The sequence below is a fragment of the Micromonospora sp. Utrum1 genome (assembly GCF_057197805.1).
This window is the reverse complement of sequence record NZ_CM170071.1, coordinates 5824058-6047884: the sequence shown is the minus strand read 5'-3', so window position 1 is coordinate 6047884 and position 223827 is coordinate 5824058. Positions and strand designations below refer to the sequence as shown.

211 protein-coding genes, 1 tRNA gene, 1 other RNA gene, 3 pseudogenes and 1 riboswitch (2 of these 217 only partly in view) are annotated in these 223827 nt (G+C 74.0%); of the genes and pseudogenes, 111 read left to right on the top strand and 105 right to left on the bottom strand.

The window, feature by feature from the left end; translation table 11 throughout:
* The 4 genes from AC0OLQ_RS28340 to AC0OLQ_RS28325 all read right to left on the bottom strand — a co-directional run.
* Window positions 1-280, bottom strand: partial view of a coiled-coil domain-containing protein gene (locus AC0OLQ_RS28340; protein ID WP_484528789.1) — the beginning only. It extends 788 nt beyond the left edge of the window; 280 of the gene's 1068 nt are visible here — the first part of the coding sequence; the start codon lies at window positions 278-280; its stop codon lies off the left edge, out of view.
* Between the two features lie 5 nt (window positions 281-285).
* A riboswitch (cyclic di-AMP (ydaO/yuaA leader) is annotated at window positions 286-415 on the bottom strand.
* Window positions 416-558: 143 nt separating this feature from the next.
* Window positions 559-1473 (bottom strand): cation diffusion facilitator family transporter, encoded by a 915-nt coding sequence (locus AC0OLQ_RS28335; RefSeq protein ID WP_484528788.1) that lies wholly within the window; start codon window positions 1471-1473, stop codon window positions 559-561.
* Window positions 1474-1563: 90 nt separating this feature from the next.
* Window positions 1564-3678: a HelD family protein gene (locus AC0OLQ_RS28330; protein WP_484528787.1), complete on the bottom strand. Its 2115-nt coding sequence runs from the start codon at window positions 3676-3678 to the stop codon at window positions 1564-1566.
* 109 nt (window positions 3679-3787) lie between these two features.
* Window positions 3788-4729 (bottom strand): alpha/beta fold hydrolase, encoded by a 942-nt coding sequence (locus AC0OLQ_RS28325; protein WP_484528786.1) that lies wholly within the window; start codon window positions 4727-4729, stop codon window positions 3788-3790.
* Window positions 4730-4877: 148 nt separating this feature from the next.
* Here AC0OLQ_RS28325 and AC0OLQ_RS28320 point away from each other — a divergent pair, with 148 nt between their 5' ends.
* The gene (locus AC0OLQ_RS28320; protein WP_484528785.1) at window positions 4878-5489 is read left to right on the top strand and encodes a carbonic anhydrase; all 612 of its coding nucleotides are present in this window, start codon (window positions 4878-4880) and stop codon (window positions 5487-5489) included.
* A gap of 64 nt (window positions 5490-5553) precedes the next feature.
* On the opposite strand, the gene AC0OLQ_RS28315 is transcribed toward AC0OLQ_RS28320, so the two are convergent.
* The gene (locus AC0OLQ_RS28315) at window positions 5554-5883 is read right to left on the bottom strand and encodes a hypothetical protein (protein WP_357341417.1); all 330 of its coding nucleotides are present in this window, start codon (window positions 5881-5883) and stop codon (window positions 5554-5556) included.
* Between the two features lie 331 nt (window positions 5884-6214).
* Between AC0OLQ_RS28315 and AC0OLQ_RS28310 the strand changes: the two genes are divergently transcribed.
* From AC0OLQ_RS28310 to AC0OLQ_RS28295, 4 genes are all read left to right on the top strand, one after another.
* Window positions 6215-6706: a DUF3145 domain-containing protein gene (locus AC0OLQ_RS28310; RefSeq protein WP_357341418.1), complete on the top strand. Its 492-nt coding sequence runs from the start codon at window positions 6215-6217 to the stop codon at window positions 6704-6706.
* A 25-nt stretch (window positions 6707-6731) separates the two neighbouring features.
* A complete protein-coding gene (locus AC0OLQ_RS28305) occupies window positions 6732-8462 on the top strand; it encodes a glycoside hydrolase family 3 protein (RefSeq protein WP_484528784.1) in 1731 nt (576 codons plus the stop codon).
* Window positions 8463-8558: 96 nt separating this feature from the next.
* Window positions 8559-9545, top strand: a complete 987-nt coding sequence (locus AC0OLQ_RS28300) for a glycosyltransferase family 2 protein (protein ID WP_484528783.1) — start codon at window positions 8559-8561, stop codon at window positions 9543-9545.
* Window positions 9542-11818 carry a hypothetical protein gene (locus AC0OLQ_RS28295; protein ID WP_484528782.1) on the top strand — a complete coding sequence of 759 codons (2277 nt, stop codon included), beginning with the start codon at window positions 9542-9544 and terminating at the stop codon, window positions 11816-11818. Before AC0OLQ_RS28300 ends, AC0OLQ_RS28295 begins: the two co-directional genes overlap by 4 nt.
* A 55-nt stretch (window positions 11819-11873) precedes the next feature.
* Here AC0OLQ_RS28295 and AC0OLQ_RS28290 read toward each other — a convergent pair whose 3' ends face one another.
* A complete protein-coding gene (locus AC0OLQ_RS28290; protein ID WP_484528781.1) occupies window positions 11874-14570 on the bottom strand; it encodes a sugar-binding protein in 2697 nt (898 codons plus the stop codon).
* Between the two features lie 419 nt (window positions 14571-14989).
* On the opposite strand from AC0OLQ_RS28290, the gene AC0OLQ_RS28285 reads away from it, so the two are divergent.
* The 8 genes from AC0OLQ_RS28285 (at window position 14990) to AC0OLQ_RS28250 (ending at window position 24420) form a co-directional block, all read left to right on the top strand.
* The gene (locus AC0OLQ_RS28285) at window positions 14990-16153 is read left to right on the top strand and encodes an ROK family protein (protein ID WP_484528780.1); all 1164 of its coding nucleotides are present in this window, start codon (window positions 14990-14992) and stop codon (window positions 16151-16153) included.
* Between the two features lie 49 nt (window positions 16154-16202).
* Window positions 16203-17246, top strand: coding sequence for an extracellular solute-binding protein (locus AC0OLQ_RS28280; protein WP_357341424.1), 1044 nt, complete (start codon window positions 16203-16205; stop codon window positions 17244-17246).
* A gap of 120 nt (window positions 17247-17366) precedes the next feature.
* Entirely contained in the window at window positions 17367-18440 is a 1074-nt protein-coding gene (locus AC0OLQ_RS28275; protein ID WP_484528779.1) for an ABC transporter ATP-binding protein, read from the top strand.
* Window positions 18437-20221 (top strand): ABC transporter permease, encoded by a 1785-nt coding sequence (locus AC0OLQ_RS28270; protein ID WP_484528778.1) that lies wholly within the window; start codon window positions 18437-18439, stop codon window positions 20219-20221. The genes AC0OLQ_RS28275 and AC0OLQ_RS28270 overlap by 4 nt, the downstream gene beginning before the upstream one ends.
* On the top strand, window positions 20218-21039 hold the full coding sequence (locus AC0OLQ_RS28265; protein WP_484528777.1) for a creatininase family protein: 822 nt from the start codon (window positions 20218-20220) through the stop codon (window positions 21037-21039). Before AC0OLQ_RS28270 ends, AC0OLQ_RS28265 begins: the two co-directional genes overlap by 4 nt.
* On the top strand, window positions 21036-21989 hold the full coding sequence (locus AC0OLQ_RS28260) for an amidohydrolase family protein (RefSeq protein WP_484528776.1): 954 nt from the start codon (window positions 21036-21038) through the stop codon (window positions 21987-21989). Before AC0OLQ_RS28265 ends, AC0OLQ_RS28260 begins: the two co-directional genes overlap by 4 nt.
* Before the next feature lie 56 nt (window positions 21990-22045).
* The gene (locus tag AC0OLQ_RS28255) at window positions 22046-23503 is read left to right on the top strand and encodes a lyase family protein (protein ID WP_484528775.1); all 1458 of its coding nucleotides are present in this window, start codon (window positions 22046-22048) and stop codon (window positions 23501-23503) included.
* A complete protein-coding gene (locus tag AC0OLQ_RS28250) occupies window positions 23500-24420 on the top strand; it encodes an ROK family protein (protein ID WP_357341430.1) in 921 nt (306 codons plus the stop codon). Before AC0OLQ_RS28255 ends, AC0OLQ_RS28250 begins: the two co-directional genes overlap by 4 nt.
* A gap of 68 nt (window positions 24421-24488) precedes the next feature.
* Here the strand turns inward: AC0OLQ_RS28250 and AC0OLQ_RS28245 are convergent, their stop codons facing one another.
* The 6 genes from AC0OLQ_RS28245 to AC0OLQ_RS28220 all read right to left on the bottom strand — a co-directional run bounded on the left by AC0OLQ_RS28245 (window position 24489) and on the right by AC0OLQ_RS28220 (window position 30222).
* Entirely contained in the window at window positions 24489-25199 is a 711-nt protein-coding gene (locus AC0OLQ_RS28245) for a class I SAM-dependent methyltransferase (RefSeq protein WP_484528774.1), read from the bottom strand.
* 199 nt (window positions 25200-25398) lie between these two features.
* Window positions 25399-26625 (bottom strand): beta-ketoacyl-ACP synthase II, encoded by a 1227-nt coding sequence (fabF, locus tag AC0OLQ_RS28240; protein ID WP_484528773.1) that lies wholly within the window; start codon window positions 26623-26625, stop codon window positions 25399-25401.
* Between the two features lie 2 nt (window positions 26626-26627).
* Window positions 26628-26867 carry an acyl carrier protein gene (locus tag AC0OLQ_RS28235; protein ID WP_088972559.1) on the bottom strand — a complete coding sequence of 80 codons (240 nt, stop codon included), beginning with the start codon at window positions 26865-26867 and terminating at the stop codon, window positions 26628-26630.
* Between the two features lie 87 nt (window positions 26868-26954).
* Window positions 26955-27899 carry a beta-ketoacyl-ACP synthase III gene (locus AC0OLQ_RS28230; protein ID WP_357341433.1) on the bottom strand — a complete coding sequence of 315 codons (945 nt, stop codon included), beginning with the start codon at window positions 27897-27899 and terminating at the stop codon, window positions 26955-26957.
* Window positions 27900-27957: 58 nt separating this feature from the next.
* Window positions 27958-28878 (bottom strand): ACP S-malonyltransferase, encoded by a 921-nt coding sequence (locus tag AC0OLQ_RS28225; protein WP_484528772.1) that lies wholly within the window; start codon window positions 28876-28878, stop codon window positions 27958-27960.
* A gap of 78 nt (window positions 28879-28956) precedes the next feature.
* Window positions 28957-30222: a PucR family transcriptional regulator gene (locus tag AC0OLQ_RS28220; protein WP_484528771.1), complete on the bottom strand. Its 1266-nt coding sequence runs from the start codon at window positions 30220-30222 to the stop codon at window positions 28957-28959.
* A gap of 91 nt (window positions 30223-30313) precedes the next feature.
* Here AC0OLQ_RS28220 and AC0OLQ_RS28215 point away from each other — a divergent pair, with 91 nt between their 5' ends.
* The 3 genes from AC0OLQ_RS28215 to AC0OLQ_RS28205 all read left to right on the top strand — a co-directional run bounded on the left by AC0OLQ_RS28215 (window position 30314) and on the right by AC0OLQ_RS28205 (window position 32345).
* The gene (locus tag AC0OLQ_RS28215) at window positions 30314-30859 is read left to right on the top strand and encodes an orotate phosphoribosyltransferase (RefSeq protein WP_484528770.1); all 546 of its coding nucleotides are present in this window, start codon (window positions 30314-30316) and stop codon (window positions 30857-30859) included.
* 127 nt (window positions 30860-30986) lie between these two features.
* Window positions 30987-31322, top strand: a complete 336-nt coding sequence (locus AC0OLQ_RS28210) for a hypothetical protein (protein WP_484528769.1) — start codon at window positions 30987-30989, stop codon at window positions 31320-31322.
* Window positions 31323-31367: 45 nt separating this feature from the next.
* Window positions 31368-32345: an NADP-dependent oxidoreductase gene (locus AC0OLQ_RS28205; RefSeq protein ID WP_484532452.1), complete on the top strand. Its 978-nt coding sequence runs from the start codon at window positions 31368-31370 to the stop codon at window positions 32343-32345.
* Here the strand turns inward: AC0OLQ_RS28205 and AC0OLQ_RS28200 are convergent.
* Complete coding sequence (locus AC0OLQ_RS28200; RefSeq protein WP_357341437.1) at window positions 32293-32952, bottom strand: hypothetical protein; 660 nt, start codon at window positions 32950-32952, stop codon at window positions 32293-32295. The genes AC0OLQ_RS28205 and AC0OLQ_RS28200 overlap by 53 nt on opposite strands.
* Before the next feature lie 221 nt (window positions 32953-33173).
* Here AC0OLQ_RS28200 and AC0OLQ_RS28195 point away from each other — a divergent pair, with 221 nt between their 5' ends.
* The gene (locus AC0OLQ_RS28195; protein ID WP_484528768.1) at window positions 33174-33776 is read left to right on the top strand and encodes a copper resistance CopC family protein; all 603 of its coding nucleotides are present in this window, start codon (window positions 33174-33176) and stop codon (window positions 33774-33776) included.
* A gap of 62 nt (window positions 33777-33838) precedes the next feature.
* Here AC0OLQ_RS28195 and gltX read toward each other — a convergent pair whose 3' ends face one another.
* The 3 genes from gltX to AC0OLQ_RS28180 are packed head-to-tail and all read right to left on the bottom strand — an operon-like array spanning window position 33839 to window position 37903.
* Window positions 33839-35248, bottom strand: coding sequence for a glutamate--tRNA ligase (gene gltX, locus AC0OLQ_RS28190; RefSeq protein WP_484528767.1), 1410 nt, complete (start codon window positions 35246-35248; stop codon window positions 33839-33841).
* Window positions 35249-35297: 49 nt separating this feature from the next.
* Window positions 35298-36575 (bottom strand): MFS transporter, encoded by a 1278-nt coding sequence (locus tag AC0OLQ_RS28185; protein WP_484528766.1) that lies wholly within the window; start codon window positions 36573-36575, stop codon window positions 35298-35300.
* Entirely contained in the window at window positions 36572-37903 is a 1332-nt protein-coding gene (locus AC0OLQ_RS28180; protein ID WP_484528765.1) for a GH1 family beta-glucosidase, read from the bottom strand. The genes AC0OLQ_RS28185 and AC0OLQ_RS28180 overlap by 4 nt, the downstream gene beginning before the upstream one ends.
* 187 nt (window positions 37904-38090) lie before the next feature.
* Between AC0OLQ_RS28180 and AC0OLQ_RS28175 the strand changes: the two genes are divergently transcribed.
* On the top strand, window positions 38091-38537 hold the full coding sequence (locus tag AC0OLQ_RS28175; protein ID WP_046570642.1) for an SRPBCC family protein: 447 nt from the start codon (window positions 38091-38093) through the stop codon (window positions 38535-38537).
* 142 nt (window positions 38538-38679) lie between these two features.
* On the opposite strand, the gene aceE is transcribed toward AC0OLQ_RS28175, so the two are convergent.
* Window positions 38680-41424: a pyruvate dehydrogenase (acetyl-transferring), homodimeric type gene (gene aceE, locus AC0OLQ_RS28170; protein WP_484528764.1), complete on the bottom strand. Its 2745-nt coding sequence runs from the start codon at window positions 41422-41424 to the stop codon at window positions 38680-38682.
* A gap of 198 nt (window positions 41425-41622) precedes the next feature.
* Here aceE and AC0OLQ_RS28165 point away from each other — a divergent pair, with 198 nt between their 5' ends.
* The gene (locus AC0OLQ_RS28165) at window positions 41623-42027 is read left to right on the top strand and encodes a YjbQ family protein (RefSeq protein ID WP_357335894.1); all 405 of its coding nucleotides are present in this window, start codon (window positions 41623-41625) and stop codon (window positions 42025-42027) included.
* Window positions 42028-42044: 17 nt separating this feature from the next.
* Here the strand turns inward: AC0OLQ_RS28165 and AC0OLQ_RS28160 are convergent, their stop codons facing one another.
* Entirely contained in the window at window positions 42045-42815 is a 771-nt protein-coding gene (locus tag AC0OLQ_RS28160; protein WP_484528763.1) for an AraC family transcriptional regulator, read from the bottom strand.
* An 87-nt stretch (window positions 42816-42902) separates the two neighbouring features.
* Between AC0OLQ_RS28160 and AC0OLQ_RS28155 the strand changes: the two genes are divergently transcribed.
* Complete coding sequence (locus AC0OLQ_RS28155) at window positions 42903-44345, top strand: MFS transporter (protein WP_484528762.1); 1443 nt, start codon at window positions 42903-42905, stop codon at window positions 44343-44345.
* 23 nt (window positions 44346-44368) lie between these two features.
* Here the strand turns inward: AC0OLQ_RS28155 and AC0OLQ_RS28150 are convergent, their stop codons facing one another.
* Window positions 44369-44956 carry an NADPH-dependent FMN reductase gene (locus AC0OLQ_RS28150; RefSeq protein ID WP_357335887.1) on the bottom strand — a complete coding sequence of 196 codons (588 nt, stop codon included), beginning with the start codon at window positions 44954-44956 and terminating at the stop codon, window positions 44369-44371.
* Window positions 44957-45049: 93 nt separating this feature from the next.
* On the opposite strand from AC0OLQ_RS28150, the gene AC0OLQ_RS28145 reads away from it, so the two are divergent.
* From AC0OLQ_RS28145 to AC0OLQ_RS28125, 5 genes are all read left to right on the top strand, one after another.
* Entirely contained in the window at window positions 45050-45532 is a 483-nt protein-coding gene (locus AC0OLQ_RS28145) for a MarR family winged helix-turn-helix transcriptional regulator (RefSeq protein WP_484528761.1), read from the top strand.
* A 51-nt stretch (window positions 45533-45583) separates the two neighbouring features.
* Window positions 45584-48403 (top strand): thiamine pyrophosphate-dependent enzyme, encoded by a 2820-nt coding sequence (locus AC0OLQ_RS28140; RefSeq protein ID WP_484528760.1) that lies wholly within the window; start codon window positions 45584-45586, stop codon window positions 48401-48403.
* Window positions 48404-48514: 111 nt separating this feature from the next.
* Complete coding sequence (locus AC0OLQ_RS28135) at window positions 48515-48952, top strand: DUF3052 domain-containing protein (RefSeq protein ID WP_357335880.1); 438 nt, start codon at window positions 48515-48517, stop codon at window positions 48950-48952.
* A 77-nt stretch (window positions 48953-49029) separates the two neighbouring features.
* Complete coding sequence (locus AC0OLQ_RS28130) at window positions 49030-49497, top strand: peroxiredoxin (RefSeq protein WP_484528759.1); 468 nt, start codon at window positions 49030-49032, stop codon at window positions 49495-49497.
* A 79-nt stretch (window positions 49498-49576) separates the two neighbouring features.
* A tRNA-Val gene (locus AC0OLQ_RS28125) sits at window positions 49577-49651 on the top strand.
* 165 nt (window positions 49652-49816) lie between these two features.
* Here the strand turns inward: AC0OLQ_RS28125 and AC0OLQ_RS28120 are convergent.
* From AC0OLQ_RS28120 to AC0OLQ_RS28095, 6 genes are all read right to left on the bottom strand, one after another.
* The gene (locus tag AC0OLQ_RS28120) at window positions 49817-50974 is read right to left on the bottom strand and encodes a low temperature requirement protein A (protein ID WP_484528758.1); all 1158 of its coding nucleotides are present in this window, start codon (window positions 50972-50974) and stop codon (window positions 49817-49819) included.
* Between the two features lie 570 nt (window positions 50975-51544).
* Window positions 51545-52066 (bottom strand): hypothetical protein, encoded by a 522-nt coding sequence (locus tag AC0OLQ_RS28115; RefSeq protein ID WP_484528757.1) that lies wholly within the window; start codon window positions 52064-52066, stop codon window positions 51545-51547.
* 12 nt (window positions 52067-52078) lie between these two features.
* The gene (locus tag AC0OLQ_RS28110) at window positions 52079-52723 is read right to left on the bottom strand and encodes a LuxR C-terminal-related transcriptional regulator (protein ID WP_484528756.1); all 645 of its coding nucleotides are present in this window, start codon (window positions 52721-52723) and stop codon (window positions 52079-52081) included.
* A 14-nt stretch (window positions 52724-52737) separates the two neighbouring features.
* Window positions 52738-54063 carry a sensor histidine kinase gene (locus AC0OLQ_RS28105; protein ID WP_484528755.1) on the bottom strand — a complete coding sequence of 442 codons (1326 nt, stop codon included), beginning with the start codon at window positions 54061-54063 and terminating at the stop codon, window positions 52738-52740.
* A 17-nt stretch (window positions 54064-54080) separates the two neighbouring features.
* Complete coding sequence (locus tag AC0OLQ_RS28100) at window positions 54081-54851, bottom strand: ABC transporter permease subunit (RefSeq protein WP_484528754.1); 771 nt, start codon at window positions 54849-54851, stop codon at window positions 54081-54083.
* Window positions 54848-55573 (bottom strand): ABC transporter ATP-binding protein, encoded by a 726-nt coding sequence (locus AC0OLQ_RS28095; RefSeq protein WP_484528753.1) that lies wholly within the window; start codon window positions 55571-55573, stop codon window positions 54848-54850. Before AC0OLQ_RS28095 ends, AC0OLQ_RS28100 begins: the two co-directional genes overlap by 4 nt.
* 168 nt (window positions 55574-55741) lie before the next feature.
* Between AC0OLQ_RS28095 and AC0OLQ_RS28090 the strand changes: the two genes are divergently transcribed.
* The 3 genes from AC0OLQ_RS28090 to AC0OLQ_RS28080 all read left to right on the top strand — a co-directional run bounded on the left by AC0OLQ_RS28090 (window position 55742) and on the right by AC0OLQ_RS28080 (window position 57471).
* Window positions 55742-56287, top strand: a complete 546-nt coding sequence (locus AC0OLQ_RS28090; RefSeq protein ID WP_484528752.1) for a GNAT family N-acetyltransferase — start codon at window positions 55742-55744, stop codon at window positions 56285-56287.
* Between the two features lie 92 nt (window positions 56288-56379).
* Window positions 56380-56997, top strand: a complete 618-nt coding sequence (locus tag AC0OLQ_RS28085; RefSeq protein ID WP_484528751.1) for a DUF2625 family protein — start codon at window positions 56380-56382, stop codon at window positions 56995-56997.
* Between the two features lie 129 nt (window positions 56998-57126).
* Window positions 57127-57471, top strand: coding sequence for a nuclear transport factor 2 family protein (locus AC0OLQ_RS28080; protein WP_484528750.1), 345 nt, complete (start codon window positions 57127-57129; stop codon window positions 57469-57471).
* A gap of 413 nt (window positions 57472-57884) precedes the next feature.
* Here AC0OLQ_RS28080 and AC0OLQ_RS28075 read toward each other — a convergent pair whose 3' ends face one another.
* Window positions 57885-58244, bottom strand: a complete 360-nt coding sequence (locus tag AC0OLQ_RS28075) for a hypothetical protein (protein WP_484528749.1) — start codon at window positions 58242-58244, stop codon at window positions 57885-57887.
* 104 nt (window positions 58245-58348) lie between these two features.
* Between AC0OLQ_RS28075 and AC0OLQ_RS28070 the strand changes: the two genes are divergently transcribed.
* On the top strand, window positions 58349-58606 hold the full coding sequence (locus AC0OLQ_RS28070; RefSeq protein WP_484528748.1) for a zinc finger domain-containing protein: 258 nt from the start codon (window positions 58349-58351) through the stop codon (window positions 58604-58606).
* Between the two features lie 89 nt (window positions 58607-58695).
* On the opposite strand, the gene AC0OLQ_RS28065 is transcribed toward AC0OLQ_RS28070, so the two are convergent.
* A complete protein-coding gene (locus AC0OLQ_RS28065) occupies window positions 58696-58848 on the bottom strand; it encodes a hypothetical protein (protein ID WP_484528747.1) in 153 nt (50 codons plus the stop codon).
* A gap of 35 nt (window positions 58849-58883) precedes the next feature.
* The gene (locus AC0OLQ_RS28060; RefSeq protein ID WP_484528746.1) at window positions 58884-59774 is read right to left on the bottom strand and encodes a DMT family transporter; all 891 of its coding nucleotides are present in this window, start codon (window positions 59772-59774) and stop codon (window positions 58884-58886) included.
* Between the two features lie 173 nt (window positions 59775-59947).
* Here AC0OLQ_RS28060 and AC0OLQ_RS28055 point away from each other — a divergent pair, with 173 nt between their 5' ends.
* On the top strand, window positions 59948-60883 hold the full coding sequence (locus AC0OLQ_RS28055; RefSeq protein WP_484528745.1) for a LysR family transcriptional regulator: 936 nt from the start codon (window positions 59948-59950) through the stop codon (window positions 60881-60883).
* Between the two features lie 129 nt (window positions 60884-61012).
* Here AC0OLQ_RS28055 and AC0OLQ_RS28050 read toward each other — a convergent pair whose 3' ends face one another.
* The 5 genes from AC0OLQ_RS28050 to AC0OLQ_RS28030 form a co-directional block, all read right to left on the bottom strand.
* Entirely contained in the window at window positions 61013-61462 is a 450-nt protein-coding gene (locus tag AC0OLQ_RS28050) for a MerR family transcriptional regulator (RefSeq protein ID WP_484528744.1), read from the bottom strand.
* Window positions 61459-61815, bottom strand: a complete 357-nt coding sequence (locus tag AC0OLQ_RS28045; protein WP_484528743.1) for a hypothetical protein — start codon at window positions 61813-61815, stop codon at window positions 61459-61461. The genes AC0OLQ_RS28050 and AC0OLQ_RS28045 overlap by 4 nt, the downstream gene beginning before the upstream one ends.
* A 61-nt stretch (window positions 61816-61876) precedes the next feature.
* Window positions 61877-62284 carry an arsenate reductase ArsC gene (locus AC0OLQ_RS28040; RefSeq protein ID WP_484528742.1) on the bottom strand — a complete coding sequence of 136 codons (408 nt, stop codon included), beginning with the start codon at window positions 62282-62284 and terminating at the stop codon, window positions 61877-61879.
* A 64-nt stretch (window positions 62285-62348) separates the two neighbouring features.
* Window positions 62349-63080: an aquaporin gene (locus AC0OLQ_RS28035; protein WP_484528741.1), complete on the bottom strand. Its 732-nt coding sequence runs from the start codon at window positions 63078-63080 to the stop codon at window positions 62349-62351.
* Window positions 63077-63451 carry an ArsR/SmtB family transcription factor gene (locus AC0OLQ_RS28030; protein ID WP_484528740.1) on the bottom strand — a complete coding sequence of 125 codons (375 nt, stop codon included), beginning with the start codon at window positions 63449-63451 and terminating at the stop codon, window positions 63077-63079. The genes AC0OLQ_RS28035 and AC0OLQ_RS28030 overlap by 4 nt, the downstream gene beginning before the upstream one ends.
* Before the next feature lie 78 nt (window positions 63452-63529).
* Between AC0OLQ_RS28030 and AC0OLQ_RS28025 the strand changes: the two genes are divergently transcribed.
* Window positions 63530-63679 carry a hypothetical protein gene (locus AC0OLQ_RS28025; protein WP_484528739.1) on the top strand — a complete coding sequence of 50 codons (150 nt, stop codon included), beginning with the start codon at window positions 63530-63532 and terminating at the stop codon, window positions 63677-63679.
* Between the two features lie 20 nt (window positions 63680-63699).
* On the top strand, window positions 63700-64158 hold the full coding sequence (locus AC0OLQ_RS28020) for an ArsI/CadI family heavy metal resistance metalloenzyme (protein WP_484528738.1): 459 nt from the start codon (window positions 63700-63702) through the stop codon (window positions 64156-64158).
* Between the two features lie 51 nt (window positions 64159-64209).
* Here AC0OLQ_RS28020 and AC0OLQ_RS28015 read toward each other — a convergent pair whose 3' ends face one another.
* The 6 genes from AC0OLQ_RS28015 to AC0OLQ_RS27990 all read right to left on the bottom strand — a co-directional run bounded on the left by AC0OLQ_RS28015 (window position 64210) and on the right by AC0OLQ_RS27990 (window position 70569).
* A complete protein-coding gene (locus tag AC0OLQ_RS28015) occupies window positions 64210-65163 on the bottom strand; it encodes a redoxin domain-containing protein (RefSeq protein ID WP_484528737.1) in 954 nt (317 codons plus the stop codon).
* Window positions 65164-66390, bottom strand: coding sequence for an epoxide hydrolase family protein (locus AC0OLQ_RS28010; protein ID WP_484528736.1), 1227 nt, complete (start codon window positions 66388-66390; stop codon window positions 65164-65166).
* Window positions 66391-66433: 43 nt separating this feature from the next.
* Entirely contained in the window at window positions 66434-66949 is a 516-nt protein-coding gene (gene msrA, locus AC0OLQ_RS28005) for a peptide-methionine (S)-S-oxide reductase MsrA (protein ID WP_484528735.1), read from the bottom strand.
* Complete coding sequence (msrB, locus tag AC0OLQ_RS28000) at window positions 66946-67413, bottom strand: peptide-methionine (R)-S-oxide reductase MsrB (RefSeq protein WP_484528734.1); 468 nt, start codon at window positions 67411-67413, stop codon at window positions 66946-66948. The genes msrA and msrB overlap by 4 nt, the downstream gene beginning before the upstream one ends.
* Before the next feature lie 120 nt (window positions 67414-67533).
* Window positions 67534-69381 carry a glycoside hydrolase family 15 protein gene (locus AC0OLQ_RS27995; RefSeq protein ID WP_484528733.1) on the bottom strand — a complete coding sequence of 616 codons (1848 nt, stop codon included), beginning with the start codon at window positions 69379-69381 and terminating at the stop codon, window positions 67534-67536.
* 165 nt (window positions 69382-69546) lie between these two features.
* Window positions 69547-70569, bottom strand: coding sequence for an NAD(P)/FAD-dependent oxidoreductase (locus AC0OLQ_RS27990; protein WP_484528732.1), 1023 nt, complete (start codon window positions 70567-70569; stop codon window positions 69547-69549).
* An 80-nt stretch (window positions 70570-70649) separates the two neighbouring features.
* Here AC0OLQ_RS27990 and AC0OLQ_RS27985 point away from each other — a divergent pair, with 80 nt between their 5' ends.
* Window positions 70650-71249 (top strand): helix-turn-helix domain-containing protein, encoded by a 600-nt coding sequence (locus AC0OLQ_RS27985; RefSeq protein ID WP_484528731.1) that lies wholly within the window; start codon window positions 70650-70652, stop codon window positions 71247-71249.
* 60 nt (window positions 71250-71309) lie between these two features.
* Here the strand turns inward: AC0OLQ_RS27985 and AC0OLQ_RS27980 are convergent, their stop codons facing one another.
* On the bottom strand, window positions 71310-71768 hold the full coding sequence (locus AC0OLQ_RS27980; protein WP_484528730.1) for a hypothetical protein: 459 nt from the start codon (window positions 71766-71768) through the stop codon (window positions 71310-71312).
* 408 nt (window positions 71769-72176) lie between these two features.
* Here AC0OLQ_RS27980 and AC0OLQ_RS27975 point away from each other — a divergent pair, with 408 nt between their 5' ends.
* The 3 genes from AC0OLQ_RS27975 (at window position 72177) to AC0OLQ_RS27965 (ending at window position 75223) form a co-directional block, all read left to right on the top strand.
* A complete protein-coding gene (locus AC0OLQ_RS27975) occupies window positions 72177-73658 on the top strand; it encodes an NCS2 family permease (protein ID WP_484528729.1) in 1482 nt (493 codons plus the stop codon).
* A gap of 221 nt (window positions 73659-73879) precedes the next feature.
* Entirely contained in the window at window positions 73880-74365 is a 486-nt protein-coding gene (locus AC0OLQ_RS27970) for a GNAT family N-acetyltransferase (protein ID WP_484528728.1), read from the top strand.
* 60 nt (window positions 74366-74425) lie between these two features.
* Window positions 74426-75223 carry an alpha/beta fold hydrolase gene (locus AC0OLQ_RS27965; protein ID WP_484528727.1) on the top strand — a complete coding sequence of 266 codons (798 nt, stop codon included), beginning with the start codon at window positions 74426-74428 and terminating at the stop codon, window positions 75221-75223.
* On the opposite strand, the gene AC0OLQ_RS27960 is transcribed toward AC0OLQ_RS27965, so the two are convergent.
* Genes AC0OLQ_RS27960 through AC0OLQ_RS27945 form a run of 4 tightly spaced genes read right to left on the bottom strand, consistent with a single transcriptional unit; the run spans window position 75195 to window position 78698 of the window.
* Complete coding sequence (locus tag AC0OLQ_RS27960; RefSeq protein WP_484528726.1) at window positions 75195-76586, bottom strand: hypothetical protein; 1392 nt, start codon at window positions 76584-76586, stop codon at window positions 75195-75197. The genes AC0OLQ_RS27965 and AC0OLQ_RS27960 overlap by 29 nt on opposite strands.
* Window positions 76583-77086 (bottom strand): SigE family RNA polymerase sigma factor, encoded by a 504-nt coding sequence (locus AC0OLQ_RS27955; protein WP_484528725.1) that lies wholly within the window; start codon window positions 77084-77086, stop codon window positions 76583-76585. Before AC0OLQ_RS27955 ends, AC0OLQ_RS27960 begins: the two co-directional genes overlap by 4 nt.
* A gap of 57 nt (window positions 77087-77143) precedes the next feature.
* Window positions 77144-78079 (bottom strand): phosphotransferase family protein, encoded by a 936-nt coding sequence (locus AC0OLQ_RS27950; protein ID WP_484528724.1) that lies wholly within the window; start codon window positions 78077-78079, stop codon window positions 77144-77146.
* A gap of 40 nt (window positions 78080-78119) precedes the next feature.
* A complete protein-coding gene (locus AC0OLQ_RS27945; protein WP_484528723.1) occupies window positions 78120-78698 on the bottom strand; it encodes a dihydrofolate reductase family protein in 579 nt (192 codons plus the stop codon).
* A gap of 92 nt (window positions 78699-78790) precedes the next feature.
* Here AC0OLQ_RS27945 and AC0OLQ_RS27940 point away from each other — a divergent pair, with 92 nt between their 5' ends.
* Entirely contained in the window at window positions 78791-79369 is a 579-nt protein-coding gene (locus tag AC0OLQ_RS27940; RefSeq protein WP_484528722.1) for a TetR/AcrR family transcriptional regulator, read from the top strand.
* A 73-nt stretch (window positions 79370-79442) separates the two neighbouring features.
* Complete coding sequence (locus AC0OLQ_RS27935; protein WP_484528721.1) at window positions 79443-80591, top strand: polysaccharide pyruvyl transferase family protein; 1149 nt, start codon at window positions 79443-79445, stop codon at window positions 80589-80591.
* A gap of 7 nt (window positions 80592-80598) precedes the next feature.
* Here the strand turns inward: AC0OLQ_RS27935 and AC0OLQ_RS27930 are convergent, their stop codons facing one another.
* Window positions 80599-80805, bottom strand: coding sequence for a hypothetical protein (locus AC0OLQ_RS27930; RefSeq protein ID WP_357335776.1), 207 nt, complete (start codon window positions 80803-80805; stop codon window positions 80599-80601).
* An 84-nt stretch (window positions 80806-80889) separates the two neighbouring features.
* On the opposite strand from AC0OLQ_RS27930, the gene AC0OLQ_RS27925 reads away from it, so the two are divergent.
* The gene (locus AC0OLQ_RS27925; protein ID WP_484528720.1) at window positions 80890-81411 is read left to right on the top strand and encodes a DinB family protein; all 522 of its coding nucleotides are present in this window, start codon (window positions 80890-80892) and stop codon (window positions 81409-81411) included.
* 7 nt (window positions 81412-81418) lie between these two features.
* Here the strand turns inward: AC0OLQ_RS27925 and AC0OLQ_RS27920 are convergent, their stop codons facing one another.
* A complete protein-coding gene (locus AC0OLQ_RS27920; RefSeq protein ID WP_484528719.1) occupies window positions 81419-82291 on the bottom strand; it encodes a carbohydrate kinase family protein in 873 nt (290 codons plus the stop codon).
* Window positions 82292-82354: 63 nt separating this feature from the next.
* Here AC0OLQ_RS27920 and AC0OLQ_RS27915 point away from each other — a divergent pair.
* From AC0OLQ_RS27915 to AC0OLQ_RS27905, 3 genes and pseudogenes are all read left to right on the top strand, one after another.
* Window positions 82355-82849 (top strand): annotated as a pseudogene (locus AC0OLQ_RS27915) (ATP-dependent helicase); the annotation flags it as partial.
* A 129-nt stretch (window positions 82850-82978) separates the two neighbouring features.
* A pseudogene (locus AC0OLQ_RS27910) lies at window positions 82979-85627 on the top strand (DEAD/DEAH box helicase); the annotation flags it as partial.
* On the top strand, window positions 85624-86646 hold the full coding sequence (locus AC0OLQ_RS27905; protein WP_484528718.1) for an SWIM zinc finger family protein: 1023 nt from the start codon (window positions 85624-85626) through the stop codon (window positions 86644-86646). The pseudogene AC0OLQ_RS27910 and the gene AC0OLQ_RS27905, both read left to right, overlap by 4 nt.
* On the opposite strand, the gene AC0OLQ_RS27900 is transcribed toward AC0OLQ_RS27905, so the two are convergent.
* Entirely contained in the window at window positions 86641-86898 is a 258-nt protein-coding gene (locus tag AC0OLQ_RS27900; RefSeq protein ID WP_355349829.1) for a DUF3040 domain-containing protein, read from the bottom strand. The two genes, AC0OLQ_RS27905 and AC0OLQ_RS27900, sit on opposite strands and share 6 nt — an antisense overlap.
* Before the next feature lie 453 nt (window positions 86899-87351).
* Here AC0OLQ_RS27900 and AC0OLQ_RS27895 point away from each other — a divergent pair, with 453 nt between their 5' ends.
* From AC0OLQ_RS27895 to AC0OLQ_RS27875, 5 genes are read left to right on the top strand one after another with little or no spacing between them, the layout of a single operon-like run.
* On the top strand, window positions 87352-89406 hold the full coding sequence (locus AC0OLQ_RS27895; RefSeq protein WP_484528717.1) for a DUF1800 domain-containing protein: 2055 nt from the start codon (window positions 87352-87354) through the stop codon (window positions 89404-89406).
* A 14-nt stretch (window positions 89407-89420) separates the two neighbouring features.
* Window positions 89421-90794, top strand: a complete 1374-nt coding sequence (locus AC0OLQ_RS27890; RefSeq protein ID WP_484532451.1) for a DUF1501 domain-containing protein — start codon at window positions 89421-89423, stop codon at window positions 90792-90794.
* A complete protein-coding gene (locus AC0OLQ_RS27885) occupies window positions 90791-92206 on the top strand; it encodes a ferredoxin reductase family protein (RefSeq protein WP_484528716.1) in 1416 nt (471 codons plus the stop codon). The genes AC0OLQ_RS27890 and AC0OLQ_RS27885 overlap by 4 nt, the downstream gene beginning before the upstream one ends.
* A gap of 13 nt (window positions 92207-92219) precedes the next feature.
* Entirely contained in the window at window positions 92220-92801 is a 582-nt protein-coding gene (locus AC0OLQ_RS27880) for an FMN-binding protein (protein WP_484528715.1), read from the top strand.
* Window positions 92802-92845: 44 nt separating this feature from the next.
* Complete coding sequence (locus tag AC0OLQ_RS27875; protein WP_484532450.1) at window positions 92846-93571, top strand: FAD:protein FMN transferase; 726 nt, start codon at window positions 92846-92848, stop codon at window positions 93569-93571.
* Between the two features lie 263 nt (window positions 93572-93834).
* Here AC0OLQ_RS27875 and AC0OLQ_RS27870 read toward each other — a convergent pair whose 3' ends face one another.
* The gene (locus AC0OLQ_RS27870; protein WP_484528714.1) at window positions 93835-94515 is read right to left on the bottom strand and encodes a bifunctional DNA primase/polymerase; all 681 of its coding nucleotides are present in this window, start codon (window positions 94513-94515) and stop codon (window positions 93835-93837) included.
* A gap of 233 nt (window positions 94516-94748) precedes the next feature.
* Between AC0OLQ_RS27870 and AC0OLQ_RS27865 the strand changes: the two genes are divergently transcribed.
* The 7 genes from AC0OLQ_RS27865 to mctP all read left to right on the top strand — a co-directional run bounded on the left by AC0OLQ_RS27865 (window position 94749) and on the right by mctP (window position 101528).
* Window positions 94749-95975 (top strand): helix-turn-helix domain-containing protein, encoded by a 1227-nt coding sequence (locus AC0OLQ_RS27865; RefSeq protein WP_484528713.1) that lies wholly within the window; start codon window positions 94749-94751, stop codon window positions 95973-95975.
* Window positions 95976-95991: 16 nt separating this feature from the next.
* Window positions 95992-96573 carry a flavoprotein gene (locus AC0OLQ_RS27860; RefSeq protein WP_484528712.1) on the top strand — a complete coding sequence of 194 codons (582 nt, stop codon included), beginning with the start codon at window positions 95992-95994 and terminating at the stop codon, window positions 96571-96573.
* Window positions 96574-96701: 128 nt separating this feature from the next.
* Window positions 96702-97532: a Nif3-like dinuclear metal center hexameric protein gene (locus tag AC0OLQ_RS27855; RefSeq protein ID WP_357335927.1), complete on the top strand. Its 831-nt coding sequence runs from the start codon at window positions 96702-96704 to the stop codon at window positions 97530-97532.
* Entirely contained in the window at window positions 97529-98266 is a 738-nt protein-coding gene (locus AC0OLQ_RS27850; protein WP_357335751.1) for a zinc ribbon domain-containing protein, read from the top strand. Before AC0OLQ_RS27855 ends, AC0OLQ_RS27850 begins: the two co-directional genes overlap by 4 nt.
* Window positions 98267-98271: 5 nt before the next feature.
* Entirely contained in the window at window positions 98272-99492 is a 1221-nt protein-coding gene (locus tag AC0OLQ_RS27845) for a bifunctional RNase H/acid phosphatase (protein ID WP_484528711.1), read from the top strand.
* Window positions 99493-99630: 138 nt separating this feature from the next.
* Window positions 99631-99873, top strand: coding sequence for a DUF3311 domain-containing protein (locus AC0OLQ_RS27840; RefSeq protein ID WP_357335746.1), 243 nt, complete (start codon window positions 99631-99633; stop codon window positions 99871-99873).
* The gene (gene mctP, locus AC0OLQ_RS27835; RefSeq protein WP_484528710.1) at window positions 99873-101528 is read left to right on the top strand and encodes a monocarboxylate uptake permease MctP; all 1656 of its coding nucleotides are present in this window, start codon (window positions 99873-99875) and stop codon (window positions 101526-101528) included. Before AC0OLQ_RS27840 ends, mctP begins: the two co-directional genes overlap by 1 nt.
* A gap of 52 nt (window positions 101529-101580) precedes the next feature.
* Here the strand turns inward: mctP and AC0OLQ_RS27830 are convergent, their stop codons facing one another.
* Window positions 101581-102060: a MarR family winged helix-turn-helix transcriptional regulator gene (locus AC0OLQ_RS27830; protein ID WP_484528709.1), complete on the bottom strand. Its 480-nt coding sequence runs from the start codon at window positions 102058-102060 to the stop codon at window positions 101581-101583.
* 58 nt (window positions 102061-102118) lie between these two features.
* Here AC0OLQ_RS27830 and AC0OLQ_RS27825 point away from each other — a divergent pair, with 58 nt between their 5' ends.
* Complete coding sequence (locus tag AC0OLQ_RS27825) at window positions 102119-103351, top strand: MFS transporter (protein ID WP_484528708.1); 1233 nt, start codon at window positions 102119-102121, stop codon at window positions 103349-103351.
* Window positions 103352-103411: 60 nt separating this feature from the next.
* Here the strand turns inward: AC0OLQ_RS27825 and AC0OLQ_RS27820 are convergent, their stop codons facing one another.
* Complete coding sequence (locus tag AC0OLQ_RS27820) at window positions 103412-104173, bottom strand: sulfite exporter TauE/SafE family protein (protein WP_357335735.1); 762 nt, start codon at window positions 104171-104173, stop codon at window positions 103412-103414.
* A gap of 122 nt (window positions 104174-104295) precedes the next feature.
* Here AC0OLQ_RS27820 and rnpB point away from each other — a divergent pair.
* An RNA gene (gene rnpB, locus AC0OLQ_RS27815) (RNase P RNA component class A) lies at window positions 104296-104706 on the top strand.
* A gap of 100 nt (window positions 104707-104806) precedes the next feature.
* Window positions 104807-106021, top strand: coding sequence for a PP2C family protein-serine/threonine phosphatase (locus tag AC0OLQ_RS27810; protein WP_484528707.1), 1215 nt, complete (start codon window positions 104807-104809; stop codon window positions 106019-106021).
* A 6-nt stretch (window positions 106022-106027) separates the two neighbouring features.
* Here the strand turns inward: AC0OLQ_RS27810 and AC0OLQ_RS27805 are convergent, their stop codons facing one another.
* On the bottom strand, window positions 106028-106597 hold the full coding sequence (locus AC0OLQ_RS27805; protein ID WP_357335730.1) for a TetR/AcrR family transcriptional regulator: 570 nt from the start codon (window positions 106595-106597) through the stop codon (window positions 106028-106030).
* A gap of 60 nt (window positions 106598-106657) precedes the next feature.
* Between AC0OLQ_RS27805 and AC0OLQ_RS27800 the strand changes: the two genes are divergently transcribed.
* From AC0OLQ_RS27800 to AC0OLQ_RS27785, 4 genes are all read left to right on the top strand, one after another.
* The gene (locus AC0OLQ_RS27800; RefSeq protein WP_484528706.1) at window positions 106658-107143 is read left to right on the top strand and encodes an FBP domain-containing protein; all 486 of its coding nucleotides are present in this window, start codon (window positions 106658-106660) and stop codon (window positions 107141-107143) included.
* Between the two features lie 23 nt (window positions 107144-107166).
* Entirely contained in the window at window positions 107167-107394 is a 228-nt protein-coding gene (locus tag AC0OLQ_RS27795) for a hypothetical protein (protein ID WP_484528705.1), read from the top strand.
* A 74-nt stretch (window positions 107395-107468) separates the two neighbouring features.
* Window positions 107469-107801 (top strand): PadR family transcriptional regulator, encoded by a 333-nt coding sequence (locus AC0OLQ_RS27790; protein ID WP_484528704.1) that lies wholly within the window; start codon window positions 107469-107471, stop codon window positions 107799-107801.
* A complete protein-coding gene (locus tag AC0OLQ_RS27785) occupies window positions 107795-108769 on the top strand; it encodes a hypothetical protein (RefSeq protein ID WP_484528703.1) in 975 nt (324 codons plus the stop codon). Before AC0OLQ_RS27790 ends, AC0OLQ_RS27785 begins: the two co-directional genes overlap by 7 nt.
* Window positions 108770-108843: 74 nt before the next feature.
* On the opposite strand, the gene AC0OLQ_RS27780 is transcribed toward AC0OLQ_RS27785, so the two are convergent.
* On the bottom strand, window positions 108844-109251 hold the full coding sequence (locus AC0OLQ_RS27780) for a hypothetical protein (protein WP_484528702.1): 408 nt from the start codon (window positions 109249-109251) through the stop codon (window positions 108844-108846).
* A 178-nt stretch (window positions 109252-109429) separates the two neighbouring features.
* Here AC0OLQ_RS27780 and AC0OLQ_RS27775 point away from each other — a divergent pair, with 178 nt between their 5' ends.
* The 5 genes from AC0OLQ_RS27775 (at window position 109430) to AC0OLQ_RS27755 (ending at window position 113526) form a co-directional block, all read left to right on the top strand.
* The gene (locus AC0OLQ_RS27775) at window positions 109430-109636 is read left to right on the top strand and encodes a hypothetical protein (protein ID WP_357335717.1); all 207 of its coding nucleotides are present in this window, start codon (window positions 109430-109432) and stop codon (window positions 109634-109636) included.
* 77 nt (window positions 109637-109713) lie between these two features.
* Window positions 109714-110715, top strand: coding sequence for a hypothetical protein (locus AC0OLQ_RS27770; protein WP_484528701.1), 1002 nt, complete (start codon window positions 109714-109716; stop codon window positions 110713-110715).
* 131 nt (window positions 110716-110846) lie between these two features.
* On the top strand, window positions 110847-112283 hold the full coding sequence (locus tag AC0OLQ_RS27765) for an RNB domain-containing ribonuclease (protein ID WP_484528700.1): 1437 nt from the start codon (window positions 110847-110849) through the stop codon (window positions 112281-112283).
* 72 nt (window positions 112284-112355) lie between these two features.
* Window positions 112356-113054, top strand: a complete 699-nt coding sequence (gene npdG / locus AC0OLQ_RS27760; RefSeq protein WP_484528699.1) for an NADPH-dependent F420 reductase — start codon at window positions 112356-112358, stop codon at window positions 113052-113054.
* Between the two features lie 28 nt (window positions 113055-113082).
* Window positions 113083-113526 carry a VOC family protein gene (locus AC0OLQ_RS27755; protein ID WP_357335709.1) on the top strand — a complete coding sequence of 148 codons (444 nt, stop codon included), beginning with the start codon at window positions 113083-113085 and terminating at the stop codon, window positions 113524-113526.
* Between the two features lie 82 nt (window positions 113527-113608).
* On the opposite strand, the gene panB is transcribed toward AC0OLQ_RS27755, so the two are convergent.
* Together panB and AC0OLQ_RS27745 are read right to left on the bottom strand one after the other, a co-directional pair.
* Window positions 113609-114454 (bottom strand): 3-methyl-2-oxobutanoate hydroxymethyltransferase, encoded by an 846-nt coding sequence (gene panB / locus AC0OLQ_RS27750; RefSeq protein ID WP_484528698.1) that lies wholly within the window; start codon window positions 114452-114454, stop codon window positions 113609-113611.
* Between the two features lie 129 nt (window positions 114455-114583).
* Entirely contained in the window at window positions 114584-116344 is a 1761-nt protein-coding gene (locus AC0OLQ_RS27745; protein ID WP_484528697.1) for an NAD+ synthase, read from the bottom strand.
* Window positions 116345-116550: 206 nt separating this feature from the next.
* Here AC0OLQ_RS27745 and glnA (AC0OLQ_RS27740) point away from each other — a divergent pair, with 206 nt between their 5' ends.
* The 5 genes from glnA (AC0OLQ_RS27740) (at window position 116551) to AC0OLQ_RS27720 (ending at window position 122966) form a co-directional block, all read left to right on the top strand.
* Window positions 116551-117900 (top strand): type I glutamate--ammonia ligase, encoded by a 1350-nt coding sequence (gene glnA / locus AC0OLQ_RS27740; RefSeq protein WP_357335703.1) that lies wholly within the window; start codon window positions 116551-116553, stop codon window positions 117898-117900.
* 82 nt (window positions 117901-117982) lie between these two features.
* Entirely contained in the window at window positions 117983-118408 is a 426-nt protein-coding gene (locus AC0OLQ_RS27735) for a DUF350 domain-containing protein (RefSeq protein ID WP_484528696.1), read from the top strand.
* Window positions 118409-118439: 31 nt separating this feature from the next.
* Complete coding sequence (locus tag AC0OLQ_RS27730; protein ID WP_484528695.1) at window positions 118440-119132, top strand: helix-turn-helix transcriptional regulator; 693 nt, start codon at window positions 118440-118442, stop codon at window positions 119130-119132.
* A 70-nt stretch (window positions 119133-119202) separates the two neighbouring features.
* Complete coding sequence (locus tag AC0OLQ_RS27725; RefSeq protein WP_484528694.1) at window positions 119203-122553, top strand: NACHT domain-containing protein; 3351 nt, start codon at window positions 119203-119205, stop codon at window positions 122551-122553.
* A 41-nt stretch (window positions 122554-122594) separates the two neighbouring features.
* A complete protein-coding gene (locus tag AC0OLQ_RS27720; protein WP_357335694.1) occupies window positions 122595-122966 on the top strand; it encodes a VOC family protein in 372 nt (123 codons plus the stop codon).
* Between the two features lie 135 nt (window positions 122967-123101).
* Here AC0OLQ_RS27720 and AC0OLQ_RS27715 read toward each other — a convergent pair whose 3' ends face one another.
* Window positions 123102-123575 (bottom strand): hypothetical protein, encoded by a 474-nt coding sequence (locus AC0OLQ_RS27715; protein ID WP_484528693.1) that lies wholly within the window; start codon window positions 123573-123575, stop codon window positions 123102-123104.
* A 183-nt stretch (window positions 123576-123758) separates the two neighbouring features.
* On the opposite strand from AC0OLQ_RS27715, the gene AC0OLQ_RS27710 reads away from it, so the two are divergent.
* Window positions 123759-124643 (top strand): Vgb family protein, encoded by an 885-nt coding sequence (locus AC0OLQ_RS27710; protein ID WP_484528692.1) that lies wholly within the window; start codon window positions 123759-123761, stop codon window positions 124641-124643.
* Between the two features lie 80 nt (window positions 124644-124723).
* On the opposite strand, the gene AC0OLQ_RS27705 is transcribed toward AC0OLQ_RS27710, so the two are convergent.
* A complete protein-coding gene (locus AC0OLQ_RS27705; RefSeq protein ID WP_357335687.1) occupies window positions 124724-125653 on the bottom strand; it encodes a S66 peptidase family protein in 930 nt (309 codons plus the stop codon).
* A gap of 65 nt (window positions 125654-125718) precedes the next feature.
* Here AC0OLQ_RS27705 and AC0OLQ_RS27700 point away from each other — a divergent pair, with 65 nt between their 5' ends.
* A complete protein-coding gene (locus AC0OLQ_RS27700) occupies window positions 125719-126486 on the top strand; it encodes a type 1 glutamine amidotransferase (protein ID WP_357335685.1) in 768 nt (255 codons plus the stop codon).
* 1 nt (window position 126487) lies between these two features.
* Window positions 126488-129511 (top strand): bifunctional [glutamine synthetase] adenylyltransferase/[glutamine synthetase]-adenylyl-L-tyrosine phosphorylase, encoded by a 3024-nt coding sequence (locus AC0OLQ_RS27695; protein ID WP_484528691.1) that lies wholly within the window; start codon window positions 126488-126490, stop codon window positions 129509-129511.
* A gap of 185 nt (window positions 129512-129696) precedes the next feature.
* Here AC0OLQ_RS27695 and AC0OLQ_RS27690 read toward each other — a convergent pair whose 3' ends face one another.
* On the bottom strand, window positions 129697-131373 hold the full coding sequence (locus AC0OLQ_RS27690) for a hypothetical protein (RefSeq protein WP_484528690.1): 1677 nt from the start codon (window positions 131371-131373) through the stop codon (window positions 129697-129699).
* Between the two features lie 45 nt (window positions 131374-131418).
* Between AC0OLQ_RS27690 and mptB (AC0OLQ_RS27685) the strand changes: the two genes are divergently transcribed.
* Together mptB (AC0OLQ_RS27685) and mptB (AC0OLQ_RS27680) are read left to right on the top strand one after the other, a co-directional pair.
* On the top strand, window positions 131419-132834 hold the full coding sequence (gene mptB, locus AC0OLQ_RS27685; RefSeq protein ID WP_484528689.1) for a polyprenol phosphomannose-dependent alpha 1,6 mannosyltransferase MptB: 1416 nt from the start codon (window positions 131419-131421) through the stop codon (window positions 132832-132834).
* Window positions 132835-132846: 12 nt separating this feature from the next.
* Window positions 132847-134337: a polyprenol phosphomannose-dependent alpha 1,6 mannosyltransferase MptB gene (gene mptB, locus AC0OLQ_RS27680; protein WP_484528688.1), complete on the top strand. Its 1491-nt coding sequence runs from the start codon at window positions 132847-132849 to the stop codon at window positions 134335-134337.
* 85 nt (window positions 134338-134422) lie between these two features.
* On the opposite strand, the gene glnA (AC0OLQ_RS27675) is transcribed toward mptB (AC0OLQ_RS27680), so the two are convergent.
* A complete protein-coding gene (glnA, locus tag AC0OLQ_RS27675; protein ID WP_357335673.1) occupies window positions 134423-135847 on the bottom strand; it encodes a type I glutamate--ammonia ligase in 1425 nt (474 codons plus the stop codon).
* 300 nt (window positions 135848-136147) lie between these two features.
* Here glnA (AC0OLQ_RS27675) and AC0OLQ_RS27670 point away from each other — a divergent pair, with 300 nt between their 5' ends.
* Complete coding sequence (locus AC0OLQ_RS27670; RefSeq protein WP_484528687.1) at window positions 136148-136558, top strand: RDD family protein; 411 nt, start codon at window positions 136148-136150, stop codon at window positions 136556-136558.
* Between the two features lie 61 nt (window positions 136559-136619).
* Here the strand turns inward: AC0OLQ_RS27670 and AC0OLQ_RS27665 are convergent, their stop codons facing one another.
* Window positions 136620-137309, bottom strand: a complete 690-nt coding sequence (locus tag AC0OLQ_RS27665; protein ID WP_357335671.1) for a DUF4191 domain-containing protein — start codon at window positions 137307-137309, stop codon at window positions 136620-136622.
* Between the two features lie 212 nt (window positions 137310-137521).
* Between AC0OLQ_RS27665 and AC0OLQ_RS27660 the strand changes: the two genes are divergently transcribed.
* Both AC0OLQ_RS27660 and AC0OLQ_RS27655 read left to right on the top strand, forming a co-directional pair.
* Window positions 137522-137692 carry a hypothetical protein gene (locus tag AC0OLQ_RS27660; RefSeq protein WP_357335669.1) on the top strand — a complete coding sequence of 57 codons (171 nt, stop codon included), beginning with the start codon at window positions 137522-137524 and terminating at the stop codon, window positions 137690-137692.
* Between the two features lie 215 nt (window positions 137693-137907).
* On the top strand, window positions 137908-140868 hold the full coding sequence (locus tag AC0OLQ_RS27655; protein WP_484528686.1) for a helix-turn-helix transcriptional regulator: 2961 nt from the start codon (window positions 137908-137910) through the stop codon (window positions 140866-140868).
* Window positions 140869-140922: 54 nt separating this feature from the next.
* On the opposite strand, the gene AC0OLQ_RS27650 is transcribed toward AC0OLQ_RS27655, so the two are convergent.
* Complete coding sequence (locus AC0OLQ_RS27650) at window positions 140923-142602, bottom strand: DUF423 domain-containing protein (protein WP_484528685.1); 1680 nt, start codon at window positions 142600-142602, stop codon at window positions 140923-140925.
* Between the two features lie 60 nt (window positions 142603-142662).
* A complete protein-coding gene (lipA, locus tag AC0OLQ_RS27645) occupies window positions 142663-143709 on the bottom strand; it encodes a lipoyl synthase (protein WP_484528684.1) in 1047 nt (348 codons plus the stop codon).
* A gap of 357 nt (window positions 143710-144066) precedes the next feature.
* On the opposite strand from lipA, the gene aspS reads away from it, so the two are divergent.
* On the top strand, window positions 144067-145353 hold the full coding sequence (gene aspS, locus AC0OLQ_RS27640; RefSeq protein ID WP_484528683.1) for an aspartate--tRNA(Asn) ligase: 1287 nt from the start codon (window positions 144067-144069) through the stop codon (window positions 145351-145353).
* Between the two features lie 49 nt (window positions 145354-145402).
* On the opposite strand, the gene nadE is transcribed toward aspS, so the two are convergent.
* From nadE to AC0OLQ_RS27620, 4 genes are all read right to left on the bottom strand, one after another.
* Entirely contained in the window at window positions 145403-146227 is an 825-nt protein-coding gene (nadE, locus tag AC0OLQ_RS27635; protein ID WP_484528682.1) for an ammonia-dependent NAD(+) synthetase, read from the bottom strand.
* Window positions 146228-146244: 17 nt separating this feature from the next.
* Window positions 146245-146637: a VOC family protein gene (locus AC0OLQ_RS27630; RefSeq protein ID WP_484528681.1), complete on the bottom strand. Its 393-nt coding sequence runs from the start codon at window positions 146635-146637 to the stop codon at window positions 146245-146247.
* 4 nt (window positions 146638-146641) lie between these two features.
* Window positions 146642-147289, bottom strand: a complete 648-nt coding sequence (gene lipB, locus AC0OLQ_RS27625) for a lipoyl(octanoyl) transferase LipB (protein ID WP_484528680.1) — start codon at window positions 147287-147289, stop codon at window positions 146642-146644.
* A 134-nt stretch (window positions 147290-147423) separates the two neighbouring features.
* Window positions 147424-149241: a DUF6311 domain-containing protein gene (locus AC0OLQ_RS27620; protein ID WP_484528679.1), complete on the bottom strand. Its 1818-nt coding sequence runs from the start codon at window positions 149239-149241 to the stop codon at window positions 147424-147426.
* 188 nt (window positions 149242-149429) lie between these two features.
* Between AC0OLQ_RS27620 and AC0OLQ_RS27615 the strand changes: the two genes are divergently transcribed.
* Entirely contained in the window at window positions 149430-150644 is a 1215-nt protein-coding gene (locus AC0OLQ_RS27615) for an extracellular catalytic domain type 1 short-chain-length polyhydroxyalkanoate depolymerase (RefSeq protein ID WP_484528678.1), read from the top strand.
* 26 nt (window positions 150645-150670) lie between these two features.
* Here AC0OLQ_RS27615 and AC0OLQ_RS27610 read toward each other — a convergent pair whose 3' ends face one another.
* The 4 genes from AC0OLQ_RS27610 to AC0OLQ_RS27595 all read right to left on the bottom strand — a co-directional run bounded on the left by AC0OLQ_RS27610 (window position 150671) and on the right by AC0OLQ_RS27595 (window position 153091).
* On the bottom strand, window positions 150671-151570 hold the full coding sequence (locus tag AC0OLQ_RS27610; protein ID WP_484528677.1) for a TIGR01777 family oxidoreductase: 900 nt from the start codon (window positions 151568-151570) through the stop codon (window positions 150671-150673).
* 125 nt (window positions 151571-151695) lie between these two features.
* Window positions 151696-152544, bottom strand: coding sequence for a DinB family protein (locus AC0OLQ_RS27605; protein ID WP_484528676.1), 849 nt, complete (start codon window positions 152542-152544; stop codon window positions 151696-151698).
* Window positions 152541-152810: a hypothetical protein gene (locus tag AC0OLQ_RS27600; protein ID WP_484528675.1), complete on the bottom strand. Its 270-nt coding sequence runs from the start codon at window positions 152808-152810 to the stop codon at window positions 152541-152543. Before AC0OLQ_RS27600 ends, AC0OLQ_RS27605 begins: the two co-directional genes overlap by 4 nt.
* The gene (locus tag AC0OLQ_RS27595) at window positions 152804-153091 is read right to left on the bottom strand and encodes a hypothetical protein (RefSeq protein ID WP_484528674.1); all 288 of its coding nucleotides are present in this window, start codon (window positions 153089-153091) and stop codon (window positions 152804-152806) included. Before AC0OLQ_RS27595 ends, AC0OLQ_RS27600 begins: the two co-directional genes overlap by 7 nt.
* Window positions 153092-153420: 329 nt before the next feature.
* On the opposite strand from AC0OLQ_RS27595, the gene AC0OLQ_RS27590 reads away from it, so the two are divergent.
* Window positions 153421-153651 carry a winged helix-turn-helix domain-containing protein gene (locus AC0OLQ_RS27590; RefSeq protein ID WP_484528673.1) on the top strand — a complete coding sequence of 77 codons (231 nt, stop codon included), beginning with the start codon at window positions 153421-153423 and terminating at the stop codon, window positions 153649-153651.
* Window positions 153652-153740: 89 nt separating this feature from the next.
* On the top strand, window positions 153741-154178 hold the full coding sequence (locus AC0OLQ_RS27585) for a hypothetical protein (protein ID WP_484528672.1): 438 nt from the start codon (window positions 153741-153743) through the stop codon (window positions 154176-154178).
* A gap of 113 nt (window positions 154179-154291) precedes the next feature.
* Here the strand turns inward: AC0OLQ_RS27585 and AC0OLQ_RS27580 are convergent, their stop codons facing one another.
* From AC0OLQ_RS27580 to AC0OLQ_RS27560, 5 genes are all read right to left on the bottom strand, one after another.
* Window positions 154292-155215, bottom strand: a complete 924-nt coding sequence (locus AC0OLQ_RS27580; RefSeq protein ID WP_484528671.1) for an LLM class flavin-dependent oxidoreductase — start codon at window positions 155213-155215, stop codon at window positions 154292-154294.
* Between the two features lie 86 nt (window positions 155216-155301).
* The gene (locus AC0OLQ_RS27575) at window positions 155302-156195 is read right to left on the bottom strand and encodes an oxidoreductase (protein WP_484528670.1); all 894 of its coding nucleotides are present in this window, start codon (window positions 156193-156195) and stop codon (window positions 155302-155304) included.
* Complete coding sequence (locus AC0OLQ_RS27570) at window positions 156192-156707, bottom strand: hemerythrin domain-containing protein (protein ID WP_484528669.1); 516 nt, start codon at window positions 156705-156707, stop codon at window positions 156192-156194. The genes AC0OLQ_RS27575 and AC0OLQ_RS27570 overlap by 4 nt, the downstream gene beginning before the upstream one ends.
* A gap of 133 nt (window positions 156708-156840) precedes the next feature.
* Window positions 156841-158172, bottom strand: a complete 1332-nt coding sequence (locus AC0OLQ_RS27565; protein ID WP_484528668.1) for a low temperature requirement protein A — start codon at window positions 158170-158172, stop codon at window positions 156841-156843.
* 45 nt (window positions 158173-158217) lie between these two features.
* On the bottom strand, window positions 158218-158784 hold the full coding sequence (locus AC0OLQ_RS27560) for a TetR/AcrR family transcriptional regulator (protein WP_484528667.1): 567 nt from the start codon (window positions 158782-158784) through the stop codon (window positions 158218-158220).
* A 149-nt stretch (window positions 158785-158933) separates the two neighbouring features.
* Between AC0OLQ_RS27560 and AC0OLQ_RS27555 the strand changes: the two genes are divergently transcribed.
* Window positions 158934-159878 carry an SDR family NAD(P)-dependent oxidoreductase gene (locus AC0OLQ_RS27555; RefSeq protein WP_484528666.1) on the top strand — a complete coding sequence of 315 codons (945 nt, stop codon included), beginning with the start codon at window positions 158934-158936 and terminating at the stop codon, window positions 159876-159878.
* A gap of 61 nt (window positions 159879-159939) precedes the next feature.
* Here the strand turns inward: AC0OLQ_RS27555 and sucB are convergent, their stop codons facing one another.
* Both sucB and lpdA read right to left on the bottom strand, forming a co-directional pair.
* On the bottom strand, window positions 159940-161766 hold the full coding sequence (sucB, locus tag AC0OLQ_RS27550; RefSeq protein WP_484528665.1) for a 2-oxoglutarate dehydrogenase, E2 component, dihydrolipoamide succinyltransferase: 1827 nt from the start codon (window positions 161764-161766) through the stop codon (window positions 159940-159942).
* Between the two features lie 67 nt (window positions 161767-161833).
* Window positions 161834-163225 carry a dihydrolipoyl dehydrogenase gene (gene lpdA, locus AC0OLQ_RS27545; protein ID WP_484528664.1) on the bottom strand — a complete coding sequence of 464 codons (1392 nt, stop codon included), beginning with the start codon at window positions 163223-163225 and terminating at the stop codon, window positions 161834-161836.
* A 175-nt stretch (window positions 163226-163400) separates the two neighbouring features.
* Here lpdA and AC0OLQ_RS27540 point away from each other — a divergent pair, with 175 nt between their 5' ends.
* Window positions 163401-163730 (top strand): hypothetical protein, encoded by a 330-nt coding sequence (locus AC0OLQ_RS27540; protein ID WP_357335619.1) that lies wholly within the window; start codon window positions 163401-163403, stop codon window positions 163728-163730.
* A gap of 62 nt (window positions 163731-163792) precedes the next feature.
* Here the strand turns inward: AC0OLQ_RS27540 and AC0OLQ_RS27535 are convergent, their stop codons facing one another.
* Window positions 163793-165361 (bottom strand): leucyl aminopeptidase, encoded by a 1569-nt coding sequence (locus AC0OLQ_RS27535; RefSeq protein ID WP_484528663.1) that lies wholly within the window; start codon window positions 165359-165361, stop codon window positions 163793-163795.
* A 198-nt stretch (window positions 165362-165559) separates the two neighbouring features.
* On the opposite strand from AC0OLQ_RS27535, the gene gcvT reads away from it, so the two are divergent.
* Entirely contained in the window at window positions 165560-166690 is a 1131-nt protein-coding gene (gcvT, locus tag AC0OLQ_RS27530) for a glycine cleavage system aminomethyltransferase GcvT (protein ID WP_484528662.1), read from the top strand.
* A gap of 18 nt (window positions 166691-166708) precedes the next feature.
* Here the strand turns inward: gcvT and AC0OLQ_RS27525 are convergent, their stop codons facing one another.
* From AC0OLQ_RS27525 to AC0OLQ_RS27505, 5 genes and pseudogenes are all read right to left on the bottom strand, one after another.
* Window positions 166709-168004: a DUF2314 domain-containing protein gene (locus AC0OLQ_RS27525; protein WP_484528661.1), complete on the bottom strand. Its 1296-nt coding sequence runs from the start codon at window positions 168002-168004 to the stop codon at window positions 166709-166711.
* 65 nt (window positions 168005-168069) lie between these two features.
* The gene (cobS, locus tag AC0OLQ_RS27520) at window positions 168070-168843 is read right to left on the bottom strand and encodes an adenosylcobinamide-GDP ribazoletransferase (protein WP_484528660.1); all 774 of its coding nucleotides are present in this window, start codon (window positions 168841-168843) and stop codon (window positions 168070-168072) included.
* Window positions 168833-170791, bottom strand: a complete 1959-nt coding sequence (locus AC0OLQ_RS27515; RefSeq protein WP_484528659.1) for a bifunctional adenosylcobinamide kinase/adenosylcobinamide-phosphate guanylyltransferase — start codon at window positions 170789-170791, stop codon at window positions 168833-168835. Before AC0OLQ_RS27515 ends, cobS begins: the two co-directional genes overlap by 11 nt.
* Before the next feature lie 50 nt (window positions 170792-170841).
* Window positions 170842-171513: a hypothetical protein gene (locus AC0OLQ_RS27510; protein ID WP_484528658.1), complete on the bottom strand. Its 672-nt coding sequence runs from the start codon at window positions 171511-171513 to the stop codon at window positions 170842-170844.
* Window positions 171501-172758 (bottom strand): annotated as a pseudogene (locus AC0OLQ_RS27505) (serine/threonine-protein kinase). The gene AC0OLQ_RS27510 and the pseudogene AC0OLQ_RS27505 overlap by 13 nt, the downstream one beginning before the upstream one ends.
* A 121-nt stretch (window positions 172759-172879) precedes the next feature.
* Between AC0OLQ_RS27505 and AC0OLQ_RS27500 the strand changes: the two are divergent.
* Window positions 172880-173080, top strand: coding sequence for a hypothetical protein (locus tag AC0OLQ_RS27500; protein ID WP_091320006.1), 201 nt, complete (start codon window positions 172880-172882; stop codon window positions 173078-173080).
* The gene (locus tag AC0OLQ_RS27495; protein ID WP_357335597.1) at window positions 173077-173874 is read left to right on the top strand and encodes a site-2 protease family protein; all 798 of its coding nucleotides are present in this window, start codon (window positions 173077-173079) and stop codon (window positions 173872-173874) included. Before AC0OLQ_RS27500 ends, AC0OLQ_RS27495 begins: the two co-directional genes overlap by 4 nt.
* Before the next feature lie 106 nt (window positions 173875-173980).
* Here AC0OLQ_RS27495 and AC0OLQ_RS27490 read toward each other — a convergent pair whose 3' ends face one another.
* Both AC0OLQ_RS27490 and AC0OLQ_RS27485 read right to left on the bottom strand, forming a co-directional pair.
* The gene (locus AC0OLQ_RS27490) at window positions 173981-174979 is read right to left on the bottom strand and encodes an aldo/keto reductase family protein (protein WP_484528657.1); all 999 of its coding nucleotides are present in this window, start codon (window positions 174977-174979) and stop codon (window positions 173981-173983) included.
* A gap of 58 nt (window positions 174980-175037) precedes the next feature.
* Window positions 175038-175697 carry a TetR/AcrR family transcriptional regulator gene (locus AC0OLQ_RS27485; RefSeq protein ID WP_484528656.1) on the bottom strand — a complete coding sequence of 220 codons (660 nt, stop codon included), beginning with the start codon at window positions 175695-175697 and terminating at the stop codon, window positions 175038-175040.
* Window positions 175698-175784: 87 nt separating this feature from the next.
* On the opposite strand from AC0OLQ_RS27485, the gene AC0OLQ_RS27480 reads away from it, so the two are divergent.
* A complete protein-coding gene (locus AC0OLQ_RS27480) occupies window positions 175785-176264 on the top strand; it encodes a cupin domain-containing protein (protein ID WP_484528655.1) in 480 nt (159 codons plus the stop codon).
* 9 nt (window positions 176265-176273) lie between these two features.
* Here the strand turns inward: AC0OLQ_RS27480 and AC0OLQ_RS27475 are convergent, their stop codons facing one another.
* Window positions 176274-179237 carry a WG repeat-containing protein gene (locus AC0OLQ_RS27475; protein ID WP_484528654.1) on the bottom strand — a complete coding sequence of 988 codons (2964 nt, stop codon included), beginning with the start codon at window positions 179235-179237 and terminating at the stop codon, window positions 176274-176276.
* Between the two features lie 163 nt (window positions 179238-179400).
* Here AC0OLQ_RS27475 and AC0OLQ_RS27470 point away from each other — a divergent pair, with 163 nt between their 5' ends.
* The 5 genes from AC0OLQ_RS27470 to AC0OLQ_RS27450 all read left to right on the top strand — a co-directional run bounded on the left by AC0OLQ_RS27470 (window position 179401) and on the right by AC0OLQ_RS27450 (window position 184600).
* On the top strand, window positions 179401-179793 hold the full coding sequence (locus AC0OLQ_RS27470; RefSeq protein WP_484528653.1) for a hypothetical protein: 393 nt from the start codon (window positions 179401-179403) through the stop codon (window positions 179791-179793).
* Between the two features lie 740 nt (window positions 179794-180533).
* Window positions 180534-181199 (top strand): hypothetical protein, encoded by a 666-nt coding sequence (locus AC0OLQ_RS27465; protein ID WP_484528652.1) that lies wholly within the window; start codon window positions 180534-180536, stop codon window positions 181197-181199.
* Window positions 181200-181969: 770 nt separating this feature from the next.
* The gene (locus AC0OLQ_RS27460; RefSeq protein ID WP_484528651.1) at window positions 181970-182821 is read left to right on the top strand and encodes an ABC transporter permease; all 852 of its coding nucleotides are present in this window, start codon (window positions 181970-181972) and stop codon (window positions 182819-182821) included.
* Window positions 182814-183635 (top strand): ABC transporter permease, encoded by an 822-nt coding sequence (locus AC0OLQ_RS27455; RefSeq protein ID WP_484528650.1) that lies wholly within the window; start codon window positions 182814-182816, stop codon window positions 183633-183635. The genes AC0OLQ_RS27460 and AC0OLQ_RS27455 overlap by 8 nt, the downstream gene beginning before the upstream one ends.
* Window positions 183632-184600, top strand: a complete 969-nt coding sequence (locus AC0OLQ_RS27450) for an ABC transporter ATP-binding protein (protein WP_484528649.1) — start codon at window positions 183632-183634, stop codon at window positions 184598-184600. Before AC0OLQ_RS27455 ends, AC0OLQ_RS27450 begins: the two co-directional genes overlap by 4 nt.
* A 10-nt stretch (window positions 184601-184610) precedes the next feature.
* On the opposite strand, the gene AC0OLQ_RS27445 is transcribed toward AC0OLQ_RS27450, so the two are convergent.
* The 3 genes from AC0OLQ_RS27445 to nadA all read right to left on the bottom strand — a co-directional run bounded on the left by AC0OLQ_RS27445 (window position 184611) and on the right by nadA (window position 188034).
* Window positions 184611-185258, bottom strand: a complete 648-nt coding sequence (locus AC0OLQ_RS27445) for a DUF3043 domain-containing protein (protein ID WP_357335573.1) — start codon at window positions 185256-185258, stop codon at window positions 184611-184613.
* A gap of 29 nt (window positions 185259-185287) precedes the next feature.
* Window positions 185288-186700 (bottom strand): UDP-N-acetylglucosamine 1-carboxyvinyltransferase, encoded by a 1413-nt coding sequence (gene murA, locus AC0OLQ_RS27440; RefSeq protein WP_357335571.1) that lies wholly within the window; start codon window positions 186698-186700, stop codon window positions 185288-185290.
* 158 nt (window positions 186701-186858) lie between these two features.
* Window positions 186859-188034, bottom strand: coding sequence for a quinolinate synthase NadA (nadA, locus tag AC0OLQ_RS27435; RefSeq protein ID WP_357335568.1), 1176 nt, complete (start codon window positions 188032-188034; stop codon window positions 186859-186861).
* A 44-nt stretch (window positions 188035-188078) separates the two neighbouring features.
* Here nadA and AC0OLQ_RS27430 point away from each other — a divergent pair, with 44 nt between their 5' ends.
* The 4 genes from AC0OLQ_RS27430 (at window position 188079) to AC0OLQ_RS27415 (ending at window position 191742) form a co-directional block, all read left to right on the top strand.
* A complete protein-coding gene (locus tag AC0OLQ_RS27430) occupies window positions 188079-189239 on the top strand; it encodes a glycerate kinase family protein (protein WP_484528648.1) in 1161 nt (386 codons plus the stop codon).
* Window positions 189240-189355: 116 nt separating this feature from the next.
* Window positions 189356-190033 (top strand): DUF4232 domain-containing protein, encoded by a 678-nt coding sequence (locus AC0OLQ_RS27425; RefSeq protein ID WP_484528647.1) that lies wholly within the window; start codon window positions 189356-189358, stop codon window positions 190031-190033.
* Between the two features lie 155 nt (window positions 190034-190188).
* On the top strand, window positions 190189-190557 hold the full coding sequence (erpA, locus tag AC0OLQ_RS27420; protein WP_091320045.1) for an iron-sulfur cluster insertion protein ErpA: 369 nt from the start codon (window positions 190189-190191) through the stop codon (window positions 190555-190557).
* A gap of 210 nt (window positions 190558-190767) precedes the next feature.
* Window positions 190768-191742: a carbohydrate kinase family protein gene (locus AC0OLQ_RS27415; RefSeq protein ID WP_357335560.1), complete on the top strand. Its 975-nt coding sequence runs from the start codon at window positions 190768-190770 to the stop codon at window positions 191740-191742.
* Between the two features lie 97 nt (window positions 191743-191839).
* On the opposite strand, the gene AC0OLQ_RS27410 is transcribed toward AC0OLQ_RS27415, so the two are convergent.
* A complete protein-coding gene (locus tag AC0OLQ_RS27410) occupies window positions 191840-192067 on the bottom strand; it encodes a sulfurtransferase TusA family protein (protein ID WP_357335557.1) in 228 nt (75 codons plus the stop codon).
* On the bottom strand, window positions 192064-193215 hold the full coding sequence (locus AC0OLQ_RS27405) for a cysteine desulfurase family protein (protein ID WP_484528646.1): 1152 nt from the start codon (window positions 193213-193215) through the stop codon (window positions 192064-192066). Before AC0OLQ_RS27405 ends, AC0OLQ_RS27410 begins: the two co-directional genes overlap by 4 nt.
* 171 nt (window positions 193216-193386) lie before the next feature.
* Here AC0OLQ_RS27405 and ctaC point away from each other — a divergent pair, with 171 nt between their 5' ends.
* Entirely contained in the window at window positions 193387-194358 is a 972-nt protein-coding gene (ctaC, locus tag AC0OLQ_RS27400; protein WP_484528645.1) for an aa3-type cytochrome oxidase subunit II, read from the top strand.
* A gap of 10 nt (window positions 194359-194368) precedes the next feature.
* Window positions 194369-194794 carry a cytochrome c oxidase subunit 4 gene (locus AC0OLQ_RS27395; RefSeq protein WP_484528644.1) on the top strand — a complete coding sequence of 142 codons (426 nt, stop codon included), beginning with the start codon at window positions 194369-194371 and terminating at the stop codon, window positions 194792-194794.
* Between the two features lie 251 nt (window positions 194795-195045).
* Here AC0OLQ_RS27395 and AC0OLQ_RS27390 read toward each other — a convergent pair whose 3' ends face one another.
* The 4 genes from AC0OLQ_RS27390 to AC0OLQ_RS27375 all read right to left on the bottom strand — a co-directional run bounded on the left by AC0OLQ_RS27390 (window position 195046) and on the right by AC0OLQ_RS27375 (window position 198087).
* The gene (locus tag AC0OLQ_RS27390) at window positions 195046-195255 is read right to left on the bottom strand and encodes a hypothetical protein (protein ID WP_357335545.1); all 210 of its coding nucleotides are present in this window, start codon (window positions 195253-195255) and stop codon (window positions 195046-195048) included.
* A gap of 109 nt (window positions 195256-195364) precedes the next feature.
* Complete coding sequence (gene trpD, locus AC0OLQ_RS27385) at window positions 195365-196411, bottom strand: anthranilate phosphoribosyltransferase (RefSeq protein ID WP_484528643.1); 1047 nt, start codon at window positions 196409-196411, stop codon at window positions 195365-195367.
* A 242-nt stretch (window positions 196412-196653) separates the two neighbouring features.
* Entirely contained in the window at window positions 196654-197052 is a 399-nt protein-coding gene (locus AC0OLQ_RS27380) for a hypothetical protein (protein WP_357335540.1), read from the bottom strand.
* An 81-nt stretch (window positions 197053-197133) separates the two neighbouring features.
* The gene (locus tag AC0OLQ_RS27375) at window positions 197134-198087 is read right to left on the bottom strand and encodes a cytochrome c oxidase assembly protein (protein ID WP_484528642.1); all 954 of its coding nucleotides are present in this window, start codon (window positions 198085-198087) and stop codon (window positions 197134-197136) included.
* Between the two features lie 108 nt (window positions 198088-198195).
* Between AC0OLQ_RS27375 and ctaE the strand changes: the two genes are divergently transcribed.
* From ctaE to AC0OLQ_RS27350, 5 genes are all read left to right on the top strand, one after another.
* Window positions 198196-198795, top strand: coding sequence for an aa3-type cytochrome oxidase subunit III (ctaE, locus tag AC0OLQ_RS27370; protein WP_357335535.1), 600 nt, complete (start codon window positions 198196-198198; stop codon window positions 198793-198795).
* A gap of 72 nt (window positions 198796-198867) precedes the next feature.
* On the top strand, window positions 198868-199701 hold the full coding sequence (gene qcrC, locus AC0OLQ_RS27365) for a cytochrome bc1 complex diheme cytochrome c subunit (protein ID WP_484528641.1): 834 nt from the start codon (window positions 198868-198870) through the stop codon (window positions 199699-199701).
* Window positions 199702-199768: 67 nt separating this feature from the next.
* Window positions 199769-200857 (top strand): cytochrome bc1 complex Rieske iron-sulfur subunit, encoded by a 1089-nt coding sequence (gene qcrA / locus AC0OLQ_RS27360; RefSeq protein ID WP_357335530.1) that lies wholly within the window; start codon window positions 199769-199771, stop codon window positions 200855-200857.
* Window positions 200854-202485 carry a cytochrome bc1 complex cytochrome b subunit gene (gene qcrB, locus AC0OLQ_RS27355; RefSeq protein ID WP_357335527.1) on the top strand — a complete coding sequence of 544 codons (1632 nt, stop codon included), beginning with the start codon at window positions 200854-200856 and terminating at the stop codon, window positions 202483-202485. The genes qcrA and qcrB overlap by 4 nt, the downstream gene beginning before the upstream one ends.
* A 210-nt stretch (window positions 202486-202695) precedes the next feature.
* Window positions 202696-203352, top strand: a complete 657-nt coding sequence (locus AC0OLQ_RS27350; protein WP_357335525.1) for a DUF4142 domain-containing protein — start codon at window positions 202696-202698, stop codon at window positions 203350-203352.
* Between the two features lie 60 nt (window positions 203353-203412).
* Here the strand turns inward: AC0OLQ_RS27350 and AC0OLQ_RS27345 are convergent, their stop codons facing one another.
* From AC0OLQ_RS27345 to AC0OLQ_RS27325, 5 genes are all read right to left on the bottom strand, one after another.
* Window positions 203413-203700: an Lrp/AsnC family transcriptional regulator gene (locus tag AC0OLQ_RS27345; RefSeq protein ID WP_091122500.1), complete on the bottom strand. Its 288-nt coding sequence runs from the start codon at window positions 203698-203700 to the stop codon at window positions 203413-203415.
* 52 nt (window positions 203701-203752) lie between these two features.
* Window positions 203753-204640: a nucleotidyltransferase family protein gene (locus AC0OLQ_RS27340; protein ID WP_484528640.1), complete on the bottom strand. Its 888-nt coding sequence runs from the start codon at window positions 204638-204640 to the stop codon at window positions 203753-203755.
* Entirely contained in the window at window positions 204637-205176 is a 540-nt protein-coding gene (locus AC0OLQ_RS27335) for an NUDIX hydrolase (protein WP_357335520.1), read from the bottom strand. The genes AC0OLQ_RS27340 and AC0OLQ_RS27335 overlap by 4 nt, the downstream gene beginning before the upstream one ends.
* Window positions 205177-205225: 49 nt before the next feature.
* Window positions 205226-207016 (bottom strand): RelA/SpoT family protein, encoded by a 1791-nt coding sequence (locus AC0OLQ_RS27330; protein ID WP_484532449.1) that lies wholly within the window; start codon window positions 207014-207016, stop codon window positions 205226-205228.
* Between the two features lie 127 nt (window positions 207017-207143).
* Complete coding sequence (locus AC0OLQ_RS27325; protein WP_484528639.1) at window positions 207144-208901, bottom strand: DEDD exonuclease domain-containing protein; 1758 nt, start codon at window positions 208899-208901, stop codon at window positions 207144-207146.
* 127 nt (window positions 208902-209028) lie between these two features.
* On the opposite strand from AC0OLQ_RS27325, the gene AC0OLQ_RS27320 reads away from it, so the two are divergent.
* The 4 genes from AC0OLQ_RS27320 (at window position 209029) to AC0OLQ_RS27305 (ending at window position 213262) form a co-directional block, all read left to right on the top strand.
* Window positions 209029-210429, top strand: coding sequence for an NYN domain-containing protein (locus tag AC0OLQ_RS27320; RefSeq protein WP_357335516.1), 1401 nt, complete (start codon window positions 209029-209031; stop codon window positions 210427-210429).
* A gap of 134 nt (window positions 210430-210563) precedes the next feature.
* The gene (locus tag AC0OLQ_RS27315) at window positions 210564-210776 is read left to right on the top strand and encodes a hypothetical protein (protein WP_357335515.1); all 213 of its coding nucleotides are present in this window, start codon (window positions 210564-210566) and stop codon (window positions 210774-210776) included.
* 105 nt (window positions 210777-210881) lie between these two features.
* Complete coding sequence (locus tag AC0OLQ_RS27310; RefSeq protein ID WP_484528638.1) at window positions 210882-212141, top strand: M48 family metallopeptidase; 1260 nt, start codon at window positions 210882-210884, stop codon at window positions 212139-212141.
* Window positions 212138-213262, top strand: coding sequence for a glycosyltransferase family 4 protein (locus AC0OLQ_RS27305; RefSeq protein ID WP_484528637.1), 1125 nt, complete (start codon window positions 212138-212140; stop codon window positions 213260-213262). Before AC0OLQ_RS27310 ends, AC0OLQ_RS27305 begins: the two co-directional genes overlap by 4 nt.
* 54 nt (window positions 213263-213316) lie before the next feature.
* Here the strand turns inward: AC0OLQ_RS27305 and AC0OLQ_RS27300 are convergent, their stop codons facing one another.
* Complete coding sequence (locus AC0OLQ_RS27300; RefSeq protein ID WP_484528636.1) at window positions 213317-215425, bottom strand: MMPL family transporter; 2109 nt, start codon at window positions 215423-215425, stop codon at window positions 213317-213319.
* 152 nt (window positions 215426-215577) lie between these two features.
* Between AC0OLQ_RS27300 and AC0OLQ_RS27295 the strand changes: the two genes are divergently transcribed.
* Together AC0OLQ_RS27295 and AC0OLQ_RS27290 are read left to right on the top strand one after the other, a co-directional pair.
* Window positions 215578-216879 carry a sensor histidine kinase gene (locus AC0OLQ_RS27295; protein ID WP_484528635.1) on the top strand — a complete coding sequence of 434 codons (1302 nt, stop codon included), beginning with the start codon at window positions 215578-215580 and terminating at the stop codon, window positions 216877-216879.
* On the top strand, window positions 216831-217505 hold the full coding sequence (locus AC0OLQ_RS27290; RefSeq protein WP_484528634.1) for a LuxR C-terminal-related transcriptional regulator: 675 nt from the start codon (window positions 216831-216833) through the stop codon (window positions 217503-217505). Before AC0OLQ_RS27295 ends, AC0OLQ_RS27290 begins: the two co-directional genes overlap by 49 nt.
* A 6-nt stretch (window positions 217506-217511) precedes the next feature.
* Here the strand turns inward: AC0OLQ_RS27290 and AC0OLQ_RS27285 are convergent, their stop codons facing one another.
* The 5 genes from AC0OLQ_RS27285 to AC0OLQ_RS27265 all read right to left on the bottom strand — a co-directional run.
* On the bottom strand, window positions 217512-219200 hold the full coding sequence (locus AC0OLQ_RS27285; protein ID WP_484532448.1) for a putative bifunctional diguanylate cyclase/phosphodiesterase: 1689 nt from the start codon (window positions 219198-219200) through the stop codon (window positions 217512-217514).
* Window positions 219201-219288: 88 nt separating this feature from the next.
* Window positions 219289-220101 carry an SAM-dependent methyltransferase gene (locus tag AC0OLQ_RS27280; protein WP_484528633.1) on the bottom strand — a complete coding sequence of 271 codons (813 nt, stop codon included), beginning with the start codon at window positions 220099-220101 and terminating at the stop codon, window positions 219289-219291.
* A gap of 212 nt (window positions 220102-220313) precedes the next feature.
* Window positions 220314-220982 (bottom strand): response regulator transcription factor, encoded by a 669-nt coding sequence (locus AC0OLQ_RS27275; protein WP_007072219.1) that lies wholly within the window; start codon window positions 220980-220982, stop codon window positions 220314-220316.
* A 7-nt stretch (window positions 220983-220989) separates the two neighbouring features.
* Window positions 220990-222681 carry a GAF domain-containing sensor histidine kinase gene (locus AC0OLQ_RS27270; RefSeq protein ID WP_357335498.1) on the bottom strand — a complete coding sequence of 564 codons (1692 nt, stop codon included), beginning with the start codon at window positions 222679-222681 and terminating at the stop codon, window positions 220990-220992.
* Between the two features lie 14 nt (window positions 222682-222695).
* Window positions 222696-223827 carry the 3' portion of an AMP-dependent synthetase/ligase gene (locus tag AC0OLQ_RS27265; RefSeq protein WP_484528632.1) on the bottom strand. It continues 674 nt past the right edge of the window, so 1132 of the gene's 1806 nt are visible here — the last part of the coding sequence; its start codon lies off the right edge, out of view — the gene reads right to left on this strand; it ends in the stop codon at window positions 222696-222698.

Here is a 223827-nt window from a genome sequence, read left to right as displayed (position 1 = left end):
CGTTGACCGTCTTGAGCTGGGCGGTGAGCTGCTGCTGCCGGGTGACCGAGCGGTTCAGCGCGGTCCGCGCCTCCAGCCAGCCCTTGCTGGCCGCGTCGAGTTGGGCGCGCAGCGCCGGCGTGCCGCCCTCGTCGTCGCCGGGTGCGGCGGCGAGCAGACCGGTCGGGGGAGCCGCCGAGGCGGGGGAGACCGGCGCGGTCACGACGCCGAGGGCGAGCGTCGCGACGAGCAGGGCCGCCAACCGGGCGACCGTCCGTCGTACAGGTGCCACTGGGGGCATTCACGTGTCCTTCCGTCAACCGCCGACCGGGTTAGCTGACGGGTTCGGGACGGAAGATCCCTACCGCTGACGCGGATGCACCCCACGAACGTGGTTCCCCGGCTCGCCCTGCGGGCGATTAGGCGACGGCCACCGCAGGCGCCGGTGGGCGCCGCCCGGCGGAGGCCGCGACCGAGCCTACCGGCGCTGGCCCGGGACGGCTCCGCTGGTGGGAGCAGGTGTCCCGGTCAAAACCGGCATAAGCGCACAATAGCCACTTGGATTTAAGATTGTCCTAATTACCACTCGACCGCGCCGCAGGCCCCGGGCGACGCTCCGGGTTCGATCTGCAACGTGGCGTGGTCGATCGAGAAGTCCTCGCGCAGCGCGGCCCGGGCGGCGGCCAGCACCTCGCCGACCTCGGCGCCCGGGGCCATGGTGAGGTGCGCCGAGGCCACCTCCATGCCCGAGGTGAGCGTCCAGACGTGCAGGTCGTGCACCTCGGCGACGCCGGGCACCGCGGCCAGCCGGTCGTGCACCGCGGTCACCTGGAGGTGTTCCGGGGCGGCCTGCACCAGGATGCGGACCGCGGCCCGGCCGAGCCGCCAGGTGCGGGGCAGGATGAACAGCCCGATCGCCACGGCGACCAGCGGGTCGGCCCACCACCAGTCGGTGACCGCGATGACCACGGCGGCGCCGATCACCCCGAGCGAGCCGAGCAGGTCGCCCAGCACCTCCAGGTACGCCCCGCGCAGGTTGATGCTCTCCTCCGCGCCGGGGCGCAGCAGCGCGAACGCGGCGATGTTGGCGAGCAGGCCGAGCACCGCCACGGCGAGCATCGGCCCGGCGAGCACCTCCGGCGGCTCGCCGAACCGGCGTACCGCCTCGACCAGGACGTAGACGGCCACGGCGCCGAGCAGCACCGCGTTGGCCAGCGCGGCCAGCACCTCGAGGCGGTAGAGCCCGAAGGTGCGCTGCGGGTCGGTGTCGGCGTGCCGGGTGGCGGTGATCGCGGCGAGGGCCATGCCGATGCCGAGGACGTCGGTGAACATGTGGCCGGCGTCGGAGAGCAGGGCCAGCGAGCCGGTGGCGAACGCGGCCACCGCCTCGACCACCATCAGGACGGTGAGCAGCGCGAAGGCGCCCCAGAGTCGACCCCGGTGGCGGTGCGCGGCGTTGACCACCGCGCCGCTGTGGTCATGACCTGCGCCCACGCCCACACCCTCTCGTCCGTCGCACCGGCCGGGCTCAATCTATGCTCACATCGCTATATGTGCAAGTGAACGCCGGGGCGGGAACCGTCGTCAGACGACCGGGTCGAGCGTGGTCAGGCGCTGGGTGGCCCGGGAGAGCGCCACGTAGAGGGTGCGGACGCCCGACCCCGGATCGGCACGGATCTCGCTCGGTGCGACCAGCACCACCCCGTCGTACTCCATGCCCTTGGCCTGAAGGCTGGTCACCACCTGGAGCCGGCCACCGAGATCGCCCAGCCAGCCGGCCACCTCGTCGCGGCGTGGCACCGGCGTGATCACCCCCACCGTGCCCTCGACCTCGGCCAGCAGCGTGCGGGCCGCCGCCGCGGTGGCGGCCGGCAGTTCGACGGCGGGCACGGTCAGCTCGACCGGCGCCACGCCGGTGGAGCGGACCGCGGTGGGCAGCGCGAGCTCCGGGTGGACGCGGTGGATCTCCGCGGCCGCCACCGCGAAGATCTCCGCCGAGTTGCGGTAGTTCGTGGTCAGCTCGTAGCGGTACCGGCGGCGCCGGCCCAGCGCCTGGTCCCGGGCCCGGGCGAGCTCCTGCGGGTCGCCGGTCCAGGCCGTCTGCGCCGGGTCGCCCACCACCGTCCAGGAGGCCAACCGGCCGCGCCGGCCGATCATCCGCCACTGCATCGGCGAGACGTCCTGCGACTCGTCGACCACCACGTGGGCGTAGTCCCGGTAGTCCTCCGGGCGCTCCCGGGCCGCCGCCCGGGCGGCCCGCTGCCGGTCGGCGAGCGTGCTCAGCTCGCGGACGCCGCCGGCCAGCTGGAACGGGTCCCGCTTCGGCTTCGCCCGCTGCACCGGCCGGCCGAGCAGCGCGTCCAGCTCGTCCACCAGCGCCACGTCGGCGATCGTCAGCCCCTCGGCGTCCAGGCTCCGGTACGCGCCCGTCAGCAGCCGGATCTCCGCGCCGGAGAGGACGCCGCCGGCGTACCGGCGCAGCCGCTCCGGACGGGCCAGCCAGGCCAGCACGTGACGCGGGTGCAGCCGGGGCCACCAGGCCTTGAGGAAGTCGCGGAACTCCGGCCGCTCGATGATCTCGTCCTCGAACGCGGGCTGCTCCGGCAGCCGGCCGATCCGCAGCGCGCGGGCCTGCGCCCAGAGCGCGGCGAGGACCGCGTCGAAGGCGGCCCGGCGCACCTCGTTGCGGCGCGCGCCGCGGGACAGCGTCCGATCCCGGATCGCGTCCAGCTCGGCGCGCTCCAGCCGGAGCAGCTCGCCCCGGTAGAGCAGGCGCAGCTCGGCGGGGGAGTCGGGCACCGCGTCCCGGACCGCGCGCTCCAGCACCCGGCGCATCCGCAGCGACCCCTTGACCGCCGCCACCTCGGGCGGATCGGTGCGGGTCACGGACAGGCCGGGGAAGAGCGAGCCGAGTGAGTGCAGGGTGGCCGTCTCCTCGCCGAGCGAGGGGAGCACCGAGGCGATGTACTGGACGAACACGCTCGACGGGCCGACCACCAGGATGCCGCCGCCGGCGTACCGGGCCCGGTCGGAGTAGAGCAGGTACGCGGCCCGGTGCAGGGCCACCGCCGTCTTGCCGGTGCCCGGGCCGCCGGAGACGATCGTGACGCTGTTGCCGGGGGAGCGGATCGCCTCGTCCTGCTCCCGCTGGATGGTGGCCACGATGTCCCGCATGCCCCGGCCGGTGGCCCGGGACAGGGTGGCCAGCAGCGCGCCGTCGCCGACCACCGCCATCTCCGGCGGCGCCGACTCCGGGTCCAGCAGGTCGTCCTCGATCCGGGTGACCTGCTCCGCCGACGACTGGATCGTGCGCCGCCGCACCACACCGCGCGGCTCCGCCGGGGTGGCCTGGTAGAACGCGGCGGCGGCCGGCGCGCGCCAGTCCACCACGAGGGTCTCGGCGTTCTCCCCGCGCACGCCGAGCCGCCCCACGTGCAGCACCTGCCCGGTGCGCAGGTCCAGCCGGCCGAAGACCAGCCCCTCGTGCTCCGCGTCCAGCACGTGCCGGCGCTGCGCCGCGTGGAAGACCATCGCGTCCCGCTCGACCAGCGCGCCGAAGTTGCCGACCCGGGCCAGCCGGTAGCCCTCCCGCTCGGCGTCGGCGGCCGACCGACGCAGTTCGGCCAGCCGGGCGTACACCCGGTCGAGATGCCGCTGTTCGACGGCGATCTCCCGTTCCAGGGTGGTCTGGTCGCTCAATGCGGGGGCTCCTGTGGTCAGACGGCGGGCTGAATGAGGGTACGGGCCGCCCGCCCCGCCATTGTCGGGGCCATGCCGCTGCCGCCTGCCCGCCGGTGCGGGTTGCCCGTTATCCGGGCGTTCCCACCCGCTCCCCGGACGTTCCCGCGTCCCGCCCCGTGAGCACCTGGTGCAGCACCCCGGCCACGGCGGTGTTCACCTCGTCGGGGCGCTCCATCATCAGCATGTGGCCGGCGCCCGGGCAGACGGTCAGTTCGGTGGTGGGCAGCGCCGCGGCGATCGACTCGGCGCAGGGCGGCGGGGTGAGCCGGTCCCGGTCGCCGACCAGCGCGGCGGCCGGCAGCCGGCCCAGGGCCGCGAGGGTGTCCAGCCGGTGCTGGGCCCCGATCGAGGCGCGGAACCCGCCGATCGAGCGCAGCGAGGCGTGCGCCACCGCCGAGGTGACCAGCCGGATGTCGGCCGGTTCGCAGCGGTCGCCGAAGAGCATCCAGCGGATGCTCGGGCGCAGCGCGCGCAGCAGCGCGTGCGGCGGGCGCCAGGCGCCGCAGCGGGCCAGCACCCCGGCCCCGGTGGTCTCGGCGAGCCGGATCAGCCGGGCGATCCGGGGGGAGAGCCCGTAGGCGGTGTGGGTGTGCCCCTCGGCGGTGGTCGAGACGAAGACCAGGCCGGCGGTGCGAGCGGCGAAGTGGTCGGGGTGGCGGTGGGCGTACTCCATCACGGTCATCCCGCCCATCGAGTGCCCGACCAGCACGATCTTCCCGGACGGGACGATTTGGTCGACCACCGCGGCCAGGTCGTCGCCGAGCTGGGCCACGGTGGCCGTGCGCAGCGCCATGCAGCTCGACCGGCCGTGCCCGCGGGCGTCGTAGGTCACCACCCGGACCCGGTCGCCGAAGCGGGCGCGCAGGTCGGCGAGCTGGCGGTGCCAGCTGCGCCCGTCCAGCGTCCAGCCGTGCAGCAGGATCACGGTGACCTCGGCGTCGACCGGCCCGGTCGCCGCCACGTGCAGGCGTACGCCGTCAGGAAGCCGCACCTCCAGGTGCTGGGGCATGGGTCCACCTCCCCCGGGCCGACCGGTGTCTGCACCGGAGTGACCCGGCGGTGACACCGGCGTACCCGTCATGACAGCACGGCAACCGGGGTGGTGAGAAGATTCCCAACCGGCTTCGCGACGTCGGGTCGGTGGCCAGGCTGTAGGCATGCCGCCCGCCCCCGCCGCCCGGACGCCCCGGGCCGCCCTGGCCGAGCTGCTCGCCGGCAACCGCCGCTTCGTCAGCGGGCAGCCGGTGCACGGCCACGACGTCACGGCCGCCGCGGCGGTGGCCTCCGGCGATCAGCAGCCGTACGCGGTGGTGCTGGGCTGCATCGACTCGCGGGTGCCGCTGGAGGCGATCTTCGACCAGACGTTCGGCTCGATCTGCGTGATCCGTACCGGCGCGCACGTCCTCGACCGGGCGGTCTGCGGCTCCATCGAGTACGTGGTGGGGCAGCTCGGCGTGCGGCTGGTGATGGTGCTCGGGCACGAGCGCTGCGGCGCGGTGGGCTCGGCGGTCGAGGCCCTGCGCACCGGGCGGCGGCCCGGCGGCGCGCTGGGCTACGTGGTGGACCGGATCGCTCCGGCGGTGTACGAGGTCGGCGCGGACGATCCGGACGCCCACCGGCTCGCCATCCGCCGGCACGTCCGGCGCACGGTCGGCACCCTGCGCGCCGACGACCTGCTGGCCCGCCCGGTGGCGGCCGGGGAGGTCGCCGTGGTCGGCGCCCTCTACGACCTGGCCACCGGCGAGGTGGCCCTGCTGCCGGAGGACTGAGAAACGCAGAACCGCCCGCCGGGGTGACCCGGCGGGCGGTTCGTGGTGTCGCGGGTGAGGGCGCTCAGCCCTCGAAGACGCCGGCCTCGACGAGACGCTTCTCGGTCTTGTCCCAGCCGTGGTCCGGGTGGGTGGCGGCCAGCGCGTTGAGCTCGGCGCGGACCTTGGCGGCGTGGCCGGCGGCGGCCAGCACCCGGATCTCCTCGACGAAGGCCTCGGAGTCGGTGCGCAGGTGCGCGGTCTTGCCGTTGGTCAGGTTGCGCACGTAGGCGTGCTTGCCGCCGTTCAGCGGGATCACGTACTTGAACTCGCCCAGCACGCTGAGGGCGCCACCCTGGCCAGCCTGGCCGGCCCGGACTGACGCGCGCGCGGTCTTAGAGGTGTTGCTCGCCACGGAGGTACTCCTTGCAGACGTACGGGAGGACGGAAAACGTCCGGGGGCTGTATGTGCGGTTTGACGCCCGGGGTGAGCGTCAGCCCGCGAAGACGTGCGGCGGCACAGAACCGCCCAGAGAACTGTACACGACCACGACGCCTGGCTGGTCGTCGCGCCGTCAGGGAGCACAACCGGGTCAGCCGCCCGGGTATTTCCCGGCCCCGGGCACCGGCGAATTTTCCGATTCGCTGGCGCACCATCCGTCACTCGGGTCATCATGTGTTGCAGAGGCCACTCGCGTGGACGAGGTCGTAGGGGAAGACGCACCTCGGCTCACCGGGAGGTCACCGTGCCAACGCGTGGCGTCGTATACGTCCACTCGACCCCGCTCGCCGTGTGCTCGCACGTCGAGTGGGCGATCGCGCGCGTCCTCGCCGCGCCGGTCAACCTGCACTGGACCGCCCAGCCCGTCGATCCCGGGGCGCGGCGCGCCGAGTGCGGGTGGACCGGCAGCCCGGGGACGGGCGCCGAGCTGGCTGCTGCCCTCCGGCAGTGGCCCATGATCCGTTTCGAGGTGACCGAGGAGCCCAGCCCGGGGGCCGACGGCGAGCGCTTCATGTACGTCCCGGGGCGCGGCCTGTTCCGGGCCACCGTCGGCGCGGCCGGTGACATCCAGCTCGGCGAGGACCGGCTGCGCAGCATCATGGCGTCCGCCCGGGCCCCGGAGGCGCTCGCGCACGCCCTCGACAAGGCGCTCGGCACCGCCTGGGACGCCGAACTGGAGCCCTACCGGTACGCCGGTGACGGCGCGCCGGTGACGCTGCTCACCCGGGTGGGGTGACGGAAGACCAAGTTGCCCCGATACGGTGGGGCCCGTGTCGATTTCCCCGCGCCGCGCCGGCGTCGCGCTCGCCGCACTGACCGCGCTGCTCGTCTCCGGGTGCTCGGGTGAGCCCGAACGGCCCCGAGCGACCCCGTCGAGCCCGGCGCCGGCCCCGTCGTCGGCCGCCCCCGCCCCGACCGGCGCCGACCCGGCCGCCCGGGCGGCCGCCCTGGTGGCGACGCTCTCCGACGAGGACCTGGTCGGCCAGGTGCTGATGCCGTACGCGTACGGCAGCTCGGCGACGAAGGTCTCGCCCGGCTCGGCGGCCGGCAACCGGGCGCTGGCCGGGGTGGACACCCCCGCGGAGATGGTCGCGAAATACCGCCTCGGCGGGCTGATCCTCGTCGGGTTCAGCGCCGACGACCCCACCTCGGGCAACCAGGCCACCACCAACGTCGACAACCCGAAGCAGGTCCGCGCGCTGACCGACGGCCTGCGCGCGGCCGCCGGCCGGCTGCCCGCCGGCCCCGCCCCCTTCCTGATCGGCACCGACCAGGAGTACGGCGTGGTCACCCGAATCACCGACGGGGTGACCCTGCTGCCCAGCCCGCTGGCCGCCGGGGCCGCCGGCAACCCGGCGCTCACCGAGGCCGCCTGGCGGGCCGCCGGCGCCGAGCTGGCCGCCATGGGCGTCAACCTGGACTTCGCCCCGGTCGCCGACGTGCTGGCCACCCGCAGCACGGTGATCGGCTCCCGCTCCTTCGGTGCCGACCCGGCGACCGCGTCGGCCCAGGTCGCCGGCGCGGTCCGCGGGTTGCAGGCCGAGGGGGTCGGCGCCGCCGTCAAGCACTTCCCCGGGCACGGCCTGACCGCCGCCGACTCGCACACCGACCTGCCGGTCGTCGGGCAGTCCCGCGCCGTGCTGGACCGCACCGCGTTCCCGCCGTTCCACGCCGGGATCGACGCCGGCGCCATGGCCGTGATGTCCGCCCACCTGGACGTCAAGGCGATCGACCCGGGCACCCCGGCCACCTTCTCCCGCAAGCTGCTCACCGACGTGCTCCGCGGCCAGCTCGGCTTCCAGGGCGTGGTGATCACCGACGGGATGAACATGGCGCCGGCCAAGCGGTGGTCGCCGGGTGAGGCCGCGGTCCGGGCGCTGAACGCCGGAAACGACCTCATCCTGATGACCCCGAACGTGGGCCAGGCCTACGACGGGCTGCGGGCCGCGCTCAAGGACGGCTCACTGCCCCGGACCCGGCTGGTCGAGGCGGTCACCCGGGTGCTGACCATGAAGTTCAAGCTGGCCGACCGGCCGGCGCCGGCGCTGTCGACGCTGGACAGCGCCGCGCACCGCAAGGCCGCCGCCGACCTCGCCGCCGCCGCGGTCACCATGCTGCGCGGCCGCTGCGGCAGCCCGGTGGCCGGCCCGGTCACCGTCACCTCCTCCGCCGGCCGGGACCGCACCCGGGCCGTGCTCACCGAGGCGCTCACCGCCGCCGGCGTGAAGGTGGTGCCGAGCGGCGGCACCGTGGTGCACCTCGTCGGGTACGGCGACGGGAGCAAGGACCTGCGCGCCGACGCCACCGTGACGGTGGCCATGGACACGCCGTACGTGCTGGCCGGGGCGAAGTCGCCGAACCTGCTGGCCACCTACTCGTCCACCCGGGCGTCGATGACCGCGCTGGCCGCGGTGCTCGCCGGCAAGGCCCGACCGACCGGCCGCTCGCCGGTGCGGGTGTCCGGCCTGCCGGCCACCACCTGCGGCACCTGACCGGGGCGGGCGCGGGCGACCGGCCCGGCCCCGGCCTGCCCGACTGGTAGCGTCGGCCGCGTCCGCCGCCGCCAGCGAAACGGAGGGTCTAGTGCCGTGACCGCGCCGCAGCCGGCCCTGTCCGTGGTGGTGCCGATCTTCAACGAGGAGGCCGTCCTCCCGCTGCTCGCCGTCCGGCTGCGTGGCGTGCTGGACGGGCTCGGCGAGGCGTACGAGGTGGTGGCCGTCGACGACGGCAGCAACGACGGCACCCCGGCGGCGCTGGCCGCGCTCCGGGTCGGCTGGCCCGAGCTGCGGGTGCTCCGGCTGCGCCGCAACAGCGGGCACCAGGCCGCCCTGCACGCCGGCCTGCTCCGCGCCCGCGGCGGACACGTGGTCAGCATCGACGCCGACCTCCAGGACCCGCCCGAGGTGATCGTCGAACTGCTCCGCCGGGCCCGCGCGGACGGCCTGGACGTGGTCTACGCCGTGCGGGCCGACCGCAGCCGGGACACCCGGTTCAAGCGGTGGACCGCGGGCGGCTACTACCGGTTGGTCCGGCGGGTGGTCGGCGAGCAGGTCCCCGCCCAGGCCGGGGACTTCCGGCTGCTCAGCCGGGCCGTGGTCGAGGCGCTGCGGGAGCTGCCCGAGCGCAGCCCGGTGCTCCGGCTGGTGGTGCCCTGGCTCGGCTTCCCCAGCGCCGAGGTGACCTACGAGCGGCAGGAACGCGCCGCCGGCCGGACGAAGTACCCGCTGTCCCGGATGGCCGGGCTGGCCGCCGAGAGCGTCACCAGCTTCTCCGCCGCCCCGCTGCGGGTGGCCACCTGGCTGGGCCTGGTCGGCGTGGCCGTCTGCGGGGTGCTGGTGGTGGTGGCGGTGCTGGCCTGGTTCGCCGGCGCCACGGTCAGCGGCTGGCCCTCGCTCTACGTGGCGATCCTCTTCCTCGGCGCGGTGCAGCTGCTCTGCCTCGGCCTGCTCGGCGAGTACGTGGCCCGGATCTACACCGCCGTCCAGGGCCGGCCCGCGTACGTGGTCGCCGGGGACAGCGCCGACGGCGGGCCGGCCCGCCCGGACACCGCCGAGCTGGCCGACAGCCTGCGGTGACCGCGCTCGCCACCGGCGCCGCCCCGGCGGGCGCCGGCCCGCGCCGCCGTCCGGCCGCCCTGCGCTGGGCGCCGGCCGTCGCCGGGTACGCCGCCGTGGTGGCCGTGCTGCTCGCCGCCGGCACCCCGGCCGGCGCGATCGCCCGCTGGACCGCGTACGCGTCGCTGGCCGTGCTGCTCCCCGGCACCCTGGTGTTCCGCGCGCTGCGGCGCCGGCCGCACACCCTGGTCGAGGACCTGGCCATGGGTGCGGCCGTCGGCCTGGTGCTGGAACTGGTCGCCTGGGCCGGGTTCACCGCCGTCGGGCTGCCCGGCTGGCTGCGGCTCTGGCCGCTGGCCGTGGTGGTGCCGTTCGCCGTGGTGCCCCGGCTGCGCCGGCACTGGCGGGTCCGCCACCCCACCGTGGTCCCGGCGGGCTGGGCCTGGTCGCTGGCCGGGGTGGTGGCCGGCTTCACCCTCTACCTGTACGGCTCGTTCCTCGCCGTCAACCCGGTGCTCCCCACCGACGAGGGGCAGGCCCAGTACATCGACCTCGCCTTCCAGCTCTCCATCGCCGGGGCGGCCACCCACCAGGTGCCGCCGGAGGTGCCGCAGGTCGCCGGGGAGCCGCTGCACTACCACTGGTTCGGCTTCGCCCACCTGGCCGCCACCAGCCTGGTCAGCGGGGTCGACCTGCCCACGGTGCTGTTCCGGCTCGCCGTCCCCGCGCTCTGCGCGCTCGCCGCCGTGCTGGTGGCCGTGGTCGGCTGGCGGATCAGCGGCCGGCCGTACGCCGGGGTGGTAGCCGCCGCGCTGCTGTTCACCGTGGGCGAGTTCGGCTTCGAGAACGGCTGGCGGCAGCTCTTCGGCAGCCAGGCCACCTTCATCGTCTGGGGCAGCCCGTCGATGACGTACAGCTGGGTGCTGCTGCTGCCGCTGATCGCCGCGCTCGGCGAGATCGCCGGCCGGGCCCGCGGGGTGACCGTGCCCGCGCTGGGCCGCGGCGCCTGGTCGCTGGCGGTGCTCTTCCTGGTCGCGTCGACCGGCGCGAAGGCCAGCTCGTTGCCGGTGGTGCTGGCCGCGCTCGGGCTCACCGCCGCGGTGACCCTGGTGGTCCGTCGCCGGCTGCCCCGGCGCCTGCTGGTCGCCACCGGGCTGGCGGTGGCCGCGCAGTTCTTCGCCACCGCGGTGCTGTTCGCCTTCGAGAGCCACGGGGTGGTCCTCGACCCGCTCTCCGGCCTGCGCCCCTACGTGCCGACCGACCGTCCGGCCGGGGCGACCGCGCTCCTCTGGGTGCTGGTCGCGCTGGCGTTCCTGCTCAACCTCCAGCTCCGGGTGGCCGGCGCCCCGGCCCTGCTGCGGCTGCGCCGGTGGCGGCCCGAGCCGGTGCAGGTGTTCCTGCTCGGCGGCGCGCTCGCCGGCCCGGCGATCTACCTGCTCGTCGGGCATCCCGGCAGCAGCAACCAGTACTTCACCCGGACCGGGTTCGCCTTCGGCGTGCTGCTCTCCGCCTGGGGCTGGGCCGAGGTGGCCGACCGGGCCGCCCTCTCCGCCCGGGGCCGGTGGCTGCTCGGCGCCGGCACCGCCGGGTTCGCCGTGCTGCTCACCGCGGTGCAGCTCGACTCCGCGGTCAGCACGCCGGCCGTTCCCGCGTACGCCCCGGTGCTGCCGCTGCTGCGCTGGGCCGCCGTGCTGGCCGTGCCGGTGGTGCTGGCTGCCCTGTGCTGGCCGGCGCTGGTGGGGCGCTGGCCCGGGCTGGCCGGCCGGGGCGGGCTGCTGCTGCTCACCGCCGTGCTGGCCGCCGGGGCGCCGGGGCTGGTGCTGGACGCCGCGGCGACCCGGGTCCACCCGAACGGCGGGGCCTACCCGGTGGTGGCGATGCCCGCCTCCCGGGTCGAGGCGGCCCGCTGGGTGCGGGCGCACAGCGCCCCGGACGACGTGCTCGCCACCAACGTGCACTGCCGGGAGGTGGTGGACGGCTGGTGCGACGCCCGCTCGTTCTGGCTCAGCGGCTACGCCGAGCGGTCGGTGCTGGTCGAGGGGTGGGCGTTCGCGCCCCGGATGGTCGGCCGGCCGGACGGCCCGTACGCGCCGTTCTGGGACGCCGGCCGGCAACGCGCCAACGACACGGCCTTCACCGCACCGACCGCCGCCGGCCTGGCCGAATTGCGCGACCGGTACGGGGTGCGCTGGCTGGTGGTGGACCGCCAGGTCGGTACCGAGTCACCGGCGCTGCGCACGCTCGCCGACCTGCGCTTCGAGAACTCCCGGACGGCCGTCTACCGGCTGCGCTGACAGGAAGGGCCCCTTGTTGACATACGTCTGTTGACAAGGGGCCCTTCCTTCGGCCTCAGCGGAGGGGGAGCTGGCGGGCCAGCGCCGCGCCGTCCGCCTCGTATGCGGCCAGCAGCGACGTCGGGGTACCGGCGGTCACCGGCACCACCACGGTCAGCGGCGAGCCGGCGGTCAGGGGCACCGTGCGGTCGCCCGTGGGCCGGTCACCGTCCCAGCCGTACAGGTAAGCGGTGCCGGCCCGGTCCGCCTCTAGAGTGACCGAGACGCCGCCGGTGACCGTATGGGCGCCGGTAAGCCGCAGCGCCGTCGCTGGCAACCGCGGCACGGCCGCCGGGGCCACTCCGTCCCTCGCCGACTGGGCGATGGTCTGCGGGCTGTGCACGCTTCGCGCGGCGGTGTCGGGGAAGACCGGCGCGCTCGGCTGGCGGGCCGCCGGCGCGTACCCGGGCAGGGTGACCAGGCCGTACCGGTACGGATCGGCCCGTACGCCGGTGAAGGTGGACCAGCCCAGCCGGGACTGGGAGGTCAGGTCCTGGGTGTCCGAGTCGTAGACCAGCACGTTGAAGCCCATCCGGGCCGGGTCGACCGCGTCCGGCAGCACCGCGAACGGAATACTCGCCTCGATGGTGTAGCCGGTGTACGGCGCACTGACCTTGCTGACCACGGTCATCCCCGGCGCGGTCGCCGCGCCCGGCCCCTGGCGGTTGTCGGCGTCCCGCTGCCAGCAGGGCGGGTCGCCCTTGGTCGGGTCGTCGGTGACCGGGAAGATGCCCGCCTTGAACACGGTGGAGGTGTCCGCCGAGTTTCCCTTCGGGTCGACGATGATCTCCACGCTGTCGGTGCGGCGCTGCCGCTTGCAGTCCTGCGGCACCACCTTCGTGCCGAGCACGTCGTCGGTGACCTGTACGAGGACCTTCAGGGCGTCCTCCGTCCAGGCGATCCGGCCGGTCGCCGAGGCGTCCTGCGGCGTGGTGGCCTCGCCCTCCCAGATGCGGGAGAGGTCCAGCTCCGGGCCGGGGTACTCGCCGGGAGTGGCCACCCCGTCCACCGCATGGCCGGTCCCGGCGTGCGGCACCTCGCTGGTCGGTACGAGCTCCAGGGCGCCGGTCTCGACGGTGCTGCCGGCGGCGCTGGTGGTGGTGATGGTGATCCCGTAGTCGCCGTCCGTGCCACCGGAGTTGGCGGTGGGCAGGGTGGCGTCGGTGTTGGTGACCGTGAAGTTCACCGCGCCGGTCGCACCGGGGGCCAGGTCGGGGTAGCTTTTCGTGGCCGCGTCAGCGGCGAATCCCTTCGGCAGGCCGAGGCTGACCTCGCCGTGCTGCGCGGTCTCACCGTGGTTGCGCAGGTCCACCCGGACCGTACGGCTCTGCGCGGAGCCGAGGCTGAGGACCGGCTTGATCAGAGTGTCCAGCTGCGGGTAACCGCTCGCGCCGGCCCAGTCCCGGAAGATACCCACCTCGGGCAGCGGTTCCAGGGTGCCCCGCACGTCGGCGACCACCCGGACCGCCCGGTCGGTACGCCCGGCGCCCTGCGCGGTGGTCAGGGTCGCGCCGACCAGCCGCTGCTGGTTGGTGTCGGCGTTGGCCGGCACGGTGACGGTGAAGGTGGCGGTCCGCTGCCCGCCCGCCGGCACCGCGCCGCCCAGGGAGCCGGAGTCGGTGGCGGTCCAGCCCTGCGGCAGCCGCAACGCGAGCCGGGGCGAGGTCAGGGCCTGGTTCCGGGGTGCCCGGATGTGCGCGGTCACCTCGACGGTCTCGCCCGGGGCGAGGTCGAACCGGTCGGTGGTCAGGTACAGCTCGGTGCCCCGGGGCAGCTCGCCGGCCGCGGCCGGCAGCACCGAGCCGCGCAGGACCGCCTCCGGGGAGGTGTCCGCCGGGTCGTACGGGATCCGGCTGTCGACCAGGGTGTAGAAGTCGCAGCGGATCTTCGCGGGGTCGGTCGGGGCGGCGGCGGTGCCGGCCCAGCCCTGGGTGGCGTAGTCGCGGCGGGCGTCCACCTCGATCTCCGCCCAGCTCTTCCCGGTGCTGCTCGGGGTGCCCTCCCAGACGCCGAAGACCTGGTCGGTCGGCACCGTGGGGACGAAGCTCGACGCGCACGCCGGGCCGGCGGATGAGGTGCCGGTGCCACCCGTACGCAGGAACTTCGCCGGGCGGAACGGCCGCAGGCCCTCCTTGGCGAGCTGCTCCGGGAAGGCCGTCGGGTCGGCGGCGGCGTAGAACGCCTCGGCGGCGAACCGGGCGGCTTGCTGGTGGTTGCCGTGGTTGCCCGGGGTCGGTGACGGGTTCATCGTCATCACGATCTCCGGCCGGGTCTGCCGAATCACCCGCACGATCTGGGCGAGCGTGTCGTCGTGCCCCCAGATCCGCTCCGAGAGCGGTGCGGAGGCGGTGTACCAGAAGTCGACCCGGTCCAAGTTGTACAGGTTCTCCACCCCGGCCTTGCCGATCGCGGTGCGCTCCTCGCGCTCCCGGATGATGCCGAGTGGTGGGCCCTCCTCGAGACCGACGGCGTTGCCGCCGCCCTCGCCCCGGGTGATGGTGACGACGCCGGCCTTCGCGCCGTATCGCTCCTTCCACTGGCCCAGGGTCGCGAGGCTGCCCGCCTCGTCGTCGGGGTGGGCGCTGACGAAGAGCACGTCGAGGTCGACGGCGTCGGCGGGGCGGCTGGGCGTGGGGGCGGCGAGAGCCGGGCCCGGGACCCCGGAGAGGGCCAGGGCGAGTGCCGTGGGTAGCAGGAACGCCTTGATTCGCATGCGGATCCTTCCGGCTGTGGCGAGGTCCGGACAGCGGCCATCGCCGTCGGACGCGCACTGCGTCGACGTGGCGGTCGTGTTCGGACAGTCGGGTGGGTGGGCGGCGGGACGGCGGGCGCCCACCGGCGCCCGGGGTCACCGGGTACGCAGCGGCACGGGACTCCGTACACACTGGAAGGCCTTCGCCGGTGACGCTAGGGACCAGCGCGGCGAACCGTCAATGCTGTGGAAGCTTTTTTCTTAATTTGCGGAAGAAATTAAGTGGTCGTCAATGGGCGCTTCTGGACCCGGCTCGGCGACGGACCGCTGTCTCAGGGCAGTCGATCCGTGGACATTTCCGCAGCTCATCGCCGCCTCCTGCTGCGGCCGAGACGTTTTCGTTACTTGACTAGATACTTCGTTCGCCGTAGGAAGGAACTGTGACTGACGTGGTGACGCCACCGATGAGCCCGGTGAGCCGGGAGCGGTCGAAGGAGATCAAGCGGCTCTCCGTGATCTCCGCCGCCCGCCAGGTGCGGGTGCTCTCCCGTGCCGAGCTGACCGAACTCACCGGGTTGAGCCCGGCCACGCTCACCCCCTTGGTCCGCGATCTGATCGCCGAGGGCTACCTGATCGAGCGCGGACCCGGCGCGTCCCGGGCCGGACGGCCACGGGCGATGCTGGAGTTCAACCCGCGCGCCGAACTGGTCGCCGCCGTCTCGCTGGAGCCGTCCCGGATCAGCTGCGAGATCGCCGACAGCGACGGCGCGGTGGTCGCCCACCGCACGGTCCGGCTCACCGGCGGCATCGTCGACCTGATCTGCAAGGCGGTGCCCGAGCTGGCCGGCGACGGGCTGCCAGCGCTGCGCGGGGTGGCCATCGCCGCCCCCGGCGTCTCCTCCGGTGGCGCGGTCCGGCTCGCCCCGTCGGTCGGCCTGGTCGAGGGGCAACCGATAGGGGAGTCGGTCCAGCGGCGGCTCGGCGTGCCGGTGGTGGTGGACAACGACGTGAACCTGATGGCCGCCGGCGAGCACGCCGCCGGTGCCGGCGTGGACGTCGCCGACCTCCTCCTGCTGCACGTGGCCGACGGCATCGGCGCCGGCCTGGTGTTGGACGGACAGGTCCGTCGTGGTGCCGGCGGGGCGGCCGGCGAGGTGGGCTTCCTGCCGCTGGATCCGGCCGACCGGGGGCACGACGGGATCGGCCCGTTCGAGGCCCGCTGGTCGGAGAGCGCCATCGCCGAGCAGGTGGTGGCCCTGGCCCCGGGTCGCCGTCCCGAGTCCCCCGTCCGGGCGCTGGTGGACCTGGCCGCCGCCGACGACCGGGCTGCTGCCTACCTGGACCAGGTGCTCGCTGCCTGGTCCCGGCTCATCGTCTCCTGCGCCTGCGTGGTCGACCCCGGCCGGGTCCTGCTCAGCGGAGCTGCCGCCGAGCTGGACGACGCCGCAGTGGACCGGCTCCAGGCCCTGGTCTCCGCCGCCGCGCCGAGCCCGACCGAGGTACGCCGGGCGGTCCTCGGCGACCGGGCGGTGCTGCACGGCGCGGTCAGCTACGCGCTCTCCGCCGCCGCCGCGGGACTGTCCACCCTGCTGCCGGTCCCCTGACCTTCCCCTCAGAACAACGCATTTCCCCCACACCCCTCGGAGGTACCACATGAGACGTCGACTCCTTCTCGCCGGAGCGCTCGCCGCCGTCCTCGCCGCCGGCACGGCCTGCGGTGGCGGCTCGAACGACAACGCCGCCGGCGGCACCGAGAAGCTGACGATCTACACGGCCCGCGACAAGAAGGTCGCCACCTTCGTCGTCGACAAGTTCACCGCCAAGTACCCCGAGTACAAGGGCAAGGTCGAGGTGCTCAACCTCGGCGCGCAGGAGATCCTGGAGCGGGTCCGGGCCGAGAAGGCCAACCCGCAGGCCGACGTCTGGTGGGGCGGCACCCAGCAGGGGCTGGCCGCCGGGGCCACCGAGGACCTGCTCGCCCCCTGGCAGCCCTCCTTCGCCGGCAAGATGGACGCCAAGTTCAAGGACCCCGAGGGCCGCTGGTTCGGCGAGATTCTGCTGCCCGAGGTCATCATGTACAACAACAAGGCCCTTACCCCGGAGCAGGCCCCGAAGGACTGGGACGACCTGCTGAAGCCGGAGTGGAAGGACAAGATCATCATCCGTGACGTGGCGGCCTCCGGCACGATGCGCTCGATCTACGCCTCGATGATCCAGCGGCAGTCGCCGGACGGCAGCAACCCGCAGCCCGGCTACGACTGGCTGAAGAAGCTCGACGCCAACACCGGCGCGTACGCGGCCAACCCGACCGACCTCTACCTGAAGATGTCCCGCCAGCAGGGCGTCCTCAGCGCCTGGAACCTGCAGGACATCCTGCTCCAGGCCAACCAGTCCAACATGCCGTTCGGGTACGTGATGCCGGCCTCCGGCGCTCCGGTCCTGGTCGATGGCCTGGCCGCGGTCAAGGGCGGCAACACCACCGGCGCGCAGAAGTTCATCGAGTTCCTGTTCGACGACTCGCTCCGCGCCGACCTGGCCAAGGACTACTACCAGATCCCGGCGGTGGACATCGCCGAGAAGCCGGAGTGGCTGAACCAGCTCAACCTCAAGCCGCTGGACGTCAACTGGGACGTGGTCGGCAAGAACGAGACCGAGTGGATCAACCACTGGAACAGCCAGATCAAGAACAAGGGCTGACCTCCGGGGTGCCGGGTCGCGTGACCGCACCCGGCACCCCGCCTCTCGTACGCACCGCCAGACCGGGTCTGGCCCACCCACCACCGGTCGGACCCGGTACCGCATGCAAGGAGAGACATCATGATCGATGTCACGCTGGAGTCGGTGAGCAAGAGCTTCGCGCGCGCCGGCGACACCGCGGCCGTCGACGACGTCGACATCAGGATCGCCGCCGGGGAGTTCTTCACCCTGCTCGGCCCGAGCGGCTGCGGCAAGACCACCACCTTGCGCATGGTGGCCGGCTTCTACTTCCCCACCTCTGGCCGGATCCGGTTCGGCGAGGAGGACGTCACCCACCGGCCGCCGAACAAGCGCGACACCGGCATGGTCTTCCAGAACTACGCGCTCTTCCCGCACATGACCGTGGCGCAGAACGTCGCGTACGGCCTGAAGATCCGCAAGGTCGGCCGGGCCGAGTCGAAGCGGCGGGTCGAGGAGGCGCTGGGCCAGGTGCACCTGGCCGGCTACGGCGACCGCCGGATCGACCAGCTCTCCGGCGGCCAGCAGCAGCGCGTCGCGCTGGCCCGGGCCCTGGTCATCCGGCCCCGCACCCTGCTGCTCGACGAGCCGCTGTCCAACCTCGACGCCAAGCTGCGCGAGGAGACCCGGGTCGAGATCCGCCGGATCCAGAAGGAGAGCGGCACCACCGCCATCTACGTCACGCACGACCAGGCCGAGGCGATGGCGATGTCCGACCGGATCGCCGTCATGGAGTCCGGCCGGGTCCAGCAGATCGGCGCGCCGCAGGAGATCTACCACCGGCCGACGAACGCGTTCGTCGCCCGGTTCATCGGCCGGAGCAACGTGCTCGGCCTGCCGGTGGCCGCCGCTGGCCCGCAGACCGTCACCGTGGCGCTGCCCGGCGGCGAGCAGGTGACCGTGGCCGCGCCTGCCGACCACGGGCTGCGCGAGAACGGGACGGCGCTGGTCTCCGTCCGGCCCGAGCACATCGGGCTCACCTCGCCCACCGAGGCGGGCGCGCTCACCGGGCGGGTGACCGAGCTGGAGTTCACCGGCATGTCCACCAACCTGATGGTCGACGTGGCCGGCGAGCTGGTGCAGGTCACCGCCATCGACGTGCCCGTCGGGCTGGCAGCGGGCGATCAGGTCGGGCTGCGCCTGCCGCAGGAGCGCATGTGGGTGGTGCGGCCGTGAGCACCATCCCGGTAACCCCGAGTGCGGCCACCGTCCCGCCGGTCACCGAGGATCCGACGCCGCCCCGGGCCCGCCGGTCCGCCCGGCTCGCCGGCGGCGCCAACTCCCGCTGGTTCCCGTACCTGCTGGTCTTCCCGCTGGCCCTGATCCTCTTCGGGTACGTGGTCCAGCCGATGTTCGCCACCTTCGCGGAGAGCGTCGGGGCGGACGGCCTGGCGAACTACACCGTCTTCCTCAGCGGCGACGGGGTGGCCCGCTCCTCGCTGGTCACCTCGTTGGGGATCTCCGCGGCCAGCGTGGTGCTCTGCGGCATCGTCGGGGTGGCGATGGCGTTCCTGCTCAAGCGCTTCTCGTTCCCGGGCCGCCGGCTGATCGAGGCCATCATCCTGGTGCCGGCGGCGCTGCCGCCGCTGATCGGGGCGATCTCGTTCCAACTGCTCTACAGCGAGACCGGCATCCTGCCGCGCGGCCTTCAGCACCTGTTCGGCACGGAGAACCCGGTGCTGCCGTTCAGCGGTGTCGCGGGAGTGCTGGTGGTGCACACGTTCACCATGTATCCGTTCTTCTACCTGGCGACCTCGGCCGCGCTGGTCGGCATGGACCCGTCGGTGGAGGAGGCGGCGTACAACCTGGGTGCCGGCCGGGTCCGGGTCTGGCGCACGGTGCTGTTGCCGATGCTCACCCCCGCGCTGGTCTCCGCCTCGCTGCTGGTCTTCATGACGTCGCTGGCGTCGTACACCGCCCCGCTGCTGTTCGGGGTGGACCAGACGATGACCATGCAGATCTACATCAACCGCACCAACGGCGACCTGCCCATGGCCTCCACGTACGCCGCCGTGCTGGGCGTGGTGTCGGTGCTCTTCCTGCTCGGCATGCGCTGGTACGAGGGACGGCGCAGCTACCGGTCCCAGTCCAAGGGCATCGCCTCGCACCGCCGGGAGATCACCAACCCGATCGGCCGATGGCTGGCCCTGCTCGCCTCGGTGCTCGCCACCATGGTGCTGCTCGCCCCGGTGGGCACGATCGCCCTGGTGGCGTTCTCGCAGGACGGCTCGTGGACGACCGAGGTGATCCCCGCGGCGTACACCACGCAGAACTTCGTCACGATCTTCTCCGACCCGGAGGCGTACCGTCCGATCGTCAACTCGCTGCAGATGAGCCTGATCGCCACCGTCGGCTGCGTCGTGATCGGCGTGCTCGTCGCGTACGCGGTGCGCCGGCTGGACTTCCGCGGTCGCAGCCTGCTCGACGTGGCGGTCATGCTGGCCTGGGCGCTGCCCGGCACGGTGGTGGCGATCAACCTGATCTCGGCGTTCAGCACCGGCAACGCGTTCAGCTTCGGGCAGGTGCTGATCGGCACCTTCTGGATCATGCCGCTGGCGTACTTCGTGCGTTTCCTGCCGCTGGTGTTCCGCTCCAGTTCGGCGACGCTGGCCCAGCTCGACCCGTCGCTCGAGGAGGCCGCCCGCAACCTCGGCGCGCCCTGGTGGCGGGCGTTCGGCACAGTCACCCTGCGGCTGATGCTGCCGGGCGTGCTCGCTGGCGCGCTGCTCGCCTTCGTGCACGGCGTCGGAGAGTTCGTCGCCTCGGTGCTCATCTACACCTCGCAGACCGCACCGATCTCCGTCGAGATCAACAACCGGATGTACTCGTTCGAGGTGGGCACCGCTGCCGCGTACGGCATGCTCCAGATCGCCCTGATCTTCGTGGTGATGGTGGTCTCCGGGCGGCTGGAGAGCGGCCGGAAGGCCAGCCGGGAGGCGGCGCAGTGGACGGCGTGACGGACCGTTGGCCGGTGGGCGGCGGGCTGCTCCCCGCCGCCCGGATCCCTGGCGGGGAGCTCGCCGCGGTCGCCGCGGCGGCGGACTTCGCGGTGCTCCCGGTGGGCGCGGTCGAGTGGCACGGCCCGCACCTGCCGCTCGGCACCGACCTGATCCTCGCCGAAGGCTTCGCCGGGGAGAGCGCCGCGGCCGGCCAAGGGCCGCGCGGCGTGCTCTTCCCCGCCGTCGCGTACGCGGCCTGCCCGGGGCAGACCCGGCCCTGGCCGGGGACGGTCGCGATCCGGCCGGAGATCGCCGTCGGCTACCTCGCCGACGTGATCGAGGGCATCGTCACGGCCGGCTTTCCCCGGCTGCTGGTCGTCAACGGCCACGACGCCAACATGTCCACGGTCCGGGCCGCGATGGAGTGGGTCTCCGGCCGGTGTACCGCCAGCCTGCTGCTGGTCAACTGGTTCCAGCTGGTCACCCCGGCGGAGACGACGGAGATCTACGGTGCGGCGCCGGCCCGGGGGCACGGGGGGGCGTACGAGACCTCCGGGGTGCTCGGGTTCGACCCCGGCGCGGTACGCCTCGACGCCGCCACCGACCTGCCGCCGAAGCCCAAGCTGCCGGTGACCCATCCGTACGTGCTGGTCGAGTCCCGCCCCGATCCCTGGCAGGGCTGGTCGGGGCACGTCTCGCTGGCCAGCGAGGAGGCCGGCCGGACGGTACGGGCGCTCGCCGCCGAGCGGCTGCGGGAGACAGTGGCCGCCTGGGTGGCCGCCCCACCGCCGTCCCCGCCCACCGCCGACCCGCTGCCGAACAGGGGAGAGTCATGACCGTCGATCGAGGACTGGACGTCGTCGACTTCCACCTGCACTTCCGGATCGGCGCCGACGACACCATCCACGCCTGCGAGCAGGCCGCCGGCATGCACCCGGGCGGCGAGCACGAGCGGGCGGTACGGGCCGCCGGTTCGGCCCCGTACGCCCGGCAGTGGCGCCAGGCGTGGGGCTTCCCCGACCCGGAACCGCCCGCCGAGCGTTGGCAGGACGAGGCCGACCGCTGGGCCGACGAGCTGCGCGCGGTCGGAGTCCGCAGGGCAGTTTTCGTCACCGGCGGCGGCAACGACACCCTCGCCGACGTGGTCGACCGTCACCCGGACCTGTTGCTCGGCTTCGCCCACCACGACCCGTACGGCCCGGACGCCGCAGGCGAGCTGGACCGCGCGGTGACCGAGCGCGGCCTGCGCGGGCTGAAGCTGTTCGCCCCGCTGCTGCGCGGGTCGCTGGACCACGAGGATCTGGACCCGCTCTGGGGCACCGCCCAGCGCCTCGGCGTGCCGGTCCTGATCCACATCGGGCACTACGGCAGCGCCGGTGGCCTCAGCATCGGCCGGTACGGCGGCCCGGAGGAGCTGGCCCGGATGGCCCGCCGCTTCCCGGAGCTGGCCGTGGTGGTGCCGCACTTCGGTGTGCAGCACGTGCAGGAGCTCTTCTTCGCCGCCTGGGGCTGTCCCAATATCCACATCGACACGTCCGGCTCGAACCAGTGGGTGCGCTGGATGCCGTACAAGCTGACGCTGGAGGACCTCTTCCGCCGCTGCTACGAGACGATCGGCCCGCACCGGATCGTCTTCGGCAGCGACTCGTCCTGGTTCCCGCGCGGCTACGTCACCCGCTACCTCGACGACCAGCTCCGGGTCTGCCGTGAGCTGGGGATGCCCGACGACCACCTGCGGGCGATCTTCGCCGGCAACGCCGAACGACTGCTCGGCCTGACCGACTGACCGGCCGAACCCGCAGGGCCGCCCGACCGGGCGCCCGCGGACTGGAAGGAACCCCGATGAGCACACCCGCGCTGACCACCTACCAGCGGCACCACCTGGCGCCCACGTACGACCACCACGTCGGTCACCTCTACCCGGCGATGGTGCGCGCCAGCCAGGCGCACGTCGTGATGCTGACCGAGCAGGGGCTGATCCCCGCCGAGCGGGGTGCCCGCCTGCTGCGCGGGTTGGCCGAGCTGCGCGCCGACAGCACTCCGGCGCCGGCGTACGACGGCACCTTCGAGGACACCTACTACCTGCTGGAGAAGCGGCTCGCCGCGGCGTGCGGCATCCCGACGTCCGAGCTGGACGTGCAGATGGCCCGCAGCCGCAACGACCTGGACGCCGGGGTGTTCCGGATGCTGCTGCGCGACCAGCTCCTCAATGTGCTGGACCGGGTGCTTGCCACCGGGCGGACCGCGCTGGACAGCGCCGACCGGTACGCGGACGTGGTGATCACCGGCTACACCCACCGCCGGCCGGCCCAGCCCACCACCATCGGGCACGCCCTCGCCGGGTACGCCGAGGCGCTCGCCTGCGAGGCGACCGCCTACGCCGACCTGATCGACCAGCTCAACGTCTCGCCGCTGGGCTCCTGCGCGTTCGCCGGCACCGACCTGGAGATCGCCCCGGCCCGGGTGGCGGAGCTGCTCGGCTTCGCCGGCCTGGTGACCAACTCCTACGAGGCCGTCGCCGGCGCCGACCACCTGGTCCGCGTCGGCACCCTGAACGCGCAGGCGCTGGCCACCGGGGCGCGGCTGGCCCGCACCCTGATGGACTGGCTGAGCTGGAACTGGGTCACCACCCCGGCCGACTTCACCCAGGGCAGCAGCATCATGCCCCAGAAGCGCAACCCGGTCGTGCTGGAGCACCTGGTGTCGTACGCCGGCCAGGCCGCCGCCGACGCGGCCTCCGTGCTCAACAACGTGGGCGCCGCCTGGTGGGAGGACTCCAACAACGCGACCACCGACGTGCAGGTCCGGCTCTGGGAGAGCAACGACCGGGCGGAGCGGTTCTTCGCCCTGATCGGCGGTTTCCTCGCGGACATCGCGCCGCTGTCCCCGCCGACTCGGGAGGAAATCGTCGCCTCCGGCGCCACCACCACGGCGGCGGCCGACGCGCTGACCCGGCACGGCGTGCCGTTCCGGGCCGCCCACTCGGTGGTCGGCCGGCTGGTCCGGGCCGGCGCGCCGGACACCTGGACCGCCGAGGGCGTCCGGGCCGCCGCCGACGGGCTCACCGGCCCGCTCGACGACACCGCGGTCGACGATCTCATCGCAGCCGCGGTCCGTCCCGACCTGGTGCTGAACCGGGCCCAGGCGGACGGTCCCGGCGCCGGCGCGGTCCGCGCCCAGGTGGATACGCTCCGCGCCGCCTTCGCCGGTGCCGCCGACCGGCTGGCCGCGCTACGTGACCGCCTCGGCCGGGCCGACACGGCGCTCGACGCGATCGCCGCCAAGCTGGTGGCCCGGTGAGCGTGCGGCTCTCGGGGCCTCCCCTGTCCGGCACCCGCGTCGACGGGCTGCTGCTCGGCATCGACTTCGGCGGCACCAAGATGGCCGTCGGGGTGGCCGACGCGCAGGGGCGGCTCCTCGCTCACCGGCGGGTCCCCACGTACGCCGACCGAGGCGCGCCGCAGGCGCTTGAACGGGCGCTGGACCTCGCCGGCGAGCTGCTCGCCGGGGTCGGCGGGCCGCTCGCCGCCGCCGGGGTGGCGTCGCCCGGCGTGGTCCGCCCGGACGGCATCGACCTGGCCCCCAACGTGCCCGGGTGGGAGCGGCTGCGGCTGGCCGACGCAGTCCGGGACGCGCTCGACGTCGCCCGGGTGGCGGTGGACAACGACCTGAACGCGGCCGCCCTGGCCGAGCTGCGGCTGGGCGCGTTGCGCGACGCCGACCCCGGCCTCGTCGTGGGGATCGGTACCGGCGTGGCGGCGGCCGTGACGGTCGGGGGCGTGGTCGTCGCCGGACACCGTCGTGCGGCCGGCGAGATCGGGTACGCCGTGGCCGGCGGCCCCTGGCCGGGCACCATGCTGGAGCTGGACTTCTCCGGCCGGGCCCTGGACCGGCTTGCCGAGGAGCTCGGGTTGCCGGACGGTGCGGCCGGGCTCGCCGCTGCGGCGGAGCGTCCCGGGCCGGCGCGCGACGCGCTGGCCGCCCGCGTTGACGAGGTGGCCCGTCACCTGGTCACCTGCTGCCTGCTGCTGGATCCGCAGCGGGTGGTGCTGGTGGGTGGGGTGGCCCGTAACACGTTGATTCGCGGGCTGCTGGTCGACCGGCTCACCGAGGTGCTGCCACACCGGCCCGACGTGGTGCTGTCCCGGTTCGCCGACGACGCCGCGCTGTTCGGCGCGCTCACCCTGGCCCGCGAGGCGGTGCCCGCGCCCCGCTGACCCGATCGCGTCCGGCGCCTGTGCGCGCCGATCCCGCGACACGCCGCCACCGCCGACCGGTTGGAACGTCAGGCCGGACGGTGGGCGCGGAGCATCAGCGAGACCCCCGGCAGCGCCTTGACCGGCAGGTGGCGCTCGGCCGTGACGACCGTGCGCAGCCCCAGGTTGACCAGCGGGTGCAGCTCGTCCAGGTCCGAGCCGGTGGACCGGCGGCGACGCCAGGCGGCCACCGGGCGGAGCAGCACGTTCCAGCTCCACAGCTCGTCGACCACCAGGCCGGCCTTCTCCACCACGGCCCGCAGCCCGGCACGGTCGTAGCGGCGGACGTGCCCGACCGCCACGTCGTGCGCCGACCAGAGCCGCATGTCCGCCGGCACCGCGATCAGGGCCGTCCCGCCGGGGCGCAGCGCCCGCCGGATCTCGGCCGCCGCGAGGTGGTCCTCGTCGAAGTGTTCCAGGATGTCGAAGGCGACCACCAGGCCCAGGCCGGCCGAGGGGACCGGCAGGTGCCGGGCGTCGGCCCGGATCACGTCCAGGCCCCGTTCCCGGGCCACCCCGGCGCCCTCGGCGCTGTACTCCAGGGCGAGGGGCCGCCAGCCGTGCGCCCGCAGCACCCGGGTGTTTCCGCCGCCGGCCGCGCCGATGTCCAGCGTCCGGCCCGGGCGGGTGCCCGCGGCGGCCAACCTGTGCAGCGCCCGACCCAGCAGGACCCGCCGCTCCCGGTACCACCAGTGGGTGTCCTCGAGCGCGGCGAGCTTGCGGATCTCGGTCGCTTCCACGGGTGGTGCTCCTCGACGGCTCGGCGGCCCTCACCCTAACGGCCCCCGCGACCTCGGACCTGCCCTGCGGCGAATCCGGACACGGCCGGGGCACGGGCGCTTGCAGGGTGACCTCCCGCAGCATCCCGGCAACCGGGGCGGAGAGCCGCCGGGCCCGCGTCCAGGTGCGGACGCGGGCCCGGAGCGGGTATGCCGTTGCTCAGGCTCGGGTGAACACCAGAGCCACGTTGTGCCCGCCGAAGCCGAACGCGTTGTTCAGCGCCGCGGGGATCTCCAGGTGGCGCGCCTTGTGCGCGGCCACCTCCAGGGTCAGCCCCTCGTCCGGGTCGTCCAGGTTGATCGTCGGAGGCACGACACCGTCCCGGATGGCCAGGATGGTGGCGATCGACTCCAGCGCACCGGCCGCGCCGAGCAGGTGCCCGGTCATCGACTTGGTGGCCGACAGCAGCGGGTGGTCGCCGACCGCCTTGCGCAGCGCGCCGATCTCCAGCATGTCGCCGACCGGGGTCGAGGTGGCGTGCGCGTTGACGTGCCTGATGTCCGTCTTCGCGACGCCCGAGTCCGCGACCGCCTTGGCGATGGCCCGGATCGCGCCCTCACCCTCGGCGTGCGGCTGCACGATGTCGTACGCGTCCGAGGTGATCCCGGCGCCCGCGAGGCGGGCGTACACCCGGGCGCCGCGGGCGGCGGCGTGGTCGGCGCGCTCCAGGACCACCACGCCCGCGCCCTCACCGAGCACGAAGCCGTCGCGGCCCTTGTCCCAGGGGCGGGACGCCTTCTCCGGCTCGTCGTTGCGGGTCGACATGGCCCGCATCGAGCTGAACCCGGCGATCGGCAGCGCGTGGATGACCGCCTCGGTGCCGCCGGCCACCACCACGTCGGCCCGGCCGGCGCGGATGATGTCCAGGCCCAGCGCGATCGCCTCCGCGCCGGTGGCGCAGGCGCTGGCCACCGAGTGCACGCCGGCCTTGGCGCCGAGTTCCAGCCCGACCCAGGCGGCCGGACCGTTCGGCATCAGCATCGGGATGGTGTGCGGGGAGACCCGCCGCGGGCCGGACGCCTCCAGGATGTCGTCCTGGGCGAGCAGGGTGGTGGCGCCGCCGATGCCTGAGCCGACGCTGACCGCCAGCCGCTCCGGGTCGAGCCCGGAGTCGGCCAGGCCGGCGTCCGCCCAGGCCTGCTGCGCCGCCACGATGGCGATCGCCTCGGACCGGTCCAGCCGGCGCAGCTTGACCCGGTCCAGCACCGTCGACGGTTCGACGGCGAGTTGCGCGGCGATCCGGACGGGCAGTTGCTCGGCCCACTCCTGGGTGAGCGCACTCACCCCGGAGCGGCCGGCGAGCATGGCGTCCCAGGTCGACGCGACGTCCCCGCCGAGCGGGGTCGTCGCGCCGAGCCCGGTGACGACGACGTCGGGACGACTCATGATCAGGACTGCGCCGCGATGTAGCTGACGGCGTCGCCGACGGTCTTGAGGTTCTGCACCTCGTTGTCCGGGATCTTGACGCCGAACTTCTCCTCGGCCGCCACCACGACCTCCACCATGGAGAGCGAGTCGACGTCGAGGTCGTCGGTGAAGGACTTCCCCTCGGCCACGTCGTCCGGGTTCACCCCGGCAACCTCTTCGAGGATCTCGGCGAGGCCGGCGGTGATCTCGTCACGGGTCATTGCGGTTGGTTCCTCTCATCGGGGGTTCACTCGACGGCCGGCGACGCCGGTCGTCGCACCTCGGCGCGCTCGCGCCCGAGGGGGTCTTCAGGGGCAGCGGACGACCTGACCGGCGTAGGTCAGGCCGCCGCCGAAGCCGAACAGCAGCACCGGGGCGCCCGAGGGCACCTCGCGCCGCTCGACCAGCTTCGACAGGGCCAGCGGGACGCTCGCCGCCGACGTGTTGCCGGACTCGACGATGTCCTTGGCGATGATCGCGTTCGGGATGTTGAGCCGCTTGACGATGCCGTCGATGATCCGGGCGTTGGCCTGGTGCGGCACGAACGCGGCCAGCTCCGACGGGTCGACCCCGGCCTTCTCGCAGGCCTGGAGCGCGAGCGGGGCCAACGCGGTGGTGGCCCAGCGGAAGACCGCCTGCCCCTCCTGCGCGATGTACGGCCGCCAGCCCTCGATCCGGACCGCGTCGCTCTTCTCCGGCACCGAACCCCACACCACCGGGCCCACCCCGGCCGGCTCGCCCTCGGCGGTCGCGGTCACCACGGCCGCGCCGGCGCCGTCGCCGAAGATGATGCAGGTCGAGCGGTCGGTCCAGTCGGTGAAGTCGGAGAGCTTCTCGGCGCCGATGACGATCGCGTTGCGCGCCGCCCCGGCCCGGATGGCGTGGTCCACCGTGCCCAGCGCGTAGGCGAAGCCGGAGCAGGCGGTGTTGATGTCGTACGCGCCGGGGGCGGCGATGCCCAGCTTGGCCGCGACCCGGCAGGCCACGTTCGGGCTGCGGTCCACCGAGGTGCAGGTGGCCACCACGACGAGGTCGATGTCGGCGGCGGTGAGGCCCGAGTTGGCCAGCGCCTTGCCGGCGGCGGCGGTGGCCATGTCGGCCACCGTCTCGTCACCGGCGATCCGCCGGGTGACGATGCCGACCCGGTCGCGGATCCACTCGTCGTTAGTGTCGACCATCTGGGCGAGGTCGTCGTTGGTGACCACGCGGGAGGGCTGGTAGTGCCCCATCGCGACGATCCGGCTGCCGGCCATCAGTGGATACCTTCCGTTAGCGACTGCGGGACCCGCAGGATCGGCTCGTTGTGCGGGCTCATGCGCGGTGCCGGGCGATCAGGTCCCGCGCGGCGGGCAGGTCGTCGGGGGTGTTGAGGGTGACGATCTCGGGCGCCCCCTCGCCCTTGAGCTCCCGCTTGACGAGGCCCGCCAGGGTGCCGGCCGGCGGCAGCTCGATCACGCCGGTGACGCCGAGGTCGGCCAGCGTGCGCATGCACAGGTCCCAGCGGACCGGGGCGGTCACCTGGCGGACCAGCCGCTGCACCATCTCCCGGCCGTGCGTGACCGCGGTGCCGTCGAGGTTGGAGAGCAGGATCCGGGCCGGGTCGGCCGGGGTGATGCCGGTGGCGACCTCGGCCAGCGCGGCCTCGGCCGGGGCCATGTACGGCGTGTGGAAGGCGCCCGCCACCTTGAGCATGATGACCCGGGTCCGGGCCGGCGGCTCGGCGGCGAGCTTCTCCAGGCCGGCCACCGCGCCGGCGGCGACGATCTGGCCGGCGCCGTTGCGGTTGGCCGGGTGCAGCCCGTGCGCATCGAGGGCGGCGAGCACCTCGTCCGGGTCGCCGCCGAGCACGGCGGCCATCCCGGTCGGCTCCAGCGCGCAGGCGGCGGCCATCTCCCGGCCGCGTACGCCGGCGAGGCTCACGGCCGCCTCGGCGGAGAGCACCCCGGCCAGGGCCGCGGCGCCCAGTTCCCCGACGCTGTGGCCGGCGACCAGCGCGACGTCCTGCATCGGCAGGTGCTCGCCGGCGAGCAGCGCGGCCGCGACCAGCAGCGGCTGGGTGCGGGCGGTGTCCTTGATCTCGTCGGCGTCCGCCCGGGTGCCCAGGTGGAGCAGATCGACCCCGGCCAGCGCCGACCACGAGGTCAGGCGCGCCGCCGCGCCGGGCAGGTCGAGCCAGGGGGTCAGGAAACCGGGCTTCTGGGAACCCTGTCCGGGTGAGAGTACGGCGAGCACGTCTACGACTCTGACGGATACTCGCGGGTCGCGCTGTAACGCACGGCACCAAACCGCACTAGAAGCTTTGGAGGATCCCTACAAAGATCGGCGCCGATCATCACCTGTCTGTGGCGTTTTGCCGGCCGATGAGGGCAATGTCTGGGTCGGGACCGGTGCGACTCCCGGGACCACCGGGTCGAGCCGACCGACCGTCAACGCCACCTGCAGGGTGAACGCGTCCCGTGGCGTGAGCGGCGAGAAACCGGCCACCTCGGCGACCCGCTTGAGCCGGTAGCGCACCGTGTTCGGGTGCACGAAGAGCGCGCGGGCCGCGCTCTCCAGCGTGCCGCCGGCGGCGAAGAAGGCGTCCAGCGTCTCCAGCAGCTCACCGCCGGCGCGGGCGAGCGGAGCGTACACGTCGTGGCGCAGCCGGCGGCGGGCCTCGGCGTCCCCGGCCAGGGCCCGCTCGGGCAGCAGGTCGGCGGCGGGGACCGGGCGGGGAGCGGTCGGCCAGGCCGGTGCGGCCCGGAAGCCGGCCAGCGCGGCGCGGGCGGAGTCGGTCGCCTCGTCCAGGCTGGGCACGGCCGGTCCGACCACCACCGGGCCCTCCCCGAACGCGGTGAGCAGCTTCTCGGTGGCCGCCACCGGGTCGGCCGCCCCGCCCAGCACGATGACCAGCCGGTCGCCGTGCACGCCGCCGATCACCTCGACCCCGATCCGGCGGGCCTGCCGGTAGACGGTGTGCAGCACGGCGGCCACCTCGCCGCCGGGGGAGCGACCCACGGCGACCGCCACCGGGGGCGCGTCCGACCAGCCCAGCGCCGCCGCCCGGCTGGCCAGCACGTCCGGCGAGTCGCCGCGCAGCAGCGCGTCCACCAGCAACGCCTGCAACCGGGCGTCCCAGGAGCCGCGGGTCTCGGCGGCGCGGGCGTAGACCCGGGCGGCGGCGAACGCGATCTCCCGGGAGAAGCGCAGCACCGCCTCCCGCAGCAGTTGCTCCTCGCCCTTCACGGCCAGGTGCGACACCTGCTCCTCGACCACCTCGATGGTCACCTTGATCAGCGCCACGGTCTGCTGGAGGGTGATCGAGCGCGCGAGGGCCTGCGGCGCGGCGGCGAAGACCTCGTCCGACACCTCCTGGGTGCTGTCGGTCGCGCCGCCGCCCTGGTGCAGCCACTGCACCAGCGACCGGACGCCGGCCTGGGCGACCAGCATGACCCAGGAGCGCTGGTCGGCCGGCAGCTCCCGGAACCAGGGCAGCGTCTCGTCCATCCGCGCCACGCTGGCGGTGGACAGCGCGCCCGCCGCCCGCTCGATGCGGCGCAGCGTCGCCGACAGTTCGGTCCCGCCCGGTTCGCTCACCGCACCAGCCTGACACGCCCTGACCAGCGGCTCCACTTCGAGCCCCGCCCGCCGGCGGACCGACGGCGGCGGCCGGTGACAATGATCTCCCGTGACCGACACCCCGCGCGACCTCGCCGACCTCGCCCGCGCCATCGACGCCACCTGCCGACTCACCGGACGGTTCGTGCTCCGCTCCGGCCGGATCGCCGACGAGTACTTCGACAAGTACCGGTTCGAGGCCGACCCGGTGCTGCTGGACCGGGTCGCCGGCGGCCTGGCCGCCCTGGTCCCACCCGGCACCGAGGTGCTGGCCGGCCTGGAGATGGGCGGCATCCCGGTGGTCACCGCGCTGGCCCGGCACGTCGGGCTGCCCTGCGCGTTCGTCCGCAAGACCGCCAAGGCGTACGGGACGGCCCGGCTCGCGGAGGGCGCGGACGTCGCCGGGCGGCGGGTGCTGGTGGTCGAGGACGTGGTGACCTCGGGCGGCCAGGTGGTGATCTCCACCGGCCAGCTCCGCGAGCTGGGCGCCACCGTCGAGCACGCGCTCTGCGTGATCGACCGGGGCGAGGGCGGCGCGGCGGCGCTCGCCGGGCACGGCATCGCGCTGCGCGCCCTGCTCACCCGAGCCGACCTGGACGCCGCCCGCCCGGCCTGACCGTTCCCGTCCCGGACGATCTCCACGGGTACGCGCTGAACACCCCGTCGGGCCCGGCCAGTACGGTGTCAGAGCACGTCGGGGTGACGACCGCCCGACGGGCGATGGCGAACGTGAGGAGACCGGGATGGCGCAGGGGGAGGCCGAGCACGGCTGCGCCCAGGGCGAGCCCTGCCGGCTGGGCCACCACGAACAGCCGGCGCCCGCCAAGCACCCGCGCTGGACGGGCCTGACCCATCCGGCGGAGCCGGGTGCGGGTTGGACGCCCGAGCGCGCGGACGAGGAGCCGCCCGTGCCCCGCCAGCGGGCCGTCGAGACGGTGCCCCCGGCCGGGCCCGAGGCGGAGCCGGCGCAGGGCTGCCGCAGCGACCTGCCCGGTTGGGCGGGCGCGCACCGGCACGGTCCGGTCCGGCCGCGCACCCGCACCGTGCGCCGGGAGAGGCCCCCGCGCCGCTGGTGCTGACCCCGCGGCCGCCGTCCGGCGGCTAGCGTGGGCCGGGTGAAGGCGATGGCGATCGACGCGTACGGCCCCGCCGACCAGCTCACCCTGCGCGACCTGCCCACCCCGCCGGTGGGGCCGGACACGGTCCTGGTCCGGGTGCGGGCCGCCGGGGTGAACCCGGTCGACGGGAAGATCCGCGAGGGTCACCTGGCCGGCCTCATGCCGAACCACTTCCCGCTGGTGCCCGGCTGGGACGCCGCCGGGGTCGTCGAGGCGGTCGGGCCGGCGGTGGCCGGGTTCGCGGTCGGTGACGAGGTGATCGGCTACGTCCGGCGCGACGACGTGCAGCACGGCACGTACGCGGAGCTGGTTCCGGCGCCGGAGCGGTGCCTGGCCGACAAGCCGGTGCAGTCGTCGTGGGCCGAGGCCGGCGGGCTGCCGCTGGCCGGGCTCACCGCCTACCAGGCGTTGCAGCTGGCCCGCACCGGCGCGGGCGACACGGTGCTGGTGCACGGCGCGTCCGGCGGGGTGGGGCACCTGGCGGTGCAGCTGGTCCGGGCGCTCGGGGCCCACCGGGTGATCGGCACGGCGAGCGAGGCCAACCACGACTTCGTCCGGTCGCTGGGCGCGGAGCCGGTCAGCTACGGCGCCGGCCTGCTGGACCGGGTCCGCGCGGTCGCGCCCGACGGGGTGGACGTGGCGCTGGACCTGTTCGGCGGCGACGCGCTGGACGTCTCCGCCGAGCTGCTCGCCCGGCCGGCGCGGCTGATCTCCACGGCCGACCCGGAGCACGTCACCCGGCTCGGTGGCAGCTACGTCTTCGTGAAGCCGTCCACGGACGACCTGAGCGTGCTGGCCGGGCTGGTCGACGCCGGCCGGCTCACCGTGCACGTGGCCCGGACGTTCCCGCTGGCCGAGGCGGCCGAGGCGCAGCGCCTGGTGGCGGCGGGGCACGTCCGGGGCAAGGTCGTGCTGGAGGTCGGAGCCGGGCTCAGCGGGTGCGGCGGCGCACCAGCAGCGCGATGCCGGCGAGGCCCGCGGTGATGACCACCATCACCCCGACGTTGAGCAGCAGCAGCCGCTGGAGTTCGCCCAGCGCGTCGTCGATGTCCTGCACCGGGTCGAGCGCTTCCTCGGGGATGACCCGCTCGCCGCCGCCGATGCCGCCGCTGAGCGTGTCGAGCTGCCGCTCCAGCGGCACCCCGGCGGCGCGCAGCGTCTCGGACATGTTGAGCCGGCCGAAGAACCAGCCGGCCCGGGTCTTGCTCAGGTCGGGCTGCTTGGCCGGCCGGTAGACCCGGGGGCCGCCCTTGGCGAGCGGGTAGAGGTCGTAGGTCTTCATCGGGTTGTCGCCGATGAGCAGCACGACCGTGTATTTCGGACCGAGGTCCTTGGCCGCCGGGCCGCGCTGCTGGCCGCTGGCGCCCAGCCACTCGACCTGGTCGACGACCATGTTCACCTCGGCCGGCCGGGTGTCGGCGCGCAGTTGCAGCGGCTGGTCGAGCTGGTGGCCGGTGATGTCCACTCCGGCCGGTGGGAGCTTGGGCTTGGGCGCCGCCTGCGCCGCCGCGGCGGCGAGGGCCAGCGAGCATGCCGTCGCCACCACCACCCCGGCCACGGCTGCCAGCAGCCGCCTCACCTTACGGACCATCGCCGCCTCCTCGCCCCGTTCGATGGGTGGCTTCGTTACAGGTCGCGCTGGATCGGCCGAGGGGTGGCCGCCGGGCGCGGACCGGCGTCCACCTCAAAGACTCCGCAGAATGGCGCTTGGTTGCACTCGCTGGGAGAGTATTTGGAACTATTTGCGATCTGCGACCGACCAACAGAGCGGCCGATGATCAGCGGCCGGATCGTACCCGGATGGAGGGGTTCATGGGGGGCAGGGTCGCCCGTGTGGCGCGTGGCTGGTCGGTGGTGCTCGGGGTGGCGGCCGGGGTCTCGATGCTGCTGCCGGCCGCGCCGGCGGCCGCGCACAACTCGTTGACCGGCAGCGATCCGAAGAACGGGGCGCGGGTGGCCGCCGCGCCGAAGCGGATCGAGCTCCGGTTCCTCGCCTCGCCGGCGCCCGCGACGACGAAGATCACAATCACCGGGCCGGACAACGTGCCCGCCGCCGGCGGTGCGCCGACCTTCGCCGGCAACCGGGTGAGCGTGCCGTTCGCCCCGGGCGCCGCCGGCCTCTACATCGTGGCCTACCGGGTCGGCTCGGCCGACGGCCATCCGGTGACCGGGGAGATCCGGTTCACCCTGACCACCGGCACGGCCGCCGCTCCGCCGTCGGCCACCGCCGCCCCGACCAGCGCCGTCCCGACCACCCCGACCGCCCCGCCGACGACCGCCGCGGTGAGCCCGGCCCCCGCCGCCGACGAGGTGGACGACGACGGGGGTACGGGCTGGCTGTGGGCGATCGGCGCGGCCGTGGTGCTGGTCGCGCTGGGCACCGGCCTGCTGCTGCGCCGCCGATCCCGCGGCTGACCCCCCCCGGGTACGCGAAAGGGGGCCCGCCGGACGACCGGCGGGCCCCTCGCGTTGCGGGGTCAGAACAGGCGCACCCGGGCGGCGCGCAGCCGGGTCAGCGTGCGGTCGCGGCCGAGCACCTCCAGCGACTCGAAGAGCGGCAGGCCGACGGTCCGGCCGGTGACCGCCACGCGGACGGGCGCCTGCGCCTTGCCCAGCTTCAGGCCGCGCTCCGCACCGACCGCCTCCAGCGTGGACTTCAGCGACTCGGCGCCCCACGACTCCAGCGCCTCGAAGGCGGCGATCGCCGCGTCCAGCAGGTCGGCCGCGCCCCCCTTCATCGCCTTGGCCCAGGCCCCCTCGTCGATCAGCGGGTCGGCCAGGAAGAGGAAGTCGACGTTCGGCACGATCTCGCTGAGCACCGCGATCCGGGTCTGCGCCAGCGGGGCGACCACGGCGAAGGCGGCGGGGTCGAACTCCCCCGGCTGCCAGGGCGGCGGGGCGATCGTGTCGGTGCCGGTCAGCCACGGCTGGCACTCGGTGATGAAGTCCTCGATCGGCAGCGCCCGGATGTAGTCGCCGTTGAACGCGCGCAGCTTCTTCTCGTCGAAGAAGGCGGGGGAGGGGTTGACCTCCTCCAGCCGGAACTCCTCCTCGATCACCGACCAGGGCACGATCTCCCGGTCGCCGGAGGGGGCCCAGCCGAGCAGCATCAGGTAGTTGCGCATCGCCTCGGCGAGGTAACCCTCGTCCCGGTACGCCTCCAGGGCGACCTTGTCCCGCCGCTTGGAGAGCTTCTGCCGCTTCTCGTTGACCACCACGGGCACGTGCGCCCAGACCGGCGGCTTGACCCCGAGCGCGTCCCAGAGCAGCTGCTGCTTGGGCGTGTTGGGCAGGTGCTCCTCGGCCCGGATCACGTGGGTGATCCCCATCGTCATGTCGTCGACGACGTTGGCCAGCAGGAAGACCGCCGAGCCGTCGGCGCGGGCGATGACGAAGTCCTCGATCAGCTTGTTCTCGAACGTCGGCTCGCCGCGGATCAGGTCGACCACCACGGTCTCGCCCTCGTCGGGGGTGCGGAAGCGCAGCGCCCGGCCCTCGCCCGGCGTCAGGCCGCGGTCGCGGCAGAAGCCGTCGTAGCCCTGGTACTGCGAGCCGGTGCGCGCCTGCACGTCCTCCCGGGTGCAGTCGCAGTAGTACGCCCGGCCGCCCTCGTAGAGCCGCTGAGCGGCGGCCCGGTGCTCACCGGCGTACGAGGACTGGAAGTACGGGCCCTCGTAGCTGCCCCGCGCGATGCCGATCCAGTCGAGCGCGGAGAGGATCCCCTCGGTCCACTCGGGCTTGTTGCGGGCCGCGTCGGTGTCCTCGATGCGGAGCACGAACACCCCGCCCTGCTGCTTGGCGTAGATCCAGTTCTGCAGGGCCGAGCGGGCGCCGCCGACGTGGAACATTCCGGTCGGGGAGGGGGCGAAGCGTACACGTACCGTCACGTCCCCCAGCCTACGGCGGGCCGCGACCGCTTTCCGGCAGGGGGCCGGTTCAGGGCACCGCCTTGATCTTCACGACCAGGGCACTGCCGACCAGGGTGACCGCCGCGGTGACCGCGTACAGCGTGGGGTAGCCGCCCAGGTGCACCACGATCGGCGCGGAGAGCGCCGGGCCGAGCACCTGCGGCGCCGAGTTCGCGATGTTGATCACGCCGAGGTCCTTGGCCCGGTCGGTGGCGGCCGGCAGCACCTGGGTGATCAGCGCCGCGTCCACCGCCAGGTAGACGCCGTAGCCGGCGCCGAGCAGCAGCGCGGCGACGATCGCCATCGGCCAGGTCGGGGCCACCGCGAGCAGGGTCGCCGCCACCGCCATGATCAGCCCGGAGACGATCACGAAGACCTTGCGCCGGCCCGAGCGGTCGGAGAGCCGCCCGGCCACCACGGCGGTGAGCATCATGCCGAGCGTGTAGAGCAGGATCAGCACCAGCAGGGCGCCCTCGGGGTCGGCCGCCCGCACCCCGTCGGTGAGGAAGTAGAGCAGGTAGAGCGTGCCGAGCGCGTTGCCGGTCTGCACCAGGAACCGGGTGAACCAGGCCCAGGCGAAGTCGGGGTGCCGGCGCGGGCTGATCCACATCGAGGCGAGCAGCGCGCGCGGGCGCAGCGGCGACCGGTGCTCGCGGGGCAGCGGGTCGTCCTGGGTGAGCAGCGCGAACGGCAGGGACAGCAGCAGCACCGCGAGCGCGATGGCGGCGTACCCGGCGGCGTTGCCGGTGACCACGGCGGTGACCAGCACCGCGCCGACCACCAGGCCGAGCGCCTGCGGGATGCCCACCCAGCCGGAGACGCCGCCGCGCTGCGCCACCGGCACCCGGTCCGGGATGGCGGCGGTGAGGCTGGCCAGCATGGCGTTGAAGCAGACCTGGGCGGCGACCCAGGCGAGCGCCACCCCGGCGATGCTGTCCTGCCGGGCCAGCAGCACCAGGGCGAACGCGCCGACCACCGCGCCGGTGGCGGTCCAGACGTGCCGGCGGCCGAGGTGCCGGTTCGCCAGGCGCAGCGAGGTCCGGTCGGACAGCGCCCCGGCCAGCGGATTCGCCAGCACGGCGGCGAGCGCGCCGAGGCCGGTGACCACCGCCAGCATGGCCTCCTTGTCGGCCGGCGCGATCCGTTCCACCTGCTGCGGCAGCAGCACCTGGATCGGGGTGAAGAAGGCCATCCAGACGCCCAGATTGGCCGCGAAGATCAGCGCGATCCAGCTCCGCCGCACCGGCACGGTCGGCTCGGCGAGCGCCGCCGGCAGCGAGGCCGGCGTCGGGTTGACGGTGGTCATCGCCGGACCAGGTCCCGGAACCAGGCGTACGACGACTTCGGGGTGCGCCGCTGGGTGGCGTAGTCGACGTGGACCAGGCCGAACCGCTTGGTGAAGCCCTCGGCCCACTCCCAGTTGTCCAGCAGCGACCAGACGAAGTACCCGGTCACCGGCACCCCGGCGGCCATCGCCTCGCGCACCGCCCGCAGGTGCCCGTCCAGGTACGCGATCCGGTCCGGGTCGGGCACCCGGCCGTCGGCGTCCGGCACGTCGTCGTACGCGCAGCCGCTCTCGGTGATCTGGATGGGCGGCAGCGCGTCGCCGTACCGGTGGTGGAGTTGGAGGAGCATCTCGCGCAGCCCGTCCGGGGCCACCGGCCAGTCGAAGGCGGTGCGCGGGTAGCCGGTCAGCGGCACGATCTCGAACGGCAGCGGCGAGTCCTCGTCGGCGGGCGCGCGGATGCCGGTCGGGTTGTAGTAGTTCACTCCGAGCACGTCGATCGGGGCGGCGATCACGTCGAGGTCCCCGGCCCGCACCACGGCCGGGTCGAAGCCCGGCTCCGCCGGGTAGCCGCGACCGAGCAGCGGGTCGGTGAAGAGCCGGTTGTGCAGCGCGTCGTACGCCGCCCCGGCGGCCCGGTCGGCGTCGGTCTCCCCGGCGAGCCGCACCGGCGAGTAGTTGTTGGCGATGGCCACCGGGCTGGTGCTGCGGGCGCGCAGCGCGGAGACGGCGAGGCCGTGCCCGAGGAGCTGGTGGTGGGCCACCGGGGACGCGTCGAAGAGCAGCATCCGGCCGGGGGCGTGCACGCCCATGCCGTGCCCGAGGCTCATGTGGATGAACGGCTCGTTGAGGGTGATCCAGAGCTTCACCCGGTCGCCGAGGCGGGCGGCGACCAGGTCGGCGTACTCGGCGAAGTGGTGGGCGGTGTCCCGGTTCAGCCAGCCGCCGGCGTCCTCCAGGGCCTGCGGCAGGTCCCAGTGGAAGAGGGTGGCGACCGGGTCCACGCCGGCGGCGAGCAGGGCGTCCACCAGCCGGTCGTAGAAGTCCAGCCCGGCCGGGTTCGCCGGGCTGGTGCCGGCCGGCTGCACCCGGGGCCAGGCGATGGAGAACCGGTACGCGGACACCCCCAGCCCGGCCAGCAGCCCGACGTCCTCGGCGTACCGGTGGTAGTGGTCGCACGCCTCGTCGCCGGTGCTGCCGTCGACGATCCGGCCGGGGGAGTGGGCGAAGGTGTCCCAGATGGACGGCCCGCGCCCGCCGGCGGTGACCGCCCCCTCGATCTGGTACGCGGAGGTGGACACCCCCCACCGGAAGCCGGCGGGGAACTCGGGCATCGGCGCGCTCGTCATTCGCCCTCCCAGAAACGCGAAGCGTGCTCGCGACTCTAGGGCCCGGGCGGTCGCCGCGCCATAGTCCCGCAAAGGCTGGCAGGGCAAGGGTTTTCGGCGTGTCTTTTCCGAACCCGTCCGCTTAAGTCCGATTTACACATAGAGTGCCGAATATCGCGGATGTGTTTTAAGTGGGGGAAAGATAGACATGATCCTCGTGGAGCGCAGTGCGCACGTGATGGCGCCGGTGGAAGCGGTCTGGGATGTGGTGCAGCGGGCCGAGCAGTTGCCGGCCTGGCTGGCAGGGGTCCGCGCGGCCGAGGTCCTCTCCGGGGAGGGGTTCGGCCGGCGACAACTGGTCCAGGCCGGGCGGGGCGCGGCGCACGAGGCCGAGGTGATCGCCTACCAGGAGCCGACCCTGATCGGCTGGCGCGAACGGGCCAAGGGCGCCGGCGCCCGGGCCGAGGCGCGCACCGAGATCTACGTACAGCTGACCCCGGACGAGGAGGAGGGCGGGACGGTCGTGCGGCTCATCGTCGTACGGTGGCCCGCCGGGCCGGTCAAGGCCGCCCTGCTCCGGCTCGGCCTGCGCCGGGTCGGCGCCGATCTGGAGGACTCGCTGGCCCGGCTGACCGACCTGGCCGCCGTCGGTTGACCGAGCCTGTCCCGGCGTCGCCCGCGATGGTGATGGTCCGGCGTCCCCGCCAGGGACGCCGGACCATCGTCGCCTCCGCCGCGGTGCCCCGCACATGACGAAGGGCCCAGCGCGGATGCGCCGGGCCCTTCCTACGGACTGGTCAGCTGTCGCCGCCGGTCTCCCCGACCGGGGCGGCGGTGACGTCGTCCAGCGCGTACTTCTTGGCGGCCTCGGCCGGCACGTGGGCCGGCACCGCGCCGCGCAGGGCGAGCTGGCGCAGCGTCGCGACGGCCACCGACTCGGCGTCCACGTGGAAGTGGCGCCGCAGCGCGTGCCGCGTGTCCGACATGCCGAAGCCGTCGGTGCCGAGCGAGGTGTAGTCGCCGGGCACCCAGCGGGCGATCAGGTCCGGCACCGCGCGCATCCAGTCGCTCACCGCGACCTTCGGCCCGTCGGCCTCGGCCAGCTTCCGCTGGATGTACGGCACCCGCTGCTCGCCGCCCGGGTTGAGCAGGTTGTGCTCCTCGCACTCCACCGCGTCCCGGCGCAGCTCGGTCCAGGACGTCACCGACCAGACGTCGGCGGCCACGCCCCAGTCCTCGGCGAGCAGCTGCTGGGCCTTGAGCGCCCACTGCATGCCGGTGCCGGAGGCCAGGACGTTCGCCTTCGGCGCGTCCCCGCCGACCTGCGGGGCCGGCGAGTAGCGGTAGATGCCCTTGACGATGCCCTCGACGTCCACGCCCTGCGGCTCGGCCGGCTGGAAGATCGGCTCGTTGTAGACGGTGAGGTAGTAGAAGACGTTCTCCTGCGCCTCGCCGTACATCCGGTGCAGACCGCTCTCCAGGATGTGCGCCATCTCGAAGGCGAACGCCGGGTCGTAGGCGACCACGGCCGGGTTGGTGGCGGCGATCAGGTGCGAGTGGCCGTCCTCGTGCTGGAGGCCCTCACCGTTGAGCGTGGTCCGGCCCGCCGTCGCGCCGAGCAGGAAGCCCCGCGCCATCTGGTCGGCCGCCGCCCAGAGCCCGTCGCCGGTCCGCTGGAACCCGAACATCGAATAGAAGATGTACATCGGGATCATCGGCTCGCCGTGGGTGGCGTAGGACGTGCCCGCCGCGGTGAACGAGGCGACCGAGCCGGCCTCGTTGATCCCCTCGTGCAGGATCTGGCCGGTGGTGGCCTCCTTGTACGACAGGAACAGCTCCCGGTCCACCGAGGTGTACCGCTGGCCGTGCGGCGAGTAGATCTTCGCCGTCGGGAAGAGCGAGTCCATGCCGAAGGTGCGGGCCTCGTCCGGGATGATCGGCACCCAGCGCTTGCCGAACTCCTTGTCCTTCATCACGTCCTTGAGCAGGCGGACGAAGGCCATGGTGGTGGCCACCTTCTGCTTGCCCGAGCCCCGCTTGACGTCGGCGAACCGCTCGGGGCCCGGGATCTGCAGCGTCTTGTGACTGGTCCGCCGCGAGGGCAGGTAGCCGCCGAGCTGCTTGCGCCGCTCGTGCAGGTACTCCATCTCGTCGGACTTCTCGCCCGGGTGGAAGTACGGCGGGAGGTACGGGTTCTCCTCCAGCTGCTTGTCCGGGATGTCCAGGTAGAGCCGGTCGCGGAAGAGCTTCAGGTCCTCCAGCGTCAGCTTCTTCATCTGGTGGGTGGCGTTGCGGGCCTCGAAGTGCGAGCCCAGCGTCCAGCCCTTGATCGTCTTGGCCAGGATCACCGTCGGCTGGCCGGTGTGCTCCATCGCCGCCTTGTAGGCCGCGTAGAGCTTCCGGTAGTCGTGGCCACCCCGCTTGAGGTTCCAGATCTCGTCGTCGCTCAGGTGCTCGACCATCTTGCGGGTGCGTGGGTCCCGCCCGAAGAAGTGCTCCCGGACGTACGCCCCGGACTCGGCCTTGTAGGTCTGGTAGTCACCGTCGGGCGTGGTGTTCATGAGGTTGACCAGGGCGCCGTCGGTGTCCGCGGCAAGCAGCGGATCCCACTCCCGGCCCCAGACCACCTTAATGACGTTCCAGCCGGCGCCCCGGAAGAACGCCTCCAGTTCCTGCATGACCTTGCCGTTGCCGCGGACCGGGCCGTCCAGCCGCTGCAGGTTGCAGTTGATCACGAAGGTGAGGTTGTCCAGCTCCTCGCGGGCCGCCACGCCGATCGCGCCGAGCGACTCGACCTCGTCCATCTCGCCGTCGCCCAGGAACGCCCAGACGTGCTGCTGCGAGGTGTCCTTGATGCCCCGGTGCTGCAGGTAGCGGTTGAACCGCGCCTGGTAGATGGCGTTCATCGGGCCGAGGCCCATCGACACCGTGGGGAACTCCCAGAAGTCGGGCATCAGCCGCGGGTGCGGGTACGACGGCAGCGCGCCACCCGGATGCGACAGCTCCTGCCGGAAGCCGTCGAGCTGGTCGGCGCTGAGCCGGCCCTCCAGGAAGGCCCGCGCGTACATGCCGGGGGAGGCGTGGCCCTGGTAGAAGATGTGGTCGCCGCCGCCCGGGTGGTCCTTGCCCCGGAAGAAGTGGTTGAAGCCCACCTCGTAGAGGGACGCGGAGCTGGCGAAGGTGGAGATGTGGCCACCCACGCCGATCTCCGGTCGCTGCGCCCGGTGGACCAGCATGGCGGCGTTCCACCGGATGTAGGCCCGGAGCCGCCGCTCGACGTGCTCGTCACCCGGGAACCACGGCTCGCGCTCCGGCGGGATGGTGTTGATGTAGTCGGTGGTGGTCAGGGACGGCACCCCGACCTGGCGCTCGCGGGCCCGCTCCAGCAGGCTCAGCATGACATAGCGGGCGCGCTTGGTTCCGCGCTCGTCGATGACACCGTCAAGCGACTCGACCCATTCGCTGGTCTCTTCAGGGTCGATGTCCGGAAGCTGGCTCGGCAGACCAGCGGTGATCACCGGGCGCTTGCGTTCCGTAGCCACAGGCGTTCCCTCGGTTCTGTGTGGGATAGGTCTCTAGCGCCATCCTGCCCCCTGGTGGCGCTCGTCGTCACGTCTCCCTCCCCCAGACGCGACGCTGAACACAGGTACTCGCCGGTAACTTTGTGCGATGACCGGCTGTGCCGGGCCGGCCGGCGACACCGGCCGCGGTCGCCGCCCGGCTGCGGCAGAATGCGCCGTATGCGCAGTGAGGTGATCAGCGTCCAGACCGGGTCGCGGCCGGCCGTCCGGGACATCACCAGCGAGGCCGAGCGGTTCGTCGCCGGCGAAGGGGACGGCCTGCTGCACGTCTTCGTGCCGCACGCCACCGCCGGGCTGGCGATCATCGAGACCGGTTCGGGGTCGGACGACGACCTGCTGCGCGCCCTGGACGACCTGCTCCCCGGCGACGACCGCTGGCGGCACCGGCACGGCTCGCCCGGGCACGGCCGGGACCACGTGCTGCCCGCCTTCGTCCCCCCGTACGCCACCCTGCCGGTGCTCGGCGGGCGGCTCCAGCTCGGCACCTGGCAGTCGATCTGCCTGGTCGACACCAACGGCGACAACCCGAGCCGGCAGGTCCGCTTCTCGTTCCTGCCCGGCTGAGCCCGGCGGAGCGGGCGTCAGCCCAGCAGCCGACGCAGCCGGCCCGGGGTGTGGCCCAGCTGGGCGCGAACCGTGCGGGTCAGATGGGCCTGGTCGGCGAAGCCCAGCTCGGTGGCGAGGCCGGCCAGGCTCTCTGCGCCCTCCTCGAGCCGGTCGAGGAGCCGCCCGACGCGCAGCCGGTTGCGGTAGCGGGTCAACGGCACCCCGAACCGGGCCTGGAACTGGCGGCTGAGCCGGTAGGGCGAGACCCCGAGCGCCCGGGCCAGCGGCAGCAGCCCGGCGGCCTCGGGAGCGTCGTCGTGCAGGGCGGCCCGCGCCCGCTCGACCAGCCGCCGGTCCCGCCCGCTCTCGCCCGCCGCCGGCCCGGTGGCCGCGCCGACCAGCCGGACCAGCCGCTCGGCCGCCGCGTGGTCGGGGTCGCCCGCGGCCCGCAGCAGCAGCCGGTGGGCCAGGTCCACCCGGGCGTCGACGTGCACCACGGCCGGCACCGGCCGGTCCGCGAACAGCTCCCGCCACAGCCGCGCCGACAGGTGCACCGAGGTGCAGTCGTCCCCGCCCGCCGGGTGGGCGAAGCGCTCCTCCTCGCCGGGCAGGGTCAGGTAGGCCACGGTCGGCTCGACGAACTCGGGGCCGCCGCGCCCGGCCCGGCGGAAGCCGCCCCGGCGGGTCAGCACCAGGCCGTACGCGGTGGCCGGCTCGGGCGCGGACCAGCCGGTGTGGTCATCGCGGCACCGCACCACGCTGATCGAGAAGTCCGGGTGCGTCAGCAGCGGCACGGCGGTACGCATGCCGGTCAGGGTAGGCCGACCGGGTGACAGGACGGTCCCGCAAGGATCGACAAGACCGCCGGCCGCACCGGCCGGCAGGGTGGCGGCGTGACCGAGTCGCCCCGCCGGACCGCCGCCCTGCTCACCGTCCTGCTCACCGGGCAGGCGATGGCCTCCATGGACACCTCGATCGCGGCGGTGGCCGCGCCCGCGATCCGCGCCGACCTGGCCGGGCCGCCGGCCGTGCAGCAGCTCGTGCTGGCCGGCTACACGCTCACCTTCGCCGTGCTGGTGGTCGTCGGCGCCCGGCTCGGCGCCCGGCACGGCTACCCACGGATCTTCCTGCTCGGCCTGGCCGGCTTCACCGTCGCCTCGCTGGCCTGCGGCCTCGCCCCGGGGCCGGTCGCGCTGGTGCTGGCCCGGGTCGCCCAGGGGGCGGCCGGCGCGCTGATGGTGCCGCAGGTGCTCGCGCTGATCCAGGCGGCGGTCCCGGCTGCGGCCCGGGCGCGGGCGATCGGGGCGTACTCGATGGTGCTGGCCCTCGGTGTGGCCGCCGGCCAGGTCCTCGGCGGGCTGCTGGTGACCCTCGACCTCGGCGGCCTGACCTGGCGGGCCGCGTTCCTGATCAACGTGCCGGTCGGCGTGCTGCTCCAGCTCGTCGGGCGGCGGGTCTTCGCCGGCCTGCCGGCCGACCCGCCCCGGCGGGAGCCGCTCGACCTGCCGGGCGTGGTGCTCCTCACTGTCGCGGTGCTCACCCTGGTGCTGCCGCTGGTGCTCGGCGGGGACCTCGGCTGGCCCGGCTGGGTCCGGGCCGCCGCGGCCGGCGCCGGCGCCGTCGGGCTGCGGCTCTTCCTCGGGTACGAGGCCCGGCGCGCCCGCCGTTCGGCGGCTCCGCTGCTGGACGTGACGGTGCTGCGCCACCCCGGGGTGCCGGCCGGGCTGGTGGCCTGCTGCGCCGTGATGGGCTGCTACGCCGGCTTCCTGTTCGTGCTCACCCTGCGGCTCCAGGACGGGCTGGGCTTCACGGCGCTGGCGGCGGGACTGGCCTTCCTCCCGTACGCCGTGGGTTTCGCCCTGTGCGGCCTGGTGGTGGCGCGGCTGCCGGAGCGGGTCCGGGCGGTGCTGCCGGTCGCCGGCCCGCCGGTGCTGGCGGCGGTGGTGCTGGCGCTGGCCGGGCTCTCCGTGGCGGGCTGGCCGTGGCCGGCGGGAAGCGCGCTGCTGGTGGCCGGCGGGGCGGCGCACGCGGCGGCGTTCAGCCCGCTGGTCACCCGGCTCGCCGGCGCCCTGCCGGCCGGGGCGGCCGCGGCGCTCTCCGCACTGGTCTCCACCGGCACGCTGCTCGCCGCCGTGCTGGGGGTCACCCTGGTCGGCGGACTGCATCTCGCCCTGGCCGCGACCGGCCGGCGCGGCCCGGTGCTCGTCCTGCCCCCGGCGGTCCTGACCGCCGTTCTGCTGCTGGCCGGCGCCGTCGCCGCCCGGCGGGCCGTCCGCCCGGCGCCGGTCACCCGGCCGGTCCCGGGCGGTCCCGAGGTCGTCGGCTCGCGGCCGTGACCCGGGGCCGCCCGGGAGGCGGCTCAGACCGTGGCGGTGGCGAGCCGGGTGACCCGGATCTTGGCGGCCAGGGCCTCCAGGAGGCCGCGGAGCAAGGTCTCCGTGGTGGCGTCGTGGACCGTGCCGTCCTGGGCCAGCTTCTCGTGCGCGTTGGTCACGATGATCTCCGGCTTGGTGACGACGGCCGAGTCGGTCACGAGGAAGAGCTGCCGGAGCTGGAGCTGGGCGCGGACCGTGCCCATGCCGGTCGGGGCCGCGCCGACGATGGCCACCGGCTTGTGCGCCAGCGGCGAAACCCAGCTGGTGACCGGGAAGCTCGGCCGGGACGCCCAGTCCAGAGCGTTCTTGAGCACCCCGGGCACCCCGTAGTTGTACTCGGGGGTCGCGATGAGCAGGGCGTCCGCGGCGGCGATCCGCTCCCGCAGGTCCACCACCGCGGCCGGTGGCTCCGGCTCGACGTCCTCGTTGAACGGCGGGATGGCGGCGAGGCCGGCGTACTGCTCGATGGTCATGCCGTCGGCGGCGAGGCGCTGTGCCGCCCGGATCAGCGCGGTGTTGAACGACGCCTCGCGCAGGCTGCCGGAGAGAGCCAGGACGGAGAACTCGGACACGGATGCCTCCAGGGACGATGCCGCACGCGATTTACGTGAGCTGCTCAACAGCAGAGCTGCTCAACAATCAGTTTCGCAAGTAGGATGTGAGGCATGGCGCAATCCACCGTCCCCACCGCCGGTTCCGACGTCGGCGACCGCTGCGGCCTGGCCGGGGACGCCGTGCGCCGGATCATGCACATCGCCTCGGCCATGCGGCACTACCAGGACGAGGAGATCGCCGCGCTGGGGCTCACCCCGGCCGCCGCCCGCGCCCTGCACGAGCTGGACCCCGACCACCCGCTGCCCGCCCGTGACCTCGCCGAGCAGTTGCGCTGCGACCGCTCCAACGTCACCGGGCTGGTCGACAAGCTGGAGCAGGCGGGGCTGGTGGAGCGGCGGGTCGACCCGGCCGACCGGCGGCAGAAGACGCTGGTGGTGACCGCCGAGGGCCGGCGCGTCCGGGACCGGGTCCGTCAGGTGATGTCCGACTCCCGACTCCTCGGCGGGCTCACCACCGCAGAGCTGGCCACCCTGCGTGAGCTGGTCTGGAAGGTCTCCGACGGCGGCTGCCCGGAGCGGTGCGGGGAGGACTGAGCCCGGCCGGGCGGTCCGTGTCCGACTGGGCGAGGTGGGCTCCGGTCGGTAATGCTGTCCGACGTGACCACCCCGCAAGAGCTCGACGACCGGTTCCGGGCCGCCCTGACCGCGCTCGGCGCCCCCGCCCAGCGGCGGGACCTGGGTGAACCGCTGCCCGGCGGCGCGCCGCTGACCGGGGCGCAGGCGCTCGCCGTGTTCGACGCCCAGCTGACCAGCCGGCTGCTCGACCTCGCCGGACGCTGGCTGCGCAGCTTCGGCGAGGGGTACTACACGATCGGCTCCGCCGGCCACGAGGGCAACGCCGCGGTGGCCGCCGCGCTGCGGCCGACCGACCCCGCCCTGCTGCACTACCGCTCCGGGGCCTTCTACTGCCTGCGCGCCGCCCAGGCGGCGGGCGCCGTCCCGGCAAGCGCGGCGGTCCAGGACGCCGACGATTCCGACGGCCCGGCCGCCCTGATCCCCGACCCGCGCACCCCGGCCGACGACGGCGCGAACGCCGGGCGCGAGTTCGTCGATGCGGTGCCCGAGCCCGGGCAGGTGACCGACATCGTGGCCGCCGGCCCCGCCGCAGAACCGTCCGACCCGGGTCCGGTCCTTTCCGACCCCGGTGCGGCCCTTTCCGACCCCGGTGCGACCTCGTCCGACGTCGGTGCCGACCCGTCTGGCGCCGGAGCGGACCCGTCCGGCGCCACCTCGGACCCGTCGGGCGCCGGGGCCGGCCCGGACGCGGAGGGCGGGTCAGCTGCGGCGACGCCGACGGACGGCCCGGCGGCGGGACCGCCGGTCGACGGCGGCGGAGCGCCGGGCGGGTCCCTCCGGACCGGTGCCGAGGACGAGACGGCGAGCCTGCCGACCGGGGCCGGGGTGGCCGTGGACGCCGCCGGCGCGGCGACGGCCGGCGTACCCGAACTGCCCCTGCCCGACCCCGACGACGCCTACGCGGCCGCGGCCCGCGACGTGCTGCGCGGAATGGTCGCCTCCGCCGCGGAGCCGATCGCCGGGGGCCGACACAAGGTCTTCGGCCGGGCCGACCTCGCGGTCATCCCGACCACCTCCACCATCGCCTCGCACCTGCCCCGGGCCGTCGGCATGGGGCTCGCCCTGGAACGGCTGCGCCGCGGCGGCCGGCCGGCCGACGGGGACGCCGGGCCCTGGCCGCCGGACGCCATCGTGGTCTGCTCGTTCGGCGACGCCTCGGTCAACCACGCCACCGCCACGGCGGCGTTCAACACCGCCGGCTGGTACGACCACGCCGGGCTGCGCATCCCGGTCCTCTTCGTCTGCGAGGACAACGGGCTCGGAATCAGCGTGCGGTCACCGCGGGGCTGGGTGGCCGCGACCCTGCGGGCCAGGCCGGGAATCCGCTACTTCGCCGCCGACGGCACGGACGTGGCCGAGGCGTACCGGGTGGCGGAGGAGGCGGCGGCCTGGGTACGCCGGCACCGGCGGCCGGCCGTGCTGCACCTCGGCACCGTACGGCTGATGGGGCACGCCGGCGCGGACGCGGAGCCCGCGTACCGGAGCCCGGCCGAGATCGCCGCGGACGTGGCGCGGGACCCGCTGCTGGCCACCGCCCGGCGGCTGGTCGAGGCCGGCTACGCCACCGCCGAGGAACTGCTGGCCCGCTACGACGAGCGCGGCTGGCAGATCCGCCGGCTCGCCGAGGAGGTGCTCGACGAGCCGAAGCTGACCTCCCCGGTCGACGTGGTCGCCGAGCTGGCCCCGCGCCGGCCGGTCCGCATCTCGCGGGCGGTCGCCGACGCGGCGACCCGGGCGGCCGGCCCGGCCGCCGACGCGCGGGCCGAGGCGTTCGCCGGCAAGCTGCCGGAACTGGCCGGGCCGCTGACCCTGGCGCAGAGCATCAACGCGGCCCTGGCCGACGGGATGCTCGACCACCCCGGGATGGCCGTCTTCGGCGAGGACGTGGCCGCCAAGGGCGGCGTGTACGGGGTGACCAAGGGGCTGCAGACCAGATTCGGGGCGGCGCGGGTGTTCGACACCCTGCTCGACGAGACCTCGATCCTCGGGCTGGCGCTGGGCGCGGGCGTGGCCGGGATGCTGCCGGTGCCGGAGATCCAGTACCTGGCGTACCTGCACAACGCCGAGGACCAACTCCGGGGCGAGGCGGCGACCATGCGGTTCTTCTCGCGGGGGGCGTTCCGCAACCCGATGGTGGTGCGGGTGGCGGGGCTGGCGTACCAGGAGGGGTTCGGCGGGCACTTCCACAACGACAACTCGGTGGCCGTGCTCCGCGACGTGCCGGGGCTGGTCATCGCGGTGCCGGCCCGGCCGGACGACGCCGCGCCGATGCTGCGTACCTGCCTGGCCGCCGCCGCGGTGGACGGCGCGGTCAGCGTCTTCCTGGAGCCGATCGCGCTCTACCACACCCGCGACCTCTACACCGAGGGCGACGGCGAGTGGCTGGCCGAGTACGCCGAGCCCGGCGCCTGGGCCAGCCGCCACGTGCCGATCGGCCGCGCCCGGGTGTACGGGGTCGGCTCGGCCGACGACCTGACCATCATCACCTTCGGTAACGGCGTGCGGATGTCGCTGCGGGCGGCGGCCACGCTGGCCGACGAGGGCATCGGCAGCCGGGTGGTGGACCTGCGCTGGCTGGCCCCGCTGCCGGTGGCGGACATCATCCGGGAGGCCTCGGCCACCGGCCGGGTGCTGGTCGCCGACGAGACCCGCCGCTCGGGCGGGGTGGGCGAGGGCGTGATCGCCGCCCTGGTCGACGCCGGGTACGTCGGCACCGCGCGCCGAGTCGCCGGGCTTGACTCGTTTGTACCATTAGGTCCGGCGGCACGTCAGGTTCTGGTCTCCGAGGAAGCCATTACCGAGGGTGCCCGTACGCTGCTGGCACGGTAAATTCCGTTGCACCCGGTGCGCCACTTGCGCGGGGAGCCACAACTGTGTGGACTGGGCCCGACGGCGTCGGACGACGTCACGAGCAGGGATGAGATGAGGAGGCACGCGACAGTGAGCGCGACCGCTGGTCAGGCCGCCGACGGGGTACGCAGCCTGGCGGACCGGTTCGGGATCGAGCCGGGGATGGTCGTCATGGAGATGGGTTACGACGACGACGTCGACCAGGATCTCCGGGACGCCCTGACCGACCGCAGTGGAGAACTGGTCGACGAGGACACCGACGAGGTGGTCGACGCGGTTCTCGTCTGGTACCGCGACGGCGACGGCGACCTCTTCGAGCTCCTCGTCGACGCCCTCGGACCGCTCGCCGACAACGGCGTGGTCTGGCTCCTGACGCCCAAGGCCGGCCGGGACGGTCACGTCGAGCCGAGCGAGGTCGCGGAGAGCGCGCAGACCGCCGGCCTCCAGCAGACCTCCACCATCAACGCGGGCCGCGACTGGAGCGGCGCCCGCCTCGTGCTCCGGCGCGGATCCAAGGGCAAGAAGTAGGGCGGCGTCGCTCCCGGCGGCCGACGCCGCCGGGTGTGGCAGGCTGATCATCTCCAGACCCGATCCGAGGAGTTCCCATGCCCATCGAGGTTGGCGCCGAGGCGCCGGACTTCGTGCTCAAGGACCAGAACAACCAGGAGGTCCGGCTCTCCGACTTCCGTGGCCGGCGCACCGTGCTGCTGGTCTTCTACCCGCTCGCCTTCACCGGCATCTGCCAGGGCGAGCTGTGCGAGGTGCGGGACAACCTCAACGAGTACGTCAACGACGACGTCCAGGTGCTGACGGTCAGCGTCGACTCGGTCTACGCGCACAAGATCTGGGCCGACCGGGAGGGCTACCAGTTCCCGCTGCTGGCCGACTTCTGGCCGCACGGCGCGGTGGCCCAGGCGTACGGCGTCTTCAACGACGTCGCGGGCATCGCCAACCGGGGCACCTTCGTCATCGACCGGGCCGGCGTGGTCCGCTTCGCCGAGATGAACATGCCCGGCGAGGCGCGGGACCAGCAGGGCTGGCGTAAGGCCCTCGCCGAGGCCGTCGCCGCCTGATTCCACCCGGGCACGTCGTTCGACCGGGTCGGAGGCCGGCAGGTAAGCTTGCCCCTCCGGCCCGCCGTACGGGCGTTCCGGGCGCGTAGCTCAGTGGGAGAGCACTCGCCTTACAAGCGAGGGGTCGCAGGTTCGAAACCTGCCGCGCCCACCACCAACCACCAGCGAAAACCGCCCAGAGAAGATCACTCCCTGGGGCGGTGACAGCAGTAGGCGACACATCCGGCTAGACGACCTTTTGACGTTGGGTATTTCTTGAGGCCCGTCTGGTGCCTGGCCCTGACGGTTCGCCCGTGAAGGACCGGGATTCCGTGGTGGGTCAGATCCGTGGGGCGGGTAGCTCGGGTGCGCGGCCGCGGGCGCGCCAAGCGTCCGAGCCGGCGACTCCGGCCAATACCGCAGCGGCGGCGCCACCGGCGGCCAGGGGCGGCAGGTGCCAGGTAGCCGGGATCAGAAGGCCCAGGGCGAGCAGGCCGGCCAGCCGCGATCGGGAGATTCGGCTGAAGGCCTGCAGTTCGAGAAGTGACCGGCCGGCCAGGAACAGCGCGGGCCCGCCGAGGATGGCGATGAGCCAGTTCGGTTCCGGCCGGCCGAGCGGCTCCATGATGTACAGATCGAAGCTGACACCGGCCAGGAAGACACCGGCGATCATGAGCAGGTGAGTCCCGGCCACCGCCACGGACTGCCGGAGCGGGTTCCGAGCACCCGTGATGGCCAGCGGCAGGGTCGCGCCGGCCCGGTAGAAATAGACCCGCCAAAGCAGCACGATGGCGACGAACGCAAGCCCGAACCCGGCCGCATGCGGGGCGCCTAAGTCACTGGCGCTGAGCCCCTTGCCAGCCACGAAGATCGCCTCACCTAACGTGATCAAATAGAACTGCTGCAACCGCTCGGCCACGTGCTCACCCGCGATTGGTACGCCAGCGAATCGCGCAAAAGCGGCCGTGCCCCTGACGTAGCCGATGGCCAGCGCGAGGGCCCAGAGCACGGCGCGTAGACCCTGGTCGTGCACCAGCGCGCCCACGATCCACAGCACCGCGCTCACGGCAATCGCCACGGGGTCCGTTTGACGGCGGACGCTCAGGAGGAGCAGCAGGCGGCTTATCCGGACCGCCGTATATGCGCCGGCGAAGACGAGAGCCCGCTGCTCGAACCCCTGCGGTACCACGACGGCCATCACCACGGCGCCGGCCATCGACATGAACACGAGAGCCTGGACCAGCAGCAAATCCGGACGTCGTCGGCTGGTCAAGGCGACTGTCGACAGCCACAGGACCCAGAGCGCCAGGAACAGCAGCAAGGTCGGGGCAGCCTCACCGATCAGGAGCTCGTGCCCGGTGCTGAAGTCGTCGCCCAGCCGCAAGCTGACCTGATTGAGCGCGAACACGAAGACAAGATCGAAGAGCAGCTCCAGGAAGCTCGCCCGCATCCAGCCGGCTTCCTCGCGTACGAGCCGCTCGCCGCCCGGCTCATCCATCCGTCATCAGCCCGACGCAGAGTCCCAACATAGTCATGGCGCTTCCTCTCGTATCACTCCATCCAAACGAGCCAGGAACGACGAAGCCGCTCGCCACGGCAGAACACCTAGCGCGCTCTTGGGAAGCGACAGTCGACGGAGTTTCACCCATCAGCTGAAGCCGCGGTCCGTCGTTGGCGCGGTCCGTGACACGAGAGCCGACTCAGGCTGCTCCGGCAGCGCCCGTATGAGCCGTCAAGGCCCGCTTGACGTGGCGGGCCGGGCGGCGGCCCGCTCCCCGAGGACGGGTCGGCGGCTGAGATGAAGCGGCCTACTTCACCGTATGCATCGGCTGACCGGTCAAGGCGCTGTGGCCGACAGTTACTAAGATCATGACGCCGGCCACTGCGAAAGCTACGCCCATCACCCGTTCCAGCACGATGAAGCGCGCTAGACGCTCCTCGTGCGGGACGTCGGGTAGCCAGCGCCATGGCGGGACTCGCCGTAGCACGCTCGCGGTGGACATCGATCGCCGCACGTGCCACTCCGTCACCCCGTGAAAGTTCGTGGCCAGGGCGACGCCTACGAGGCTCACAGCCGGGCCGATGACGACAGCCGCCACGACACGCCAGGTCTCCATCTGACCCCTCCCGGTGTGGTTACCGGATCTTTAGTTGGCCACCCGGGCAATTGGGGACCAGCGAGCGCAGCCGGTGACAGCAGTATCTCGGGCTCAGCAGGGGACGAGAACTCCTGCCGGAGACGGCCGATGAGTTCGGCCGCCTGCTCCAGCGTCTGCGCGGAGTTGTCGGGGTCGTCCAGGCTGAGGCCCAGCACGCTAGCGCCTTCACTGGTGACCGTGATGATGGCCTGGTAGTGGTTGCGAGCTCGGACGTAGAGCGAGAAGCCGCTGCCAGCGTTTGCACTTCGGCTGAGGCCCCGGAGGGCTTCGGCATCCCCACTGCGGGGCGATCCCGTGACGTAGGTCCGCAGAAACGGGTGCAGCCGCTCGTCGCCGGGATCATCGACGGCGACGTACCGGTCGACAAAGGCCCTGAACACATCCGGCTCGCAGCCGGGGACCCATACATACACGTCAAGGCAGGGCGGCATGATCGAAGGCTGTTAGCCGCTGACGTGGCGGAGGACGGCCAGGACCCGGCGGTTGTCGCTGTCCGAGGACGGCAGACCGAGTTTCGCGAAGATGTTCGCCACGTGCTTTTCCACGACTCCAGGGGTGATGACAAGAGCCGCCGCGATCCCGGCGTTGGATCGTCCCTCGGCCATCAGCGAAAGCACCTCACGCTCCCGGGGGGTCAGCGACGCCAACCCGGCCGTGTCCCGCCCGGCCCGCATCAGGTGGCCGACCACCTCCGGATCCAGTGCGGTGCCACCGGATGCCACCCGGGTCAGCGCGTCCACGAAATCGGCGACGTCGGCGACGCGGTCCTTGAGCAGATATCCGACGCCGGTCGGCCGATCGGCGAGCAGGCGGGTCGCGTAGCGGGTCTCCACGTACTGGGAGAACACCAGCACACCGACGTCGGGATGGTCGCGTCGGATGTCGATCGCGGCGCGCAGCCCCTCGTCGGTGTGCGTCGGTGGCATCCGGATGTCGATGATGGCTACATCCGGTACGACGGCGGCAATCGCGGACCGCAACGCATCCGCGTCGGCCACCGCCGCGCACACCTCGAATCCGCGGTCGGTGAGCAGTCGGACCAGCCCTTCGCGCATCATCGCGGCATCCTCCGCGATCACCACCCGCATGTCGTCGCCTCCGTTCACACGTGTGTGGGCAGCTCGATCTCGACCCGGGTCGGACCGCCGGTCGGACTGTGTACGAGCATTCGGCCGTCCACGACGGCGATGCGGCGGGCCAGGCCGGACAGGCCGGGGCCGTCCGGGTTCGCCCCGCCGATGCCGTCGTCCTCGGCGGTCAACGTCAGGCGCTCGCCGGATCGGACGACGCTGAGCCCGATACGCGTCGCCCGGCTGTGTTTGGCCGCGTTCGCGAGCAGCTCGGAGGCGCAGAAGTAGGCGATGGTCTCGATCGCGGGCGCCGGGCGGTCGGGCAGCTCGACGTGCACCCCGACCGGGATGGCGCTGCTCGTCGCGAGCGTCGCCAGCGCGTCGCCGAGACCGTTGTCGAGGACCGGCGGGTGGATCCCGCGCACCAGGTCGCGCAGGTCGGCGAGGGCGTCCTTCGCTCCGCGGTGGGCGAGCGCGACCAGTTCGCGGGCCTGTGCGAGGTCGGGTGGCGGACCGTCGGCACCGAGCTTCTCGGTCGCCATGCCGAGGTTCATGGCCAGCGTGGCCAGCCGGATCTGCGCGCCGTCGTGCAGGTCCCGTTCCAGCCTGCGCATCATCGCGGCCGCGTCGTCGATCGCCTGGGCCCGGGTGACCTGCAGTTCGCGTACCCGCTCGGCGAGCCGACGCGGACCGAGCAGCCGTCGCATCGCGGCAACGTCCAGTGCCGTACCGGCTCGCATCAACCACGGTGCGACCAGCAGCATGGCGAGGCCGGCCGCGGCGATGAGGAACGATCCGGCGAACGTCCGGGCACCGATGGCGCCGAACGGCGTCAGCGCCCACACCGGTCCGAGGCTCGTTCCGGCCGGGTGGTTGCGGAACAGCGGCCACCACACCGGGTAGCTGAGGTTGACCAGGCCGAACACGTAGCAGAACGCGCCGTAGCCCTCGGGAATGGCCAGTGGCACCTTGAGCAGGCCGTACCCGACGGCGCGCCAGCCTGATGCGTCGGAGACCACGGCGCTGATCCGCCTCGAGAGCCGGGGCGGCGGGGCGTCCACGTGCACGTCGAGCAGATGGTCCGCTAGTGAGCGGTGCACGGCTCCCATCGCGCGCCCGATCGGGGCGGCCAGCACGACCAGGAGCGCGACGGTGAGCGGAAGCAGGACCAGGAACAGCGGTGCGACGGTAGGTGCGGGCTCCTGGGACATGGCTCCGGTCGCCCAGAGGACGAGGGCTCCCAGGGCCAGCGGGATCGCCGGTGCGCTCAGGATCGCGGCCGCACTGACCACGCCGGCGACGCAGAACACCGCCCGGCGCAGGGCCAGTGTGGTGAACGGAGCGCGAAGCGCGGTCATCAGCCCATTGTCGCCGGTCACGCGTCGCGATAGCGGAGCAGCACTCCGCCGCACAGGATCGCCACCGCCGCGTACCCGCACATCAGCAGCACGCTGATCCAGCTTGCGAACAGCCCGGGTACGGGCGAGGTCACCGCGATCGAGTTGAGCAGCATCAGCAGCGGGACGAAGCGGCCGACGGCGATTCCGCTCTCGCCGAACAGGCCGGCCACGATCATCGGGACGAACATCAGACCGAACAGCGTGCCGATCGCGGCGCCCGAGTGCCGCACGATCGTCCCGATGCCGACCCCGATCAGCGCGATGGCGCCCAGATATACGCCGGTCAGCAGGACCGCGCGCAGGATCGCCGGGTCCCCGAGGGAGGCGGCCGGGATGGCGGTGCCGCGGATCGCGAGCTGCCCGCTCAGATAGCCGGCGAAGCTCGCGACAAGGCCGACGGTGAGAGCCGTGCCGCCGCACACGGCGACCTTCGCGGCTAGGACGATCCGACGCCGCGGGACGGCGGCCAACGTCGAGCGGATCATCCCTGTGCCGTATTCGCCGGTCACCATCAGGACGCCGAGCGCTCCGAGGAGCAGCTGGGCCAGAATGGCGCCGCCGAGGCTGTTGTTCAGGATCTGGGCGGCGGTGGCGACCGGGGTGTGCGATCGGTAGCCGAGTCCCACCCCGGCCCCGGCCCCGGCCATCGAGACCACCGCCGCGATCCCCAGCCACCACGTCGATCGGACGCTGCGCAGCTTGATCCGCTCCATCCGGGCCGCGTGCCGGAATCCGTAGCCGTTCATGACGCTCCCATACTGCGATAGTCGGTGGCCTGCGAGGTGAGCCGGAAGAACGCGTTCTCCAGGTTGTCGTAGCCGGCGGCGAGTTCGGCGACGGTCGTCTCGGCCAGCAGCCGGCCGCGGCCGATGACCACCAGCCGGTCCGCGGTCAGCGCCATCTCGGCGATCAGGTGGCTGGACACGAACACCGTCCGGCCTTCGGCGGCGAGTCCGCGCAGCAGGTCCCGGATCCAGCGGATGCCCTCCGGATCCAGGCCGTTGACCGGCTCGTCGAGCAGGAGGACGCCCGGGTCGCCGAGCAGAGCCACAGCGACGCCGAGCCGCTGGCGCATGCCGAGCGAGTACGTACCGGCACGTCTCGTTGCCGCGTCGGACAGACCGACGATGCGCAGCACCTGCTCGACCCGGGAACCGGGGATGTCGTTGCTCGCGGCCAGTGCGGCCAGGTGCGCACGGGCGCTGCGGCCGGGATGGAACGCCCCCGCATCGAGGAGCGCTCCGACCGTCTTCAACGGCCAGTTCAGGTCCGGGTACCGGACGCCGCCGATCAGTGCCTGGCCATGGTCCGGGGTGTCCAGGCCGAGGATCATCCGCATCGTCGTCGACTTGCCGGATCCGTTGGGGCCGAGGAAGCCGGTCACCACCCCCGGCTGGACCCGGACGCTCAGCCCGTCGACGGCCACCCGGCCGCCATAACGTTTGGTCAGCTCACGTAGTTCGATCACACAATCGACGCTAGGCAGCGCCGTCAGCGGTCGGAAGCCGGAAACCCTCCGACTCCGCCTGGGGGTTTTCCACCCCCATCGCGGTCCCCACCCGGCTGGCGTCAGGCTCGGGCACGTGGGTGACACGTCCGGCGGGAAGCTGCTCACGAGGCGGTTAGTCTGCGGCGCATGACAGACCTGGGACCGGTCACTTGGCCGCCCGCCCCGATCAGGACCGAGCGGCTCGTGCTCCGTGAGTCCGAGGCCCGGGACCGTGCGGCGTTCGTCGAGCTGTTCGCCTCGCCGGAGGTGGGCACCTATCTCGGTGGCGCTCGGCCCCGTGACGAACTCGAGCGCGAGACGGCTGAGGTGCCGGGACGGCGTCCTGGCCTTTTTGCGGTCGATCTCGACGGCGCGATGATCGGCATGGTCACGCTCGAGCGGCGCAAGGTAGGTCCTCCGGCTCGAGTTCGTCCGAAGTCGGGGGAGGTCGACCTCGGCTACCTGTTCCTGCCGGAGGCATGGGGACGCGGGTACGCCGCCGAGGCATGCGCGGCGCTCGCCTGGTTCGCCGGCGCGCTTCCCGGCGAGCCGGTGGTGCTCTGCACCCAGACCGCCAATGTCAGGTCGATGCGCCTTGCGGCGAAGCTGGGGTTCACCGAGGTGGAGCGGTTCGAAAAGTACGGCGCCGAGCAGTGGTTCGGGGTGTGGTCCTCAGTCACGCCGTCCGGTTGAGCCCGTGGGCCGATCTGTGATGCAGGTCCTGAGACCCGACACCGGAAGGGCCCTCAAAGTCGCTTGGCTGATGCCCCTGGCAGGCTGCGGGGGTGGAACAGTCTGCGTGGGCCGAGATTTCGGCGTTGGCGGCGGCGGCCCCGTATCCGGTGGAGGTGCTGCCTGCCGATCCTCAGCAGGCGGCAGCCTGCCTGGCGGCCTTGGAGATCACGACCAGGTCGTGGCTCGGGGCGGTGGTCGCCAACAGTGGCGGGCTGCTGATCGATCACGGTTGGCTTCGGGTGCTCGGGGGCGGGCACGACGGGCTGCCGGATGTGGCGGCCGAGATGGTTCCCGCGGCTGGTCGTCTGGTCGTCGCTTTCGATGTGATGGGCGGCCAGTTCGTGTGGTCGCAGGCGGAGCCGGGTGTTAGGCCGACTGTGCACTACTTCGGCCCGGAGGACCTGGCTTGGCAGGATCTCGAGCTTGGCTATGGCGACTGGCTGGAGGCGATGTTCGCCGGCGCCATGACTCAGTTCTATGAGGGCTTGCGGTGGGCGGGGTGGGAAGCCGAGGTGGCCAGCGTTGCTCTGGATCAGGGGATCAGCGCCTGGCCGCCGCCGTGGACCAGGGAGGGCAAGGATCTCTCGGCGGTGTCTCGCAAGCCGATCCGGCTTGCTGAACTGGTTTCAGTTCATCAGGATGTGGCGCGTCAACTGGGCTTCCTCTAGCACACCGCTGCCGCGCGCCGTCAAGGTCCGCTTGACGTGGCGGGCCAGGCGGCAGCCCGCTCCCAGGAGGGCGGGCCGACGTCAGACGGGGTGGCTGACGATGTCGTGGGGTGGGGGCATACTCGCCTTGTGGATCAAGGACGCCGGGTCGCAGAGCGTATGTACGAAGCTTTCAACCGCCGGGACGCGGTGGCCGCCAAAGACATCTTCGCCAGCGACTTCTACAGCCATCCCTTGAAGGCCAGCGGCTGGGAGTGTGTGCAGCGGGCCTGGCAACGTATGTGGGACCAACATCCCGGCCTGCAGGTAACCCTCAATGATCTAGTCGCGGACCACCAACGCGTGGCAACTCGGACCGAGATGGTCGGCTTCGCCGATGGCTCGACGGCAACAATGCTGGAGATGTTCACCTTCGAGAACGATCGCATCGTTGAGCTATGGGGCCTTTCAGCCAAGCCGCAGACGAAGTCCTAGTTCCGCTGCCACGCCTGACGCTCGGCATGGGTGACCAACCGGGTGACGACGGACGCGAGCAAGCCCGGACGTCCATGGACATTGGCGGACCGTTCGCGCAGCTCACCCCGGCTCGCGCAGCTCATCGACGGCTGATCGTTCTTTCACACCGAAGTGATAACCGACCGCTGTTTGGATTTTGTCAGGCCCGGTCGAATCGGTAGAGGTTGCATTCGTCGGGATCGTTGACGTACCAGTAGAGCCAGGGATCGCCTCGGCTGCCGGAGACGTCGAGGTAGGTGCTGTAGCCGCCTTGTAGCCGGGCGGGGAGTCAAAGGACAGCCCGATATCCCCACGGGCATCGTCCGCGGCTCGGAGTTCCCAGCTGCCGGGCCCGGACAACGGTGGGAGTAACTCGAAGCCTGCGGAGTTGTTCAGTGCGCTGGCGGTGAGCATTCCGTTCGGTTGCAACTCCAACCGGCCGCCGTCTTCGGTGAGACGTAGGAGCCGGCAAGGTCGGCCGCCGTGATGTTCGCGGGGCGTTCGGTGCCGCAGCCGATGCCGAAGTACCACAAGCCGGTGCAGGCGACTATGCCTCCGCACACGCAGAGTACGGCGACGATCAGTCCGATCGAGACAGTGGCGACGTGCGCCCCGTGTTCACCCGCACATGATAGGGCGACCGAGATCACTTCGTCGAAGCGGGCCGGCGCCAGCGACTGGTTGGCCATGATCGGGACGATGTGCGGAACGAGCACGTCTGGCTGGATGGCCGGCGGGACGTCCACCTCCATCAGCAGAGACAGGACAATGCTCCGTGGATTCCCCCTGATCGCCTCCGGCGTACACCCGGCAGGTAGTTCGGTTTCAGGTGGTGCCTCCCGGGAACGACGCTGCCATGCCCGAGCCCAAGGAGGAGCGTGCAAAGAATGCGGTGCGTGCGGTCCACCGGGCTGCTACTCGGTATCGCGACGACGACCTGCACCGGGCGGCGGAGGAGATCAGCCGCATGGCTCGAGAGCTAGGACACGATCCGGGTCCGATCGAGGAGTGGCGGCCGTGCCCGGTGTGCGGGGCCGAGCCGGGCGCGCAGTGCATCAAGGTGCCGGGGCACGACATGGTCGGCGGTGTGCATCCAGAGCGGCTGAGGGAGTAAGGACGACGGAAGAATCCGGCCACCAACTAGTGAGCCTGCTCCGGCCAGCAGTGGGCCGATGACCGGTGCGGCCGCAGTGATCGCGAACGTCACCCCGGTGGCCACCATCGTGCGGCGGGTCGGGATGTCAGTGGCAGCGCCACCAGCCAACCGCCCATCTGGTCGCCCCAGCGCCGCCGCGCCATGGTGGCGCCCCCGATCCGCAGCGGGGCAACAACGATCTTGACGACCACGTCCTGCACTGCTTCCCCCTGTCGACAGTCGCGCCCGACCCGCCCTACGGCGCCGCCGCCGTCGGTTCGCCGAGTCCGTCGCGTGCCGGGGCCAGCGCCTCGTGCGCGGTGCGGTCGGGGTGGTCGGGCCGTGGGCCCTGGTCCTGCTGTCCGGTCCTGGCCGGTCGGACCTGGAGGACGGCGACGGAGGACAGCACCAGGACTCCACCGGCGAGCTGCGCCGGGGTCATGGTTTCGCCGAGGGCGAGTGCGGCCAGTGCGGTGGCGACCACCGGTTCGAAGGTCGACATGATGGCGGCGGTCGACGGGCCGGTCCGTTTCAGGCCGGCGAAGAAGGTGAGCATCGCCAGGACGGTGGAGACCACGGCGATGCAGGCCAGCCAGAACCATCCCGACGACCGGAAGCCGAGGTCGACCCCGCCGGTGAACACGGCGCGTGCGCCGAGGGTGCCCGCGGCCCCGGTCATCACCAGCGCGGACAGCACCAAGGGCGGCAGCCGGTGCACGACGGTGTCGGCGACGAGGATGTAGACGGTGTAGGTGATCGCGGCACCGAAGGCCAGCAGCGCCCCGAGCGGGTGGAAGCTCAGCCCGCCGGCGCCGAGCAGGACCAGCAGCGTCCCGCCCGACGCGGCCAGCAGCGCGGCGGATCGCCCTGGTGTCAGCCGGTCCCGGCCCAGCAGCACCGCCGCCACGGTGACCAGGACCGGGTAGGTGTAGAGGATCAGGGACAACAGCGAGGCGTCCATCAGTTGCAGGGCCGAGAAGAACAGGCTCGCCTGAGCCGCGTACCCGACCGCGCCCAACCCGATGGCGATGGCCAGCACCCGGCCGAGCCCGGCCGGTGCGCCTTGCTGTGGACCCGGTTCCGCTCGTAGGCCCGGCCGCAGGAGCAGGACCGTCCCCAGCAGCGCGGCCGCCAGGCTGAAGCGCACGAGCAGCAGTGCGGTGAGACACCCGCGTCGTAGGCGAGCTTGCCGAAGATCGCCATTGCGCCGAAGCACGCCGCGGAGACAAGACACAGTGCCGGACCCATGCGTCGAGCATCGATCACCCAACTCATCAGGTCCAGCGATGATTGGTGGAGATGACTCATTAGGATTTCCGTATGGTCGCCTGGGATCTCCGCCGCCTCCGCTTCCTCCGGGAGTTCGAGGAGCGGGGCACCCTGGGAGCGGTCGCCGCCGCTCTGGGCTACAGCCCGTCGACGGTCTCCCAGCAGTTGGCCCTCTTGGAGCGGGAGGCCGGTACCCGGTTGTTCGAGAAGGCCGGACGCGGCGTGCGGCTCACCGACGCCGGGCGACTACTGGCCCAGCACGCGCGCGTGCTGCTGTCGGCGGCCGAGGCGGCAGAAGCGGACTTGGCGGCCCTGAGCGGCGACATCCGGGGCACCGTGCGAGCCGGCGGCCTGCAATCGGCGGCTCGCCGCCTGCTGGTGCCCGCCGTGGCCCGCCTGATGGCCGACCACCCACAGGTACGCGTGGAGATCTTCGAACTCGAACTCGAACAGGCACTACCAGGCCTGCGGCTGGGCGCGGTCGACCTGGTGATCGGCGACGAGTACGACGGCCACCCCCGGCCCAGGCCGGCAGGGCTCCGCTTCGCGGTCCTGCACGAGGAACCGCTGAAGGTGGTGCTGCCGGCAGCACATCCGCTCGCCGAACCGGGCGGGCCCGTTGCGATCGCCATGCTGCGATCTGACGTCTGGGCGGCCTCCGACGAGGGCACCGGCCATCACGTCATGGTGGTCGGAACCTGCCGGTCCCTCGGCGGCTACGAACCCGACCTACGGCACCGCTCCAGCGACGCCGACGTACAACTGGAGCTCGTCCGCGTCGCGGCGGCCGTCGCGCTAATGCCGGCCTTGGCCCTGCCGGACGACGATCCCGCTCTCGCGGTCCGTGACGTTGCCGAAGCCGCCCTCCGGCGCCGTCTGGTCGTGGTCACCCGGGACACCCCACCGGCTCCCGCCCTGACCACCCTCCTGGAAGCCGTGACCGATCAGGCACGCATGATCAACCGAGATGCCTCGCCAACCACGTAGAGATCCTCCTCCGGGCAGGGACGCCGGGGCGCGGCCGCATTGACGATCTGCGGATCGACTGGTGGGCGCCGCCCACCTCTTGATCGAAGCGTCCAGGCCGCTGGCCGCAGGAGCAGGCGGCGCTGCCGGTCAGCACTGCCCGGGACGGTCGTTCCCCTCGGCGAGTTCGGCGAACGGCAGGGGGCAGCAGGAACTGCCGGCGCAGGCGACGAGATCGTCGCAGCCGGCGGAGATGGCGGCGCGCAGGGTGTCACGGATGACGGTCAGGTCGGCCAGCTTCTGTTCCACCTCGACCAGCTTCTCTCTGACCCGTGCCGGTAGGCCGGTGTCTGCTCGGCTGCCGTGCCGGTGTCGGCCGGTGTCGAGCAGGTCGGCGACCTCGTTGAGGGTGAAACCGAGGCGTTGCGCGGTCTTGATCACTCGCAGCAGGGTGACCGACTCGGCCGGGTAGAGCCGGTGCCCGCCCGGGGACCGCTGCGGAGCGGCGAGCAGGCCGCGTCGCTCGTAGTAGCGCAGGGTCTGCAGGTTCACGCCGGCCGCGTCGGCGAGCTGGCCGCTGCGCAGCTCTGCTGCGGTCATCGCTGGTCCCGAGCTGACGCGGCGCGCTCGGCGAGGCCGTCGAGCACGTCGACGTGTGCCGCCGGTACCCGCACCTCCAACGTCAGCGCATTCGGCCCCGACCGGGAAAGGTCGAAAGCGAAGAACGAGCAGCAGGACGACTCACGGGCCGTCAGGTCCCGCGCCGTCTCCTCAACCTGCGCAGCACCGGCAAGGTGCAACCGCAGGTGGTGCGGCGACAACCGATCGACGCCCCGCACCGCGTCGCGAAAGAATTGATCGAATTCGGCGAGGCGCAGCGGTCGTTCCGCTGTCGGCAAGGTGCAGGCATCCGGCACCCAGGCGCTGTCGGTCGTGATGTGTTCGTCGCTCATATCAAGGACGCTAAGCCTGTACCTAGGTATCGGATGCAAGCTCCGGGTGCGGTCGAGCTGCTCAGAGGTGTGGGCGGAGCTGGTCGACGAGGTGCCCGACCCGGGCGCGGATGTCGTCCCGGACCTGGCGTACGACGTCGACGGGTTGCCCGGCGGGGTCGGTGAGCTTCCAGTCCTCGTAGCGCTTGCCGGGGAAGACGGGGCAGGCGTCGCCGCAGCCCATGGTGATGATGACGTCGCTGGTTTCGGCGGTGTCCCAGGTGAGCCGGGCCGGGGTCTGCCCCGTGATGTCGATGCCGACCTCGCGCATGGCTTCGACGGCGACGGGGTTGATCTGGTCGGCGGGTTCGCTGCCGGCGGAGCGGACCTCGACGGTGTCGCCGGCGAGGTGGCGCAGCCAGCCGGCGGCCATCTGGGAGCGGCCGGCGTTGTGGACGCAGACGAACAGGACGGTCGGCTTGTCGCTCATCGCGGATCTTCCTGTCAGTTGATGGTGGGGGTGCGGCGGATGGTCCGGGTGCTGGCTGGTCCCGTCATCGGTTCTCCTCGGCGAGGTGCGGCACGACCACGGCGTCGGCGGAGTCGGCGGCGCCGGGGTACCAGACGGCGAGGGCGGCGACGGCGACCAGGCCGCCGACGAGCTGGGCGGCGACGAAGCCGGGCACCGAGGCGGGGGCGATGCCGGCGAAGGTGTCGGTGAAGGCCCGGCCGATGGTGACGGCCGGATTGGCGAAGGACGTGGACGAGGTGAACCAGTACGCCGCGCCGATGTAGGCGCCCACGGCGGCCGGGGCGGCGGCGGTGCGGCCGGAGCGGGCGAGGGCGAAGACCAGCACGGTCAGGCCGGCGGTGGCGACGACCTCGGCGAGCCACAGGTGACTCCCCGTGCGGTCCGTGCCGGACCAGGTCACGGCGGGCAGCCCGAACATCAGGTCGGCCAGGACCGCTCCCGCGATGGCGCCGGCGACCTGGGCGAGCGTGTAGGCGGCGAGGTCGCGGCCGGTCAGGCCGGTGCCGGCGCGGCGGCCGAGCCACCAGTCGACGGCGGAGACGACCGGATTGAAGTGCGCGCCGGACACCGGGCCGAACGTCAGGATCAGCGCCCCGAGAGCCAGGGCGGTGGCGATCGCGTTCTCCAGGAGCTGGAGCCCGACGTCGCCGGGGGAGAGCCGGGCGGCGGCGATCCCGGAGCCGACCACGGCGGCGACCAGCAGGGCGGTGCCGGCGAACTCCGCCGACGCCCGCCGAGGCAGGGCGAGGCTCACGCGGCGCTGCCGGTGGCCGGGGCGGCGGAGATCTCCAGCAGCGCGCCGAGCTGCCGGAACGCCTCCGGCTTCACCCGGTACCAGACCCAGGTGCCCCGACGGTCGGAGTCGACCAGGCCGGCCTCGCGCAGCACCTTGAGGTGGTGGGAGATGGTCGGCCCTGACAGGTCGAACGCCGGGGTCAGGTCGCAGACGCAGATCTCCGGCACCGACGCGATCATCGACATCAGCCGCAGCCGGACCGGGTCGCCCAGGGCCTTGAACATCGGCGCGACCAGGCCCGCCTGCTCGGCGTCCATGGGGCGGACGGCGATCGGGGAGCAGCAGGCGACCGCGTTGAGGTCCACCACCGGCAGCTCTTGTTTCGACATAACTCTAGCTTGACAGATTTCAAAACAGGGTGCAACGTAGGTGCTGCTTCGAAAAACATCTAGGCAAGGATCAAAGTGATGATCAAGCTCTTCCGTCAGCGCCGCAGCGCCCATGGCCACGGCGTCACGTTCTGCGAGCCCTGCGGCCAGGTCTGCACCGCCGCTTGCCGTGCTGAATCCCGCTACGAGCGCAGCCGCACCGCCGCTCTCACCTACCACGTCCGCTGAATCCGTCAGGAGGAATGATCATGTCCCGTGTCCAGCTCGCCCTGCGCGTGTCCGACCTCGAAGGCTCGGTGGCCTTCTACTCGAAGCTGTTCGGCGTCGAACCGGCCAAGCGCCGCCCCGGCTACGCCAACTTCGCCGTCGAGAACCCTCCGCTGAAGCTCGTGCTGCTCGAAGGCGAGGCCGACCAGCCCACCGTCCTGGACCATCTGGGCGTCGAGGTGTTCAGCACCGACGAGGTCGCGGCCGCCACCCGCCGCCTCACCGACGCCGGCCTCGTCACGCTGGAGGAGAACAACACCGAGTGCTGCTACGCCCTCCAGGACAAGGTCTGGGTACGCGGCCCCGGCAACGAGCCCTGGGAGGTCTACACCGTCAAGGCCGACTCCGCTCAGCTGGAGAAGGCCACCGACGCCGCCTGCTGCACGCCGGCGACCGATCGGGAGCCGGTCACCAGCGGGGCCGCGTCGAGCTGCTGCTGAGCCGGGGGACGTGCGCGCCCGGCGGGCCGACCGATCGGGCGCGCACCTCGGCTACCCGAAGGTGAACACGTACGCCTCGGCGCCCGGCTCGAGGAACGTGATCTCCAGGGTCCGTTCGCGGACCGTGTCCCGCTGGCGGACCAGCTGGTACAGGCGGCCCTCCCGGAGCAGGCCGTTGCCGTCCTCGTCGACGTCGACGCCGTGTGACGGGCCCGGCGGCGCCCCGTCGAGGAGCAGGCGGAAGGGGATCGGCTCCCGCCCCCCGGGCGACAGCACGAGATGCGCGTCGCGCGCAAGGAACCGGAAGGCGAGGGTGCCGCCGGCCCGGTCGAGCACGATCTTCTCCGCGCCGATCGTCCACTCGCCGGCGAGCGCCCAGTGGTCGGCGGGCAGGTTCTCGGGGAGTTCGTAGGCGCCGGGGGCGTCGTACGTGGCGGCGTCCGGTGACGCGAAGTGCTCGGACTGGCCGTAACCGAGATACGTCTCGGGCGTACGCAGGTGGTCCCAGTCGGCGTTGGCCTCCACACCGAGCCCGTCCACCGGGACGAGGTCGCGTTCGACACCGAGCAGCCGCTGGATGACGCGTTCCGACTTCTCGTAGCGTCCCTCGCCGAAGTGCTGGTCGCGGATGACGCCGTCCGCGTCGACGAAGTAGAGCGCCGGCCAGTAGTGGTTGTCGAAGGCGTTCCAGACCTCGTAGTCGTTGTCGACCGCGACCGGGTAGTCGATGTCGCGCGTCCCGACCGCCTGGCGCACCCCGTCGATGTCGTGCTCGAACGAGAACTCCGGCGTGTGCACACCGATGACGACCAACCCGTCGTCCCGGTAGGCCCGCGCCCAGGCCCGGACGTACGGCTCCTGGCGCAGCCAGTTGATGCACGTGAGCGTCCAGAAGTTCACCAGGACGGGGCGGCCGCGCAGCTCGGCGCGACCGAGCGGCCCGGAGTTGAGCCACTCGGTCGTCCCGTCGAGCGCGGGCATGCGCAGCCGCTCGGAGACGGCCATCTAGCGCAGCGACCGGAAGGCGGTGCGAAGCTCGTCGCACAGCAGTTGCGGCTGCTCCCAGGCCGCGAAGTGCCCGCCCCGGTCGAGCTTGTTGTAGTGGATGAGGTTGGGATAGGCCTGCTCGGCCCAACTCCGCGGGGTCTCGTAGAGCTCGTCGGGGAAGACGCTGACCGCCGCCGGCACGGTGACGTTCTTGGCGGAGAAGAAGGAGAGCTTGTTCTCCCAGTAGATGCGGGCGGCGGAGACTCCCGTGTTGGTCAGCCAGAAGAGCGTGATGTTGTCGAGGATGTCGTCGCGGGTGATGCCGCCCGGGTTCCCGGCGAAGGCCCGGCAGACCAGTTCCAGGCTGGCCGCGTCGTGGTCGCACATGAAGCTGGCCAGCGCGATGGGCGAGTCGGAGAAGCCGATCAGCGTCTCGGGGCGGGTGGCCATGATCAGGGCGTAGGCGGAGTGCTTCCAGAAGAAGTCCAGCTGCTCGCACGCCCGCCTCTCCTCGTCGGAGAGGTTGGCCGGGAGCTTGTCGAGAGCCTTGTTCGCTCCGGTGATGTCCGACTGGGTCAGCGCGTCGATCTCGGGCGGAACCGCGCTCGGCATGTTGGTGTGGATGCCGGCCAGTTCCGGCGGCGCCTGCACACCCATGAGGTTGGTGATCAGTGCGCCCCAGTCGCCGCCCTGGGCGACGAACCGGGTGTAGCCGAGGCGCTTCATCAGCTCGGTCCAGGCGGTCGCGACGTGCTCCGGCCCCCATCCGGGTTCGGTCGGCTTGCCGGAGAAGCCGTAGCCGGGCATCGACGGGATCACCAGGTGGAAAGCGTCCGACGCGGACCCGCCGTGTGCCGTGGGATCGGTCACCGGCCCGATGATTTTCAGCTGCTCGATGATCGAGCCGGGCCAGCCGTGCGTGACGATGAGCGGCAGCGCGTCCTCGTGCTTGGACCGGACGTGGATGAAGTGGATGTCCAGCCCGTCGATCTCGGTGATGAAGTTCGGCAGGGAGTTCAACCTCGCCTCGACCTTGCGCCAGTCGTACTCCTTCTGCCAGTACTGGGCGAGCGCCTGGCTCGTCTCGAGCGGCACGCCCTGCGACTGGTCGTTGACCGTCTGCTTCTCGGGCCATCGGGTGGCCGCGATGCGCTCTCGCAGCGCCTTGAGGTCCGCCTCGGGGATCTCCACCGTGAACGGCCGGATGTCGGTGGCGCGTGCGAGCGTCTGGGTCTTGACGGCCACGTGGGCCTCCTTTTCCACAGAATTGGCGTCGGCAGGCGTGCGGTCAGCTCTTCTCGCCGCGCCGGGGAAGCTTCCAGTCGGGCCGGACGAAGTGGCAGGTGTAACCGCCGGGATGCTTCTCCAGGTAGTCCTGGTGTTCCGGCTCGGCCTCCCAGAAGGGGCCGGCCTGCGTGACCTCGGTGACGACCTTGCCGGGCCAGAGGCCCGAGGCGTCGACGTCGGCGATCGTGTCCTCGGCGACCTGCCGCTGTTGGTCGTTCTCATAGAAGATGGCGGACCGGTAGCTCGTCCCGACATCGCCGCCCTGACGGTTCTTCGTGGTGGGGTCGTGGACCTGGAAGAAGAACTCGAGGAGGTCCCGGTACGAGAGCTTGGCGGGGTCGTAGACGATCTCGATCGCCTCGGCGTGGCCCTCGTGGTTCCGGTACGTCGCGTTCGGCACGTCCCCGCCGGTGTATCCGACCCTGGTGCTGACCACGCCGGGGCGTTTCCGGATGAGGTCCTGCATGCCCCAGAAGCAGCCGCCGGCCAGGATCGCCTTCTCAGTCGTGTCGCTCATTGGCTTCGCCCCCCGTCCGGGTGCTCGAACAGTGCGCGGTACTCGCCGTACCCTTCCCGTTCCAGGTCGTCGAACGGGATGAACCGGAGCGCGGCGGAGTTCAGGCAGTAGCGCAGGCCGCCGGTCGCCACCGGACCGTCGTCGAAGACGTGCCCCAGGTGGCTGTCGCCGTGCGCCGACCGGACCTCGGTGCGGACCATGCCGAGGGTGGAGTCCCGCACCTCGACCACGTTCTTCCGCTCGATCGGCTTGGTGAAGGAGGGCCAGCCGGTGCCGCTGTCGTACTTGTCGACGGAGGCGAACAGTGGTTCGCCGGACACGACATCGACGTAGATGCCCGGCTCCTTGCTGTTCCAGTAGGCGTTGTCGAAGGCGGGCTCGGTCCCACCCTCCTGGGTGACCCGGTACTGCTCGGGCGACAACCGGGAAACTGCCTCCGGGTTCTTTCGATACTCGTGGGGCACCGTCGTTCCTTTCGGCAAGGGGTCGTCGGCAAGGAAGGCCGGTTCAGCCGGGCTGCACACGCAGCGCGACTGGCTACCCCTCCTGCCGTCGGCTAACCCTGGGCCCGGGTGACGGAGGAGTCATTGTCTCCGCCGGCCCTCGGCCTCGATCTCCAGCAGCTTGTCGAGGGCCAGGGCCGTGTTGATCAGCGAGAGGTGGCTGAACGCCTGCGGGTAGTTGCCGATCTGCTCACCCGTCGCCGCGATCTCCTCGGCGTAGAGGCCGAGGTGGTTGCTGAAGGTGAACATCTTCTCGAAGGTGAGCCGGGCGTCGTCGAGGCGGCCGGAGCGGGCCAGCGCCTCGACGTACCAGAAGGTGCACATGTTGAAGGTGCCCTCGTGGCCGGGGAGCCCGTCGGGGGAGTGGACCGGGTCGTACCGGTGGACCAGGCTGTCGGAGACCAGCTCCCGTTCGATGGCCTCCAGGGTGCGGCACCACATCGGATCCGACGGCGTCACGAAGCCGACGGCCGGCATGGCGAGCAGCGCGGCGTCCAGGACGTTCTCGCCGTACGCCTGGACGAAGGACCCGCGGCCCCGGTGGTAGCCGCGCGCCATGACCTGGTCGTAGATCATGTTCCGCTGGGCGGTCCAGCAGCTGATGTCCCCGGGCCGCCCGGTCCGGGCGGCGAGCCGGATGGCCCGGTCCAGGGCCACCCAGGACATCACCCGGCCGAAGGTGTAGTCCCGGGGGTGGTGGCGGCTCTCCCAGATGCCGGCGTCGGGCTGGTCCCAGTTGTGGCACAGCCAGTCGACGAGCCGGACGGTGCTCTTCCACACCTGGTGGGAAACCCGGATGCCCTGTTCGTCGGCGAGGTGCATGGCGTACAGCGCCTCGCCGTGGATGTCGAGCTGGAGCTGGTCGGCTGCGCCGTTGCCGATCCGGACGGGGCTTGAGCCGCGGTAGCCCTCCAGGTGGTCGAGCACCTCCTCGTGCAGGTCCGACGAGCCGTCGACCCGGTACATGATCTTCAGCGGGGCCTGGTGGTCGCCCGCCTCGCGGATCCGTTCGTCGAGCCAGTCCATGTACCGGCTGACCTCCTCGGTGAAACCGAGGCCGAGCAGCGCGTGCACCGAGAAGGAGGTGTCCCGGACCCAGGTGTAGCGGTAGTCCCAGTTGCGGGTGCCGCCGACCAGTTCGGGCAGCGCGGCCGTCGGGGCGGCGATCATGGCGCCCGTCGGCGCGTAGGTCATCAGCTTCAAGGTGATGGCGGACCGCTCGACCATCTCGCGCCACCGTCCGGTGTACCGGGAGCGCTCGACCCACCGTCGCCAGTAGTCGCGGGTCCACTCGAACATCCCCTGCACCTCTTCGAGCGGCACGACCCGGGGTTCCAGGCCGGAGTTGGTCTCCAGCACCACCCCACCGACGTCGCCCTGGTTGAGGGTGCCGAACCCGATCAGGTCCCCTTCCTCCAGGTGGATGTCCTCCTCGGCGATCAGCCGGCGTACCGGCTGGACCGGGTTGAAGGTGATCTCCGCGGACGAGCCGCGGAAGACGTACCCGTTGGGGTGCCGCTCCAGGCGGGGCCGCTCGCGCGCGTAGTCGAACCGGGGCCGGCACTCCAGCCGGAACCGCATGCTGCCCCGGACCATCGTGACCATGCGCACCAGGCGGTGCACGTCGGTGGCCTTCTCGCCGGTGACCGGCATGAAGTCCTGGACCTCGGCGACCCCGTCGGCGCTGATGAACCGCGTGATCAGGATCGGAGTGCCGGGCAGGTAGAGCTGCTTGGTGACGTAGGTCGTCTGGTCCGGGGCGATGCGGAAGAAGCCGCCGCGCTCCTGGTCCAGGATGCTGGCGAAAATGCTGGGGGAGTCGAAGCGCGGCGCGCAGAACCAGTCGATCGTTCCGTCGCAGGTCACCAGGGCGGCGGTCTGGAGATCACCGATCAGCCCGTGATCCTCGATCGGCCGATACCCGTCCACGTCGCCCCCCGGTCTCCACTACGCCCCTCCGCAGTAACCTAAAGGGGAATAATGTCCGGGTAAGTCTTATTCGTGAATGCCACCCCTCCGCGTGGTCATTGGGGCGCGACGCGCGACCGGGGTAACCCACCGGTCGCGCGTCGCGGTCGAACTCCGTGCCCCGGCTCAGAGACCGTGGCGGCGGTCGCCCGCCACCAGTTCGGCCACCCGCGCCTCGGACTCCGCCGAGAACGCGTCCCGCCGCCGCGCCTCGACCGCCCGGCGGGTCTCCTCGGCGATCAGGTCGCCGTTGATGGCGGCCGCCGCCACGGCGCCCGCCGCCGCTGCCGCGCCGACCTGGGCGGCCGGGTCGGTGACATTGCCCGCGACCCAGACCCCGGGCACCTCGGTACGCCCCATCAGGTCGGCGGGGACGTGCTCGCCGACCCCGGCCGGGTGCGCCACCGCCGGCAACCCGAGCGCCGCCAGGAACCCGGCCCGCGCCACCATCCGGGAGGCGACGGCCAGCACCTCGCGCGCGACCAGCCGGCCGTCGCGCAGGCGTACCCCGACCAGCCGGTCCTCGACGACCTCCACCGACGCGACCTCGCCCTCGACCACGGTGACGCCCCGGGCCGCCAGCTGTTCCGCCTGCTCGTCGGTGAGCGGCGGCGCGGTGTGGCGGAGGAAGACCACGTCGTCGCTCCACTGCCGGAACAGCAGTGCCTGGTGCACCGACATCGGCCCGGTGGCGAGCACCCCGATAGGCCGGTCGCGCACCTCCCACCCATGGCAGTACGGGCAGTGCACCACGTCGCGACCCCACCGGTCGCGCAGCCCGGGCAGCTCCGGCAGCTCGTCGACCAGGCCGCTGGCCACCAGCAGCCGGCCGGCCCGGACCCGGCGGCCGTCGGCCAGCGCCAGCGCGAAGCCCTCCCCGTCGCGGGCCACCGTGCCGACCTCGCCGGCCAGCAGGTGCCCGCCGTACCGGCGGACCTCGTCCCGGCCGCGCGCCAGCAGCTCGGCCGGGGGCATGCCGTCGCGGGCCAGCAGCCCGTGCACCCCCTCGGCCGGGGCGTTGCGCGGGTTGCCCCTGTCGATCACCAGGACCGACCGGCGCGCCCGGGCCAGCATCAGCGCCCCGCTCAACCCGGCGGCGCCGCCGCCGATCACCACCACCTCGTAGCCGTCTTCCCGCAGCTCGGTCATTCTGACCACCTCCCGCGGCAACCATGCGGCGATGATGGCCGCACCCGCAAACTTCGTTGCCGATCTGGCAAACTAGGGGGATGGACGACGACCTCGACCGGGCGCTCGACGCGGTCGGCCCCCGGCTGCGCGCGCTGCGCCGCGAGCGCGAGACCACCCTGGCTGACCTGTCGGCCGCCACCGGCATCTCGGTGAGCACCCTGTCCCGGCTGGAGTCCGGCAGCCGCCGCGCCACCCTGGAACTGCTGCTGCCGCTGGCCCGGGCGCACGGCGTGACGCTCGACGAACTGGTCGGCGCCCCGCCCACCGGCGACCCGCGCATCCACCTGCGGCCGGTCACCCGGCACGGCATGACCATGCTGCCGCTCACCCGCCGGGCCGGCGGCATCCAGGCGTACAAGCTGGTCCTCCCGGCCGGCGCCCGGCCCGCCGAGCCCGACCCGCAGACCCACGAGGGGTACGAGTGGGTCTACGTGCTCAACGGGCGGCTGCGGCTGGTCCTCGGCGAGCACGACCTGGTGCTCGCGCCCGGCGAGGCGGCCGAGTTCGACACCCGGGTGCCGCACTGGTTCGGCCCCGCCGACGGTGAGGCGGTCGAGTTCCTCAGCCTCTTCGGCGCCCAGGGCGAACGCGCTCACCTGCGGGCCCGTCCCCGCCTCCGCGACGCCGACCCCGGCTGACCGCCGCGGCGGTCAGCGGCGCGCGACACGTGCTGGCCCGCCCGAATGGTTCTGCCGCGGCTAGGGATTCGCGGCCACCCACCGCTCCGACCGGCCGATCATTGCGTCCAACTGCGGCTCGTCCAGTGCCATGTCCTCGACCAGGTAGGTCAGCGTCTGCATCCGGATGACCACCACATCCTCGGTGGTGAATCCGGACACCAGCCCCGGTTCGCCGAGCGCCGACCGGATCAGCGCCTCGGCCCTGTCAACGGCGAAGCCCTGGTCGGGCCAGAGCAACAGCCGGGGCTGCCGGAGGAACGCCGAGATCCGTTCCGGCGCCTCGTCGCCGGCGAACCGCAGTTCGACGGCGGCACGGAACACCTCGTAGAGCAGGGGGTAGAGGCGTTCCCGCTCGTCCTCTGCCAGCTTCACCCGGGCCCGCCAGTACTCGAACGCGGGGTTGTCGCGCCGGGCCACGGCCCGCAGCATCCTCCCGACGGCGGTCTTCGGCTCCCGAAACAGCGGCTCGCTCTCCACCCCGGCATCCTCCCGGTGTCCGGCTCCGCTCGCCGCCCCGCGCGGGCCCCGCTCGCCGCGGGACCGGTATCGGGTTGCCCGACGCGTGCTGGTCCGGCCCCGGCACGCGCGGCAGGCCGACGCGCTCAACGCCGAATGGATCGCCCGGCACCGGGCCCGGGCGTGACCTTGCCCACCACCGCGCCGGCTCCCCGCGCAGGGGCAGGTCATCTGCCGTTACCCGGCGGTTAAGGTGGGCTTCGCGAAGTCGCTTCCCCTGACCGGGGTGCGGCTTCGTAGTGCTTCACGGGACCCGTGAAGCCCAGCCGCCCCGACGTTCTCCGGGCCAACCGAAACGGGACGGCTGCACCCCCACTGCCCGGCCGGCGCGACCAGCTGGGCCAACCCGGAACGGAGTAAGACCGCGCCATGAGCGTGTCTACGCAGGATCCTGCTGCCCCGGTCGAGGCGGCGGAACCCGCCGCGCAGAGCCGCCTCGACCGCTTCTTCGAGATCACCCGCCGGGGCTCGACGGTCCGGCGCGAAGTGCTCGCCGGGCTCACCACCTTCGCGACGATGGCCTACATCGTCGTGCTCAACCCGCTGATCATCGGCACCGCGCCGGACGCCGACGGCAACACGCTGGGTATTCCGGCGGTCGCCGGGGTCACCGCCCTGGTCGCCGCGGTCATGACGATCATGATGGGCATCGTCGGGCGGGTGCCGTTCGCCGTGGCCACCGGCCTGGGCCTGAACGCCTTCGTCGCGTACGCGGTCGCGTCCCAGATGAGCTGGGCCGAGGCCATGGGCCTGGTCGTCATCGAGGGTCTGATCATCACCGTGCTGGTGCTGACCGGCTTCCGGAAGGCCGTCTTCCGGGCCATCCCGGCCGAGCTGAAGGCGGCCATCGCGGCCGGCATCGGCCTGTTCATCGCGCTGATCGGTTTCGTCGACGGCGGTCTGGTCCGGGCCGGCACCGGCGTGCCGCTGCAGCTCGGCTCGGGCAGCAACGGCACGCTGCACGGCTGGCCCACGGTCGTCTTCCTGGTCGGCCTGCTGGTCACCGGCATCCTGGTGGCCCGCAAGGTGAAGGCCGGCGTCCTGATCGGCATCGTGGCCACCACGGTCGTCGCGGTGATCGTCAACGCGTTCGCCAAGCCCGGCCCGGCTCTCGTCGACGGCAAGCCCAACCCGGACGGGTGGCGGCTGAACGTGCCGACCCTGCCGGACCCGTTGTTCCAGACGCCCGACCTGCACCTGGTCGGCAACGTGTCGTTCGGCGCGTTCGCGCACGTCGGCGTGATGACCGCGCTGCTGCTGGTCTTCACCCTGGTGCTGGCCGACTTCTTCGACGTCATGGGCACCACCGTCGGCCTGGCCAGGCAGGCCAACCTGGCCACCGAGGACGGCACCGACATGCCGCGACTGGGCAAGGTGCTCTTCGTGGACGGCGTCGCCGCGGTCGCGGGCGGCGCCGGCAGCGCCTCCTCGGCCACCACGTACGTCGAGTCCTCCTCCGGCATCGCGGACGGCGGGCGGACCGGCCTGACCAGCGTGGTCACTGGCGTGCTCTTCCTGGGTGCGCTGCTGCTCACCCCGCTGGTGTCGCTGGTGCCGAGCGAGGCCGCCGGCCCGGCGCTGGTGGTGGTCGGCGCGCTGATGATCCGCCAGGTCAAGGACATCGACTTCACCGACGTGGGCGTCGCCGTCCCGGCGTTCCTGACCATGACCCTCATGCCGTTCACCTACTCGATCACCAACGGCATCGGCGCCGGCTTCGTGAGCTGGGTGGCGATCCGGGTGGCCCAGGGCAAGGCCCGGCAGATCCACCCGCTGATGTGGGCGGTGGCCGTCGCGTTCGTGATCTACTTCGGCATCAACCTGGTCAAGGCCGTCACCGGCGTCAGCTGAGCGGTCCTCCGCTGCGCCCCCGTTGCCCGTTGGCCCGAGGCAACGGGGGCGCGGCGTATCCGGATCATGGGTTAGAGTGCCGGCGCGCGGACACGCGACCGTCGTGGGCGCAGGGGGATGAGGCCATGGATCGCCATGAGTTTCCCCTGCCATGCCCTCTTCCGGGTCGCGCGCGCTGACCGACCGCGACCCGGGTCACTCCACGACCTTGGAGAATCGCGTTGTCTTCTTTCGACCTGACCACCGACCGTCTCGTGTTGCGCCCCTGGCCGGCCGATGAGGCCGCCGCCGTCGTCGCCGGCGAGCGGCGCCCGCACTGGGCGGCGGACTATCCGGCCGACGGCGAACGGGTGATCGCCGGGATCATCGCCGGTCACCCCGAGCGGCCACACGGCCACCGGCTCATCATCGAGCGGGAGACCGGCCTCACCGTGGGCGGCATCGGGCTGAAGTGGCCGCCGACCGACGGTGCGGTCGAGTTCGGCTACGGCATCGTTCCGTCCCGGCGGTGCCGGGGCTACATCACCGAGGCGGTCCGCGCCCTGGTGGCCCACGCCCTCACCCTCCCGGGGGTGACCCGGGTGTACGCCACCGTCGACCCGGCCAACGTGCCGTCCGTGCGGGTGCTGGAGAAGGCCGGCCTCCGCCGGGACGGCACCGTCGACAGTGACGAGGGGCCGCTGCACCGGTACGTCGTCGCCGAGTAACGAACCGACCGGCCCGGCGGTGGGGCGACCCGCCGCCGGGCCGGCCGTCGTTGAACGGGTGTGAGCTACGCGGACGTCAACGGGGTGCGGCTCTGGTATGAGATCCACGGGGCCGGCCGCCCGTTGGTCCTGCTGCACGGCGGCTACGGCTCGACGGAGATGTTCGCGCCCGTCCTGCCCGCACTCGCCGCGCGCCGGCAGGTCGTCGCGGTCGACCTCCAGGGCCACGGCCGTACCGCCGACGTGGACCGGCCGCTGCGCTACGAGTCGATGGCCGACGACGTCGCCGCGCTGCTGCGCCACCTCGACCTGCCGGCGGCCGACGTGCTGGGCTACTCGCTCGGCGGCGGGGTGGCCCTGCGCGCCGCGATCCAGCACCCCGCCCTGGTCCGCCGCCTGGTGCTGGTCTCCACGCCATGCCGGCGGCAGGGCTGGTACCCGGAGGTGCTCGCCGCGATGGCCGCCCAGGACGAGCGGGTCGCCGAGCAGATGCGCGGCACCCCACCGCACGAGCGCTACGAGCGGGTCGCGCCCCGCCCGCAGGACTGGCCGGCGCTCTGGGCCAGGACCGGTGAGCTGCTTCGCCGCGACTACGACTGGTCGGCCGAGGTGGCCGCCCTGCCGATGCCGGTGCTGCTGGTCTTCGCCGACGCCGACTCGATCCCGGTGCACCACGCGGCCGAGTTCTTCGGGCTGCTCGGCGGCGGCCACCGGGACGCCGGCGGGGACGGCACCGACCGGCCCGCGTCGCGGTTGGCCGTGCTCCCCGGGCTGACCCACTACGACATCGTCGGCTCACCCGCCCTGCCGGCGGCGGTGCTGCCCTTCCTCACCCACGAGGTGCGCGCCCCCGGGTGACCCCGCCCGCCCGGGCCGCGCGTCTCCGCCGGAGCAGCCGCCGGGCCAGCAGGCCGCCGAGCACCAGCGCCGCCGCCCCGGCCGCCCACCAGACCCGGCCGCCCGGGCCCGCCGGTGGATCAGCCGCGCGGACCCGTCCGGCGCGCACCACCGTGTCCGCCACGTCGATGGCGAGCACCTGATCCGGGGCGGTGAGCAGGGTGGTCGGTGCGGCGGCCCCCGGGGCCAGGCCCAGCACCCGGACCGTCCGCACGTTCCCGTACGCGGTCCGCTGGTCCATCGCCAGTGGACCGTCGAAGGAGGTCGGGGAGTTCGGCTCCGGCCGGTACGCCACCACCACCGCGGTCCCGTCCGCCTGCCAGCCGAGCAGCCGGATCGTGGTTACGCCCGCGACGGCGGGCAGCGCCGGTGCGCCGAGGTCCTTCCCGGTGGTGTCCATCCGGCGCAGCCGCCACCGGTCGCTGCCCGGGTCGTGGCTGACCAGGGCCAGCGTGCCGTCCGGCAGCCAGGCCCCCTTGCCGGCCAGCCCGCTCTCCGCCGGCAGTGGGAACGAGGAGACCTGCCGCCCGTCCGCGCTGGACACGAGCACCTTGTCGCCGACCTGGAAGGCCAGCCGGGACCCGTCCGCGGTGAACGCGACCGGGGTGCCGAAGATCGGCAGTTGCTCGGTCTCGAGCAGCCGCACCGCCCGGCCGGTGTCCAGCCGGACCACGCTGAGCGTGTTGACATGGGCGCTGCCCTCCGGGTTGGCCGGTGTGGTGTCCCGAACCACCAGCGCCGTCCCGTCCGGCGTCCAGCCGGCCGGCTCGGTCAGCGTGCTGCCCTCCCTCGGGCTGGGCAGCCGCCGTACCGCGCCATCCACCAGGTCGACCAGGTCGATCCCTGGATGCTCACTGGAGCCGGCCGGCACGGCGATCCGCCGCCCGTCGGGGGAGAGCAGCACCTGCTCACCGGCCGGCGCCTCGTGGCCGACCTTCCAGGTCCGGTAGCGGTCCGCGTCGGCGGCGACGATGCCGACGGTGCCGTCCTCGTCGATCAGTCCGGTGAGGCCGCGCGCCTGCCCGCTGAACACGACCGACGCCGGGCCGAGCCGGGGCCGGTCGGTGGCGCGCAGCGTGCCGAACCCCGGCAGCCCGATCCGGTCGGGCAGCGCCGGGCCGTCCGCGCCGGCCGGCGCGATCCCGGGCCGCCCGCCGCCGCTCACCGTCAGCGGCACCAGCGCCAGCAGCACCGCGACCGCCGCGACCGCCGCCGCCATCCGCCGCCGGGCGCGCCGCGCGGTCCGCACCGCGCGGTCGTGCACCGGGTACGCGGGCACCTCGGCCGCCGCCTCCCGCAGCGCCTCCCGCAGCCGTACGCTCATCGCCCGCTCCTCTCCGGCGTCGGCTCCATGAGGTCGGGGACGAGGTCGCGGAGCCGGCGCACGGCGTCGTGCCCGTGCCGCTTCACCGTGCCCACCGAGCAGCCGAGCACCTCGGCCACCTGCGCCTCGGTCAGGTCCTCGTAGTGGCGGAGCACCACCACGGCCCGCTGCCGGGCGGTGAGCCGGCGCAGCGCGGCCACCACGCTGAGCCGCAGCGCGGTGTTCTCGGTGTGGTCGCCGCCGCCCCGCTCGACCGGCCTCGGGTCCAGCCGTTCCGCCACCCGCCGCCGGCGCCACCACGAGACCTGCTGGTGGTACATGACCCGGCGCACGTACGCCTCCGGGTCCCCGTCGCGGATCCGCCGCCAGTGCCGGTACGTCCGGGCCAGCGCGCTCTGCAACAGGTCCTCGGCGTGCTGGTGGTCCCCGGTCAGCAGGTACGCGGTCCGCGACAGCGCGGGCGACCGCTGCACCACGAACTCGTGGAACGTCTCCGACATGCCCACCCCCTCGCCTCTACGAACGCGACCCACCCGGCGGATGGTTGAGGCGAACCGTCAGCCGAGCCGGCGAGCGAGCCAGGGCAGCAGCGCGTCGCCCTGCAACCGCTGGAACGCCCGGACGGTGGGGATGCCGGGCGGGGGCGGCTGGCGGGCGCCGTCCAGGAAGAAGCCGGTGAACCCGGCCAGCACCCCGGTGAGGTCGGCCGGATCCACCCCGGCGGCGAGCGGCAGGGCGGCCAGCAGCGCCTCCGGGTCGTGGCCGCCGTGCACCTGCACGTTGACCAGGACGAGCAGGCTGTCCAGCCAGGCCGGTCCGCGACAGGCCCACGGCCAGTCGACCACGGTGACCGTGCCGTTCGGGCCGATCAGCAGGTTGTCGGCCCGGACGTCGAGGTGGCAGAGCGTCTCGCCGGCCAGCGCGGCCAGCCCTCGGTCGGCGGCCGCGCACAGTTCGGGCAGCCGGGCCCGCGCCCACGGGTCGAGGTCGGCGGGCGGGTCGGCGGCGATCCGCCGCCAGCCGCCGAAGTCGTGTCCGAGCTGCTCCGTCGCGGTGGCGGCGACCGCGGCGGGGGCCGGGGTGAGCAGCCCGGCCATCGCCTCCAGGGTGGACAGCGCGGCGGTCAGCTCGCCGGTGTCCCACGGGGTGACCGGGTGCCGGCCCTCCACGTCGGTGAAGACCAGCGCGATCCAGTCGCCGTCGTCGTGGCTGCCGAGCAGCCGGGGCGCCGGCGCGGCCGGTGGCAGCGCGGCGGCGATCCGCGCCTCCGCCCGGTGCAGGGCGGGGCTGCGGTCGTTCTGCGCCGGGCTGACCGCCTTGACGAAGGCCCGCCCGCCACGGGCGGTGCGGACCCGGTCGGCGGTGCCGGGGGAGAAGCCGCCGTGCTGCGACTCCGCCGTCACCACCCGGTCGCGGAGGATCTCCTCGACCGCGGCGCGGACGGGCCCGGGCAGGTCGGCCCAGCGGATCCGGCTCTTCGTCAGGCTGGTCACCGCCCCACCGTGCGCGACGCCGCCCCGCCGGGGCAACCGATTACCCCGCCCCGGCGGTGTAGCGCAGCATTACCACGCCGCTGTCGAACGGCCGCGTGTCGACCAGGGTGAATCGGCTCGGCGTGAAGCCTCGGGCGACCAGCGGGACGCCGCTGCCGATCACGACCGGGTTGAGCTTGACCACCAGCTCGTCGACCTCGTCGAGGAGCTGGCCGGCGAGCTGCCCGCCGCCGCAGAGCCAGATGTCGCCGCCGGGCTGTCCCTTCAGCTCGCGGACGAAGGCCACCGGGTCGGTGTCGACGATCTCCACCTGCGGGTCGTCGGACGGGGGCAGCGAGCGGCTGAAGACGTACTGCTTGAGGTGCGCGTAGGGGCTGGTCATGCCCAGCTTCAGCGCCGGGTCGTAGGTGGCCCGGCCCATGAGCAGGGTGTCGAAGCGGCCGGTGGGCGGCGAGGCGATGCCGAACTGGGCGTGGGCGAAGGTGGGGAGGGTCTGGGGCCACTCGGCGACCAGGTGGGCCGCCACGTCGGGCTCCAGCGGGAGGAAGTCGTAGGACCCGTCGGGGGCGGCGATGAAGCCGTCGAGGGTGCCGGCGACGTAGTACACGAGCTTGCGCAAACCGACTCCGATGTCCGGGATCAACCACGACGGCTGTCATGGTCGAGGCAGAATGTACAACACCTGTCGTGGTTATTGCTAGGGTGCTGGGCATGGCCAGGAATCCGGAACGCCGCACCCTGCTCGCCGACGCCGGGTTGCGAGTCCTCGCTGCCGCCGGCGCGCGCGGCCTGACCCACCGCGCGGTCGACGCCGAGGCGGGGGTGCCCACCGGCACCGCCTCCAACTACTTCCCGTCCCGGGCGGCGCTGCTCGCCGGGCTGGCCGAACGGATCTTCGACCGGATGGCGCCCGACCCGGCGGTGCTGGCCGAGCTCGGCGGGCGGGAGCCCTCCCTCGCGCTGGTCACCGACTACCTGCGCTACATCGTCGAGCGCACCACCCGCGAGCCCGACCTCACCCGCGCGCTGTTCGAGCTGCGGCTGGAGGCCTCCCGCCGCCCCGAGCTGCGGGCCGCGCTCGGCGACGTGCTGCGCCGGGGGTACGCCGACGACGTCGCCTTCCACGTCGCCGCCGGGCTGCCCGGCGGCGCGTTCGAGGTCGCCCTGCTGCACTACGCGGTCGACGGGCTCCTGCTCGACCTGCTCACCACCTCGATCGACGCCGGGTTCGACGTCGATCAGGTGGTGTCCGCCCTGGTCTCCCGTCTGGTCGGCGGCGTCACCGGCTGACCCGCGCTCCGCCCAGGTATGTCGCCGCAGCCAGCGGGAACGCTGGCCGGGACGCACCTGGGGAGGAGCGACGATGACGGATGGCGCCGGACTGACCATCGGTGTGCTCGGCTCGTACGGCGGTCGCAACCTGGGCGACGAGGCCATCCTCACCGGCCTTCTGGCCGACCTGCGTCAGCAGGAGCCGCACGCCCGGATCATCGTCTTCTCCCGGAACCCGGCGCACACCGCGCTGGCCCACCCGGACGTGGAGGCGGTGCCCTGGGAGGGGGTCAGCCGCGTCGACTCGTCGGCGATCCTGGCCGAGCTCGACCTGCTCGTCCTCGGCGGCGGCGGGATCCTCTACGACAAGGAGGCCCGGCGCTACCTGCGGGTGGTCCGGGTCGCCCAGGAGCGCGGCCTGCCGCTGCTCACCTACGCGGTCGGGGTCGGCCCGCTCAGCGAGGGGGTGGACACCGGGATGGTGCGGGAGACCCTGGGCCAGGCCACCGAGGTGACCGTGCGCGACCAGGAGTCCCGGATGGTGCTGGAGGAGGCCGGGCTGCTGAACCCGATCACCGTCACCGCCGACCCGGCGTTCCTGCTCACCCCGGACGAGTTCCCGGAGAGCTGGCTGCGCGAGGAGGGCGTGCCGGCCGGCAAGCAGCTGGTCGGGCTGAGCGTCCGCGAACCGGGCCGCGCGGCGGAACGCCTCGACGTCGACGGCTACCACCGGCTGCTCGCCCAGATCAGCGACTTCCTGGTGCACCGGATCGACGCGTACGTGCTCTTCGTGCCGATGGAACGCGACGACATCCGGCACTCGCACGGCGTGATGTCGCACATGGTGGCCGCCGAGCGGGGCCGGATTCTGCACAACGACTACTCGCCCCGGCAGGTGCTCGGCCTGATGAAGCACTTCGACCTGGCGGTCGGCATGCGCCTGCACTTCCTGATCTTCGCGGCCATGATGGGCACGCCGTTCCTGCCCCTGCCGTACGCGGGAAAGGTCTTCGACCTGGCCCAGCGGCTCGGGGTGCCGGCGCTGCGCGGCGTGGAGCGTGAGGTGGAGGGCCCGCTGCTGGCCGAGGTGGACCGGTTGTGGGACGAGCGCGAGGGGCGGGCCGACGAGACCGCCCGGCGGGTGGCCGCCGTGTGCGAGCAGGCTCGGGGGACCTCCCACGTCACCCGGGGTGTGCTGGAGAGCATCCGGTCGCGGGCGCTGAGCCGGGCCGCGGCCTGAGCGGCCGTCAGGCCGCCGGTCCCCGCCAGGTGTAGACCCACCCACGGTCGCGCTGGTCGTCCGACTCCAGCTCGTAGATCTGCGCGTGCGCCAGTCCCTCCGGCCCGATGTGGTGGTGGGTCAGCGGCGGACGATTGTTGCTGTCCAGCTCGACGGTGACGGTCTCGCCGTCGGCCGTGCCGCCCACCATAGGGATCTGCACCGTGGATGCCATGCGCCCATCCTGCCCCGGGCAGCGCCGGCCCGCAGCGGGATGCCGGGGCTGCGGGCCGGCCGCCCGGGCGACTAGGGTCCGGGAATGGCGGACCCGGCGATCAACCCCACCCTCGGTCCGGTCCTCGCCCGCACGGGCGACGAGCGGGCCATCCTCGAATCGTTCCTCGACTTCCACCGCGCCACGGTGCTGCGCAAGGCGCGCGGCCTCTCCGACGCCGAGGCGGCCCGCCGCCTGGTGCCCTCCCGCACCACGCTCGCCGGCCTGCTCAAGCATCTGGCCCTGGTGGAGCGGAACTGGCTGCCCTGCCTGTTCGCCCCCGGGCCGGGCGACGTCTACCTCACCAGCGAGGCCGACGCCGAGGCCAGCTTCACCCTCGACCCGGGCGAGACGGTCGACGGGCTGGCCGCCGCCTACCGGGCCGCCTGCGCCCGCTCCCGGGGCGTCGCCGCCCGGTTCGACCTCGACCACGTGGTGCCGCACCCGCAGCTCGGCGAGGTGTCGCTGCGCTGGGTGCTGGTGCACCTCATCGAGGAGACGGCCCGGCACGCCGGGCACGCCGACATCCTGCGCGAGCTGACCGACGGCGAGACCGGGGCGATCTGATCCGGGCTCAGTCCCGGGGCAGCAGGCCGGTCGGATACTCCATGCCGTCGTGGGTGCAGGCGGCGGCGGCCACCCGGGCGGCGTACCGGGCCGCGCCGAGCGGGGTGGCGCCGCGCAGCCGGGCGGCGATCAGGCCGGCGGCGAACGCGTCGCCCGCGCCGTTGGTGTCGACCACGGCCGCCGGTGGGGTGGCGGCGGGCACGTGGACCGGCGGGGTGTCCGGGCCGTGCAGGGTGGCGCCGGCCGCCCCGCCGGTCACCAGCACCGTCCGCGGCGCCAGCCCGGCCGCCACCTTCCCGGCCCGGTCGCCCAGCCGGACGTCGCTGACGAAGACCAGGTCGGCCGCGTCGGCGAAGGGCCGGTGGTAGTCGTTCTCGCCGTCCCAGTCGTGCAGGTCGGTGGAGAGGGACACCCCGGTGCCGAGGGCGGTCCGCACGGTCGGCAGCACGTCCCGGGCCCAGTCCATGATCGAGACGTGCACGTGCGCCGCCGCGCGCACCAGCCCGGACAGCTCCGCCTCGCCGAACGGCGCCGGGCCGGACCAGGGACGCGGGTCGTAGAGCGACATCCGCCGGCCGGCCGGGTCGACCATGTTCACCGAGCGGCGGGTGCCGGCCGGCGCGTCGGCCAGCACGGCGCGTACCGAGGTGCGGGCCAGCGCCGCCCGGACCACGTCGCCGGCCGGGTCGGCCCCGAGCACGTCGACCAGCGCCACCCGCAGGCCGAGGCCGTGTGCGGCCAGTGCCACCCCGGCCCCGGTGTTGCCGATCCGCAACTCGATCGGTGGCACGGCCAGCGAGTCGGCCGCCGGCAGGGGCAGGGCGGGCACCTGGGCGCGGATGTCCACGCCCAACCCGCCGATCACGAGCAGATCGACCATGGCGCCGACAGTAGTCCGCGCCGGCCGCCTATCCTGGCCCCGGGCGTCGTCGAGGGGGAGTGCGTGCTGGTCATCCACGGGCTGTGGCTGTCCGGCCGCGGGCTCGCCGTCTGGGCCGAGGACAGCACGCTGCCGGCCCGGGCGCCCCGCCGGCCGGGCCGTGCCCCGCGCGAGCGGCCGCATCCCTTCGCCGCCGACCACGCCACCCTCGCCGCCGCGCTCGGCGACCCGGCGGGCGAGCCGGCCTCCGTGCTGCTCGACCTGCCCACCCGGGCCGGCTCGCCGCTGGACTCACCCGAGCTGGTCCGGACCACCGTCGGGGACCCGGTCCGCGGGCCGGTCACCCGCGCCGGCTGGCGGGTCCCCGCCCTGGCGTACGCCCCGGACGCCGCGTTCGCCCTGCTCCGGGCGCTGGCAGCGGGGGCGGCGGTGCCCGGCGCGAGCCTGCGCCACCTGGCCGAGCTGGCCGACTTCGCCACCGACCTGGTCAGCCGCGGCCGGGTGCTGCCGGGACTCGCCGATCCCGACACGGGCCCCGTCTCCACCAGGTCCGGAACGGCCGCAGAAGCAGGCCCGGTGGCATCGGCTTACCCGGCGGCACCAGGCAACCCGGCTGACGTGGCGGCACCGGCTGACCCGCCGGGCCCGGCGGCGCGCCTGCGTGTGGTCGACGACTCGGACGTGGTGACCGCGTCGGCCCTCTGGCGCCCGCTGCTCACCGGCACGGACGCCGCCTGGGCCCGCTCGTTGGCCCTCGCCCTGCCCCCGGCCGCCCGCGCCGCCCGCGAATGGCACCCGGCTGCCGCCGATCCGGGTGCGTCTGTTGTCGCTCGGGCGACCACGGATGCGCCCACAGCAGCCGACGGTTCGTCCCGCCCAGCGCCGGGCGCTGAGCCCGGGGAGCTGGTGGCCGAGGCGCTGGACGCGCTGGTCGACGCCGCCGCCCGGGCCGCTCTCGCCGACACCCGGCTGCCCCGGGGCATGCGCCCGGGCGGGCCGGTGCCGGCCTGGCTGGCGGCCCTCACCGGCCCGGAGCGGGTCTTCGCCGCCGAGCCGGCCGCCCTGGACACCCTCCGGGCCGAGCTGGACGCCTGGCAGCGTGACGCCGCCGGCGGCCCGGTGCGGGCGGCGTTCCGCCTGGTCGAGCCGCCCGTCGATCCGGTGGCCGAGCTGGTCGAGGGCGGCGCCTGGCGGGTCGAGTTCGGCCTGCACCCGACCGACGAGCCGGGGCTGGTGGTCGACGCGGCGCACATCTGGCAGCGGCCCGCGCCCGCGCTCGCCGCGCGCGGCGTCGACCCGCAGGAGACCCTGCTGGCCGAGCTCGGCCGGGCCAGCCGGCTCTGGCCCGAGCTGGACGCCGCGCTGCGCACCGCCGCGCCGGACGGCATGGAGCTGGACGCCGACGGCGCGCACCGGTTCCTGCGGGAGGGCGCGCCGGTGCTGCACGCGGCGGGCTTCGGGGTGCTGCTGCCCTCCTGGTGGCGGCGCTCCTCGTCCCGGCTCGGGGCGCGGCTGCGGGCGCGCAGCCGGACCGCGCCCGGCACGGTGGCCGTGGCCTCCGGCGGGCTCGGGCTGGACGCCCTGGTCGACTACCGCTGGGAGGTGGCCCTCGGCGACCAGCCGGTGACCGCCGAGGAGCTGGCCTCGCTGGCCGAGCTGAAGTCGCCGCTGGTCCGGCTGCGCGGCCGCTGGGTTGAGCTGGATCCGCAGCGGCTCGAAGCCGGGCTGCGGCTGCTCCGCTCCTCCGGCGAGCTGACCGTGGCCGACCTGCTGCGGATGGGCCTCGCCGGGGCCGAGGGCCCCGGCGAGCTGCCGGTGCTGGAGGTGGCCGCCGACGGCGCGCTGGGCGAGCTGCTGGCCGGGGAGGCGGAGCGACGGCTCACCCCGGCCGACCCGCCGGCCGGGTTCGCCGGGACGCTGCGGCCGTACCAGCGGCGGGGGCTGGCCTGGCTGGCCTTCCTCCAGTCCCTGGGGCTGGGCGGGATCCTCGCCGACGACATGGGGCTGGGCAAGACCGTGCAGCTGCTCGCGCTGCTCGCCGGGGACCCGCCGGCGGCGGGGCCCACGCTGCTGGTCTGTCCGATGTCGCTGGTCGGCAACTGGCAGCGGGAGGCGGCGAAGTTCGCCCCGGAGCTGCGGGTCCACGTGCACCACGGTGCCGAACGGGCCCGGGGCGAGGCGTTCGCCGCCGCCGTGCACGCCGCGGACCTGGTGCTGACCACCTACTCGGTGGCCGCCCGCGACGCCTACGAGCTGGCCGGGATCGACTGGCACCGGGTGGTGGTGGACGAGGCGCAGGCGATCAAGAACGCCTCCACCCGGCAGGCCGAGGCGGTGCGGTCGCTGCCCGCGCGGCACCGGGTCGCGGTCACCGGCACACCGGTGGAGAACCGGCTCGCCGACCTCTGGTCCATCATGCAGTTCGCCAACCCGGGCCTGCTCGGACCGGCCGCCACCTTCAAGAAGAAGTTCGCCGAGCCGATCGAGCGGCACGGCGACGCCGAGGTGGCCGAGCGGCTGCGCCGGATCACCGGCCCGTTCGTGCTGCGCCGGCTCAAGACCGACGCGTCGATCATCACGGACCTGCCGGAAAAGCTGGAGATGGAGGTGCTCTGCAACCTCACGGCCGAGCAGGCCGCGCTCTACCGGGCGGTGGTCGACGACATGATGGCGAAGATCGAGTCCAGCGACGGCATCGAACGCCGCGGCCTCGTGCTGGCCACCATGACCCGGCTCAAGCAGGTCTGCAACCACCCGGCCCAGCTGCTGCACGACGGCTCCGCCCTGCCCGGCCGCTCCGGCAAGCTGGAACGGCTGGAGGAGATCGTCGACGAGGTGCTCGCGGCCGGGGAGAAGGCCCTGCTCTTCACCCAGTACGCCGAGTTCGGCGGCATGCTGCGCGGCCACCTGTCGGCGCGTACCGGCCGGGAGGTGCTGTTCCTGCACGGCGGGGTGGGCAAGGCCGAACGGGACGCCCTGGTGACCCGCTTCCAGTCCCCGGAGGGCCCGCCGCTCTTCGTGCTCTCGCTCAAGGCCGGCGGCACCGGGCTCACCCTCACGGCGGCGAACCACGTGGTGCACGTGGACCGCTGGTGGAATCCGGCCGTCGAGGACCAGGCCACCGACCGGGCGTTCCGCATCGGCCAGCGCCGCCGGGTGCAGGTCCGCAAGTTCGTCTGCGCCGGCACGGTCGAGGAGAAGGTGGCCGCGATGATCGCCGACAAGCGGAGCCTGGCCCAGCGGGTGGTGGGCAGCGGCGAGCAGTGGGTCACCGAACTCTCCACCGACGCCCTGCGCGAACTGTTCGCGCTGGAGTCCGGGGCGGTGGTCGAGTGACCACACCGGACGGAGGGTCGCGGTTCGCCGAGTTCGGGCCGCCCCGGCGGGTTGAGGGCGGGCTGAAGGCGCGCAGCACCCGGGGCGCCATCGGGCGCTCGTGGTGGTCCCGGCGCTTCCTGGAGGTGCTGGAGTCCTTCGCGCTCGGCACCCGGCTCACCCGCGGCCGGGCGTACGCGCGCCGGGGCCAGGTGCTGCGGCTGGACGTCACACCCGGGCTGGTCACCGCCAGCGTGCAGGGGTCCCGGCCGGATCCCTACCCGGTGCGGATCGGGCTGGCCGCGTACCCGGACGAGGTGTGGGAGCGGATCGAGGCGGAGCTGGCCGGGCAGGCGTTCTTCAGCGCCCGGCTGCTCGCCGGTGACCTGCCGGCCGAGCTGGAGGAGCTGTTCACCGCGGCGGGCGCGCCGCTCTTCCCGGCCGCCGTCGGCGAGCTGGGCCAGCACTGCGGCTGCCCCGATTTCGCGGTGCCGTGCAAGCACCTCGCGGCCACGTTCTACCTGCTCGCCGAGGCGTTCGACGCCGACCCGTTCCAGCTCCTGCATTGGCGCGGGCGGGCTCGGGACGAGCTGCTCGACCGGCTCCGTACGCTGCGCGGCGCCGCCACCCCCGGCGGCGCACCGGCCGGCCCGGCGGCGGCCCTGGACGTACCGGCCGTGCCGGCGGACGCGGACGCCCGGCCGGCGGCGCAGCCCGTGGCCGGCGCGGGACGGGTGCTGGGCGGTCTGCCGGCGGTCCCGCCGGACGACGAGCTCGACCGGTTCTGGCTGTCGCCGGTGGCGTTGCCGGACCGGCCGCCCACCCTGGCCACCGGGCCGGAACTGTTGCTGCGCCAGCTCGGCCCGCCCGGGGCCGCGATCGGCGGCCCGGGCCTCGTCGAGCGGCTCCGCCGGGCATACCGGGAGTTCGGTCGCGAAACGGCGCCCAGGGAGTTCGGTCGCGAAGCGGCGCCCCGGGATTTCGGTCGCGGCGATGCGGCGGCGGGGTCGGACGACGCGCCACCGGCGCCGCGGTCATAGCCAGCGTCGGCGGAACCGCCACATGAGGCCGGCGTTGGCGAGCAGCACCACGGCGCAGATCGCGCCGGCCAGCCGCCCGGCCAGCACGGTCATCGCCGGCAGCGAGGCCCACAGCACGATCGTCAACAGCATCAGGTACCGGCCTCGGCGGCCCCGGGCCCGGTGGTCGAGCCGGGCGAAGAACTGCGGGTCACTCTCCCGCAGCTGGCGGGTGATCTGTTCGAACCTGCGCTGATCCTCTTTGCTGAGCATGGCGGTGCCTTCCCCTCACGGCTTCAGCGGTTCGGCGGCATACCCGCAACGGAGGCGGGTCACGCGCCGCCGCTGCCGCTGGTTTCGGCGAGCGGGACGGGCCTGGACGCACCGGTCGCAGACCCTCAGCACGGGCTTATCCGTGCCTTAAGTTTCCCTCAGTGATTGAACGCCCCTAACAGCGTCACGGCGGTCGAAAACGTCACGTCCGGGTGGTCACCGTCCGGGTCGGCCCTGCTCCGGAGGCCGCCGGCCCGGACGGGTTCCACCGGCCGCCGGAGGCCCGGCCTGAGCACCGTCTTAAGTGCCCTCACCGGCCCCGTCGGCGTGCCTTGAGCGGCTGGGAGCGCCTGGCTACTTTCCCGTAGCAACTCCTCCGGCAACCGTCGCCGCCCCTCCGCCCACCCCCTGGGTGGCAGGCGAGCCGGCGCTCGAAGAAAACGGGACAGCTACATGGCCGACCTGAACGTGCCACCGCGTCGACCCCGCGACGACCGCGGCTGGGACGGATTCCAGCACCCCCACCCGGACGGGTACCGCGACCTGGACAACGCCATGCCCTACGCCGGGCCCGCCGGCTACGCCACCCCGGCGCCTCCGGCGACCGGCCCGCAGTGGGTCGGGCCCGCCGGCTTCGCCGGCGGCGGCTACGCGCAGCCGTCCGGCGGCTATGCCCAGCCGTCCGGCGGGTACGCCCCGCCGCCCGGCCCGGGACTGCCCAACCTGGACGACGACGAGCCGCGCCGTGGCCGGCGCCGTGCCCTCGCCGCGCTCGGCGGCGCCGCGGTGGTCGCCGGTGGCGCCGCCCTGGCCCTGTCCCCGCGGGTCCGCGGCCTGTTCTCCGACGACCCGGTGGCCGGCGACGCGACCGGCACGGTGGTCACCGACGGCACCGCCGCCCGTCCCGGCGGTCAGCAGCCGAGCACGGTGCGCACCTACACCGAGCAGAACGAGAGCTACATGGGCTCCCGGGCCGGCGCGGCGCTCAAGCGCAACGCCCCGTCCGGTGGCCGGATCTTCGCCAGCCCGGCGGCGGCCGCGGCGGCCACGCAGGTGACCGTCAAGACGGTGCTCGCCAAGGACCCGATCCGCCACCTGGCCAGCCGGGCCACCTTCGGCGCCACGCCGAAGGTGCTCGCCGACATCAAGCGACTCGGCATCGACGACTGGCTTCGCCAGCAGCTCCAGCCGGAGAAGATCGCGCCGACCAAGGCCGAGCTGAAGCTGGCCGAGCTGCCCACGCTCAAGCTGACCCCGACCCAGCTGCGCGACCAGCGGGACCAGCTCAACGAGCGGGGGGCCCAGCCGGAGCGGGAGACGGTGGACGCCACCATCGCGCGGCAGATCTGGTCCGACCGCCAGCTCTTCGAGGTGATGGTCGACTTCTGGAACGACTTCCTCCACGTGGCGGCAGACTTCGACGGCGGCGAGATCTACCGCAACTCCTTCGACCAGGACGTCATCCGCAAGCACGCGCTGGGCAGCTACCCGGAGATGCTGGTCGCCGCCAACAAGCACCCGGCGCTGCTGATCTACCTGAACCAGACCGACTCGCGCAAGGACGCGGTCAACGAGAACCTGGCCCGGGAGAACCTGGAGCTCTACTCGGTCGGTGTGGACGGTGGCTACACCGAAAAGGACGTCCGCCAGGCCGCCCTGCTGCAGACCGGCCGGGGCGTGGCCGACGGCAAGTACGTCTTCCACGCCGACCGGCACTACCTCGGCAAGGTCAAGATTCTCGGGTTCAGCCACGCCAACAACTCGGCCGACCCGAAGGCCGCCGACAAGGTGATCGACCAGTACATCACCTACATCGCGCAGCACCCGTCGACCGCGCAGTACGTGGCCCGGAGCCTGGCCACCCGATTCGTCTCCGACACCCCGCCGAAGTCGCTGGTGGACCGGCTGGCCAAGGCCTACACCACCAACAAGGGCCAGATCCGGCCGGTGCTGGCCACCCTGTTCAGCTCGTCGGAGTTCTGGGCCGCGGTCGGCCAGAAGGTCCGCCGGCCGATGGAGTACCTGGTCGCCACGTACCGGTCGCTGGGCGTGGGGCCGGAGGCGTCCGCCGGTTTCGAGGGCGACAAGCGGCGCACCCCGTACGCCCAGGGGCTGCGGCAGATCCAGGACAAGCTGCGCGAGCTGGGCCAGTACCCGATGGGCAAGCCCACCCCGGACGGCTACGCGGACGTTTACGTGGCCTGGACCTCCGCCGGCACCATGGTCGACGGCTGGAACGAGGCCGGCGACCTGATCGGCGGCTGGCGCAAGCAGTTCACCTTCGTCAAGCCGGAGCAGCTGGTGGCGAAGCCGCCGGCGACCGCCGGGGCGTACGTGGACGCGCTGGCCCAGCGGCTCGTGCACCAGAAGCTGAGCGCCAAGGAGAAGGCCCTCGTGCTCGGCGTCGCCGGGGTGTCGGCCGGCGCCAAGGTCGACGCCACCTTCAACGGGGCCATCGCCGCGGTCGCGCGGACGATCCTCGCGTCCCCCCAGCACCACCTCCGGTGAGGCATTCGATGGAGATGACCGTGAACCCGTACCCCCTGCACCCCGAATGCCCCGACCTGCGGCGGCTGGCCGACAACCCGGCCGAGGCGCTGCTGCGCGCGGAGGCGGACATCGTCGCGGCGGAGAACGCCGCCGAGGCCGACCGGTACCGCCGGCTGGAGGAGTTGGAGGAGGCCCAGCAGGACGGCCGGGGCGTCACCCGGCGTACCTTCGTCGCCGGCGCCGCGGCCACCGCGACCGCCCTGGCCACCGCCCAGTTCGTCACCACCTCGGCGTCCTTCGCGGCGACGAAGACCGGCACCCTGATCCACGTCTTCCTCTACGGCGGGCTGGACGGGCTGAGCCTGGTCGCGCCGGCCGACGATCCGGTGCTCAACAGGACCCGCCCGGACCTGCTGCTGGGCAACGACTCGCTGGCGCTCGGCCGCGGCTTCAAGCTGACCAGCGCGTTCGCCCCGCTGGAGCAGTGGCTCAAGGCCGGCCAGCTCGGCTTCGTGCCAGCGGTCTCCGACCCGCGGCTGTCCCGCAGCCACTTCCAGGCGGCCGACGCCTGCAACCTGGGCGGCCTGCCCGGCGAGACCGGCGGCCGGGGCTGGCTGGACAGCCTGGTCGACACCCTCGGCAAGGGCACCGCGTTCCGCAGCGTCGGCATCGGCAGCACCCTGCCCCGCTCGCTGGTCGGCGTGAACGGCGCCATCTCCCTCAACAACGTCGGGGAGCTGCGGCTCAACGGCGACGACCGGTACCGCGCCGCCACCGAGAAGGCGATCCGCGGGCTCTTCACCGGGATCAACCACCCGGTGGAGGAGGCGGTGATCGAGGGGATGGGGGCGCTGGCCACCGCGCAGAAGCTCGCCGCGAAGCCGTACCAGGCCGCCGCCGGGGTGAAGTACGACGGTGTCGGCTACGCCTTCCAGCAGCTCGCCCAGCTCATCAAGGGCGGGGCGAACGTCCGGGTGGCGACGGTCGGCATGGGCGGCTACGACACCCACGAGAACCAGGGCACCCGCGAGGGCGGCCAGCTCTGGCGGCGGCTCAACGAGCTGGCGAGCGCCATGGCGGCGTTCTTCACCGACCTCGGTGACCGGGCCGCCGATGTGACGATCATGGTGTCCAGCGAGTTCGGCCGGCGGGTCGCCTCGAACCAGGGCGGCACCGACCACGGGCACGGCGGCGTGGTCACCATCCTGTCCGGGCGGAAGCTCGCCGGTTCACTCCTCGGCACGTGGAACGGGTTGAACGATCTCGACAGCGGAGACGTACCCGAGTACAACAACATGTTCAACGTCTACGGGTCCGTCGCGCAGGGCCGGTTCGGGCTGACGACCGCGCAGGTGGACAAGGTCTTCCCCCGGCAGAAGTACACCCCCGTGAAGCTGTACGCGTGACCTATCAGGACACTTACGCCGCCGGCCGCCGTACGAGGGCATCCGCCCCGTACGGCGGCCGTCCGGCTGCCCCCGTACCCCCGGGCCGGCCGCGCCGCGGGCCCGGCGGGCGGCGGGCGCTGGCCGCCGCGTTCTGGCTCGGCCTGGTCGCCGCCGTGCTGCCCTGGTGGCTCGCCACCCCGCCGGGCTCGCTGGCCGGCACCACCGCCGTGCTCACCGCGGCCGGCCGGATCACCGGCCTGGTCGCCGGCTACCTGCTGCTGGTCCAGGTGCTGATGATGAGCCGGCTCGGCGTGCTGGAGCGCTGGCTGGGCGGCGAGCGGCTCTCCCGGGTGCACCGGGACGTCGGGGCCACCCTGCTGATGGCGGTCCTCGCCCACCTGGCCCTGCTGGTGGTCGGCTACGCCCGGCTGGAGAAGAACTCGATCCTCGGCCAGGTCGGTGCGCTGCTGACCCACTACGAGGACATGGTCTCCGCCTTCGTGGCCGCTGGCATCATGGTGGCGGTCGGCTGCACGGCGGTCCGGGGCGTCCGCCGGCGGCTGCCCTACGAGCTCTGGTACCACCTGCACCTCACCAGCTACCTGGCCCTGCTGCTCGGCTACGGGCACCAGTTCAGCAACGGCGCCCAGCTCTACGGGCCCGGCCCGGTGCGCACCGGCTGGATCGCCGCGTACCTGCTGGTGGTGGCCGCGCTGGTGTGGGGCCGGCTGATCGCTCCGTTGCGCTTCAACCTGCGGCACCGGCTGCGCGTCGCCGACGTGGTGGCGGAGAGCCCGGACACCATCTCGATCTACCTGACCGGCTACCGGCTCAACCAGATCGACCTGCTCGGCGGGCAGTACTTCCGCTGGCGCTTCCTGAACCCCGGCTGCTGGTGGCAGTCGCACCCGTTCTCGCCCTCCGCGGCGGGCAACGGCCGCTGGCTGCGGCTCACCGTGAAGGTCGTCGGCCGGCACACCGCCGACCTGCGGGATCTCACCCCGGGCACCCGGGTCTGGGCGGAGGGGCCGTCCGGCACCTTCACGGCGGCGCACCGGACCCGGGAGCGGGCCCTGCTGATCGCCGGGGGCAGCGGCATCGCCCCGCTGCGGGCCATGCTGGAGGAGCTGCCGCCCGGGGCGGCCCTGATCTACCGCGCCCGCACCCCGGCCGACGTGCTGCTGCACAACGAGCTGGATTGGCTCGCCCAGGCCCGGCACACCTCGGTCTGGTACGTGATCGGCTCCCGCGACGACCCCGGCCCCCGCCAGGTGATGAGCCCGGAGGGGCTGCGCCGGCTGCTGCCCGACCTGACCCGTCGCGACGTCTACCTGTGCGGCCCGGGCGGCCTGGTCGAGGAGGCGGTCGGGGCGCTGCGCCAAGCCGGGGTGCCCCGCCGGCAGATCCACCGCGCCACCTTCGAGCTGTAGAGAGGCCCCGCCCATGCGTCGCGCGTTCCTCGCGATCACCGGCCTGGCCGCCGGCACCACCGCGCTGGTGGTGCTCAAGGGCGCCCCGGGCGCAGGCCAGGCCGCCCAGGACCGGCCGGTCGCCGAGGCCCCCGTCGTGCCCGCCGGCTCGCCGGCCCCCGGCCCGACCCCGGGCGGCGGCACCCCCTCCGCCCGCCCGAGCGCGTCGGCGAAGCCGAGCCCTCGGGCCGGTGCCAGCCGCGCCCCGGCCAGTCGGACCACCCGGGCCGCCCCGCGAACCACCACCGCCGCGCCGCGGACCACCGCCCCGCGGACCACCACCCGCACGGTCACCGGGCCCGTGGTCACCTACGAGTACGGCTCGCTCCAGGTGCGGATCACGCTGAGCGGCAGCCGCATCGTCGACGCCACCGGCCTCGGAATGCCGCTGGACGGGCAGTCCGGGCTGCGCAGCGACGACGTGCAGGCCCGCTACAGCGGCAGCTCGGGCGAGGTGGTCGCCAAGCAGGGCACCAACCTGAGCACCGTCTCCGGGGCCACCTACACCAGCACGGCGTACAAGCGGTCGCTCCAGGCCGCGATCGACAAGGCGTGAGGGTGGCCGGGGCGCGGCCCGGCCTGCGCCGGGTCGAGCAGATCATGGGTACGGCGATCAGCCTCGACCTGGCCGACGACCTGCCCGCCGCCACCCTGCACGAGCTGGCCGAGCGGACCTTCGCCTGGCTGCGCGAGGTGGACGCGCGGTTCAGCACCTACCGGGCGGACAGCGAGGTGTGCCGCCTGGACCGGGACGAGCTGCCGCTCGCCGAGGCCTCCGCCGACCTGCGGGCGGTGCTGGAGCGCTGCGCCGACCTGTGGACCGGGACCGACGGCTTCTTCGACGCGTACGCCACCGGGCGGCTGGACCCGTCGGGCTACGTCAAGGGCTGGGCGGCGCAGGTCGCCTCGGACCGGCTTGTGGCCGCCGGCGCGTCGAACCACTGCCTGAACGCCGGCGGCGACGTCCGGGTACGCGGCCAAGCGGCCACCGGCGGGCCGTGGCGCATCGGCGTGCGGCACCCCTGGGACCCGGCCGCCACCTGCCTGGTGCTGACCGGCACCGACCTGGCGGTCGCCACCTCCGGCGTCTACGAGCGCGGTCACCACGTCATCGACCCGCGCCGGGGCGCCCCGGCCGCCGGCCTGCGCTCGGTCACCGTGGTCGGCCCCGACCTCGGGGTCGCCGACGCCTACGCCACCGCCGCCGTCGCCATGGGCGAGCCCGGCATCGCCTGGCTGGACCGGCTGCCCGACCCCTGGCGGCACGCGGTGGTGACCGACGACGCCCGCCTGCTGCGCTCCCGCACCCTGCCGGTGACGGACTGACCGTCAGCGGCGGGGCTCAGCGGAGGGGGCGGTGGGTGGTGGCCGGACGGGAGCCGCGGGGGCGGGAGCCCCGGGGCCGGGTGCCCCACGGGCGGGTGAACCCCCAGCGGTACGGGCGGCGCCGGTGCCGCGGTGGCTCGGTGCCGCCGCTGTGGCGGGCCGCGTCGTCCCCGGACATCCTCCACCCCCGCTCTGGCGCGCGTGCGCCCTCAGCAGGCACAACGAGTGCGACGCCGGTGAGGTCGCTGTCCGGGGGCCGTCGGTCAGCAGCCGCGCCGGGGGAGGGGGAGCTGGCCGGGGAGCAGCTCGGAGGCGAGCGTGACCCCGGCGGCCCGTAACGCCTCGATCAGCGCGTTCTGCACCAGGTACGAGTCGGGCAGCCGCCAGCGCGCCTGCTCGGGGGCGACCGCCCAGCGCACCGTCCCCTCGGGCAGCCGGGTCGGCGGGGCCGGGATCCACGAGCCGGGACCGTGCCGGACCACGTGGAAGCAGTGCTCCAGCTCCGGGCGCAGCGGGTCGCCGGGGCGGACCAGGAACATCCAGCGGCCGGTGGGGGTGACCAGCACCGGTCCGCGTACGCCGAAGCCGGCCGGGTGGGTGGCGATCGTGTCCAGCACGCGCCGGCCCAGGTGGGCGGCGACCTCCAGCACGTCGAACGCGCGTCCGGTGGGCAGCAGCACCCCGTGCGGGCGGTTGCGCCACCAGGTGGCCACCCGGGCCGGGTCGGCGCTCGCCGCGTGCTCCCAGTTCTCCAGGGCGGGATGGCAGCCGATCGTGGGGCAGCCGGCCCGGCCGCAGACGAAGCGGCTGTTGGCCAGGCAGGCGCCGGGGGTCACCTCCCAGCCGTGCGCGGCGTACCGGACGGCGACCCGGCGCAGCCGGACCCGTTCCAGCGGCGACAGGTGAGCGACGCGCGGTCCGACATTCCCCCACATGTGTGCCATCCCCTCTCGCCCGCCCGAACTGTCCACACACCACACGTCGAACACCGTCACTGCCGTAACCCACGCTCGTTGAGCTGACGAACGGCTGATGCAACTTGCACGAAAACTAGGAGAACTGGCTGTACGGCCGACGTACAGACTGTGCGACCAGCGAAAACCTGGAAACCGAAGGACCGTCGCGATTGGTCGATCGGGGGGATCGGCCGGACGCGGGCAGGGGGAGGGATGGGGAGATGGATGAGCTACCCATAGGCCGGCGGGTGGCGTACTGGCGGAGCCGGCGCAAGATGTCCCAACAGGTCTTCGCCGACCGGCTTGGCAAGTCCAAGAGCTGGGTGGACAAGGTGGAGCGCGGCGTCCGGCGGCTGGACAAGTTCTCCGTCCTCTACGAGATCGCCGACATCCTCCAGGTCGACGTGCAACTGCTCCTCGGCAAGGACCCGGAGCGGCGCAGCGACGCCCTCAACTGCATCGACCAGGTCGAGGTCGAGGAGATCCGGGCCGCGCTGGAGCGCTACGACTCGATGAGCGCGTACTTCGACGCGGCGCCCTACCCCCCGCCGCTGGCCGACATGCGCAAGGCGGTCAACCACGCCTGGCTCACCTACCAGTACGGCCGCTACGGCATGCTCACCCGTGCCCTGCCCAAGCTGCTGCGCGACGCCCAGGCCGCCGACGCCGGCTACCGCGGCGACCAGGCCCGGGAGGCCGCCCACCTGCTCGGGCAGGTCTACCAGATCGCGTCCTCGGTGCTGCGCAAGCTCGGCGAGTGCGACCTGTCCTGGCTGGCCGCCGACCGCTCGATGGCGGTCGCCCAGCGGGCCGACGACCCCCTGCTCGCCGGCATCGCCACCACCCGGGTCTGCAACGCCCTCGTCGCGATGGGCCGCCCCCGCCCGGCGCTCGAACTCAACGTGCGGATCGCCAACCGGCTCGCCCCCGGTGGCGAGAACGACGTCCGGCCGGAACGCCTCTCCGTCTACGGCATGCTGCTGCTCCAGGGCGCGATGGCCGCCGCCCGGATCGGCGACTCGGCGACCGTGGACGACCTGCTCACCGGGGCCGCCGAGGCGGCCACCCTGCTCGGCGGGGACCACAACCACTACTGGACCTCGTTCGGCCCGACCAACCTGGAGCTGCACCGGGCGGCCGCGGCCGTCGAGCTGGGCGACGGCGGCCGGGCGGTGGAGACCCACCACCGCCTCGCCGAGCCCGCGTTCAACGCGCTGCTGCCCGAGCGGCGCGCGCACCACCTGCTGGACATCGCCCGCGGCTTCGCCCAGATCGGCGACGTCGCGAACGCGGGAGACATGCTCCTCCGCGGCGACCGGCTCGCGCCCTCCGAGATCCGTTGCCGGCCCATCGCCCACGAGGTGATGTCGGACGTGCTCCGTCGCACACGGGGTGCGCCGCCTTCGCCGATCGCGGAGTTGGCTGAGCACATGGGAGTCGGAGTATGAGCACGGCGCCGGTCGGATGACCGGTCCGCACACCAGCAACGGGCACCGTCGGGTGCTCTACGTCATCGCCTGCGGTTCGCCGCTGGCCCGTCACGTCGGCCGGCTGGTCGACCTCGCCCAGCAGGACGGCTGGCAGGTCTGCGTGGTCACCACGCCGGACGGGGCGAAGTTCGTCGACCGGACGGCGTTGGCCCGGCAGAGCGGCCACCCGGTCCGTACCTACTACAAGAACCCGGGCGACCCGGACGTGCTGCCCCCGGCGGACGCCATGCTGGTCTGCCCCGCGACGGTGAACACCGTCAACAAGTGGGCGGTCGGCATCGCCGACACGCTCGCCCTCGGGCTGCTGGTCGAGGGGCAGGGGATGGGCGTGCCGATCGCCGCCGTGCCGTACACGAACGTGGCGATGGCCGCGCACCCGGCGTTCCGGGCCAGCCTGGTCCGGTTGCGTGAGTGGGGGGTCCGGGTGGTCTTCGGCGACCACGTCGTGCCGCTACACCCGCCCGGCACCGGCGAGCGGCACCTGGACGCCTTTCCGTGGGGAGCCGGCCTGGCCGCGCTGCGCGGCGCGCCACGCCCGGTCGCCCCGGTCGGCTGACCGGCTCCGCACCGGCCGGCGGGATCCGCCCGCCGGCCCGGTCCGGGCCAGCCGGCCCGCACGGGGCCCCGACGCCGGTAAGCTGGCCGGCCGTGAGCACAACCGGATCGCCGCCCACGGTCGCCGACGTGGTGGCCGCGCTGGACCGCCGCTACCCGCCCGCCTGGGCCGAGGAGTGGGACCGGGTCGGCCTGGTGCTCGGCGAGCCGGCCACCCCGGTCCGGCGGGTCGCCTGCGTGGTCGACGTGGTCCCGGAGACGGTGGCGGAGGCGCTCGCCGCCGGGGCCGACATGATCGTCGCGCACCACCCGCTGCTGCTGCGCGGGGTCTCCTCGGTGGCCGCCACCACGTACAAGGGGCGGATCGTGCACCGGCTGATCAAGGCGGACGTGGCGCTGTACGTGGCGCACACCAACGCCGACGTGGCCGACCCCGGGGTGTCCGACGCCCTGGCCGCCCGGTTCGGGCTGACCGGGCTGCGCCCGCTGCACCCCCCGCCCCCCGGCTCGCCCGCCGCCGGGCCCGGCCGGGGCATCGGCCGGATCGGGGAGCTGCCCGCCCCGCTGACCCTGGCCGAGCTGACCCGGCAGGCCGCCGCCGTGCTCCCCGTCACCGCCTGGGGAGTTCGCGCCGCCGGGGATCCCGGGCGTATGGTTCGTACCCTCGCCGTCAGCGGCGGCTCGGGGGACAGCTTCCTCGCCGAGGCGACCGCGGCCGGGGTGGACGCGTTCCTCACCGCCGACCTGCGCCACCACCCCGCCGGCGAGCACCTCGCCGCCGGCGGGCCGGCCCTGCTGGACGCCGCCCACTGGGCGACCGAGCGCCCCTGGCTGGACGACCTGGCCGCCCACCTCCGGGACGAGCTGGGCCTCGAGACCGTCGTGTCCGACCTGGACACCGACCCGTGGACCGTGCACGCCGCCGCACCCCGACCGGACGACAAGGAGCCCCGACCGTGAAGGCTGACCCCAAGGTGCAGCGCCGCCTGCTCGACCTGCAGGCGATCGACACCGCGCTCGCCCAGCTCGCCCACCGCCGCCGGACGCTGCCCGAGCTGGCCGAGCTGGAGGCCTTGGCGCGCGAGCTCTCCGCGCTGGAGGACGAGCGGGTCCGCGCCCAGGTGGCCGTGGACGACCTGGACCGGGACATCGCCCGGCTGGAGAAGGACGTCGACCAGGTCCGGGCCCGCAAGAGCAAGGACGAGGACCGGCTGGCCGCGGGCAGCGGCCCGGCCCGTGAGCTGGAGGCGCTCCAGCACGAGTTGGCCTCGCTGAACCGCCGGCAGAACGACCTGGAGGACGCCGAGCTGGAGATGATGGAGCAGCGGGAGACCGCGCAGGGCGTGCTGGACGGCGTCGAGCGGCGGATCGCCGAGGCGCGCGACCGGCGCGTCGCGGCCGAGCAGCGCCGCGACGAGAGCCTCGGCGAGATCGCCAAGGAGGAGGAGTTCAAGCGGAGCGCGCGCCAGCCGCTCGCCGGCGACCTCCCGGCCGACCTGGTCGCCCTCTACGACCGGATCCGCACGGACACCGGGCTCGGCGCGGCGCTGCTCACCGGCGCCCGCTGCGGGGGCTGCCGGCTGGAACTCTCCGGCGCCGACCTGGCGCGGATCCGCAAGGCCGACCCGGACGAGGTGGTCCGCTGCGAGGAGTGCCGGCGGATCATGGTCCGGACCAACGAGTCGGGGCTGTAGCCGTCGTGGCGGTGCGCGCGGTGGTGGTGGAGGCCGACGGCGGGTCCCGCGGCAACCCGGGGCCTGCCGGCTACGGCGCGGTGGTCCGCGACCCTGCGACCGGCGAGGTGCTGGCCGAGCGCGCCGAGGCGATCGGCACGGCCACCAACAACGTGGCCGAGTACCGGGGCCTGATCGCCGGGCTGGAGGCCGCCGCCGAGCTGGGCGCGGCCGAGGTCGAGGCCCGGATGGACTCCAAGCTGGTGGTCGAGCAGATGTGCGGCCGCTGGCAGATCAAGAACCCCGGGCTGCGGCCGCTCGCCGCGCAGGCCGCCGGGCTTGTCGGCCGGTTCGCCAGCGTGCGGTTCAGTTGGGTGCCCCGGGAGCGCAACAAGCACGCCGACGCGCTGGCGAACGCGGCGATGGACGCGGCGGCCGGCCTGGCTCCGACCCGGCCCGTCGTGGAGTCGCCGCGGATCGTCGAGCCGCCGCGCGAGGTGGCCGCCCCCGACTCGGCCGCCCGGGCCGCGGCCCGCGAGGTGGCCGCCCGCGCCGCCACCGGCCGGGCCACCGGCACGGACCCGGCCACCACGCCGGCCTCCTGGGAGCCGCGCCCGACCGAGGAGGCCACCCGGCTGATCCTGGTCCGGCACGGCGAGACCGAGCGGACCGTGCAGAAGCGCTACTCGGGCCGCGGTGACGTGCCGCTGACCGACCGGGGCCGGGCCCAGGCCCGCGCCACCGCCGCCCGGGTGGCCGCCCTCGCGCCGTCGGTCGCGGCCGTGGTCAGCTCCCCGCTGTCCCGGTGCACGGCCACCGCCGAGGCGATCGCCGCGCTGGTCGGCAACCCACCGGTACGCCCCGACGACGACCTGATCGAGTGTGACTTCGGGGTCTGGGAGGGGTGCACCTTCGCCGAGGTGCGCGACGGCTGGGCCGGGGAACTGGACGCCTGGCTCGCCTCCACGAGGGTCGCCCCGCCCGAGGGCGAGTCGTTCGCCGCGGTCGCCGAGCGGACCGGCCGGGCGGTCGACCGGCTCCGGAAGGCGTACCCGGGAGAGACGGTCGTGGTGGTCTCCCACGTCTCGCCGATCAAGCTGGTGCTGCGCGACGCCCTCGCGGCCGGCGACGCGTTCCTGCACCGCCTCTACCTGGACACCGCGGGGGTCTCGGTGCTCGACCTCTACCCGGACGGCGGCGTCGCGGTCCGCTCGGTCAACGACACCGCCCACCTCGCCGACCTCTGAACCTTTGGACGTCGCCGTTCGGCGCACGCCGGCGGCCGCTCGGCGCATCGGCGTCCTCCGGTAGAACGTGACCGCGCTCACAGGGTCGTAGCCTCCGGCCGTCACATGGCAAGTTACGACTTCCCGGAGGTGTGTCACATGGCAGCACCAGAACCGGAGGCGCCGACAACGGCGCGATCCAGGGCGAAGGACCACAGCCCCTGGAACTGGTTGCTCTTCATACCGATCGTGGTGCCGCTGATCCCGGCCTTCTTCAACGCCGACTCGCCCCGGCTGTTCGGTTTCCCGCGTTTCTACTGGCTGCAACTGGCCTGGATCATCCTCGGCGTGGCCACCACCACGCTCGTGTACCAGATGACCAAGAGGCGGGGTGATCGCTGATGTGGCGCGACCACCTGACCGAGATCATCGTCTTCAGCCTCCTCTTCCTGCTGGTCAGCGCCATGGGTTTCGTGGCGGCCCGGTGGCGGGCGCCGCGCGACATGGCGCACCTGGACGAGTGGGGGCTGGGCGGGCGCAGCTTCGGCGGCTGGATCACCTGGTTCCTGGTCGGCGGTGACCTCTACACCGCGTACACCTTCGTGGCGGTGCCGGCGCTGATCTTCGGGGCCGGGGCGGCGGGCTTCTTCGCCGTGCCGTACACGATCGTCATCTACCCGTTGGTGTTCCTGGTGCTCTGCCGGCTCTGGTCGGTCTCGCACCGGCACGGCTTCGTCACCCCGGCGGACTTCGTCCGCAACCGGTTCGACTCGCCGATCCTGGCGCTGCTGATCGCCATCACCGGCATCGTGGCGACCATGCCGTACATCGCCCTGCAGCTGGTCGGCATCGAGGCGGTGCTCAAGACGATGGGCGTGACCGGGGACAGCGCGCTGGCCCGGCACCTGCCGATCATCATCGCGTTCGCCATCCTGGCGGCCTACACCTACCAGTCCGGGCTGCGCGCGCCGGCGCTGATCGCCTTCGTCAAGGACTCGCTGATCTACATCGTGATCCTGGTGGCGGTCATCTACCTGCCCTACAAGCTGGGCGGCTGGGGCGACATCTTCGACGCGGCCGACGCCAAGTTCAAGGCGTCACCCGCCCCCGGGGACGGCATCCTGCTCAACGCCAACAACCAACTTCAGTACGTCACCCTGGCGTTCGGCTCGGCGCTGGCGCTGTTCCTCTACCCGCACAGCATCACCGGCGTGCTGGCCAGCCGGAACCGCGACGTGATCAAGCGGAACATGTCCGCGCTGCCGGCGTACAGCCTGCTGCTCGGGCTGATCGCGCTGCTCGGCTACATGGCCATCGCGGCGAACGTGAAGCCGCTGCCCGGCGCCAAGGCCGGCAGCGTGGACGGCAACACGGTGGTGCCGCTGCTCTTCGACAGCCAGTTCCCGGACTGGTTCGCGGGCGTGGCGTACGCGGCCATCGGCATCGGCGCGCTGGTGCCGGCGGCGATCATGTCAATCGCGGCGGCGAACCTGTTCACCCGCAACATCTACAAGGAGTACCTGAAGCGGGACGCCAGCCCGGCGCAGGAGGCGAACGTCTCGAAGATCACCTCGTTGGTGGTGAAGGTCGGGGCGGTGGCCTGCATCGTCTTCCTAGACCCGCAGTTCTCCATCGACCTCCAGCTCATCGGCGGCGTGATCATCCTCCAGACGCTGCCGGCGGTGGCGCTGGGCCTCTACACCCGCTGGTTCCACCGGGGCGCGCTGATCGCCGGCTGGGTGGCCGGCATGGGGCTCGGCATGTGGATGCTCTACCAGATCGGGAACCCGACGACCGGGAAGAAGCACTTCGCCGGTTCGGCCTTCCCGCTCTCCGAGTTCGGCTTCGACACCCAGAAGACGATCTACGTGGGCATCGTGGCGGTGCTGGTCAACCTGGTGGTGGCCGCGCTGCTCACCCTGGTGCTGCGGGCCGCGAAGGTGGCCGACGGGGTGGACAGCACCACCCCGGACGACTACTTCGCCGACGAGGGCGACCCGCGGGTCACCCCCGGGGCGGAGCGGGACGCGGACGCCGCTCCCGAGCCGGTCGCCTGAGCTGTCCGAGGCCCCGGTCGCCACGGTTGGCGGCCGGGGCCTCGCCATGTGCTCAGCGGCGGCGGGTGCGCGATTCGAGGGCCTCGTTGAGCCGGTGCAGCAGGTCCGCGAGGCTCTCCCGGTCGTCGGGGGACCAGGCGGCCAGGATGTCGCCGTAGAGCCGGGTGCGGGCCGCCCGCACCGCGGCCATCCGCTGGAGGCCGGCCGGGGTGGGGGAGATCACCGTGCCGCGCCCGTCGGCCGGATCCGGGGCACGCGCGATCAGCCCGTCCCGCTGCATCGCCGAGACCTGCCGGGTGACCGTGGAGCCGTCCAGGTTCAGCTTCGTGGCCAGCGCGGAGACGTTCTGCGGGCCGGCGCCGGCCAGGTGCCGCAGGATCACGTACGCCGCCCGGTCCAGCACCCGGTGCTCGGCCGTGCCGGTGGCCCGGCGGGTCGCCTCGCCGAGCCGCAGGAGCATCGCGACCTCGGTCTCGATCCGACCGAGGGTGGCCTCGTCCTGACCGGTTCCTGCCGTGTGGTCGTCCGTCATAGCTGTATGATACAACAGGTTTACCTGTAAGATACAGCTATACGTCTGGAGGCGCGGAGTGGATCGGCGATCCGAACCCAACCGCAGTGCCATCTACGCCACCACCCTGGTGGCCTTCCTCGCCATCGCCGGCATCGCCGTGGTGGACCCGATCCTGCCCGCCATCGGCGAGGCCATCGGGGTCACCGCCTGGCAGGTCGAGCTGCTCTTCACCGCCTACATCGCGGTGATGGCGCTCGGCATGATCCCGGCGACCCTGGCCAGCGGGCGGTTCGGCTTCAAACCGGTGCTGATCACCGGCGTCTCGGTGGTCGGCCTGGCCGCCATCCTCGCGTCGTTCAGCAACGACATCGTCCAGCTCTCCGCGCTGCGTGGCGTCTGGGGCCTGGGCAACGCGATGTTCTTCGCCACCGCCATGGTGGTGCTGGTCAACCTCGCCAACGACCGGGAGTGGGTGGTCGGTCTCTTCGAGACCGCGCTCGGTCTCGGCTTCGCCGTCGGCCCGCTGATCGGTGGCCTGCTCGGCGAGGTGAGCTGGCGACTGCCCTTCTTCGTCTGCGGTGTGTTCATGGTGCTGGCGCTGGCCGTCGCGTCGCGCAAGCTCCGGGAACCGGCCCACAAGCAGCCCCCGGTACGCCTCGGTGCGATCTTCTCCACCTACCGCAAGCCGGCGTTCGTCATCCTCTGCGTGGTCACCGCCGCCTACAACTTCGTCTTCTTCGTGGTGCTCGGCTACACGCCGCTCTACCTGCGCCTCGATATCATCCCGCTGGGCCTGGCCTTCACCGGCTGGGGCCTCGGCCTGGCCGCCGGCATCCTGTTGATCGGCCACCGGCTGGCGCACCGGATCGGCGCCGTGCAGACCGTCGGCGTCGCCATCGCCGGCCTGCTGGTCTGCATGGTCGGATTCGCCACCTCCACCGGCACCGCCATGTCGCTGGTGGTGCTGGTCCTCGCCGGCCTGTTCATGGGCCTGGCCAACGCCAACCTCACCGACCTCGCCCTCGGCCTCGGCTCCAGCGACCGCCGGGTCGCCACCGGCGCGTTCAACCTGGTCCGCTGGGGCGCCGCCGCGCCGGCCCCGATCATCGCCGGCAAGCTCGCCGAGCGCGGGCTGGCCCTGCCGTTCTGGGTCGGCTTCGGGGTGCTCGCGGTCGGCGTGCTGGTCTACCTCGCCTTCGCGCACGTGATGGCCGCCGGCTACGGCGAGCGGGTGCTCTGGTCCCGGTGGAACTCCGCCGCCCGGCGCAACGAGCACGCCCCGGAGGAGCCGGTCGGCGAGGCGTACTGAGCTGCCGTTCCGGTCGGACCGCCCCGATGTCCCGTCGGGGCGGTCCGGTGTCCGGGGCGGTCAGCCCAGGGCGCGGTAGAGCAGGTAGAGGCCGATCACCGTGCCGAAGACCACGATGAGGGCCCGCAGCACCACCGGTGGGAGCCGGCGGACCAGCCGGGCGCCCGCGTACCCGCCGACCAGGGTGGCCGGCGCGACCACCGCGACCGCGGCCCAGTCGACCGGACCGAAGAGCGCGAACACCACGAGCGTGGTCAGCCCCACCATGGCCGAGAGCAGGTTCTTGATGGCCGACACCCGGGCCAGCGTGGTGTCCAGTACCAGGGCCAGGCCGGCCACCAGCATCACTCCGAGCGCCGCGCCGAAGTAGCCGCCGTACACGGTGCCGAGCGCGACCATGGCCTGCACGGTGACGGTACGGCGGCGCGGGCTCAGGTCGGCCGGATGGCCGACCAGCCGGCGCAGCGGATCCTGGAAGGCCAGCACGGCCGTCGCGCCCAGCACCAGGAACGGCACCACCAGTTCGAACGCGCGCGCCGGGGTGGCCAGCAGCAGCACGCAGCCGACCACGGTGCCCGCCACGGCGGTGGGCAGCAGCGGCCAGAGCACCCGCCCGCGGGGCAGGTCGGTCCGGCTGCCCGCCACGCTCGCCACGTAGCCGGGGAAGACCGACACCGAGTTGGTGACGTTGGCGGGGACCGGGAGCAAACCGGTCGCGATCAGGGCCGGGAAGGTGATCAGGGAGCCACCCCCGGCCACCGCGTTCACCGTGCCCGCGGCGAGCCCGGCGGCCACCAGCAGCGCGGCGTCGGAGAGGTCCATGATCCCGCAGGCTAGCCCGACCGCCACGCCCGCGCAGGACCGGCCTCACCGCAGACCGGGGCGCGGGTCGCGGGGTGGAAATGGCTGGGGCGGCGCCGTCGTTAGGATGAGGGCGCGACGGACGAGTCGACCGGGCGGTCGCGTCGACGGGCTGCGGCCCGTCGCCGAGGAACGTCCGGACTCCACAGGGCAGGGTGGTTGCTAACGGCAACCCGGGGTGACCCGCGGGACAGTGCCACAGAAAACAGACCGCCGGCCCGACACGGGACGGTAAGGGTGAAACGGTGGGGTAAGAGCCCACCAGCATCCCGGGTGACCGGGATGGCTCGGTAAACCCCACCCGGAGCAAGGCCAAGAAAGGGCCGTCACCGCAAGATGACGACCCGCGCAGACGCTTGAGGGCGGCCCGCCCGATGTCTGCGGGTAGGCCGCTGGAGCCTGCCGGCGACGGTAGGCCGAGATGGATGGCCGCCGCCGGCGCACCTTTCGGGGCGTGCCGGTCACAGAATCCGGCGTACAGGTCGACTCGTCCGTCGCCCTACGGCGCAAATGTCCGGTCCGCTGAACTCGTGAGACACCGGCCCCACGAGTCGCCAGGAGCACAACTTGCCGGGACACAACTAGGATCGTGGAGTGGTTCGGGCGGAGGTCGTACAGGACGAGCAGCGGTTGCGCCGCATCGAGGCGGTAACCGACGCCACGCTGTCCCGACTCGACGTGGCCGACCTCTTCGACGAGATGCTCGACCGGGTGCGTGAGCTGCTCCAGGTCGACACGGCGGCGATCCTCCTGCTCGACGTCCGCGCCCAGCAACTCGTGGCCACGGCCGCCCGGGGGCTGGAGGAGGAGGTCCGGCAGGGTTTCCGGGTCTCCGTCGGCCGCGGGTTCGCCGGCCAGGTCGCGCTCACCCGGCAGCCGGTGATCATCCAGACCGTCACGTCCGACAACGTGGTCAACCCGGTGCTGATCCAGACCGGGGTGCAGTCCCTCCTGGGCGTGCCGATCATGGCCCGGGGCGAACTCGTCGGCGTCCTGCACGTGGGCACCCTGAGGCCCCGGCGGTTCACCCTCGACGACGTCCAGCTGCTCGAGCTGGTCGCCGACCGGCTCAGCCTGGCCAGCCGGGCCCGGGCGAACACCCTGGACCAGTCCGCCGCCCTGGCCCTGCAACGCAGCCTGATCCCCGCCGAACTGCCCCGCCTGCCCGGCCTGGAGCTGGCCGGCCGGTACGTGCCGGGCCACGCCTCCGGCGTCGGCGGCGACTGGTACGACGTCTTCACCCTGCCGTCCGGCTGGCTGGGCGTGGTGGTCGGCGACGTCGCCGGGCACGGGCTCCAGTCCGCGGTCGTGATGGGCCGGGTCCGCAGTGCGCTGCGCGCCTACGCGCTGGTCTGCGACGACCCGGCGGAGGCGCTCACCCTGCTCGACCGGAAGGTGGTCCACTTCGAGGCGGGCAGCCTGACCACCGCGCTGTACGTGATGATCTCCCCCGACCGCGAGACGCTGCGCATCTCCGTGGCCGGCCATCCGCGCCCCGTGATGGCCGCGCTCGGCCGGCCGAACGCCGTGCTCGGCGCGCACATCGATCCGCCGCTCGGCGCCGGCCGCCGGGATCAGGCGCGGCGCACCACGACGGTGGACTTCCCGCCCGGCTCGGTCCTGGTCGCCTACACCGACGGCCTCGTCGAGCGTCGCGGGGAGCTGTTCGACGCGGGCGTGGCCCGGCTGACCGCGGCCGTCCCGCTGGCTTCCGTCGACACCGTGGCCGCCACCGTCATGGCGGCTCTGGACACGGAGCACCCGGCCGACGACATCGCCCTGCTGGCCATCCGCCGGCCGCCCCGCTGACCCGCGTCACCCCGGCGGCCAGTTCCGCAGCAGCGCGTCCAGCGCGTCGAGGGTGCGCGACCAGGTGGCGTCCGTCGTACGCGGGGTGTGGCGGAAGCCGCCCGCCCGCTCGAGCGACACGTAGCCGTGGAAGGTGCTGTGCAGCAGGCGTACCGCGTCCGTCTGGTCGGGCTCGGCGAGCCGGTAGCCGCGCAGGATCGCCCGGGTCATCTCCGCGTGCCGCCGCGCCGCGCTCGCCTCCGCCGTCTCCCGGTCCAGTTGCAGTTGCGCCGCGGCGTACCGGCCGGGATGCCGGGTGGCGTAGTCCCGGTAGGCGTTGGCGAAGGCTACCAGCGCGTCCTTGCCGGCCCGGCCGGCGAGCGCGTCGGCGGCCCGGTCGGCCATCTCCGCCAGGGCCAGCATCGCCACCCGGACCCGCAGCTCCTGGGCGTTCCTCAGGTGGAAGTAGAGGCTCGCGTCCTTCACCCCGAAGCGGCGGGCGAGCGCCGTGACGGTCACGTTCTCGAAGCCGACCTCGTCGGCCATCTCGGCCGCCGCCAGGGTCAGGCGTTCGACCGTCAGCCCCGCACGGGCCATGTGCCCCACCCCACATCTAGTCGCTCTAGTTCTTTATCTAGGGGCTCTAGACTAGTGCCTATGACACCCCTGACTGAGGCTGCCATCCGGGCCTCCTTCGTCAATTGCACCAAGGGCGAGGCGAAGCGCCTGGCCCTGCCCCGGGATCTGGCCGAGCGGCCCTGGGCGGACCTCGACTTCCTCGGCTGGCGCGACCCCGCCGCGGCGGAGCGGGCCTACCTGGTCGCCGAGTCCGGCACCGGGCTGCTCGGGGTGGCGCTGCGGGTGGCGCCGCAGACCGGGCGGGTCCGGCGCAGCATGTGCTCGCTCTGCCTGACCACGCACACCGGGGACGGCGTCTCGCTGATGACCGCCCGCAAGGCCGGGCGGGACGGGCGGGCGGGCAACTCGGTCGGCACCTACCTCTGCACCGACCTCGCCTGTTCGCTCTACCTGCGGGGCAGGAAGAGCGCCGGACGGCGCCTCGACGAGTCCATCACGCTGGGCGAGAAGATCGACCGGACCACCGCGAACCTCGGCGCCTTCCTCCATCAGGTCGTCGGCTAGGCCACCGTGCGGACGGCCGGACGATGGCCGCATGGCGTCGAGCCCACCGTCCGACCGGGTCGGCGCAGGCGTTCCTGCTCACCATCGCCCTCGGGCCCGACAGCACCCGTTCGGCCCGGACCGTCGCCGCCCTGCTCGGCGCGGCCCTGGCCGGGCCCTGTGCTCAGCTGATGGCCAAGCACCGGCTACTGGAGACAAGTGACAGCCGCCCGGCTGAGCGGATCGAGCAGCAGCTCGGCCTCGACCGCTGACCCTGGACTCTCGACGGACAGCACCGGCTCGGACGCTGGCGCACCCCTATGTAGATTTCCGATACAGTAGGGCCATGCGGCTGACGATCCCGGTGGCGAAGGTGCTCTCCGCGCTCCTCGCCGACCCCGAGGCCCCGCGCTACGGGCTCGACCTGATGAAGCTCACCGGCCTGCCCAGCGGCACCCTCTATCCGGTCCTGCACCGGCTCCAGGCGGCCGGTTGGCTCGCCGCCGACTGGGAGGAGGTCGACCCGGTCACCGCCGGCCGGCCCGCCCGCCGCTACTACCGGCTCAGCGGTGACGGGGTGCGCGCCGCCCGGCTGGCGCTGGCCGAGCTGCGCGCCCTCGCCCCGGAGGGCGGAACGTCCCGGGGCGGGACCGAGCCGACGGGAGCCCCGGCGTGGTGACCCGGCGGCTGGCCGGGGCGCTGCTGCGCGCGGCGGCGCGGCGCTGGCCCGCGGAGCTGCGCGACGACCTGCTCCGGGAGTGGGACGCCGAGCTGCACGTCCTGGCCGGGCGCGGGAAGCGGTGGCGGATGCTGCGCTTCGCCGCCAGCCTGGCCACCAGCAGGGCCGGCGGACCGATGGTCGACCGGGCCGTGCTGCACCGGCGGCTGCGGCGTACCGCCGGGTTGCTGCTGCTCGCCCCGCCGGCCTGCGTCGCGGTCGTCGTGCTCGCCGCCGCAGTGCTACGGGTGGCGTTCGGGGCGCTCGACGTCCGCCTCGACTGGGCGACCGCGGTGCAGTTACCGATCTGGTCCGGGCTCACCGCCGGGATGGCCGCGCTGCTCGCCCTCCTCGTCACCCGGGCCGCGCGGCGGACCGTACGCACCGGACCGTTGGCCGCCGCGCTCGGCGTCGTGCTGCCGATCGGGCTGACCGTCACGGTGGTGCTCGCCGCGCTCGCCGGCCGGGGCGAGCGGGGCCTGCCGGGCACCGTTCCCGGGCTGCTGCTCTGGCTCGCCCTGCTGGTGCCGACCCTCTGGGGCGCGGGGCTCCTGGCCCGCCGGGGCCGGACCCGGCTGGCCTGGGCCGTCGGACTGCTCGGCGCGCTGGTCGCGGCCGACGCCGCGGTCGTCCTGGCGGTGGTCTCCGCCATCCCGGCGACCCCCGTCGGGCCGGTCGGCGACGGCCTGCCCCCGGACACCGTGGACCGGATCTCCGCCCCGCTCTGGCTGCTCACCTGCTGGACCGACTCGTCCCTCGGGCTACCCCGGCCCACCGCCTGGGAACGGTTCCTCATCACCGACCGGGTGCTCGTCGAGCCCGTCTTCTACCTGGCCTGCACCCCGTACGCGGTGGCCTACGCCGTCGCGGCGGCCCGGCCGGCGCCGGCCGCCGAGCCCGTGCCGGAACCCGTCCCGTCGCCCGCCTGACCCGCCGTCCTGCGGGAACGGTTCGGCGCGAATGGGCACCACCACGGGTGCCGGCCGTTCGAAGGAGGTGCCGGTCAGCGGGGGCAGGGCAGCCGTTCCAGCGGGGCGGGCGTGGCCACCCGGCGCACCACCTGGGCGAAGCAGGCGGCGGCGTCGGCCCGCTGCCAGCCGAACACCGACGCGGCGGTCTTCGCCACGCGTACCCGGAAGACCAGCCGGACCTCGGCGGCGCCCGCCGCCACCGTGAGGACCTCGACGTCGTCCACGCTGTCGGCGGCCTGCCGCAGGTCCGCCTCCCGCGCCGACGGTTCGGCCAGCAGGACGGCCCGGGTGCGTTGGGCGGTGGCCGTCACCTCCCGGTCGGCCCGGCGTTCCAACCGGTGCTGCGACCGGTCCCGCAGCAGCGGCACCCCCAGCGCCAACCCGACCGCCACGAGGGCCACCAACGCCGCCCCGGCCAGCAGCCCGCGTCGCCGGCGCACCGACCGTCCTGCCCCGAAACGCACCCCGGGATTGTGCGCCACCGACCCGGCAGCCGGCTGCCCCGTCTTCCGCCGTTCCGGCCCGGGACCGCCCTGACCAGGTCTAATGTGGAGGACATTGGCGACTATTTACGGCGTTCCGGTGGCGGCCGGGCGGCTCTCGGTGCACAGTGATCGCATGAGCGACGACGGAAGTGGTGGTGGGCACTACTACTGGTGCACCCGACACCACCGGGTCGAGACCGATGCCGACGTGTGCCCCGCGAAGCACGTTCTCGGACCGTACGCCTCAGCCGCCGACGCGGAGAACGCCCTGCAGCACGTGCGGGAGCGCAACGAAGCGTGGGACGCCGAGGACGCCCGTTGGGCCGGGGAGGGCAGGTAGACGGCGCGGGAGAGCCCGCGTCGAGGTGATCCGTGCTCCGCGAGGGCGAGAGCACGTCCCCAGGAAAGGGAACCGAGATGGCCGAAGCACAGCAGGCCACCCGCCCGGCCGCGAAACGGACGACCGCGAAGAAGACCACCGCCGGCCGGACGGCGACGGTCACCAAGGCGTCCCCGAACGCCTCGGGCGCCGGCGCCGGCCGGGCGCCGGCGAAGACGGGGGTCGCCCGGAAGGCCGCCGCCAAGAAGGTCGTGTCGGCCGCCCGGAAGGCGCCGGCGAAGGCCCCGGCCACGAAGACCACGGCCAAGAAGGCGCCCGCCACGAAGGCCACCACCAGGAAGACCGCCGCGGCGAAGAAGACCACGGCCGCCACGAAGACCACCGCCGCCAAGACGACCACCGCCGCCAAGAAGACGACGGCGGCGAAGAAGGCGCCGGCCAGGAAGACCACCACCGCCGCGACGAAGGCGCCGGCCAGGAAGACCACCACGGCCGCGAAGAAGGCCCCGGCTGCGAAGAAGGCCCCGGCTGCGAAGAAGGCCCCGGCGCGCAAGACCACCACGGCGCCGGCGAAGAAGACCACGGCCGCGAAGAAGGCCCCGGCGAAGAAGGCCCCGGCCAAGAAGGCGCCCGCGGCGAAGAAGGCCCCGGCGAAGAAGACCACCGCCGCCCGCAAGGTCACCTCCACCGGGCAGAAGGCGACCGCCGCGGTGAAGAAGACCGGCGCGGCGGCCAAGAAGACCACCGCGAAGAAGGCGCCGGCGGCGAAGAAGGCCCCGGCGAAGAAGACCACCGCCGCCAAGGCCACGGCGACCCGACCGAGCGGCGGCGCCCGCAAGGCGGCGGCGCAGAAGGCGCCGGCCCGGAAGGCCACCGGCACCTCGTCCGCCACCGCCCGCAAGTCGGTGGGCCGCAAGGCCACCTCCGCGGCGTCGTCGGTCGGCCCGGTCGAAGCACGTACGAGCACCTCGACGGGAACCCACAAGCGGCTCACCGCGGCCCGGAAGCCGGCCGGCACGCGGGTCGTGGCCGGCCGGTCCACGGCCAAGCCGGGGAGCACCCGGCGGACCGCCGGCTGACGTCGGGCGTCCACCGTTGACCGGCGCCCCGCCGGCGACAACACCGGCTCGGCGCGTCTGAGATTGCGCGGCGACGCGGCGTCGTCGGTGCCGGTGAGCGGATCACGCGGGGCGCTGTCAGGATTGACCCCGTGGTGATCCGACGCGTACTGGCGCCCCGCATCGACTTCGGCGCGCTGCGCCGCGAGCTGGGACTCCCCGAAGACTTCCCGGCCGCGGCGCAGCGCGAGGCCGACGCGGCCGCCGCCGCCCCGCTGCCGGCCGTCGCCGACCGGACCGACATCCCGTTCGTCACCGTCGACCCGGCGACCTCGCGCGACCTCGACCAGGCCATGCACCTCACCCGCCGTCCCGGTGGCGGCTTCCGCATCCGGTACGCCATCGCCGACGTCTTCACCCACGTCCGCCCCGGCGGTGCGCTCGAGGCGGAGACCTGGCGGCGGGGACAGACCGTCTACCTCCCGGACGGCAACGTGCCGCTGCACCCGCACACGCTCAGCGAGGGGGCGGCCAGCCTGCTGCCCGACGCCGACCGGGCGGCGGTGCTCTGGACCATCGACCTCGACAGTGACGGCGACACGGTCGCCGTCACGCTGGAGCGGGCCCGGGTGCGCAGCCGGGCCAAGCTCGACTACTCCGGGGTGCAGCGCGACGCCGACGCTGGCCGGCTGCCCGAGCCGATCGCCCTGCTACCCGAGATCGGTGCCCTGCTCACCGCTCGCGGCCTGCGCCGGGGCGCGATCAACCTGCCGCTGCCGGAGCAGGACGTCGAGCCGGACGGCGACGGCTGGCGGCTGGTGCTGCGCGGGCCCGGCCCCATGGAGGAGCACAACGCGCAGATCTCCCTGCTCACCGGGATGGCCGCCGCCGACCTCATGCTGGCCGGCCGGGTGGGCCTGCTGCGCACGATGCCGCCGCCCCGGCGGGAGGCGGTCGACCGGTTGCGGCTGGCCGCCGGGCCGCTGGGCGTGCCGTGGCCGGCCGACGCCCCGGTCGGCGAGGTGCTCGCCGGGCTGGACGCCTCGCAGCCCCGGGCGGCGGCCTTCGTCGACCAGGCCGCCGAGTTGATGCGCGGGGCCGCGTACACGGCGTTCGACGGCGACCGGCCCGAGCAGCCGGAGCACGGCGGGGTGGCCGCCGCGTACGCCCACGTGACCGCGCCGCTGCGCCGGCTCGCCGACCGGTACGCCACCGAGGTCTGCCTGGCCCTGCACGAGGGCCGGGAGGTGCCCGAGCACGTCCGGGCCGCGCTGCCGAAGCTGCCCGAGGTGATGGCGACGACCGACCGGACCGCGTCCGCGGCCGCCCGGGGCGCGGTGGAACTGGCCGAGGCGGTGCTGCTGGCGCACCGGGTGGGGGAGACCTTCGAGGCGGCGGTGCTGGACGTGGACGAGCCGCGGCCGGCGGGCAACGGCCGCGCCGGGCGCCCGCCGGGCGGCACCGTCGCCCTGGACGAGCCGCCGGTCCGCGCCCGCTGCACCGGTGAACTTCCGCTCGGCGAGCGCGTCCGGGTCCGCCTGACCGTCGCCGACCCGGCCCAGCGCAAGGTCGCCTTCGAGCAGGCCTGAGGCGGCCGGGCGCGGTGTTTCTCACAGCGCCCGGCCGCGCTGCCGTGCGGCGACCTTTGCGAGGATGACCGTATGGCTTACGACGCGACCACCCTGCCCGACGTCTCCGGGCTGACCGTCGGCATCATCGGTGGCACCGGCGACCAGGGGCGGGGTCTCGCCTACCGGTTCGCCCGCGCCGGGCAGACCGTGCTGATCGGCTCCCGCGCCGCCGACCGGGCCGCCCAGGCCGCCGCCGAGATCGCCGCCCTGCCCGGCGTGCCGGCGGGCGCCACCGTCTCCGGCGCGGACAACGACGAGGTCGCCCGCCGCAGCGACGTGGTGATCATCGCGGTGCCGTGGGACGGCCATGCCGCCATCGTCGCGGCGCTGACGGGCCCGCTCGCCGGCAAGATCGTTATCGACTGTGTCAACCCGCTCGGGTTCGACAAGCAGGGCCCATACGCGCTGACCGTCCCCGAGGGCAGCGCCGTGCAGCAGGCCGCCGGTCTGCTGCCCGACTCCCGGGTCTGCGCCGCGTTCAACCACGTCAGCGCCCCGCTGCTGGCCGACCCGGAGGTCGACCGGATCGACCTGGACGTGCTGATCTGCACCGAGGACCGGGAGCTGGTCGGGGTGGTCGCCGCGCTCGCCGCGCGGATCCCCGGCATGCGGGGCATCTACGCTGGCCGGCTGCGCAACGCCCACCAGATCGAGGCGTTCACCGCCAACCTGATCGCGATCAACAAGCGCTACAAGGCGCACGCCGGCATCCGCGTCACCGACCTCTGATGTCGTACCCGTGCCGCAGGATCGCCGCATGGAGTGGCAACTGGTGATCGACTGTCGGGAGCCGTCCCGGCTCGTCGCGTTCTGGGCCGAGGCGCTGCGCTACCGGCCGCAGCCGCCGCCGGAAGGTTTCTCGACCTGGCGCGACTGGTATCTCTCCGTCGGCGTGCCCGCCGAGGAGTTGGGCGAGGGCGACGGTGCGGACCGGCTGGAGGATCCGACCGGGGCGGGACCGAAAATCTGGTTCCAGCCGGTGCCCGAGCCGAAGTCCCTCAAGAACCGGCTGCACCTCGACCTCAAGGTCGGTGGCGGCCGGGCGGTGCCGGTGGCGCAGCGCCGGGTCACGGTGGATGCCGAGGTCGCCCGGCTGACCGCGCTCGGCGCGACGGTCCTGGGGTCGATGGACGACCCGGCGGACGGCTACTACTCGGTCCAGCTGGCCGACCCCGAGGGCAACGAGTTCTGCGTGGTCTGACACCGGTCACCGGCCACCTGGGTGTGGTCTCCCCGTCGCGGCGGTGCGGCCGACAGCCGGCCGCACCGCCGCCCGGCGTGCCTCAGAAGGTGTGCTCGGCGCTGGGGAAGTCGCCGCCGCGGACCTCGTCGGCGAAGCGGCGGGTGGCGTCGGTCAGCGCGCCGGCCAGGTCGGCGTAGCGCTTGACGAAGCGCGGGGCCTTGCCGGTGCGCAGCCCGGCCATGTCCTGCCAGACCAGCACCTGCCCGTCGGTGTCCGGGCCGGCGCCGATGCCCACCGTGGGGATACGCAGCTCGGCGGTGATCCGCTTGGCCACCTCACCGGGCACCATCTCCAGCACCACCGCGAAGGCGCCCGCCTCGGCCACCGCCCGGGCGTCGGCGATGACCTCCTCGGCGGCGTCGCCCCGGCCCTGCACCCGGTAGCCGCCCAGGGTGTGCTCGCTCTGCGGGGTGAAGCCGATGTGCGCCATCACCGGGATGCCCGCCCCGACGATCGCCTCGATCTGGGCGGCACAGCGCCGGCCGCCCTCCAACTTCACCGCGTGGCAGCCGCCCTCCTTCATGAACCGCACCGCGGTCCGCAGCGCCTGCGTCGGCCCCTCCTCGTAGGAGCCGAAGGGCAGGTCACCGACGATCAGCGCCTGCCGGGTCGCCCGGACCACCGCGCGGACCAGGGGAAGCAGCTCCTCGGCGGTCACCGGCAGGGTGGTCTCGTAGCCGAAGACGTTGTTCGCCGCCGAGTCGCCGACCAGCAGCACCGGGATCCCCGCCCGGTCGAAGATCGAGGCGGTGTACTGGTCGTACGAGGTGAGCATCGCCCAGCGCTCGCCGCGCTCCTTGGCGGCGATCAGGTCGCGGGTGCGGACCCGGCGGGTGGCCGGCCCGCCGTAGAGGGCGGTCACCTCGGTCGGGGTGGACTCCACCATGACTCTCTCCTTCCTCGAGGCCGCGTTCGCGGTCCCCGGGTTCCGCCGCGATCGTCGCACCGGGACAGCGGCCGCGGGCAGGGCGGAGTGGAGGATTTCACTCCCGGCGGCCGGGCCGCCGGGACCGGGTCAGCCGTCCTCGCGCCAGCGGTTGGTGATCGGCAGCCGCCGGTCCCGGCCGAACGCCTTGATGGAGATCTTGGTGCCGGGGGCGGACTGCCGGCGCTTGTACTCGGCGGTATCCACCATCCGCAGCACCCGGTCCACGATCGCCGGGTCGTGACCCGACTCGACCAGGCCGTCCCGGCCCAGGTCGCCGTCGACGTAGCCGATCAGGATCGGGTCGAGCACGTCGTACTCCGGGAGGCTGTCGCTGTCGAGCTGGCCCGGGCTCAGCTCGGCCGACGGCGGCTTGCCGATCGAGCTCTCCGGGATCGGCGGCGTCTCGCCGCGCTGCTCCGCCTCGGCGTTGCGCCACTTGGCCAGCCGCCAGATCAACGTCTTCCAGACGTCCTTGACCGGGTTGTAGCCGCCCACCGAGTCGCCGTACAGGGTGGAGTAGCCGACGGCCAGCTCGCTCTTGTTTCCGGTGGTGAGGACCAGGTGGCCCTCCTGGTTCGACAGCGCCATGAGGATCACGCCACGCACCCGGGCCTGGAGGTTCTCCACGGTCACCCCGGCGAGCGACATGTTGGCCAGGAAGGTGTCCACCATGGGCTGGATCGGTTCGATCCGGAAGTCGAGGCGGGTGCGCTTGGCCAGCTCCTCGGCGTCGGCCCGCGAGTGCTCGGAGGAGTGCTGGCTTGGCAGCGACACCCCGACCACCCGGTCCGGACCGAGCGCGTCGACGGCCAGCGCCGCCACCACCGCCGAGTCGATGCCGCCGGAGAGGCCGAGCACCACCGAGGGGAACCGGTTCTTGTTGACGTAGTCGCGCAGGCCCAGCACCAGAGCCTGCCAGACCTCCGCCTCGTCGGCGACCGGCTCGATGATGCCGCCGACCGCGACCTCGCCCACGGGAGCCGGCGGCAGGATGTCGCTGACCTTGGCCCGGACGATCCGCATGTCGTCGGCCCGCTCCTCGACGTCGACCGGCTCCTTGGCCGGCGGCAGGTCCAGGTCGTGCACCAGCAGGTGCTCGACGAACTGGGGCGCCCGGGCGAGCAGCGTGCCGTTCGCGTCGACGATCATCGAGTCGCCGTCGTAGACCAGCTCGTCCTGGCCGCCGACCATGTTCACGTACGCGATGGCGGCGTCCGCCTCGGCCGCCCGGCGGCGGACCAGCGGCAGCCGGATGTCGTCCTTGTTCAGCTCGTACGGCGAGCCGTTGATGTTGAGCACCAGCCCGACGCCCGCGTGGCGGGCCACCGCGAACGGGCCGCCGGCCTGCCAGAGGTCCTCGCAGATGGTCAGCGCGACGTCCACCCCGCCGATCCGGACCACGGTCAGCGTGTCGCCGGAGACGAAGTAGCGGTCCTCGTCGAAGACGCCGTAGTTGGGCAGGTGGTGCTTGAAGTAGGTGGCCACCACCGCCCCGCCGTGCAGCAGCGCGGCCGCGTTGCGGGCCCCCTTGCCCGGCTCGGCGTCGGCGCTGACCTGCGGCGGGCCGTCCGCGTCCAGGTAGCCCAACAGGATCGGCAGGTCACCGAGGCCGTCGGCGGCCAGGTCGGCGGCGAGCCGGTGCAGGGCGGCCCGCGAGGCGGCGACGAAGGACCGGCGGAAGACCAGGTCCTCGACCGGGTAACCGGTCAGCATCAGCTCCGGGAAGAGGGCGAGCTGGGCGCCGGCGTCGGCGGCCTTGCGGGCCCAGGTGCGGACCAGGTCGGCGTTGCCGGCGATGTCGCCGACCGTCGGGTCGACCTGGCACAGGGCGAGACGCAGGGTGGGCATGCCCTCATCTTGCCCCAGCCGGAGGGGCCGAATCGGACCGGACGCGGGAGACACCGGACCGCGTTCCGGCCGTCTCCCCGGGCGGGACACGGCAGGACACCCGGTGGGTGGGGGCGTAACGTCGGCGTAACGAGACCGGTGGAGACTGGGCGGTCAGGCCGGGCCGGCCCGACCGGTGCGGAGAGTACGTGTCACGAGGGGTGGAAGTGGACCGTCAGCAGGAGTTCGTCCTCCGTACGCTGGAAGAGCGGGACATCCGGTTCGTCCGGCTGTGGTTCACCGACGTGCTCGGCACGCTCAAGAGCGTGTCGGTCGCTCCCGCGGAGCTGGAGGCGGCCTTCGAGGAGGGCATCGGCTTCGACGGCTCCGCCATCGAGGGCTTCGCCCGCGTCTTCGAGTCGGACATGGTGGCCATGCCCGACCCGACCACCTTCCAGGTCTTCCCCTTCGAGGGCGGGGTCAGCGGCGAGAGCGCCCGGATGTTCTGCGACATCCTGCTCCCCGACGGCAGCCCGTCCTGGGCCGACCCGCGGCACGTGCTGCGCCGGGCGCTCTCCCGGGCAGCCGAGAAGGGCTTCACCTTCTACACCCACCCGGAGATCGAGTTCTTCCTGCTGGAGAACGGCCCGCAGGACGGCTCGCTGCCCACCCCGGTGGACACCGGCGGCTACTTCGAGCACACCACCCACGCGGTGGCCCGCGACTTCCGCCGGCAGGCGGTGCTGGCGCTGGAGCGGATCGGCATCTCGGTGGAGTTCAGCCACCACGAGGTGGCCCCCGGCCAGCAGGAGATCGACCTGCGCTACGCCGACGCGCTGACCACCGCCGACAACATCATGACCTTCCGGCACGTGGTGAAGGAGGTCGCCCTCTCCACCGGGGTGCAGGCCAGCTTCATGCCGAAGCCCTTCACCGACCAGCCGGGCAGCGGCATGCACACCCACCTGTCCCTGTTCGAGGGGGAGCGCAACGCGTTCCACGACGCCGGCGACCCGATGAAGCTCTCCAAGGTGGCCAAGTCGTTCATCGCCGGGCTGCTCACCCACGCCCGCGAGTACACGGCCGTCACCAACCAGTGGGTCAACTCCTACAAGCGGCTCTTCCCGCTGGCGCTGCCGGACCGGATCACCGAGAGCCCGGCGTACGTCTGCTGGGGTCACCTGAACAGGTCCGCGCTGGTCCGGGTGCCCGCGTACGGCAAGCCCAACTCGGCCCGGGTCGAGGTGCGCTCGCTGGACTCGGCGACCAACCCCTACCTGGCCTTCGCGGTCATGCTCGGCGCCGGCCTCAAGGGCATCGAGGAGGGCTACGAGCTGCCGCCGGGCGCCGAGGACGACGTCTGGTCGCTGAGCAGCGCCGAGCGCCGCGCCATGGGCTACGAGGCGCTCCCGGAGAACCTGGCCGAGGCGATCGACGTGATGGCCGGCTCCGAGCTGGTCGCCGAGGTGCTCGGCGAGCACGTCTTCGACTTCTTCCTGCGCAACAAGCGGGCCGAGTGGGAGCAGTACCGCCGCGAGGTCACCCCCTACGAGCGGCAGCGTTACCTGTCGCTCTAGATCACGGTGGTGCGGTGCCGCTATCGTCTGCGGCACCGCCCAGGCACCGCGTCGGGCCGCGCGGACCCCGGGGAGGCGTTCGGTGCTGGACGAGCTGCTCAGCGGGGCCTGGCAGAGCATCGTGTTCGGGGTCGTCGGGGTGGCGCTGATGGCCGCCGGCTTCCTGCTGGTCGACCTGCTCACCCCGGGCCGGCTGCGGGAGCTGATCTGGGTGCGCCGCAACGGCAACGCCGCGCTGCTGCTCGCCGCCAACCAGCTCGGCATCGCCGGCATCGTCTTCACCGCGATCCTCACCAGCTACAGCTCCTTCGGCAAGGGGCTGGCCTCGACGGTGGTCTTCGGCCTGGTCGGCCTGCTCGTGATGGCGCTGGCCTTCCTCGTGCTGGACCTGCTCACCCCGGGCAGACTCGGCGAAATCATCTGCTCCGACGAGCCGCACCCGGCGGCCCGGGTCAGCGCCGCCACCCACTTCGGCGCCGCGCTGATCGTCTGCGCCTGCATCGCCTGAGCCTGTCGTACCCGGGGCATAGCCTCCGGGCGTGAACCGCACCGACCGTCTCTATGCCCTCGTGGAGGAGCTGCGGGCGGTGTCGCCGCGGCCGCGCAGCGCCCGCTGGCTGGCCGGGCGCTTCGAGGTCAGCACCCGCACCATCGAGCGGGACATCACCGCGTTGCAGGGCGCCGGGGTGCCGATCTGGGCCGAGCCGGGCCGCACCGGTGGCTACGTGGTCGACCGGGCGCGCACCCTGCCCCCGGTCAACCTGACCCCGGGCGAGGCGGTGGCGATGGCCGTCGCGCTGCACCGGCTGGGCGGCACGCCGTTCGCCCCGGCCGCCGGCGCGGCCCTGCGCAAGCTGGTCGCGGTGATGCCGCCCGCCGACGCCGCCGAGGCGCACCGGCTGGCCGGCCGGGTGCACCTGATCGGCAGCGGGCCGGACATCCCCGTCCCGGCCGCCGTCGCCGACGCGGTCGCCGCCCGCCGGGTGCTCCGCCTGCGCTACGCGGACCGCGCCGGCGCCGCCTCGGCCCGGGACGTGGAGCCGCTGGCCTATCTGGGCAACGCGACGCACTGGTACCTGGTCGCCTGGTGCCGGCTGCGCGACGAGCTGCGCTGCTTCCGCACCGACCGGATCGTCGCGGTGCGTCCGCTGACCGAGCCGGTGACCCGGGAGCTGCGCCCCGAGGACCTGGACATTCCGGCCGGGCGGCTCCGTCCACTGAGTCTGGTCTGATACCCGACAGCGTTCACCGGGCGGATGCGGGATGCTGACGGGTCCGGCCGTGCCTGGGGGAGGAGCGCGGGTGTCCGACACGCTCAGCTACGCCGACGCGGTCCGCCTGCTCGGCGGGGAGAAGAGCCGGTTCGTCGACTGGTTCGACAAGCTCACCGGGGGCGTGCTGCTGGCCGCCTCCGTGCCGGTGCCGGCGCTGCTGAGCGTCTTCGACGCGCGGGCGGAGTTCGTCCGGCTCGGCCACGATCTGGTGCGCGGCCTGTCGGAGAAGCACTCCGGGCTGTCGCGCTACGGGCGTACGCGGCGGCTGGAGGCGGCGCACGGGGTCCTCGCGGTGACCGCCTTCTTCGAGGCGCTGGGCGAGCTGGAGCTGCCGTTCGCCGTTGGCGATCTGCGCATCGGCCGGTCCGACCAGCTGGGCCTGGCCGGCGCCCGGCACGCCGCCGACGACCTGACCGCCGCCCTGTTCGCCACGGCGGCGCCGGTGCCCGGTCCGCACCTGCCCTATCCCGCACTGCGGTCGGCCCTCGTCGACTGGTACGCGGGGCTGGTCACCGCCTTCCTCACCTTCGTCCGTGGGCTGGCTGTCGGCGACACGCTCTTCGACGCGCGGTGGCGGGCGACCGAGCGGGCACTGGCCGACCTCCCGGCCGCCGCCGCCGACCGGCACCGGGACCTGCTGGGCCGGCTCGCCGTGGACTTCCCCGAGGTGTCCTTCTGGGCCGGCCTGCACGAGCACGAGGCCACCCGGGCGGAGGTCCGCCGGCTGTCGCTGGGCCTGGCCGACCTGCACCGGGCCCTGGCCGACCTCTCCACCGGGCGCGCGCCCGACGGGCGGCGGGCCGGTCTCGCCGCCGCGTACGCCGCCGAGCTGCGCCGGCCGATCATCACCTCCGGCGACGTGCCGGCCGGGCTGACCGTCCCGACGCTCGGCGAGGCGTACGTGCCGCCGCTCAGCCGGATCGCCGAGCTGGACCGGGACGCCCGGCCGGCCGACGAGAGCTGGTGGGACGACCAGCCGGTCCGGGACGACCTCTGGCAGTCCCTCGTCGTGCACCTCACCACGCCCGGCGCGACCCGCGCGCCGCTGCTGGTGCTGGGACAGCCGGGCTCCGGCAAGTCGGTGTTGACCCGGATCGTCGCCGCCCGGCTGCCGGCGGCCGACTTCCTGGTGATCCGGGTGGTGCTGCGCGACGTGTACGCGGCCGGTGACCTCCAGGACCAGATCGAGCAGGCGGTCCGCAACGACACGGGCGAGCGCGTCGACTGGCCGGCGCTGGCCCGATCGGCCGGCGACGCCCTGCCGGTGGTGCTGCTGGACGGCTTCGACGAGCTGCTCCAGGCGACCGGGGTCAGCCAGACCGACTACCTGCGCCGGGTGGCCGGCTTCCAGCGCCGCGAGGCCGACCAGGGCCGGCCGGTGGCCGTGGTGGTGACCAGCCGGACCAGCGTGGCCGACCGGGCGCAGCCGCCGCCGGGCACGGTGGCTGTGCGGCTGGAACCGTTCGACGAGGCGCGGGTCGATGCCTGGGTGCGGACCTGGAACCGGGTCAACGCGGCCGCCTTCCGGGCGCCGGGCGCCCGGCCGCTCGACCCGGCCACCGTGCTGTCCCATCGGGAGCTGGCGGAGCAGCCGCTGCTGCTGTTGATGCTGGCCCTCTACGACGCCGAGGGGCACGACCTGCGCCAGGCCGGGGAACTGCGCCGCGGCGAGCTGTACGAGCGGCTGCTGCGCCGCTTCGCGTGGCGGGAGGTGGTCAAGCAGGGCGCCGGCCTGCCCGAGCCGGAGCTGGACCGGGCGGTCCAGGATGAGCTGCGCCGGCTCGCCGTGGTGGCGTTCGCGATGTTCAACCGGGGCACCCAGTGGGTCAGCGCCACCGAGCTGGACGCCGACCTGGCCGCGCTGCCCCTCGGCGGATCGGCGACGCGTCAGCGGGACGGGTTGCGCGCCCCGCTGGCGGCGGCCGAGGTGGTGCTGGGCCGGTTCTTCTTCATCCACCGCTCCCGCGCCGCCGAGGAGGAGCGGCGTCGCGAGACGTACGAGTTCCTGCACGCCACCTTCGGCGAGTACCTGGTCGCGCGGCTGACCGCCGAGGTGGTGGACAATCTGGTGGCCAGGGACTCCGCGGCCAGCCTGTCCTGGGGTGGCGAGCCGGTCGACGACGACCTGCTGCACGCCCTGCTGTCGTACACCGTGCTCAGCACCCGGACCACCGTGCTGGCCTTCCTCGACGAGCGCCTGGCCGGCCGGGCCCATGCCTACCGGAGCGGCTGGGCGCGGCTGCTGCTGCGGCTGTTCCGGGCCGCTCCGTACGCCACCGCTGCCCGCCGGTTCGGCGGCTACGCACCCCGGCGCCTCCGGGTTCCCGCCCGCTATGCCGTCTACAGCGCCAACCTGCTGCTGCTCAACCTGGTGGCCGGTGGCCCGCTGACCGGGCGGATGCTCTTTCCGGAGGCGACCGATGTGGTCGACGAATGGCGGGCGCAGGTCGGGCTCTGGCGTGCCCAGCTGGACCCCGAGGAATGGCAGGGCCTGACCGACCTGCTTGCGCTCGAGCGCATCGGGGAGGGCGCGGGACGGGACGTCCGGATCTGGACGGACGACCAGTTCGCCGCGCCACCTGACCTGGACGTGCTCTGGTCCATGGGGCAGTCGTCGCTGCGGGGGACACCCTACGGTCTGCCCCGGGAGATGCTCGCCAGACTGCGGCGCAACGCCCACCTGACCTGCGACGCCGACGCAGCCGTGGTCGTGCACGCCCTGGAGCCGATGTTCGACCGGCTTCCGACCGCGCTGGCCGCGTTCCACGACGTCGGAAACGCCGTCCTTCCCTCCGCGGCCCATGCCCTCGTCGAGGCCTGGCTCCTGCCGTTGCGCCCCGCGACGCAGCAGGAGCGGATGGCCGTGTACCTGCGCTGCGTGCACCTGCTGAACGACCTGGCGGGACCGATACCGGACTGGGACCGGGCCGCGTACCTGCGGCTCCTGCTCGACCGGATCGCAGGGGACCGCGAGGTGTCCGCCGACGTGGTCACCGAGGTGATGTCGGCGGCCGACACCGACCTGCTGGAGGACCGTGAGGTGTCCGCCGCCCTGTTCCGGTGCGTGCGAGCGGTGCTGGGCGTGGGGGACGCGGCCGACCTGCGCCTGGCCGAGGTGCTCGATTACCTCCACGACGCACAGATGCTGACCCCGGACTGGTTGGACGACGCCTCCGCGGAGGTGCTGCTGCGCCTGCGCGAGCAGCGGATGCTGGCGCCACAGGTCTGGGCCTCCGCGTTCGCCGGGTTCGACGAGCGCTACGGCGACCGGCGTCCGGACCTCGCCCGGCGGCTGCGCCCGCTGGTGAGGAATCCAGCCGAACTGCCCGAGAAACTCCGACAGGACGGTGTCGCGGAGGGCGTCGAGGCTGACTCCTGACGACGCCGGCCGACCGGCCGGCGCGAGCCACAGGAGGAAGCATGTCCAGCACGCCCGTCACCTGGTTCGAGATCGGCTCCGACCGCCCCGAGGAGGTCGAGCGCTTCTACGCCGACCTGTTCGGCTGGACCTTCGAGGAGCAGGGCGGCCCGGGGGCGTCGTACCGGCAGACGGCGGCCGGCGGGGAGCGGGGGATCGGCGGCGCGATCCGTGCCACCAACGGCGACTCCCCGAACTACGCGATCTTCTACGCCGAGGTCGCCGACGTGGCGGAAACCTGCCGGCGGGCCGAGGCGGCCGGGGGCAAGGTGCTGGTCCCGCCGCGCAGCGCGCCGAGCGGGCTGACCTTCGCCCGCCTGCTCGACCCGTCGGGCAACCACCTCGGCGTCTTCACCCCACCGGCCGCCGGATGAGCGTTCGGGCGCGTTTGTTGTCGCCCGGACGACAACAAACGCACCCGAAGCCGCGTCAGTGGGTGGCCCCGCCGGGGAGCGGATCGCGGCCGGGAGGGAGGTGCGGCCGATGAGGAGTCGGCGGGGCCACCCGGGTCAGTTGCCGGGCCGGTCGCCGCCGCCGCGGTGGCCGTGACCGCCCGGGCCCGGGAAGACACCGGCCTCGGCGGCCTTCAGCACCGCGTCGGCCTGCTCCTGGGTGAGCTTGCCGTCCTTGACGGCCTGGTCCAGCCGCTCCTTCAGCGCGGCCTGCCGGTCCTCGGTCGACGGCCGCTCGGGTCGGTCGGGCCGGTCGGCCTGGCGCTGCTCGCGCAGCTTCTCCAGCGCCGCGGTGACCTTGTCGGTCGGGACGCCCAGTTCCTTGGCGAGCGCCTCGGCGAACTCGGCCTGCCGTTCGGCCCGCTGCTGCTGCCGGTCGGTGCCCTGGTCGGTGCTCGTGCTGGCGCTCGGGGCCGGGCTCGGGCTCTTGTCGTCGGCGAGCGCCACCGTCGGGGCGGCGATCCCGACGCCGAGCACTCCGGCGGCGGCCAGGCCGGCCAGCAGGTGCTTCCTCGACATCCTGCGGATCATGCTGTTCTCCTGTTCGGTGGTGGTGCGATGACATCACCGACAGTGACCGGCATAGCTGGGCGCAACCCGTGGCGAACCTGTCAGCGCGCTGGCAATCGCACCCGTGAACCGGGACAAACCAGTTGCGAAGGGCTCGCGGCGGCCGGGAGGGTGGGACGGTCACCCGACGGAAGGCGAAGCCGCATGACGAACCCCTCCATTCGCGAGATCGAGCTGCCGGAACCACGCTCGGGGCCGTACGGCATCACCGCCGGCCCCGACGGCGCGCTGTGGCTGACGCTGGCCGGGACGGGTGGCGTCGCCCGGGTCGGGCCGGACGGCGAGGTGCGCACCTTTCTCGCGGACCCGGCGGAGAGCCGGCCGCTGATCATCACCGCCGGCCCGGACGGCGCGCTCTGGTACACCCGCTCCGGTGACCACCGGCTGGGCCGGATCACCGTCGACGGGCAGACCGGTTCCGTCGCGCTCCCGCCGGGGACCGGGCCGTGCGGGCTCGCCGTCGGCCCGGACGGCGCCCTCTGGTACGCCGGCATGGGCGACGACACGGTCGGCCGGGTCACCGTCGACGGGGCGGTCACCACCTTCCCGCTGCCGGTCGACAAGGGCTTCCCGTCGATGCTGGCCGCCGGGCCGGACGGCGCGCTCTGGCTCACCCTCAACCAGGCGAACGCGATCGCCCGGGTCGCCCTGGACGGCGAGGTGACCCTGCACCCCCTGCCGACGGAGGCGGCCGGACCGGTCGGCATCACCCTGGGCGGCGACGGGGCGCTCTGGTTCGTCGAGATCGCCGCCGGTCAGCTGGGCCGGATCACCCCGGACGGCCGGATCGACGAGTTCCCGCTGCCGGACCGGGCGGCCCGCCCGCACGCGATCGTCGCCGATCCGGCGGGCGGCTGCTGGTTCACCGAGTGGGGCGCCAACCGGATCGGCCACATCGACAAGGCGGGCCGCATCACGGGGCACGACCTGCCCACCCCCGGCTCCGAACCCCATGGCCTCACGGTGACCCCCGACGGCACCGTCTGGATCGCGCTGGAGACCGGCGCCGTAGCCCACCTCACCCCATAGCCCCGGTGATCATGAGGTTGGCGGCAGTGGTGGATCTTCAAACTGCCGCCAACCTCATGATCGACGCGGGCCCACAGGGGTCAGCGGACGGCGGGGGAGACCGTGAGGGTGCCGGTGGTGGCGTCGAGGACGGCGGGGGTGCCGACCGGGATGGTCAGTTGGTCGGGGCCGTGGCCGATGGGGAGGCCCCCTAGGACGGGGACGCCGAGGTCGCCGAGGCGCTCGGTGAGCACGTCGGTGACGGTGGTGTCCCAACCGTCGGCGCACTCCGTGAACTGGCCCACCGCCACCCCGGCGATCCCGTCCAGCGCACCGCAGCGGCGCAGGTGGGTGAGCATCCGGTCGATCTTGTACGGCGGTTCCTGCACCTCCTCGACCAGCAGCACCGCCCCGGTCAGGTCGGGCATGTCCGGGGTGCCGATCGACGCGGTGATCAGGCACAGGTTGCCGCCGAGCAGCCGCCCCTCCGCCCGCCCGGGCACCCGGACCGGGTAGGTCTCCTCCTCCTTCACCGCCTCGACGGTCACCGGCTCGGTGGTCATCAGCGCGGCGTGCAGCGACTCCGCGGAGCGGAGCGGGGTGCGCTCGTCCCGCCATGCCGCGCCGGGGCCGTGCACGCCGGCCAGCCGGGCGCCCCGCCAGAGCGCGAACTGCAACGCGGTGATGTCGGAGAAGCCGGCCACCACCTTCGGGTCGCGGCGGACCGCCGCCATGTCGATCAGGTCCACCACCCGCTGCGCGCCGTACCCGCCCCGGGTGCAGATCACCCCGCGGATCTCCGGGTCGGCGAACGCGGCGTTCAGGTCGGCGGCCCGCAGCTCGTCGGCGCCGGCCAGGTAGCCCTGGCGGGCGTACGCGTTCGGCGCGGGCACCGGGCGCAGCCCCCAGCCGGTGAGCAGTTCGATGCCGCGGGCCACCCGCTCCGGGCGGGTCGGGCCGGAGGGCGAGACCAGCATCACCTGGTCGCCGGGGCGCAGGACCGGCGGGCGCAGGCAGTCGTCGGTGAGCACGACGGGAGCCTAGTGCGGCCGAGCCGGACCGGGTGCCGCCGGGCGTACCGGATAGCCTCGACGTCGTGGCGACCGCGCTGGTGATCGAGAACGACCCGACCGACGACCTCCGCCGCCTGGGTGAGTGGCTCACCGAGGGGGGCCTGGACCTGTGGGTCCTGCGCCCGCACGCCGGGGACGAACTTCCCGCCGACCTCGACGGGTACGTCGCCCTGGTGGTGCTCGGCGGCGAGCAGCAGGCCTACCCGCTGGCCGACGGGAGCCCCGGCGCGCCCTGGTTCCCGGCGCTGGAGGGGCTGCTGCGCAAGGCGGTCCGGCAGCGGATCCCCACCCTCGGGGTGTGCCTCGGCGGGCAGCTGCTGGCCTCGGCCCACGCCGGGCAGGTCGAGCGCAGCCCGTCCGGGCCGGAGGTCGGGCCGGCCGTGGTGGGCAAGCGGGACGCCGCCGACACCGACCCGCTCTTCCGCTACGTGCCGCTGATGCCGGACGTGCTCCAGTGGCACTCCGACGAGATCACCGAGCTGCCGCACGGCGCGACCCTGCTGGCCGCCTCGACCCGCTACCCGAACCAGGCGTTCCGGCTCGGCGACCGGGCCTGGGGGCTGCAGTTCCACATCGAGTGCGACACCGCGATGATCGCCGACTGGGCCCGCGACTCCGAGCTGCTGGCCGAGCTGGGCTACGACCCGGAGCTGGTGGTGGCGGCCTGCGACCGGGTGATGGCGGACGTGGAGGAGGTCTGGCAGCCGTTCGCCATCCGGTTCGCCGCCCTCGCCCTCGGCGAGCTGGACGACGCCACCGTCCGCCCCAGCCTGCCGCTGCTCGGGCACTGAGATGCCCCGACCGACCCGGGGGCGCCTGGCCCGCTACGGCTTCGCCGAGGCCGACGGCGGGGCGCGCGCCGCCGACCTGCTCGGTCCGGACGGGCTCGGGTTGTGGCGTCTCGACGAGCAGGAACCCACCGACGAGGCGGCCGGCGAACTGCTCGCCGCGCTGTCCCGAGCCGCCGACCCCGACCTGGCGCTGCGCCAGCTGCACCGCCTCGTCGAGGCGGAACGGCGGACCGCGGAGAAGCCGGCGGTGCTGGACGCGCTCGCCGCCGACCCGGGGCTGCGCCGCCGCCTGGTCGCCGTCCTCGGCGCCTCCTCGGCGCTCGGCGACCACCTGGTGGCCAACCCCCACCAGTGGGCCGTGCTGGCCACCGAGGCGGACGGGCTGGCACCCCGCGCCGACGGCCGGCTCGACCTGGCCGCCGCGGCCCGGCTGACCGCCGCCACCGGCCCGGTCCCGGTCCTGCGGCAGGCGTACCGGTTGGCGCTGCTGCGGATCGCGGCGGCCGACCTGACCGGCGGGCGCAGCCTGGAGCAGACCATGGCGGCGCTCTCCGGGCTCGCCGACGCCACCCTGGCCGCCGCCTACGACATCGCCGTCGAGGAGCTGCCGGAGGGCACGCCCCGGCCGCGCCTGGCCGTGGTCGCGATGGGCAAGTGCGGCGGCGACGAGCTCAACTACGTCTCCGACGTGGACGTCATCTTCGTCGCCGCCAGCGACGAGGACCTGGGTGCCGCCACGCTGGTCGCCACCCGGCTGATCCACGTCTGTGGGCTGGTCGCCTGGCCGGTCGACGCCGCGCTGCGTCCGGAGGGCAACCGGGGGCCGCTGGTCCGCACCCTCGCCAGCCACCTGGCCTACTACCGCCGCTGGGCCCGCACCTGGGAGTTCCAGGCGCTGCTCAAGGCCCGGCCGGCGGCCGGCGACCTGCCGCTCGCCCGGGAGTGGATCGACGAGCTGGCCCCGCTGGTCTGGACCGCCGCCGAGCGGCCGGAGGCGGTCGAGGACGTCCGGGCCATGCGTCGGAAGATCATCGACAACATCCCGCCGAAGGAGCTGGAACGCGAGATCAAGCGCGGCCCGGGCGGGCTGCGCGACATCGAGTTCGCCGTCCAGCTGCTCCAGCTCGTGCACGGCCGGGGCGACGAGTCGTTGCGGGCGCCGGGCACCATCCCGGCGCTGCGCGCCCTGGTCACCGGCGGCTACGTCGGCCGCGCCGACGGGGAGGCGCTGCTGCGCGGCTACCGCTTCCTGCGCGGCGTCGAGCACCGGCTCCAGCTCCAGGGCCTGCGCCGCACCCACACCGTGCCGACCGAGCCGGCCGCGCTGCGCTGGCTGGCCGCCGCGCTCGGCTACGCGGCCACCCCGGGCCGCAGCGCCGTCGAGGAGTTCCGCGCCGAGTGGGTCACCCACGCCACCGAGGTACGCCGGCTGCACGCCAAGCTGCTCTACCGGCCGCTGCTGGAGTCGGTGGCCCGGGTGCCGGCCGAGGGACTGCGGCTGACCCCGGAGGCGGCCCGCCACCGGCTGGAGATTCTCGGCTTCGCCGACCCGGCCGGGGCGCTGCGTCACCTCCAGGCGCTCACCGGCGGGGTGAGCCGCACCGCCGCCATTCAGCGCACCCTGCTGCCGGTGCTGCTCAGCGAGTTCGCTGACGCGCCCGAGCCGGACCGGGGGCTGCTCAACTACCGGCAGGTCTCCGAGAAGCTCGGCAGCACGCCCTGGTACCTGCGGCTGCTGCGCGACTCCGGCCCGGTGGCCCGCCGGCTGGCCCGGGTGCTCTCCTCCTCCCGGTACGCCGCCGACCTGCTGGCCCGCGAGCCGGAGGCGCTGCGGCTGCTGGCCGAGGACACCGAGCTGACCCCGCGCCCGCGCGAGGTGCTCGGTGAGGGCTTCACCGCCGCCGCGGCCCGGCACGACGACCCGGTCGAGGCCACCCGTGCGGTCCGCGCGCTGCGCCGCCGCGAGTTGGTCCGGCTCGCCTGCGCCGACGTGCTCAGCCGGGCGGGGGCGCTCGCCCCGCTCACCCCCCGGACGGCGGACGGCGGTGGGCGGGCGCCCACCCTGGCGGACGTCGGCGCGGTCGGCCGCGCTCTCTCCGACGTCGCCGACGCCACCCTGGCCGCCGCGTTGCGTACCGCCCGGGCCGCCCAGCCCGGCCCGCCTGGCCTGCGCTTCGCCGTGATCGGCATGGGCCGGCTGGGCGGGTGCGAGTCCAACTACCTCTCCGACGCCGACGTGCTCTTCGTCTACGACCCGCCGTCCGGCGCGGACGAGGGGGCCACCGCTGCCGCCGCGCACGCCATCGCCGAGGAGCTGCGCCGGCTGCTCTCCGCGCCGGCCCCCGACCCGCCGCTCGGGGTCGACGCCGACCTGCGCCCCGAGGGCCGGCAGGGCCCCCTGGTACGCAGCCTCGCCGCGTACGCCCAGTACTACGCCCGCTGGTCGAAGGTGTGGGAGGCGCAGGCGCTGCTGCGGGCCCGGTTCGTCTGCGGCGACGCCGACCTGGGCGCCGAGTTCGAGGCGATGATCGACCCGGTGCGGTACCCGGCCGACGGGCTGACCCGCGAGCAGGTGGTGGAGATCCGCCGGATCAAGGCCCGAGTGGAGACCGAGCGGCTGCCCCGGGGCGCCGACCCGGCCACCCACACCAAGCTGGGGCGCGGCGGGCTCGCCGACGTGGAGTGGGCGGTGCAGCTGCTCCAGCTCCGGCACGCCGGCCGGCTGGCCGCGCTGCGCGGCACGGGCACGCTCGCCGCCCTCGCGGCGGCCCGGGACGCCGGTCTGGTGGATCCCGACGACGCGGCCGAGATGGCGGCCGGCTGGACGCTCGCCGCGCAGGTACGCAACGCGCTGATGCTGGTCCGCGGCCGGGCCGGCGACCAGCTGCCACGGCACGGGGTGGAGCTGGCCGGCGTGGTGCGGCTGCTCGGCGGGGACGATCCGGGCGAGTTCCTCGACGAGTACCTGCGCGCCGGCCGCCGCTCCCGAGCCGCCATGGAGCGAGTCCTCGACGCCCCGGCCTAGTGCGGAAGGCATTCCCAGGTGCCGGCCGGGTCGCCCGCCTCCTCGTCGACGGCTAGGAACTTGATGACGCAGGTGATTCATCCACGGCCCTTGGGCCGCGGGTCGGATGAGTCGTCCACACCATCAAGGTCGGATGAGTCGTCCACGTCATCAAGTTCGTAGCGGCTCACGGGGGGCAGCCCGGGTCAGCCGCCGAGGGTGTAGGTGCCGGCGCGCGGGACGGTCACCGTCGTCCAGTCGCCGGCCGGGGCGAGGGTGGCGCCGCCGGTGACGGTCAGCCAGCGGTCGTGGCGGACCCGCAGCGGCACCGGGCCGGGGCCGGGGGCCCGGAAGGTCACCGTGGCGGCGTCCTGGCGGACCAGCTCCCCGGGGGAGCCGACCAGCGGGGTCGGGTCGGCGACCGCGTAGAGCCGCCAGTGCCGGTCCGACCAGACCTCGGTGAGGTACGGCAGGCCGGCCCGGACCAGGTCGCCCTCCGGCCGTCCCACCCAGGACAGCTCGACGTCGGGCACGGCGACGTACTGCACCGCGTTCTCGGTCAGCCAGGTGCGGTAGCTGTCCGCGGTCAGTGGGACGCGGGTGCCGGACGCGCCCGGGACGGTGGCGAAGAAGAGCGGGTTGCGGGCGATGTCGGCCTGGCGCAGCCAGCCCCGGGCCAGCGGCACCTCGCCGAGGTGGGCGGCCTCCCAGTAGTTGCGGGTCGGCGGCACCTCCACCCGTCCGGTGAGCCCGCGCCGGTCCAGTTCGGCGCGCAGCGGCGCGAAGTACGCCGCCTCGGCCGTCGGATCGTCCGCGCTGGCCAGGTCGGCGACGACCACCGGCGGCTGCCACCAGCAGACCGCCGCCAGCACGGCCGCCAGGGCCACCGCCCCGGCCACCCGCCGCCGCACCGCCCTCGGCCGAGCCGGCTTCTCCGCCGACGGCGGCTCCGGGCCGATCAGGGACGGCGGAGCGGGCTCGCCCGCGGGGGGTCGGGCGGGCGTGCGGTTCGGCAGGCGGTCGGTCAGCCGGCGGGGGAGCGTCGCGGCGGCGGCCAGCACGGGCAGCGCGAACATCACCACCAGTCGGGTGGCGTTCAGGCCGACCGGGGTGTGCAGCAGCGCCGCGGCGAGGACCCCGGCCGCCGACAGCAGCGCCCCGGCCCGCACCGGCCGGTAGGCCACCAGCGCGGCCACCAGCAGGCTGGTCACCACCGCGTGCAGGGCGTCGGCGTGGCTGATGTTCATCCAGCCGCCCTCGCCGAAGAGCAGCCCGGTCACCGCGAGGGGCGCGGCGGCGGGCACGGCGAGCAGCAGGCCGTCGGCGTACCGGCGGGTGAGCAGCAGGGCGACGCCGGCCAGGCCGACGAAGAGCCCGGCCACCGGGCTGGCCGCCGAGGCGAGCAGGGCCGCCAGGCCGGCGAGCACGGCGCGCGACCACCGGGCGCGGCCGGCCGCCCCCGGCCAGGTCAGGGCGAGCAGCGCGGCCAGGCCGAAGGCGACCCCGAGGGCGTACGTCACCCGGCCGGAGACCAGGTTGCCGGCGATCGTCAGCACCCCGACCAGGCTGCCCAGCAGGGGCCGGGGCACCCGGGTCCGGACCAGCAGGGCGGCGAACGCGGTGGCCGAGGCGAGCAGCGTGAGCGCGCCGGTGGGACGGACCCCGAGCAGCGCCATCAGCGGCGGCGACACCAGGCTGTAGCCCCACGGGTGGACCCCGCCGTACCAGCGCAGGTCGACCAGGGCGGGCCCGTGTTCGGCGAAGAAGCCGGCCCGGGCCACCTGGGCGGACAGGTCCGAGCCGGTGGCCGGCAGGGTGAGATACAGCACGGCGAGGACCAGCGCGGACGCGGCGGACACCGCCACCACCCGACCGCCCCGCATGCCCACCTCCTGATCGCGACCCACCGTACTGGCAGCATGTCCGGCGTGCCTCACCACCTCTCGCGCTGGATCGGCCTGGCGGGCTCGGTGCTGCTCGCCGTGGCCGCCTATATCGGCGGCGCGCTGCCGCACGCAGACCTGCGCCCCACCCCGGTCAGCATCTGGCAGGGCCCGAACGGGCCCCTGACCATCGGTCTCTGGCTGGTCGGCACCGCCCTGCTGGCCGGGGCCTGGTGGTCGCTGCGCGACCGGGCGCCGTCGACCCGCTGGGTGCTCGTCACGGTCGCGCTCTGGCTGCTTCCGATGCTGTTCACCCCGCCGCTGGGCAGCCGGGACGCCTACGCCTACGCCTGCCAGGGTGCCAGCTGGTCGGCCGGGATCAACCCCTACGAGCAGGGCGTGTCCGCGCTGCCCTGCCCCTGGCTGGACACCATCTCCTACATCTGGCGGGACACCCCGGCCCCGTACGGGCCGCTCTTCGTGGTGCTCTCCGGGGCGATCGTCTCGGTCGCCGGGTCGCTGGCCGGCAGCGTGGCGCTGTTCCGGCTGCTCGCGGTGGCCGGTCTGGCGCTGACCGCCTGGGCCCTGCCGGTGCTGGCCCGCCGCTGCGGGGTGCCGCCGCAGCGGGCGCTCTGGCTGGCGCTGGCCTGCCCGCTGGTGCCCGTGCACCTGGTCTCCGGGGCGCACAACGACGCGCTCATGGTGGGCCTGCTCGTCGCCGGGCTGGCCGTGGTGGCGGCCCGGCCGGGCCGGCCGCTGCCGCTGCTCGCCGGTGGGCTGCTGCTCGGCCTGGCCGCCGCCGTCAAGGTCACCGCGCTGGTCGTGGTGCCGTTCGCCGCGCTGGCCGCGATCGTCGGGCCGTACCGGATCCGGTCGCTGGTCCGCGACGGCGCGTGGGTGGTCGGCGCGGCGGTGGCCACCGTGGTCGCCGTGACCTTCGCCGCGGGCCTCAACTTCGGCTTCATCAGCGGCCTCGAACAGGGCGGACTGGTCGTGGCCTGGACCTCACCGCCCACCGCGGTCGGGCAGACCGCCGGGTACGTCGCGGCGATCTTCGGGGCGCACGTCGACGCGCTGCCGGTCACCCGGGGGATCGCCGTGGTGGTGCTGGTGGCGCTGCTGGTCTGGCTCTGGTTCCGGGCGCTGCGCCGCGGGGAGCCCTTCTGGCACGCCGGCCTGGCGCTGACCGCGACGGTCGCGCTCTCGCCGCTGTTCCACCCCTGGTACTGGATGTGGCCCCTCACCGTGCTCGCCGCCACCGCCCGCCGGACCGGGTGGTTCGCGCTGGTGGCGCTGGTGTCGGCGTTCCTGGTCCTGGCCGACGGCACCGGCCTGCCCCGGTGGAGCAAGATGCCGGGCGCGCCCCTCATGACGCTGTTGGTGATCGTGGTGGTGGTCCGGTTGGTACGTTCGGCTCGGGCGGCCCGCCGGCCGGTCCCCGCCGAGCGAGGAGCCGACTGAGGAGAGGTGCCGGTGAGCGAGCCCGGCGCGGTGCCCGACGGACCGGTCCGCCCGGTGGCCCCCGCGCTCGCCCGGTACGCCGGACTCGCCGGCGCGGTGCTGCTGACCGTCGCCGGCTGGCTCGGTGGCGCGCTGCCCGACACCCCCGCCGTGACCAGCCTCGCCGACGCCTGGCGGGCCCCGCACGGGCCGGCGGTGCTCGGCTGCTGGCTGGTCGGCACGGTGCTGCTGGTCGGGGCTTGGTGGTCGCTGCGCTGGGGCGCCCCGTCGGGCCGGTGGGCGTACCTGACCGCCGGGCTCTGGCTGCTGCCGCTGCTGGCCGCGCCGCCGCTGGGCAGCCGGGACGTCTACTCGTACGCCTGCCAGGGCTGGTCCTGGGCGCACGGGGTCGATCCGTACCGGGTCGGGGTGGTGGCGGCCGGCTGCCCGTGGGCGGAGAGCGTGCCGCCGATCTGGCGGGACACCCCGGCGCCGTACGGGCCGTTCTTCGTGCTGCTGGCCGGCCTGGCCGTGCTGCTCGGCGGCGGCCTGGCCGGCGCGATCGCGCTGCTGCGGGTGGTGGCCGTGGCCGGGGTGCTGCTTGCGGCGCTCTGCCTGCCCGGGCTGGCCCGGGCCGTCGGGGTGCCGACCCGGCGGGCGGCCTGGCTGGCGCTGGCCTGCCCGCTGGTCGGGGTGCACCTGGTGGCCGGCGCGCACAACGACGCGGTCGGCCTCGGGCTGCTGCTGTCCGGCCTGCTGGTGCTGGTCCGCCGGCCCGGCCGGCCGCGGGCGCTGGTGCTCGCCGGGGTGCTGCTCGGGCTGGCGGTGGCGGTGAAGGCGGTCGCCGTGGTGGTGCTCCCGTTCGCGGCCCTGGTCGCGGTGCCGGGCCGCCACACCTGGCGCGCGCTGCGGCGCGACGGCGGTTGGCTGGCCGGGGGAGTGCTGGCCGCGCTGGTGGTCACCAGCCTGGCCACCGGGCTCGGCCTGGGTTGGGTGCGAGGCGTGGCCCGCAGCGGCGACTCGGAGCAGTGGACGTCGCCGCCGACCGCGGTGGGTCTGGTGGTCGACTACGCGGGCGCCCTGGCCGGCCGGGAGCCGGATGCCGTGCCGGTGGTCCGGGCGGTCGCGCTGGCCGTGCTCGCGGTGCTGCTGGTGGTGCTCTGGTGGCGGGCCTGGGCGGCGCTGCGCCGGCTGGGCGACGTCCGGCAGCGCGCGACCGGGCCGGCCGCCGCCGGGCCCCGGGTGGCCCTGGCCGGGGCGGGCCTGGCGCTGGCCGCCACCGTGCTGCTCGCCCCGGTCTTCTACCCCTGGTACGCGACCTGGCCGCTGGCCCTGCTCGCCGTGGCGACGGTCGCGGTGGCGCGGACGGTGTGGTTCGTGGCGCCCTGCGCGGTGGCCGCGGTGCTCACCCTGCCGGACGGCAGCAACCTGGCCCGCTTCACCAAGGCGCCGGGGGCGATCCTGATGACCGCGCTGGTGGTGGCGGTCGGGGTGGCCGCGATCCGGGCCCGCCGCGCCCGCTGACGGCGTACGCGCGAAACGGCCGGGCCGGCCCCGCTGTCGCGGAGCCGGCCCGGCCGGTGCTGTGGAGTGTGTCGCGCCGAGGCGCTCAGCAGTCGAAGTACATGGCGAACTCGTGCGGGGTCGGGCGCAGGCGCACCGGGTCGACCTCGTTGGCCCGCTTCCACGACACCCAGGTCGAGATCAGGTCCGGCGTGAAGACGCCGCCGTCGAGCAGGTAGTCGTGGTCGGCCTCGAGGGCGTCGAGCACGGCGGGCAGGGAGCCCGGGACCTGCTTGACGTCGCCCCACTCCTCCGGGGGCAGGTCGTACAGGTCCTTGTCGATCGGCGCCGGCGGCTCGATCTTGTTCTTGATGCCGTCCAGGCCGGCCATCATCATGGCGGAGAAGGCCAGGTACGGGTTGCTGGACGGGTCCGGCACCCGGAACTCGACGCGCTTGGCCTTCGGGTTGCTGCCGGTGACCGGGATGCGGGTGCAGGCGGAGCGGTTGCGCTGCGAGTAGACCAGGTTGACCGGCGCCTCGAAGCCCGGCACCAGCCGGCGGTAGGAGTTGATCGTCGGGTTGGTGAAGGCCAGCAGCGACGGCGCGTGGTGCAGCAGGCCGCCGATGTACCAGCGGGCGGTGTCGGAGAGGCCGGCGTAGCCGGTCTCGTCGTAGAACAGCGGCTCGCCGTTCAGCCAGAGGCTCTGGTGGGTGTGCATGCCGGAGCCGTTGTCGCCGAAGAGCGGCTTCGGCATGAAGGTGGCGGTCTTGCCGGCGGCCCAGGCCTCGTTCTTGATCAGGTACTTGAAGAGCTGGAGCTGGTCGGCGGACTGCAGCAGGGTGGAGAACCTGTAGTTGATCTCCGACTGCCCGGCGGTGCCGACCTCGTGGTGCGAGCGCTCGACCGTGAAGCCGGCGTCGATCAGGCGGCGGACCATGCTGTCGCGCAGGTCGGCGTAGTGGTCCACCGGCGGCACCGGGAAGTAGCCGCCCTTGTAGGCGGTCTTGTAGCCGCGGTTGCCGCCCTCCTCCTCACGGCCGGAGTTCCAGGCGCCCTCGATCGAGTCGATGTAGTAGTACGACTGGTGGGCGGAGGTCTCGTGGCGGATCGAGTCGAAGATGTAGAACTCCGCCTCGGCGCCGAAGTACGCGGTGTCGGCGATGCCGCTCGCGGCCAGGAACGCCTCGGCCTTCTTCGCCACGTTCCGCGGGTCACGCGAGTAGGCCTCGCGGGTGAACGGGTCGTGGATGAAGAAGTTCAGCGCCAGGGTCTTCTGCGTGCGGAACGGGTCGATGAAGGCGGTCGCGACGTCCGGGAGCAGGAGCATGTCCGACTCGTGGATCGCCTGGAAGCCACGGATCGACGAACCGTCGAACGCGAGGCCGTCGGTGAAGACGCTGTCGTCGAAGGACTCGACCGGCAGGTTGAAGTGCTGCATCACGCCGGGCAGGTCACAGAAACGTACGTCGACGAACTTCACGTCCTCGTTCTTGAGGTATCGCAGGAGTTCCTCGGGATTGGCGAACACACGTCCTCCTGGCAGGTCCACTCCGGGGCTGGCTACCTGGCGACGCTATGGCCGTGGGGTTGCCCGGCCGTGTCTCCTCTGTTTCCGCCGTGTTACGTCCCTCGCGGAGCGTCATCCCGGCCGCTCAGCCGCCTCCGGCTCTCCAGTGGGACGATACCCGTTGCGCCGGTCTGGCGCTGATTGATGGCTTTGGTCCTGTTCCCCGCCTGGCGCTCAACCGGCGTACCGGGGCAGTGACCGGCACCCCTGCCCGCCGCGGCGCTGCCGACCCCGGATCGGTCGCTGGCTACCCTGACCGCTGTGACCGATACCGCCGCCGTGCCGGTGCCGCCCGCCGCGGACCCGGCCTTCACGCCCCCGAGCCTCGGCCGTCGCTTCGGCGCCCTGCTCATCGACTGGGTGCTCTGCCTGTTGATCGCCAACATCTTCGCCGACCCGGTCCGCGACGGCTGGGCCCCGGTCCTGGTGCTGATCCTGGAGTACGGCTTCTTCCTCGGACTCTTCGCCCAGACCCCCGGCATGTACGTCACCCGGATCCGCTGCCTGTCCTGGGCCGACGGCGGGCGGATCGGGCTGGTCCGGGCGCTGCTGCGCGGCCTGCTGCTGGCCCTCGTGGTGCCCGCCCTGATCATGGACGGGCACCGGCGCGGCCTGCACGACCGGCTCACCGGGTCGGTGGTCGCCGACGCCCCCCGCCCCGCCCGCCGCTGACCCCCCACGACGAAGGAGCCGGCCCCGCGCGGGTCCGGCTCCTTCTCGCGTACGACGGGGGTCAGCGACCCCGGGTCTGGCGGAACGCGCCCCGCGGCGGCCGCATGTTCTTCGGGATCGCGCCCTTGGGCATCTGCGGGCGGGCGGTGAGCGCCTTGAGCCGCTTGTCGAGGGCGTTGACGTCCTTGGGGGCGAGGCTGCGGGGCAGCCGCATCAGCGTCACCCGCAGCTTGCGGATCGGCAGCTCACCCTCGCCCTGACCGATCACGTAGTCGTGCAGCGGGGCGGAGCCGATCACCTTGGCCAGCCGGCGCTTCTCCTGGCCGAGCAGGCCGCGTACCCGCTGCGGGTTGCCCTCGGCCAGCAGGATCACGCCCGGCCGGCCGATCACCAGGTGCACCATGTCCATCTGGGTGGTGGAGCTGACCGCCGGGGTGACCCGCCAGTCGCCGCGCATGCTCTCCATGATCTGGGCCGCCGCGCCGGGTTGCCCCTCGGCGGCGTTCATCATCGCCTTGTTGGACCGCAGGTTGAGCACGACCAGGACGGCGAGCAGGGCGAGCAGGATGCCGATCGGCAGCCAGATCCAGCCCCAGAGGAGCACCGCGACCACGGTGAGCGCGAGCGGGATCAGCACCGCCGCCGCGGTCAGCGGCGCGAACCACCGGTCCTGCTTGGCGGTGAACTGGAACACCATCCCGATCTGCTTCAGCCGCTGGCCGAACGAGACCTTCTCCTGGGGCTTTGCCATGCCGCAGAGTCTAGTGGTCGCCGCGCGGCCCGTTGATCCGTGGCCGCCCCTCCGCCGCCGGGCTGAGTACCTTACGTCGCCGTCGGGCCGCTGAGGCCCTCGGGTAAGGAGGGGGAGCGGCCGAAGATCAGGCGGCGCACCCATGCCCGGGGGGCACCTTCGCGCGGAAAGTCGGTGTCGACAGCGAAACACCCCACGACGGGAGAACCGAGATGTTCGGCAACGACGCAGACCTGCTCCTCAGCATCCACCGCAGCCACGCCTCCGAGCTTCAGGCCGACGCGGCCCGCGACCGGCTCGCCCGGTCCCTGCCCCGCCGCCACCCGCGGAGCTGGCTGGGCCGCCGGCAGCACACCGCCCGCGTCTCCGACGCCCGCCGGTGACCGCCCCGGCGCTGCCGGCGCACCCGAGGGCCGTGCCGCCCGCCCCGGACCGGACCGGTCCGTCCGGGGCGGGCAGCGCGGACGCCGGCCCGGCGGTCACGGCCGCCGGTCCCGCCGTTCTCGCCGGTCCGGCCGTCACGGGGGCGGCCGGATCGGCGGGGAACCGGCCGGTCGGCCGGGACGGTGCGGGCGTACGCCGTGGCATGCTCGACGGCGTGACCGCACGCGCCGCCAGCACCGTCCTCGTCGGCCGCCAGCGCGAGCTGGTGGGACTCCGCGAGGCGCTGGCCCAGGCCCGGGCGGGGGACCCGGCCACCGTCCTGGTGGGCGGCGAGGCCGGGGTCGGCAAGACGCGGCTGCTGGAGGAGTTCGGCGCGCACGCCACCGCGACCGGTGCGCGGCTGCTGATCGGCCAGTGCCTGGAACTTGGCGAGGCCGGCCTGCCCTTCGCGCCGTTCGCCGCCGCGCTGCGCGACGTGCTGCGCCACGACGGCCCGGCCGCCTTCGCCGGCTACGAGGCGGAGTTCGCCCGGCTGCTGCCCGAGCTGGCCCGGGTGCCGGCCGGAGCCGCCGCGCCCACCGGGCTGCCCGTCTCCGACACCCCGCGCGGCTACCTGTTCGACCTGGTCGCCGACCTGTTCCGGCGGATCGCCGAGGAGCGGCCGCTGGTCCTGCTGATCGAGGACCTGCACTGGGCCGACCGGTCCACCCGCGACCTGATCGGCTTCCTGGTCCGGGCCGCCCGGGCCACCCGCCTGCTGCTGGTCTGCACCTACCGGACCGACGAGCTGCACCGCGGCCACCCGCTGCGCCCCTTCCTCGCCGAGCTGGACCGGGCCCGGGGCGTCGACCGGGTCGAGCTGGGCCGGCTGGACCGCGACGGCACCGCCGCCATCCTGGCCGACCTGCTCGGCGTCGAGCCGGCCGCCCGCGCCGTGGACGACGTGCACGGGCGCACCCAGGGCAACCCGTTCTTCATCGAGGAGCTGGCCGCGGCCGGCGACCCGGTGGGCTGCGCCGTGCTGCCGGAGACGCTGCGCGACCTGCTGCTGGCCCGGGTGGATCGGCTGCCCGAGCCGGCCCAGCGGGTGCTCCGGATCGCCGCCGCCGGCGGCACCCGCTTCGCCCACCAGCTCCTCGCCGAGGTGGCCGGCCTACCCGAGGCCGAGCTGGAGGACGCGCTGCGCGCCGCCGTGGCCGCCCAGCTCGTGGTGGCCGACCCGGACGGCGACTACGAGTTCCGGCACGCGCTGGTCCGCGAGGCCGTCCACGACGACCTGCTCCCCGGCGAGCACGCCCGGCTGCACGCCCGGTACGCCGCCGCGATCGAGGCGCAGCCGTACCTGGTGGCCGCCGGTCGCGCCCCCGCCGAGATCGCCCACCACTGGTACGCGGCGCACGACCACCCGCGCGCCCTGATCGCCGCCCGGGTGGCCGCCTGCGCCGCCGCCGACCGTTACGCGTACGCCGAGCAGAGCCGGCTGCTGGAACGGGTCCTCGAACTGTGGGAGCTGGTGCCCGACGCGGCCGACCGGCTCGGCATGGACCACCTGCGGGTGCTGGAGGAGACCCTGGCCGCGGCCACCACGGCCGGCGACTACAGCCGCGCGCTCACCCTGGCCCGGGCCGGGCTGGCTGAGGTGGACACCGCCGCCGAGCCGCTGCGGGCCGGCCGCCTGCTCTACTGGCGTGGCCGGCTGCTCGCCCTGCTCGGCAAGAGCGACGGCATCGCCGAGGTACGCGAGGCGTACCGGCTGGCCGGCGGGGTGGCGGACGCGCCCGAGCGGGTGCGGCTGCTCGCCGACATCGCGGCGCACCTCGTCAAGATCGACCCCGAGCAGGCCGCCTCGGTGGCCGCCGAGGCGATGGCCGCGGCCGAGGCGACCGGCGAGGACGCCGCGCTGCTGCCCACCCGCATCGCCCTGCTCTGCCGCACCGACAAGGCGCCCGACCTGGGGCTGGCCGAGCTGCGCCGGGCCGAGGCGCTGGCCCGGGCCACCGACAACGCGCCGGCGCTGGTCAGTGCCCTGGTGCACCTCTCCGACGTGCTCTACGAGCTGGGCCGCTACGCCGAGTCCGAGGAGGCCGCCGCGGCCGGGGTGAGCGAGGCGCGCCGGGTCGGGATCAGCCGCTCCACGGGCGCGTACCTGCTGTCGAACCGGGCCGAGGCGCTGATCGCGCTGGGCCGCTGGGACGAGGCCGACGCGGCCTGCGCCGAGGCGGCCCGGATCGACCCGCCGGGCGTCTCCGGGCTGCACTGGCTCCAGCTCCGGGCCGGGCTGCGGCTGGCCCGGGCGCACCCCGCCGCCGACGAGCTGGTCGGCCGGGCGCTGGCCTTCCTGGCCCGGCCCTACCTCTGGCCGAACCACCGGCTGCCGCTGCGCGAGCTGGCCATCGAGGCCGCCCTGGCGGCGGACGACAAGGTGGCCGCGCTCGCGGCGAGCCGGGCCGCCCTCGCCGACGAGCGCCTGGTCGGCCTGCCCCGGGAGGCCTGGCCGGTGCTCAGCGCGGTGGCCCGCGCCGCCGCGCTGGTCGGCGACGCCGAGCTGGCCGCCGAGGCGTCCGCCGTGGCCGCCGCGCTGCCCGCCCGCTATCCGGCGGAACAGGCACACGCCGCCCAGGTCACCGCGGTCCTCACCGGCGTCGCCCCCGCCGCCGACGGTGGGGGTGCTGGCGTGCCCCTCGCTCCGGCCGAGCGGTCGGGTGAGGCGCTGCCCGCCTGGCGGGCGGCGGTGGCGCGGTGGCGGACGGTCGGGCAGCCGTACCCGCTGGGTCGGGCGCTGCTCGCCCTGGCCGAGGCCGCCGCGGCGGCCGGCGCACGGGACGAGGTCGCCGCCGCCGTCCGCGAGGCCGCTGACATCGCCACCCGACTCGGCGCCGCCCCGCTGGGCGAGCAGGCCGCCACCCTGGCCCGCCGGGTCGGGCTGCGCGGCACCGCCCGGCCCGGCCCGGACCTGCTCACCAGCCGGGAGCAGGAGGTGCTCCGGCTGGTCGCCGAGGGGCACAGCAACAGCCGGATCGCCGAGCAGCTCTTCATCTCGCCGAAGACGGCGAGCGTGCACGTGTCCCGGATCATCGCCAAGCTGGACGTGACCAACCGGGTGGAGGCCGCCGCGCTGGCCCACCGCCTCGGCCTGCTCGACCCGACACCGCCCGCTCAGCGCCAGGGCAGATAGCCGGGGTCGCTCGCCCGTCCGGCTCTGTTCACGGCGACGCCGGTGTGGCCGCGGTCAGCGGCGGGGCAGGTAGATCCGCCAGCCGGCGACGGTGACCAGGTCGAGCGCCCCCTGGCCGGGCTCGAGCCGCCCGTCCAAGCGGGCGGCCAGCGGGGACCCGGCCGGCGCCACCCAGGCCGCGCCCGGGTCCGCGTCCACCGCCCGCCGATACGCCGGCAGCCGGTCGAACCCGGGGCGCAGGTCGTCGTCGACGACCGCGCAGCGCACGTCCTCGCCGGTGGCGAACGCGAGCCGGTTGCAGGTCCAGTAGCCGGCGCGCACGTGCCGCACGCCCAGCGCGCCGAGCGTGTCGACGAGCGCCCGGTGCCGGTCGGCCTCGGCGTGGGTGGCCGGCACGGCGCCGACCGCGCCGGCGGTCGCGACGGCCCCCGTGCCGAGGATCCCCACCAGCCCGGCGACCGCCGCCACCCCGGCCAACCGGCCGCGGCGGGCGGCGCCTCCGAGGACGGCCCGCCGGGCGGCGGCCCAGAGGGGCCAGAGCAGCGCGGGTGTGGCGACGGCGAGGCAGGACAGGTAGCGCGCGCTCTCGATCGGGGTCCGCCCCGCCGCGCTGCTCGCCGTGTACGCCGCCAGCACCACCGCCGCCCCGGCCAGCAGCGCCAGCCGCACCGATGCGGACACCCGCCGTCGCTCCGCGCCGCCGGGATCGTCGCCGGATCTTGGACAGTTGCCGTTCACAGCGAACGACAACTGTCCAAGATCCGCAGACGACAGTGGGTGGCGGAGGGTGCGCCAGGCGGTGGCGGCGGCGAGGGCGAGCAGGAGGAGGAAGACCGGGGCCCACCAGAGTTGCCACCAGGCGCAGTGGCCGGGGGAGCAGAAGCCCATGGCCAGGGGCGGGCCGAGCACCAGGCCGCCGTGCAGCCGCTCGCCCCAGCTCGCCGCCGCCTCCCCGCCGCTGGCCGCCAGCACCGCGGCTAGCGGGTTCCGGCCGTGCCGGAGGCTGTCCAGCAGCATCGGCGCGGCGCCCAGCAGCAGCGTGGCCGCCACGACCAGCCCGGCCCGCCCGGCCAGCTCCCGGCGTCGCCGGGCCAGCAGGACCGCGCCGGTCCCGAGGACGTACGGCAGCACCAGCGGGTCCACCCAGAGCAGCAACCCGGAGACGAGTCCCCAGCCCGCCCAGCGGGGCAACCGCGCGCCCGCCGTGCCGGCGCACAGCCCCACGGTGAGCAGGGCGAGGCCCACCCCGGCCGGGTTCAGTTCGGGGTAGCCGCCCCCGGCGATGAGCTGGTTCTTCACCACCCGGTCCGAGCCGAGCGCGAGGAAGCCGACCACGAGCAGGGCGAACCAGGCGTCGCCGCCGAGCCGGCGGGTGAGCCGCCAGGAGAGGGCGAGGAAGAGCGCGTACAGGGCCAGGGTGGGCAGCCGCAGGGCGAGCACCGACGGCCCGGCCAGGGCGACCAGGGGCGCGGCCAGATACGCCTCCAGCGTGCCCATGTACGCCTGCCCGTAGAACCAGACCGGGAAGCCCTCCCCGCGGGCGATGTGCAGGGCGGCCAGCCCCATGGTCGCCTCGTCGCTGTTGGCGGGCGGCGCGTCGGCGAGCAGCAGCGCCAGCCGGTAGCCGACCCCGGCCAGCCCGACCAGCAGGGCGAGCAGTGCCGGCAGCCGGGCACGCCGGGGCGTACGCGGGTGCGTGGCCCCGCGTGGCTCCTGGCGTACCCGGGCTGTCATCCCTGGGATCATGGCATCCGGCGGGCGGCCGGCGGTGGGTGACGCGGTGGACGGCCGGCCTCAGCCGGCGGCGACGACCTCGTCGCGGGCGGCGAGCGCCTGCTGGTAGAGCCGCCCGGCCCGGTACGACGAGCGGACCAGCGGGCCGCTCATCACGCCGGCGAAGCCGATCTCCTCGGCCTCCTCGCGCAGCTCGACGAACTCCTCCGGCTTGACCCAGCGGGTTACCGGGTGGTGCCGGGGGGAGGGGCGCAGGTACTGGGTGATGGTGATCAGCTCGCAGCCGGCCTCGTGCAGGTCGCGCAGCGCCTGGGACACCTCGGCCCGCTCCTCGCCCATGCCGAGGATCAGGTTGCTCTTGGTGACCAGCCCGGCGGCGCGCGCCTGGCGGATCACGTCGAGGGAGCGCTCGTAGCGGAACGCCGGCCGGATCCGCTTGAAGATGCGCGGCACGGTCTCCACGTTGTGCGCCAGCACCTCGGGCCGGGCGCCGAAGACCTCGGCGAGCTGCTCGGGCACCGCGTTGAAGTCGGGGATCAGCAGCTCGACGCCGCAGCCGGACTGCAGGGCGTGGATCTGCCGGACCGTCTCGGCGTAGAGCCAGGCGCCGCCGTCGGGCAGATCGTCGCGGGCCACGCCGGTGATGGTGGCGTAGCGCAGGCCCATCGCGGCGACGGACTCGGCGACCCGGCGGGGCTCGTCGGCGTCGAACTCGGCGGGCTTGCCGGTGTCGATCTGGCAGAAGTCGCAGCGCCGGGTGCACTGGTCGCCACCGATGAGGAAGGTGGCCTCCCGGTCCTCCCAGCACTCGTAGATGTTGGGGCAGCCGGCCTCCTGGCAGACGGTGTGCAGCCCCTCGCGCGAGACGAGCCCGCGCAGCTGGGTGTACTCCGGCCCCATCTTGGCCTTGACCTTGATCCACGGCGGCTTGCGCTCGATCGGCGTCTCGGCGTTGCGCGCCTCGATCCGCAGCATGCGCCGCCCCTCGGGGGCGACCGTCGCGGTGCGCGCTGCCGGCTCGGTCCTCGGCGCGGAGTGCTCGATCGTCACAAAACCGAGCCTACGCCGGTCGGCCGCCGTCGATGAACGTCGGGCGACGGCCGTCACGCCCCAATCGTTGTGACACCGGACACCAACGGCGAAAAAACGCCGTCACACGGCCCGGCGCGGGGTGCTAGCCTCTCCGGCAAAGCTGCGACGGAGCCGAGTAGCGGGCCGATCCGCCAGCCCAGAGAGCCGCCATTTGCTGCAAGGCGGTCTGGCGCCGGCCCCGCGAAGACCCTCCCGAGCTGCGGGAAGAACGGCGCCCACGCCTAGTAGAACCCGCCCGGCTGGCCCCGGTGAAAAGGCGACGAACGAGGCCCTCCGCCGAGGCGGAGGGCGAAGGTGTGGTGGCACCGCGAGGCTCCCGCTCGCCCACACCTCCCGGGGATCGCGTTGCGATTGATCGAGGAGGTAACCGCCGTGCAACGCATCCTGTCCTCCCAGCTCAGCCACCATGTCGGCGCGACCGTGCGGGTCGCCGGCTGGGTGCACCGCCGCCGGCTGCTCAAGTCGGTGGCCTTCCTGATCGTGCGGGACGCCGCCGGCCTGACCCAGGTGGTGGTCACCGACCCCGCCGTGCGCGCGGCCGTCGAGTCGCTGCCCGAGGAGACGGTCGTCGAGGTCACCGGCGCGGTGGTCGCGAACGCTACGGCGCCCGCCGGGGTCGAGCTGGCCGAGCCGACGGTACGCCCGCTCGGCCCGTCCGCCGTCCCGCCGCCGTTCGACCTGTACCGGCCGGCGCTCACCGCCACCCTGCCCACCCAGCTCGACCACGCGCCGACCGCGCTGCGCCATCCGACCCGCGCCGCAGCGCTGCGGATCTCGGCGGCGGCGGTGGCCGGCTTCCGGGCCGCCCTGGACGCCAGCGGGTTCGTGGAGATCCACACCCCGAAGGTGGTGGCCTCGTCCACCGAGAGCGGGGCGAACGTCTTCGCGCTGGACTGGTTCGGCCGGCCCGCGTACCTGGCCCAGTCGCCGCAGTTCTACAAGCAGCTCATGGTCGGCGTCTTCGAGCGGGTGTACGAGGTCGGGCCGGTGTTCCGCGCCGAGCCGCACGACACCGTCCGGCACCTGGCCCAGTACACCTCGCTCGACGTCGAGCTGGGTTTCGTGGCCGACCACTGGGACGTGATGGCGGTGCTGCGGGAGACCCTGGCCGGGATGCTGGCCGAGGTCGCGGCGCGGGCCGGCGGGTCGCTCGCCACCCTCGGCCTGACCCTGCCCGCGGTGCCCGCCGAGATCCCGGCCGTGCACTTCACCGAGGCGCTGAAGATCGCCGGGGCGCCGGCCGACGAGCCGGACCTCGCCCCGGCGCACGAGCGCGCGCTGGGGGAGTGGGCGAGCCGCGAGCACGGCTCGGACTTCCTCTTCGTCACCGGGTACCCGATGGCGAAGCGACCGTTCTACACCCACCCGGACCCGGCCCGGCCGGCCCACTCCAACGGCTTCGACCTGCTGTTCCGCGGGATGGAGCTGGTCACCGGCGGTCAGCGGCTGCACCGGTACGAGGACTACCTCGCCGCCCTGGCGGCCCGCGGTGAGCCGGTGGAGCCGTACGCCGGGTACGTGGACGCGTTCCGGCACGGGATGCCGCCGCACGGGGGTTTCGCCATCGGGCTGGAACGCTTCGTGGCCCGGCTCACCGGCGCGGCCAACATCCGGGAGGTGACCGCCTTCCCCCGGGACCTGCACCGGCTCACGCCCTGAGGAGGGAGGGGCCCCGGCCGACCGGGGCCCCTTCCCACCGGGCGTCGCGTCAGGGTGCGATCGGGAGCTGGCGCTTGTGGTCGGTGGCCCGGTAGCGGGCCACCAGCGCCGCCTCCACCTCCGCCGGCACCGGCCGCCCCTCCAGGTAGTCGTCGATGTGCTCGTAGGCCAGGCCGAGCGCGTCCTCGTCGAGCTTGCCGGGGGCCAGGCTCTCCAGGTCGGCGGTGGGCGCCTTGCCGACCAGCTCGGCGGGGGCGCCGAGGGCCTCGGCCAGCGCCCGCACCCGCCGCTTGGTCAGCCCGGTCAGCGGCACCAGGTCCGCGGCGCCGTCGCCGTGCTTGGTGAAGAAGCCGGTGACCGCCTCGGCGGCGTGGTCGGTGCCGACCACCAGCCCGTCGGTCGCGCCGGCCACCGCGTACTGGGCGATCATGCGCTGCCGGGCCTTGACGTTGCCGAGCACGAAGTCCTGCTGGGCGGCGTCGCGGAAGGTCAGGCCGGCGGCGAACAGCGCGTCCAGGGCGGCGTCGGCGGCCGGCTTGACGTCGACCGTGAGCACCCGGTCGGGGCGGATGAACTCCAGCGCCGCCTGGGCGTGGTGCTCGTCGGCCTGTACCCCGTACGGCAGGCGCATGGCGACGAAGGCGGCCGGGTGGCCGGCGGCGCGGGCCCGTTCCACGGCGAGCTGGCAGAGCCGGCCGGCGGTGGTCGAGTCGACCCCGCCGCTGATGCCCAGGACCAGCGTGGTCAGGCCGGTGTCGACCAGGCGGTCGGCGAGGAAGACGACCCGGCGCTCGATCTCCTCGGCGGCGTCGAAGGTCGCCGACACCCGGAGCTCCTCGGCGATCCGCTGCTGGGTCGACATCACGTCGGTCATCGGGGGTTTTCTCCTCGTCAGGCGGGACCGAGCAGGTCCCAGGGGTTGCCGGCGAGGTCGCGGAAGACGGCGACCCGGCCGTACGGCTCGGTGCGCGGGGGGCTCACGAACTCGACCTTCGCCTCGACCATCCGCCGGTAGGTGGCGTCGAAGTCGTCGACCTGGAGGAAGAAGCCGACCCGGCCGTGGGTCTGGTCGCCCACCGCCGCCGCCTGCCGCTCCCCGTCGGCACGGGCCAGCAGCAGCCCGGTCCCGCCGCCCGGCGGGCGGACCACCACCCAGCGCTTGGGTCGCCCGTCGTTGGTGAGCGACGGCTTGTCCTCCACCAGTTCGAAGCCGAGCACCTCGGTGAAGAAGGCGATCGCCGGGTCGTAATCGGCGACGACGAGGGTGACGAGGTCGATCCGCACCCGCTCAGCCCTGGACCGTGACCAGCGTGGACAGGTGTCGCTCGACCACCGGCAGCACGTCCGCGACCGTGATCGGACGGCCCAGCTCGGCGGTGAGCGAGGTGACCCCGGCGTCGCGGATGCCGCACGGCACGATCCGGTCGTAGTGGCCGAGGTCGCAGTCGCAGTTGATCGCGAAGCCGTGCAGGGTCACGCCCCGGGCCACCCGGATGCCGATGGCGGCCACCTTGCGGGCCGGCCCCCGGTCGTCCTCCGGCACCCAGACCCCGCTGCGACCCTCGACCCGGCCCGCGGCCAGCCCGAACTCGGCGCAGACGTCGATCAGCAGCTGCTCGGTGCGCCGGACGTACGCCACCACGTCAACCGGGTCGGGCAGCCTGACGATCGGGTAGCCGACCAGCTGCCCCGGCCCGTGCCAGGTGATCTTGCCCCCGCGGTCCACGTCGATCACCGGGGTGCCGTCCATCGGCCGGTCCCACGGCTCGGTCCGCTTGCCGGCGGTGTAGACGCTGGGGTGCTCCAGCAGCAGCACGGTGTCGCCCTGCTCGCCCGCCACCACGGCCTCGTGCAGCCGGCGCTGCTCGTCCCAGGCGGCCTGGTAGTCGAGCAGGCCGGCACGGACGGCGGTCAGCCCGGAAGTCGTCACGCTCACCCGTCCACCCTAATCCCGCCGCCCCCGCCCGGCCCGCGTGAGCCTCGTCGCCATTCCCCGCCGATCTTGCACTTTCGGCCGCCGGTTCGCGGCATTCGCACCCGATGCCGGGGCGGCACGTGCAAGATCGCGCGTCAGGACGGCGGGACCCGCCAGAGCCAGACGTCCTCGACGCGCTCGGGGGGGCCGAGCAGGGCGCTGGCGGTGCGGCGCACCGCCACCTCGTCGACGTCGAACTTCGCGCCGTGCACCCGGTCGGGCAGCACCACCGTCTCCACCCCCCAGTAGCGCAGGTCGGCCCGGGACTCCCGGATGCTGCCCTCGGTGACGATCGGCGCCAGCCCGGTCCGCGCGGCCTGGTCCATCAGCGCGCTGAAGGTGCGCGGGACCGGCCCGATCCGGCCCCGGCCGTCCGGCCCGCCCGGGCCGAGGAAGAAGCCGGCCGGGATGCGGAACTCGCCCTGCCGGTGTGCCAGGGCGTACGCCTGCCAGCGCTGGCCATCCGGGTAGAGGTCCACGGTCAGCGGCAGCGGGGTGAGCACCCCGCCGGGGGAGACGTAGCGCTGCCAGGCGCCGCTGGTGATGAACGCCGGGACCGGCTCGCGGACGCTGGTCAGCAGCGGGGTGGGCAGCAGCGGCAGCAGCGCCGCGACGAAGCCGAGCGCCCAGACCAGTTCGGTGGAGCGGTGCCGGGGCGGCCGGGCGCGCAGCGCGTCGAGCGCGTACGCCAGCAGCAGCCCGATCACCGGTGCCACCACCAGGGCGAGCCGGGCGGGCAGCGCCGCGTTGATCACCGGCAGGTTGTCCAGTACCCCGAACGGCAGCAGCTGGTCGGTGAGCCGGCCGTTCCACTTGGCCGTGGGGCCCCAGGAGAGCACCGCGAAGACGATGGCGGTCACGGCGAGCGCGGTGAGCGTGGCCCGGAACGCCCGGTCGGCGCGCCGCCAGAGCAGGACGAAGCAGGCGACGGCGAGCAGCAGCAGTGGGATGCCGAAGAAGGAGTTCTCCTCGGTGGGGTTGGGCGCCAGCGAGGTGCCCAGCCCGGCCCACCCGGCCAGGGACCGGCGCGGGTACGACCCGTACGCGGCGATGTCCTCGGAGTGGATGAGCGGGTCGAAGCCGGTGCCGTGGTACCGCTGCGGCCCGGCGAAGTGCAGCCACAGCGGGTACGCCAGCAGCACCCCGGCCACCAGCGCGGTCACCCCGAGCCCGCGCAGGAAGTTCGGCAGGGCGGCCCGCGCCTCGGCCCGGCGGGCCGGGTGCAGCGCCCACAGCAGCAGGAACAGGGCGAGCGCCAGGGCGGTGAAGAAGAGCCCCTCGGCGGCGATCGAGAAGGCGACCGCCACCAGCACGCCGAGCACGACCCCGCCGACGAGCGCGCGCCCGGGGCGGCGCAGCCGCAGCACGCCCCAGATGAGCAGCGGCACCAGCCAGCCCGCGGTCCAGTTCAGGTGGGCGTTGGCGTGCGACACCATGGCCGGGCAGTAGGCGATGAAGAGCGCGCCCACCCCGGCGGCCAGCCGGCTGGTGACCAGGTGGCGGCTCAGCAGCCAGTACCAGGCGACCGCGGTGGCGGCGAGGTTGAGGGTGAGGATCACCAGGAACGTCGCCGGCGGCCCGATCAGGTAGGTGAGCGGCGCGAAGACCACCGCGTACGCGGTGATCGAGGTGTTGACCGCGAGGTTCACCCCGTCCGGGACGTTGATCAGGTGGGTGAAGAGCGGATTCTCCCCGTGGGTCACCGCGTGCCCGCCGAAGGCCAGCAGCCACTCGAAGAGGGCCTGGTCGCTGGAGTTGACGGTGATCGTGCGGGTGTTCGGGTCCCGCCACATCCCGCTGGTCACCCAGAAGGCCAGGGCCACCGCGGCCAGCACGAGCAGCAGGTGGGCGCGCCGGTTCCGGGTGGCGGGCGCGGTCGAGGGGCCGGTGGCCACGGACGGGGAGGACGGCACGCAGCGGACGTTACCAACCGGACCTGGACACGCCGGTCAGACACGGACCTTGACCCAGAACCGCCACCCGCACACTTCGGCGTTGGTGAATGTGTGAGCGGGGACCATTCCCGGGGCGTGAAACACGGACGTAACGTCGCGGCAACTCGGGGGTGACCCAGTTCACAATTCGCCGTCAGGAGGCCGCCGTGCGCCGCTCCTCATCCCTTTTCACCCGCCTCGCCGGGGCGGCGGCCGGGGTCGTCCTGGCCGCCGCCGCCGTCCTCGCCGCCGCCCTGCCCGCCCAGGCCGCCACGCTCACCCAGGTCACCGGCTTCGGCTCGAACCCCGGCAACCTGGCCATGTACGCCTACCGCCCGGACGGCCTGCCGGCCAACGCCCCGGCGGTGGTGCTGCTGCACGGCTGCACCCAGAACGCCTCGACCTACTTCACCAACTCGGGCTGGCAGAAGTACGCCGACCAGTGGAAGTTCGCGCTGATCGTGCCGCAGCAGCCGTCGGCCAACAACGCCAACTCCTGCTTCAACTGGTTCGAGACCGGGGACACCGCCCGCGGCCAGGGCGAGGCGCTGTCGGTGAAGCAGATGGTGGACTACGCCAGGACCAACTACTCCGTCGACGGCAGCCGCGTCTACGTCAGTGGCCTGTCCGGCGGCGGGGCGATGAGCGCCGTCATGCTCGCCACCTACCCGGACGTGTTCGCCGCCGGGTCGATGATCGCCGGCCTTCCCTACCGCTGTGCCACCAGCATGACCAACGCCTTCACCTGCATGAACCCCGGAGTGGACAAGACCCCGGCGCAGTGGGGCGACCTGGTCCGCAACGCCTACGCCGGCTACACCGGCAAGCGTCCCCGGGTGGCCATCTGGCACGGCACCTCGGACACCACCGTCGCGCCCATGAACGCGGTCGAGTCGCGGGACCAGTGGACCAACGTGCTGGGCGTGTCGCAGACCCCGACCAGCACCGCCGCGCTGCCGGCCGGCACCAGCCTGGAGGTCTACGGCAGCGACCAGGTGCGGCTGTACCGGGTCTCCGGCATGGGCCACGGCACGCCGGTCGACCCGGGCTCGGCCACCGACCAGTGCGGCACCGCCGGGGCGTACTTCCTGGACACCATCTGCTCGACCTACCGCGACGCGCTCTTCTTCGGGCTCGACGGGGGCGGCACGCCGAACCCGACCCCGACGGCGACCGCGTCGCCCACGCCCTCGCCGACCCCGACGACCGCGCCGGTCTGCGTCACCGCCAGCAACTATGCGCACGTCACGGCCGGCCGGGCCTACCAGTCCGGCGGCTACGCCTACGCGCTGGGCAGCAACCAGCGGATGGGCCTCTACAACACCTTCTACACGAGCACCCTCAAGCAGACCGGCCCCGCCTACTGGGTCATCGGCTGCTGACCGCACTGCACGTCGCCCTCGCCGGCTCAGTCGGTGAGGGCGGCGTGCAGTGCGCCCGGCAGGTCCGGGTGGGTCCAGGTGAAGCCGGCGTTGCCGAGCACGCCGGGGAGGACCCGGGTGCTGGTGAGCGCCTCGTGGGCGAAGCCGCCGAGGGCGACCTTCAGGGCCAGCGTCGGGATCGGCATGATCGCCGGCCGGTGCAGCTGGCGGGCCAGCTCCCGGGTGAACTCGGCGTTGGTGGCCGGGGCCGGACCCACCACGTTGACCGGACCGGCGAGGTCGTCGCGGGCCAGCAGGAAGGTCATCGCGTCCAGCCAGTCCCGCATCGAGATCCACGGCAGCCACTGCCGGCCGTTGCCCAGCTTGCCGCCGACGCCCAGCCGGAACGGCAGCAGCTGCGGCTTGAGCATGCCGCCGTCGCGGTGCAGCGGCAGCCCGGTGCGCAGCCGTACCACCCGGGCGCCGGCGTCCTCGGCCGGGCGGGTGGCGGCCTCCCAGACCCGGCAGACGTCGGCCAGGAAGCCCTCACCGGCCGGTGAGTCCTCCTCGACCGTCCGGTCACCGGTGTTGCCGTACCAGCCGACGGCGGAGGCGTTGAGCAGCGCCGCGGGCCGGTCGGCGGCGGGCAGGCCGGCGATGGTGATGGCCAGGGTGGTGGTGCTGTCAACCCGGCTGGACCGGATCAGGCCCTTGTAGGCGTCGTTCCAGCGCTTGTCGCCCACCCCGGCCCCGGCCAGGTTCACCACCGCGTCGGCGTCGGCGACGACCTGCGGGTCAAGCTGCGCGGCCGACGGGTTCCACTGCCGCTCGTCGGGGGTGCGCGGCGCGCGGCGGACCAGGCGGGTGACCTGGTGCCCGTCCGCGGTGAGCCGGTCGACCAGTCGGGTGCCGAGGAAGCCGGACACACCGGCCATGAGGATCCGCATGCCCATATCTTCGGGTACGGACGCGGGGCCGGCTGCGTTGAGCGAAATCACTCACTCGTCGTTCGCGGCTCCTGCCCGCCGACCTTCCCGGCGCCACGCGCCGGGAAGGTGGCGTGAGGAGGGGTTCACTCCCCGGTCCGGCCGTCGATCGCCTCCCGCAGGATGTCGGCGTGCCCGAGGTGGCGGGCGTATTCGTCGACCATGTGCGCGAGTATCCAGCGCAGCGAGTGCGAGGACCCGGTGCCGGGGTGGCGGCCGACCGCGTCCAGCGGGCATTCGGCGGCGATCCGCCGCGAGGCGGTCACCTCGGCCCGCCAGAGCGCGAAGGTCTCCGCGCCGGTGGCCTCGGCGACGTCGGTGAACGGGGCGTCCGGGTCGTCGGTGAGGTCGAAGAGGTCGCCGGGGAAGGCGTCGGCGAGCACCGCCTGGAAATACCACCGCTCCACCGTGGCCAGGTGCCGGACCAGGCCGATCAGGGACAGGCTGGACGACGGCACCGGCCGCAGGCGAAGCTGGGCGTCGGTGAGCCCCGCGCACTTGCGGACCAGGGCGTCCCGCTGGAAGTCCAGGAAGGTCTCGAGCAGCGTCCGTTCGTCCACGGTGGCGGGTAACGCGAATCGTTCGTCGATCACCGCTCGCATCGTACGCGCGTTCGAGCCTGGTGGCTGGCCTCGGCTCGATCCACTCGGATCGTCGGCGACGACGGGCTCGCTGGCCGTCCCGTGTGTCCGGCGGGGGATGGCCCAGCCGAGGAAGCGGGCGAAGAGCTGCCCGGGCTCCGGCCCGTCGTGAGGGTGCAGCGTGTGCAGTTGACCTGCCGCGTCGTGCAGCATCCCGCCGAGGTAAATGAGCAGCGCCACGCGGTCGTGGGCGTACTCCCGGGTCAGGGTGAGCCGGGCCGGCGCGCAGGGCCAGGGTGCGGCGCAGGTCCGGCAGAACCAGAGCGGCCGCAGGGGCAGGTGCGCAGCGCTCACCACCGGCCGCCATTGGCCCGCCAGGTCTGGGCCGGGGTCAGCCGGCCGGCCCGCCCGACCTGCGGGTTCGCCCGGGTCGCCTCGTCCCACCAGCGGCTGCTCGGCGGCGGTGCCGGCGGCTCGGTGGGGACCGGCGCGTGCCGGTCCGGGCAGGCGGTCCAGCGCAGGCCGCAGGAGCACCAGCGCCGCCCGCGCCGCCAGGTCCGTCGGTGCCGGGGAGCGAGCGGCACCGGCTTCGCGTTCCGGCGCGGCCACACGGTCAGCACGCCCGATCGGGTACGCGCACCAGCAGCTCGCCGCGTCTCGCCAGCTCGTCGATCACCCCGTCGGGGAGACCGCGCGAGCGCAGCACTCGCCGTCCCCAGCGGTGCAGCAGACAGGGGTACGGGGTCCGGCCGCTGCGGCACAGCGGGCCGGTGGGCCATTCCTCGGGCCGGTGCACCAGCATCGCCCGGATGGCGAGCTTGACGTCCTCCACCGTGACGAACCACGGCACCGGTAGCTCGCCGAGCACCTTCTCCATCGCATCCACCGGCTGGCCGACCATTGAGCGCACGCTGCTCCGCCTCTCTTGTCGGGGTGCGGCGCCGAGACGGGCGGGGACGGCCGTGTGCGTGTGGTCGGCCGCAGCCCGGCACCCGCCCCGGGCCTGCTCGCGGGCCCGCCGACGCCAGGTCGCGGGAGGGGGTGGCACCCGGCCGACTACCGGGGGAGTGGCCGGCCGGGTGGTTCTACGGGACGACCAGCTCGCGGTTTGCAGACCTGGAAGCTGGTCAGAGAGAGCTTTGCACATCATGTTGTGCAAAGCAAGGATGAAGCTCTTCCTTACTTGTTGTGCCTAGTAGTTCATGGTCGAATGGCGGTGCAGACCTGGGAGTGTGGATGCCCGCCAAGGCGAAGTGGGCGCAGTTGGCCGACCATCTCCGTGAGCGGATTGAGTCGGGCGACCTGGCGCCGGGGGAGAAGCTGCCGTCGACCGCGCAGCTCAAAGAGGAGCACGGCGTGTCGCAGACCGTCGTGCGTCAGGCGATCCTCGTCCTGCAGATGCAGGGTTGGGTGGAAGGCGTCCACGGAGTCGGCGTGTTCGTCGCCGAGCGGCACGACTAGCTGCTCGCGCTGGTTGATCGGGAGCACCGGAAAGGCTGGCACGGCCCAGCTTGTGTGGAGGTTGGGTCATGGCGCCACGAAGCAAGATCGTGGACGAGCAGGAGGTCCGCGCCTGGTTCGCGGAGGGCCGGTCCTACGGGTGGATGTCCGAGGAGTACCTGCGGAAGTACAACATCGAAATGTCCGCCTCCGGCTGGAGCTACTTCCGTCGCCAACAGGGCCTTGCGCGACGAACCGTCCGGGACGACAACCTCATTCCGTGGTTCGTCAAGCCGGAGCACCGATATCACTACCTGCTGATCCTGCTGCGCACGGAGGCGCGCCGCCGTGTGGGGAAGAAGCTGGACCGTGATGACCAGTATCGGCTGGATGCGTTGAAGCGGAACCTCATCGAGAGCGGTCTCGTGGTGCAGTACGACCCGGAATCCGACACAGGATTCAGCCTGGTGCTGCGCCGGGAGGGTATCGACAGGGACATGATCCGCGAGCCCGAGCGCAAAACGACCCTCAGGCCGCCGGCTGACTGACCCAATCCCGCTGGCGGCCCGATTAGGGCGGACACCCATGATCGAACTCCAGCTTGCCGATCTGGCGGTTTCACGGTGCGGGGGACACCAACACCTCGGCGAGCTGGAGTTGATCAAGCGATGGCGGTCAGGCGGGGGAGCATTGGGGCCAAGGCGTCGACGGTGCCGGCGCGGACCACGAAGCGGTTGATCCCCCAGCGGCGCCGGTGCTCCGCGACCGCCGCGACGATCTCGTTGGCCGTGCCGATCAGCAGGAACGGGGTGGCGAGCAGTTCGGCGACGGTCAGCCCGGTGTCGGCGGCGATCTCAGCGGCGGCGGCCTCCGCGTCGTCGGTCACGGTCACCTGCTGGACCAGGGCCTCGAGCGCGGGCGGCTCGCGCCGCCCGGCTGCCCCGGCCGCTACGTGCGCGAGCTGCGCCTCGATCTGGTCGGCCCGCCAGCGCACGTCGTGGGCGTGGCCGTCGGCGAGAGTACGCCCGAAGCCGGTCAGCCCGACCACGTCGGCGTGCGCGCCGGCCCAGCGCAGCAGCGTCGAGTTGGCCGTGCCCATGGTGAGCGGAACCCGGTCCCGCACGGGTCGCAGCTCGGTCAGCCGGGCGGCGTACGCCGCCAGCTCCGGGGTGTCAACGGTGACCTCGTTGCCGGCCAGCAGGTCGCGTACGGCCTCGGCGACCGCGACGCAGCGGCGGACCCGGGCGGCGACGTCGGGGCGTTCGCGGCCGACGGCCCGCCACTCGGCCGGGGTGTGCCCGGCGCCGAGGCCGAGCCGCGCCCGGCCGCCGGAGACCACGTCCAGGGTGGCCACGTCGGTGGCGAGCAGGATCGGCTCCCGCACCCCGGCGTTCGAGACGTACGAGCCGAGGCCCAGCGTCGAGGTCACCGCCGCCGCGGCGGCGAGGGCCACGAACGGGGCGGCGCCGTGACCGGGGTGGTCGGCGGCGAGCAGGGCGTCGAAGCCGGCCGCCTCGACCCGGCGGGCCAGGTCGGTCCAGCTCGTCGCGTCGGTCGGCCGGGCCTGCACGGAGAAGATCGCCATCGGCCCAGCATTCCTGGGCACGCACCCCTCCGGCCAGCCCGGACCCGCCGATTCTGCTGACCGGCGAATCCGGGGCGGCCCCCGCCTCAGCCGGCGGACTCGTGGAGGGCGTCGAGGCGGGCCAGGTCGTCGTCGGTGAGCCGCAGCGCCCCGGCCGCGACGTTCTCCGCCAGGTGCGCCGGGTTGCCCGTGCCCGGGATGGCGAGCACGTTCGGCCCCTGCCGCAGCGTCCAGGCCAGCCGGACCTGCGCCGGGGTCACGCCGTGCGCCCGGGCCACCGCGCGCACCTCGTCGTGCTCCGCGCCGCTCGCCCCGGCCTCCCGACCGCTGGTCGCGAGCGAGAAGAACGGCACGAACGCGGTCCCGTGCGCGGCGCAGTCCCGGATCAGCGCGTCGTTGCTCCGGTGGTAGCCGAGGCCCCACGAGTTCTGCACGCAGACCACCGGGGCGATGGCGCGCGCCTCGGCGACCTGGTGCGGCTTCACCGCCGAGACGCCGAGGTGCCGGATCAGCCCGGCGTCGCGCAGTTCGGCGAGCGCGCCGAAGTGCTCGGCCAGCGGCTCCGGGCCGTACACCCGGAGGTTGACCACGTCGAGGTGGTCCCGACCGAGCTGGCGCAGGTTCTCCTCGACCTGGCCGCGGAGTTGGTCCGGCCGGGCCATCGGCAGCCACTGGCCGGACGGGTCCTTGCTCGGCCCGACCTTGGTGACGATGACCAGCTCGTCCGGGTACGGCGACAGCGCCCGGTTGATCAGCTCGTTGGCCGAGCGCAGCGGCGAGAAGTAGAACGCCGCGGTGTCGATGTGGTTAACCCCCAGCTCGACCGCGCGGCGCAGCACCGCCACGGCCCGGTCCCGGTCGCTGGGGCTGCCGTCCGCGTTCGCGGTCAGCCGCATCGCGCCGAAGCCGATCCGGTTGACCGTGCGGTCGCCCAGCTGCCAGGTGCCGGCCGCGGCGGCGTCGACGGTGTCGATGGTCATGCGGTCTCCGTCCGTTCGAAGGTGTCCTCGTTCCGGGGTGCCGTGAGGCCGAGCAGTTCCACGGGCTCGCCCGCCAGCCGGTTCAACGCGGCGACCAGTTTGCGCTCCTCGTAGCTGAAGTGCGACTCCAGCAGCGCGGCGAGCCCGTCCAGCTCGGCGCGGACGGACCGGCCGTCGGGCGCCTCGGCGAGCAGGGCGTCGATCCGGCGCAGCAGGTCGGCGACAACCCGGTGGTCGGCGCTCAGCTCGGCCAGCACGGGACGCAGCTCGGGCGCCTGCTCGGCCAGGACGTGGAACGCGCCGCCGTCCTCGCCGGTGTGGTGCCGGTCCAGCGCCGCGCAGAACCCGACGCAGTGCGCGCGCAGCTCCCGGGTCAGCCCGACGGTGCCGCCGTCGGCGGAGTCGAGGCTCGCGCGAAGCCGGGCCAGCTCCTCGCGGAGCCAGTGGTGGATCTCGATCAACTGGGTGCCGAGGGCGGTCAGCCGGCCGCTCGGCGGGTGGGATGGGTGCACATGGTCCCCTGCTGTCCCGCGCCTCCATGCCCACGGCGGCCTTCGTGCCGGGTGCACCGCGACGCTGCGCGGCAGTCTAGGCGTTCCGCCGGTCGCACCGCGAGCCGCCGACGGCGCCGCGTCGACGTCCGGCTCACTCGCCCTCGTCGCGCTCGTGCGGCTCGTGCCAGCGGGCCCGATAGGCGGCCTCGTGCGCCTCGTGGCTGGTCCGCTCCTCGAAGACGAGCCTCCGCAGCGCCCGCCGGCCGTCGTCGAAGACCACCACCTCGGCCGCCACCATGCCGACGGTGAGGGCGGTCAGCAGCGCCAGGGCCGCCAGCGCGGGCAGGTGTTCGGCCACCGGGATGCTCACGGCGAGCAGCAGGACCGTCGCGACCCGGGTCCAGCTCAGGGTGTGCAGGGTGCGGAGCTGGAAGAGCATGTTGCCGCAGATGTAGCAGATCACGCCGCCGAAGAGCAGCGGTACGCCGGGGCCGTGCGCGGCCAGGTGCGCCGGTACGTGCGGGTCGGCGACCTGGTGCACGATCATCTCGGCGCCGAGCGCGAAGAGGATGATGCCCGCGATCATCGGCAGGAACAGGTACCCGTAGGCGTCCCGGGCCATGGCGACGCGGGGGCCGTCCTCGGCGGCGTGCAGGGCGATCCGGGCGGCCGGCCCGATCATGTCGTAGTGCGCCCACCAGAGCGCGGCGGTGAAGAAGATGCCGAGCACCGCCGCCGCCACGGCCGGCCAGGTGGGCGCCTGGCCGAGCAGGTTGCTGCCGACGCCGACCGAGATGACCGACTCGCCCAGCGCGATGATCAGGATGAGGTCGTAGCGCTCGGACCAGTGCTCGGCGGAGGCGACGCCCCAGCCCCAGGTGCCCGCGATGAGACCGGTGGCGTACTGGAGCAGCACGACGGTCGCCCACAGCCCGTCCCGGACCGCCGCGGCCGAGAAGAGGTCGTCGATCTTCGGGGGGATCAGGGCGGCGACCCCCAGCAGCAGGGTGCTGCCCACCAGCTCGGGGGTGAACCGGAGGAGCTGGCGGCGCTCGTTCGGGCTGTCCCGCACGGCGTGCAGGTAGAGCAGCAGGTGCACCCCCCGGATGACGGTGTAGCTGACCGCCGCGACGATCGGCCCGGCCGCGTTGCCGCGCGGGTCCCGGAACGCGTTCGGCAGGGACAGGGCGAAGGTGAACAGGGCCGCCATGCCGACCGTCATGAGCACCGGGACGAAGCCCTCGCCGAGCCGGATCCGGGTGGCCACGATGCTGTGCACCACCCACGACCACCAGAGCACGGCGAGGACCAGCAGCGCGTGCAGCAGGGCGCCGCCGCTGACCTGGAGCGCGGTGGCCCGGGTGATGATGAAGAACGAGAAGACGAAGACTAGGTCGAAGAAGACCTCGAACCGGTCCACCCGGGCCCCGGGCGCCACCGGCACCGCCGGCCCGAGGCGTCCCCGCCTACCGAAGCCGCTCACCGACCGAGTCTGTCAGCGCCGGATCGGCGGCGGACCGGATTCTGCTCAGGCCGGCCGGCGGCGCAGCCCGTCCATCAGCAGGTCGAGCAGGCGGCCGGCCTGCGCGCGCTGGTCCGGCTCGCCGGCCACCAGGGAGACGCCGCTCAGCCCGGCGAGCACGTCGGCGGCGGCCACGTCGGCGCGTACGGTGCCCGCGGCGGCGCCGGCCGCCAGCAGGTCGCCCAGCGCGGCGAGCAGCCGGTCCCGGCTGTGGGCGTACGGGTTGGCGCCGGAGGCGATGGCCAGCCGCAGCGCGTCGGCCATGCCCCGCTTGGTGGCGATGTAGTCGACGAACCGGTCCATCCAGGCGCGGACCGCCGCCTCGGCGGGCAGGGCCGCGAGCAGCTCCGGCGCGGCGTCGCAGAGCTTGGCCAGCTCGTTGCGGTAGGCCGCCTCGATCAACGCCTCCCGGGTGGGGAAGTGGCGGTAGAGGGTGCCGATGCCGACTCCGGCCTCCTTGGCGATGCGGTCCAGCGTTACCTCGGCGCCCGCCTGGGAAAACGCGTGTACCGCGGCGTCCAGCAGTCGTTGCCGGTTGCGCAGCGCGTCGGCGCGCAGCGGTCGGTCGGGCACGTCTCCTCCTCGGCTCGACCGGGAGACAAGTCCGGCCGAAGTGGCAACCGGAGTCTCCTCCGGTTAGGCTCGAGCCGTAACGGAGGATCCTCCGCTTCTCATCGTAGCGGGCGGACACCGGTCCGTGCCGCCGCCGACAAGGATGGATCATGACCACCAGTACACCCGTCAGCACCCCGTTCTCCCGTGAGACCACCGCCCTGGAGGTCGTGCGTGACCTCGACCTGACTGGTCGGCGGGCCGTCGTCACCGGCGGCGCCTCCGGGATCGGCGTGGAGACCGCCCGCGCGCTCGCGGCCGCCGGGGCCGACGTCACCCTCGCGGTCCGAAACACTGAGGCCGGACAGCGCGCCGCCACCGACATCACCGGCACCACCGGCAACGACCGGATTCTGGTGGCCCCGCTCGACCTGGCCGATCTCGGCTCGGTGGCCGCCTTCGTCCGCACCTGGGACGGGCCGCTGCACATGCTGGTCAACAACGCCGGCATCATGGCCTCCCCGGAGCTGCGCACCGAGCAGGGCTGGGAGATGCAGTTCGCGACCAACCACCTCGGGCACTTCGCGCTGGCCACCGGGCTGCGCCCGGCGCTCGCCGCGGCCGAGGGCGCGCGGATCGTCTCGGTCAGCTCGGCGGCCCACCTGCGCTCGCCGGTGGTCTTCGAGGACATCCACTTCCGGCAGCGGCCGTACGACCCGTGGCAGGCGTACGGGCAGTCCAAGACCGCGAACGTGCTCTTCGCGGTGGACGCCACCCGCCGCTGGGCCGGCGACGGGATCTACACCAACGCGCTGATGCCGGGCGCGATCCGGACCAACCTCCAGCGCTACATCAGCGAGGAGGAGCTGGACCGCATGCGCACGGAGAGCGGCGGGGGAGCGGCGTACTGGAAGAGCCCCGAGCAGGGCGCGGCCACCTCGGTGCTGGTCGCCGCCTCGCCGCTGGTCGCCGGGGTCGGCGGCCGCTACTTCGAGGACTGCCAGGAGGCCGGGCCCAACCAGCCGGGCACCCGCACCGGCTACGCCCCCTACGCCCGTGACCCGGAGGCCGCCGAGCGGCTCTGGGAGGTCTCTGAGGAGCACCTGCGCGGCTGACCCGGAAACGACGAGAGGGGGCGCGCGGCATTCGCCGCGCGCCCCCTCTTCGGTCCGGGGGTCAGAGCCCCAGTTCGGCCTCGAAGTTGCCGGCCTCCAGCCGCTCCTTGACCGCGACGAGGAAGCGGGCCGCGTCCGCGCCGTCGATCAGCCGGTGGTCGTACGACATGGCCAGGTAGACCATCGAGCGGACCGCGACGACCTCGCCCAGCTCCGGGTCGTTGACCACGACCGGGCGCTTCACCACGGCACCCGTGCCGAGCATCGCCGACTGCGGCGACGGCACGATCGGGGTGTCGAAGAGCGCGCCCCGGCTGCCGGTGTTGGTCAGCGTGAAGGTCGCGCCGGCGAGCTCGTCCGGGCTGATCTTGTTGGTCCGGGTGCGCTCGGCCAGGTCGGCGACCCGCTTGGCGATGCCGCCCAGGTTGAGGTCACCGGCGTTGTGGATGACCGGCACCAGCAGGCCGCGCTCGGTGTCCACGGCGATGCCGAGGTGCTCCGCGTCCGGGTAGGTGATCGTCCCGCCCGCCAGGTCCAGCCGGGCGTTGACGATCGGGTAGGACTGGAGCGCCTCGACGGCGGCGAGGGCGAAGAACGGCAGGAAGGACAGCTTGACGCCGTGCCGCTGCTGGAAAGAGTCCTTGGCCTGGGCCCGCAGCTTGGCGATCCGGGTGACGTCCACCTCGATCACCGTGGTCAGCTGCGCCATCTCGTGCAGCGACTCGTGCATCCGGTTGGCGATGGCCTTGCGGATCCGGGGCAGCTTCTCGACGGTGCCCCGCTTGCTGCTCGGCTGCGGCTTCGCGGCCGGCTTGGCCGGGGCCGGGGCCGGAGCCGCGGCGGCCGGCTGCGCGGCGGGCGCGGCCTGGGCGGCCTTCGCCTTCTCGGCCGCCTCCAGCACGTCCTGCTTGCGAATCCGCCCGCCGACGCCGGTGCCGTTGACCGAGGACAGGTTGACGCCGTGCTCGGCGGCCAGCTTGCGAACCAGCGGGGTCACGTAGCCGGCGCCCTCCTCGCCACCGCCCTGGGCCGGAACGGTCGACCGCTGCGGCGTGGGGGTCGGCGCGGCCGGCTGGGCGCCCTGCTCGACCTTGGCCGGCTGCGCGGCCTGCTCCGTCTCGGCGGCCGGCTCGTTGTAGGACAGGCCCGGGGTCGGCTCCTCGACCTTGGGCTCCGGCTGCGGCACGGGCTTCGGCTCCGGCTTGGGCTCGGGCTTCGCCTCGGCCTTGGGCTCGGGCTTCGGCTCCGGCTTCGCCGCGGCCGGCGCGGCGCCCGCGGCGCCCACGATCGCCAGGACGCCGCCGACCTCGGCGGTCTCGTCCTCGGGGACCTTGATCTCCAGCAGCGTGCCGGCGACCGGCGACGGGATCTCGGTGTCGACCTTGTCGGTGCTGACCTCGAGCAGCGGCTCGTCGACCTCGACGGTGTCGCCGATCTGCTTGAGCCAGCGGGTCACCGTGCCCTCGGTGACGCTCTCGCCCAGGGCCGGCATGGTGACCGGGGTGCCCTCGCCCGACGGCGCGGCGGCGGCCGGGGCCGGCTCCTCGACGGCCGGCTGCTCCGCCTCGGCCTGCGGCTCGGCGGCGGCCTGCTCGGCCTGCTCCGCCGGGGCCTCCTGCTGCTGCGGGGCGGCCGCTCCGGCCTCCTCGCCCGCACCGGCGATGACCGCCAGCTCGCTGCCGACCTCGGCGGTCTCGTCCTCGCCGACCACGATCCGGCTCAGCACGCCCGCCGCGGGGGACGGGATCTCGGTGTCCACCTTGTCGGTGGAGACCTCGAGCAGCGGCTCGTCGACCTCGACGGTGTCGCCCTCCTGCTTGAGCCAGCGCGTGACGGTGCCCTCGGTGACGCTCTCGCCGAGCCGGGGCATGGTGACCGATACCGGCATGTTCTCCAGACTCCTTCATTCCCCTGGTGGGATCATCGCCCGTCGCCGGACGCCGCGGTTGTCGTGATCAGGCGTGCGAGTGCAGCGGCTTGCCGGCCAGGGCCATGTGCGCCTCGCCCAGGGCCTCGGTCTGCGTCGGGTGGGCGTGCACGAGCTGCGCCACCTCGGCCGGGTACGCCTCCCAGTTGTAGATGAGCTGCGCCTCGCCGATCAGCTCGCCGACCCGGGCGCCCACCATGTGCACGCCGACCACCGGGCCGTCCTCGACCCGGACCAGCTTCACGTGCCCGGCGGTCTTGAGGATCTGGCTCTTGCCGTTGCCGCCGAGGTTGTAGTTGTAAGTCTTGATCTTGTCAGCGCCGTACTGCTCCTTGGCCTTCGCCTCGGTCAGGCCGACCGACGCCAGCTCCGGGTCGCAGTAGGTCACCCGCGGGATGCCGGCCTCGTCGATCACGGCCGGGTTCTTGCCGGCGATCTCCTCGGCGACGAAGATGCCCTGCTGGAAGCCGCGGTGGGCGAGCTGGAGGCCGGGCACGATGTCGCCGACCGCGTAGACGTTCGGCACGCTGGTGCGCAGCCGCTCGTCGGTCAGCACGTAGCCGCGGTCCATCTTGACGCCCTGCTCCTCGTAGCCGAGGTTGGCGGTGGTCGGGCCGCGGCCGACGGCGACCAGCAGCAGCTCGGCCTCGACCGTGTCGCCGCCGGCGATGGTCAGCTTGACGCCGTTCTCGGTCTTCTCGACCTTCTCGAACGGCTTGCCGACCTTGAAGTTGATCTTCCGCTTGCGGAATGCGCGCTCCAGCGCCTTCGAGGACTCCTCGTCCTCGGCCGCGACCAGGCGGGGCAGCGCCTCGACGATGGTCACGTCCACGCCGAAGGACCTCCAGACGCTCGCGAACTCGACGCCGATCACGCCGCCGCCCAGCACGATCGCCGAGGAGGGGACCCGGTCCAGGGTCAGCGCGTGGTCGCTGGTGATGATGCGCTCGCCGTCGACCTCCAGGCCGGGCAGGCTCTTCGCGTAGGAGCCGGAGGCCAGGATGATGTTGCGGCCGGTGTAGCGCTTGCCGTCGACCTCGACGACGTTCTTCCCGACCAGCTTGCCGGCGCCCGCCACGAAGGTGATCTTCTTGGAGCCGCCCACCAGGCCCTGGAGGCCCTTGTAGAGGCGGGAGATCACGCCGTCCTTGTACGAGTTGACGGCCGCCATGTCGATGCCGACCAGCTCGGCCTTGACGCCGAACTGCTCCGACTCGCGGGTCTGGTCGGCGATCTCGGCGGCGTGCAGCAGGGCCTTGGTCGGGATGCAGCCGTTGTGCAGGCACGTGCCCCCGAGCTTGCCCTTCTCGATCAGGGCGACGGACAGGTCCAGCTGGGCGGCACGCAGCGCCGCCGCGTAGCCGCCGCTACCACCTCCGAGGATGACGATGTCGAAGGTTGCGTCGTTCGGCTCGCTCACGTCCAACTCCCAGGTCGCGTCGCTGCATCGGGGGTTACGGCGGAGTAACAGGCACACCCCACCTCGGTCATCTTGTCACCACCGGGGTCGGAGCGCGTACCGAGGTGCCCAACGACACGTCGGTGACACGTACGCTTGGCACCGTCTTCGATGACGGACGGGGAGGAGTGGGTCGGTGGCGCTGTTCCGACGACGCAAGCAGGCGGGTGCGGTGAGCCGCGACCGAACCGCGGAACGCGCCGATCTGGACCACCTTGAGAGTTTCATCCGCACCCGGCGGGGTGTCGAGGCATACCTGGAACCCAGGACCACGGTCACCGAGACGACGATCATGCTGATCGCCGACGACGGCGAGTGGACCCGGCGGCGGGTCGGCGGGCCGGAGGAGGCCCGCCGGTTCGCCCACCGGCTCGCCGTCCCGATCTACGACGTCCGGCTGATGGGCTACCCGCAGCGGATGCGCGACTACAACGAGCGCCGCAAGCGTCGCCCCGAGCTGTTCTGACCCGGACACGCGGACGGGGCGCCCCCGGCGAGGGAGCGCCCCGTTTCGGCGTGGTGGACGGGTCAGCCGTTGGCGGCGACGTCGTCGACCAGGTGCAGCAGCGTGCGCACCGGGACGCCGGTGCCGCCCTTGGTCCAGTAGCCGGTCGCCTCGCCCGAGTGGTAGCCGGGGCCGGCGATGTCGATGTGCGCCCAGGCCACGTCGTCGCTGACGAACTCGCGCAGGAAGACGCCGCCCTGGAGCATGTGGCCCGCCCGGTCCATGCCGGCGTTGACCTGCGAGATGTCGGCGACCTCGGAGTCCATGCCCTTGCGCACGTCGTCCGGCAGCGGCATCGGCCAGGCCGGCTCGCCGGTCGCGTCACCCGCGGCCCGGACCCGCTCGCACAGCTCCGGGGTGCCCATCACGCCGGCGATCCGCTTGCCCAGCGCGATCACCTGGCCGCCGGTCAGCGTCGAGGTCTCGAAGAGGTAGTCGGCGCCGTCCTCGCAGGCCCGCGCGATGGCGTCGGCCAGGATCATCCGGCCCTCGGCGTCGGTGTTGAGCACCTCGACCCGCTTGCCGCTGTACATGGTGATCACGTCGCCCGGCCGGTAGCTGGTGCCCGACGGCATGTTCTCCGCCATCGGCAGGTAGCCGGTGACCGCGACGGACGGCTTGAGCGCCGCGACCGCCAGCATGGCCGCGCCGACGGCCGCCGCGCCCGCCATGTCGGACTTCATCTCCCACATGCCCTGGGCCGGCTTGATCGAGATGCCGCCGGTGTCGAAGGTGATGCCCTTTCCGACCAGCGCCACCCGCTTGCCGTTGCCGCCGCCCTCCGGGGTGTAGGTCAGCTTGACCAGCCGCGGCGGGGCCTCCGAGCCCTGGCCCACGGCGAGGATGCCGCCGTAGCCGCCGGCGGCCAGCGCCGCCTCGTCGAGCACCTCGACGCCGAGCCCGGCCTCCCGCGCGGCGGCGGCCACGGCCTCGGCGAACGACGGCGGGCGCAGCTCGTTCGGGGCCGTGTTGACCCAGTCCCGGCTGGTCCGCACCGCGCCGGCCACCGCCTGCGCGCGGGTGACCTCGGCCTGGGCGGTCGCGTCGGCCGCGTCCGGCACCGCGACCAGCACCTCGGCCACCGGCTCGCGCCGGGACGGCTGGGGCTTGGTCTTGTAGCCGGCGAACCGGTAGCCGCCGAGCAGCGCGCCCTCGGTGACTGCGCGCAGCGCGGCCGGGGCGTCGGCGTCGTCGGGCAGCGGCAGGGCGAGCGCGACGCGGGACGCGCCGGCCAGGGCGCGGACCGCCGCGCCGGCGGCCCGGCGCAGGGTCTCCGGGGCCGGGGCGGCGCCGGAGGGCTCGGGGCCGAGCCCGACGGCGGCGACCACCGGGGCGGTGACCGTGCCGAGCGTGGCCAGCTTGATCACCTCGCCGGGGCCGCCGGTTGCGCCGAGCAGGGTCAGCGTCTCGGTCAGCTTGCCGTCGAACGCGGCGGCGATGCTCTCCGCGCCGCTGGCCAGCAGCAGGGCGCCGGCGGGTGAGCCGGGCTCCTGCTCGGTGGTCTGGCTGTGCACGCCGATCACGATCGCGTCGACGGCGAGTTCGGCGGGGTCGGTGTCGACCAGGCTGAGGGTGGTGCGGGGCGATGTCACGAAAGCTACTCCGGGCGGGCCGGGCCGGCCGCGGCGTCGCGTACCGGCGATGAAGGTCTCCGGCGGCGAACCTACCCGCCGGACGCGTGGCTGTCCCGCCGACGGGTGCAGACGGGACGTCCCGCCGGCACCCGATGGCGTGCAGCCGGGGTCCCGCCGATGCTAACCACCGGGTCACGGGCCGGTAAGTTGCCACCCATGACCGAGGTGACCTCCGACGCCGCTGAGACCCGGCTGCGTCGTTCCCCGTTGCACGAGCGGCACACCGCGCTCGGTGCGAAATTCGCCCCCTTCGGGGGCTGGGAGATGCCGCTCGAGTACGCCGGCGGCGGCGTGCTCAAGGAGCACACCGCCGTGCGTACCGGGGTGGGCGTCTTCGACGTCTCGCACCTGGGCAAGGCCCGGATCACCGGGCCGGGCGCCGCGGACTTCGTGAACTCCTGCCTGTCCAACGACCTCGGCCGGATCGCGCCCGGCAAGGCCCAGTACACGCTCTGCTGCGACGACGCCACCGGCGGCGTGGTGGACGACATCATCGCCTACCTGCACGCCGGGGACCACGTCTTCCTGGTGCCGAACGCGGCGAACACCGCCGAGGTGGTCCGCCGGTTGCGCGCCGCCGCGCCCGACGGCGTGGCCGTCACCGACGAGCACGAGGCGTACGCGGTGCTCGCGGTCCAGGGGCCGCGCTCGGCCGAGCTGCTGGGCGCGCTCGGCCTGCCCACCGACCACGACTACATGAGCTTCTCGACCGCCTCGCTGGAGGGCGTCGAGCTGACCGTCTGCCGCACCGGCTACACCGGCGAGCTCGGCTACGAGCTGGTCGTGCCGGCCGGCGACGCGCTCGCCGTCTGGGACGCGCTGTTCGCCGCCGGTGCGGCGTACGAGCTGCGCGCCTGCGGCCTGGCCGCGCGGGACACGCTGCGCACCGAGATGGGGTACCCGCTGCACGGGCAGGACCTCTCCCTGGACATCACCCCGGTGCAGGCCCGCTCCGGCTGGGCGGTCGGCTGGGACAAGCCGGCCTTCTGGGGCCGGGAGGTGCTGCTGGCCGAGAAGGCCGCGGGCCCCGCCCGTACGCTGCGCGGCCTGGAGGCGGTCGACCGGGCCATTCCCCGCCCCGGCATGGCCGTGTACGCCGGCGACAAGCAGGTCGGCGTCGTCACCAGCGGCACCTTCAGCCCGACCAGGAAGCAGGGCATCGCCCTGGCCCTGGTCGACACCGACCCGAAGCTTCCCGACGGCGAGGTGCTGGAGGTGGACATCCGCGGTCGCCGCGCCCAGATGCGCCTCACCCGCCCGCCCTTCGTGCAGCCCTCCGTCCGCTGACCGACGGGGGCCCGACGGTCAGGAGTCGGTGGTCGGGGGTTCGCCGGCGTCGAGGACGGCCTGGGTCCAGCCGCCCTCGATGACGCCGGTCGCGTCGAGGAGGGCCCAGTCGACGACGTCGGCGGCCTCCACCACCACGGGGGCGCCGATCCGGACGGTCGGGTCGCCGGCGGCGTCGCTGGCGCTCGCGCCGACGATCCGCTCCGGGGTGTCCCACGAGGTCACCCCGGCCCAGACGTACTCGGGGCCGTCGTCGCCGGGCAGGCCGTACTTGACCACGAGCTGGCTCTCGGCGGGGAGCAGGCCGGCGAGGAAACGGGCCCGGATGTCGTCCAGCCCCTCCCGGGCGGTGGCGATCGCCCGGCTCATCGCGTCGCCCGAGCGGGCGTACCGGATGTCGGGCTGGATGCTGTTGAACAGGGTCGCGCAGGCGGCGGCGAAGTAGCGGCCGGGCGGGCCCGGGTGCCCGGGCGGCGGGTTGAGGGTGAGGAACGAGTCGGCGTCCGGGTCGGTCGCCGGGTCGAGTTCCAGCCGCAGCAGGACCGGCGCCGTCGCGCCGTGCTGCTCCGGATTGCCGTACGCCACTGCGATGTCGTGCCCGGTCACCGTGGCCAGCACCGGGAGCTGCACGAACGCCGGCACCTCCTCGCCGGCCAGGCCCTCGGTCCAGTCCCGCAGCAGCCGCCGGGCGGCCCCGGTCATCACCGCGCCCCAGGCCCGGGTGAGGTGGTCCGGCACGCCCTGGGCCTGGAGCTCCAGCAGCCCGAAGCGGCGCAGCCCCTTGGTGGTGAACCAGAGCCCGTCGGTGTCCGACGAGTACGGCACCAGCACCCAGTCGACCAGCCGGATCCGGCCCTGCTCGTCGGGGAGCGACCGCAGCGCGGCCGCCGGGTCGAGGAACTGGAGCCCGAAGACGTCCACCACGTCCCCGTCGACCGTTTCGGCGACCGCCGCGGCCACCGCCCGGGCCGCCCACTCGTGCGCCGGCGGCCAGCCCGGCCGGTACTCGGCCTGCACCACCACCAGGTGCGTGGCGGCGGCCAGCCGGGCCAGTTGCGGCTCGGTCGCCCCGAACGCGGTGAGCAGGTCCGGCGGCAGCTCGGGGAACTCGCTGACCGGCCGGGTGTCCACGGTCATCAGCGGGCTGTCGAGCATCTGCTTGGCCAGCCCGTGCACCGGCTCGGCGAGCCGGCCGGCCAGCCCCTCCACCGCGGTCTTCGGGCTCACCTTCGGCAGGCCGACGATCGGCACCAGGTAGGTCGCGTCCAGCGACTCCGGCACCGGTACGGGCAGGAAGTCGTCCGTGATGAGCATGCCGTCCCCCTCGACCGCGCCGGTGCACCTCGCCTGAGAACGCTACCCGCCCGGACGGGTGACGCTCAGGCGGACAGCACCAGTCCCAGGTAGGACAGCGTGGTGACGATCTCCACGAGGGCGCCGAGCACGTCGCCGGTGATCCCGCCGAGGCGGCGTACCAGGTGCCGGAGGAGCCCGGCCGCGACGGCGAGCGCCGCGAGCACGGCGAGCGGCCCCTGCCACGGGCGGCCCGGCACCGCGGGCACGGCCAGCAGCGCCACGACGGCCGCGCCGGCCACCAGCGCGACCGGCCCCACCGTGCCGGCCACCAGCGCGCCCAGCCCCTCCGACCGGGCCGCCGGCACCCCGCGCCGGCAGGCCAGCGCGACGCCCAGCCGGCCGGCTGCCGTCGCGGCGACCACCGCCGCGAGCGCCGCCGGCCGGGACCGACCGGCCAGTTCCGCGAGCACCGCGGCCTGGAGCAGGAGTACGACCACCAGCGCGACCACCCCGAACGGGCCGACGTCCGGCTTCTTCATGATCTCCAGTGCGGCCGGCCCGCGGCGGTAGGAGCCCAGCGCGTCCACGGTGTCGGCCAGCCCGTCCAGGTGCAGGCCCCGGGTGAGCAGCGCGGCCAGCGCGACGGTCACCCCGGCGGCGACCAGCGGGGGCGCGACCGCCGCGGCGAGCAGCAGCACCACCCCGAGGAGCGCGCCGAGCAGCGCCCCGACCGCCGGGGCGAGCGCCATGGCGGCGCCAGCCGCGGCCCGGTCCACCCGGCCGGCGCGCACCGGCGCCGTGGTGAAGGTGGTGAGCGCCAGCCGGATCCCGTCGGCGAGCCGGAACTCAGTCGGCACGTCGGCCGGGGGCGACCGGCTCGTCGGGCTCGATCGTGGTCGGCCCCGGCCCGGCCGGCTCCGGCTCGGCGAACCGCGGCTCGGGCTCGGTGCCGGCCGGCTCGGGCTCGGTGCTGGTCGGCCCCGGCCCGGCCGGCTCCGGCTCGGCGAACCGCGGCTCGGGCTCGGTGCTGGTCGGACCCGGGCCGGCCGGCTCGGGCTCGGCGAAGTCCTCGTCGTCGCCGCCGCTCAGCGACGGGTGCACGGGCAGGCCGGCGGCGAGCGCCAGGGCCGAGCGCAGCAGCGGCAGGGCGGCCAGCGCGGTCGCTCCCTCGCCCAGGTCGAGCCGCAGGTCCAGCAGCGGGGCCAGGCCCAGCACGTCGGCGGCGAGCCGCACCCCGGGCCGGCCGCCGTGGTCGGGCAGCAGGCACCAGTGCCGGGCCTGCCCGGCCAGGTCGCGGCTGACCATGCCGGCGGCCACCCCGACCGGCCCGTCCAGCAGCACCGGGACACGGCGGGCGGTCGCGCCGAGCAGCACGCCGGTGGCCACCGCCACGTCGCCGCCGCCCAGCTCGGCGAGCACGTCCTTGGCTTCCCGGGGGGACCGCCGGGTGCGGTGCAGCGCGTCCCGGACGGCCGCGCAGCGGACCATCCAGGCGGCGTCGTCGTACTCGCCGTGCTCGGTGACCACCCGGCCGAGGACCGCCGGGGGTTCCGCGCCGGCCGTGGCCGCCAGCACCGCCGCGGCGGCCGCCTCGGTGCCGGCCCCGCACGCCGCCAGCACCAGCAGCTGTACGCCCGCGTCGGCGGCCTGCTCGGCGAGCCGCCAGCCGTAGCGCAGGGCCGACTCGACCTGCTCGGCGGTGAGCGCCGGCCCGTCCTCCATCGGTGCGGAGGCGGGGGTCTCGACCACCTGGAGGCTCGCCCCGCTCTCGGCCGCCAGCCGGGCCAGCGGCCCCTTGCCGGCGCGCGCCTGCCGGGCGCGGCGGGCCGACTCGCCGGGTGCCGCGCCGGCCGACGCCCCACCCTCGTGGTCGCCGTGCAGCAGCAGCACCCGGACCGAAGCCCACGGCGTCGGCGTCGCGGTGCCCTGGGTGGCGCCGGCGAAGCCGACCACCCGCTCCAGCACGCCGAGGCCGGCGCCGGGGATGTCCAGGGTGGCGAGCCGGTCGACCGCCTGCGGGCCGGTGTAGTCGTCGGGCATCGGCAGTTCCATGCCGGGCTGGATGACCAGGCCGGTGGCGACCATCGGCAGCGCCATGGTGGGCGCGGCCCAGTCGGCCGCGCCGGTCGCGCCGCCCGGCGCCGGGGCCGGGGCGGCCGCCGCGGTCGGGGTGAGCACCTCGGGCAGCGCCTCGTCGGGCGCGCCGGTCACCGGCTCCGGGGCGCCCGCCCGGCCGGGGCCGGCCGGCTGCGCCGGTGCGGCCCGCTTCAGCCAGGCGGTCTGCCCGGCCACCACCAGCGCGACGGCGTCGCAGGCGTCGGCGACCGCCCGGTTGGTCGCGCCCAGCGCGTCGGTGAACGCCCGGCCCAGCGGCGTGGTGGGCACCAGGGACAGGCCCACCTCCGGGCTGACCAGCACCAGCCGGGCGGCGCTGGCCCGGATCGCGGCGGCCAGCTCGGCGATGGTGGCCGTGTCGTCGGCCGGCTGGTGGGCCGGGTCGAGCAGCACGGTCACCCAGCCGCCCAGGTCGTCGACGAGCAGCGTCTCGTTCGGCCCGGCCGCCGCGATCACCTCGGCCAGCCGGCCGGGGTCGGCCGCGGTCTCCTCGGTCGTCCAGCTGCCCGGCCGGCGGGCCCGGTGGGCCGCGAGCCGGGTCGCCCACTCGGTGTCCTCCGGGTCCCCCTCGGGGGCGGTGGCCACGTACCGGACCGTGGGCGCCTCGGCGACCACCGACTCGGCGAACTCCGACTTGCCGGAGCGGATACCGCCGAGCACCAGGAGGGTGTTCCACCCGTCAACGGACATGCCCGTACCTTAAAGCCGTCCGGCGGGTCGCCGCCCGCCGGCCCGGTGGCTCAGTCGCAGTGCTCGAACGGGCTGGCGTAGGAGGCCCCGCCCGCGGACCCGCCCCACTTCACGCAGACCCCGGCGGCGTTCGCCCGCACCGGCCCGGCGTAGTACTGGTAACCGCCGCTCTCGGTCTGCCGTGCCTTGCCCTGCACCTCCAGGTACGCGGTCACCGTGGTGACCCGCCCGACGTCGGTGTCCTTGAGGGTGACCACACAGTTGGTGCCGCTGCCGGCGTGGTAGAGCAGGTAGACCCGCCCCTGGCGTACCCCGCCGGCGGTCAGCGTCGCCGAGTCGACCACCTGGTAGCCGCTGCCGCACGCCTGTCCCGCGGTGTACGGGTTGGGCTTCTGCGGGGCGGTGGTGCCCCCGGTCGGCGCGGGCGCGCCGGTGGTCGCCGCCGGGCCACCGGTCGACGGGGCGCCGGCGTCCGCCGCCGGGCGGCTCGGCGTGGCCGACGGGGACCGGCCCGGCCGCCCGGTACGGCTCGGCGTCGGCTGGCCGGCGGTGGCGGTGGCCCGCGGTTCCGGCTGCGCCGGGTCGGCCGACGCGGATTCCCCGGCCAGCGCGGCCGGAGGGTGCCCCGGATCCGTGCCGTCGGGGGAGCGCAGCGCCGCCACGGCCACCGCGGTCACCACCGCGACCAGCACGACGCCGGCCGCCCCGGTCAGCCCCAGCACCCGGCCGCGGCCCCGTCGCCCGGTCGCCTCCTCCCGGGTCGGCGGCACACCCGACCCGGCGTGCCGCTCCTGCACCGGGCCGTACCCGCCGGGCGGCGGGCCGGGCTGCGCGACCCCGACCGACCAGACGGGCCCGGCCGGGGGCTGACCCGGGCCGCCCGCGCCGGGCTGCCCGGTCGCGGGCGGTGTGGCGGGCCCGAACGGGACACCGGAGCCCGCACCGGTTGACGCCCCGGCGTCGTCGCGGGCCGCGGCGGGAGGCGGGGTGGCCGGAAACGCGGCCGGTGGCTGGCCGGCGGGCGGCGTACCCCCGGTCCGGTTCTCGGCCGGCGGAGGCGCCGGCAGGACGGCCGGCCCGGGCACGGCGGGGCCGGCGACCGCCCACGGCGGGCGGGGCGGGACGGGAAGGGCGGCGAGGGTGGCGTCCCGGGCGTCCTGAGCGGCCTCGGCCAGGGCCAGCGCGCTCGGGAACCGGTCGGCCGGCCGCTTCGCCAGCGCCCGGCGGACCACCTCCACCACCGCCGGCGGCGTGCCCACCAGCGGCGGCGGCTCGTCCTGGACGTGCCGCATGGCCACCTGGAGCGGGTTGTCGCCCTCGAAGGGCGGCCGCCCGGCCAGGCAGTAGTACGCCACCGCGCCGAGCGCGTAGACGTCGGTGACCGGCGACACCGGCTGGCCGGCGGCCTGCTCCGGCGACATGTACGAGGCGGTGCCGAGCACCATGTGCGCGGCGGTGATACCCGCCATGGTGCTGGCCCGGGCGATGCCGAAGTCGACCAGCACCACCGTGCCGTCCCGCTTCACCAGCAGGTTCCCGGGCTTCACGTCGCGGTGCACGATCCCGGCGAGGTGGGCGGCGTGCAGCGCGTGCGCGGCCTGCGTCACCACCGACATGGTCGACGCCGGATCGAGCCGGCCGGCGCGCCGGATCCAGGTGACCAGCGGCTCGCCGTCGACGTACTCCATCACCAGGTAGCTGACCTGGCTGCCGTCGGCGAGGGTCGCGGAGCCGAAGTCGTGCACCTGGACGATGCCGGGGTGGCGCAGCGCGGCCAGCATCCGGGCCTCGGCGTGGAAGCGGGTGGTGAACTCGGGGTCGGCGACCAGCGAGGGCAGCAGCACCTTCACCGCGACCTCGCGGCCCAGCAGGGTGTCGGTGCACTTCCAGACGGCCCCCATGCCGCCCGTCGCGATGCGTTCGCCCAGCCGATAGCGGTCGCTGAGCATCACTCCTTGAGTCAGCACCGCGCCACCGTACCGGCCGGGCGGTGGGCATGATCCATGGCGGCCGGGCCGTCCCGCGTCCGGCCGACTAGGCTTGCGGGGGTTTCCGTCCCAGGGCGACGGCGGCGAGGGGAGACGCGGCATGGCGTGGAGCTGGCGGTACGAGGGCACGAACGGCGCTTCGGTCGACGGGCCGGGTGAGTCGTTCCCCAGCCAGGCGGACGCCGAGTCGTGGATCGGCCAGGCCTGGCGGGAGCTCGCGGCGTCCGGCGTCACCTCCGTCGCGCTCGTCGAGGACGACCGGGTGGAATACCGCATGAGCCTGCTGCCCCCGGCCGAATGACGAGCTACGACCGCCCGCGCGACCCGCTGGTGCTCGGGGTGCCCCGGGCGGCGTTCCGGCCCAGTGCGATCTTCCTGGCCCTGGTCGCGCTCTTCGTGGCCAGCGGGGTGATGGCCTGGAACCGGTTCGGCAGCGTCCGGTTCGACGTCTTCCTCTTCGTGGTCTCCGGCTGGCTGGTCTCGCTCTGCCTGCACGAGTACGCCCACGCCCTGGTCGCGTACCGGGCGGGGGACCGGGACATCGCGCACCGGGGCTACCTGACGTTGAACCCGCTGAAGTACACCAACCCGCTGCTGTCCATCGTGCTGCCGGTGGTGGTGGTGCTGCTCGGCGGCATCGGCCTGCCCGGCGGCGCGGTCTGGGTGGACCGGCACGCCATCCCGGGTCGCCTGCGACACACCCTGGTCAGCCTGGCTGGGCCGGCCACCAACGTGCTGTTCGCCCTGCTGCTGGTGCTGGCCGTGCGGATCCGCCCGGACGTGGGCGGCCCGACGGAGTTCTGGGCCGGTGTGGGGCTGCTGGCGTTCCTCCAGCTCACCGCCAGCGTGCTCAACCTGCTGCCGGTGCCGGGGCTGGACGGCGGCAACATGATCCAGCCGTGGCTGAGCCCGGAGTACCGGCGGATGTACGACCTGTTCGCCCCGTACGGCTTCATCCTGCTGTTCGCGCTGCTGTGGAGCCCGCGGATCGGCAACGTGTTCTTCGGCGCCGTCTTCGACGTGGCGGACTTCCTCGGGCTGCCGCCTCAGCTCTACGTCCTCGGGCTCGAGCTGATCCGCTTCTGGCGGGGCTGACACTCCGGCTCCGGGAGCCGCCGCGCAGCGGCGGGGCGCTCCGGGGTGCGCGTACCTCCGTGGGGCCCCGGGCCGGCGCGGTGGTGGCGCCGGCCCGGGGAGAGCGTCACGGACGCTGCGCCGGGCTCTCGGTCTTCGCCGGGTCCCGCTCGGTGACCGGCTCGACGATCTCGTCGATCGCCTTGAGCAGGTCGGCGTCGAGCTTCACACCCGCCGCCTTCACGTTGTCGTGCACCTGCTCCGGCCGGGACGCGCCGACGATCGCCGAGGAGACGTTCGGGTTCTGCAGCACCCAGGCGATGGCGAGCTGCGGCATGGTCAGGCCGGCCTGCTCGGCCAGGGGCTTGAGCCGCTGCACCCGGGTGAGCACCTCGTCGGTCATGAACCGGGCGATGAAGCCCGCACCGGACTTCTCGTCGGTGGCGCGGGAACCGGCCGGCGGCGGCTGGCCCGGCAGGTACTTGCCGGAGAGCACGCCCTGGGCCATCGGCGACCAGACGATCTGGCCGACGCCCAGCTCCTCGCTCGTGGGGATGACCTCGGCCTCGATGACCCGCCACAGCATCGAGTACTGCGGCTGGTTGGAGACCAGCGGGATGCGCAGCTCGCGGGCGAGCGCGTGGGCCTCGCGGATCTGCGACGCCTTCCACTCCGAGACGCCGATGTAGTGCACCTTGCCGGAGTGCACGATGTCGGCGAACGCCTCCATCGTCTCCTCCAGCGGGGTGCTGTAGTCGTAGCGGTGGGCCTGGTAGAGGTCCACGTAGTCGGTCTGCAGGCGGCGCAGCGAGCCGTTGATCGACTCCAGGATGTGCTTGCGGGACAGGCCCCGGTCGTTGCGGCCCGGCCCGGTCGGCCAGTACACCTTGGTGAAGATCTCCAGCCCCTCGCGCCGCTCGCCCTTCAGGGCGCGGCCGAGCACCTCCTCGGCCTTCGTGCCGGCGTAGACGTCGGCGGTGTCGAAGGTGGTGATGCCGGTGTCCAGGGCGGCCCGCACGCAGGCGGTGGCGGCCTCCTCCTCGACCTGCGACCCGTGGGTGATCCAGTTGCCGTACGAGATCTCGCTGACCAGTAGGCCCGAGCGGCCTAGGTGTCGGAATTCCATGCCCCGACCCTAGCCCCGCCCGATCATGGTCGGCGCGCGGCGCGACGGGGTGTGACGCTCAGCGGGGCAGCAGGGCGTCGCGCATGCGGGCGGCGAGCCAGTGCCGGAAGCTCTCCTCGGTCCAGCCACACCGGTGCACCAGCGCGGCGTAGTGCGCCGGGTCGTTGTAGAACCACAGCTCGTCGACGGCACGCCCGGTGTCGGCGCCGGACTTCAGCGGCCCGTCGACGGCCACCAGCCGGTCGACCACCATGCGGGCGCCGGCTCGGCGGTTGCGCAGCAGGGTCTCCCACAGCTCGGCCACCTCGGGCGCCTCGTCCGCCGCGCGCCGCACGGTCTCGAACGCGCCGGCGGCCCGGCCGCCGATCAGAGTGCAGACCCCGGCGTACGCGTCGAGCACCTCGCCCTGGGTCCGCGCGTCCCACACCGGCCGGAACCACGGCCGCTCGGCCACCGGCACCGGCTCGTCGTCGCCGGCGAGGGCCTCGTCGAGCACCTGGCGCAGCAGCGCCGCCTTGGACCCGAACGCGGCGAACACCGTGGGCCGGGCCACCCCGGCGGCGGCGGCCACGTCGGCCAGCGACGTCGCGGCATAGCCGCGCGTGACGAAGAGTTCGGTCGCCGCGCGCACCACCGTTTGGCGTGTGCGGCGGGCGCTCTCCTCCCGCACCGCCGAGCGGTAGGGGCGGGTCGGTTTTCCGTCCTTGACTCCAGCCATGACATCGCGATACTAACAACATATTCACTAAACTCCTGGCTATCGAATATTGGTCCGTCCATCCAAAACCGCACCGGGAGGCGTCCCATGTCCGTCCGCCCCTACCTGCTCTGCCCTGACGACGGCGAGGCGTACTGGTTCCTCGGCAGCCTGTGCACCATCAAGGCGGGCGGCCGGCACACCCGGGACCGGCTGACCGTCGCCGAGTTCGTGAACCCGCCCGGCTTCGCCCCGCCGCTGCACCGGCACCACGTCGAGGACGAGATGTTCCACCTGCTCGCCGGCACCGCCCGGTTCCACTGCGACGGGGAGAGCTTCACCGCCGGCCCGGGCGACTTCGTGCTGCTCCCGGTGGGGTTGCCGCACAGCTTCGTGGTCGGCCCCGACGAGCCGCTGCGCGCCCTCCAGATCACCACCCCGACCGGATTCGAGCGGTTCGCCGCCGAGGCCGGCCTGCCCGCGCTGGAACGCCGGCTGCCCGACCCCGGGCCCGTCGACCCGGCCGCGCTCGGGCACGCCGCCGCCCGCAACGGCATCGAACTGCTGGGGCCGCCGCCCCGGGCGTGACGCCGGGCGTCAGAGCACCGGGCTGGTGTCGGCGAGGAGCCGGTCGATCTCCGCGACCACCGCGTCCCGGCTCCGGTGCACCGGGTCGATCAGCGGCTCGCCCCGCCGGTCCAGCGCGCCCCACCGGCCCGACTCGTCGCCGAACAGGAACGCCACCGGGTGCACCACCAACGTCGGGTACGCCGGCGCGACCAGCACCCGGCCGGTCCGGTCCACCACGCCCCGGCAACCGGCCAGCTCCACCACGGCCAGCCCGTCCTCGGTGAAGCCGTCCACGGACCGGCCGTCGGCCAGTGTCGTGGTCAGACGGTGGTACCGGGTCGGCACCACCACCTGGCCGGTCCGGTCCACCGCGCCCCAGCCGCCGTTCTGCCGGACCGCCGCCAGGCCGCCCCGGAACGGCCGGACGTCCTCGAAGCCCGGCGGGATCTTCACGATGTTGGTCGGGTCGACCGCCATCCACCGGCTCTTGCCGTCCATGGACACCCAGGACAGCCCCTCGGAGAACGAGCCCACCGCCCGGTAGCCGTTGTTCGCCTCGATCAGCGCCGCGCCGGTCGTGTCGATCAGCGCCCAGCGGGACGCCTCCGGGCGGCGCACCCACGCCAGGCCCTCCCGGAACGGCTGCACCTCGGCGTACCGGTGCTCGATCACCAGCTCGCCCTCGGCGTCCGCGTACCCCCAGAGCTCCTGCTCCTCGTCGAAGGTCGGCACCGGGTGCCGCTCGCCGCCCAGCAGCGCCTCCCGGCTGCGCGGCTTCGGCCCGAACCCGCCGGTCACGGCCCGCTCGGCGACCGCGTCCAGCGCCAGCGTCGTCCGCGCGTTCAACTCCGAGTCCTCGCCCTGCCGCAGGTCCAGCGCCCGCTCGAAGTGCAGGCAGGCCTCGGTCAGCCGGCCCTGGTCGTAGCAGGAACGGCCGGCGTGCTCGTGCAGCACCGCGCGCAGCCGGTCGGGCAGCTCCGGCGAGTTGGCCTCGGCGAAGAGCCGGTCGGCCTCCGGATGCTCGCCCCGCCAGCGCAGCACCTCCGCCAGCCGGGCGCGGGCCAGCGAGGTCCGCCGCAACTCGCCGGTGGCCTCCGCGTACGTGAGGGCCAGCCGCGCGTCGGCCAGGGCGTCGTCCAGGTCGCCGAGGATGCGGGACGCCACCGAGCGCAGGCTCAGCAGCCGGGCCCGGCTGCGGTTGTCCAGCGCGCTGCCGAGCTTGGCGGTGAGGCCGTCCCGGATCTCGCGCAGCGCCGGGGCATCGGGGGCCTCCTCGCGGAGGGTCTCGGGGTTCAGCCGCCAGCGGATGGCGGCGAGGGCCTGCTCCGGGTCCGCCGGGCGGGCCTCCCGCCGCTCGGTGCCGGCATCCGGCTCGGCCGCGCCCGGGTCGGCCGGTCCGGCCGTCGGCGTGGCGGGAGCCTCCCCGGTCGGGGTGGAGTCGGCGGCCCCTTCGGCCGTGGGCGGTGCCTCCTGTGCGGCCGGCGGAGCCGGGACGGGACGTAGCTGGTCGGGGCCGGGAGTCGGCTCCGGCGCGGCCGGTGCGGCGTCGGCGGTCGCGGGGGTCTCGTCCGAGGTGGCTGCCGGTGCGGCGGCCTCCCGCGGCGGGGCCGCCTGTGCCGGCACGTCGACCTGAGCCGGCGGGTGCGGCGCAGCGGCCGGGGCGACCTCGGAGGTCGGGTGGGCTGCCGGTGCCGCCACTTCGGCCGGACCGGGCGGGTGTGGCGCAGGGGCTGGGGCGACCTCGGGGGTCGGGTGGGCCGCGGGTGCCGCCACCTCGGCCGGGTTCGCCCCGTGGGGCGCAGCGGCCGGGACGACATCGGAGGTCGGGACGTCCCGAGTGGACGCCTGGGTCGGCACCTCGGCTTCGGTCGGCGCGTGCTCACTCGTGACCGGGCCGGCGGTGGCGTTCGGGGTGGCGGCCGGTGCCGGTGAATCGGGATCGGTGGGCTGCCGGGCCGGGACCGGCGGCCTGCTCGTCTCCGGCGCGTCGGGCGCCGGTCCGGGCGGTCCGGAGACGGGCCGGGCGTCGGGTGCTGCGGTGCCCGGCTCGATCGTGGCGGGCGCGGACGATTCCGACGACCGGGTGGCTCGCGGGTCCGGCCCGGCCTGGGCGCCGGGGGCGGCGGCGGAACGCTCCGGCTCGGGTGCCGCTGCCGCCGGACGGGACGCCACCTGAGCATCGCGCGCCGGGCCGGACAGCTCCGGCGCCGGCTGGGTGGCGGTCGCGTCGGGGCCCGGGCCGTCGTCCGGGGCGTCGAGCGCCGGGGCGGACGGCTGCGGCATCCGCTCGGCCGGCGAACCGGCCGCGGCGGGCACGTCGACCGGCCGGCCAGGATCGACGGGGCCCTGGTCGGCGGACGGGCTGGCGGGCGGCGCGCTGACCGGTCGCGCGGGCGCGGGATCGGCCGACCCGGCGGACATCGGCTCGGCAGCGCGCGCCGGGGCGGACGCCTCAGTCGGAGCGGCCGGCGACACCGGCTCGTTCGCCCGGAACCAGGCGTCCGGGCCACCGTCCACCGGCTCGGCGGGCCGCGCGGCCGCCGGCCGGTCGACCTCGGAACGCCCACCGTGCCCGTCGGCGGCGACCGGTGCGGACGCGCGGTCGCTCTCGTCCGGCGAGCCGGGGCCGGCCACCGTGGTCGAGCGGCCGTCGTCCGCCGGTCGGGTGCCCACGTGGGGCGTGGTCGGACCGGCGGCGCTGAGCGGCCGGGAGTCCTCGGCGGGCGTGGTCGGGCCGGCGCTGTGCTCCGGCCGGGTGACTCCGGGGCCGGGGTAGGCGGGCGGCGCGGGTCGGGCCGGGCGCGGCGGGACATCCGGGCGTGGCCCGGTCCGCCCCGCCGGCTCGCCGAGGTCGGCCGGAGTCGGGCGGTCGGGGCCGGGCCGCGGCGTGGAGTCGGCGGGTCCGGGCCGGAACTCGACGCGCAGGTCGGCGGCGGGAGGTGCGCCGGCCGAAGCCTCCGGTGCGGCCGGGCGGTCGGAGCGGCGGTCCACCGGCGGCTGCTCGGCCGGATAGGTGGGTGGGCCCGCCGCCTTCGGTCCCGCCGGCCGGTCGGACCGGTCGCCCGGCACCGGTCGGTCGCCGGGGAAGGCGGGCGGTCCGGAAACGGGCGTGCCAGGAACGGGTGCTCCGGAGGCAGGCGGTCCGGAGATGGGCGTGCCGGGGACGGGCGGTCCGGAGATGGGCGCGCCGGACACCGGTGCGCCGGACACCGGTCGGCTGGGCACGGTCGCGTCGAAGTCTGGCGGTCGCGAGACGGGTGGCCCGGAGATGGGCGCGCCGGACACCGGTGCGCCGGACACCGGTCGGCTGGGCACGGGCGCGTCGAAGACCGGCGGTCGCGAGACGGGTGGCCTCGACACGGGCATGCCGGAGACGGGCGCGTTGGCGACCGGCGCGCCCGACACCGGCGCGCCCGAGGTGGGCGTGGCCCGGCCCGGGACCGGTCGGCCCGGGTCCGGTCGGTTCGGGTCCGGTCGGGTCGCCGGCTCCACAGGCGGGCGCCGCATCTCGTCGGGCCGGGTCGGCGGGGCCGGCATCGCCGGTTGACGCGGTTCGTCCGGCCGCGCCGGCGGCACGGGCTGCGGGCGGGTGTCCTCGGCGCGCGGCGGAGGCGGCACCATCGGCCGAACCTGCCGCTCTCCGGGGCGGGTCGGGGCGGCCGGCGCGCCTGCCTCGCGTCCCTGGTCCGGCCGCGCGCCGGGCTGGGGCTGCTGCCTGGCCTCGTCCGGGTGCGCCGGCCGGTCCCGGAGTTCGTCCGGGCGGGTACGCGCGGCCGGCTCGACCGGCGGTCGCCAGCCGTCGCCCGGCCGGGCCGGTCCGGGCTCGCCCGGCCGACCCTGCCACCCGTCCGGTCGCGCGCGGAACTCGGACCGCGGTCCGACGGACTCGGGCCGGGGACCGACGGAGTCCGGCCGGCGACCGACGGATTCCGGCCGTGGCTCGACGGGCTCCGGCCGTGGCCCGACCGACTCCGGGCGAGGACCGTTGGACCCGGGTCGGGGCCCGACGGAATCCGGCCGGGGACCCACCGACTCGGGCCGCGGACCGACCGACTCGCGCCGTGGCCCCACGGACTCGGGGCGCGGACCGCCGAACTCGGGCCGGGGACGCGCCGGTTCGGGTCGGCCGTCGACCGGTTCCGGCCGGGGACGCCCCGACTCCGGGCGGGGGCCGACGAAGTCGGGACGCGGGCCGGGCACGTCGGGGCGACGGGCGTCGTAGCGCGCCGCTTCGTCCACGGGCCGGGCGGGGCGGCCGTCCGGGCCGGGCCGGTCGACCGGGGGCCGGTGCCGCTGGTCGGGCCGGTACGCGGCCGGTTCGGTGCGCGGCCGCCGCTCGACGACCGGCCACTCCTCGTGGTGCGGGCGGGCGCGGTCGCCCGGGTGGCGCTGGCCCTCCCACCGCTCGTCGGGCCGGAACGCGGCGGAACGCGACTCGCCGTACCGGCCGGGCTCGGCGCGGTACGGGTCCACCGGCCGGCGCCCTGCCTCGGGCGCGTCCCGGTAGGTTTCGGCGCGCGCGGCAGCCTCCCGGCGCGGCGGTCCGTCATGACCCCGGTCCGGCTCCCGGCGTGGCGGTCCGTCGTGACCCCGGCCCGGCTCGCCGCGCGGCGGCCCGTCGTAGCCCCGGTCGCCCGGCTGGCGGAAGTCCTGGTCCCGGCGGTCCGTCGGGCGAGCCACCCCGGCATCGCGGCGGCCATCGAAGGCCTGGTCCCGCCGACCGGGCACCTCCTGGTCGCGCCGGTCGGCCGGACGCCCCAGGTCGGCCTCCCGCCGACCCGGCCGCCCGTCGGAGGCCGGATCCCGCCGCCCGTCGAAGGCGGCCTCGCGCCCGCCACCGAACCCGGCCTCCCGGCGATCCTGGAACGCCGGATCACGCCGGCCGTCGAACGCCGGGTCCCGCCGGCCGTCGAACGCCGGCTCACGCCGGTCCGCCGGGCCGTGCGGCGGTAGACCGGTCCGCCCGTCCGCCGGCCCGCGGCGCTGCTCCGGCCGGCCCGGTCGCGGCGGTGCGTGATGCGGGTGCTCGTCCGGCTCCGGCACCCAGCCGGGCTCGGGGGCAGGGGAGACGGGCCGGTGCGGCGCCGTCCCCCGCGCCGATTCGGGACGTACCCACCGCTGGTCGAACCGATCGCCACGTCCGCCGGACCGGGAACCGTCATCGGCCCACCGCCCGTCCTCGGCGGGCCCGCCCGGCCGCCCGCCGCGCCGCCGATCGAGGTCGTCCGGTCCGGCCGGGCTCACGGGGTATGCGCCGCGTCGCCGGTCGAGGTCGTCGGGTCCGGCCGGGCTGACGGGGTATGCGCCGCGTCGCCGGTCGAGGTCGTCCGGTCCGGCCGGGCTGACCGGATACGGGTCCTCGCCCCCCGGCGCTGGGCTGACCGGGTGCACCTCGGCCCGGCCGACCACGGCGGCCCGCCCGCGCGGCGCGGGCGGGGTGAGGTGCTCGAGGCCGATGTCGCCCGGATAGCGCTGCCCGGGGAACTGCGGACGCCACTCGTGGGTGGGCTCGGCAGCCCAGGAGGGCTCGGCCAGCTCACGCCAGCGGTCCCAGCCGTTCATCGGGAGACCCTGTCGCCGCCCGCGCGGCGCGGCCCCGGGGCCGGCTCGCGTCGCTCGCTCACGGCGATGTCACCTCGTTGGAAATTGTCGTGCTGGGGCCCCGACGTGCCGGTAGAGTCGCCCGGTCCAGCACGTCGTGGCTGCGGAAGGAGGGTAGCGGCGTGGGCTCTGTCACCGCCACTGTGGCACCGCCCACGGATCCAAACGTTACCCGATGGTTTCGGACATTCGGCGCGATAGTGGCCTCCGGCTTTCGGCGTCACGCCAGCTACCGGCAGGCCGCCGTGGCGGGCGTCGTCACCAACACCGTCTTCGGCTTCCTACGCTGCTACATCTTCCTCGCGGTGGCCGGCGCGGCCGGCACGGTGGCCGGCTACGACCGGGCCCAGCTCGCCACCTTCGTCTGGGCCGGGCAGGGGCTGCTCGCGGTGATCGCCATCTGGGGCTGGACGGAGCTGGCCGACCGGATCCGGACCGGGGAGATCGCCGCCGACCTGCTCCGCCCGGTGCACCCCGTGACCAGCTACCTCGCCACCGACCTGGGCCGGGCCGGGTTCGCCTCGCTGGCCCGGCTGTTGCCGCCGGTGGTGATCGGCCCGTTCTTCTTCGAGGTCTACCTCCCCCGGCACTGGGCCACCCTGCCGCTCTTCGGGCTCTCCGTGCTGCTCGCCGTGCTGGTCTGCTTCGCCTGCCGCTACCTGGTCAACGCGACCGCGTACTGGTTGCAGGACGTCCGCGGGCCGATGATCCTCTGGACGCTGGGCTCCGGCGTGCTGGCCGGCCTCTACTTCCCGCTCGGCTTCCTCCCGGGCCGGCTGGAGGCGACCCTGCGGTACGCCACCCCGTTCCCCAGCCTGCTGCAGGTCCCGCTCGACGTGCTGGTCGAGCGGGAGCCGATGCCGACCCAGCTCGGCCTGGTCGGGCTCCAGCTCGGCTGGGTGGTGCTGCTGCTGGCGCTCTGCCGGCTGGTGCAGCGCCGGGCCGAGCACCGGCTGGTGGTGCAGGGTGGCTGAGCCGGGGACGCGAACGGGGGCGCTGCGGGCGTACCGGGCGCTGCTCGGGGCGCAGGCCCGGTCGCAGGCGGCCTACCGCACCTCGTTTGTGGTGGACCTGGTCGGCAACATGGGCGCCACCGTGTTCGACGTCGTGACCGTGCTGGTGCTCTTCGGGGTCACCCGGGAGCTGGGCGGCTTCACGCTCCGCGAGACGCTGGTCGTCGTCGGACTGTCGTCGTCCGCGTTCGCCACCGCCGACCTGCTGGTCGGCAACATCGAGCGGCTGCCCCGGTACGTCCGCACCGGCCTCTTCGACGCCGTGCTGGTCCGGCCGCTGGCCGCGCTGCCCCAGCTGCTCCTGATGGACCTGCCGCTGCGCAAGGTCTCCCGGGCGCTCTTCGGGCTGGCCGTGCTGCTGTTCGCGCTCGGCTCGGCCGGCATCGACTGGACGCCGGGCCGGGTGGCGCTCGCGCTGGTCGCCCCGCCGGCCGGAGTGGTCTTCTTCGCCGCGGTCTTCGTCACCACCGCCACCGTGTCGTTCTACTGGATCGACTCGGGGGAGATGGCCAACTCGGTCACCTACGGCGGGCGCGACTTCACCTCGTACCCGGTCACCGTCTACGGCGGCTGGTTCCGCGCGGTCTTCGCGTACGGGATGGGTTTCGCCTTCGTCAGCTACCACCCGGCGCTGGCGCTGCTCGGCCGGGCCGACCCGCTGGGCCTGCCGCCCTGGGTCGGCTGGGCCGCACCCGGGGTCGCGCTGGTCGCCGCGGCCGTCGCCGCCGTGGCGTGGCGCGTCGGGATCCGCCACTACCGGAGTACGGGGTCATGAACGTCATCGAGATGGACGGGCTGCGCAAGGAGTTCACCGTCCGGGTGAAGGCCGGGCGGCTCCGCCGGGAGAAGCGGACGGTCACCGCGGTCGACGGGGTTGACCTGCGGGTGGAGCGGGGCGAGATGCTCGGCTACATCGGCCCGAACGGCGCCGGAAAGTCGACCACGCTGAAGATGCTCACCGGCGTGCTGATGCCCTCGGCGGGCCAGGCCCGGGTCTGCGGGCTGCGGCCGGTGGCCGACCGGACCAGGCTGGCGCTGCGCATCGGCGTGGTCTTCGGGCAGCGCTCGCAGCTCTGGTGGGACCTGCCGCTGCGGGACTCGTTCGCGCTGCTGCGCCACGTCTACCGGGTGCCGGCCGGCGAGCACGCGGCCCGGCTGGCCCGCTGCCGGGGCCTGCTCGACCTCGATGAGTTCCTGGACACCCCGGTCCGGCAGCTTTCCCTGGGCCAGCGGATGCGCGGCGAGCTCACCGCCGCCCTGCTGCACGGCCCTGAGGTGCTCTTCCTGGACGAGCCGACCATCGGGCTGGACGTGGTCAGCAAGCAGGCGGTCCGCGGCTTCCTGGCGGAGCTGGGCCGGGCCGGCGACACCACCCTGGTGCTCACCACCCACGACCTGGCCGACATCGAGCGGCTCTGCCGGCGCCTGGTGGTGATCGACCACGGGCGGGTGGTGCACGACGGCTCGATCGCCGCCCTGCACAGCCGGTACGGCTCCCGCCGGATGGTGGTGGCCGAGCTGGACGCCGCGCTGCCCGCGCCGCCGGTGCTGCCGGGCGCGCCGGTGCAGCGGGTGGAGGCGGACGGGCGCCGGCTGGTCTTCGCGCTGGAGTCGGCGAGCGTCGCCGAGGTGGTGGCCGGGCTGGCCGGCGTGGCCACGTTGCGCGACATCTCGATCGTGGAGCCGGACATCGAGGAGGTCGTGGCCCGGCTCTACGGCGCTCCGGTTGAGGTGGGCTGAGCCGGCCGAGTCAGATCTTGTCGCCGATGTTCACCTGGGGCGCCGGGGCCCGCATCTTGCGGAACGTGATCGACCGCATGATCGCGTAGAAGTAGAGCGAGCCGAGCCGCTCGGTGCTCTTCGGGAAGCGCTCGCGAACCAGCTTCTTGATCTTCCGGGCGATCAGCACCGAGTCGATCACCACGCCGAGCGCCAGCGCGCCCCAGAGCACGTTCGACAGCAGCCGGACGATCGGCGGCATGGCCTGGTTGGAGCCGAGCAGCACGATCAGCGCGCCGCCGAAGAACCAGGTGCCCACCGTGCGCCGCGAGTCGACCACGTTGCGGGCCAGCAGCCGCTCGGGGCCCCGGTCGCGCGGGCCGCCCTCGCGCCGGAACTCGGCCGCCGACTCGGCGCGCGCCGCGCGGCGCTGCTCCCGGGCCTCCTCCTTGGTCAGGGGACGGGCCGGGGCGGCCGGGCGGCGACCCGCGGTCGGCCGCTTCGGGGTGGTCCGCCCGAGGTCCTTCTTGCTCGGGGTGTAACCCCGGGACTGGGCAGCGGAGGGCGCCTCGTCGGTCGTCACCGGGGTGACGGAATCCTCGACGAGGTCGGTGGGCTTACGGCGAAACAGCGACGGCACGTCGGCAAGGGTAGCCAAACACCCGCGCCCGGTGCACATCGCGGTGCACCGGCCGCGGGAGTGTGACCTTACGGGCGCTCGACGTGCGCGCCCAGATCCGCCAGCTTGGCCTCGAAGTCCTCGTAGCCCCGGTTGATCAGGTCGACGCCGTAGACCCGGGAGGTGCCCTCGGCGGCCAGCGCCGCGATCAGGTGGCTGAAACCGGCCCGCAGGTCCGGAATGACCAGGTCGGCCGCGTGCAGCTTGCTCGGGCCGGCGATCACCGCGGAGTGCTTGAAGTTGCGCCGGCCGAAGCGGCACGGCGTGCCGCCCAGACAGTCCCGGTAGACCTGGATGTTGGCGCCCATCGAGTTCAGCGCCTCGGTGTAGCCGAGCCGCTGCTCGTAGACCGTCTCGTGGACGATCGACAGGCCGCGGGCCTGGGTGAGCGCCACCACGAGCGGCTGCTGCCAGTCGGTCATGAAGCCGGGGTGGACGTCGGTCTCCAGCGCCACCGCGTTCAACTCGCCGCCCGGGTGCCAGAACCGGATGCCGCCCTCCTGGCCCGGCCCGCCGCCGCGCGGCGGGCGGAGGTCGGTCACCTCGTACTCGCCGCCGACCGAGCGGAAGATGTTCAGGAAGGTCATCATGTCGGCCTGCTGGGCGCCCAGCACCTCGACGTGGCCCCGGGTGGCCAGCGCGGCCGCCGCCCAGCTCGCCGCCTCGATCCGGTCCGGGATCGGCCGGTGGGTGTAGCCGCTGAGCCGCTTCACGCCCTGGATCTCGATCACCCGGTCGGTGTGCACCTTGATGATCGCGCCCATCTTCTGCAGCACGCAGATGAGGTCGATGATCTCGGGCTCGACCGCCGCGTTGCGCAGCTCGGTGACGCCCTCGGCCATCACCGCGGTGAGCAGCACCTGCTCGGTGGCGCCCACGCTCGGGTAGGGCAGGGCGAACTTGGTGCCGTGCAGCCCGTTCGGCGCCGACAGGTGCAGCCCCTCCGGCGTCTTGTCCACGGTCGCGCCGAACTCGCGCAGCGCCTGGAGGTGGAAGTCGATCGGGCGCGGGCCGATGTGGCAGCCGCCCAGGTCGGGGATGAAGGCGTGGCCGAGCCGGTGCAGCAGCGGGCCGCAGAACAGGATCGGGATCCGGCTGGAGCCCGCGTGCACGTTGATCTGGTCGGTGCTGGCGCTCTCGACGTTGGACGGGTCGAAGACCAGCTCACCGTCCTCCTCGCCGTCGGTGACCTTGACGCCGTGCAGGCCGAGCAGCCCGCGGACGACCTCCACGTCCCGGATCCGGGGCACGTCGAACAGGCGGCTGGGGGTGTCGCCCAGCAGGGCGGCGACCATCGCCTTGGACACGAGGTTCTTCGCGCCGCGTACGCGGATCCGCCCTTCAAGCGGAGTGCCTCCGTGTACGACCAGGACGTCGTCGGTCAACGCAACCTCCAGCGCGTTGGTGCTGCCGTGTAGATGAGTGGGGTCCACGATCTGCATCGCTACCCGAAAGGCGGCCCGGCCAAAACGGGCCCGCGTGTGTCGTCGCCCCGGCAGCATAGCCCTCGGTGACGAAAAGGGAATCGGTCACATCACCAGTGAGGGCACGAACCGGGGATTCCGCCGCGTTTCCGTACCAGTGGCATGACCGAGGGTGATCAGGCGCCCGGGAGGGCGAGCATCTGGTCCAGGGCGGCCCGGGCGTGTCCGGCGGTGTCCGGATCCACGGTGATCTGGTTGACCACCCGCCCGGCGACCAGCTCCTCCAGCGCCCAGACCAGGTGCGGCAGGTCGATCCGGTTCATCGTCGAGCAGTAGCAGACCGCCCGGTCGAGGAACATGATCTGCTTGTCCGGATGGGCCAGCGCCAGCCGGCGGACCAGGTTCAGCTCGGTGCCGACCGCCCACGCCGAGCCGGCCGGGGCCGCCTCGATGGTCCTGATGATGTATTCGGTGGAGCCCACGTGGTCGGCGGCGGTGACCACCTCGTGCCGGCACTCCGGGTGGACCAGCACGTTGACCCCCGGCACCCGCTCGCGCACGTCGTTGACGCTGTCCAGGGTGAAGCGGCCGTGCACCGAGCAGTGCCCGCGCCAGAGGATCATCTTCGCGTCGCGCAGCTGCTCCGGGGTCAGCCCGCCGTTCGGCTTGTGCGGGTCGTAGAGCACGCAGTCGTCCAGCGAGAAGCCCATCTCCAGCACGGCGGTGTTGCGGCCCAGGTGCTGGTCGGGGAGGAAGAGCACCTTCTGCCCCTGCTCGAACGCCCAGTCCAGCGCCCGCTTGGCGTTGGACGAGGTGCAGACCACGCCGCCGTGCCGGCCGACGAAGCCCTTGATGTCCGCCGAGGAGTTCATGTAGGTCACCGGGACGGTGTCCGCCGCGATGCCCAGTTCGGTCAGCACGTCCCAGGCGGTCTCGACCTGCGACAGCACCGCCATGTCGGCCATCGAGCAGCCGGCGGCGAGGTCGGGCAGGATCACCTTCTGGCGGTCCGAGGTGAGGATGTCGGCGCTCTCGGCCATGAAGTGCACGCCGCAGAAGACGATGTACTCCGCGTCGGGGCGGGCCGCCGCCTCCCGGGCCAGCTTGAACGAGTCGCCGGTCACGTCGGCGAACTGGATCACCTCGTCGCGCTGGTAGTGGTGGCCCAGCACGAAGACCTTCGTGCCGAGCGCGGCCTTCGCCGCGGTCGCCCGGGCCACCAGGTCCGGGTCGCTCGGCGCGGGGAGGTCACCCGGACACTCCACGCCACGCTCGGTGGCGGGGTCGCTGCCGCGGCCGAGGAGCAGCAGCGCAGTGGCGGTGTTGGAGGGCTCAACCCAGGTCGAAGTCACGCCACCCATGGTCCCACAGCGGGACGGCCGCGCAGCCGTCCCGGATGTGGCCTGCCACACTGCTCGGCATGCGCGTGCTGCTCTGCCCGGACAAGTTCGCCGGCACGCTGCCGGCCCAGGAGGTGGCCGCCGCGGTGGCCGAGGGCTGGCGGGAGGTCGCCCCTGGCGACGAGCTGCTGGTCCGGCCGCTGGCCGACGGCGGCCCCGGGTTCGTCGCCGTGCTCGCCGAGGCGCTCGGCGGCCGGCTGCTGCCGGTGCCCACCGTCGACCCGCTCGGCCGCCCCGCCGCCGGTGAGATCCTGCTCACCGACGACGGCGTGGCGTACCTGGAGAGCGCCCAGGCGTGCGGGCTGCACCTGCTCTCCGCCGCCGAGCGGGACCCGAAGGCGACCACCTCCTACGGGCTGGGCCTGCTGGTCGCCGCCGCGGTGGAGGCCGGGGCGCGGACCGTGGTGATCGGGCTGGGCGGCTCGGCCACCAACGACGGCGGCGCCGGGATGCTCACCGCGCTCGGCGTCACCCCGCTCGACGAGGCCGGCCGGGCCCTGCCGTACGGCGGGGCGGCCCTCGCCGCGGTGACCGCGCTGGACGGCGCGCCCCGGGTCCGCGGCGCGGCGCTGGTCGCCGCCACCGACGTCGACAACCCGCTGCTCGGGCTGCACGGCGCCAGCAACGTGTACGGCCCCCAGAAGGGCGCCACCCGGGCGGACGTGCTGCTGCTCGACGGCGCCCTGGAGCGCTGGACGGCGGTGCTGGAGGAGAACCTGCCGGGCTGCCCGTCGGGGCTCGGCGCGCTGCCCGGCGGCGGCGCGGCCGGCGGCCTGGGCGCCGCGATCCTGGCGCTCGGCGGCTGGTGCGAGTCCGGCATCGGGCTGGTCACCCGGGCCATCGGCCTGGACGCCGCGCTGGACGCCGCCGACCTGGTGATCACCGGAGAGGGCTCCTTCGACCACCAGTCGCTGCGCGGCAAGGTGGTCGCGGGCGTGGCCGGGGCGGCCCGGGACCGCGGGGTGCCCTGCGTGGTGCTGGCCGGCCGGGTCAGCACCGGGCGGCGGGAGGCCGCGTCGGCCGGCGTGTCCGAGGCGCACAGCCTGGTGGAGCACTTCGGCGGCGAGGAGCGCGGGGGAGTCGAGGCGGCGATGAGCCGCCCGGCCGAGGGGCTGCGCGCGCTCGGCGCCCGGCTCGCCGGCCAGTGGAGCCGCTGAACCCACCCGGACGCCCTCGGCGCGCCGTGGCCGGTGTCGCGCACCCGGCAGGTCCCGCCCGCAGCGCGGCCCGGACCCGGCGCGTGTGCCGAAGGACACCGGACGAGGAGGTCGACATGACCACGAGCACGGCTGAGCTGACCAGGGACCTCGCGGCACGGCGGCGGACCGGCCGCCGGCTGGCGGCGGGCGCGGCCGCCCTCGCGCTCACGGCCTGCGCTCCGGCAGGGGAGGGCCCGTCCGCCACCGCCCCGATGGCCTCGGCGGCCCCCACGGCATCGGCCACCTCGCCGGCCACGCGACCCCCGTCGGCCGCGCCGTCCCCGCCGGCCACGCCGCAACCGGCAACCAGCCCGACCCGCCCGGCCTCCGGGACCCCGGACTGCCGGACCGCCGACCTCTCGCTGGCGTCCGCCGGCTCGTCCGGCCACGCCGGCAGTGGGACCGCCTACCTCGTGTTGGGGAACCGGTCCGGCCGGCACTGCGCGCTGGCCGGCTTCCCCGAGGTCCGGCTGGTCGACGCCACGGGCCGGGCCCTCCCGGTGCGGGTGCGGCACCACCTCGCCGCGCACCGCGTGGTGCTGGCGCCCGGCGGCACGGCCTGGACCGCGGTGACGCTGAGCCACGTGCCCGGCGCGGACGACGACGGAGCGCCGTGCGAGCCGCCGGCCGCCGCGCTCCGGCTCACCCCGCCGGGCGGCACCGGCTATCTGGCCGCCGAGGGCGCCTGGCGGGCCTGCGGCGGTACGGTCGAGGTGGATTCGTTCACCGCCGGGCGCCCGCCGGCCGCCTGACGGCCCGCCGCCCACTGGGGCGAGTCAGTCATCACAGCCGGGTGACCTCGGTGGGAGCGGCGTACGATCGGATCTGGACCACACCGGGAATCACTGGCGGACGTGCGGCGTTGGCCAGTGAGTCCGGACCCCATACCGCGCAGGGAGACTTTCACGTGACCACGCCAGCGCAGACCGAGTCGACCGAGGCCAAGGCCCCCAGCACCGTCGTCCTCACCGACGTCGCGGCGCAGAAGGTCAAGGCCCTGATCGAGCAGGAGGGCCGTGACGACCTGCGGCTCCGGGTCGCGGTGCAGCCGGGCGGCTGCTCCGGCCTGCGGTACCAGCTGTTCTTCGACGAGCGGTCGCTCGACGGTGACGTCGTCACCGACTTCGGCGGTGTCGAGGTCGTCGTCGACCGGATGAGCGCCCCCTACCTGGCCGGTGCCACCATCGACTTCGCCGACCGGATCGACGCCCAGGGCTTCACCATCGACAACCCGAACGCCGGCAACTCCTGCGCCTGCGGCGACTCGTTCAGCTGAGTCGACGCCGGCCGCCGAGGCCGACGACGCCTGCCTGACGGCGGGACCATCCCTCACGGGCTGGTCCCGCCGTTTTGTCGTACCCGACGGGTGTCCGGAGGGTGACCTCCGCGGGTGCGGGAGGCGTCCGGTTGTCGACCGACCCCCGTCCGTCCGGGCGGGACGACCGGTAGGCTGACCCGCGCCGTGCTCCCGACCACGAGGGTTGACATGAAGATCGCCGTGACCGGCTCGATCGCGACCGACCACCTGATGAGCTTCCCCGGCCGGTTCGCCGACCAGCTCCTCGCCGACCAACTGGACAAGGTCTCGCTCTCCTTCCTCGTCGACGAGCTGGTGCTCCGGCGCGGCGGCACCGCCGCGAACATCGCCTTCGGCATGGCCCAGCTCGGGCTGCGCCCGGTGCTGCTCGGCGCGGTCGGGCCGGACTTCGCCGACTACCGGTCCTGGCTCGAGCGGCACGGCGTCGACTGCGACTCGGTGCACGTCAGCGAGGTCGCGCACACGGCCCGTTTCGTCTGCACCACCGACACCGACATGTGCCAGATCGCCTCGTTCTACGCGGGCGCGATGAGCGAGGCCCGCAACATCGAGCTGGCCCCGGTGGCGCAGCGGCTCGGCGGTCTCGACCTGGTGCTGGTCAGCGCCAACGACCCGGCCGCGATGATCCGGCACTCCGCCGAGTGCCGGGAGCGCGGCTACGCCTTCGTGGCCGACCCGTCGCAGCAGCTCGCCCGGATGGACGGCGCGGACGTGCTCGGCCTGGTCGACGGCGCCGACTACCTGATGACCAACGAGTACGAGAAGTCGCTGCTGCAGAGCAAGGCCGGGCTGACCGACGCCCAGCTGCTGGACCGGGTGCGGGTCCGGGTCACCACGCTGGGCAAGCGGGGCGTGGAGATCGCCGGCCGGGAGGTCGGCACCATCCACGTGCCGATCGCGCGGGAGATCCAGGCGGTCGACCCGACCGGCGTCGGCGACGGCTTCCGGGCCGGTTTCTTCGCCGCGCTCAACTGGGGCGTCGACCTGGAGCGTGCCGCCCAGGTCGGCTGCCTGCTCGCCACGCTGGTGCTAGAGAACTTCGGCGGCCAGGAGTACGAGGTCCGCCGGGACCTGTTCGTCAAGCGGCTCGCCGAGTCGTACGGCGACGCAGCCGCCGAGGACGTCCGGCCGCACCTGCTGTGACCGGCCCGGGGGTGGATCGGGCCGCGGTCCTGCGACAGCGCCGGCCCGGCCCGTTCGACGCCGGGGATCCTCGCCTACCTCCGCTGACCCGCCGGACTCACTGGCGGCGGCGCACGTCGTAACCCGGGCCCTCCGGATGCGCGGCCACGAACTCCTGACCGCGCATCCGGCACCAGGCCGGGATGTCCACGGCCGCGGCGGGATCGTCGGCGAGCACCCGGACCACCGCGCCGACCGGCAGCTCGGGCAGCCGCCGGGCGAGATTGATCACGGGCAGCGGGCAGCGCTGCCCGCGGTAGTCGAGCACCTCGTCCGGCTCGCTCACAACCCGGTCACCCCCGCCTCGGCGCGCAGGCCGGCGACGATCCCGGGCAGTTCGGCCAGGAACCGGTCGACGTCCGCCTCGGTGGTCTCCCGGTGCAGCGACACCCGGACGTTGCCGTGCGACAGCACCCCCATCGCCTCCAGCACGTGTGACGGCCGCAACGTCGAGGAGGTGCAGGAGGAGCCGGAGGAGACCGCGAAGCCCCGCCGGTCCAGCGCGTGCAGCAGCGCCTCGCCGTCCACGTAGAGGCAGGAGAAGGTGACCAGGTGGGGGAGGCGGTCCACCGGGTCGCCAACCACCTCCACGTCCGGCACCTCGGCCGCCACCCGGGCGCGGATCCGGTCGACCAGCGGCGCCAGCCGCGCCGCCTCGGCCGCCGCGTCGGCCGCCGCCGCGCGCAGGCTCGCCGCCGCGGCCACCACCGCCGGGAGGTTCACCACCCCCGGGGTACGCCCCGACTCCCGCTCGTCGGCCGGGAACGGCGACTCCCACCGGGTGCCCTTGCGCACCACGAGCAGCCCGACCCCGGGCGGCCCGCCCCACTTGTGCGCGCTGGCGCTCAGCACCGACCAGCCGGCCGGCAGCGGCGCCCGGCCGGCGAGCTGCGCCGCGTCGACGTAGAGCGGCACCCCCGCCTCGGCGCAGAGTTCCGCCGCCGCGGGCACCGGCTGCACCGTGCCCACCTCGTGACTCGCCCCGATCAGGGCGGCCAGGGCCACCCCGGGCGCGGCCACCGCCGCCGCCCAGGCGTCCAGGTCCACCCGACCGAGCCGGTCCACGGGTACGGACACCGCGTCCCCGCCCCCGGCCACGTGCCGCTCCGCGGCGTGCAGCACCGCCGAGTGCTCGATCGCGGAGTGCACCAGGGCCGCCCCGGCCCGGCGCCGCCCGGACAGGCCGCCGAGCACGGCGGCGTGCGCGGCCGCCGTACCGCTGGGGGTGAAGGAGAGTTCGTCGGCGCGGACGCCGAGGGTCTGCGCGGCGGCCTCGCGGGCGGCGTCGAGGAGCTGGCGGGCCCGGCGGGCCTGGCCGTAGAGCCGGGCCGGGTCGGCCCAGCCGTCGTCCAGCGCGGCCAGCAGCGCCTGCCGCGCGACCGGATGCAGCGGGGCGGCCGTGGCCGCGTCCAGATAGACCGGGTTTGCGCTCACGAACGTCCACGCTATCGCGCCGGTACCCCCAAGATCCCCCCGATGGGGGCGGACAGTGACCCCAAGACGGTCAGGCCCGCCATGGTCGAGTAATCTGCGACCGTCGGTGACGCCTTTGCCGTCGGTGTCGAGCGAAACAATCACCGCGGCGCGCTAGGGAGGCAGGACCAGGTGGTCGCAAGGAGTTCGGAGGTACGGCCGTCGGCCGTACGGCACAGCGCTTCCCCGGGGGCCGGCGGGCGCCGGCGGCGTGGTGCTGGTCGACTCGCCGGGCTCGGTCTCGGCGGAGCCGCGCTGCTGGTTCTGCTCACCGGCTGCGACGTCGGCAAGACGTTCGGCGGCTTCGGCTGGCCGCAGGGCGGCATCACCCCCGAGTCGCACCGGATGTACGACCTGTGGATCGCGTCCTGCATCGCGGCCCTCGCGGTCGGCGTGTTCGTCTGGGGCCTGATCTTCTGGTGCGTGATCCGCTACCGGAAGCGCGGCAACGCGCTGCCGGTGCAGACCCGCTACAACCTGCCGATGGAGTTCCTCTACACCATCGCGCCGATCCTCGTGGTCTCCGTGCTCTTCTACTACACCGCGGTGGTGCAGACCGACGTGGTGAAGGAGACGAAGAACCCCGACGTCACCGTCGAGGTCGTCGCCTTCAAGTGGAACTGGCAGTTCAACTACCGCGACGGCCAGGGCCGCGACGCCAACACCGTCGCCTCCGTGCTGGGCACCAGCGAGGTCATCCCGGTGCTGGTCCTGCCGAGCGGTAAGTCGATCCGGTTCGAGGAGCAGAGCCGCGACGTCATCCACTCCTTCTGGGTGCCGGAGCTGCTGTTCAAGCGCGACGTCATGCCGGGCAGCATCCGCAACACCTTCGAGGTCTCCAGCATCGACCAGGAGGGCCACTTCGTCGGCCGCTGCGCCGAGCTGTGCGGCAGCTACCACGCCTTCATGAACTTCGAGCTGCGGGTCGTCTCGCCGGAGAAGTACGAGCAGTTCCTGGCGGCCAAGAAGGCCGGGAAGTCGACCCAGGAGGCGCTCCAGGCGATCGGTGAGGACCCGTACGCCACCGAGACCGAGCCGTTCAAGACGCGGCGCAACACCGCCAACTTCAACCCGTCCGACGCGACGGCCGGCGCGGGAAGCTGAGGGGTCCGGCATGAAGACCGAGTGGAAGATTTTCCTCACCATCGCGACGTTCCTCTTCGGCGCGGCGATCCTCTACGGCGCCTGGACGTACGGCGACGGCGGCCGGGTCGAGTGGGTCGGCACCGTGGCGCTGCTGCTGTCCTTCCTGCTCTGCTCGATGTGCGGCGGCTTCTTCTGGTTCGTCTCGCGCCGCATCGACCTGCGTCCCGAGGACCGGCCGGACGGTGAGATCGCCGACGGCGCGGGCGAGGTCGGCTTCTTCAGCCCGGGCAGCTACTGGCCGTTCGGCCTGGCCCTGGCCGCCGCGATCGCCGGTCTCGGCCTGGTCTTCTGGCAGTTCTGGCTGCTGGGCGCGGGCATGGTGGCGGTCGTCTTCGCCGCCTGCGGCCTGCTCTTCGAGTACTACTCCGGGACCCGCCGCACCGCCGAGCACTGACACCCGAACCAACGGCAAGGCCCGCGCCCCCTTCCGGGGGTCGCGGGCCTTCCGCATTTCTCGCCCCGTCCCGCCCCCGCGTTCCCCGCCCCTGGTGTCGATGATCATGAGGTTGCTGGCGCGAGTCTTCCCTTTTGTCGCGGCGAACTTCATGATCGTCCGCTGGTGGGGGTCTGGAGAGCGCGGCGAGGGCGGCGAGGGCGGCGTGCGCTGCTCGGAGGGGGTCTGCCGGGCGAGGGTGGGCCGGCGGGTCAGGCTGCGCGGCGGTGCGGTGGTGCGGTGGGCGCGTGGCGCTGGGCCAGGCGCGGGGCGCGGAAGGCGAAGGTGGCGATGAGCACGGCCGCGCCGCAGCCGGTGCAGACCAGTTCGGGGCAGTCGGCGCCGTGCCCGTCGACGCAGGTGGGCGCCTCGAACAGCACGACGCCCTCGCAGGTGTCGCAGTAGAGCTCGCGGTCCGACACGGGCGTCTCCTCTCGTTCCGGTGCGCCGAGGGGCGGCATCGGCGGAAAACGGAAAATTACTCCCGTGTAGTTTGGCACGCCGGTCCGACAGAATCGGGCGGTACCCGGCTCAGAGCGTGCCGGCCACCTCGAGCCAGCGCTCCAGGGTGCCGGCGGCCGCGCCGGAGTCGACCGACTCGGTCGCCCGGACCAGGCCGGCGCGCAGCGCCTCGTGCAGGTCGCCGTCGAGCGGGCCCTGGGTGGCCAGCGCGACCGCGGCGTTCACCAGCACCGCGTCGCGGACCGGGCCGGTCTCGCCGGCCAGCAGCCGCCGGACGGCCCCGGCGTTGTACGCCGCGTCACCGCCGCGCAGGTCGGCCAGGGTGGCCCGGGGTACCCCGAGCTCCGTCGCGTCCAGCAGCGCCTCCCTGACGGTGCCCTGCTGGGCCACCCAGACGCGGGTCGGCGCGCCGGTGCTGAACTCGTCCAGCCCGTCCTCGCCGCGCACCACGATCACCGAGTCGCCCCGGGCGGCGAAGACGGCCGCCATCACCGGGGCCATGCGCGGGTCGAAGCAGCCCACCGCGCCGGCCCGCGGGCGGGCCGGGTTGGTCAGCGGGCCGAGGAAGTTGAACGCGGTGGGCACGCCGATCTCGCGGCGGACCGGGCCGGTGTGCCGCATGCCGGGGTGGAACCGGGCGGCGAAGCAGAAGCCGATGCCGGCCTCGATCACGCAGCGGGCCACCTGCTCCGGCTCCAGGTCCAGCGGGACGCCCAGGTACTCCAGCACGTCGGCCGTGCCGCAGGAGGAGGAGGCGGCCCGGTTGCCGTGCTTGACCACGCGGACGCCGGCCCCGGCGACCACGAGCGCGGCCATGGTGGAGATGTTCACGGTGTGGGCGAGGTCGCCGCCGGTGCCCACGACGTCCAGCGCGCCGGCCCGGATCTCCTCGGGCAGCGTCACCGGGACCGCCCGGGTCAGCATGGCCTCGACCAGGCCGCCCAGCTCGGCCGGCGTCTCGCCCTTGGTGCGCAGGGCCACGGCGAAGCCGGCGATCTGGGCCGGGGTGGCCGAGCCGGCCATGATCTCGCCCATCGCCCAGGCGGTGTCGGCGGTGGAGAGTTCCTCGCCGCGCAGCAGCGCGTTGAGCAGAAGCGGCCAGGTCCGTTCGCCCATGGCGGGCCTCCCGAGCGGCGTGTGAGCGGGTGTGGCGGCCGTCATCCGGTCCGTAGCGCCGCCTGGCGCGGGGGCCGGATCATGGCCGGCGGCCTTCATTCGTCCGTAGCGCCGTCTGGCGGCGCGGAGGTTGAACTATGGCCGAAGTCGGCGCCACGGCCGCGTCGCCGTGGCGCCGGAACGACGGCTCCAGGTCGCGGCGCGGCGTCAGACGCGCCGAGCTGGAGTCGTCGCAGGGTGGCTCAGGCCGCGGCGTGGGTGCGCCGCAGCAGGTCGGCGACGGTGGTGCCGGTGGTCACCGGGTCGAGCGGGTGGGTCAGCGTGGCGTCGACCTCGGCGTACGCGGCCAGCCAGCGGTCGGCGGCCCGGGCCAGCACCACGCAGGTCGGCGGGGCGTCGTCCCGGTCGTCCTTGATCTGGCGGGCGATGCCGATGCCACCGCCGGGGCTCGCCTCGCCGTCGAGCAGGAGCAGGTCGATCTCGTAGTCGTCGACCAGCCGGACGCAGCCGGCGTAGTCGGCGGCCTCGACGAACTCGATCTCGAGCCCGGGCGCGGGCCGGGTGCCGACGGCGAGTCGCATCCGGTCACGGACCTTCGGGTCGTCGCTGTAGAGCAGGACGGTGCAAAGACGATCGCTCATCGTGACGTGGCTCCCACTTCGTAGCTGCCCGCTGATCGTAGCGGGCGTCACATCCGGCCGGTCGCCCCGCCCTGGCGACGGTCAGGCGCTCGCCTCCGCGGCGTGCTGGCGGGCCTCCTGGCGGTCGAGCTCGCGGTCCAGCCGGCGGGCCTCGCGCTCGGACTGCTTGATCCACTGGACCACCAGCACGGCCAGCATGGTGACGCTGACGAACTCGCCGCCGGCCCAGAGCACACCGCCGGCGACCACCTGGTCGTTCCACGGGTCGGACCAGCTCAGGTGCAGCGACGGGTACCAGTCGCCGCCGAGCAGTGTGGTGCTCTGCATGATGGTGAGCCCAAGCACGGTGTGGAACGGCACGGAGAGCAGCATGAGCAGCGCCCGGGCCGGGTAGGGCCAGCGCCCGGGCAGCGGGTCCAGGCCGAGCAGCGGCCAGAAGAACACGCAGCCGGTCATGATGAAGTGCGCGTGCACCAGTTCGTGCGCCCACTCGTGCCGCAGGGTGATCTCGTAGAGGCCGCTGAAGTAGAGGGCGAACGGGTTCACCACGAAGATGGCGAACGCCACCAGCGGGAAGCTGTAGACGCGGGCGACCCGGCTGTGCACGATCGCCAGCAGCCGCTTGCGCGGGCGCAGCGGCAGGGTACGCAGGGCGAGCGTCACCGGCGCGCCGAGCGCCAGGAAGATCGGCGCGATCATGGACAGCACCATGTGCTGGATCATGTGCACCGACAGCAGGGCGGTGTCGTAGGCGCCCAGCCCGGTGACCGTGACCGCGGCGATGCCGCCCAGGCCCGGGACGAGGAAGCAGACCGTACGCACCACCGGCCAGCGGTCGCCGCGCAGGCGCAGCCGGTACACCCCGTAGAGGTAGAGACCGGCGGCGAGCACCAGGCCGAGGGTGAGCCAACTGTCCAGCCGGGTCTCGGTCAGGACCCGGGCAACGGTGAACGGCGGCGGGACGGCCTCGCCCCCCGCCGCGAGTGTCGCCGGGGCCACCGAGGTGGCGGCGAAGATCGGATCGACGTGCAGCACGCTTTTCAGGGTAGGTCAGGCGAAGCGGACGACCCCGATCGGGCCACGGATGGCACACGTTTGCCACCCCGCTGATGGTCGGTCCCGGTCAAGGGCAATAATGACCGCGTGACTGCGGCCCCAGCCATTGACAAGAGCCGGATCCACTCCCTGACCCGACCCAACATGGTCAGCGTCGGGACGATCGTGTGGCTCTCCAGCGAACTCATGTTCTTCGCGGCGCTGTTCGCGATGTACTTCTCCATCCGCGCTGCGGCGCCGGAGCAGTGGGAGAAGCACACCGAGATCCTCAACATCCCCTACGCGACCACCTTCACGGTGATCCTGGTGTTGTCCTCGGTCACCTGCCAGCTCGGTGTCTTCGCGGCCGAGAAGGGTGACGTCCACGCCCTGCGTCGGTGGTTCACGATCACCTTCGTGATGGGTCTGATCTTCGTGCTCGGCCAGGCGAACGAGTACCGCAACCTGGTGCACGAGGGCGTCAAGATCAACGAAGACGGTTACGGGTCGATGTTCTACCTGACCACCGGCTTCCACGGTCTGCACGTGACCGGCGGTCTGGTCGCGTTCATCATCTTCATGGTCCGCACCACCATGGGCCGGTTCACCCCGGCGCAGGCGACCTCGGCGATCGTCGTGTCCTACTACTGGCACTTCGTCGACGTCGTGTGGATCGGGCTCTACGCCATGATCTACTGGCTTCAGTGATCTTGGCGCGTCACACATCGCGCCGCTGCTCCGTCCCCTGAGACAAGGTCCAACCGGTTAAGGACACAGGTCATGACTTCTGACAACGACCGCCGACGCGGTCTGCTCGCGCGGCTGCGCGGGCGGCCCGTAGCGCGCAGCAGGGGCCGCCGCCGGCTGGGTGCCGCGGTCCGGCTGGCCGCCGCGCTGATGCTGGCCGGCGGCGCCTACACCGTCTTCGCCCCCGACGTGCAGGCGCAGGACAACCCGCCCCTGAGCGCCGCCGCCAACGAGGGCAAGGCGCTGTTCGACGTGAGCTGTGTGACCTGTCACGGTCGCAACGCCCAGGGCGTCGAGGGACGTGGTCCGAGCCTGATCGGCGTCGGGTCGGCCTCGGTCGAGTTCCAGGTCAGCAGCGGTCGGATGCCCCTGGCCCGGCAGGAAGCCCAGGCCATGCGGAAGCCCCCGCAGTTCACCGACGAGCAGGTGCGCCAGCTCGGCCAGTACATCCAGGAGCTCGGCGGCGGCCCGCAGGTGCCGCAGGGTGACCTGCGCGAGGGCGCGAACCTCTCCACCGGTGGTGAGCTGTTCCGGATCAACTGCTCGCAGTGCCACGCCTTCGGCGCCGGCGGCGGCGCCCTCTCCTCGGGCAAGTACGCGCCGAGCCTGAAGCCGGCCAGCGACCGGCAGATCTACGCCGCGATGCTGAGCGGCCCGCAGAACATGCCGGTGTTCGGCGACAACCAGATCACTCCGGAGCAGAAGGCGGACATCATCGCCTACATCCAGGAGACCCTGAAGGAGAACCAGGACCAGGGCGGTTTCAACCTGGGCCGGTACGGCCCGTCGACCGAGGGTCTCGCGATCTTCCTGGTCGGCATCGTCGCGCTGGTCTTCGCGAGCCTGTGGATTGCGGGCAAGTCGTGACCGGGCGGATCATTCGTTTCAGTGCTGTGGCGCCGACCCCCGGCGCCACCCGTAGCGAGGTGACGGAATGAGCACCCACACCGAGCCGCAGGCCCCGCAGGGCCGGGAGCCGCTCGACGTGAACGACCCGCGGCTCTCCCGGTTCGAGATCGTCCAGGAGGGCGCGCGGCGGGACGACATCGAGATCGTCCACTACGAGCCGCAGGTGGTCGCCGGCAGCAAGGCGGAGCGCCGGCTGACCCGCACGGTCGCCTCGATGTTCCTGCTGACCGGCGCCGCCGCCACCGCGTTCCTGGTCATCTACATCTGGTGGCCGTGGAAGTGGGAGGCCGGCCGCGGCGGCGACAAGTTCTACACCCCGCTGCTCGGCGTGACCCTCGGCATCGCCCTCCTCGCCGTCGGCTTCGGCATCCTCACCTGGGGCAAGAAGCTGCTGCCCAAGGAGGTGTCGATCCAGGACCGGCACGACCAGCCGGGTTCTCCGGAGGACCGCCGGATCACCGGTGAGACCATGGTCTACATGGCCGACGAGCTCGGGGTGAAGCGCCGGCCGCTGCTCGGCCTCTCGCTCCTCGCCGGCCTGGCGCCGGTCGGCGCGGTCGTCGCGGCGCCGCTGGTCGGTGGCCTGATCTCGCACCCGCACAAGAACAACCAGATGTTCACCACCGGCTTCGCGCCGGCCGAGGGCGGCGAGCGGATCCGGCTGGTCCGCGAGGACGGCCGGCCGATCCGCCCGGCGGACGTCAGCGTCGGCGGCCAACTCACCGTGTTCCCGGGCATCGACGGCGGCGTGAGCAACAAGCACGCCGACTCGCCGACCCTGCTGATCCACCTGCGCGAGGACGACGCGCAGAAGTCGCGCGCCGCCAACGAGCGCAAGGGCCACGGCGACTTCATGTGGGGCAACTTCGTCGCGTTCTCCAAGATCTGCACGCACGCCGGTTGCCCGGCCAGCCTCTACGAGCAGCAGACCAACCGGCTGCTCTGCCCCTGCCACCAGTCGCAGTTCCTCATCACCGACAACGCCATGCCGGTCTTCGGCCCGGCGAACCGGCCGCTGCCGCAGCTGCCGATCGAGGTGGACGAGGAGGGCTTCTTCGTGGCGAGGTCCGACTACACCGAAACCATCGGTCCCGACTTCTGGGAGCGGCCATGAAGCGCCGAAAGTTTGATGCGGCCGCGTTGCCGGCCAAAACCGCCGGAGCGGTGGACGACCGCTTCCAGGTGGCCACCCCGCTGCGCAAGCTGCTGAACAAGGTCTTCCCGGACCACTGGTCCTTCCTGCTGGGCGAGATCGCGCTCTTCTCGTTCATCGTCCTGCTGCTGACCGGTGTCTTCCTGACCTTCTTCTTCGAGCCGTCGATGACCGAGGTGGTCTACGACGGCAGCTACGCCCCGCTGCGGGGCACCCCGATGTCGGCCGCGTACGCCTCCAGCCTGGACCTGTCGTTCGACGTCCGGGGCGGGCTGATCATGCGGCAGATGCACCACTGGGCGGCGCTGCTGTTCATGGCCGCGATCGTGGTGCACATGCTGCGGGTCTTCTTCACCGGCGCGTTCCGCAAGCCGCGGGAGACGAACTGGATCATCGGCTCGCTGTTGTTCTGGGTCGGCTTCCTGGCCGGCTTCACCGGCTACTCGCTGCCGGACGACGGCCTCTCCGGCACCGGTCTGCGGATCGCCTCCGGCATCATGCTGTCGATCCCGGTGATCGGCTCCTGGGTCACCTCGTCGGTCTTCGGTGGGGAGTTCCCGGGCACCATCATCATCAGCCGCTTCTTCATCGCCCACGTGCTGCTCATCCCGGGTCTGCTGGTGGCGCTGATCAGCGTCCACCTGGGCCTGGTCTTCAAGCAGAAGCACACCCAGTGGCCCGGCCCCGGCCGGACCAACGAGAACGTGGTCGGCGAGCGGATGTTCCCGCGCTACGCGCTCAAGCAGGGCGGCTTCTTCATGGTCGTCTTCGGCGTGATCGCGATGATGGGCGGCCTGTTCCAGATCAACCCGATCTGGTACTTCGGCCCGTACGAGGCGTGGGTGGTCTCGGCCGCCAGCCAGCCCGACTGGTACGTCATGTTCCTCGACGGCTCGACCCGACTCATGCCGGCGTGGGAGATCAGCATCCCCCTCGGGGACGGCTACGTCATCCCGCCGCTGTTCTGGCCGACCGTGGTGCTGCCGGGCATCCTGGTGATGATCTCCCTGTTCTATCCGTTCCTGGAGGCCCGCCACCTCAAGGACTACAAGCACCACAACCTGCTCCAGCGGCCCCGGGACACCCCGGCCCGCACCGCGGCGGGTGCCATGGCGGTCGGCTTCTTCCTGGTCCTCACGCTCTCCGGCGGCAACGACGTCATCGCCGACAAGTTCCACATCAGTTTGAACGCGATGACCTGGGCCGGCCGGATCGGCCTGCTGGTCGTCCCGCCGCTGGCCTACTACGTCACCTACCGGTTCTGCCTGGGCCTGCAGCAGCACGACCGGGAGGTGCTGGCCCACGGTGTGGAGACCGGCATCATCCGGCGGCTGCCCGACGGCCGGTTCGTCGAGGTCCACCAGCCGCTGACCCCGGTCGACGGGCACGACGGGCACGGCCCGGCGCTGGACTACGCCGGCTGGGTGGTGCCGAAGAAGATGAACCGGCTCGGCGCGCTCGGGCCGGCCATCCGGGGCTTCTTCTACCCGATCGAGCGGCCGGCCGAGGCGCCGGTCTCGCCGGGTCACCCGCCGGTCGAACCCCGACCGGAGCGGGAGGAGATCACCAGCGGCGAGAGCCGCCGCTGACCCGCCCGGATACGACTGACCGTGGCGCCCGCCGGATCACCCGGCGGGCGCCACGGCCGTTTCCGGCCCGGCCGTCCCGTTCCGCCCGCCGGACGCCGGTCGGCCCCGCTCCGGTGTCCCGCCACCCCCTGACACGGACGGGTGGAATCGCAGGAATAACCCCGGTCAGCCGGGTATCCGTGCGGTCCAACGTCTCAAGGGGGGGAAAGCATGTTGGGAATCAAACGTCTGGGCCTGCTGGCCGCGCTGGTGCTCGTGGGACTGGCACCAGCCGCCGCGGCCCAGGCCGCGGCCCAGCCGTCGACGCAGGACACCCAGTATCTGCAGGCGGTGCACCAGGTCAACCTGTTCGAGATCACCGCGGGTAACCTGGCGCAGCAGAAGGGCCAGAATCAGCAGGTCAAGGACCTGGGCAAGATGTTCGTGACGGACCACACCCAGCTGGACCAGACGGTGCAGTCCACCGCCCAGCAGCTCAACGTCCAGCTGCCGGCCGACCCGACCGCCGACCAGCAGCAGGTCCTCGACCGGCTGAACAACCTCAGCGGCGCCGAGTTCGACAAGGCGTGGGTGACCGCTCAGTTGGCCGGCCACGTCCAGGCCATCCAGGCCACCCAGACCGAGATCTCGCAGGGTTCCGAGCAGTCGGTGGTCCAGATCGCCCAGGACGCCCTGCCGGTCCTCCAGGCGCACTACGACGCGCTGGTGGCCCTGGCTCAGACCCTGGGCGTCCCGGTCCCGCAGACCAGCGCCAGCGGCACGCCCGCCCCGGGCGGCTCCGGCACGGAGTCGCCGGCTCCGGGCGGCACCGGCACCGAGGAGCCCGGTCCGGGCACCACGGAGACCCCGGCGCCCGGCCAGAGCTGACGCGTACGGCCCACGGTGGCCGGGCCGCCCCGCGGGGCGGCCCGGCCACCCGCGTACGGGTCAGTCGGCGTTGGCCAGCCCGATCGCGAACGCCTCCTCCAGGTCGTGCTGCGAGTAGGCGCGGAACGCAATGTGCGACTCCGTGTTGATCACGCCGGGCACCTTGGAGATGCTGCCGGCGATGACCTGGGCGATCTGCTCGAACTCGCGGACCCGGACCATGGCGATCAGGTCGACGTGCCCGGCCACCGAGTAGACCTCGCTGACGCCGGGCAGGTTGGCGAGCGTCTCGGCCACCTCGGGGATGGAGTCGGTGGCGCAGTCGATCAGCACGATCGCGGTGATCACGGGACATTTCTCCGTTCGTCGACGTCGAGGCCCATGCTAAGGGCTGCGGGGGTCACCGGGCCGCCGGGACGGTCAGGTCGGCGCCGGCCCGGATCACGCCGCGGAGGCGTTCCCCCGCGGCGACCGTCGCGCCGGGCCACACGACCGACCGGTCCACCGCGCCGCGCACCACCGCGCCCGCCCCGATCACCGAGCGGGTCACCTGCCCCTCCACCCTGGCGGACGGGTCGACCAGGCCGCCGGGGCCGGCCGCGTGCAGGTTGGCTGCCAGGTAGTCGGCCGGGGTGCCGGTGTCGTAGAAGGTGCCCCGGTAGGGGACCACGGTGAGCGCGCCGGCCGCCTCCGCCGGCCGCCAGACCGCCCGGACCAGGTCGCCGAAGCTCGCCGGCAGTTGCCGGACCAGACGCCAGGGCAGCAGCGAGAATCCCACGAACCGGTGGCCGCCGAAGGTGCCGGGGGCCGCCGGGTCGTCCGCCGGCTGGCCGAGCAGGCGTACGCTCCGCCCGTCCCAGCCGTCCAGCAGCGCCGCCACGTCCGGCCCCGGCGGGACGCCCGGATCGACGAGGTACGCGTCGGCGTTGCCGACCAGCACCCCCCGCCCGGCGATCCAGTCCCGCAGCTTGCCCACCCCGCCGGCGGTGCCGAGCGGGTCGCCCGGCTCGACCGACAGGTGCGCCCGGGCGCCCACGTGCGCCACCACCTGCCCGCCCAGGTAGCAGGCGTTCACCGCGACCCGGTCCGGCCCGGCCAGGCCCAGCCCGGCCAGCCGGTCCAGTGCCCGGTCGAGCAGCGGCACGTTGCCGACCGGGCAGAGCGCCTTCGGCAGGTGCTCGGTGAGCGGACGCAGCCGGGTGCCCTCGCCGGCGGCGAGCACCACCCCACAGACCTCCACGGCGGCCCGCCAGCCGGGCCCGGTCGCCGCCGCCCCGGAGGCGGTCACGCGGCCGGTGGCGCCGCCGGCGGGACCTCGCCGGCGTGCGGGCCGATCCCGTAGTACCGGAGCAGGTTGGCGGTGGCCCGGCTCAGCCGGGGCAGGTCGTCCAGCGGGTGCCAGGCGGCCTCGAAGACCTCGGCGCCGTCCACGGTCAGGTCGGTGCGGGAGGCGGGCACCTCGGCCTCGAAGACCACGTCCACCCAGCCCTTGGCGTGCACCACGGCGTTCGGCACGGCCGGGCGGAGCCGGTCGGGAGAGAGCCGGATGCCGGACTCCTCGTACAGTTCGCGGGCCGCGCCCACCACCGGCGCCTCGCCCCGTTGCAGCAGCCCGGCCGGGAGGGTCCAGCTGTGGCCGGGCGGCTGGCGCAGCAGCAGGATCCGCCCCGCCCCGTCGGCCTCGGTGTCCCGGACCAGGGTGACCGCGCCGACGATGTACTTCGGCACGGCGAGCCGGACCAGCCGGCGCCGCAGCGGGACCGGGAGCCGGTAGAAGATCTGGTAGCCGAGGGCCCGTCCGGTGGCACGCGCGCGGGGGATCATGCCTGTAAGGCTAGTTGCCGGGCGGCCCCGGCGGATGAGCGGAGTTCGGCTACTGCCGGTGGTCGACCAGATCGATCAGTTGCCGGACCACCGTGTCCGGCTCCACCGTGCGGTCGAAGACCGCCACCAGCAGGGTCTCCAGGTCGGGGTAGCCCAGTTCCTCGGAGAGCCGCAGCAGCGGCAGGTCGCTGGCCAGGCCCCGGTCGTGCTTGCGCAGCGCCAGGCCGATGGTGGCCCGGCCGAGGCGTACCTTGTCGGCGATCGAGATGCCCGGCTCGGTGTGCTCGGCGAACCAGCGGTTGATCTGCATCTGGGCGTGCGGGGACTTGACGAAGCCGAGCCACTCCCGGCGCGGCCCACGCGGCGCCACGTCGACCTCGAAGCCGCTCTCCGCGTCGCTCTCGGTGAAGATCTCCACCACGTCGCCCTCCTCCAGTTCGGAGGAGAGCGGGGCCAGCCGGCCGTTGATCCGCGCGGCGAGGCAGTGGTCGCCCCGCTCGGTGCCCAACTCGTAGGCGAGGTCGACCGGGGTGGCCCCGGCCGGCAGCACCACCTGCCGCCCGTCGGCGACCACCTGGATCTGCGCCTCGGCCAGGTCGCAGCGCAGCGACTCCATGAACTGGATGGGGTCGACCGTCTCCTGCTCCCAGTCGAGCACCCGGCGCAGCCAGGCCAGCTCGTCCGACCGGTCGGCCGCCCGGCCGGAGGCGCGCGGGAAGCGGTAGTGGGCGGCGACCCCGTATTCCGCCGCGCGGTGCATCTCCTCGGTGCGGATCAGCACCTCGACGGTCCGGTCCTGCGGACCGCAGACGCTGGTGTGCAGGGACCGGTAGAGGTTGTTCTTCGGCGAGGCGATGAAGTCCTTGAAGCGGCCCGGCACCGGCCGCCAGAGCCCGTGCACCGCGCCGAGCGCGGCGTAGCAGTCGGTCGCCGGGCCGTCCACCACGATGGCGATGCGGGGCAGGTCGTACGGGGCGGCGTGGTCGCCGGCCACCGTGTCCTTCCAGATCGAGTAGAGGTGCCGGGGGCGGGGGCCGACCTCGGCGTCCACCCGGCTGCGGCGCAACGCCACCCGCGTCTTCGCCACCACATCGTCGAGGTAGGCGTCCCAGCCCGGCCGGTCGTGCACGAACCGGGCGATCCGCGCGTGCTCCTCCGGCTGCAGGTGCAGCAGCACCACGTCGTCCAGCTCGCGTTTGAGGGTCTGGATGCCCAGCCGGTCGCAGAGCGGGACGAGCACCTCCTGGGTCTTGCGGGCGATCCGCTCCCGGGAGGCGGCCGAGCGGACCCCGAGGGTGCGCATGTTGTGCAGCCGGTCGGCCAGCTTGATGATCAGCACCCGGACGTCCTTGCCGGCCGCCACGATCATCTTGCGCACGGTCTCCGCCTCGGCGGCCTTGCCGTAGAACGCCTTGTCGAACTTGGTCACCCCGTCGACCAGGTGGGCCACCTGGCGCCCGAAGTCCTCCTGGAGCGCCTGGAGGGTGTAGCGGGTGTCCTCCACCGTGTCGTGCAACAGCGCGGCGACCAGGGTGGTGGTGTCCATGCCGAGGTCCGCGCAGATCTGGGCGACCGCGAGCGGATGGGTGATGTACGGCTCGCCGCTCTTGCGGAACTGGCCCCGGTGCATGTTCTCGGCGATCGTGTAGGCCCGCCGCAGCACCGACGCGTCGGCGCTGGGATGGATGCCGCGATGGGCGCGGACCAGCGCGGTGACCGGGTCGTTGTCGGTGGTGGGCCAGGTGAGCAGGGAACGCAGCCGACGGGAGAGCGGTAGCTCGGCGGGCTGGGTCGGGAGGGCGCCGCCCAGGGCGGCGCCGTGTCCGGCGTCGACGTCCACCTGGGACACCTCCTCACCCCGGCCCCGGGCCGCCGGGACCGGCGACCGGGAGCAGGCCCGCGAATCGGGCAGGACTGCACTTCTCTAACAGCCTAAGGGAGTCGACGTAGTCCGATCGGACACTTGGTCATGAGCGTTCGGTTGAGAGTTGGCGGGATCCGGCGTTCTCCGCCTTGGTCAAGAGGTCGCGGAACCGGCCCGCGCCGGCGACCGGCGAGGCCCACCCGGCCGAAATCTCCACCAGCCGGGTCTCCGGTCGCTCCAACCAGGACAGGATCCGCTCGGTCTCCTCCGCGGTGGCGGCCGGCACCGGGCCGTGCCCGGGCAGGACCGTCTCGGCGGTGGCCCGGATCGCGGCGATGGTCGGTCGCGGGTGGACACCCGGCGGGGACACCCCGGCCCCGGCCAGCCGGCCGTGGCGGACCAGGGCCAGCTCCCAGCCGCCCCGGGCGGCCGGGCGGGCGGCGGCCAGCTCGGCGATGCCGGTCAGCGCGGCCAGCCGCTGCATCCGGACGGCCGCGCGGAGGACCGCGGCCAGCCGGCTGCGGACGACCGCGGCCTCCTCGTAGCGCTGGGCGGCGGAGAGCACCTCGATCCGGGCCAGCAGGGCGTCCACCACCACCTGCGGGTCGTCCCGCGTGGCGGTGCGGAACGGGACGGCGGCGCGGTCGTCGTACTCCTCGGGGGTGATCCGGTGTTCGCAGGGCGCCGGGCAGCGACCCAGCTCGGCCAGCGCGCAGGCCGGCATGGTGGTGCGCCGGGACAGCCGGTGGGTGCACTGGCGCAGCGGCACCGCGTCGTGGAACCCGGCGGCGGCCAGCTCGGCGGCCTGCTTGGACCGGAACGGGCCGAGGTAGGCCGAGTCGGTGGGGGCGAGATCGCGCACGATCGACAACCGCGGGTAGGCCTCGTCGGTCAGCTTCAGCCAAACCTGCCGTTCCGGGTACTTCGACCGCCGGTTGTACGGCGGCGCGTGCGCGGCGATCAGCCGCAGCTCGCGCACCTCGGCCTCCAGCGAGTGGGCGCACTCGACCGCCTCCACCCGCTCGGCGGCGGCCAGCATCTCGGAGATCCGGGCCCGCTTCTCGGCCGCCGTGAAGTAGCTGCGCACCCGGGTGGCGATGTCGCCGGAGGTGCCGACGTAGAGCGGCCGGTCGTCGGCGGCCCGGAAGATGTAGACCCCGGGCACCTTCGGCAGCCCGTCGGCGAGGTGCCGCTTGCGGCGCTGCGTCGGGGTGACCGCCCGGGCGAACTCGATGGCCTCGCCGACGGTGTCCACCCGGTGCCCGCCGAGCCGGCCGATCAGCCCGTGCAGCACGTCGACGGTGGCCTTGGCGTCGTCGAGCGCGCGGTGCGTCGGCTGGGTGGCGGTGCGGAAGTAGGCCGCCAGGGTGCCCAGCTTGCGGTTGGGCACCTCGTCGCGGGTCAGCACCCGGCGGGCCAGCGCGGCGGTGTCCAGCACCCGGGGGTTGGGCCAGGGGTAGCCGTGCCGGGCGCAGGCGGCCTTGAGGAAGCCCACGTCGTAGGGGGCGTTGTGGGCCACCAGGACGGCGTCGGAGATGAACTCCAGGAAGCTCGGCAGCACCTGCTCGATCGGCGGGGCGGGGAGCAGCATGGCCTGGGTGATCCCGGTCAGCACGGTGATGAACGGCGGGATCGGCACCCCCGGGTTGACCAGGGTGGCCAGCACGCCCAGCTCCTCGCCGCCGCGCACCTTCACGGCGCCGATCTCGGTGATCCCCCCGCCGTCCGGCGCACCGCCGGTGGTCTCCAGGTCGACCACCACGAAGGTGGTCGCGTAGAGCGGCAGCGCGGGGTCGACCCCCGTGCCCGCCACCCGGTCCAGGCCGGCCAGCGACTCCTGGACGTACTCCGCTCGCGTCACCCGCGGCACGCTAGCGGCGGGGTCCGACACTCCCGTCCCAGCAGTCCCAGCCGTTACCACGGAGCTAGGATGAGAGATCGGCTCACTCACCGGGCGGTGGGCCCGTTCGGGGTGGGAGACTTGCCACATGCCCCTCACCGAGCCGCACCACGACCACTCCTCCCCGGAGGAGCCGGTGGTCGGCGCGCAGGACGCCGGTGAGAGCCCGTCGGCCCCGCCCGAGCCGGAGCCGACCCTGCCCGAGCCGGTCCGGCAGCGGATCGTGGCGCTCACCGCCGCGGTGCTGCCCGGGCTGGCCGCCGACGAGGTGCCGGTGCCGCTGCGCCGGGTGGCCAAGTTCGCCCCCAACCGGCGCGCCCGGCTCGGCGCCCCGGCCATCGCCGCCCAGCTCACCGCCGACCCGCTGTTCCGGCAGCGGATCACCGCCCGGGTGCTCGCCGACGCCGGCGACCTGGGCGCGGCCGTGGTGGAGGGGACCGCCCCGGCGGCGGCCGACCCGGTCGAGGTGGCCGCGCTGGCCTACCTGGCCCGGCCGCGGGGCTGGCGGGAGTTGATCGAGGCGAGCGGCGCCGCGGTGCGCGCCGAGGCGGACAGCGCCGTGGTGGCCGAGCTGGTCCGCGAGGCCGAGCAGCGGGCCACCCGCGCCGAGCACGACCGGGCGGTGGCCCGGGTGGAGGCGGAGAAGCTCCGCGATGAGCTCGCCCGGGTCCGCGAGGAGCTGGGCCAGCTCCGCGAGGAGGCCCGGCAGCTTGCGCGTACCCTCCGGGAGACCCAGGCCCGGGAGCGCAGGGCCACCGAGATGCTGGCCACCGAGCGGGGCCGGGCCGCCCGCGCGGCGGCCGACGCGGACGCCGAGCTGCGCCGCGCCCGGGCCCGGCTGGCCGAGGCGGAGGCCGCGGCCGGGGCGGCCCGGGTCAGCGCCAAGGAGGCCCGCTCGGTCGACGAGGCGAGGCTGTGGCTGCTGCTGGAGACGATCGGGCAGGCCGCGGTCGGGCTCCGCCGCGAGCTGGCCCTGGACCCGGTGGAGAAGCTGCCCGCCGACTTCGTCGCTGACGCGTTCGCCGACCAGACGGGCGCCGCCCCGGCCGGGGCCGCCGCCCGGGCCCGGGACACCGACGACCCGGCCCGGCTCGACCAGCTGCTCGCCCTGCCCAAGGCGCACCTGGTGGTGGACGGCTACAACGTCACCAAGCGCGGCTTCGGTGAGATGTCGCTGGAGCAGCAGCGCAAGCGGCTGATCAGCGGTCTGGGCGGGATCGCCGCGCAGACCGGCGACGAGGTCACCGTGGTCTTCGACGGCGCCGAGCGGATGCACGGGCTGCCGCCCACGCCGCGCGGGGTGCGGGTGCTCTTCTCGCACAAGGGGGAGACCGCGGACGAGCTGATCCGCCGGCTGGTCCGCGCCGAGCCGGCCGGGCGGCCGGTGGTGGTGGTCTCCTCCGACCGCGAGGTCGCCGACGGCGTACGCCGGCACGGCGCCTACCCGCTCGGAGCCGACTCGCTGCTGCGGCGGCTCGCCCGCTCCTGACGCGCGATGATCGGATTCGGGGTGGGTACTGCCTCGTTGTCCGGTTCTGTCATACCCCCGGCCTAGCCTCGTGGTGACCGACGGTGGTGGGCTCCTCTCCTGTCCGCCACCGGCGACAGCGTCAGGAGGCGTTGATGCTCATCGACTGCGACACCTGCGGGATCCGCGGCGCCGGGTGCTCCGGCTGCCTGGTGACCGCGTTGCTCGACACCGGCTCCGCGGCGGCCGACCTGGGCCCCGCCGAGCACCGGGCGATCGAGGTGTTCGCCCGGGCCGGGTTCGAGGTGCAGGTGCTGCCCGCCCCGCCCGCTCCCCGGCGGCCGGTCCGCCGCCGCCGGGTCGCCTGATCCCCCACGGCACCGCGGCCACCCGGCGCCCGCCGGGCCTTAGGATGGGCCCTCACGGCGGGAGGGGAGCGGCATGACGCGGGTACGGCGCGACGGGGTGTTGCGGTGACCCCGCGCGGCTGGGCGGTGCTCACCCTGGCCGGGCTGGCCGTCGCGTTGGTCGTCGCCGGGGCGCTGCTGATCCCGTGGCACCGGCCGCCGGCGCCCCGCGCCGACCAGCTCGCGGCCCTGCGGGCGCTCCCGGTCGAGCAGGTGGCCCGGGGCCGGGCGTTCCACGGCGCCCTGCGCCCGGCCGGCTGGTCGGCGCTCGCCGTCGGCCTGGTGGTGGCCCTGCTGCTCGGGCTCACCCCGCTCGGCGGCCGCCTGGTCGAGCTGGCCGGCCGGCCCTTCGGCGGCCACTGGGCCGCCCAGGCGGTGCTCGGCGGCCTGGCCGTCATGTTCCTCGCCGACCTGCTCACCCTGCCCTTCGCCGCTTGGCGGCAGACCGTGCTGACCCGCTACGGGCTGAGCACCCAGGGCTGGGGCGGCTGGGCGGTCGACCTGCTGAAGTCGTACGCGGTCAGCGCGGTCATCGGCGCGCTCGTCCTGCTCGGCTTCTACTCGGTGGTGCGGCTCGCCCCGCGCTGGTGGTGGGCCTTCGGCGCGGCCGGGGCGGCCGGGCTGGTGGTGCTGCTGTCGTTCGTGCTGCCGGTGCTGGTGGAGCCGGTGTTCAACCGGTTCACCCCGATGGAGCCCGGCCCGCTGCGCACCGAGCTGACGAGCCTGGCGGCCCGGGACGGGGTGCCGGTGCGCGACGTGCTGGTCGCCGACGCCTCGCGGCGGACCCGGGCGGTCAACGCGTACGTCTCGGGGCTGGGGCCCACCCGGCGGGTGGTGGTCTACGACACCCTGCTGCGCGAGGCGGACCCGGCGGAGGTGACCAGCGTGGTCGCCCACGAGCTGGGGCACGCCAAGGACCGCGACGTCTGGACGGGCACCCTGGTCGGGGCGCTCGGCGCCGCCGCCGCGGTGGTCGCCCTCTACCTGATCGGCTCCTGGACGCCGCTGCTGCGGCTGGCCGGGGTCGACTCGATCGCCCAGCCCCGGGCCTTCCCGCTGCTGATCGCGCTGGTCACCGTGGCGGGCCTGGTGGCCACCCCGTTGCAGGCGCTGATCTCCCGCCGGGTGGAGGCCCGAGCCGACGCGCACGCGCTGGCGCTCACCGGCGACCCCGCCACCTTCGAGGCGATGCAGCGGCGGCTGGCCGGGGTGAACCTGGCCGACCCCGACCCGCCCCGCTGGGAATACCTCTGGTCCGCGTCCCACCCGTCCACCGTGGAGCGGATGGCCGCCGCCCGCGCCTACGCCAGGGAGACCGGCGGATGAGCCGCACCTTGCTGATCACCAACGACTTTCCGCCGCGCCCCGGCGGCATCCAGTCGTTCGTGCACAACCTGGCGGTGCGCCAGCCCCCGGGCTCGGTGGTGGTCTACGCGTCGAGCTGGCGGGGCGCGGCCAAGTTCGACGCCGACCAGCCGTTCGAGGTGGTCCGCGAGCGCACCAAGGTGCTGCTGCCCACCCCGCTGGTGGCCCGCCGGGCGGCGCGGCTGGCCCGGGCGTACGACTGCGACACGGTGTGGTTCGGCGCGGCGGCCCCGCTGGGGCTGCTCGCGGCGGGGCTGCGCCGGCGGGCCGGGATCCGCCGGGCGGTGGCGCTCACCCACGGGCACGAGGCCGGCTGGGCCACGCTGCCCGGCGCCCGGTCGGCGCTGCGCCGGATCGGCCGGGGCGTGGACGTCACCACCTACCTGGGCGAGTACACCCGGGTCCGGCTGGCCCGGGTGCTGGACGGGGTGACCGAGCTGCGCCGGCTCGCCCCGGGCGTCGACGTGGACACCTACCACCCGGACGTCGACGGCGAGCGGGTGCGGGTACGGCTGGGGCTGGCCGACCGGCCGGTCGTGGTGTGCGTGTCGCGCCTGGTCCCGCGCAAGGGGCAGGACATGCTCATCCGGGCGATGCCGGAGATCCGCCGCCGGGTGCCGGACGCCGCGTTGCTGGTCGTCGGCGGCGGCCCCTACCGGGCGACGCTGCAGAAGCTGGCCCGGCAGACCGGGGTGGAGCGCGACGTGGTGTTCACCGGCTCGGTGCCCACGGCCGAACTGCCCGCCCACTACGCCGCCGGCGACGTCTACGCGATGCCCTGCCGGACCCGCAACCGCGGCCTGGACGTCGAGGGCCTGGGGATCGTCTACCTGGAGGCCAGCGCCACCGGGCTGCCGGTGGTGGCCGGCGACTCCGGTGGCGCGCCGGACGCGGTCCGCGAGGGCGAGACCGGATACGTGGTCCGCGGCCGGGACGTCGCCCAGCTCGCCGACCGGGTGGCCACCCTGCTCGCCGACCGGGACCTGGCCCGCCAGCTCGGCGCGGCCGGCCGGTCCTGGGTGGAGCGCGAGTGGCGCTGGGAGACGCAGGCCGAGCGAATGGCGGCCCTGCTCGCCGACTGACTCGCGCGTGGTGGCCCCGGCGTCGTGCCGGGGCCACCACGTCGGAGCGGGGGATCAGCTCCCGACGAGAGCCGGCTCCGCCGGGACCGGCTGCGGTGACCGGTGGGCGAGCCGGCCCGGCCACCAGGTGCGCACCCCGAGGTCCAGGGTCAGCGCCGGGATCAGCAGGCTGCGCACCAGCAGGGTGTCGAGCAGGATGCCGACCGCCACGATCACGCCCATCTGCACCGACGGCACCAGCGGCAGCACCAGCAGCGCGCCGAAGGTGGCGGCCAGCACCACGCCCGCGCTGGTGATCACCCCGCCGGTGACCGTCAGTGCCCGCAGCACGCCCGGCCGGTGCCCGATCCGGCCGACCTCCTCCCGGGCCCGGGTCATCAGGAAGATCGTGTAGTCCACGCCGAGCGCCACCAGGAACAGGAACGCCTGCAACGGGACGCCGACGAAGAGCCGGGGGTGGCCCAGGGCGTCGAGCAGCAGCCCGGCCGCCCCCATGGCCGCCGCGTACGACAGCACCACGCTGACCATGAGCAGCAGCGGCGCGACCAGCGACCGGAGCAGCAGCACCAGGATGACCAGGACGACCGCGAGCACCAGCGGGATGACCACCCGGTTGTCCCGGTTCACCGTGTGCTCCTCGTCGAGCATGGTGGCGGTCCGCCCGCCGACCAGGGCCCGCGCGTCGGGCACCGCGTGCACGGCGGTCCGCAGCCGGGTCACCGTGTCGCGGGCGGCGTCGCTGTCCGGCGCGGCCGCGAGCACCGCCGGCACCCTGACCCACCGGCCGTCCGCCGATCGCTCCGGCAGGCCCAGCTCGGCGACGCCCGGCACCGCACGGGCGGCGGCCACCACCTGGTCGGCCGTGCCGGCGGCGGCCAGGATCTCGGCGGGCGCGGCCGAGCCGCCCGGGTAGTGGGCGGCGATCAGCCGCTGCCCGGCGACCGAACCGACCTCGGTGGTGAACGACTCGTCGTCGGGCAGACCCAGGCTGAGGTTGCCGACACCCAGGGTCAGCGCGGCCAGCGCGGCGGCGGTGCCCAGCCAGACCGCCCGGGGCCGGCCGGCGACCAGGCCGGCGATCCGGCGCCACACCCCGTGGTCGGCCGCGTGGTCTCGGGTGTCGGCGCCGGGGTCGTACCGGGGCACGAACGGCCAGAACAGCCACCGCCCGCAGAGCACCAGCACCGCCGGCAGCAGGGTGGTCATGGCCAGCAGCGCCGCGGCGATGCCGACCGCGCCGACCGGGCCCAGGCCGCGGGTGGCCGGCAGGTCGGCCGCGAGCAGGCAGAGCAGTCCGACCGCGACGGTCGCCGCCGAGGCGCAGAGCGCGCCGGCCGAGCGGCGCAGCGCGGCCACCATGGCGGCGTGCCGGTCGGCGTGCCGGCGCAGCTCCTCCCGGTAGCGGGCGATGAGCAGCAGGGCGTAGTCCACCCCGACGCCGAAGACCAGCACGGTGAGGATGGTCTGGCTCTGGAAGTCGACGGCCAGTCCGGCGTGCCGGGCCAGCAGGTAGACCACCGCCCCGGCGAGCTGGTTGGCGACGGCCACCGCGACCAGCGGGATCAGCCACAGCACCGGGCTGCGGTAGGTGACCAGCAGGAGCAGGGCGACGGTGAGCGCGGTGGCCAGCAGCAGCGCGCCGTCCATCCCGGAGAACGCGTCGAAGACGTCGTGCTCGGCGGCCGCGTCGCCGGTCAGCGCGGTCCGCAGGCCGGGTGGGGCGCCGTCGGCCAGCCGGTCCTTGAGGGCGTCGACCGCCTCGGCGCGCCGCTCGTCGTCGAGGCTGACCGGCAGGGAGAGCAGCAGGGCCCGATCGTCGGCGGCGGCCACCGGCGGGGACACCGCGCCGCCGTCGGCGTAGGCGGCGAAGGCGGCCCGGTCGGCGTCGACCCGGGCCCGGTCGGCCGGGGTGAGCCCGGTGTCGCGGACGTAGACGGCGATCGCGAGGGGGTGCCGCGAGCCGGGGAAGGCCGCCTCGGCGCGTTGCACGGCGCGGCTGCTCTCGGCGCCGGCCGGCAGCGCACCGAGCGTCGAGTTGTCCTGCACCTCGCCGAGCTTCAGCGCGAGCGGGCCGGCCGCCACGAGCACCACCAGCCAGAGCAGGAGGACCGCGTACTTGCCGCGGCGGCCGGCGGGCAGGCCGGCCAGGCGTTGCGGGGACATGCGAGTTCCCTTTCGTCGTCACGGTTACGGGGTCGGCGACCCCGCTTCCGATCCTTCGGCCCGGTCCGGCGCGGGTCAGGGGTGTCAGCGCGCCGGCCCCGGTGGTGCCAGCACCACGGATCCGGGGCGGCCGGTGCCGCAGAATGAGGCCCGTGGACGGCGTACGCGGACTGCTCCGCACCTGGATCCGGCCCGGCGCGGTCACCGCGGCGCAGGGGCTGCTGATCGCCCTGCTGTCGTTGAGCACGCACGTCGCGCTCTTCGTGCTGTCGCTGGTGTCGCTGCTGCTGATCCCGGTGTTCGGCGTGGGTTTCGCGCTGTTCCCGGTGGCCACCGCGCTGGTCCGGCTCTGCGCCGGGCTGCACCGCCGGCTGGCCCGCTGGGGCGGGGTGGAGATGGCCACGCCCTACCCGCCGGCGCCGGCGGGGGCGCAGTTCGGCACCTGGCGGCGGTTCCGCTGGGTGGTGAGCGACCCGGCCACCTGGCGCGACCTGTCCTGGCTGCTGCCGGGCGCGGTCACCGGGGCGGTCTGCCTGGCCGCCTTCGTGCTGCCGCTGTACGGCCTGGAGGGCGTGCTCGAGGTGCCGCTGGTGCTGCACCTGACCGTCGACTTCTACGGCTACGGCCCGTTCTGGCCGATCCACAACTTGGTCGAGGCGCTGCTCTGCTTCCCGCTGGGCGTGCTGTTCCTGGTCGGCGGGCTGGCCGCCGGGCGCTGGCTGGTCTGGCTGCACCTGGCCTTCGCCCGGTTCTTCCTGCCGCCGACCCGCACGGCCGAGCTGGCGCTGCGGGTGCACCAGCTCACCGTCACCCGCGCGGAGACGGTGGACGCGCAGGCGGCGGAGCTGCGGCGGATCGAGCGGGATCTGCACGACGGCGCGCAGGCCCGGATCGTCGCGTTGAGCATGAGCATCGGCCTGGCCGAGCAGCTCCTGGGGGACGACCCGGAGGCGGTGCGGCGGCTGCTCGTCGAGGCCCGGGAGACCAGCGGGCAGGCGCTGGCCGAGCTGCGCGGGCTGGTGCGCGGCATCCACCCGCCGGTGCTGGCCGAGCGTGGCCTGGCGGGCGCGGTACGCGCGCTGGCGCTGGCCGTGCCGCTGCCGGTGGCGGTGACCGTCGACCTGCCGGGCCGCCCGGCCGCCCCGGTGGAGTCCGCCGCGTACTTCGCGGTGGCCGAGGGGCTGGCGAACGTCAGCAAGCACAGCGGGGCGTCCCGGGCCTGGATCGAGCTCGGCCACGCCGACGGGCGGCTGACCATCGTGGTCGGTGACGACGGGCGGGGCGGGGCCGACCCGGCGGCGGGCGGTGGCCTGGCGGGGATGGGGCGTCGCCTGGCCGCGTTCGATGGGACGATGGTGGTGACCAGTCCGGCCGGTGGGCCCACCGTCATCAGCATGGAGCTGCCGTGCGAGTTGTCATCGCCGAGGATCTCGCCCTCCTCCGGGACGGGCTGATCCGCATCCTGGAGGCGTTCGGCTGCCAGGTGGTCGCGGCCGTCGACAACGGACCCTCGGTGCTGCCCGCGCTGATCGCGCACCGCCCGGACGTCGCGGTGCTCGACGTCCGGCTCCCACCCACCTTCACCGACGAGGGGCTGCAGGCCGCCATCCGGGCCCGCACCGAGATCCCCGGGCTGCCGATCCTCGTGCTGTCCCAGCACGTCGAGCAGCTCTACGCCCGCGAGCTGCTCTCCGACCGGCTCGGCGGCGTGGGCTACCTGCTCAAGGACCGGGTGTCCCACGTGGACCAGTTCGTCGACGCGGTGCACCGGGTGGCCGCCGGCGGCACGGTGATGGACCCGGAGGTGGTCGCTCAGCTGCTGGCCAGCCGGTCCGGGGCGGGGCCGCTGGACGAGCTGACCCCCCGGGAGCGGGAGGTGCTCGGCCTGATGGCCGAGGGCCGGTCCAACGCCGCGGTCGCGGCCCGGCTCTTCGTCACCGAGAAGGCGGTCAACAAGCACATCAACAACATCTTCAGCAAGCTGCGGATGCCGCCGTCGACCGACGACAACCGGCGGGTGCTGGCCGTGCTGGCCTACCTGCACGGGGAGGACGGCCGCCGGCCGCGCACCCCGGCCTGACCCGCGTCAGGAGGCGGTGTCGGTCAGTACGGGGGAGCGGTCCAGGTGCCGCCCCGCCGGCCCCGGACGGCCGAAGTGCCAGCCCTGCCCGGCGTCGCAGCCGATCGCGCGCAGCCGGTCCGCCTGGTCGGCCGTCTCCACCCCCTCGGCGGTGACGGTCAGGCCGAGGGCGTGCGCCAGGGAGACCAGCGAGGCCAGGATCCGCTCGTCGGTGCGGCTGCCCGGGTCGTCGGCCGGGGCGCGCAGCCGGGCCACGAACTCGCCGGCCACCTTCAGCTCGCTCACCGGCAGGTCCCGCAGGTACGCCAGGTTGCAGTAGCCGGTGCCGAAGTCGTCGATGGCCACCCGGATGCCCAGGTCGGCCAGCACCCGCAGGGCGCGGACCGGATCAGCCACCGTGCTCATCATGGTGCTCTCGGTGATCTCCAGTTGCAGCCGCTCCGCGGGCAGGCCGGTGCGCCCGAGCACCCCCTGCACCTCCTGCACCAGCCCGGGCCGGTGCAGCTGACGGACGGCCAGGTTGACGCTGACGAACGGCGCGCCGGCCGCCCCCGCCGCCCAGGTGCGCGCCTCGCGGCACGCCTCGGCGAGCACCCAGCTGCCGAGCTGGACGATCAGGCCGGTCTCCTCGGCCAGCGGGATGAAGCTGTCAGGGCGGAGCACGCCCAGCTCCGGGTGCCGCCAACGGACCAGCGCCTCCATGCCGACCACCCGGCCGTCGCCCAGCCCGGTCAGCGGCTGGTAGTCGAGGTAGAACTCGCCCCGGTCCAGCGCGGCGGGGATCGCCGCGGAGAGGGCGTACCGGGCCAGCTCGCGGCGGTTGCGGTCGGCGTCGAAGAGCGACCAGCGGGCCCCGCCGGCCGCCTTGGCCCAGTGCAGGGTGCTGTCCGCCGCGCGCATCAGCTCCATCGGCGACGTGTCGGCCACCGGCCGCTCCACGATGCCGATGCTGGCCGACACGGTCAGCTCGTGCCCGTCGACCAGCGCCGGCTCGCTCACCGCCGCCAGGGCCGCCTCGGCCACCTTGACCACGGCCTCGGTGCAGCCGGTGCGCTCGACCAGGATGACGAACTCGTCGCCGCCCAGGCGGGCCACCAGGTGCTCGCCGAGCGCCCGGCGCAGCCGCCGCGCCACCGAGACCAGCAACGAGTCGCCGACCTGGTGGCCGAGGGAGTCGTTGACCACTTTGAACCGGTCCAGGTCGAGGAAGCAGACCCCGATCCGGTCGGCGCCCCGCCCGGGCGCGGTGATCGCGGCGGTGAGCCGCTCGGTGAACAGGGTGCGGTTGGGCAGGCCGGTCAGCGGGTCGTGGGTGGCCTGGTGCCGGAACCGGGCCTCGCTCTCCCGCAGCGCCCCTTCGGCCTGCGCCCGGGCCACCATGGCGGCCCGCCGGATGGCCTCCTGCTCGTCCAGCGTGCGGTCCCGCAGGGCGCGGGCGTAGCCGGTGGCGACGGTGGCCAGCAGGCGGGCCATCCGGTCCTCGACGTCGTCGACGGCCAGGTCGAGATCCCGGACCAGGCGGAGCTGGATCACCTCGATGGTGCGGCCGAGCCCCTCCGCGGAGGCGATGTGCGACTGCACCAGGTCGGCGCCGACCTGCTGGCCGATCCGCAGGTCGAACGGGTCGGCGCGCAGCGCCAGCGCCAGCCGCTCGGTGAGCCGCTGGAGCAGTGCCTCCAACTGCGCCTGGGTCATCGGCAGGTAGCTGGTCCCGGAGACCGCCTTGGCCCAGGCCCGGGCGAAGGCGCCGGGGCGGGCGCGGGTGGTGGCGGTGGTCCCGTCGTCACCCACCGAGCCGCCCGACGCCGCCCATGAAGACCGCCTGCGCGGCGTTCTCCGCGTGCTCCGGGGCGTCCGGCCGCCACTGCGGGACCCAGACCACGCCCGGGTCGACGAGCTCGAAGCCGGCGAAGAGCGCGGTCAGCTCGGCGCGGCTGCGGAAGAAGAGCTGGTTGTCGGTGCGCCGGTAGACCCGCTCGGCCTCGGCCCGCTCGCCGGTGCCGGCCCGGCCCTCGTCGCTGGCCTGCGACATCACCAGGTAGCTGCCGGGGGCCAGCGCCGCGCGCAGCGCCCCCAGGACCTCCTCCGGGCGGTCCGCGTCCGGGACGAAGTGCAGCACCGCCACGATCATCACGGCGACCGGCTGGGAGAAGTCCAGCAGCCGCAGGACGTCGGGATGGCGCAGGATCGCCTCCGGCCGGCGCAGGTCCTCCTGGACCACCGTGGCCCGGTCGTTGCCGGCCAGGATCTCCTGGCTGTGCGCCACCGCGACCGGGTCGACGTCGACGTAGACCACCCGGGACTCCGGGTCGATCCGCCGGGCGATCTCGTGCACGTTGCCCACGGTCGGGATGCCGGAGCCGATGTCGAGGAACTGGCGTACCCCGGCGTCGGCCAGGAACTGCACCGCCCGGCGCAGGAAGGCCCGGTTGGCCTGGGCCATCAGCGGGGCCTCCGGCACCGCCTCCACCATGGCCCGGGCGGCGGCCCGGTCGGCCGCGAAGTTGTGCGAGCCGCCGAGGTAGTAGTCGTACATGCGGGCCACGCTGGGGCGCTCGATGTCGATGGTCTCGGGTGCCCAGTCCGGCCGCTGCATGCGCTTGCCCCTTTGCTCGGCGACGCGCGGAAGGTCACCGCCGCTCGGATCACCCGGGTATTCTGCCCGCCCGCCGTCGCGGTGCAAAGACCACCGTCGCTACGCGTCCGGCCCCTCACCGTACGCGGTCACGGCCGCCCGGAATGCCGGAGAGGCCCGCGTCCGAGGTGCGGACGGGGGCCTCTCCGGCATCGAGCTGGCGGTGCGCCGTTTTAGAACTTCGGGGCGTCCGGGGCCTCCAGCAGCCCCAGCCGCAGCGCCGTCATCAGCGCCTGGGCGCGGTTGGCGGCGCCGAGCTTCTCGTAGAGCTTCGAGATGTGCGTCTTCGCGGTCGACTCGCTGACGAACAGCTGCTTGGCGATGCCGGCGACGCTCATGCCGTCGGCGAGCAGCCGCAGCACCTGACCCTCGCGGGGGGAGAGCTGCGGGCCGGACGGGGCCAGCCGGCGCTTCATCGCCTCGGCCAGGTCGGCCGCGGTGAACGCGCTGGGGGAGGAGGCGGCGTGCCGGGCGGCGGCCACCACCTCGTCGGCCGGGGCGGTCTTCGGCACGAACGCGCTCGCCCCCGCCTCCAGAGCGCCGAAGAGCTGGTCGTCGCCGGCGTACATGGTGAGCACCACGATGCCCATCGACGCGCTGGACTTGCGCAGGGCGCGGGTGGCCTCCAGGCCGCTGCCGTCGGGCAGCCGCAGGTCCATGATCACCACGTCCGGCTGGAGTGCGCCGGCCTGGCGCACGCCCTCCGCGGCCGTGGCGGCCTCGCCCACGACCTCGAACTGCCGGTCCCGCTCGAAGGCGTGCCGCAGACCCTTGCGGATCAGATCGTGATCGTCGACAAGGAGCACCTTGGTCCGGGTGGCCGGTGTTGGGCTAGTGGTCATCCTCGGGTTACTCCCCTTCTGCTGCTGCGCTGCCGCGCACCTTATCGCGCCGGGGCGAGGAGCCGACTACCACCGCCACGGTTGTGCCGCTGGGTCGCCGCGGCCTGATCTCCAACCGGCCCCGGATACGTTCCGCCCTCTCGGCCATGATCGCAAGACCGTAGTGCCCGTCGGGGCGCTGGTCACCGATGCCGTGACCGTCATCCGACACTTCGATCTGGGCGTACGGGGGGTCCACCTCGCACGTGACCCACAGGTTCGCGGCCCCGGCGTGCTTGCGCGCGTTGGTCACCGCCTCCTGCGCGATGCGCAGCAGTTCGGCCTCGGTGGCGGCGGGCAGCCGGGCGGTGGACTCGTCCAGGGACAGGTGCACCCGCAGGCCGCCGGAGGCGCCGACGGTGCGGGCGTACTCGGCGATGGCGGCGGCCAGGCCCCCGTGCCGGTCCACCTCGCTGCGCAGCTCGAACAGGCTCAGCCGCAGCTCGGTGATCACCCGGGTGACCTCCTGGCGCAGCGTGCGCAGCGAGTCGGCGGTCTCCTCGGCGTCGTCGTGCACGGTGGCCAGGGCGTTGTCGATGCCGTACCCGACCATCACCAGCTCCTGGGCCACCCCGTCGTGGATCTCCCGGGCCAGCCGCTGCCGCTCCTCGTTGGTGGCCAGCGAGCGCACCTCGTCGAAGAGCAGCGCGGCCTCCAGGCGCAGCGCCGCGGGGCCGGTCAGCGCGGTCACCCGGGACACCACCGGCGGCGGGTACGCGTGCGCGGTGTCCGCCTCGACGACCACCAGGCCGACCGTGCGCACCCCGGCGACCAGCGGCACGATCAGCGCCGAGACCTCCCCGGAGGCCCGGGAGCGGGCCTGCGAGCGGGTCGAGGTGGTCGGCTGCTGGCTGGCCCAGGCGTCGGCGATGGCCGAGTCGGCGTCGAGCGTGGTCTCCCAGTCCACCCGGTCCGCGCCGATCTGGGCGAGCACCACCAGCCGGCCGCCGCCGCTGGCCGACAGCACCGCCCCCCGGTCGGTCTTCGCCACCACCCGCAGCTCCTCCAGCAGGTGCTCGGAGATGCCGCCCGGGTCGAGGGTGGCGCCGGGCAGCTGGCGGGCGACCGTGCGCAGCTGGGTGAGGAGCCGGGTGGCCTCCGCGTACGGCTGGGGCTTGCCCTCGCCGCGGACCCGCATCACCCGCTGGAGCGTGCCGGCGGTGTAGAGGCCGAGGCCGGCCAGGATCAGCCACTGCGCGCAGACCGCCAGGTAGCCGAGCTGGCCGAGCTGCGGCTCGCCGCCGACCTCGGTGAAGGCCGCGGTGACCAGCAGGGTGGCCGCCGCCACCACGAGCAGCGCGGCGCCCTCGCGGAACCGGCGGCGCAGCGCGGTCACGGTGACCGGCACGGCGAGGTACGGCAGCACCGCCGAGGCGCCCAGCCCGCCGGTGACCCCGGTGAGGTGGGTGTCGGCGGCGACCTGGCTGGCGGCCAGCCCGAGGACCACCACCTCTGCGAAGCGGCTGATCGGGGCAAGCAGCCGGTGCTGGGGAGCCAGCACGGCGGGCAGCCCGGCGACGCCGAGCAGGGCGATCCACCACAGCTGGGTGGCGTCCCGGGTGGCGAACAGGGTCAGGGCGGCGACCAGCGCGAGGAGGACCACGCGTGCCGCGGCCGCGAGGGACTGCGTCTGCGGCTGGGTGGGTGTGGAGGCGGGCACCTGACGGATGGTAGTCAGCCTCGGTAGATATCGGCGATCTCCGCCGCGTACGTCTTGTGCACGACCTGCCGCTTGACCTTGAGCGAGGGGGTCAGTTCGCCGGTCGCCTCGGTGAAGTCCTGCGGCAGGATCCGGAACACCTTGATCGCCTCGGCCTTGGAGACCGACTGGTTGGCCTGGTCGACCGCGGCCTGCACCTCGGCCCGCAGCGCCTCGTCCCCGCGCAGCTCGGCCACGCCGGTGTCCGCCGGGCGGCCGTGCGCGGCCAGCCACTTCGGCAGCGCCTCCTCGTCGATGGTGACCAGGGCGGCGATGAACGGCTGCCGGTCGCCGACCACCACGCACTGGCTGATCAGCGGATGGGCTCGGACCTGGTCCTCCAGCACCGCCGGGGCGACGTTCTTGCCGCCGGCGGTCACGATGATCTCCTTCTTGCGGCCGGTGATGGTGAGGTAGCCGTCCTCGTCGAGCCGGCCCAGGTCGCCGGTGCGGAACCAGCCGTCGGTGCTCAGCGCCTCGGCGGTGGCCGCCTCGTTGTGCCAGTAGCCCTGGAAGATGATCTCCCCGGAGATCAGGACCTCGCCGTCGCCGTCGATCCGGATGGTGACGCCGGGCAGCGGGCGGCCGACCGTGCCGATCCGGGTGTGTCCGGGCAGGTTCGCGGCGGCGGCCGGAGCGGTCTCGGTGAGCCCGTAGCCCTCGCAGATGGTCACCCCGACGCCGCGGAAGAAGTGCCCGAGCCGGGAGCCGAGCGGGGCGCCGCCGGAGATCGCGTCCCGGCACCGGCCGCCCATCGCCGCCCGCAGCTTGCGGTAGACCAGCTTGTCGAAGACCGCGTGCTGGGCGCGCAGGCCCACACCCGGCCCCTCGGGGGTCTCCAGCGCCTCGCTGTAGGCGATGGCCACCTTCTCGGCGCGGTCGAAGACCTTGCCCTTCCCGTCGGCCTCGGCCTTCTGCCGCGCGCCGTTGTAGACCTTCTCGAAGACCCGGGGTACGGAGAGCACGAAGGTCGGCTTGAACTCCTGGAGCTCGCCGACCAGGTTCTTCGTGTCCGAGCAGTGCGCCATGGTGGCTCGGGCCTGCACCACGCCGACCTGGATGAGCCGGGCGAAGGCGTGCGCCAGCGGCAGGAAGAGCAGGGTGGAG

What these genes read in the sequence shown, in the direction of transcription:
- AC0OLQ_RS28030 (WP_484528740.1), bottom strand. Translation starts at nt 63,451, where the DNA reads ATGTCGAAACAAGAGCTGCCGGTGGTGGACCTCAACGCGGTCGCCTGC.
- AC0OLQ_RS27445 (WP_357335573.1), bottom strand. Translation starts at nt 185,258, where the DNA reads ATGTGCACCGGGCGCGGGTGTTTGGCTACCCTTGCCGACGTGCCGTCG.
- AC0OLQ_RS28050 (WP_484528744.1), bottom strand. Translation starts at nt 61,462, where the DNA reads ATGACCGCAGCAGAGCTGCGCAGCGGCCAGCTCGCCGACGCGGCCGGC.
- AC0OLQ_RS28235 (WP_088972559.1), bottom strand. Translation starts at nt 26,867, where the DNA reads ATGACCCGTGACGAGATCACCGCCGGCCTCGCCGAGATCCTCGAAGAG.
- AC0OLQ_RS27275 (WP_007072219.1), bottom strand. Translation starts at nt 220,982, where the DNA reads ATGACCACTAGCCCAACACCGGCCACCCGGACCAAGGTGCTCCTTGTC.
- AC0OLQ_RS28195 (WP_484528768.1), top strand. Translation starts at nt 33,174, where the DNA reads ATGGGGGGCAGGGTCGCCCGTGTGGCGCGTGGCTGGTCGGTGGTGCTC.
- AC0OLQ_RS27830 (WP_484528709.1), bottom strand. Translation starts at nt 102,060, where the DNA reads ATGACGGACGACCACACGGCAGGAACCGGTCAGGACGAGGCCACCCTC.
- sucB (WP_484528665.1), bottom strand. Translation starts at nt 161,766, where the DNA reads ATGCCGGTATCGGTCACCATGCCCCGGCTCGGCGAGAGCGTCACCGAG.
- gcvT (WP_484528662.1), top strand. Translation starts at nt 165,560, where the DNA reads ATGACCGAGGTGACCTCCGACGCCGCTGAGACCCGGCTGCGTCGTTCC.
- panB (WP_484528698.1), bottom strand. Translation starts at nt 114,454, where the DNA reads ATGGTGGAGTCCACCCCGACCGAGGTGACCGCCCTCTACGGCGGGCCG.
- AC0OLQ_RS27840 (WP_357335746.1), top strand. Translation starts at nt 99,631, where the DNA reads ATGGCAGCACCAGAACCGGAGGCGCCGACAACGGCGCGATCCAGGGCG.
- trpD (WP_484528643.1), bottom strand. Translation starts at nt 196,411, where the DNA reads ATGGGCGAACGGACCTGGCCGCTTCTGCTCAACGCGCTGCTGCGCGGC.
- AC0OLQ_RS27820 (WP_357335735.1), bottom strand. Translation starts at nt 104,173, where the DNA reads ATGGACCTCTCCGACGCCGCGCTGCTGGTGGCCGCCGGGCTCGCCGCG.
- AC0OLQ_RS27450 (WP_484528649.1), top strand. Translation starts at nt 183,632, where the DNA reads ATGAACGTCATCGAGATGGACGGGCTGCGCAAGGAGTTCACCGTCCGG.
- AC0OLQ_RS27865 (WP_484528713.1), top strand. Translation starts at nt 94,749, where the DNA reads ATGGATGAGCTACCCATAGGCCGGCGGGTGGCGTACTGGCGGAGCCGG.
- AC0OLQ_RS27555 (WP_484528666.1), top strand. Translation starts at nt 158,934, where the DNA reads ATGACCACCAGTACACCCGTCAGCACCCCGTTCTCCCGTGAGACCACC.
- AC0OLQ_RS28020 (WP_484528738.1), top strand. Translation starts at nt 63,700, where the DNA reads ATGTCCCGTGTCCAGCTCGCCCTGCGCGTGTCCGACCTCGAAGGCTCG.
- AC0OLQ_RS27415 (WP_357335560.1), top strand. Translation starts at nt 190,768, where the DNA reads ATGAAGATCGCCGTGACCGGCTCGATCGCGACCGACCACCTGATGAGC.
- npdG (WP_484528699.1), top strand. Translation starts at nt 112,356, where the DNA reads ATGGCTTACGACGCGACCACCCTGCCCGACGTCTCCGGGCTGACCGTC.
- AC0OLQ_RS27500 (WP_091320006.1), top strand. Translation starts at nt 172,880, where the DNA reads ATGGCGTGGAGCTGGCGGTACGAGGGCACGAACGGCGCTTCGGTCGAC.
- AC0OLQ_RS27920 (WP_484528719.1), bottom strand. Translation starts at nt 82,291, where the DNA reads ATGGTCGATCTGCTCGTGATCGGCGGGTTGGGCGTGGACATCCGCGCC.
- AC0OLQ_RS27990 (WP_484528732.1), bottom strand. Translation starts at nt 70,569, where the DNA reads ATGACCGAGCTGCGGGAAGACGGCTACGAGGTGGTGGTGATCGGCGGC.
- AC0OLQ_RS27710 (WP_484528692.1), top strand. Translation starts at nt 123,759, where the DNA reads ATGACGAACCCCTCCATTCGCGAGATCGAGCTGCCGGAACCACGCTCG.
- AC0OLQ_RS28105 (WP_484528755.1), bottom strand. Translation starts at nt 54,063, where the DNA reads ATGACCGCGCTTCGCGCTCCGTTCACCACACTGGCCCTGCGCCGGGCG.
- AC0OLQ_RS27335 (WP_357335520.1), bottom strand. Translation starts at nt 205,176, where the DNA reads ATGATCCCCCGCGCGCGTGCCACCGGACGGGCCCTCGGCTACCAGATC.
- AC0OLQ_RS27755 (WP_357335709.1), top strand. Translation starts at nt 113,083, where the DNA reads ATGGAGTGGCAACTGGTGATCGACTGTCGGGAGCCGTCCCGGCTCGTC.
- qcrB (WP_357335527.1), top strand. Translation starts at nt 200,854, where the DNA reads ATGAAGCGCCGAAAGTTTGATGCGGCCGCGTTGCCGGCCAAAACCGCC.
- AC0OLQ_RS27650 (WP_484528685.1), bottom strand. Translation starts at nt 142,602, where the DNA reads ATGACAGCCCGGGTACGCCAGGAGCCACGCGGGGCCACGCACCCGCGT.
- AC0OLQ_RS27880 (WP_484528715.1), top strand. Translation starts at nt 92,220, where the DNA reads ATGCGTCGCGCGTTCCTCGCGATCACCGGCCTGGCCGCCGGCACCACC.
- AC0OLQ_RS28200 (WP_357341437.1), bottom strand. Translation starts at nt 32,952, where the DNA reads ATGGTCCGTAAGGTGAGGCGGCTGCTGGCAGCCGTGGCCGGGGTGGTG.
- AC0OLQ_RS27975 (WP_484528729.1), top strand. Translation starts at nt 72,177, where the DNA reads ATGAGCGTGTCTACGCAGGATCCTGCTGCCCCGGTCGAGGCGGCGGAA.
- AC0OLQ_RS27525 (WP_484528661.1), bottom strand. Translation starts at nt 168,004, where the DNA reads ATGCTCATCACGGACGACTTCCTGCCCGTACCGGTGCCGGAGTCGCTG.
- AC0OLQ_RS27745 (WP_484528697.1), bottom strand. Translation starts at nt 116,344, where the DNA reads ATGCCCACCCTGCGTCTCGCCCTGTGCCAGGTCGACCCGACGGTCGGC.
- msrA (WP_484528735.1), bottom strand. Translation starts at nt 66,949, where the DNA reads ATGAGCGACACGACTGAGAAGGCGATCCTGGCCGGCGGCTGCTTCTGG.
- AC0OLQ_RS27580 (WP_484528671.1), bottom strand. Translation starts at nt 155,215, where the DNA reads ATGGCGATCTTCTCCGTGCAGGCCCGGCCGACCGACGCGACGAGCTGG.
- AC0OLQ_RS27315 (WP_357335515.1), top strand. Translation starts at nt 210,564, where the DNA reads ATGCTCATCGACTGCGACACCTGCGGGATCCGCGGCGCCGGGTGCTCC.
- AC0OLQ_RS28045 (WP_484528743.1), bottom strand. Translation starts at nt 61,815, where the DNA reads ATGAGCGACGAACACATCACGACCGACAGCGCCTGGGTGCCGGATGCC.
- AC0OLQ_RS28145 (WP_484528761.1), top strand. Translation starts at nt 45,050, where the DNA reads ATGGCGCAATCCACCGTCCCCACCGCCGGTTCCGACGTCGGCGACCGC.
- AC0OLQ_RS27280 (WP_484528633.1), bottom strand. Translation starts at nt 220,101, where the DNA reads ATGCAGCGGCCGGACTGGGCACCCGAGACCATCGACATCGAGCGCCCC.
- AC0OLQ_RS27495 (WP_357335597.1), top strand. Translation starts at nt 173,077, where the DNA reads ATGACGAGCTACGACCGCCCGCGCGACCCGCTGGTGCTCGGGGTGCCC.
- AC0OLQ_RS27285 (WP_484532448.1), bottom strand. Translation starts at nt 219,200, where the DNA reads ATGACCCAGGCGCAGTTGGAGGCACTGCTCCAGCGGCTCACCGAGCGG.
- AC0OLQ_RS28180 (WP_484528765.1), bottom strand. Translation starts at nt 37,903, where the DNA reads ATGACGAGCGCGCCGATGCCCGAGTTCCCCGCCGGCTTCCGGTGGGGG.
- AC0OLQ_RS28175 (WP_046570642.1), top strand. Translation starts at nt 38,091, where the DNA reads ATGATCCTCGTGGAGCGCAGTGCGCACGTGATGGCGCCGGTGGAAGCG.
- AC0OLQ_RS28205 (WP_484532452.1), top strand. Translation starts at nt 31,368, where the DNA reads ATGGCGATCGACGCGTACGGCCCCGCCGACCAGCTCACCCTGCGCGAC.
- AC0OLQ_RS27890 (WP_484532451.1), top strand. Translation starts at nt 89,421, where the DNA reads ATGACCGTGAACCCGTACCCCCTGCACCCCGAATGCCCCGACCTGCGG.
- AC0OLQ_RS28165 (WP_357335894.1), top strand. Translation starts at nt 41,623, where the DNA reads ATGCGCAGTGAGGTGATCAGCGTCCAGACCGGGTCGCGGCCGGCCGTC.
- AC0OLQ_RS28210 (WP_484528769.1), top strand. Translation starts at nt 30,987, where the DNA reads ATGGCGCAGGGGGAGGCCGAGCACGGCTGCGCCCAGGGCGAGCCCTGC.
- AC0OLQ_RS28100 (WP_484528754.1), bottom strand. Translation starts at nt 54,851, where the DNA reads ATGAACGGCTACGGATTCCGGCACGCGGCCCGGATGGAGCGGATCAAG.
- AC0OLQ_RS27610 (WP_484528677.1), bottom strand. Translation starts at nt 151,570, where the DNA reads ATGCGGATCCTCATGGCCGGTGTGTCCGGCTTCCTCGGCACCCGACTG.
- AC0OLQ_RS27695 (WP_484528691.1), top strand. Translation starts at nt 126,488, where the DNA reads ATGCCCCGACCGACCCGGGGGCGCCTGGCCCGCTACGGCTTCGCCGAG.
- AC0OLQ_RS27320 (WP_357335516.1), top strand. Translation starts at nt 209,029, where the DNA reads ATGCCCCTCACCGAGCCGCACCACGACCACTCCTCCCCGGAGGAGCCG.
- AC0OLQ_RS27955 (WP_484528725.1), bottom strand. Translation starts at nt 77,086, where the DNA reads ATGTCGGAGACGTTCCACGAGTTCGTGGTGCAGCGGTCGCCCGCGCTG.
- AC0OLQ_RS27690 (WP_484528690.1), bottom strand. Translation starts at nt 131,373, where the DNA reads ATGCGGGGCGGTCGGGTGGTGGCGGTGTCCGCCGCGTCCGCGCTGGTC.
- AC0OLQ_RS27515 (WP_484528659.1), bottom strand. Translation starts at nt 170,791, where the DNA reads ATGTCCGTTGACGGGTGGAACACCCTCCTGGTGCTCGGCGGTATCCGC.
- AC0OLQ_RS27800 (WP_484528706.1), top strand. Translation starts at nt 106,658, where the DNA reads ATGACACCCCTGACTGAGGCTGCCATCCGGGCCTCCTTCGTCAATTGC.
- AC0OLQ_RS27665 (WP_357335671.1), bottom strand. Translation starts at nt 137,309, where the DNA reads ATGGCAAAGCCCCAGGAGAAGGTCTCGTTCGGCCAGCGGCTGAAGCAG.
- AC0OLQ_RS28130 (WP_484528759.1), top strand. Translation starts at nt 49,030, where the DNA reads ATGCCCATCGAGGTTGGCGCCGAGGCGCCGGACTTCGTGCTCAAGGAC.
- AC0OLQ_RS27490 (WP_484528657.1), bottom strand. Translation starts at nt 174,979, where the DNA reads ATGGAATTCCGACACCTAGGCCGCTCGGGCCTACTGGTCAGCGAGATC.
- AC0OLQ_RS27940 (WP_484528722.1), top strand. Translation starts at nt 78,791, where the DNA reads ATGGCCAGGAATCCGGAACGCCGCACCCTGCTCGCCGACGCCGGGTTG.
- AC0OLQ_RS27930 (WP_357335776.1), bottom strand. Translation starts at nt 80,805, where the DNA reads ATGGCATCCACGGTGCAGATCCCTATGGTGGGCGGCACGGCCGACGGC.
- mctP (WP_484528710.1), top strand. Translation starts at nt 99,873, where the DNA reads ATGTGGCGCGACCACCTGACCGAGATCATCGTCTTCAGCCTCCTCTTC.
- AC0OLQ_RS27715 (WP_484528693.1), bottom strand. Translation starts at nt 123,575, where the DNA reads ATGATCCGCAGGATGTCGAGGAAGCACCTGCTGGCCGGCCTGGCCGCC.
- AC0OLQ_RS28075 (WP_484528749.1), bottom strand. Translation starts at nt 58,244, where the DNA reads ATGGAGGTGGACGTCCCGCCGGCCATCCAGCCAGACGTGCTCGTTCCG.
- AC0OLQ_RS28325 (WP_484528786.1), bottom strand. Translation starts at nt 4,729, where the DNA reads ATGCCCCAGCACCTGGAGGTGCGGCTTCCTGACGGCGTACGCCTGCAC.
- AC0OLQ_RS27300 (WP_484528636.1), bottom strand. Translation starts at nt 215,425, where the DNA reads ATGTCCCCGCAACGCCTGGCCGGCCTGCCCGCCGGCCGCCGCGGCAAG.
- fabF (WP_484528773.1), bottom strand. Translation starts at nt 26,625, where the DNA reads ATGAGTCGTCCCGACGTCGTCGTCACCGGGCTCGGCGCGACGACCCCG.
- AC0OLQ_RS27350 (WP_357335525.1), top strand. Translation starts at nt 202,696, where the DNA reads ATGTTGGGAATCAAACGTCTGGGCCTGCTGGCCGCGCTGGTGCTCGTG.
- AC0OLQ_RS28255 (WP_484528775.1), top strand. Translation starts at nt 22,046, where the DNA reads ATGAGCACACCCGCGCTGACCACCTACCAGCGGCACCACCTGGCGCCC.
- AC0OLQ_RS27790 (WP_484528704.1), top strand. Translation starts at nt 107,469, where the DNA reads ATGCGGCTGACGATCCCGGTGGCGAAGGTGCTCTCCGCGCTCCTCGCC.
- AC0OLQ_RS27485 (WP_484528656.1), bottom strand. Translation starts at nt 175,697, where the DNA reads ATGGCTGGAGTCAAGGACGGAAAACCGACCCGCCCCTACCGCTCGGCG.
- AC0OLQ_RS27575 (WP_484528670.1), bottom strand. Translation starts at nt 156,195, where the DNA reads ATGACCATCGACACCGTCGACGCCGCCGCGGCCGGCACCTGGCAGCTG.
- AC0OLQ_RS27480 (WP_484528655.1), top strand. Translation starts at nt 175,785, where the DNA reads ATGTCCGTCCGCCCCTACCTGCTCTGCCCTGACGACGGCGAGGCGTAC.
- murA (WP_357335571.1), bottom strand. Translation starts at nt 186,700, where the DNA reads ATGCAGATCGTGGACCCCACTCATCTACACGGCAGCACCAACGCGCTG.
- AC0OLQ_RS27305 (WP_484528637.1), top strand. Translation starts at nt 212,138, where the DNA reads ATGAGCCGCACCTTGCTGATCACCAACGACTTTCCGCCGCGCCCCGGC.
- AC0OLQ_RS27935 (WP_484528721.1), top strand. Translation starts at nt 79,443, where the DNA reads ATGACGGATGGCGCCGGACTGACCATCGGTGTGCTCGGCTCGTACGGC.
- nadE (WP_484528682.1), bottom strand. Translation starts at nt 146,227, where the DNA reads ATGACCGACGTGATGTCGACCCAGCAGCGGATCGCCGAGGAGCTCCGG.
- AC0OLQ_RS27895 (WP_484528717.1), top strand. Translation starts at nt 87,352, where the DNA reads ATGGCCGACCTGAACGTGCCACCGCGTCGACCCCGCGACGACCGCGGC.
- AC0OLQ_RS27795 (WP_484528705.1), top strand. Translation starts at nt 107,167, where the DNA reads ATGGCCGCATGGCGTCGAGCCCACCGTCCGACCGGGTCGGCGCAGGCG.
- AC0OLQ_RS27775 (WP_357335717.1), top strand. Translation starts at nt 109,430, where the DNA reads ATGAGCGACGACGGAAGTGGTGGTGGGCACTACTACTGGTGCACCCGA.
- AC0OLQ_RS28230 (WP_357341433.1), bottom strand. Translation starts at nt 27,899, where the DNA reads ATGGCCGGCAGCCGGATCGTCGCGATGGGGCACTACCAGCCCTCCCGC.
- AC0OLQ_RS27985 (WP_484528731.1), top strand. Translation starts at nt 70,650, where the DNA reads ATGGACGACGACCTCGACCGGGCGCTCGACGCGGTCGGCCCCCGGCTG.
- AC0OLQ_RS28040 (WP_484528742.1), bottom strand. Translation starts at nt 62,284, where the DNA reads ATGAGCGACAAGCCGACCGTCCTGTTCGTCTGCGTCCACAACGCCGGC.
- qcrA (WP_357335530.1), top strand. Translation starts at nt 199,769, where the DNA reads ATGAGCACCCACACCGAGCCGCAGGCCCCGCAGGGCCGGGAGCCGCTC.
- AC0OLQ_RS28185 (WP_484528766.1), bottom strand. Translation starts at nt 36,575, where the DNA reads ATGACCACCGTCAACCCGACGCCGGCCTCGCTGCCGGCGGCGCTCGCC.
- AC0OLQ_RS27900 (WP_355349829.1), bottom strand. Translation starts at nt 86,898, where the DNA reads ATGCTCAGCAAAGAGGATCAGCGCAGGTTCGAACAGATCACCCGCCAG.
- AC0OLQ_RS27595 (WP_484528674.1), bottom strand. Translation starts at nt 153,091, where the DNA reads ATGGTCGGCCAGCCGGTGGATGCGATGGAGAAGGTGCTCGGCGAGCTA.
- AC0OLQ_RS27430 (WP_484528648.1), top strand. Translation starts at nt 188,079, where the DNA reads ATGTGGCCTGCCACACTGCTCGGCATGCGCGTGCTGCTCTGCCCGGAC.
- AC0OLQ_RS28120 (WP_484528758.1), bottom strand. Translation starts at nt 50,974, where the DNA reads ATGGATGAGCCGGGCGGCGAGCGGCTCGTACGCGAGGAAGCCGGCTGG.
- AC0OLQ_RS27860 (WP_484528712.1), top strand. Translation starts at nt 95,992, where the DNA reads ATGACCGGTCCGCACACCAGCAACGGGCACCGTCGGGTGCTCTACGTC.
- AC0OLQ_RS27395 (WP_484528644.1), top strand. Translation starts at nt 194,369, where the DNA reads ATGAAGACCGAGTGGAAGATTTTCCTCACCATCGCGACGTTCCTCTTC.
- AC0OLQ_RS28290 (WP_484528781.1), bottom strand. Translation starts at nt 14,570, where the DNA reads ATGCGAATCAAGGCGTTCCTGCTACCCACGGCACTCGCCCTGGCCCTC.
- AC0OLQ_RS28025 (WP_484528739.1), top strand. Translation starts at nt 63,530, where the DNA reads ATGATCAAGCTCTTCCGTCAGCGCCGCAGCGCCCATGGCCACGGCGTC.
- AC0OLQ_RS28140 (WP_484528760.1), top strand. Translation starts at nt 45,584, where the DNA reads ATGCTGTCCGACGTGACCACCCCGCAAGAGCTCGACGACCGGTTCCGG.
- AC0OLQ_RS28055 (WP_484528745.1), top strand. Translation starts at nt 59,948, where the DNA reads ATGGTCGCCTGGGATCTCCGCCGCCTCCGCTTCCTCCGGGAGTTCGAG.
- AC0OLQ_RS27960 (WP_484528726.1), bottom strand. Translation starts at nt 76,586, where the DNA reads ATGAGCGTACGGCTGCGGGAGGCGCTGCGGGAGGCGGCGGCCGAGGTG.
- AC0OLQ_RS28260 (WP_484528776.1), top strand. Translation starts at nt 21,036, where the DNA reads ATGACCGTCGATCGAGGACTGGACGTCGTCGACTTCCACCTGCACTTC.
- AC0OLQ_RS27925 (WP_484528720.1), top strand. Translation starts at nt 80,890, where the DNA reads ATGGCGGACCCGGCGATCAACCCCACCCTCGGTCCGGTCCTCGCCCGC.
- AC0OLQ_RS27380 (WP_357335540.1), bottom strand. Translation starts at nt 197,052, where the DNA reads ATGAGCGATCGTCTTTGCACCGTCCTGCTCTACAGCGACGACCCGAAG.
- AC0OLQ_RS28015 (WP_484528737.1), bottom strand. Translation starts at nt 65,163, where the DNA reads ATGGCCGTCTCCGAGCGGCTGCGCATGCCCGCGCTCGACGGGACGACC.
- AC0OLQ_RS28090 (WP_484528752.1), top strand. Translation starts at nt 55,742, where the DNA reads ATGACAGACCTGGGACCGGTCACTTGGCCGCCCGCCCCGATCAGGACC.
- AC0OLQ_RS27770 (WP_484528701.1), top strand. Translation starts at nt 109,714, where the DNA reads ATGGCCGAAGCACAGCAGGCCACCCGCCCGGCCGCGAAACGGACGACC.
- AC0OLQ_RS28115 (WP_484528757.1), bottom strand. Translation starts at nt 52,066, where the DNA reads ATGCCGCCCTGCCTTGACGTGTATGTATGGGTCCCCGGCTGCGAGCCG.
- AC0OLQ_RS28320 (WP_484528785.1), top strand. Translation starts at nt 4,878, where the DNA reads ATGCCGCCCGCCCCCGCCGCCCGGACGCCCCGGGCCGCCCTGGCCGAG.
- AC0OLQ_RS27805 (WP_357335730.1), bottom strand. Translation starts at nt 106,597, where the DNA reads ATGGCCCGTGCGGGGCTGACGGTCGAACGCCTGACCCTGGCGGCGGCC.
- AC0OLQ_RS27660 (WP_357335669.1), top strand. Translation starts at nt 137,522, where the DNA reads ATGTTCGGCAACGACGCAGACCTGCTCCTCAGCATCCACCGCAGCCAC.
- AC0OLQ_RS28070 (WP_484528748.1), top strand. Translation starts at nt 58,349, where the DNA reads ATGCCCGAGCCCAAGGAGGAGCGTGCAAAGAATGCGGTGCGTGCGGTC.
- AC0OLQ_RS27875 (WP_484532450.1), top strand. Translation starts at nt 92,846, where the DNA reads ATGGGTACGGCGATCAGCCTCGACCTGGCCGACGACCTGCCCGCCGCC.
- AC0OLQ_RS28110 (WP_484528756.1), bottom strand. Translation starts at nt 52,723, where the DNA reads ATGCGGGTGGTGATCGCGGAGGATGCCGCGATGATGCGCGAAGGGCTG.
- qcrC (WP_484528641.1), top strand. Translation starts at nt 198,868, where the DNA reads ATGACTTCTGACAACGACCGCCGACGCGGTCTGCTCGCGCGGCTGCGC.
- AC0OLQ_RS28275 (WP_484528779.1), top strand. Translation starts at nt 17,367, where the DNA reads ATGATCGATGTCACGCTGGAGTCGGTGAGCAAGAGCTTCGCGCGCGCC.
- AC0OLQ_RS27425 (WP_484528647.1), top strand. Translation starts at nt 189,356, where the DNA reads ATGACCACGAGCACGGCTGAGCTGACCAGGGACCTCGCGGCACGGCGG.
- AC0OLQ_RS27870 (WP_484528714.1), bottom strand. Translation starts at nt 94,515, where the DNA reads ATGGCACACATGTGGGGGAATGTCGGACCGCGCGTCGCTCACCTGTCG.
- AC0OLQ_RS28280 (WP_357341424.1), top strand. Translation starts at nt 16,203, where the DNA reads ATGAGACGTCGACTCCTTCTCGCCGGAGCGCTCGCCGCCGTCCTCGCC.
- AC0OLQ_RS28160 (WP_484528763.1), bottom strand. Translation starts at nt 42,815, where the DNA reads ATGCGTACCGCCGTGCCGCTGCTGACGCACCCGGACTTCTCGATCAGC.
- AC0OLQ_RS27720 (WP_357335694.1), top strand. Translation starts at nt 122,595, where the DNA reads ATGTCCAGCACGCCCGTCACCTGGTTCGAGATCGGCTCCGACCGCCCC.